A 230,686-nucleotide genomic window follows, 5' to 3' on the forward strand; every position below is an offset into this window, starting at 1 on the left:
GCTTGCCTTTGTTTCTGGTGCCTCCAATAAATACTACAATTGGTTAACGGATGAATTAATGGTCATTGAGGTTGATGGTCCAAGATATAATAATGTGAGTGCCGAGTACCAATATATAGAAACTTGGAGAAGATGGAAACTATCCGATTTACGGCAACGGCAAACAAGTTCGGTGGCTAGTGGGGTAAGAAAAGCTACTTGGAACTCCGGACCTGGATATAGAGTCAGCGGGGAGTACGCAACATGGGGTGACGGCTACAGATACGCTGGATATGAGAGAACACAATTGAGAGAAGATTTTGCCGAAATCAACCTCACGTCGAGAACAGTAACCTATTTTAAGAAGGACGGAAAGGGGACCCCCTACAAAACAGCTAGTTTTGATAATATGGCTCCCTTTCCAAAGAAGACCGGAACTGGAACGGCCTCAAACCTTTCTTATTATCCTGGAGAAGCGCCCGACTATATCTTTAAGCCAAAGGTAATGGATGGAAAAGGAAATTATTATAATTTCGAGATCGATGGCAATAGCAAGACACATCTAATAAAAGTAGATGGTTACACTGGGATGCCGGTGGATCTAGGCATTATAAATCTAGATCCTTACGCTTCTAATAGCTTTGAGAGCATTTCTGAGGATGGTACCATAATAGGCATTCTCAGTAATTGGAATGGTCATGACGATGATAATGGGAATTGGATTCCGAGTGGTAACGAAACATATTATTTGCATATCGCGACGGGTTCAAGGGTTGGAAAGCCTGCTATCCATTTAGAAGGCTTTAAAGATGGTTATCAAAATGGTTACGGGTTTAAAACTTTCAAAGAGCCTGATAAGTATTGGGATGATGATGAAGGGAAGTGGGTAGACACATATAGATTTGTTGAAAAATTAGTGGATATGTCTAATGATGTTCCGGTGAATACAAATTCCATATACCGGCCACCTGCTAATAATAGTACCCCTCCTGCAGTAATCACATCTGATAATCAGTATTTATCGCAGGGTTATGTATATGAGTATATTCCCAGCACTGATCAACCGATAACTTCAAATGAACCGTTTACTTTTGGTCAGTTGTATAAGCCTTCCTCCCAATCTATTAAGAATGGTACATTGGCTTGGAGTATGAAAGCATCGTTAGACCACCCTAATATGGCAATTGGTGTCGGATTTAGAATGCAAAACAATCAAAACATGTATCGTCTCGAATCCAACAAATCTAGCCTCGATCTTATTAAGATTGTGGGTGGTCGCAAAACACTACTATCTTCGACGGTGCATGTTGTTCCATCAACGGAATGGATTCCCTATCGTATCAAGTTGAATGGTACGACTATTAGAGTCTATGAGAATAATGTTAAAGTAATAGACATTACTGATGGGACGTTTACACAAGGAACTGCGGGTCCTTTTAGTACGGCAGACAATGCGTTATTCCGAAATATGACCTATCAGTGGAGTGCTAATGATGATTCATATGCAACTCCAGGAACCGCCATCGTTGATACAGAGGTGAAGTATGAAACAACATTTAACGACCCCGAAAATGACCCACCATTAACGTCTGGAACTGAGTGGAATTACGCTCATGTGGATACCACCATGTTCTTGGATGCCGGTGATGGAAAGTCAGGGTTATCGTCTTTGAATGGTAAAACGGTAACATCTACTGTACTGACTTTCGATAAAGTAGGCAGGTATAAGATCGACTATCGCTTACCTGATGATCCCCATAAGAATCATAGATTATCGAATGGCGATCTTGCTTTTAAAAATTACTCTCAATATTCTGATTGGTATTCGCAATATCTCATAGTACATCGGAGACCTATTGCCAACTTTACTTTGAGTGTTGACGGTAACAAGTTAGTGACTTGGACAGACTACAGCTACGACCCGGATAGGTGTTATAGCTCTTCAAATTGTCAATCATCCTATAGCTCAAATCATGGTATTTTCAAGAAAAAGTTTTACTACATAACACCTAGCGGTAATCGGGTTGATGGCAAGTTAATCCGTCCTGTAGAATCTGGCGAATACACCGTGTATATGGCTGTTGGAGATGAGTATAACGCATGGTCGGATTGGTATGAACAAACCATTCAAATTGATCAACCCGCTCAACCTAACAATCCTCCCACGGTAACATTAACATTCCCTAACGGAAACTACGATAACCCATCACCAGTATCCTTATTGCCTACGGTAACTTGGGATCAAAATGACCCTGATCCAAATACGATTTTTACAGCGTTCGATCTTGTGATTAAAGACGAGTGGGGAAATTGTGTCGAGTGTACTACAAACAGGGTGATGGAAACGCCAAATACGAGCTGGGCATGGACCATGAATCAGTCGCTAGAAATGGGACGGAAATATCAAGTACAGGTTAGGGTTAGTGACGGGGAGAGTTGGTCCGGCTGGAGTAACATCGGTTGGATGAGCACGAACAGCCCACCAGCTGCTTACATGAGCTTTCCTTATGGTACACAAGCAGCTCCGACCATCATTAACACATTGCGACCCATATTGACTTGGTTACAGACCGATCCGGACACAGACGCTTGGTTCGATTATTTCCAGATCCAAATCATCAATGAAGCGAATAACACTATCATCTACCATAGCAGCAAAGTGTGGCAGCATACACAATCAGCCAATGGCAGCTTAGCTGTGCCGGTAGATCTGCCGACTGGCCAAAAAATGCGCGTACAGGTTAAGGTTTGGGACCAATATGGGGCTGAATCTCCTTGGAGTCCTCAAACCTGGATGATGATTAACCGGCCTCCGGTAGCTGATTTTGATTGGACGCCGAAGCCAGCCTTTGAAGGGGATACGGTGACCTTGATCAATCGCTCTTCGGACCCGGAAGGAGATTCTTTAACGTATGAATGGCTAATTGTCGGCCCTGATTACAGTGCGGTGTATACATCGGAAAATGCCGAAATCCCGTCATCATGGACTGATAACCATCCTGGAGATTATCGGGTAACCCTAACTGTTATGGATATACACGGTGCGTCGGATTCCATCACCAAAATAGTCCATGTCGGAGATTTAATGCTGGATGGATTCGTCCGGCATACTTCACAGTGGAATGAAAACCGGCAAAGCTACAATCTACGCAAAACTGGAGATCCTGAACGTCCTCGTCCCTACGAGCTGTTCTGGTCTGGAGAGGCCTTTGTATTAGTCTCAACTACTAATGAGCCTGCTTCAAGCGTGATGGTACACATGTCCTACACGGAGCTTGAGACGCTGCTGACCGCTGCCCCTAATCGTACGGGTTGGGACGGGCAGATGTTGAGAGACGATTTTGAAAATTTACCGGATAAGGCGTATATATTCCGATTTACGGCTGTATGGCCCAATGGTCACACAGAATATGTTGATAGAATCATTTCTATTAAAAATCCTTGGACCGAATTTGCTGCCAGCGTTAGAAAAGAATAAAATACTGACTAAATACCCGGGGCATCCTTTGCTGGTGCGATACCCGGGTGTTTTTTTCGCAAAGCTTTTCCTTTTCTTAAAGTGTATAATGAGTGGAAACAGAGTGATAGAAGGGGATGCACGCGAAGTGCATTCCAATATGCTATCATGACTGTATTCGAGCATCATGAGTGCGCCGTGAAGACCGCATGGACATTCACGGAAAATTGTTCAGGCTTTATTGGAGTCCAATCCCGTTCAGGTGGAGCGCTTCGAGCAGAAGCTAAAAAGAATTGATGGCATGGTTCAGCTGACTCGTATACAGATTTAGGACCGTCCTAATGCGCTGGAAGAGATCGCAATCACAAGAAATGAATAAACGGAAACGAGTGAAATCCAAATGTCATTACGAACGCTAAAATGGCTGACTATCCTTGTGCCGCCGCTCATAATTGGAGGATTTGAGTACATTCGCCATGATTTTTTGCTTGATCAGCTGTCGATGGAGACAGGCAATTTATATATAACGATTTTGACTTTATTCCTGTCATATCTGTTCGCTACGTGGATGTTTCAGAGCATCAAACGCATAAGTGAGCGGCTGTCGGCTGAACAATCCAAAAGAGCTGTTTACGAAGAACGTGAACGTTTGGCTCAAGAATTGCATGATAATATTGCACAAATCTTATTTTTTTTGAATGTGCAGTTAAGCAAGGGGCAGCTGCAGGAAGCTCGATCGGCAGTATCCGAAATTGATCATCATCTTCGTCAGGCCATATTCAATTTGCGGACGATGCCCGAAGAAGGATCGACTTTCGCTTCGCGATTAACCACTTGGATTGAAGAGTGGAGCGGGATTACCGGTATCGCAGTCGAGCAATCCATTGACCTGACACAGCAGAGCATTTCCCCGTCCGCGGAGGTGAAGCTTTTCGCCATAATCCGGGAGGCGTTCACGAATATCCGCAAGCATTCAGAAGCGGATCATGCCGCCATTGAGCTTGGAGCAATAGGCCATGGCGAAGAGTGGAGGCTCTGTATCCGGGATAATGGAGTTGGTATGGACACAGACCATATCGAGGCTTCCTCCAAACGTTACGGATTAACCTTAATGCGCAAGCATGCAGCCGAATTAGGAGCACAATTCACCATCCAATCGACATCCCAAGCGGGAACTATATTAACAGTCTCAGGACCTGTAAAAAGGAGTGCATCGTGATGAATTACCGCGTATTGATAACGGATGACCATCCGCTGGCCCGCAGAGCCGTATGTACTCTGCTGGAAGGTGAGCCGGGCTTCGAGATTGTAGGCGAAGCGGATAATGGAGAAAAGGCAATTATAATGTGCAATGACCTTGCACCCGATCTTGTCTTAATGGATATTCAAATGCCCGGAATGTCGGGGTTGGAAGCGACAAGGAGAATTAAGCAGCATAATCCGCATATCAAAATCGTCATGCTTACGGTATCCGATGATGTAGCCGATTTATTCACGGCGATTCAGAACGGGGCGCAGGGGTATTTGCTCAAAAACATGGACCCTGACGATTGGATCGTCTATTTGCGAGGATTGCTTGATGACCAGAGCGAAATTTCGCGTCATATCGCCGATCGCTTGTTTCATCAATTTCGTTCCGCTCCTGCTCAAGCTGTGGAGGAAACAAAACCCAATGTCCTCTCCCAGCGTGAAGGTGAAATTCTCATGTGCGTGGCTAGCGGGCAGAGCAACCGACAAATTGCGGAACAGTTGATCATCACTGAAAATACAGTAAAAAATCATATTAAAAACATTTTGGCCAAGCTGTCGCTTGACAACCGGGTTCAGCTGACGGCCTATGCGATCCGTCACGGCTTGACACAGTATAGTCAAAAACAATCGCGCAAATAGCCCGATGGGGTCATATTCAGTACGTCCGGTTTGCAGTAAATTTAAAGGGTAGTTTAGAAGCGTTCGGCTTCAGAGTAACCTTTTAAACAAAAGCAATAAAGGACATAATGATGCCCAGGGGGATGATGGATTCATGAAGAAAACGAGTATGATTTTGATGATTTGCCTACTTTTTACCGTGCTTGGCGGCGGAATCGCAAGCGCACACGTAACGGTGCTTCCGAGTGAATCAGTGCAGGGCTCCTACGAGAAGTTTACGGTACGAGTTCCTAATGAAAAAGATATACCTACAGTAAAGGTTGAGGTTAAGTTTCAGCTGGACAGCGTTTCTATAAGCCGTTTTGAACCTAAGCCAGGGTGGAAATACGATTTGGCGAAAGACGCTTCCGGTAAAATTACGGCGGTTACTTGGACCGCAACCGGAGAAGGGTTAGCCGCAACGGAATTCGGCGATTTTAATATGCAGGGGAAAGTGGCTGACAATGCTACCAGCATTAACTGGAAAGCCTACCAAACCTATAAAGACGGTTCAGTTGTAGAGTGGGTTGGAGCAGCCGGCTCTGATAAGCCCGCATCTGTAACAAAGGTAAACGCCAAACCGGCTGGGGCTGCCGCTGACAGTCACGGTAATACGACAGCACCTGCCGGCAACGCAGGGGGAGCAAGCCATGACAACGGTGCTTCTGCGGCACCTGCCGCTTCGCAAACGCCACTGTATTTATCCATAGTAGCACTTGTTCTCGGAGTTTTAGCTTTAATCGTTGCCTTGTCCAAAAGAAAAGCAAGCCGTTAAGATCTAGTCACTCTTGTAATCGGAGCCCATCACAGGGTCTCCGATTTTTTTTGTTAAAAACCTGCACGGATGGGGATGCTTGGTATGATGAACAATATCGATACAAGCATGGAGGTATGGAGTCATGTTGGGCAATATGAGAAAAGGGAGAGCCGTTGTTATCCTGTTGATTTCTCTAATGCTGTTTGGACTATTCAGCGCAACTGGGTGGGGGTTCGGCAAAGAATCTCAAGGGCCAGACGTCTACGTTGTACAAGGGATGTTAAAGTCGCTTGGGTATTATCCAGGCGCTGTCTCGGGTTATTACGACGAAGAAACAGCGGCGGGTGTGAAACTGTTTCAAAAAGCAAATGGACTTCCGGAAACGGGAGCAGTGGACGATCGGACGCTTCAGGCGATCCTGTGGGCCTACAACCAGCTCAATGGCCCACGGAAACCTACTCCAAGCCCGGTACCAACTCCTTTGACCACCCCGAAGCCACCTTCTTCTTACCTTACCCATGATGAGCAGAAGATGGTCGATCTGATTAATAAAGAGCGCAAGCAAGAGGGATTGGCTCCCTTGAAGGTCATTGCCGATGTATCGTATACAGCGAGGCTCAAAAGTCAGGATATGGTGGAGAATAACTATTTCTCGCATAATTCCCCGAGGTATGGCTCACCGTTTGATATGCTTCAGCAGCGTGGGATAACCTATACTTCTGCAGGCGAAAACATCGCTTGTAATGAGACAGTTGAAGGGGCTCATCGGGTATTGATGGAGTCACCGGGTCATCGTGATAACATATTGGACAAAGACTATACTCACATCGGAATTGGAGTCGTAAAAGGCGGTTCCTGCGGCAAAATGTTCACACAGCAGTTTATCGCAAATTAAGCCAAAAAAGCTCTTCCAGGCTTTGCCAGGGGAGCTTTTTCGCGTTTTGGGCATCGACCGAATATGTGAAATGCAGTATTATAGAGATAAATAAGAAAAAGGAGTTTCAATACATATGGCTTCCAAGATACTTAAAGAGTTTAAAGATTTTGCTATGAAAGGTAACATGATCGATTTGGCGATCGGTGTCATTATCGGTGGTGCCTTCGGTAAAGTTGTTACATCGATTGTTAATGATGTTGTTATGCCGCCTATAGGCTTGCTCCTTGGCCGCGTCAATTTCTCGGACTTGTTCTTCAGCTTAAATGGAAATAGCTATGATTCGCTGGCTGATGCCAAAGCAGCCGGAGCACCTACGCTCAACATCGGATTGTTCATTAATACGCTGCTGGATTTCTTGATCGTTTCTTTCGTTATTTTCATTACGGTCAAACAATTGAACCGCCTTCGTAAAAAGCAGGAGGACAAGCCGGATCCGAAGAAAGAAACGAAGGAATGCCCTGAATGCTTGTCGGATATCCCAAAACAGGCCATCCGCTGCAAATTTTGCACCGCTTATGTCGAGCCTGCGGCTTCAATGGAATCGTCGCCGCGCACAATGAACTAATGCGAAAACCGCCCAATAAGGCGGTTTTTTTCAATTTATTAATGAGCCGTACTTCCTCAAATATTTTGAAAAGGTTAATAAGGGCCATACGAAATTTCCACTATGGTAATTGACGTATACGCTTCCGGGAAGACCGGACCCTGTTGGGTACGTAAACCGCCAATCGGAAATATGTAACAATTCAATTAAACGCTGGACCCCTCGTTCAATCTGGACAGTCGGGCGATCATGAGTATCGATCAGAAGATCGAGAGCCCAAGCAGTTTGCGAAGGAGTGCTGCTGTTTAATGCGACATAGTGTCGCCTGATATCGCTGTAACACGATTCCCCCCAGCCTCCATCTTCGTTCTGAATGCTTAGAATCCAGCGTACTGCCCTTTCAATAGCCGGATGATGCTGTGGAATACCGACAGCAAGCAGTCCGGTGACAGCGGCGCTGCTGCCGTGAATGTAGCAAATCCCCCAGCGCCCGAACCAGCTGCCGTTCATTTCTTGCTGGCGAATGATCCATTGTGCAGCTTTCTGTACAGGAAGACGGGCTACCGACTGACCAACCTCTTTGCCAAGAAATAGCAGGGTACGAGCCGTCAAATCTACGGTTGAACGATCTAGTATAATATCTTCGGCGTGTTCGAAAGCAAAGAGATGGGCCATTCGTTCTGGAGACTCCCTTTCAAAAGCAGACCAACCCCCGTCATCATTTTGCATGGCAAGCACCCAACGTAATCCGTTATGCCAGGCTTGTTTATACTCTGGGAGTGTGAGGGTATATGGCGTGATAGCTCTTAGTGCCGCCGTGCTGTCATCAATATCGGGATACAGCGTATTAATATTGGAAAATCCCCAGCCACCAGGCGGGGTGTCTGGGCACCGCAATGCCCAATCGCCAAAACGTGTTTGCTGACGGGACAGCAGGTACTCGGCCGATCTTTGAATAATAGGCTCTCTGGAAGAGACGCCTGATTGCTGTAGAGCAATACTTATCATGGCAGTGTCCCATATGGTCGATGTGGATACCTGCAGATGAGCTTTGTGGTCGCTAACGCATAGTAAAGTACTAAGGCTGCTAATCGCTTTATTCAGGAGAGGAGATTCGTTCTTGTACCCAAGAGATGTCAGGGCGTAGACCATGAGTATGGTTGCTGTAGAGTAGGTTAGCAGAGTTCCGTCTGGCTCAATTCGGTCGAGCATAAACATTTTAGCTTTGTCTACAGCAGCTTCATGAAGAGGAGCATGGAGGAACGGAGCGGCTTCCAGAAGACGATGAATGGCATGAATCCAGGATGGATGGCTTTCGAATGGAAGCTTTTCCCCGACATACAGATCGGATAAATCAGGTGTGCTCTCGGTTCGCAGTGAGTAATTAGCATTGGCCATGATCATGATGGGGACTAAGTGGACTCTCGCGTGCCCGGATAAGTCAAAGATGTTAAAGATGAACCAGGATGGCGCGAGCATGAACTCAACAGGAACTTTGAGCATATCAGGCCATGGCGACTGACCGGTAATAGCCAAAAATGCTTGCGTGAGCATCGTTTTAACTTGGGTTAACCCGCCACGGTTAAGGATGTACTGCTTGGCCTTTTGTATGCGTGAATCTTCTTTGGAGAAGTAGCCCGAGTACAATAGAGCATAATAGGCTTCAACTGTCGCCTCCAGATCACCTTCTGGTTGATCGTAAAACAGCTTCCACGCTCCGTTCTCCTCCTGCAAGCTGATGATTCGATTCGCAAGCTTCCGTATGACCGTTTCATCCCCCGTTCGTTGTAATGAACGAAGCAGCAGAATCATATAGGCGTCGGTCATAGGACCGGTTTCAAAACATAGCCGCCATGAGCCATCCGTATGCTGCAGCTGCTGCAACTTGGCTGTCATTTCGTTTATTTGCGCAATAATAGTTTTAGGATTCATAGTCCACCTCGATTTTCGATCCTACATCCTTATTTGTATGCTTCGAGAAAGTTACTATGCTCCTATCTGCCGCTATCTGGTGTCCGAGGCGGTTTTATTATAAACTAGGTGGGAAGATGCTTGTATTTCTAAGATTCGGGGGCTGTATATGAAACAATTGAGAGACTCCCAGCTAACGCTGCTCTGGACAGCGCGTATCGATTATTCTAAGGGCAGTCAGGTTGAGACTCACACGCATTCCGATTATGACCAGCTCCTGGTTGTTTTATCGGGCCATGGAAAAGTAACCTTTGGCCAGCAAGAGTGCGATATGCAGGAAGGGCACGCATATTTATTTATGAAAGGGATTTCACATAGCTTCCGATTTACAGGACAGAGCGTTACGCTTGATTTCAAATTTAGAATTTCAGACCCTGACATGGCGGAATATTTTTCTTCTATTAGACCTTTTAATGTATGTGAGGGCACCTATTTGGCGGAGCTGAAGCAATGGTATAAAATGTCGCTGCTTCAAGCAAGAAAGCCTGGAAGATTCCATCCCATGAGCATTGAGGCGGGGTTCAAAGGAACGCTTGTTTCGCTGCTTTCTAGTGAGAGCTCAGTGCAAACAGGGGTTTACACGGAATTAGGTTCCAAGGAATCTAGCGATCCTATCGTTCACTATATGAATACACATTTTGCTGATAAAATAACGCTCGGCTTGCTTTCGAAGCATTTTGGGTTTAATCCCAATTATTTGATCAAACGGTTTTTCGATAAAACTGGCATGACACCCATTCAATACTTGCAAGAGATTCGTTTGGAGAAAGCGAAGGAATATCTCGAGTTCACCGATCTGCCCATATCCGAGGTAGCGGAGAAGGTAGGATGGACACAAGCGTATTTTTCTAAAATATTAAAAAAACGAATGGGGCTCCCGCCGTCACAGTATCGGGACTCGCTATTGAATGCGATTGGGAAAGACATTATTTTGGAGCAGAACTTCTCCAATATATGGCGTATCGTTCCTTAAGGCAGAAACTGAATAATGACAATAAACAGATGAAGTTTGTCCCTGTTCGGTTCAAAGGTTCATCCTTTATAATTTTCAATGAATCGAACTAAAGTGGATAAGGGGCTAAACTATGGTTAGAAAAATGTCTGTTCCGCCGATGCAGCTGGTAGATTATGAAGGCGAAGGAACCCAGTTATGTGCGGTTGTTGAGGAAGTTGGCAGCATTACGCTAAAAAGAGCGCTTATTCCGGAGCCTGCCGAAGGAGAAGTTCGAGTCAAAGTAAAGTGGGTCGGTATTTGCGGCAGCGATGTGGAAGTGTTCAGAGGAGCACGTGAGCCGGAATTTATCTCCTATCCAACGAGACTGGGCCATGAAGTGGCTGGAGTTATTGATAAAGTAGGTCCCAATGTAATAGGGCTTAAGGTCGGAGACCCAGTCGCTCTCCGCTACATATGGGGGGCATTTGCCGAGTATGTTTGTTGTACTCCTTTTTCCGTGAAGGTGCTGCCCAAAGAGCTTCCGTTAATTGAAGGCTCATTAATTGAAGTGCTCCCCGGTATCATTCATGCGGCTGAGCTTGGTGAAATTTCTACAAACAAAAATGTGCTTATAACCGGACAAGGTGTCAGCGGTTTGGTGATGACGCAGGTCGTCAGCTTATTCAGCCCGAGGAATCTCGTTGTAACGGATTTATTCGATGAAAAGCTGGCTCTGGCTCGTAAATACGGTGCAACCCACACGTACAAAATGCCTTCACCGGATGCAAACACGATGGATATTGTAGGAAAAGATTTCCCTAATGGCTTCGATGTCGTTATTCCTTGCTTGCTCGAAGGCGACGGTATGGTGGACGCAATCAACGCTGCTGCACAAAATGGACGAATCGTGATGTACGGCTGTATTGGGACTTGTCATAAGCCAGTCGATTTTTTCAAAATCCATAAAAAACGGCTGGATATCTTCTCGACCGAGCCGAAGCGGGACATCGATAACCGTCGATATTTTGACCAGGGATTAGGGCTCGTTCTTGACGGGCTGGTTAACACCGAAGAAATGATTACGCATGTCGTCAAGCTGGATCAGGTGGCTGAGGCGTTCAAGCTTCGTAACGAGCATAAGGGAGATACCATTCATGTAATGATCGATTGCGAGATGAAAGCCGATTAGGCATCAATTGAAGGAGCGGGACACGATGATCAATCAAGCAATTTCCGGAAGCAGACAAGAACGTCTGGCTCTGTTTGATAAAGAATGGGTAATTAAGCAAGCGGAAGCGTCTTTGGCTGCAGATACGATACATATTACGGATTCCATAGCCAAGATGAGTGAGGGCGGTATTCACGATTTTTACTCCAATGGAGACTACTGGTGGCCTAATCCGGATACGCCGGACGGACTTCCCTATATTCAACGTGATGGTGAAAGCAATCCGAATAATTTTGGCAGTCACCGTCTCGGTCTGAGGAAAATGAGAACGCTCGTGGCTAACTTGGCCGCTGCCTACTTGCTGACAGGTCATGAAGCATACGCGGAGAAAGCAGTTCAATTTGTAAAAGAATTTTTCTTGGATGAAGCCACCCAGATGAATCCTCATTTGCTTTATGCGCAGGCGATTCCGGGCATTTGTGCGGGGCGCGGTATCGGTATTATCGACACGCTGCATTTGATCGATATTCCGTTCGCTGTAGAAGCATTGAAGGGATCACCTGCCTTGACAGAGGAGATTTATCTCGGGTTAAAGCAGTGGTTTGCTGACTACTTAACCTGGATGAGTACACATCCGAATGGGATTGAAGAGATGAATGCTCATAACAATCATTCTGTATGCTGGTTTGTTCAGGCCGCTGCCTTCGCTTGGTTTACCGGGAATGAGGAGATGCTGCAGCTTTGCAGACAGCGTTATAAAGAAAAGCTGCTGCCCGATCAAATGGCAGAAGACGGCAGCTTCCCTCGTGAATTAGCCCGGACGAAGCCGTATGGGTACGCGATATTCGTTCTGGATAATATGGTGACGCTGTGCCATATTTTATCGACACCTCAGGATGACTTGTGGAGCTATGAGCTGCCTGACGGTCGCGGCATACGCAAGGGAATGACGTATCTATTCCCCTATATGCAAGACAAGAGCAGCTGGCCGTATGCTCCGGATGTGGAGCATTTCGAAGGCTGGCCGGCTAAAGTATCAGGCTTGTTATTTGCAGGGCTTGCCTTGAAAAAAGAGGAGTATGTAGAGCTTTGGAAGCAGCTTGACCCGGATCCTACCGATATGGAGGTTCGTCGGAATATTGCGGTACGGCAGCCGGTGCTGTGGGTATAAGGAAATAGAACAAAGCAGGAAGCGTCTCTCGTTAAAGAGGGGACTCCTGCTTTGTTCTTTTTATGTTAAGGATAAAAGCTTGACTGCAAAGAGTTCTACCCTCGCAAAGCCCATTTTTTTCAGCTACTGCACCATTATATGTAGCGATTCATAAACTAACTTTGACTGTATCCCTACACCTTGTAATGATACAAAAACCCGGGCAAGGAGGGGTGACACTTGAAGGGCAGCGACCACAAAAGTAAATTTTTGCTAACCAATCGTGAACGCGAAGTTTTCGAACTGTTGGTGCAGGACAAAACTACCAAGGATATAGCACAACAGCTGTTTATCAGCGAGAAAACGGTGCGTAACCATATTTCTAACGTCATGCAAAAACTGAATGTAAAAGGTCGTTCACAAGCAGTTGTCGAGCTGATTAAGCTTGGGGAGTTAACCATCTGATCGCTCAGACAATCCCGCTTTGCACAGTCTAGTCCTATTTAGCTCTCTAATGCGCTTTCCTACAAAGGGGAAGAGGCTGGAGGGCTCTTTGGTTTTGAATACATATGGAGCTAACGAGGATAAAGGAGGACGTTAGTCCTCCGGTGTACGGTCAAGGAAGAGGCGAGTAACGGAAGTATATTCTCCTTTTTCCGTTTCTTCCTCGGATGCTTTTTCTTCCAGACTATCGTGCATGTTCATGCCTGGAGCGATGGTTGGCTCATCATGCTTGTTATCCATAGTTTATCACCTCCGTGGTTATCATTGGCAATGAGTGGCTAAGAAATACACTAACCGATTCATACATGAAGTTTCGAACTTTGGATCTATTGTCCTACTTATCAACGTAAACTATGATAGATATGGGACTATTTGCCATTCTTTGTTGAAGCAAAGACGTTCTCTACATCACAAATATAGGAGTGGAATGGATTGAAAAAGCTGATTATCGTATCATTAACCAGTGCTTCATTGTTGGTTGGACTGGGAACCGGGGTTTATGCAGGATCGAATTTGAAAGAAATTCAAGCGTACTTGAACGGAGATCTTAAAGTTCGTGTCAATGGGAGTGTAGCTCAGCTGAATGACGAGCAAGGGCTTGCAATGGAGCCTATCACTTATAATGGCAGTACATATCTGCCGGTACGCGGTGTAGCTAATGCTTTGAAGGTTGCTGTGGACTATGATGCTGTCAATAATGAGGTTATTTTGGGAGAAAAGGTGAACGGTACTCCCTTGAATGCGGAAAAGTACGATAACGTTCGTTACTCCAAAGAGCCCGGTCAAACGACTTACAAAGGTAAAAACTATCAGGAAGTACTGTACCAGCACAGCGATAATGAGCCGTTAGCACCCTCTCTCTTCATCACACCTGACAAAAAATACCAGAAGCTGAACTTAAAGCTTGCTGCAATCGATAAAGATATTACACAACTTGAAATCAAGGATCTGGACAGCAATGCGCTTTTGAAAAAGGTAGACACCATATCGATCAACGATGGTTTAAAAGATATTGAAGTCGATATCGGCGGCGTGAAAACGATTGTTATCAACTTCCACATCAAAGAGGGCGGAGGCTACATGGTTCCGTTAATTGACTCTTATTATAAATAAGCATGCATAACTTGCATATTGATTTGGCTCTCTTGGCCTATTCCTTATTACTAGGAAAAAGCCGGAGGGCTTTTTATTTTGCAGCTATGCATTCTCTTACATACAAGGTAAAATGACCATAAATAATGGGGAGGAGCGGAACAAAATGCCTGTAATTGAAATGTCCTTATATATTCAAGCTCCTGTTCAGCTATGCTTCGATTTATCCAGAAGTATTGATATCCATATGGAGTCTACATCTGAAACACAGGAGAAAGCAATCGCGGGAAGAACGAGTGGGTTGATTGAGTTGAATGAAACAGTGACGTGGGAAGCCGTTCACTTAGGGGTGCGACAAAGACTTACGGTTCGCATTACGGAGATGGAAGCACCGCAACGCTTTGTGGATGAAATGGTGAGTGGGGCCTTCAAACGATTTACCCATGTTCACGAATTTGTACCTTATGAGAATGGCACCCTGATGAAGGACCGGTTTGATTATACATCTCCATTAGGCGTCCTTGGCCGGCTTGCTGATACGCTATTTCTGGAGAAGTACATGACTCGCTTTTTGCGCCAGCGTAATGATTACATTAAGGAGACGGCTGAGAGGCAAATGGCAGCGAACGAACATGAATAAAAAAGGGGCCGACATGATGTTATTACGTAAGCTGGCAAGTGCCTATATGGTGTCTGCTCTGGTTATTATATTTTTTCTTCTGAGCTCGATACATGTTACTTCACCTGGTTCAACCTTATTTGATTTTTATGCGGCAGTCCTTATTTTCTCCTTATACGTAGTGCCTATTGTTTTTATTTATGGGGCAGGAGTGTCGGCCTTAGTAGAAGTTGTTTTAGGGAAGCTTCGAATGAATGTAACTATGAAACTACTTCTCCAAGTCGTCCTTCATGCTGTTTTTGGCTCCGTCTTGGGTATTATTGTCGATTCAAAGCTCTTTTGTCTATACGGAACGATAGCGGCTGTATTGTTCTTATTATTCGATAACCTGCTTTGTAAGCTAGAGGGCAGAATCCAGGCTAAGGGATGGCTTATATGGATAGCATCCCCCCTCGTGATTTTGGTATGTTTGCAAATATATAACCAATCCATTACGCCTCCACTACCTCCTTTTACGGAGAAGGATGCCGTAGAGTTCGCAACTTCAGGTAAGGGGACGGTTATCGATTATTTTCCGAAGCAGGTGGGTACACGGGTAATGACAATTGACGGCTATCGTGTAGAACGGGAAACACGTGTCGCCAAAACGAACAAGGAGGAATATGAGGTTACGTTCATAGAGAAATGGGAAAAAGATGGAGTTACCGGACAGCATTCCTATAATTATTCCGTCAGCAGAGGATCAATGACAGCTAATGGAGGAGGCGGAGACAGGATACCTTACTCTAGATAAGTACATAGCCGTAATAAAGGGCCATCTGGCGCATTTTCTTATAGGAGAATCGCAGGAAGGCCTTTGTTGTTCTATGTTGATAAATTTAATTTATATATAAAATAAAAATGAATAATTTTACTTATAATTTAATAAGGAATACAATACAACCAATACGACAAGAAAGGTTGTGATTCATTTGAATAATCAAGCCAATTGGTTTCGTGAGCAATTTCCTTATACAGCTCCGCCTCGTGTGTTGTTTGACGGAGTAGAGGTGCCGACAGCTATGCCGAACGATATTTTTATAACGGATACGACGTTTCGTGATGGACAGCAGGCGCGACCTCCTTATACTGTGAAGCAGATCGTAACCCTGTTCGATTATTTGCACCGCTTGTCAGGAGCTAACGGAGTTATTAGACAGTCGGAGTTTTTTCTGTACAGTGAAAAGGATCGTGAAGCAGCTTACAAATGTATGGAGAGAGGGTATCAATTCCCCGAAGTAACAGCTTGGATTCGCGCTATAAAGAAGGATTTTGCACTTGTCAAAGACATGGGTATCAAAGAAACGGGTATCTTAACCTCGATCTCGGACTACCATATCTATATGAAGCTGGGACTGGATCGTGAGAAAGCGATGAACCAATATCTGGATATCGTTGAATCCGCGCTAGCGGCGGGCATTCGACCTCGATGCCATCTGGAGGATGTGACTCGAGCGGATGTGCCTGGCTTCGTCATTCCTTTTGTACAGCGATTAGTGGAATTATCCGAGCAAAGCGGTATACCCATTAAAGTGCGTTTATGCGATACGATGGGCTACGGTGTTTCATACCCTGGAGCCGTGCTCCCTAGAAGTGTTCCACGTTTGATTCATACTTTGCGGGAAGAGACAGGAATTCGCAGTGAGCAATTGGAGTGGCACGGGCATAACGATTTTTACAAGGTGATGACGAATGCGGCGACGGCTTGGCTCTATGGCGTCGGGGGCGTTAATGGTACGCTGCTCGGATTTGGAGAAAGAACGGGCAACACGCCGATTGAAGGGCTATTGTTTGAATATATTGGGTTAACCGGGGACAATTCCATAGATACCACCGTCGTTACAGAGATTGCGGAATATTTTGAACGTGAGCTGGGATACGAGATACCACCTATGACACCTTTTGTCGGGAAGCAGTTCAATGTAACGGCAGCAGGGATTCATGCGGATGGGGTGATTAAGAATGAAGAGATTTACAACATTTTCGATACCGGTACGCTGTTAAAGCGTCCTTTGGGTGTGCAGGTGACAGATAAGGCAGGGGCAGCAGGAGTCGCTTTCTGGGTCAACAAACAGTTAGGACTTGAAGGAGTTCATCGCTTGGACAAAAAGCATGAGTCGATTCAGGTAATGACAGCCTGGGTGGCTGAGCAGTACAAGGATGGGCGTACGACGAGTTTGTCGGATTCAGAGCTGCTGGCGGCGGTACAACGGTTTTTACCGGACCTGTTTTAGCGCTTTTCATATAAGGGCAAACCAAGCTATCCAATTTATTGACATATTGTAAATAACCTATTGATGTTATGTCCTCTTTGGCATATATTGATCGTATGACAGAGAGAATGGAGATGGAGATGACCGCATGAAAGGACGTGACTGGTCAGTGGATAACGTACTTTTAGATCAGATTGTTTTACATGACGGTACACTCGATTCCAGCAAGCTGGCAAGCAGAGAGACCCTATATGTCGGGAGAAACGGGAAAGCGGTAGAACGGTTTGTTGTCGATCGGGATAGCAATCGTAGCTTCATATTCAAGCCGCTAACCAATCTGGAAACGATAGGCCGCGAAACATGGGTATACCAGAATCTCTTGCCTCATATTCCGGCGCGATTCCCTAACCTTCTCGCGCAGGCTAAGCATCAAGACGCAGATCGATATTGGGCCATTTATGAGGATTTGGGCAAGCTTGAGCACCGTTTTGACAGAGACACTCTGATCAAAGCAGCTGCGGAGATTCCATCCTGGCATCAGCTTCCGCTCGATAGTGTTCCGGAGGATTTCACAGGCCACACTCCGAATGCGGATAAAATTGTTCGAGAAGTGCAAGCGAAAAGCGATCTGTTGAAGTCGATTCTGGAACGGCTATCCTTCCCTACGTACTTAATTGAAAGGGCGCAGCGTATTGTTCAGCAGCTGGACGACGGATTATTATCAGAAATGACGGTCTCTCATGGCGATTACCATCCATTGAATTTGTCACTGCGTGATGATCAAATTACGATTCTAGATTGGGAGTACGTGCACCTTAACTCGCTGTATTGGGATTTATATAATCTGTTGGATATCACAAGCCCTAACTACAGGAGACCGGAAGTCACCGCTTCGTTAAGAAACGAAGTGCTTCAAGTGTACTATGCTCGTAGATTGCAGCTTGGCTGGAGCAGCCGCTTCTGTACGTTTCAAAAAAATTATTATCGCTACGCTCTCATCCATTCCTTATGGATTATGACACTTATTGAGAAAGACCTCCAAGCTGGCAGGGTGGATCGTTCAGGCTTATTGGAGCAGCAGCAGGAAACACGTGCGATCGTTATGGATATATTGCTTGAAGAAAACGAAATTAGAGATTAAATGTCGCAATAGCAGCAGGTTTAAACACACCAAGAGACCGAGTCAGTGCCCGGCATCTTGGTTTTTTTGTAAAATAAATAATTAGCTGCCAAATTCATGAAAGCGGTAACATTGAGATGCCTTTTGTTGTATACTTGTAAAAAAGCGATCAAAGGAGTGGTTTTGACTATGGGAGTAGAACCGATGAATCCTTCTGAATTGTATGCCGTTAAACGCTGCTGTCGCTGTGGAACTGACTTAGAGGAGCAAGCCGATTGTTACAAAAGCACCTGTGATGAGTGTGAGGGAAATACATTTTATCCCTTATCACCGCTGCAGCCAAAGGGAAAGCTTATGAAGTTCATGCAAGGAACCAATCTTATCGATGATTATTGGCGCTAAATAACCGTTCCCCCGCGGGGCTCTTTTTCTGAGCCGCTTGCGGGTTTTTTTATGTATTGCACGCTAGATAAATGCCCACCTGCTTAGGATCTGTCCACACACCTCCATATTGCTGCAGTCTTCTTTCTGCTTCGACCTCCAACCAAGAGAGCAATTCATCATACAACCGAGGATCGTTAGGAATGGACATATAGCTGAACATTGATGAAATATAGCGGACGATTGGAGCGCTTTCGCGGAAAACAAGAGCATTCGTGAGCAGCGTTTTTTTGACCTCAGCGAAGACCTCTCCAAGAATGGCCATAGCATTTTCTACACAGAACGTAGTAACTGGCGAAATCATTACAGGATAGCCGAAGGCTTGCAGCATATCGTTGTACAAGCTTTTGATCAGCTGTAATGAATTATTGGAATTAGTAATGGCTAGTATATGTCCTCCGGGAGCGAGAACTCTATCGAATTGGCGCAGAGCCTGAGGGATGTCCGGTACATGATACAGCATATGTCTGGCCGTAACCCATTGAAACTCACTGTCGGTAAAAGGGAGTTCTCTTACATCCCCCAGAATGCCCTCAATGCCTTCGCACTTCGTTTGTTCAACCATACCGGCTGATTGGTCTACCCCTACGAGACGACCTTGATGCCCCTTGTTCAATAAATGCCGCAAAAATCCGCCTGTACCGCAGCCTGCGTCCAACACGGCTTCTTGTCCAACGAGTTCCATCAAAGAAATAGCTTCGTCGTTCAAATTAATTTTTTTATCCGTGTACAAGGAATGGGTCTGAATGCGGATGCTCAACGGTTCTGCATTATCGTACTGCCGCGTTACGTGAATGGATTGTTCCATGTGGGATTAGCCTCCTTTTAAACCTATCGTACAATACAAAAGAAAGGGAGATAATGGAAATTTGCTTTCCTGATATGGATTTTTATGTGAAAAAAACACAAAAAAATAATAAATATGACTCATTAGGCTGTTGAAAATGAAGCTGAGGGCGTTTACATTAAGGATAGGAAGCGATGTGACATTATTCGACAAATACAACTGCCGGTTCTGAATGATTCTAGAGATCATTGGAAGTTAAAAGGACGACAGCCTAGAGAGGAAAATACAAATCATGGCGAAGAAAGCGACTACAACCGTGATTGTTAGTATGTTTGGATTGGCTGCCGCACTAACGAGCTGCAGTGGCATGAACGAAGAGACTTCAATGATAACAACCGACGTGAATAAGCCGCTTTCGATGCTTATGATGTGGTACGGAAACGATGTGCTATCGCCGGTAAAGCAGCAGCTGATACAGGAGAAAGTGAAAGATAAATTTAATGTAGATCTTAAGATACAAAACGTAGATAAAAATGATTACGACAATGAATTCAACACTGCTTTGATGAACGGTAGCAATCCGGATATTGTTTGGATGAACAATGTAATGACTAGACAAGCCGCATACAGCGGAGTGTTGCTGCCCCTTGATGATTTGGTAAAAAGCTCTCCGGTATGGAGTAAGATGCCCAAAGAGTATTTTGCTGACTCTACTTACAACGGTAAAATATATTCTTTGCCACAGCAGATTCAAGCTCCGGAATCGATTTATTACCGTGTGGACTGGGCGGAAAAGCTGAATATCAAACCGCCAACCAATCCTGACGAGCTGTACAAAATGTTGTATGCATTCGCCAAAAAAGATCCGGATGGTGACGGCAAAGCAAATACGACGGGTTTCACGATGGAGGGGAATTTAAGCCGTACGGGTGCGATATGGAGAATGTTTTTGCCTGCGGCCCCACGCAAGCTGGCCTTATACTTGGATAGCAAAGAGGATACGATCAAATCTGCTTATTTCTCTTCTACGGAGATGAAGAAGGCGCTGCAATGGCTGCGAAGAGGCTATGCGGACGGGGTATTGGATAAAGAATGGGTATTGGAAAAGAAAAAGACAGCGGAAGAAAAGTTCATTACAGGAAAAACCGGAGCTTGGATGATGGGAGCGGATATGATTTCGCCGCGCTATGATAAAATGAAAGCCAGCTTTCCTAATGTGAACATAACGTCGATCCCTCCAATAATAGGACCACATGGCTCCAATTATGTTGTGCGTGCTGGTTATTCCAGTAATTATGTTATTTTGTCCAAAACGCAAGATCCTGTGGCAGCCAAAAAAGTGCTGGATTACTTGCTGGGGCCAGAAGGGACAATGGATACACGGGTCGGAATTGAAGGACAGACCTATAGAGTGGAGAATAGTCAACTGCAATGGCTGATTAAAGGCGAGGATAAGTATTATGATCCTGGCTCTATTTTGTGCAGCGTTCATCCTCTGAAGCTGCCAGTTCCGATACCTGTATTGGAGCAAAATTTGAAGGCAGTAGAAGGCTTTAAGATGGAAATGAATACGAATACTTTATACATACCTCAGAGTGTACGTGCAAGTTCGAAGGCAGCCGATTTTGAAAAGCTTGCGTTGGAATATATTAGAAAAATTATTATGGGACAATCCCCAATAGATCAATATGATGAATTTATAGGCGAAGCGAAGAAGATGGGGCTTGAGTCCATTCTTAAGGAAATCAATGAGATTTATAAACGAGAGAAGAAATGGGCCGAAGAAAAATAAATGAAAAACGACCGGCATGGCACCTGTGAAGGTTTTCACGCAAACGGTCGTTTTTGTGTAAGGATAAAGCTGATTTTCTAAAGTATCATCAAAAAGCTGTCGATGAGATCAGGGTTGAACGAAATTCCTTTTTGTTCGATTAAATAAGCCATTGCATTTTCCTTACTCCATGCATCCTTATATGCCCGGCGGCTCGTTAATGCGTCGTAGACGTCCACAACGGAAACAACCTGAGCCTCAAACGGGATTTCGTCTCCCTTAAGCTTGGCCGGATAACCGCTGCCATCCCATTTTTCATGATGATATTGGATGATATGCTCAGCAATACGCAGCTCTTCTTGGAGGATTTCGTCCTCAAGCTCGCGAGATATTTTATTGACGATTTCGAGGCCGATCAGGGGATGGGTCTCCATAATATATCGCTCGTAGTGATTCAGTTTCCCAGGCTTGTATAGGATTCCCTCAGGAATTCCGGACTTACCGATATCGTGCATGATACTCGCATTGACGATTTGCTGAATATATTCAACGGGCAAGCCGAGCTTCAATCGCTCATTATGAAAGGTGAGCAGTTTCTCTGTTCCCTGCTGAACACGGGATAAATGCTCTTCGATATGCGGATCACGGATCTCACAGGAGATCGCCAAGACCTTCAATATTTCACTTTGCAGCTTGATTTTACGGGTTTCAGACAAATAGCTGCCTTCCGGCATTTGGTCTAGATCGCGAACGACTCCTACATAATACGTCCTTTGGTTCAGGATGATGGGGGTGATCGTAATGTTCGTGTGCCACACATCCTTATTCTTCTTACGGTTAATAAACACGCCGGACCATGCCAAATTCATTTGCAGTGATTCGCGCATATTTTTATATGTTTTTTGGGGAGTTAGGCGTGATCTTAAAAAGTTGGCTCTAAGACCAATCATATATTCACGAGTATAACCCGTTACTTCCTCATATTTGGAGTTAACCTCCACAATACGGTGATCCTCGTCCGTAATGATGACCCCATCGGCTAATTTCAGGTAAAAGTCAAGAGCCGCCTGCATGGTGTTCCTCCTTATGTATAGTAAAGCAGTAAGTGCAGGAGGTTTAGTTACCTCAAGCTAGTTTCTTCAATATTTTAACATAATCCATGAGATAAAGAGTTCACAATTTGTTGAATACTTCACTTTTTTGTGACGGAACCGTTATGGAGCAGGAACTTAAGAAATTTTTAAGCTTTCCTTAGGGGTACCTTAAATTGTAATTTGTATAATAGCCTATAAGATGCATAGCAAGCAAATAAGGAGCGGAATTCATGAGCGACATCTTAAAGACGGACGGCGTATGGGAAACCGCGCAATGATGGGGTGCCTGTTGATGAGCACAGAACTGGAAACAAGGGCAAAGGCCGTCAAAGAGTATGAAGTACGATGCTATCAGATCTGCTTTTATATATTGCAAAATGAAGCGAAGGCTCTACAGGCCGCATTGGCATGTGTTGAAGCTCTACTGCTAAATGATTCATTTTTCAAAATGCAGGTGAACGAACAGCAGGAGGCTGTCCGCAAGGCTTCGATCCGTTATTCGCTAAAGCAGGCTTAGTATGAATGCGCAACCAAAAGTAAAATATTTCTAAGATGACATAGGCTATATAATCCAGACTTAAAGACATAATACATGTTTAGAAAGTGATCTAAGCATGGAGGATTATGCAATGAGACTGGATGGAAAAGTAGCTCTTGTTACCGGAGCGGGTACTGGGATTGGCAAGACGACTGCTCTTCGTTTTGCTCGTGAAGGAGCCAAGGTCGTTGTAACGGATATTAATCAGAGCAGTGCTGAAGCAACGGCGCAAGCGATTCGCGATGCTGGAGGCCAAGCAGCCGCTTTTGCCCATGATGTAAGCAACGAGGAGCAGTGGGAGAAAGTTGTAGCTGAAGCGCAGTCCGCATTTCAGAAGATAGACATTTTGTTTAACAACGCCGGTATTTATATTATTAAACCTTTAGCGGACATAACACTGGAAGAATGGAACCGGTTGATGTCGATTAACGTGACTGGCGTATTCTTAGGAATGAAGCATGTCATGCCTGTTATGGCGTCCAATCAGGGAGGTTCGGTTATTAACGCTTCTTCCATAGCTGGGATCAATGGTGCGAGTGGACATACATTGTACGGAGCTAGTAAGGGAGCTGTACGGATCATGTCCAAGGACGCGGCTATCGAATATGCAACGCAAAAAGTTAGAGTCAATTCGATACACCCTGGTTATATTGATACGGGGATGGTCGAATATGCTTCCTCGGTGACTTCGGCGTCCAAATCGGAATTGGCGCAAATTTCTCCCAGCGGCCGTCTTGGCAGTGTTGAGGATGTTGCCCATATGGTGTTATTTCTCGCATCGGACGAGTCTACGCACGTAACCGGAGCTGAATTTGTAATTGACGGCGGGGCAACTGCCAAGTAAAGGACGAAAAGGAGGTTAGACAAGGTATGAGATTTAAAGATAAGGTTGCAATAGTGACTGGCGGCGCCAGCGGAATCGGTGAGACGACAGTTCGCCTGTTCGCTGATGAAGGAGCTAAGGTCGTCATTGCCGACTTCGCGGATCGAGGCCAAGAGCTCTCGAATCAGCTGAATCAGCAGGGACATGAGACGTTGTTTGTGAAAACGGATGTAACGAATGAAGAGCAAGTGAAGAACATGGTCTCCCAAACGGTCAAGCAATACGGCAAGCTAGACATCTTATTTGCCAATGCAGGAATTGCCAAGGATGCTCCTGCTCATGAGTTGAGTCTGGAGGCTTGGCAAAAAACGATCGATATCAATTTAACAGGTGTGTTTCTGTGCGACAAATATTCAATTGGGCAAATGCTGTCGCAAGGTACGGGTGGAGTGATTGTCAATTGTGGATCTATTCATAGTCACGCGGGAAAAGCAGGGGTAACCGCCTATTCGTCTGCCAAGGGCGGAGTGAAGCTTCTGACCCAAACGTTAGGTGTAACCTATGCCAAAGATCGCATCCGCGTCAATGCTATATGTCCGGGTTATATTGATACACCGCTCATTTCAGGGCGAAATGAAGCGATGAATGACCACCTGGTTAGTCTTCATCCGATGGGACGCTTAGGCAAACCGGAAGAAGTAGCGAAAGCAGTGCTTTTCCTGGCAAGCGAGGATGCTTCTTTTATTACCGGGACGAGCTTGCTTGTTGACGGAGGCTATACGGCTCAATAAGCATTGAACTTTTATCGAGCAAAAAAGAGACCGCTTCATCAAGCCATCAAAGGGTTTGATTGGAGCCGGTCTTGTTTATTGTAATGAAACGGTATACCGTCTGAAGGAATTACTTAGTAACGGCGATTTTTGCCTGCTGATTGAACCATTGGATGAAGTTATTCACGACAGTGTCCAAAAACTTCACTGTAGGCTCGTGAGTAAGGTTGCCTTCAGCGTCCATTTTCTCATGAACGACTCCAACATATACTTCGTTACCAGGAAGAAGTGGGGAACCTACTCCAGGCGAGAACAAAATATCACGCAAATGCATTTGAGCCTTAACGGTTCCGAGCACGCCCATCGATGCGCCCATAATCCAGGACGGTTTTCCGTTCAGAACTCTATCTACGCGGGACATCCAATCGATAGCATTGACCATAACGCCAGGTACAGTGCCGTTGTATTCTGGAACTAGCCAAAGTACGGCATCCGCAGCTGCAACTTTGCCTTTAAAATCTTTTACAGCGGCAGAAGGTTCATTTTCGATATCTTGGTCATAGAAAGGCAGATCACGCAGACTCAAAATTTCAAGTTCAAATTTGTCTTGATACCTTTGTTGGATATATTGCGCCAGCTTACGATTATAGGAGTCTTTACGGATACTTCCGACAATAGCAACTACTTTCATTGTGATTTACCTCCAAAAGTTATTTAGGATATGTATCAGCTCATCAACTAACTACAATTTATATTATTATTTATTTATTATATTTAGTCAACAAAAAAGTTTAGAATATAGGCGAAAAGCCCCACTGAAGTCCCTAAGGAGGACAAACGCAAACCGTCAGCGGGAAAGGTTATTGAAGCGCTCCAGTACTTGTTCTACTTTTTTGAGATGCATAGCCATTCGTTCTTTGGCCTTAGTCGCGTCGCGCTCCTGTACGGCAGCTACAATAAGATGATGCTCCTCCGAGAGCCTGCCCGTTTCACTTTGATCCGCAAATAACCAAAGCCGGCGGCTATCCCGCATAACGGTTCCCATAGAAGAAAACAACGAGGCCAAGGTTCCTTTGAGCAGGGGGTTTCCAGACGCATCGGCCAGAGTGGTATGCAAGCGAATATCTGCCTGCTCCAGCGCTTCCTCGTCATCTAGAACTGCCATTTCACTTAATATTTTAAATAACTCTGCGATATGCTGTTCGGAACGGCGATTTGCAGCGAGTGCGGCGCTTTCCGTCTCCAGTATAAATCGAAGCTCAAGCCAAGCCCTCAGCTGATGAATGTCGCTGATTTCGGGCGCTTGCCACAAGGGAGCTGGAGAGCTGGTTTGCAGCACGAAGGTGCCGCCTCCATGACGTACGTCAACCCAGCCGTGCGCTTTGAGCGACATTAACGCTTCTCGAATCGTCGAACGGCCTACACGGAAATTAACGGCCAGCTGTTCTACGGATGGAAGACGGGAACCAACAGGGTAGTCACCCTGAATAATTTGTTCTCTAATGGCATCCGCAACGACTTCATATGCTTTTTGAATGATCACTTCAGGCACATCCTTTGTCAATAAATAAAGATTTGAATTAAACCATGAGGCTAGGGTGGCATGCTAGAAATATAAGTGAAATGAGGACCCACAATCAATTGGACTCCGAGTATTATTATTGACACACTATGAAAGCGGATTCTATAATAAAGTCATCAGATGACCTGATTAAAATTATAAATGATTTATTTACAATAAACAATAATGCGGGAGGTTACACCCAATGCTAGAACAATCCGCTCGAGAGCAATTGCAGGCCATTGTGGGGCCACGTTGGTTTAAGGACGATAACGAATCACTTGTTTCTTACAGCTATGATGCAACTCCGTTATATCAATCGCTTCCGGATGGCGTTATTTTTCCATCGACTACGGCGGAAGTGTCGGCTGCGATGAAAGTATGCGCACAGCACAAAATCCCCGTTATTGCCAGAGGAGCCGGCAGTAATCTTTGCGGGGGCGTCGTACCCATTCAAGGTGGGCTCGTTATGGTTATGACGAGAATGAACCGATTGATTGAGATCGATCAGGACAATTTGACGGCTACGTTCCAAACCGGTCTGAATACGAAGCAGTTCCATACTGCGGTGGAGGCTACAGGATTATTTTATCCTCCCGATCCAAGCAGCATGATCATTTGTACGATGGGGGGCAATATAGCACTTGGTGCTGGCGGTTTGCGAGGATTGAAATACGGGACAACCAAGGACTATGTCATTGGCTTAGAAGCCGTGCTGGCCAACGGGGACATACTTCGTACAGGAGGCAAGCTGGTTAAGGATGTGGCCGGTTATGATTTAACTCGTCTGCTGGTTGGATCTGGAGGAACGCTGGCTATTATTACTGAGGCGACTGTGAAGCTCGTGCCTAAACCGGTATTTCGTCGGTCTATGGTTGCTATCTATAGTGACTTGTCTTCTGCAGCAAGGTCGGTATCGCAAATCGTGGCCAACCGGATTACTCCATGCACCTTGGAATTCATGGACCGTGCAACGATCCGTGTCGTGGAGGATTTCGCCCGCATTGGCCTGCCTGTCGATGCGGAAGCAATACTAGCTATCGAGCAGGACGGGGATGAGAGCTTGGTAGAGCGCGATCTGTTGCTGATCGAGACGATATGCCGGCAGGAAGGGGCTATCGAGGTGAAAGTAGCTTCTACGGCTGAGGAAGGCGCCAAGGTTATGGAGGCTCGGCGAAGCGCATTAGCAGCGCTATCGCGTTTGCGACCTACAACCATACTTGAGGATGCGACTGTCCCCCGTTCGAAAATTGCCGAGATGGTACTGGAGGTGCAGCGCATTGCAGAGAAATATAATGTGCAAATATGTACCTTCGGACATGCGGGCGATGGGAATTTGCATCCTACGGCAATGACCGATGCGCGCGATAAGGAAGAAATTCATCGGGTGGAGAAGGCATTTGAGGAAATATTCGAAGCGGCTATTCGAATGGGCGGCACGATAACCGGAGAGCATGGGGTCGGTATGGTGAAGGCGCCTTATCTGGAATGGAAGGTCGGCGCTTCCGGAATTGACATCATGAAACGGCTGAAGGAAGCCTTTGACCCGGATCAGCTGCTGAACCCAGGGAAGCTGTTCGCTGAGACACGAAAGCGGATTGTCTATAAAGATTCGTCTCATGAAAGTGAGCCGGATAGAGCCAAGCAAGAGGCGGGCATAGAGAAGCCTGAAGATCCATCTATGGAGCTGTCCGGTCAGGAGGAGGTGTGATATGGCGATGACGGAACAACAAGCCTCGCAGCAGCATAAGCTCGCGGAAAGGTTGAAGCTTACTCTAGACACCAACCAGCTGACGAACTGTATGCGCTGCGGTTTTTGCCAGACGGCCTGTCCGACGTTTAACGAAACGGGACTCGAAGCCGCCTCTCCAAGAGGACGCATTGCTTTGATGAAAGCCGTGTCCGACGGTTTCATGGAGCCTGACCGTCAGTTCAAGGAGCAAATGGATTTATGTCTGGGCTGCCGAGCTTGTGAGCCTGCCTGTCCGTCGGATGTGAAATATGGACAGCTCATTGAGCAGGCACGGGAGTCCATTGCGGCGGAAGCGGAATTTCCGTGGCATGTCAAAGCGATACGGACGCTCTTCATGGAGCGGCTATTCCCCAATCATAACCGGATGCGAATGCTTGGAGGGATGCTGAAGCTGTATCAGCGCTCCGGCTTGCAGAAGCTGACGCAGCAGAGCGGGGTTATGCGCCTGTTTCCGGAGCATATGAGGCAGATGGAGTCCATTCTGCCGGAAGGCTCCTCCGATGGGGTTATTCGTGCCTGGGAGAAGCTTGGCCTCCCGGCAGCTTGGGAAACGACTAGCAGCGGCAATAGCCGCATGCTGGTCATTCCCCCTGCCGGTGGTGTCAAACGCGCGCGCGTCGGTCTCTTCCGCGGCTGCATCATGGATGTGCTGTTCACGTCGACGAACGTGAACACGATCAAGCTGCTCCGCGAGGCAGGCTTCGAGGTCGTCATACCGACCTCGCAAACTTGCTGCGGAGCGCTGCACGCCCACGCGGGCGAGACGGCGTCGGCACGCCGCCTCGCCCGCGAGAACATCGACGCCTTCCGCGAAGCGGGCGTCGACTACGTGGCGAGCAACGCCGGCGGCTGCGGCGCGAGCCTGAAGGAATACGACCACCTGCTTGCAGCAGAGGAGTCGTATTCCACGATGGCGGGCGAGTTTGCCCGCCAGGTCAAGGACATCGCCGAGCTGCTCGTCGATGAGGGGCTTCCGCTGCCGCTTCAGTCCGCGGGGCAGGATACTTCTAGGGTGGTCACGTATCAGGATTCGTGCCACCTGCGCAATGTCATGCGGGTGCAGCAGCAGCCCCGCACCCTGTTGCAATCGGTCCCGGGTGTCCGATTGAATGAAATGACGGGAGCGGACCGGTGCTGCGGCTCGGCGGGTATCTACAATTTGACACAGCCGCAAATGTCAGCGGATGTGCTGGATTCCAAGATGGAGCACGTAGAATGTACGAACGCACAGTATATCATCACCGCTAACCCCGGCTGCCTGCTTCAAATGAAGTGGGGCATCGAGCGGGCGGGACTTGGGGATCAGATGAAGGCCGTCCATCTTGTCGACTTTTTAGCGGATTCCATGGATCGTGGCGAGAGTCGAGAGTGATTGATGATGGGAGGTGGGGTATCCCCTGGAGGAGCAATAACAACAGTGGGCAGAAAGGGGTACCCTACCGGAGCATTAAGTATAAATCTGAAGCATCAAGGGTTTCTCATCAATCAGAGCTTACCAATCCGGTAAGCTTTTTTCGCGTTTTCCAATAAGTCAAGAGGCTTGTATCAGAATATCGGGCGTTAATCGCGAATAACTTTTAGTAAATGAGTAAGATTCTACCTAAATACTGAATGTTTCATGATATTTCGGTGTATAATGGAACTATATGAACCTATTATAGTAATATATATCTATAGCAATAAGCCTATTGAAGGAGGAAGAACGAATGGATCCCATTTCATCTCTGTCGGAGCTTCTGGCGGAGCAAAAAGCATCATCTTACATCGAGATTCCTGGCGTAGTTTCCAGAACGTTCGGGCAAACGACATTGTCCACAACGCTGCCAATGAGCAAGCTGTTTTCCATTTATGAAGTGGATTTGGAAGTGCAGCGCGCCATTGTTCCGCAAAATTTATCCAAGCTGATGGACTACATCATGCTGTACTTGGATCATCAGCAGGGCATTTATTTTCCGGGCATTATTCTTTCGGCAAGAGGTGCGGGAGAATATGATGCAGATCAGCAAGTATATCGACTGCAGGCGATTGAGAAGCTGTATGTCGTAGACGGGCAGCATCGTCTGGCTGCATTCCGCCGGATTATGGAAACGCTGCAAAGCAACATGGCTCGCGCCAAAGATCGTAGAGAATACGATCGAATGGAAGAAATAACAGATAAGCTGAGCAAGCTGTACACCTTCCCGATGTCCACGATGATTTATCTGGATATTAATGCGCGTCAGGAACGCCAGCTGTTCTCCGACATCAACAAGCTTCCTCGCAAGATCGGTGGCAACCTCGCCGTATTGCGTGAGCAGCGGAGATTTTACCATGTATTGGCGTCGCATATTGCAGCTCAAGCGCCTGCTATGAAACAAATTTCCGTCGATATGTTCACGGAGCGGGGGAAAGGTCCGGAATTTCTATTCTCGTACCACTTGCTGGTTGAGATACTTTGCGGCCTGTTTGAGGGTCGTCTGAAATCGGCAGCCCGCAATAACGGCTATTACTTTGAGGATAGTGACATCGAGGAGCATTTGAAGCTTGCTTCCTATTACTTTGATGTCATGCTGCGCTATTTGCCAGAGCCTGAGAAGGGTGAGCTGTGCTGGACAGAAAATCTGCAAATTGCCATGGCGCTCTTCTTCCATGACGAAGTAACCAAAACGGGAACTTTCAACAAATATGCGTTGGAATATACCATGAAAATATTGCCGCACATCGATTGGAATGCGATCTACGTAGGGGACGAGAAAGATCGGCTGCCTAGACGTTCGCGTATCATGAAAGCTTACCAATACATTAAAGATTTCTATCAGGAGCATCACGTGTTCTTGATTCGCGATAAGGAGGACGTCGGCTAATGGATGGACTTTGCCTTAAAATGACGATTCACCCGTTTTGCGAAAAATTCGGGCTGGCTACTGTACCTATTCAAGTGCAGGATTTGTTAAATTACACGACAATCGATCCAATGGTTCAACGTAAGCTGAGCGCAGGCCAACGCCGCAAAATTTCCAATTATTTGCAAGAGCGGGAATTGGACCGCGTATTTTTCGGACCTGTTACACTATCCTTGCGTGAAGTAAGCTCACTGGCCAAAACGGACAAAGGTTTATTCCTTCGCCCTGGATCAAAGCTGAGCATTCTGGATGGCCAACACCGGATTCTTGCACTTGGCTATGTAAACGAGCAGCTGCTCAAAGAAGTACGCAGCCATGAGAAGAAGGCCGCCGCACTGAAAATCAAGCAGCGCCGCTTGCCTGATAGCGAAGAAGTAAAACAGGAGCTAGAACAAATGGAAGGGCTCGTGGAGCAAATTGAACGCCGCCGTCTGGAATTGGTGGAAAGCGAGCTTGCCGTACAAATTTATATCGGCTTGAGTGAAGAAGAAGAGAAGCAGCTGTTCGGCGATATCAACTCCAAGGTTCAGCTGGTTAGTAAAGAGCTGGGTCACTCGTTCGACAGTATCGATCCGCTTAATCTCGTCATTCAACAGGTCGTTGACCATAACGTGTTCCTTAAAGGTGCGGGCGTTGAACGCCGGGCGAACCTGACATCGTATAATAAAAATTTCACCTCGTTCAGCTGGCTGTATTCTACAGCAACGATGCTGTTTACAGGTAAAATGCAGCCGTCTTACGAAATGGCTCGCAAAATACGTCAGGACCCGTCCGCGTATATTGAAATCCTTCACCAATACTTCAGCACCTTGCTGCCGTTAATGCCGGAACAGCCAGGCTTGCCGCAACACACCTCGGCGAGTCGTGCGATGCAGGAAAGTATTGCTTTGTATGCACATGGGCATCTGTTTGCTGATGGGAAGTATACGAAAAATTGGACGTCCTGTCTCAGTATATTTGAAGGTTTCGACTGGTCCCATGAGAATGAACAGTTAATTGAACGTTTCGGGACCTTGGATAACGGTAAGCTGAATCTGATCCATGAGAAGTCTCTTCGTAAGCACGGTAAGCTAGTACAGCTGTTCCGTGAGCTGCACGGAGAACCTGTCGATGCTGGGGATGAAGCATCTACTGCGTAGTAGAGTGAATTAAATGAGAAATCCGTGAAGAAACATAAACCGTTTCTTCACGGATTTTTTTGTGCACGATGGAAGGAGTCGGATCTATTTGGCGTCAGCCGCACAGCGGAAGCCCATATTTCCAGCCGAGCTATCTGGTGTATTGGAGCTGCGTGCTGCCACACGATACCGATTGCAATACGACTTATGGCATAAATACGAGCCCCCGCGCATGACACGGGATGTCCCTTTTTCCGGACCAAGCGGGTTGTTTTGAGTCCCGGTAAGATGCCATGTCGGGCTGAACCAATCCGAGCACCATTCCCATACGTTTCCTGCCACATTGTACAAACCATACCCGTTCGGTTCGAAGGAACGTACCGGGGCTGTACCGGCATAGCCGTCGCTCATATTGTTTTTGTCAGGGAATTTACCTTGCCAAATGTTGCACATATGCTCCGTTCCAGGCTTGAGAAGGTCTCCCCATGGATACCGTTTTTGCTCCAGACCGCCTCTTGCCGCATATTCCCATTCGGCTTCGGTCAGCAGTCGTTTGCCTGCCCAACGGCAATAGGCTTGAGCGTCGTTCCAAGAAACATGAATGACTGGGTGGTCCATGCGGTCCTCAACGGATGAATCCGGTCCTTCCGGATGGGCCCAATATGCCCCTTCGACGTTCCACCACCAAGGGGTGCGCTGTACGACATGCTTCACATTAGCTGCCGTTTGTTCGGAGACGAACAAGTGGAACACGAACGACCAGCCGAACGTTTCGGCTTCGGTCTTGTATCCGGTTTCCTCGACAAACCGTGCAAATTCAGCGTTGGTGACGGTGTAGGGGTCAACATAGAATGGTGCAACAGTTACAGAGCGAACAGGACCTTCTCCATCTTGAGGGAATCCTTCTTGGTCATCCGTTCCCATGAGAAATGTACCGCCGGCTAAATAGATCATGCCTTCTCGCGGATTGCTGTTCGATGTGAGACTATCTTCTTTTCCAGCTTTATTCTTCAAGCTATCCAAGGAAATTGTTTGCTTGGTTGTCTCCAATTCGGATCGGCTTGTGGAGCAGCAGGATGGCTTGGATGTTTCGGTCATTGGGTTGTCCTCCTAAAAGTTTTTGTGAAGCAAAAACTAGCATCGAAAGCATACGCTTAGAGTTTTTTACTGTTCCGTCAGTTGATTAATAACCATAATGGCAGCGCCGGTAACGAGCGCTTCTTCACCCAAATGGCCAAGGCTGAAAACCACTTGATAAGCTGGATAATAGTACGTATTACGGATAGCAACACGGGTTGCTATTTGAAAGAAGCTGGGGTCACTGCTAATGAGAGAGCCGCCAAGAATCACTTTCTCTGGATGCAAAATATTGATCAGGTTAGACAAGCCGATCCCGAAATAGGTAGCGGCTTGAGAGAAGATTTCCACTGTTAGCGGATCATGCTCTTTAAGCCCATGCAGCAGATGAAGAAAATGAATTTTCTCCGGATCGTTCTCCTTCAAGCGCAGAGAGCTCTCCCTTCCTTGCTTTAACCTTGACTGAGCCTGCTGCTCCAATGCATGAATGGAGGCAAAGGACTGCAGACTGCCGTAGTTGCCGTGGTCATCGATGCGTGGACCGTCGGTTTGGATGATCATCTGACCGATGGAGCCTTCCATATCGACTGCCCCATAAACGACTTTGCCATTTGACATCATGGCCGAACGTATACCGACCCCTACATGGACATACAGCAGATGCCGGTAGTCACGATTGCGGTCTGACCATGATTCCCCCATAATGGCTGTGTTTGCCCCGTTATCCAGCAGTACGGGAAACCCTAAACGCTGCTGCAAATAACCGCATACTTCCACGTTGCGCCATCCAGGTGCGGAGAAGTATAAGGGCTCCAGAATCATTCCCGATGACCGATCGAGTGGACCGACCGCTCCAATCCCCATACCGAGCACATGATCGGCTGAAATGCTATGGTCAAGCATCATACGAGCCGCTGCGTCAGAGATTTCCGTGAGAAGGCGGGAAGGGGTCATGGTCTCATCCATGACCCAGCTCTGAACGCTTAGCTTGTTCATATGCAAATCGCAAAGAATCAGCTTGGAATTCATCCGTGAGATGTCCAGACCAAATACGTAGGCAGCTTGGGGATTGGTTTCATATAAAATTGGACGACGCCCGCCTGTCGATTCTCCGAATCCGGCTTCAAGCAGCCAGCCATGTACTGTCAATTCCTCTAAAGTGCGGGTTAGTGTGCTGCCCGTCATTTGGCTTTGCTCCAGCAGCTCAATTTTGGAAACGGTGCCCTGCCTGCGGATTCGTTCGTAAATCTCTTTATGCTTGCGGCTGCCGATCCTTTCCTGAATAGGTAACAAGCTCATCGCTAACCTCCAACAAACCGAAATAGACCATGACTTTCTATAAGCATAAATTATACACCAGTTGAAAGGGCTTAACCATAGGAGATGCTCTTTGGGCGGCGGCTTTTCCTTAACTGGGAACAAACCGGATTGTGACATCCTCATCAAGTTTGGTAAAATAGGAATAATGCGGTTCGGATTGATGACATTCCAGGGATTACCGCAATGGCTTTAAGCAAGTGGAAGGAGACAGGAGAACAACATGTCAGATTGGTATCGAAAAAGCTTCGGCGACGATTATTTATTAGTATACAAGCACCGTGACTTGGAGGGAGCATACAACGAGGTTAAACGGATGATCGAATGGCTCCAGCTGTCCAAGGGGGCCAAAGTACTCGATCTTTGCTGTGGGATGGGGCGTCATTCTATGGCGCTGCGGGATTTTGGCTATACGGTGACGGGAGTCGATCTGTCCGGGGTTTTATTGATGGAAGCAAATAAGCTGAATGTAAACAAAGAAGTGCGTTTCCTGCAGGGGGATATGCGGGATGTGCCGTTGACAGAGCCTTTTGATGCGGTCGTGAATTTGTTTACTTCGTTCGGATATTTCGAGCATGATGAAGAAAATGAAAGAGTGCTGCGGGAGATGTACCGACTGCTTGCACCTGAGGGAAAAGGGAAATTTATTATCGATTTTATGAATCCGGATTTCGTTAAACAGCATTTGGTGCCGTTCTCTTCCCGCAAGGAAGGCAGCCTTACCATCGAGGAGACTCGAAAAATTGAAGATGGTTTTGTAAGAAAAACAATCGTTGTGAAAGACCCCGGAGGCGAGGAAAGAACTTATTTGGAGCAGGTTAAGCTCTATGGACTCGAACCATTCCAGGAAATGCTCGAACGTTCCGGTTTGGAAGTAACCCATGTTTACGGAGATTACAACGCGGCGGATTATGACCGTAACGAATCCAAAAGAATGATATTCGTCGGGCATAGAAAAGGGTAGGGACGCTTAGATGAGCTTATACACGACACACAACGATACGTACATCCAAGTGAAGGTGCCGCTTCCTTTTCCTCTGCGTTGGGTAAACAGTTATCTGATTCGCGGAAATGACGGCTATACACTAATAGATCCGGGTTTACATACGGAAGCAGCTGTTCAATGCTGGGAGTCCGTGATGCTGGAGCTGAAGATAGATTATCGAGATATCGAACAAATCGTTCTTACCCACCATCATCCGGATCACTACGGACTTGCAGGCTGGTTTCAGGAGCGCTCGGGAGCTCCGGTGTGCATATCTTCTGTAGGTTATGACCAGGTCCGGTTGCTTTGGGGGGATGGCCAGCCTATGACCGAGACTCTGCTCTCTTTGTTTGCCGGCAATGGAATGCCTCAGGAGATGCTTGAGCCAATGAAGGAGAATCTGGATACCTTCATTGAGATGGTTTCTCCTCAACCAGAGGTGACTTTCATTTCAATGGGCGAGCCCTTTCGTCTTGGAGATATGACGTATGAAACGGTGCATACACCAGGTCATGCTTTAGGGCATGTTTGCTTTTACCATGCAGACACCAAAGCAATGATTTGCGGTGACCACGTGCTCCCGCAAATATCCCCGAACGTCAGTTATTTGCCCGGTATTGATGAGAATCCGCTTGCCAGCTTTATACAAAGCTTGGAGCATATGCTTCGATACGAGGTAGACTGGGCTTATCCCGGTCATCGTGAGCCATTCCAGACCTGGACTAAACGTACGGAGGAGCTGATCAAGCATCATGAGCACCGTCTCGAGCAGATGCGCAGTCAATTGGAAGTCCCGTTGACGGCATACCAAGTCTGCAAAGCGACCTTCGGTGATCGTTTGTCGCTGCATCAGCTGCGATTTGCATTATCCGAGACTTTAGCGCATTTGATTTATTTGAATCAGTCAGAGCGGGTACTGCGGTCCGAGAAGGATGGAAGGATCCTTTTTCAATCTAAATAATAAAGGTTAGCTAAGAATTACAGTGTATAAGAGCATTCTTACCTGGATACAGGTGAGGGTGCTTTTTTTGTGCGGTTGCACATACCAACGAAGCTTGAAGCATGTGTTCTATGCAGTACGAAAAATGTCGATGTTTGTACCCTGATTGAAGTGGAAATAATTGTTTCTATACTTCCGTCTTCTATTTTAAGACGAACAACAAGAGCTGTAAGGAGGCGAGACTGTGTCCATATTAAAGTGGTTCAAGCCCAATAAGCAAGCAAATCATCACACGGCTCAAGGGACTGCTTCCCAGGAACCGGCTGAGGATAAGAAGCAGAAGGCATCCATTAACGGCAATATGGAGGATGCGCTTCGGTATATTAATAGTATTTTGGGTGAGAATGATGATTTTTTAGTTCGACGTTTTCATGTGTTCGGTCATTATAAAGCGGTAATGCTATATTTTTCCAATATGATAAACCAAAATACGGTGAACACGGATATTTTGAAGCCGTTGATGTATGTACCGGTCCATCTGGAGAATAAATCGATCGAATTAAATCAGCTTAAGGACGTTTTGATTAACGATGCCATGTATCATAGCGAAGGAAAGCTGGAAAGCAATCTGTATAAATTAGTGGACGGATTGGTACGGGGGGAAACGGTCGTTGTAGTCGATGGACTGGACGAAGCCTTATTAATCGGGACACGAAATATTGATAAAAGATCCATCGATCAGCCAGCCACAGAAATGGTCATTCGCGGACCTCGGGAAGGCTTCATCGAGCTCTTGGGCACGAACATCGCTCTTATTCGCTACCGGCTACAATCGCCTGATTTTCGAATGCACACGATGGAGATCGGGAAAAGAACGAGATCCAAGGTCGCCGTTTGCTTCATGGATGGGATTACGAATCCAGAGCTGTTGCAGGAAGTGAAGAAAAGGCTGTCCAAGATCGATACCAGCTCTGTTCTTGATTCAGGGGTATTGGAGCAGTATATCGAGGACAATCACCTTTCCCCTTTTCCACAAGTCCAGTATACGGAAAGGCCGGATAAAGTCGTCTCTAATCTTCTGGAAGGCAGAGTAGCAATACTTGTCGACGGTTCCCCTTTGGCTCTGGTAGTGCCGACCGTCTTCAGCCAACTGTATCAAACGGTAGAGGATTACAATGAACGATTTCTTCTGATGAGCTCAATCCGTATGGCAAGGCTGGTCGCTCTAGTACTTTCTTTAATTTTTCCATCCTTATATGTAGCGGTCATTTCTTTTAATCCCGAGCTGATTCCAACCGAATTCGCGGTGGCGGTAGCCGGGGGGCGTTCAGGTGTTCCGTTTCCGGCTATCGTCGAAGTGTTAATCATTGAAATCTCCATGGAGGTGCTGAGGGAAGCAACCATCCGGCTGCCACAGCAGGTAGGTGGAGCTTTATCTATTGTAGGAGTGCTAGTCATTGGACAAGCGGCGGTTTCTGCTGGATTCTCAAGTCCTATTACCGTCGTCATTATCGCTTTGACAACGATCGGTTCTTTTGCTACTCCTGCCTATAATGCTGCTCTGGCTTTGCGACTGCTGCGCTTTCCTCTCATCATTATGGCTGGGCTATTCGGATTGTACGGAATCATGATCGGCTTGATTCTTATTGCGAATCATCTTCTATCATTGAAATCGTTCGGAGTTCCTTACTTGAGCCCGTTAGTGCCGGGCAACTTTAACGGAATGAAGGATTTATTGTTCCGAAGCCCACTTTGGTGGTTTAAGAATAGACCATCGATGCTGCAAACGATAGATGATACAAGGACAGCTCCAGGTGTGATTGATGAACTTAAGCAAACCAACGAGAACGTATTGGACCCAGTGCATGCTAAAAAGAAGGAGCGATGACCTATGTTCTATCGTCAGATCACGATGATACAAGCGACGACGATTCTAGTGAGCACGATCATTGGGGTGGGAATTCTTCCCTTGCCCTTGTTCGCCGTTCGCGAAGCTGGCTCCGGGGCTCCTATGGTCACTTTGCTGGGGGCCATAGTCGCTTTTTTGGGATTATGGCTCATTACACTTCTCGGAATTCGTTTCCCGAACCAATCTATTGTGGAATACAGCAAGGACATTATAGGGAAATGGCCAGCTGCCCTGGGAAGTGCCTTGATCATTGTTTTCTTTGCCATACTAACTTCACTGACTGCTCGTGAATTCGGCGAGGTGGTCATCACGGCCGTTTTGAAACGAACCCCCTTGGAAGTGACGGTTCTTGTCATGCTCCTGCTTGCAGCGATTTCTACACGCCATGACATGAGAACCTTTGCCTATATTCACAACTTCTATTTTCCTATCCTGCTTATTCCAGCCCTTTTGATCGTTGCGCTATCCTTGAAAAATGCGGATGCGATCAATCTTCAGCCTATTTACGGTAATCTTACTGGTAAAGTTGTTTCTAGTATTTTTACTGTTGCAGCTTTATTCCAAGGCTCCTTTATTATGACAATCGTCATACCGTCCATGCGCCGCGCCAAGTTGGCCATGAAATCCAGTATATGGGCTATGATCATATCCGGCGTGCTGTACATCACGATTGTAGTGGCGACGATAGGAGTATTCGGCGCTGAGGAGACCAAGCTGCTTCTTTGGCCGACCTTGGAGCTGGCAAAGACAACTTCATTGCCAGCCAATATTTTGGAACGGCTGGATGCGGCATTTTTGGCCGTATGGGTAACGGCGGTATTTACAACCTTGTTTTCAAGCTACTATCTGACAATTCGTTCTTTAAGCAACTTATTCCGGCTGCGCGATCATAATATGTTTTCTTATTTCCTGCTGCCGTTTGTTTTCATCCTAGCGATGCTGCCTGAAAATATTTTGCAAATGTACGAAATCATCCAAGATATTAGCCGAATCGGCCTCTTGGTTACGATTGTCTATCCTGGATTGCTGCTCATTGTAGCTCTCATCCGCAAGAAGAGAGGGGATCAGGTTGAAGACGGTTCAATGGATAAGAACGGTTAAGCTGTCTCTGGTCCTGCTTTTTCTTGTCCCCTTTCTCACTGCCTGCTGGGATCGTTTGGAGATTGAAGATCGAGCCATCGTATTGGGGATATCTGTTGATGCGGCCGATGAGAGCGCCTCGCAGGAAGAAGCACAGGTTTCTCATATGCGAGGTAAGTTTCCTGCGCCGGAGAAAGGAATGATTCGGGTTGCTGCGCAAATTGCTTTGCCGGGTAAAATTCCGCTTGGACCAGGGGAGTCGGGGGCAGGGGGAAAGGGTGGTGCTGAAGAGACCGTTTGGGTGATTGATGTGGTGGGTCATACTATTGATGATGCGATCATGAACTTGCAGCAGCAGCTTTCTGCCAAGCTATTCTTCGGGCATTTGCGCATTATTGTAGTTTCCGATTCTTTTGCTAGAACAGGATTGCAGAATCTGAACGATTATTTCCGCCGCAACACGGAGGTGCGCCGGACAGCTTGGATGATGGTTTCCAAAGGGAATGCAGAGGAACTGATGAGGGCAGCACCGAAGCTGGAGCGTGTTCCGTCATTGTATTTGTTGTCTACCTTAGATGGAGCGGTAAAACAAGGGAAATTTCCTACTGATTTTGTTGGAATTTTCTGGAGCAATGGATCCAAAAAAGGGCAAGAAGCTTTTTTGCCCTATATTGAATTGATGAAAGCAGAGAATGTGGAGCTGAAAGGCTTGGCTTATTTTAAAAACGACAAATTGGAAGAAGTGACTGAGCCGTTTGAAATTGCAGCTTATATGGGGATCAAGGGCATGAATCCGGCAGGATATCGTGCTTTTATTCGGTTGGACAATAAGCCCTCGAAGACGGTGACCGTTTTTGCGACCAACCGCAAATCCAAGATCAAGGTCAATATTGTAGACGGTATCCCACACGTTCATGTATCTGTTTTCACAGAAATCAATCTCGAAGAGAAGCTGAACGAGGGGCTAATTACGAATAATTCCGCCATATTAAAAAAAATTGAGGAAGAGAACCGGAAATCCTTCCATAAAGTCATGGACGGATTAGTCAAAAAAACGCAAAAAAGCGGTTCCGATATTTTCGGCTTTGGAGAGTATGTACGAGCTAAAGAGCCCAAATTTTGGAATGAGCATGTTAAAACCAGAGAAAAATGGCAGCAGATGTACAAGGATATTGTTGTAGATATCGAAGTTTTAACCAAAATAAGAAGAGTCGGAATGAAGGCCAGATAATAGGGCATACGGCGAAATTTAGAGTGTTCGAGGGGGATTGCAAATGATTGGAGCCTATTCAAGCTATCTAACTTATGCTGTCCCTCTATTGTTAATTACAGGCCTCTTCATCTTGTTTATCGATGTCAAAGGGTATGAAATGGAATCGTGGATCAGTGAGTCTAAGACGGCTAGACTGCTTGGGTGGATCAACGTTATTTTGGGCCTTTTGTTGATTGGAGTCAATTGGTGGTTTCAATAATCGAATCATGCGCTTCATGAATCGGGACGCGTGCCGTGCTGATCGATTCAACTGATCAAGGAGGAACTCCACATGTTGGCAATGAATAAAGTTTGGCTTATTTTTTGGGCTGCAGGTTTACTGCTGTCCGGCTGTACAGCTGATCGGCAAATGGAGAAGGTCACTACAATGACGGCAGAGGATATGCTCTCACCGGTGTTGGCCATTGATATTACAGATCAAGGAGTAATGAAAATAAGCGGGCTTCAAGGAGTTCAGCCTTTTGCTGTGACGGAGGAGAAGCAAGTGGTGCTGCTTGGAGAGGCGTTCGTTGCCCGCAACGGATTGCCGCTCGGCGGAAGAAGGCTCTCTCAAGAGCTGAGCCAATCGAATAAGCAGCCGATCATTGCTTTAGTGAATGGAACGGCGGAAGCTTTGCTAGCACAATCCTCAACATTGGAGCAATGGATGCCTGAATTGCGGCGTGCTGACGCCGAGTTGAATTCCTTTCATCGTTATCGGGAAAACAGACTTCGAGATAGGTTTGTCCCATTTGTACTTTCTTCCGGTTCATCGGGAAAAATGGTCATCCAGACCGCTGTGATGCGTGGCGATAAGCCATCAGTAGTTTTGAATCAAGAGGATATACAACTGCTATCCTGCATCGACGGGCACAAAAGGATAAGTGGCTTGCCAATGGAGGGAGCTAACGGGAGCACAACAATTGTAAATTGTCGTACACAATGGAGTGGGAATGGCGATCTGAAATCTCCCTCTATAAAGGCGGTAGTCACAGTATCCATGGACGGGAACCAAAGTATGGATGCGAAGAGCAAAGCCGCGGCCGAAGGAGTGTTGGAACAGCAGCTTGCAAGAGTAATCCGGCAGCTCCAAGATCAACACATCGATCCTTTAGATATAGGTCAAGTTATTCGCTCGCAATATAGGGGTGTTTGGACGACGGATCGATGGCGTTCCGCATTTTCACGGGCAGAGGTTCACATAGATGTGCGATTGAATGTATAGATTTTGGAATTCAATAAGGCAGGCCTAAGGGAGGTCGGATTACGACTCGGCTTAGGTCTGCCTTAGCTATTATTGCTCTTCTTCGCAATCGTTACGGTATTGCTGTGCTTCTTTCTCGGCTTGTTTGCGGTGAGCGATCCTGCTGCTTGCAGCGGCAGCGATTGCTCCAACAATGTCATCTAGGAACGTATGCTTATGAGGTCCATTTTTATCATTCAGCATTTTTAGAATGCCAGGCTTTAACTTGTCTACATAGCCGAAATTCGTAAATCCAATACTTCCATACACATTGACAATCGATAGGGCAAGCACCTCGTCACAGCCGTATAGTCCCTCATCGTTCTCTATCATTTCCTGGAGAGGCCCGAACAGCTTGCCTTCTTCTGCCAGTACGTCCAACTGAATGCCTGTCAGTATAGCGTTCTGAACTTCACGTTTCTCTATGACTCGCTCTACACTCTCTATACACTGGTCTATGGTCAAACAAGGGAAGTACTCCTTTTGCAGGAAAAACGTCAATTCCGCGATATCCTTCAAACTAACTCCGCGCTTCGTTAACCATTCCTTGGCAGCGGCGGCAACTTTTTGCGAGTCGAGATTATATGGCATGTTTGGAGTCCTCCTTTGGCACTTAAAAGTTAGGGTTAAAACTGAAAGTAGTTTTTGCCTTGTTGTTTCGCTTGATACATGGCTGCATCTGCGCGGTGGAGCAAGGTGCTCTCGTCGAAGCCGTCCTGAGGGAACATAGCTGCGCCCATGCTGCATGTAATAAATATTTCATGCTGCTGAATATAGAACCGTTGGTTGATAGCTTGGTGGATACGATTAGCTATATTGGCGATATCTTGTTTGGTCGCGCACTGCTGAAGCAGAATAACGAATTCATCACCTCCTAACCTGCAAATCGTATCGGGATCGCGGACGCAATGAGCCAGTCGGGAGGCAACTTTACACAAGAGCTCGTCTCCAACGGCATGCCCATATTGATCATTAATGGATTTGAAATCATCGAGATCCATGTAGAGCACAGTTAGCTGACTCTTATACCTCTTGGCATGCAATAAGCTTTGCGTATATCGATCTTGAAACAAGCGGCGGTTCGGCAGACCTGTCAACACGTCGTAGTATGCCAATTGGGTCAATTCTTTCTCCATAACCTTGTATTTATGGATGTCTCTGGCGATAATTCCGACAAGAACGGGCTGTCCATCTTCATAAAGCATGCACGCCTTGCCTTCCACCCAAACATAAGTTCCATCGGGAAGGAGGTAGCGGTACTCCAGGATAAAAGGGATATGCTCCCGAACGAGCCGATAAAAAGCTTGTCCGAATGCAGCCTTATCCATGTCGCTTATGTATTGATCGAATCGGAAGCTTGGAAGTTTAAGGGGATGGACGCCTAGCAGCTTGTGGAATGCCGGAGACATATAAGCTGTGGCTCCATCGAGCTGTATTAACTGGATCCATTCGTTGTTTTGTTCCGCTAAATATTTAAAAACCGTTTCATTCACCATGCAGCCGATATCCATCGACATCACCTCTTAAATGGGGAGATCCTTATCCGAACTAGGGCTTAGTTATACCATGGCTGATAAGTACTATTTTAGCACATAGAGATGCATCATTCACTAATGCTATTGTTCCTTGAATTAGGACAAATTGTTGTCATAAAACTTGTCTACTCCTCGTATAGTGGGATTAAAGAGACAAGGACAAACAACCCTTATTTCCAAGGAGGAATCATCCATGAAACAGTACAAATGGACACAGTGGGCGGCAGTAGGAAGCATTGTAGTGCTGCTCACCTCGGGCTGCTCGGTTTTGGGAACGAAGGAACATTCACAGTCGATCGATCCTCCGCCTACCGGAGCCGATGCCAGCGCTACGACGGCCAAGCCAGTTACAGCGCCGGTCATTCAAAACCCTATGCCTGTAACCGTATATGCTAAGGACGGGAACGGACTGGTAGCGCCTGTTTCTCTGAACGTGGAGAAGTCGGTAGAAGTAGCCAAGAAGGCGTTGGAGGCTATGGTGGATGGCGGACGCTCCGCAACCCAGCTGCCTGCCGGATTTACCCCGCTTATTTCGAAAGGAACACAGGTTAAAGGCATCGATATTGTTAAAGATCAGAAGCTCGCTATCGTCGATTTTTCCAATGCATTTACGAATTACAATGTACAAGACGAGCGTAAAATATTAGAAGCTATCACCTGGACTTTAACGGGCTTCCCATCCGTTGAAAAGGTACAGATTCGCGTAGAAGGGAAAGAACTGAAGGAAATGCCCGAAGGCGGAACGCCGATGGATGAGCCGTTAACTAGGTCAATGGGGATTAACCTTGAAAAACCGGAGGATGTGGAATATGGTCAGTCCACTCCGGTAACGCTCTATTTCCTTGGTCAGAACCAAGACAACTATAAGTATTATGTCCCGGTAACCCGTCTTGTCAAACGAACGGATAATATCGCACAAGCCGTGGTTGAGCAGCTGATAGCAGGACCGGACAGTAAAAAAGGTCTTGCAGGTGTTATGACGCCAGGCGCTGAGCTCAAGCAGGTAAAAAAGGCTGACGATGTAATTACCGTTGATTTTTCCGACAAAGTATTGGGACCTGATAAAAAAGCTCCAGCTGAGGCGCTGAAATCGGTCGTATTATCCTTAACCGAGAATACTGGCTTAGCAACAAAGGTTCAAATCACCGTTAATGGAGACAGCAAGATTAGCACTACCGACAATAATCAAAGCTACAGTAAACCGGTACTTCGTCCATCGACAGTCAATCCGCAAAAAATGTAGCAATCAAAGAAGGGGGCTCGATAGCCCTCTTCTTTTGCACATACTTGAGGTAAATGAGGGTTGTCATTGGAACTCAATGAGCCACTCTGGTACAATGGTGGATGTCAGAAATCCCGGAAGCTAAGAATGTGCCGGATAAACGGTATCGAATCGGATATTTCGGGCAGATTCGCATTACTTTTAGGGGAATTGCAAATAGCATGAAGGAGGCAGTATATCTGTATGAGAAGCGACGGGAGACAAACGAACCAAACACGTCCTGTTACCATTACAACCCATTATAATAAACATGCCGAAGGCTCGGTGTTGATTGAGGTCGGTGACACAAAAGTCATTTGTACGGCAACCGTCGAAGAGAGAGTGCCGCCTTTTATGAAAGGTCAAGGTAAGGGCTGGGTAACTGCGGAATATTCCATGCTGCCCCGCGCGACACAAGTGCGCAATCAGAGAGAAGCTGCCAAAGGTAAACTCGGTGGAAGAACGATGGAGATACAACGTTTGATCGGTCGAGCTCTTCGTTCCGTAGTGAACCTGGAAGCATTGGGCGAAAGATCGATTACGCTGGATTGCGACGTTATTCAAGCCGATGGCGGAACACGTACAACGTCCATCACCGGATCTTTCATTGCTATGGCTTTTGCCATTGATAAAATTGCAAGAGAGAAGCATTTGCAGAAATATCCGATTAACGATTTCCTTGGCTCTGTCAGCGTAGGGGTTGTTAACGGCCAACCGTGCCTCGATTTGAATTATGAGGAAGACTCCAAAGCCAAAGTGGACATGAATGTTGTTATGACGGGTCTAGGCAAGTTCGTTGAGGTTCAAGGAACGGGAGAAGAAGCTCCGTTCACTCGCCAAGAGCTGGATGAGCTCCTTGCACTGGCTGAAGGCGGAATCCAATCCATGATACAGGAGCAAACTGTGGCACTCGGTCCGGAAATATCCGAAAGGATAAGGAGAGCGGCACATGCAGAATCTCGGGTCTGAGATCGTTGTCGCCACCCGCAATGCCGGTAAGGTTAAGGAATTTGAACCGCTATTCCGGCAAAAAGGCATTGCAGTAAAAAGCTTGCTGGACTACGAGGATATTCCTGATATTGTGGAGGATGGAGATACTTTCGCTGCAAATGCATTAATAAAGGCACGTGCAGTCGCTTTACAATTAGGAGTTCCAGCAATTGCGGACGATTCAGGCTTGTGCGTCGACCGGTTGAACGGCGAGCCCGGCGTTTATTCAGCCCGCTATGCGGGTGAACCGGCGAACGACGAAGCTAACAACCGTAAGCTGCTTGAGGAGCTATCCAAGCTGCCTGCTCATGAAAGTCAGTCCGATACGCTGAGCCCAGCTCGTTTCGTATCGGCTATTTGCTTCGTTGATGCCGAAGGACGGATTATCAGCGAAATTGAAGGGTATTGCGAGGGGGAGATCCTATCAGCTCCGCGAGGCGATCATGGATTCGGATATGATCCGCTATTTTACATACCGGCAATGAATAAATCGATGGCTGAGCTTTCCTTGCGGCAAAAAAATGAAATCAGTCATCGCGGCAAAGCAATACAAGCATTATGGGATGATCTGGATAAAGGGTAGCAGAAAAAAAGCGGGTACCGTTCCTGCATCAGATGCAAGAACGAGAACCGCTCCTTTTTGTCATTCTTTTCACCCAATAGGGTGTATGAAAGGATCTATATTACTTTATCGAACGGATACTTTATAATGGCGAAGCCATGTGTCTACTTGCGCTAAATAAGCAAACAATTGGGGACCGGTCATCAGTTGGCCGAACCAAGGGAGATTAAATTGGCTAGCGTCACCTTCAGCCAAAGCACGAATTTTGGGAGCGTCAATGAATTGAAGGAGCGGTGAGCTGGAATCGTCCAATATGTCCAATACCCACTTTTGCACAGCGGCTAAATAGCTAGGATTGTGGGTTTTGGGGTAAGGGCTCTTTTTGCGGGTCAACACATCCTCAGGCAGGACGCCGCGCAGCGCTCTGCGCAGTATTCCTTTTTCGCGATCCCCGGATGTTTTGATTTCCCATGGGACATTCCAGACGTACTCTACCAATCGATGATCGCAGAACGGAACACGGACTTCAAGTCCAACCGCCATGCTCATTCGGTCTTTACGGTCGAGCAAGGTCGGCATAAAGCGGGTAATATTAAGATAAGACATTTCCCGCATCCGGTTTTGCTGTTGGTCTTCGCCTGCGAGCCGCGGCACCTCTGAGAGTGCTTGACGATACCTTTCCTGTACATATTGCTCGGGCTTCACCCAGTTGACCAAGTCAGGTGATAGCAGATTCACACGATCCTTAGTGGCAAGTGACCATGGAAATGTGTTGGCATTAAGTGCTTCCGAACGGTGAAACCAAGGATAACCGCCAAAAATTTCGTCAGCTGCTTCACCAGAAATAGCGACCGTGGCGTCTTTCTTGATTTCGCGGCAAAACAAGTACAAGGAGCCGTCGACATCAGCCATGCCTGGCAGGTCGCGTGCATAGACGACCGTCTTCAAAGCTTCTACTAGCTCCGGTGTATCGAATTCGATAAAATGGTGCTCGCTGCCAAGAAATTCGGTCATCCGCTGAATCCAGGGGGCATCGGAGTTTGGTTGAAAGACATTGGCCTTGAAATGCTTGTCGTTATCTACATAATCGATGGAATAAGTATGAATTATACCTAGATTATGCTCACGGTAATGGTTGGCCGCGAAGGTTGTCAAAGCGCTCGAGTCGAGACCTCCCGAAAGCAGTGTGCATATGGGAACGTCAGAGGCAAGCTGCCGCTCTACGGTATCCTTGAGTAATTCATGTATCCGTTCTGCCGTAGTATCAACATCGTCTTCATGAGGCTTGCTTTCAAGCTTCCAATAGGTACGGATCTGCATTCCGCTGCGGTCTACGGTCATGCAATGTCCAGGCTTCAATTCAAACATGTTGCAGTAGACCCCGTGTCCGGGAGTACGCGCCGGGCCGACAGCGAAAATTTCGGCGAGTCCTTCGCCGCTGATTTGAGCGGGAAAGTCCGGATGTGATAAAATCGCTTTAGGTTCGGACCCAAACAGCAGGCGTCCGTTCGAATAAGAATAGAAAAGAGGCTTCACGCCAAGTCTATCCCGTACTAGATATAACGATTGTTCGAGCGAATTCCATACGCCAAAGGCAAATATGCCGTTCAATCGATCAACGCATGCGCGTCCCCACTCGATGTAGGAGACGAGAAGCACTTCTGTATCGCAAGTAGTGTAGAACGTATGACCTCGTTGCTCCAGCTCCTTTTTGAGCTCAGGGGCGTTGTACAGCTCGCCATTATATACGATGGAATACGTATTTTCACCGTATTTACGGACCATGGGCTGAGCACCGTTAGCCGGGTCCATGACGCTCAGGCGTCGATGTCCGAGTGCGCAGTGCTGCGTGATCCAAGTACCGGAGGCGTCAGGACCTCTATTCGTCATTGTATCCGTCAACTGTTCCAGAATAGACGGATACTGAGTCAAGTCTTTTTGCCAATCAATCCATCCCGTTATTCCGCACATGGCCTTTCATCCTCTCCTGTTGTTTCTGTTCTACAAAATGACAAGCATTTCGACAGCGACAGTATGATGCTAAAGGTTATGCTAGGCAGGAGCATAAAATGTCTGTCCTCCATAGAGGAAAAGATAGACAAAAATGAAAATACCGTTTACACTATGCGTTAGCGGTCCAATACAAGAGTCGATGCAAGATGAATAGAACAAGAGCGATTATCCCACTCTAACCATAAGGCGGTTGGGAAGGGAAGAAGATGTATCAAGCGACGCTTCTGTTTATCTTCTTGGCCAAAATGGCCTTTTGCGGTGCTGACGGATATCGGGCTAAGGATGATTTAACTCAAAGTTGCCGGAAAGCTGTAAAGCCTACCGAACCGATCAAGAAGAAGAGGTGGTCTACGTTATGAAGAAGACGAAGTTATCCAAAGAACAAACCCAATACAAAGAGGCCAAAGAGCACTTTGAGAGAGTGAACGAGGCATTTCAAAATAAGCTGGCTACCGTTCAACTGCTTAGCGTCGTTAACCAGGAGAAGGTAGAGGAACTGATCGAGCAGACAGGTCTACATACAGCACTGAACCAATTGGGCGCTGCAGAGAAGGCGTTGCTTGAATGGTCCCACGAAGCAATCCAAAGTGAAAAAGACTATCTGCAAAACAAGGATGCGGTGGACAAGATGTACGCGTTCATCGATCAGGATCCAAATATCAAAGCTAAACTAATTCAAGCGGCAATGAAAATTTATTAATACATCGTCAGCGCCATAGCAGCGGAAGGGGATTTTCCCTTTCGCTGTTTTTTTATTTGCAAGAAAGGGGACCGGATCTAATAAAGGGAGGATTCAGTTACTATATCAAGCTATGGATGGATTATGAAAAAGTATTCAGGGCATGCTACATGGCAGACATCCTAGTCACCATTTTGAGGTTGAGGTGAGAAGCTTGACCAAGTCCATCAATATTATACAAATCATTATGATCATTATGGCATCGGTAGGACTTTTTGATCATGTCATTCTCATTCCGGTTATTTTGGATATTGCGGGCAGGGATGCATGGATATCTACTGTCTTTACAGCTTTGCCATTCATGGTATGGATCTTGATTATTTACTGGATTATGAAGCGCAGTGGTCAACAGCCTCTGCTTGAATGGGTTCAGGAGACAGCAGGCCGTTCAGTATCGCTTATTCTAAGGATTAGTTTCATTATTTGCTACATGTTTGTTGTATTGATTACTGTGAAAGATACCGTAACATGGGCAGCATCCTCCTATTTGCCGGAAACGCCGATGATCCTTTTATCCTTACTGCTGGTATGTCTTTGCTATTTCTCCGCACGTTCCGGAATCAATTCTATTGCAATCACGGCAGGAATTTTACTGCCCTTCATCGTCATACTGGGCTTTTTCGTGATGAGCGCCAATATCCCGAACAAAGATTATTCCAGGCTGCTGCCAGTCATGGAATACGGGGTGGAGCCTCTCTTGCGAGGGATGATTTACGCTGGCTCCGGCTTCTCGGAATTGTTCGTCATTCTGATGTTTCAACACCATATTTCGCACAAAATGAGATGGTGGCAGTTGGTCCTATTGGGCTTCATTATTACCATATTAACCTTGGGTCCGATAACGGGCTCTATCGCTGAGTTCGGTCCTGTTGAATCGGCCAAGCACCGATATCCGGCATTTGAGCAGTGGAGGTTGGTCGTTATTCATCAATATATCGAAAGGGTCGATTTTTTTTCTATTTACCAATGGTTTGCCGGAGCTTTTGTCCGAGTATCGCTGTCCATGTACATATTGGGAGAGCTTAGTCCGTTTAAGGGAAAGACGAACAAATCCATCTTTCTTATGCTGCTATCCGTTGTAATCCTATTTATCACGAATCTTCCCATCGGAGACATTGTCTTTTATGACTGGTTGAAATATATTTACCTGCCGTATTCCTTGGTTGCCTATCTACTGTTGACTTGCATATTGTGCGTCGTTGCTTTCATGACGAAGAAGAGGAGGTTATCCGCCTAATGGATTGGAGCGAGGAGAAGCTTCGCGAGCTATTTTTTCGTTGCGATGATGTGAACATTCTTTTGTCGAAAGAACAAAACATTCTGCGTGTATTTTGTGAAGGCTTATGCAGCAACGTTATGCTGAAAGAGCTTGTAATGCATGGAGAAGAAGGCGGAAAGCATAAAACAGAGCACAAGCAGAGCAAGGAGCAGCTGGGAGATGGACTGTTGCTTCAGCGGTTTGCCGATAATCCAACAGAGCAAGATATCATGGATCAGGTGTTTAGGGGGAATCTTGTCGTATTTGAGCTTGACAAGGGTGATCTGTATCATGTAGAAACCTCCAACCGCCCTGAACGCAGTCCTGAAGAATCAAGCACGGAGCTTACGGTATACGGACCCAGAGATAGCTTCGTAGAGCAGGTAACGACCAACGTAGCTTTAATACGCAAACGAATTCGATCCAACACGCTGAGCTGTGAGAACTTTACGATAGGTTCTCGGAGCAGGACAGAGGTATCCCTCTTGTATTTAAACGATGTTCTCAATGAATCCATTGCCGAGGATATCCGCAGCAAGCTGAAGGGTTTGAATGTAGATGCGGTTTTTAATATGGAAGAGCTGAAGAACCTGCTGATTAAGCCTGGGCTCGGTTTCTTTCCTCTCGTAAATATTACGACTAGGACGGACATGGTTGTCAACAGTCTCATGAGGGGGCGCTTCGTCATCCTTATGGATGGGAATCCGACGGCAATGGTAGCTCCGGTGAATATCTCCTACATGATGGCAGTTGCCGAAGATGCGCACACTCCGATACTTCTGGTATATATCGAAAGAATGATGCGAAGGATGGGGCTAGTTATGACTGTCTTGCTCCCCGGGTTTTGGGTAGCATTGACGGCCTATCATCAGGACCAAATTCCATTTCCTTTGCTTGCCACGGTAGCGATCTCCACAGCAGGAACACCACTTTCAGGCCCAATGGAAATTTTGCTTATGCTGCTTCTGTTCCAATTTTTTTTGGAGGCGGGAAGTCGTCTTCCCTCCGCATTGGGGCCTTCCGTATCCGTAGTTGGCGGCTTGATCATCGGGGACGCTATTATTAAAGCGGGCTTGACTTCACCGGCTACGCTTGTGGTAGCTGCCGTCTCGGCTACGGCTCAATTCACCATAGTCAATGGCCTTTTCGGTCTTTCCGTCGGGGTCATTCGACTCTATATTTTTTTTCTCTCTTCGTTTTTCGGGTTGTTCGGATTTTTTACTGCCGCCTTTTCCGTCTTAATATATTTGTCGAACCTGAAGTCGTTTGGCGTTCCTTATCTGGCCCCCTATGCACCGTTTAACTGGAAGGACCTGCGCTATGTCCTGTTTCACTTTCCGCGGGGCAAGCGGCAGAAACCGCCACGTCTGCTGCATACTCAAGGTAATCCGCCCAAACGTTCCGGAGGAGAGTAATCATGAGAGTCTCCCGGGTACGTGTCGTTTTTCTGTTTTTGACGATGGGTCTTCTGTTGAGCGGCTGCTGGAATTCCACTGATATTGATAATGTGGACTATGTCAATGCTATAGGTATCGATTACTCGAATGAGGAAAAGCAGTATCAGGTTTATTTACAGCTGCTAAGTTTCGATAAGGTGGCTAAGTCAGAGCAAGGAATGAACATGAGCCCGACTCCAGTATGGATTGCTGTAGGGAAAGGGAAGAGTTATGCAGAAGCTATTGAGAAAATAACGGTAGAGTCACAAAGAAGGCTGTTCTGGGGACACGTTACTTCGCTGATTATTGGAGAATCTTTACTGGAAAAGGGGGAGATCACCACTACGCTGCAATCGTTGTTTCGGTTCTATGAACTGAGATATACCATGTGGGTTTTCGGCACCAGTGACCCTATCACGGAAATTTTCCAAGCCACACCTAATTTTGAGCGGTCCCGACTACGACTTATGATGCACACTCCAAAAGATAACTACAAGCAGCGGTCCTACATAGCGCCAATAAGACTTAATGATTTCTTAGCCAGTTACTACGAACCTGTACAATCTTTGCTCTTGCCTTCAATTACCGTCGGCAAAGAAGTATGGCGAAAAAACAATGAACCTGTCGACTCTTTGCGTTATAATGGCGTCTACTCGTTTTGGCAGCAAAAGAAGACAGGTTTTTTCCCTGTTGAAAAGGTAAAAGGCCTCCGTTGGATGGATCGTAAAACCAATCGTGCACCTGTAACGATCAAGGAAGGCGGCAAAAATGTTGCAGGAGCCCGACTTAGAAAGCCAAGATTCGCCGTTAAAATTAATGAGGAAGGAGGAAAACCGTCTTTTGATATCCATGTCATAGTGAAAGGTGCCATATCAGAGCTGAGCGAGCAGGTTCCAGAATCCGTATTAATCCGGCAGCTGCAATCGATGGTTGAACAGGAAATTCGTGAAACTTACTCTAATGGTGTAAAACAAAAAACGGATTTGCTCGGGCTCGGCAAGCATTTATATGACAGGAGCACCTCGAAATACAGGATGTATGCGGATAAAGGCGATATGTTCCTGCTCACGCCGGAATCGCTTAGGAACGTTAGAGTGGAGGTGGAATTGACGTCAGCGGGAAAATATACCTACCGTACGTATAAGGATAACGATTAATCATCGTTGCTTTTGCTTTCCGCTTCCGAATCGGGTACACTGACCTTCATAAGAAAACCTTTTATAGAGGCTTTTCCAAAAGATGAGCGACTTCAATTTTTGCGTAAGGAAGTCTCCCTTCGTAAGCAGGGTAAGTTTATCGCCGGCATAAGGCGGTAAAGGTTTGCTTTAGAAGTCAGTTAGGTGGTGTGCTATTGTCCGGAAGACCGAATGATAACGTGATTCTATTTCCTAAAACCGTTGATTTTTACCAATTTGAACTAACCCGAATGCTGGAGACGGAACGCTATGGCGAAGCTATTGAGCTGCTTCGTTTTTTGCTGGCCTGTCAAAGCCAGGATGAAAGGGTACAAGAGGAATGGCATGCATTGCTGCAATGGCTGCAGACGATGTTTCCTGAAGCCCATATTGCTCTATCCGATGAGGATGGACAGGACGATTTGACCGAGCAGGATATACTTAGGGAGCATTTGGCAGGCAAAGTACGTGAAGACAGCGGTTATACGGACAAGCTGCTGGGGATGCTGCAAGAGTCCCACTCGATGGAGAATCAGCTTCTTGCCTTAGGTCAGCTTGCTTTTTTGGAGGACTCCCGGATTAACGGGAAATTGGCTGAATGGGTAACGACTGGGGAGCAGCATCCCATGATTCAGTATAAGACACTGCAAACGCTTAAGATGCGTGGCATGTCCGGGATGCTCCAGCTTAGAAAAAATGGGGAGACTATACTTGTCGAAGTGGAGGATACGCCTTCCGATTTCGATCAGTTTCCTTCGAGCATTAACGATATTTTGGAACGTATTCAAGAAAATAGCCAAACGAGTAACCCGGCGCTCGCTTATTTTGCCGAGGAGACCTGGAACGAATTTCTGGCATTCGTATACGGTACATCGACTTATCGGCAGATGCTCCTTATGGATCGGGAAAGTATAGATGCTTGGGCCGCTGCCCTTCATTTTGTGCTGCTCGAGCGGGTTTTTGAGAGCGGCGATAGGGATGAAGTATTCGAGTTGTACGGCATTACGAATGAGCTGTTATTCCAGTGGGAACAGGCTTATCGCATCATGCAGCAGTTCGCAACGGCCACGTTTACAGGAAGACTTCGTGATTGATTATTTTTTTCAATGAACTGCAACTTGAAAACACGAAGGTATATGTTATAATAGAATGGTTATATTGACGACCTGGGACAAGCATGGCACCCTTATTTCGTCAGAACGTGAAAAATTGTGATGGATAATTTTTGGAGGGGAAAGCATAAAATGAAAGCAAGCTGGGAAAAAATAGAGAAGAACGTTGGAGTTCTTGATATTGAAGTGGAAGCGGACCAAGTAGCCGTTGCACTGGACAAAGCATTTAAAAAAGTAGTAACCAAAGTAAACGTGCCAGGCTTCCGTAAAGGTAAAGTACCTCGTTCGATCTTTGAATCTAAATTCGGCGTGGAAAGCTTGTACCAAGAAGCTTTGGATATCGTTGTGCCTGAAGCTTACGTTGAAGCAGTTAATGAAACAGGCATCACTCCTGTTGACCGTCCTGAAGTAGACGTAGAGCAATTCGGTAAAGGCCAAGTTTTGAAATTCAAAGCTAAAGTTGTTGTTAAGCCTGAAGTAGAACTGGGCGAATACAAAGGCCTTGAGCTTGAAGCTCAAGATGTAGCTGTAACAGCTGAAGAAGTAAACGAAGAATTGGTAAAATTGCAACAACGCCATGCGGAACTTGTTCCTGTTGAAGAAGGCGCTGCACAAAACGGCGATGTAGTATCCATCGATTTCGAAGGATTCGTTGATGGCGTTGCTTTCGAAGGTGGCAAAGCAGAGAAGTATTCTCTTGAGCTTGGCACTGGCAGCTTTATCCCAGGTTTCGAAGAGCAAGTAGTTGGCTTGAACAAAGGCGAAGACAAAGATATTACAGTATCCTTCCCTGAAGACTACCACTCCGAAGATTTGAAAGGCAAAGAAGCCGTATTCAAAATTCACTTGCATGACATCAAACGCAAAAACTTGCCTGCTTTGGACGACGAGTTTGCTAAAGACGTTAGCGAATTCGAAACGTTGGAAGAGTTCAAGCAAGATCTTGAAGCTAAGCTGAAAGAACGTAAAGAAGCTGACATCCAACGTAAGAAAGAAGCAGATGTAGTTGAAAAAGCGGCTGCTAATGCAAAAGTTGATATTCCACAAGTGATGATCGAGAATGAAACTGAGCAAATGCTCAAAGAATTCGAAAACCGCTTGTCCAGCCAAGGTATGAACCTTGAATTGTACTACCAATTCACAGGTCAAAACGACGATGTGCTGAAAGAGCAAATGCGCGGCGACGCTGAAAAACGCGTACTGAACAATCTTGTTCTTGAAGCTGTTGCTAAAGCAGAGAACTTGGAAGCAACTGAAGAAGAGCTTAATGCACAATTGGTTCAAATGTCCCAAATGTACCAACGTTCTACTGACGAGCTTCGTGCTATCTTGACAGCAAACGGCAACTTGAACGATTTGAAACATGATATTGTTATTAGCAAAACAGTTGGCTTCTTGGTTGCTAACAGCAAATAATAATACACAAATAAGTATCACATAGGAGATTAAGGCACGTGTCCATATGCGTGCCTTTCTCTATAGCTAAGGTTTCAAGACCTGGCGATTAGTTTAATACATAGCATAGTTAGGAAGTAAAGCGATTAGCTTTGTCCAGTTATCAACATACGACCAACGTTTTACCAAGAATACATAGGCTTGACACCATTTCGCAAAACCATGGTTGACTTGTGTTACTGTTGCGGTTTGGCTTAAGCGGAACCGGATTTAAGGCAGTGAACGCAGGGAATTCGCGAAATGCTTTTAAACGTGCTACAATATATTTTGCAAGTCAATTTTGGAGCAAAGGGGTTGGAACAATGGGTCTGATACCTATGGTTGTTGAGCAAGAAGGACGCGGGGAGCGCTCGTATGATATTTATTCCCGCCTATTGAAAGACCGCATTATCTTTATCGGCAGTGCCATTGACGATGATGTTGCCAACCTCGTTATTGCGCAGTTGCTGTTTTTGTCCGCGCAGGATGCCGAGAAAGACATTTCTCTGTACATCAATTCACCTGGCGGTTCGGTAACTGCCGGAATGGGTATATATGATACAATGCAGTTCATCAAGCCGGACGTTTCTACGATCTGTGTAGGTATGGCTGCAAGTATGGGCTCTTTGTTGTTGACGGCAGGAGCTAAAGGTAAGCGTTTCGCGCTGCCGAACAGCGAGGTTATGATTCACCAGCCGCTTGGTGGTGTGAGAGGTCAGGCATCGGATATTAAAATTCATGCGGACTGGATCATCAAAACTAAGCAAAAGCTGAATCAAATTTATGTAGATCGTACGGGGCAGCCGCTTGAGAAAATTGAGCGGGACACGGACCGTGACAATTTCATGAGCGCTGAAGAAGCCAAGGAATACGGGCTTATTGATGCGGTTATCACTCGTAACGAATTGAATGGATAAGGAGTGATTGCATGTTTAAATTTAATGATGAAAAAGGTCAGCTGAAATGCTCGTTTTGCGGGAAGTCTCAGGAGCAAGTCCGTAAACTAGTAGCTGGACCAGGCGTCTATATATGCGATGAGTGTATCGAGCTGTGTACGGAAATCGTTGAAGAGGAGCTCGGCCACGAGGAAGAGCTGGATCTCAAAGACGTACCGAAGCCAAAAGAAATTCGTGGCATTCTGGATCAATACGTTATTGGCCAGGATCAAGCTAAGAAGTCGCTTTCTGTTGCCGTATACAATCATTACAAGCGGATTAATTCACAGCAAAGCAAATTGGAAGACGTTGAGCTTCAAAAAAGTAACATCGTACTGTTAGGTCCTACGGGTAGCGGTAAAACGTTACTGGCTCAAACGCTGGCCAAAATTTTGAACGTACCGTTCGCTATTGCTGATGCTACGTCTTTGACGGAAGCCGGTTATGTAGGGGAAGACGTTGAAAATATTTTGCTGAAGCTGATCCAAGCAGCAGATTATGATGTGGAGAAGGCGGAACGTGGAATTATTTATATCGATGAAATCGATAAAGTTGCCCGTAAATCCGAGAATCCTTCCATCACACGTGATGTTTCCGGTGAAGGCGTGCAGCAAGCGCTGTTGAAAATTTTGGAGGGTACTGTAGCATCCGTTCCTCCTCAAGGCGGTCGCAAGCATCCTCATCAAGAATTTATCCAAATCGATACGACGAACATTTTGTTCATCTGCGGCGGTGCATTCGATGGTCTAGAGCAGATCATTAAACGTAGAATCGGCAAAAAAGTAATCGGGTTCGGTACAGACGGTCACAGAGCGGATTTGAAACCAGGTGAATATCTCTCCATGGTTCTTCCGGAAGACTTGCTTAAATTCGGTTTGATTCCCGAGTTTGTCGGTCGTTTGCCAGTGATCTCTACATTGGAGCCTCTAGACGAAGCTGCTTTGGTACGTATCTTGACGGAGCCAAAAAATGCTCTTGTTAAGCAGTATCAAAAAATGCTGGAGATGGATAACGTTTCTCTTGAATTCAATGATGAAGCACTTGAAGAAATTGCTCGTGAAGCGATCAAGCGCAATACTGGCGCCCGTGGCTTGAGAGCGATCATCGAGAGCATCATGTTGGATGTCATGTATGAAGCGCCTTCCCGTACTGAGGTTTCAACATGTGTTGTAACCAAAGAGTCGATCCAGGCGAAAATTACTCCGGAAATCACGGGTAAAGACGATAAATCCGTTAATAAAAAAGAAGAAAGTGCTTAATAACTAAACCACAACAACCTCCAATCTGTTAAAAAGTCAGAAAATGGCTTTGTCTCAGAGCGGAGGATGTTTGGTATCATGGGAGAGATCGAATACATGTTTCACAGAACGGAGACCATCCCTGTTCGAGTTGGGGATTTAACAATCGGCGGAAGCAACGAAGTCATTATGCAAAGCATGTGCACTACTAAAACTGCCGATGTAAAAGCTACCGTTGCCGAGATTCATCGTTTGCAAGATGCAGGCTGCCAGCTGGTCCGTGTAACGGTTAACAATAAGGAAGCCGCCGAGGCGATTAAAGATATCAAGCGTCAAATTCAAATTCCGTTAGTGGCAGACATTCATTTCGACCATCGTCTTGCTCTCATGGCTATCGAGAACGGCATCGATAAGGTTCGGATCAATCCGGGCAATATCGGACGCCGTGAGAAGGTGGAGGCGGTCGTTAAAGCGTGTAAGGAGCGGGGCATTCCTATCCGGATCGGTGTTAATGCTGGATCGCTTGAGAATCACCTTCTTGAAAAGTACGGCTACCCGACGCCAGAAGCAATGGTTGAGAGTGCGCTATATCACATCGGTATTTTGGAAGAGCTGGATTTCCGCGATATTATTGTTTCCTTGAAAGCATCCGACGTCCCAATGGCTATTGCTGCTTACACCCAAGCGGCTTCCGCCTTCAGATATCCACTTCATTTGGGGATTACTGAAGCTGGAACCTTATTCTCCGGGACGGTGAAAAGCTCGGCTGGCATAGGGGCTCTGCTTAGTATGGGACTTGGATCTACGCTCCGTATTTCGCTTAGTGCGGACCCGGTAGAAGAGATTAAAGTAGCGCGCGATCTATTGAAAACTTTTGGGCTTATTACCAATGCGGCAACCTTAGTATCCTGCCCCACTTGTGGACGTCTGGATATTGATTTGTTCTCGATTGCTAATGAGGTTGAGGAGTATATTTCAAGAATTAAAGTTCCAATCAAAGTTTCCGTTCTGGGCTGTGCGGTTAACGGCCCTGGCGAGGCAAGAGAGGCTGATATTGGTATAGCTGGAGCAAGAGGGGAAGGCATGCTATTCCGGTATGGAGAAATGATCCGTAAAGTTCCGGAAGCTGAATTGCTCGCGGAGCTTAAGAAGGAAATAGATGTTATTGTCGAGCATTTTGAAAGAACCGGAGAAATTCCAGGCAGAACCAATCATTCGCTTCAAGCAAAATAAGTTAATGAATAAAAGCAATGTTTCTCAACAGGGAAACATTGCTTTTTTATTTTTCCATGAATAGGTTTCCAACTAGTGACAAATAACAAGGAGAGTGCTTAGAACTATTCAGGAGGAAACGCCGTGAAACAAACCGTTAAATGGATTGTCATGTACTTTATCGTAATCTGCTTGTTATTAGGACCGAGAGGCGTGATTCGATCAGAAGGGGAGTCTGCGACTCAAAAGAAAATAGCTATTGTTATCGATGATCTCGGTAATGATATGCAGGGAACGAAGGAAATCATGGAGCTGGCAGCACCTATTACGGTTGCTGTGATGCCATTTCTGCCTACAACGAAGCGGGACGCCGAATGGGCTCATTCGGTTGGATACGATGTATTGGTCCATATGCCCATGGAGCCTGTTAAAGGGAAAAAGAGCTGGCTTGGTCCTGGTGCGATTACGACAGACCTGTCGGATGATGAAATAAGACAGCGCGTCGTTGCAGCGATCGAGGAGGTGCCATTTGCCGTTGGAATCAACAACCATATGGGTTCCAAAGTGACGGCGGATAAAAGAGTTATGCGGATCGTGTTGGAAGTATGCAAGGAAAAGAATTTATTATACCTTGACAGCAAAACAACCCATAAGAGTGTCGTACAAGCTGTAGCCAACGAGGTAGGCTTAAGGACGCTGGAAAACAATATTTTTATGGATGACGTCTATACGAGAGATCATATCGTAAAACAAGCTTTGAAGGTTCTGAAATATGTAGACGACCACGATACTACAGTTGTCATAGGCCATGTGGGTCCCCCAGGCAAGCATACCGCGGCCGTCTTGAAGCAATCGATTCCGTCAATACAGAAAAAAGCGCAGCTCGTAACCATTTCGAAGCTGGCCCCCTAGGGCCGGCTTTTCTTGTTAGCTGTCAATTTGAGGTGACTCTAAGTAGTTGAGGATGCCTTTAGCGATGGCTTCAGCCAACTTTTGCTGCTTCTCTGGCTGTGTCATCTGAGCTCGATCCTGTGCATTAGAGATAAAACCCATCTCTACAATGACAGTAGGAACTTGAATATGCCTCAGTAAGTAAAAAGGCTTCCCATAAACCATTTCTTCGGATGTACCGTACAGCTGATTTAAAGAGCTTTGGAGGCTGTTGGCCAGCTGTTTGCTTGCATCAGACTTTTGATGGAGCACGACAGGACCTCGCTTGCCGCTTTTTGCCGCCCAATTTACGTGTAGGCTTACGACAGCCTTAGGACGAACTTCATTGGCCAGGTGACTACGCTGCGCAAGATCCTTCAAATGACGTGAGCGTGTTCGAAACCAACGGTTTTCTCCGCTCAAAGCGTAATCCTCCATACGATTCATAAGAACGACCTTTCCTTTCTGCCGCAAAAGATCGTAGGTGAGTCTGGACATTTCCAGGTTTATATCTTTTTCGTATATTTCCCCGTATAAAGTACCGCTGTCGATCCCACCGTGACCAACGTCGATCAGAACGTCCACATTAGAGATAATCGGATTCTTAGGAGCAGGATAGTGGTCTGATTTGGCGTTTAAGGGCTGGTTGGAGGTTAAGAAGGTCACGGAAAATAAAAGAAGGATCGCGGCTAAGCGTCGCATAAGTACACTCCTTTACGAAAAAACTTCCCTCTTATGGTTCTCTTTCGTTTCATTCTCATACGGGGCAGAAAACTTTCTCATTACCGTATGAATCCGCCCTTAAGAGGGGAATACTACCAGGTATATGGTGCTTGCTCGTAGGTCTGATAGCGGGGACAAGAAGAAGAGTATTCTTCGAAACTTTATCTCGTAGGAGGGGTATTTTAAATGAACATTAGTGTAATTTTGATGATTATCCAACTATTTTTTGCCGTTGTGATCGGTATGTATTTCTGGAATTTGTTGCGGAATCAGCAGTCTAATCGAACAGCGGTGGATAAAGAATCCAAAAAAGAGCTTGAAAAGCTGAGAAAGCTTCGTTCAATCTCTTTAAATAAGCCTTTGGCGGAAAAAACAAGGCCGAGCGCTATGGCTGACATCGTAGGCCAAAAGGAAGGGCTGCGTGCTCTTAAAGCGGCATTATGCGGCGCTAACCCGCAGCACGTTATCATTTATGGTCCTCCAGGCGTAGGAAAGACAGCAGCGGCTCGTGTCGTCTTGGAGGAGGCCAAGAAAAATGCGGACTCTCCGTTTCGCCAAGAAGCCAAATTTACCGAGGTGGATGCTACGACAGCCCGTTTTGATGAGAGAGGTATCGCAGACCCTTTAATCGGTTCCGTACATGATCCAATTTATCAAGGTGCAGGAGCCATGGGGGTTGCGGGTATTCCACAGCCTAAAGCTGGTGCTGTAACCAAAGCGCATGGCGGAATTTTGTTTATTGATGAAATCGGCGAATTACATCCGCATCAAATGAATAAATTATTAAAGGTTCTTGAGGATCGTAAAGTATTTTTAGAAAGTGCTTATTACAACTCAGAGGATATGAACATCCCAGGCTATATTCATGATATTTTCCAGCACGGTCTGCCTGCTGATTTTCGTCTGGTAGGTGCGACGACGCGCAATCCGCAGGAGCTTCCTCCTGCCATTCGTTCACGCTGCATGGAGATTTACTTCAGACCGTTAACACCTGATGAGATTGGGAAAATCGCATTGAATGCGCTGAAGAAAATCGGATTGCCGGAAAATCCAGCTGCGGTGGAAGTTGTGAAGAAGCATGCGACTAACGGTAGAGAAGCAGTGAACATTATTCAGCTATCCGCAGGAATGGCTCTAACGGACGGACGCAAGGAAGTATCGGCCTCGGATGTAGAATGGGTCATTAACAGCTCGCAGATTCCTCCTAGACCGGAGCGGAAAATCGGTTCGAAGCCTGAAATCGGTTTTGTCAACGGCCTTGCCGTTTACGGGCCTAACCTTGGAACCCTTCTGGAGATTGAAGTTACCGCAATACCAGTTGTTCAAGCAGGGACCGGCAAATTTACGATTACAGGGGTTGTCGATGAGGAGGAAATGGGCGGAGGCTCTCGCACGATTCGCAGGAAGAGCATGGCACGCGGTTCCGTAGAGAATGTGCTTACTGTACTGCGCAGAGTGGGAATCAATCCGTATAACTATGATCTGCATATTAATTTCCCAGGGGGTACGCCCATTGACGGTCCTTCAGCCGGCGTATCTATGGCAACTGCGATAGCCTCAGCCGTTAAGCAAATTCCGGTGGATAACCATATTGCCATGACAGGCGAGGTAGGTATTCACGGTAAAGTGAAGCCTGTTGGAGGCGTCGTAGCCAAAGTAGAAGCGGCCTTCCAGGCGGGAGCGACGAAAGTCATTATTCCGAAAGAGAACTGGCAGGAAATTTTCTCAGGATTAAATGGACTTGAGGTTGTTCCGGTGGAATCGGTTGAAGAGGTCCTGTATCACGCTTTAGGTATTGAAATATCCGTGTTGTCAGAGGCTACCGGTATACAGCCGGATGTGATGCCGCCTGCATCGGTAACGGTTCTGCACGCTGATGGGCTTGAGTGATTTTCTGCCTTCAGCGTTTCTTTTTTTGCCGGTGCGAGATAAGTTGACAAGCCGATTGGTGTTTTTATATCAATTTTGCTAAAATGTTAACTACAGCAAATGGTAACGCTGGCGAAGCAAGGTCGCTCAAGAAGGCAGATTGTTGCGAAGTCAACTTTGCTGAAAGCAAAGTTCACAGGAGGTGCTCCAGGATGGGACCGAACAAATTAAAGGTGCGGCGTTTGCCGTTGCTTCCTTTGCGGGGATTGCTCGTTTATCCTAGCATGGTGCTGCATTTGGACGTAGGCAGGGAGAAATCAGTTAAGGCACTGGAGAAGTCCATGGTGGATGACAGCATGATTCTTCTTTGCTCGCAATCGGAAGTTAACATTGAAGAACCTACAACGGAAGATATATATCGCATCGGAACGATTGCTAAAGTAAGGCAAATGCTGAAACTACCCAATGGTACGATCCGGGTATTGGTCGAGGGGATCGTCCGTGCAGAAATCAATGAATTTTTAACGAATGATGAGTATTATGAGGTTCAAGTTAAGGAGCTGCCTGAACAGGAATCGTCCGATCCTGAAATCGATGCACTGATGCGTACGGTGCTTACTCAATTTGAGCATTATATTAACTTGTCAAAAAAAGTAACTCCAGAGACGTTAGCCGCTGTATCTGATATTGATGAGCCGGGGCGGTTGGCTGACGTTATATGCAGTCATTTATCCTTAAAGATCAAGGACAAACAAGAAATTCTAGAAACCATCGATGTAAAAGATCGCCTGGAAAAGCTGCTCAGCATTCTTAACAATGAGCGTGAAGTTTTGGAGCTTGAGCGCAAAATAAGCCAGCGTGTGAAAAAGCAGATGGAGAAAACCCAGAAGGAATATTACCTTCGCGAGCAAATGAAGGCGATCCAGAAAGAGCTTGGGGATAAGGAAGGCAGAGCAGGAGAGGTAGAAGAACTGCGTAATCAGCTCGCTGAGACCGATGTTCCGGAGAAAGTGAAGGAAAAGATTGAGAAGGAAATTGATCGTCTGGAAAAAATGCCGGCTACCTCGGCTGAAGGCGGAGTCATTCGCAACTATATCGATTGGCTATTAGGCCTTCCTTGGTCGCAATTTACCGAAGATGACCTGGACATCAACCGAGCGGAAGAAATCTTGAACGAAGACCACTACGGCCTTGAGAAGCCTAAGGAACGGGTATTGGAATACTTGGCGGTGCAGCAGCTCGTTAAGAAGCTGAAGGGGCCGATATTATGTCTAGTGGGCCCTCCAGGAGTAGGTAAAACTTCGATAGCTCGTTCGATAGCTCGATCTTTGGGTCGTCAGTTCATCCGCATTTCGCTTGGCGGCGTGAGGGATGAGGCGGAAATTCGGGGACACCGTCGCACGTATGTCGGGGCGATGCCTGGACGTATCATTCAAGGAATGAAAAATGCCGGTTCATCCAACCCAGTCTTCCTACTCGACGAAATAGACAAGATGGCTATGGATTTCCGTGGAGACCCGGCAGCAGCTTTGTTGGAGGTACTTGACCCTGAGCAGAACAACACCTTCAGCGATCATTATATTGAAGTACCGTTCGATCTGTCGAATGTCATGTTCGTGACAACGGCTAATGCGGTACACAACATTCCTAGGCCACTCCTTGACAGGATGGAAGTACTCTATATTCCGGGCTATACCGAGATCGAGAAGCTGCATATCGGACGCAACTATTTGCTGCCTAAACAGCAAAAGGACCACGGTTTGCAGGAAGATCAGCTCATAATTGAAGAACAAGCGCTTATGCGCATTGTTCGTGAATATACCCGTGAAGCGGGAGTTCGTAATTTAGAGCAGCAAATTTCAGCCGTTTGTCGTAAAGCGGCCAAGAAAGTTGTATCTGGGCAAGATGTGAAAGTCAACATTGGCTATAATGATGTCAAAGAGTATTTGGGACCACCGAAGTTCCGCTTTGGAGTTGCCGAGGAATTCGACCAAATCGGAGCCGTTACAGGCCTTGCGTGGACGGAAGTGGGCGGAGATACACTGGTGATCGAGGTTACTGTGATGCCAGGTAACGGCAAGCTGACTCTAACAGGCAAATTAGGCGACGTCATGAAGGAATCGGCGCAGGCTGCATTCAGCTATACCCGTTCCCGTATTGGTCAGCTGGACATTGCCAAAGATTTTCATGAAAAAATGGATATTCATATTCACATTCCTGAAGGAGCCATACCTAAGGATGGACCTTCGGCAGGGATCACGATGGGTACAGCACTGATTTCGGCACTGACGAATATCCCTGTGTCCCGTGAAGTAGCTATGACAGGCGAAATTACACTGCGCGGCCGCGTACTGCCGATAGGCGGTCTTAAGGAAAAGAGCCTGGCGGCTCACCGTGCCGGAATCCGTAAAATTATTATCCCTAAGGATAACGAAAAAGACATCGAAGAAATCCCGGAAAGCGTGCGTAACGAGCTGACCTTTATCCCTGTCTCGCATATGGATGAAGTGCTCGAGCATGCTTTAGTCAAACCCGTAGGGGTATAACATGAGGCTTCAGCCTCAAAGAAGGAAAGAGTGAAGGAACATGAAGGTCAATCAAGCTGAGTTTATTATCAGCGCGGTTGGTCCGAGTCAGTATCCTCCAGACGCCTTGCCTGAGATTGCTCTGGCAGGGCGTTCTAACGTAGGAAAGTCATCACTGATCAATCGGATGATCCAGCGCAAAAATCTGGCTAGAACAAGCTCCAAACCGGGGAAGACGCAGCAGTTAAATTATTATAAAATTAATCAGGACTTATTCTTCGTTGATTTGCCGGGTTACGGCTATGCGCAAGTGTCTAAATCCAAGCGTGAAATATGGGGAAAGTTTATTGAAGAATATTTGCTTCATCGCGAATATTTGAAGCTGGTGCTTCTCATCATTGATTTGAGGCATCCGCCATCCAAGGATGATCAGGCAATGTATGCTTGGCTCAAACACAATGGGGTACCGCTATGCGTTGTAACGACAAAGGCGGATAAAATATCCAAAGGCCAATGGCAAAAACACGTGAAAATTGTTAAAGAAACACTGCAAATGGATAAAAACGACCCATTTGTCTTGTTCTCTTCAGAAATTGGTCTTGGCAAGGACGAGCTCTGGGGTGTCATACAGGATGCGATTCGCCATGAAGAAGAGGAAACTACTCTTGAAGAAGAAGCGGTGAATGCGCCGGAATAAACGCCGTAGCAGATGTATAATCAATCCCTTTCGGGAAGCTTACAGCTTCCCGAAAGGGATTTTTTTTATGAACGGTATAACAATACTTCATCCATATGCAATGAAGGCTATTGATGGTTCTTCCTTGAAGGAGCATACAGGACAGAGGGAACTGCATAACTTAATAAGGGAAACAGAGGGATTTATATGAAAAAGTTGAATCATCCCGTGATTAAAGCAGTTTTTTCAGAATTTCAACGGAATTCAATGAATTGAAAGCAGGAATATTAAATATTTATGTAGTATAATGTATATAGAACAAGAGAATATAGTTTTGGCTTCATGTTTCGAAAACAAAGAATCGAGGGATTTTTATGGCAATGAGGTTAGCGACCCAATACGTCAAAACCTGCCTACAGTTAACGGAAGCCGAGATGGCCATGTTTATTCAGATGTTTGTCGATCATCAAGCCTCCTTGCAGGTCAAAGTGCTTGAAAACGGAAATCAAGAGGTGGTTCTGCTAGATAACGAGGCGGGACAGGAGATTGTCCTATCGTTCGAAAGAAAGTTTAACACGTTTGTTTGCCGCGGCACTTGCTGCATAACAGACAAAAATTTGGTGCAGCTAATGCGAAAAGCTGTTTCAACGTTCAAAGGAAGCGCCGTTGTTCACCGTATTTATGAAACCTATACGATGATTTATGAGTATGAGCAGGGCGCTGTAGTCAAAATAGTGGAGCGCAAAGGCCAAACCGAACGACTTATTTATGAATTCAAGGATACGGTCGGAATGCTGGAGCGATTGTTCCGTAAAGTGGGGGTAGAGCAAGAAATACTGAGCATTAAATCTCAGATCAATGATTTGCTCGACCTGAGAAATGACATTCAAGACGTCGCCGTACGCGAACAAATTGATGGTCGCCTTCAAAAGATGACACATCGTTTATTCGCACTCGAAGCTTAACTATAAATAGTAAAAAAACTTTTCCGGACACACCGGAGAAGTTTTTTTTGTCTGCAGAAATCTAATGTTTACCATACACATGAGACGAGACTATAACATATGTTAGTCAATGTGTGATCTCTCAGCAATAAAAATAGGCATTGGTAAAAAAAAGTATTGCTTTTATTCGTAATAGATGTTATTTTTATTCTCGTTGAAAACAAAATAGGAACCAGGATTCACTCAGGACATTGAATGTTGCGAGAGATTATTCCCTCGAGAAGTGAATGACGTAGGTCCTAGCGGATGAAATTTTTTCAAACATTTTATTCCTAGGAAGGGGGACCGAAAGATGGAATACTCAACTTTCGGAAGACACGTTGCTGTTGATACTTGGGGAGTGGACTTTGAACTTCTCAACAATGCAGAATGGTTACAGGCGCAAATGGTAGAGGCTGCGGAGGCATGTGGAGCGACAGTAATGTCCGTTCAATCCAAGCAGTTTGAACCACAAGGTGCAACAGTGCTAGTATTATTGTCGGAAAGTCATCTCTCCATTCATACTTATCCTGAGAAGGGTTTTGCTGCATTAGATTGTTATACTTGCGGCGAAACTGTTGATCCTCAACTGGCTATCGATTATATGATTTCGGTACTTAAACCGGAAACTGCACATGCGAAAAAGCTTGTTCGCGGAATGGGTGAGTTGAAAGTGGAAACGCCGGAACTAAAATTAGTTCAATTGACAAAATAATAACTCGTTTAAATGGTAGCCACGGAGAAATCCGTGGTTATTTGTTTTCTTATCCTCCCATACAATGAACAAGTAGAGCTTGTATAGCGTTTTCGCCGAAGCTTGGGTAACAATGGCTAGGGAGGATATCGGATGAAACGAAAACGAAAGTGGGTAATGTATGTCATCCTTGCTTTTTTAATCGTTTGGCCTGTATATCAAATAATTGGAATGGTGAGCGAGCATTCGGAAAAGCAAGATGCGGGGAAGCTGCTCTACCAGGTCTCTTTGTTTCAAATGGAGCTGTTAAGCAGTTACTTGCACGATACCGATAAGGTGAAGGACACCGAGTCATTAAATCCGCTTCGTCAAGCCGTTTATACGGCTAACTTTACACATCAGCATCTTGTGCTGGCTTTTGGCGAAAATAGTCTGACACCGCTCGAGAGCCTGTCACAATTAATGCAGTTTGTCATTCGCCTCCAAATAGGAGGCCAGCGCCCTATAAAGAGCGACGAGGTTCAAGCTTTATTGGAGGTTCGTAAGCAGTTTGATGATCTATACGATGCCTATGGGAAGCTGTTATCATCTCGAGGCGATATTATTGCATCTCAGAATCAGAGGCTGCAAAAAGACGACAAAGCGATGACGGATTTACTCCGCAAAAAACTGCTTCAATAAGGTGAAAAAAGCTTTCCTTGTATAAATGGAATCAAATTGGCTGAAAATATAGGAAATAGTTCCGGTTTATAAATCTTGCTTTCACATATTATACAAAAAATTTGTCGGAGAGGCTCGGCAAACTGTGCTATAATGAGTTCTAGATTAAGAAGAGGAAGGCAGGTGACACATATGCATATCGTTGTGGCGGGCTTGAACTATAGAACAGCACCGGTATCGATCCGCGAGAAATTCACATTTTCCGATGCGGATCTGGAACTGGCTCTGAAAGAGCTCAAAGAAACGAAAAGCGTAATGGAATGTGTCATTGTGGGCACCTGTAACCGTACGGAGCTGTATGTAGTTGTCGATCGGGAACACTTGTGCGATCATTACCTGCGCGGATTTATTGAGAAGTGGTTTGGCGTTCCGCGTGAGCAGTTTAATAAACATTTGTATATTTATGAAAATGAAAAAGCAATAGATCATTTGTTCCGCGTAACGAGCGGACTGGATTCGATGGTTATTGGGGAAACGCAAATCTTGGGTCAAATCCGAAATGCGTTTTTGTTGTCACAGCAAACGAAGACGACGGGTACCCTGTTTAATACGCTTTTCAAACAAGCTGTTACCTTGGCTAAACGAGCACATACAGAGACTGGCATTGGTGAAAATCCGGTATCGGTGAGCTACGCTGCTGTTGAGCTGGGCAAACGGATTTTCGGAAGCTACGATCATAAGAAAGTGATGATTATCGGAGCCGGTAAGATGAGCGAGCTTACTGTTAAGCATCTCTATGCAAATGGTGCTGATAAGGTTATTGTAGTCAACCGCACCTTAAGTCGTGCTCAAGAGCTTGCAGGCAAGTTCCAAGGTGTAGCGAGCTCCATGGATAAACTGCTTGATTATCTCGAAGAAGTCGATATTGTTATCAGCTCGACGGGTTCCTCTGAAATGGTATTAAACCGTGCTCAGGTTGCTGCTGTTCTTCAGAAACGTCGTTCACGTCCTTTGTTTATGATTGATATCGCGGTTCCAAGGGATTTGGATTCCGCTATCGGGGATTTGCCGAATGTGTTTTTATACGATATCGATAATCTGCAGTCCATTGTGAATAATCACTTGCAAGAGCGCCGTAAGGCCGCCCTTGTCATTGAAGATATGATTGTGGAGGAGATGTCTGTGTTTGAACAATGGACGCGTACGTTGGGTGTTACCCCGCTGATACAGGCTCTGCAAACGAAAGCTAGCACTATTCATGAGGAGACAATGGATAGCTTGATGAAGAAGCTTCCTGATCTTGATGAACGGGAGCTCAAAGTCATTCGTAAATTAACAAAAAGTATTGTGAATCAAATGCTCAGAGATCCTGTAATCCGAATTAAAGAGATGGCTGCCGAGCGTGATGGAGAAGAAGCTTTGGACTATTTCACCAAAATATTTGCCCTTGAAGAGCAATTGTTGGAGCAGGAACGTGCGGAGAGCGTTACCCGCCAGCAGGAAGCGAGCGAGACTCCTGATCGCTGGAAGGAAGAGATATTGACAAAGGTTTCGTTGAAGCCTGCCGATGCCTTGGCTAAAACGTAGTTTGGAGAGGTGCCATGGTCGCGAAAAGTTGGTTGTACGATGTAATTATTTATATATACGCCCTGAGCCTGCTGTTTTACTTCTCGGACTTTGTTGGTCCGAATCGAAGCGCAAAACGGATGGGGACAGGGTTGCTTTCTTTTGTTTGGGTTCTGCAAACGATTTATTTAGTGTTAAACTTGGTGTGGCATGATCGTTCAACGGCATTTTCCATGTTTGAAACGCTATTTATGCTTTCTTGGCTGCTTGTAACGGTTTCGCTTGTAGTGAACCGTTTTTTTCGTATCGAGCTGTTCGTTTTTATCGTTAATCTTATTGGTTTTACCGTGTTGGCTTTGAATTTTTTCAGCAATCCGAAAGTATCGCCAACATTGGCTTACTGGAATGTGAGCGACGAAGTGTTATTCATTCACATCAGCTTCTCTCTTGGAAGCTATGTTGCTTTTGTGGTATCCGGGGTATTCTCGGGAATGTACTTGTTTTTGCATCGTCAATTGAAAGAGAAGAAATGGTCGAAGCTCATGCAAAGACTGCCCAGCTTAGATAAGACTGACTATTACTCTTTTATTTCCGTAGTCATCGGGACGCCGCTGTTGTTATTAGGGATGTCGCTTGGGGTTGTCTGGATTTCATTACAGCATGATTTATCCTTGTTTTTTGATCCAAAAGTGATTAACTCCTGGTTCGTCCTGCTTGCTTATATCTTTTACTTGTTTCAAAGGATTCTGCTTAAGACGCCGGGGTACAAGCTGGCATTATGGAATTTGGCCGCATTTTTTATTATGGCTTTGAATTTTGTTTTTGCTAACTTTTATTCTTCGTTTCATCAATGGTCTTGATGGCGGTAATCGTTTATCGGCCATATGAGAGGTGCGAATCTATTGCCTAATAAAATATATTATCCGCTAATGCTTAATGCGGAGGACAAGCCCTGTGTTATTATTGGCGGGGGGACTGTTGCCGAGCGCAAGGCGGAAGCGTTAATAGAAGCGGGAGCGCATGTGACGGTAATAAGTCCGGAATGTTCGCCACAGCTTGAACGCTGGGGTCAGGATGGGACGATTACAATAGTCTATGAGTCGTACCGTTTTGGACTGCCTCAGTTGAACAGGGCATTCCTTGTATTTGCCGCTACGGATAAGCTAGAAGTGAATGCCGCTGTGCGTATGGAAGCAGAATCGATGGGTAAGCTGGTCAATGTGGCAGACGATTCGGAACGAAGCGGCTTTATTGTCCCGGCAACCGTGCGTCGAGGAAAGCTTCTAATCTCGGTTTCCACTGCCGGTGCCAGTCCTGCTGTGGCAAGGAAAGTAAAGCAGGAGCTGGAGCTAGTATTCGGTCAAGAGTATGAGGAATATTTAGACCTGCTGCAGGAGCTTCGTCTATTGATTCAACAGGTCGTGTCGGATACGTCCGAGCGACAAGATTGGTTCCGACGTATGCTGGAATGGGATTTGCTGCCTCTCATTCGATTGGGAAGGCTTCTAACGGATGATCGTCGCGAATTATACCAAATCATTGAGGGAGAACCGACATCCGCAGGGATGGAGCGTGCAAAGGCTTGGCTGCAGAATCGCTTAACCTCTTCATGAAGATCCAAGCACCCGTAAACGGATTACCATAACAAATACATATTATGATTGAGAGGGCTGACATCTATGCGGAAAATCGTAGTAGGAACCCGACAAAGCGCTTTAGCTTTAACACAGACGGGACAGGTCGTAGATCAGCTGCGCGAGCTATGCAAGCAGCTAGGAATCGAATGCGAGTTCGAACTAAAAAAAATCGTGACTAAAGGAGATCGCATCCTGGACGTAACATTATCCAAAGTCGGGGGAAAAGGTCTCTTTGTAAAGGAAATCGAGCAGGCGATGTTTGACGGTGAGATCGACCTGGCTGTACATAGTATGAAGGATATGCCGGCGGAATTGCCTGAGGGACTGACCATTGGTGCTGTACCGAGGCGTGAAGATGCGCGGGACTGTTTGATTTCCCGTGATGGCAATGGATTGGACGAGCTCCCTCAAGGAGCAAAGGTAGGCACCAGCAGCTTGCGCCGTTCGTGTCAGCTGCAGAACTTCCGTCCAGACCTCAACATCGAGTCTATTCGTGGCAATATCGATTCCAGATTAAAAAAGCTTGAAACCGAGGGCTTTGACGCTATTTTACTGGCTGCTGCAGGTTTGCACCGGATTGGCTGGCAGGACCGTATCAGCGCGTACATCCCTGCGGAGATCAGTCTGCCGGCAGTTGGACAAGGGGCTTTGTGCATCGAGTGCCGCAGTGATGACGAGTTCGTTATGGGGCTGCTCAAGCAATACAATCATGAACCGACCGGTTTGGCGGTAGCGGCAGAAAGAAGCTTCCTGGCCAAGCTAAACGGAGGATGTCAGGTGCCTATCGGGGCTTATGCAAGCCTTGGAGATGAAGGAGGCAACCCTGTCATTACTTTAACGGGTATGGTAGGTTCGCCGGATGGCAAACAGCTTCTGAAAGAAACGATGACAGGAACAGACCCGGACAAGCTGGGCCGCAAAGTGGCGGAAGCATTGATCAGCCAGGGGGCTGAAGATATTTTGGCGACGGTGAGGAGTTGAGTCGAGTTGAGTAAAGGTGTCGTATATCTCGTAGGAGCAGGTCCAGGAGACCCGAAGCTCATTACGATACGGGGACTAGAGGCGATTCAACGGGCCGATGTCGTCGTATACGACCGGTTGGCAAGTCCTAGACTGCTGAAGCATATGAAACCCGGTGCTGAGAAAATTTTTGTCGGCAAGCTGCCAGACAAGCATATGATGAAGCAAGGGGAAATTAATCAGCTGCTTGTTGATCTGGCGATGCAAGGAAAAACGGTAACCCGTTTAAAAGGCGGAGACCCCAGCGTCTTTGGGCGTGTGGGAGAAGAGGCGGAGCTATTAGCCGATAACGGTATAATGTTCGAGATTGTACCGGGCATTACTTCCGCTATCGCAGTACCAACGTATGCAGGAATACCAGTTACTCATCGTGATTTTACTTCATCGTTTTCGATTGTTACAGGACATGAATATCCGAACAAAACATACAGTAGTTTAAATTGGGATAACTTATCACAAGCTTCGGGTACGCTTATTTTCCTTATGGGTGTAGCTAACCTGGAATTCATCTGCAGTCAGCTGATTCAAGGCGGCAAGTCGCCTTCGACTCCAGTAGCATTGATTCGTTGGGGAACATGGATGGATCAAAAAACGCTGACGGGAACATTGACCGACATTGTCGAAAAGGTTCGTTCCGCCAACTTTCAATCGCCAGCAGTTATCATCGTAGGAGAAGTGGTTAAGCTTCGTGGCAAGCTTGCTTGGTTCGAGAAAAAGCCCTTGTTCGGGAGACGTATTCTGGTTACACGGGCTCGAAGTCAGGCAAGTGACTTGGTACAGCAAATCGAGGAGCTAGGCGGAGAAGCAGTTGAATTTCCCGTTATCCGGACTCAAGCTCCAGCGAAGCCCGAGGCTCTGCAAAACCTTGATGCGGCGCTCAGCCGATTGTCTGTGTTTGATTGGATTTTGTTTACTAGCGTAAACGGAGTGGAGTATTTCTTTCAGCGACTGCAAGCCAATCGTATCGATGTTCGTACGATGAGCAACGCGAGAATTGCTGCAGTAGGGCCGAAGACATCGGAAGCTTTGGCACAGCGAGGGCTCATAGCCGAGGAACTGCCTGCCAAATTTCAGGGTGATGAGCTGCTTGCGTCGTTTGCCGAGGAGCTGAAGCCGGGTCAGCATGTACTGCTCCCGACGGCCGATATTGCCAAGGAATATATTCCTGCTAAGCTGAAGCAGATGGGTCTGCAAGTAACCGAAGTCGATGTATATGAAACGGTTCTAGACACAAGCGGAGGCGCTGAAATTATTGATCTGCTCAAGGAAAATATCATTCACACAATCACCTTTACTAGCTCTTCTACAGTTACGAATTTAATTATTGCTTTGGAGCAATTAGGTATAGACAAGCCGCTTGAGCTTCTTCAACAAAGCAAAATCGCCTGTATCGGGCCGATGACGGCTAAGACAGTTGAGGAAGCAGGACTAAAGGTCGATTACTTGGCTAAGGAAGCTACCGTATCTTCCCTTGTTCAAAGCTTATATTGCGAATAAAGAAGCGATCCAAGAGGATAACAGGTTAAGGAGGAAACAACATGGCATTTCCAATTGTACGCAACAGAAGACTACGTGGTTCTAAAGCATTACGTAATTTGGTAAGAGAGACAAGCCTATCGGTTCATGATCTGATCTATCCTATTTTTGTTATGCATGGCTCTCAAATCAAAGAAGAAATCAGCTCAATGCCAGGCGTGTACCACTTTTCACTTGATGTGCTTGAGGAAGAATTGAAAGAGATCACAGGTCTTGGAATACAAGCGATTATGCTGTTCGGTGTCCCTGACCATAAAGACGCTGTTGGCAGCTCGGCTTATGATGACAATGGTATCGTGCAGCAGGCGACGCGCCGGATTAAAGAGCTGCACCCGGACTTACTGGTAATGGCGGATAACTGTCTTTGCCAGTTTACCGACCATGGCCATTGCGGTGTTGTTCATATTGATGAGAAAACGCAATGCGCTGACATTGATAACGATGCTTCTCTCGAGCTCCTTGTTCGTACGGCGGTTTCACAAGCGAAAGCAGGAGCCGATGTCATTGCACCTTCGAACATGATGGATGGTTTTGTCCATGCCATTCGTCAAGGTCTTGATGAGGCGGGCTTTGAGAATGTGCCTATTATGTCCTACTCGGTTAAATATGCATCTGCCTACTATGGGCCTTTCCGGGAAGCGGCTCATTCCGCACCACAGTTCGGTGACCGTAAAACGTATCAGATGGATCCTGGTAATGCTCGTGAAGCATTGAGAGAAGCCGAGTCTGATGTTTTGGAAGGTGCTGATTTCCTGATGGTTAAGCCTGCAATGGCTTATATGGATATTATTCGCACTTTGCGTGATCAGTTTGATCTGCCTTTGGTTGCTTACAATGTCAGCGGAGAATATTCCCTCATTAAAGCGGCGGCGCTTCAGGGCTGGGTGGACGAGCGTTCCATCGTTCTCGAGACGATGATCGGCTTCAAACGTGCCGGCGCTGATTTAATCATTACGTATTTTGCAAAGGACGTAGCTAGATGGCTTAAGGAAAGTCACTAAGAGGTCAAAGGTATTATTTAGGAGCTTTTCATACTGACTGCGGTTAGTGGAAAAGCTCCTTTTTCTCTGTGCTGACGCGGTTCTTGTCATACTTTTGTCGGAATCTATGAGGGGCAATCGGTTGTTAGAGGCTGCCAAATAGGGCATAATGTTATTAGATTATAGGAGTATGCGGAAAGAGGTAAAGAGAATGAGCTATAACAATAATTTTATTAAAGCCTGCAAAAAAGAACATGTGGATACGCTTCCTGTTTGGTATATGCGTCAAGCGGGGCGTTCGGATCCGGATTACCGTAAAATTAAAGAAAAGTATAGCCTTCTTGAAATTTGCAAGCAGCCTGAGCTTGCAGCAGAAGTTACGATGATGCCGGTGAAAAAGCTCGGAGTCGATGCAGCTATTTTATATTCGGATATTATGAATCCGGTTGCTTCGATCGGGATTGATTTTGACATCGTAAAAGACGTAGGACCTGTCATACATAACCCGATCCGCACGGCGGAGGACGTAGCCAAGCTTCGACCTATTCAAGTAGAACAGGATTTATCTCATATTATTAAAACCATTGAAATTCTTGTAGCGGAACTGCAAGTGCCCCTCATTACATTTGCTGGAGCGCCGTTCACGATTGCCAGCTATTTGGTTGAGGGCAGACCGTCCAAATCCAAAGATTATCTTCATACGAAGGCTCTTATGTATGGGGCGCCTGACGTTTGGTTTAAACTGATGGATAAGCTTGGAGATATGATTATCACCTATTTAAAAGCGCAGATTGCCGCAGGAGCTAAAGCGGTGCAACTATTTGACAGCTGGGTGGGGGCTTTGTCGCCGAGAGATTTTCAAACCTATGTGCTGCCGACGATTACACGGATTTTTGCCGAGCTCAAGCATTTGGATCAACCTAAAATCTATTTCCCCGGGGTCAGCTCAGGCGAGCTGCATTCCAGCCTCGTAGACATCGAAGCCGATGTGATAGGGCTTGATTGGCGTGTCCCTATTACCGAGGCTCGCAAAAGAGTCGGTTCAAAGTTTGCCATTCAAGGTAACCTGGACCCTACCGTGCTTACGGCACCAATGTCGGTAATTCAAGAGCAAGCAAAAGCAATCATTGATCAAGGAATTCAACAGCCAGGGTATATTTTCAACCTGGGCCACGGTGTGTTCCCGGAAGCATCTATCGATAAGCTGAGAGAATTGACGGAGTTTGTTCACTCCTATTCTCGCGAAGCTATCGCTCAATCGAAACAAGGAAGTGGTGTCTAATGACCAAACAGCGAATTGGCGTGCTTGTAATGTCGTACGGAACTCCAGAGAGCTTGGATCAAGTGGAAGCTTATTATACACATATCCGTAGAGGCAATCCCCCGAGCGCTGAGCAGCTTAAGGAATTGACAGACCGGTATGACGCTATTGTAGGCGGATTTTTTCCGCTTAGGGAAAATACTAATAAGCAAGTACAAGCATTGGAGCAAATGCTTAATGAGCGTCATCCTGATAAAACGTTTGTGTGTTACCAAGGCTTAAAGCATGCGGCTCCCTTTATCGAGGATGGCGTAGAGCAAATGATCAAGGACGGTATCCAACAGGCAGTCGGTGTTGTGCTTGCTCCTCATTATTCCATTATGAGTGTAGGCGGATATATCAAGCGTGCCAAGGATAAGGCGGAAGAGATGGGCGGTCTGTCTATTGAGTTCGTTAAGAGCTACCATCTGCATCCGAAGCTTATCGAAGCTTTGTCCAATCGCGTTACAGAAACACTTCAGCGCTTTGATGATACTTCAAAGGAAGAAGTTCGGGTTATTTTCACAGCGCATAGCTTGCCTGAAAAAATATTGGAGATGAAGGATCCTTATCCGGATCAGCTTCTTGCTACTTCCAAAGCGATTGCAGAGCAAACAGGAGTTAACAATTGGCAGTTCGGATGGCAGAGTGCAGGTCAAACGGCTATGCCTTGGCTCGGTCCAGACATCTTGGATGTACTGCATACGGTCACCCATGAAGAGCAAGTGAAGAACGTGCTCATTTGTCCGATTGGTTTCGTATCCGATCATTTGGAGGTTCTGTACGATCTGGATATCGAAGCCCAGAAGGTAGCTAAAGAGCTTGGAATTCATCTGGAGCGTACACCGTCCCTGAACACCGATCCGTTATATATGGAGACGCTCAGCGATGTCGTGTACGAGCAATTGAAAGGGAACTAAGAGGTAAAACGGATGGCTGAACAGCATGTGTTCCCCATCCGTCTTTACTGTAATGACTATAGAACGGTGAAATGGGGTAATGAAATGAGCATGCGTAAACGTACGGATGAGAGATCGGCAAAAGCTTTTGCGGAAGCAAAGGAAGTTATACCCGGAGGGGTAAATAGTCCGGTTCGCGCGTTCAAATCGGTCGGGCTGACTCCATTATTTATGGAACGAGGAGCAGGCTCCCGCGTCTACGATATTGACGGGAATGAATTTATCGATTACATCGGCTCCTGGGGACCGCTGATCGTTGGACACTCCCATCCAGAGGTTGTAGAGGCGATTAAAAAAACAGCCGAAAAAGGTTCCAGCTTTGGTGCTCCTACCGAGTTGGAGACGATCATGGCAAAGCTTGTTATTGATCGCGTTCCTTCTTTGGAGATGGTACGTATGGTGAATTCCGGTACGGAAGCAACGATGAGTGCATTGAGACTTGCCAGAGGATATACGAAGAGAGCCAAGATTCTCAAATTCGAAGGCTGCTATCATGGTCATGCCGATTCCTTGCTGATCAAAGCAGGATCCGGTGTAGCGACATTGGGCTTGCCTGACAGTCCGGGTGTGCCGGAGGGGGTTGCAGTTAATACGATAACGGTTCCTTATAATGATTTGGAATCGGTTCAATTGGCTTTTGAAAAATTCGGTGAAGAGATAGCAGCAGTGATCGTTGAGCCGGTTGGCGGTAATATGGGCGTTGTTCCACCGCTCCCAGGGTTCCTGCAAGGCTTGCGTGACGTAACAAGCCGTTACGGCAGCTTGCTCATCTTCGACGAAGTTATGACAGGCTTCCGCGTAGGACTTCACTGCGCTCAAGGTCTATACGGCATTGATCCCGACCTGACCTGTCTAGGAAAAATTATAGGCGGTGGCTTGCCGGTTGGTGCTTATGGCGGTAAGCGTGCGATTATGGAGCAGATTGCTCCAAGCGGTCCAATCTACCAAGCCGGTACTCTGTCGGGTAACCCGCTTGCAATGGCTGCTGGCTATACGACGTTGAAGCTGCTTGGGCAACCGGGAGTGTATGAAGAGCTGGAACGCAAAGCGGCAAGGCTTGAAGAAGGCTTCCAGAGCAATGCGAAGGAACTCGGTATCGCAAGCACCATCAACCGTGTAGGCTCCATGATCTGTCCTTTCTTTACCGAGCAAAAGGTCATTAACTATGAGACCGCCAAAACCTCAGATCTGAATCGCTTTAATCAATATTTTGCAGCACTGCTTGATCTGGGTGTTAGCATTGCGCCTTCTCAATTCGAAGGAATGTTCGTTTCCACAGCTCATACAGATGAGGATATCGAGGCAACGATTGCGGCTCATTACCAAGCGCTTAAGCAATTATAAGAGGCTTAAAACAAGAAGATTCTATATAAGATAAAGCTTGTCGGTTGTTTAATAAACGATCGCAAGCTTTGTTTTTTTGGGTTGGAAGCTTGGAGTCAAATCAAAAGACGCTCTCTTAAAATAAGAGAGCGTCTTTATTTGAGTGTACAAGTTATTCTGCCTTAATTGGAGGCGGAGTTGCTGTTGCCGTTGATGTGGGTGACGGCGTAGGAGTGCTGCTATTCGAAGAGACTCCCGGAGTGGCTTTTCCTGCAGAGTCGGAGGTTGTTCCTGAGGCTCCGCCATTGGAAGTCGTTCCACCGCTATTCGGTTTTGGTGTTGGTTCTGACACTTGATTTCCACTTCCATTAGCAGGCGTATTCCCGCCAGCTGCCGGAGGAGTAGGAGAAGCGCTAGGAGGTGGTGTGGCTGGTGGTTTCGTCGTATTAGTTCCACCGTTTCCTGAGTTGTTATTATTGCCGTTTGTTTGTCCTGCAGGTGGATTCGTTGATTCCGCTCCACCGTTATTCGAAGTGCCTGGTGTAGATTTTGGCGGCGTTGTTTCCGTACCTTCCGTAGAATGGCCAGGAGTAGGAATTGGAGTTGCTTTACCGCTGTTGCTGTCCTTATTATCTGTATCTTTTCCAGCAGGAGGCTTAGTTGTGCCTGGAGTACTGCTGCCGTTTTTGTTGGTGCCTGCATTGTTCCCCGTATCCCCTTTGTTAGTGTTGGATGAAGGAGTAGGGGAAGGTGATACAGATGGTGTCGGTGTAGGAGCAGGAGTCGGATTGTTCTTCTGCTTGGCTTTAAGCTCCGCTTGTTCTTTCAAAAAGTCCGGATGGTCATAGGAGCCGCCTGGATCGATTTTGTCTATTCCATCCCAGACACGATTGGCTACTACATTCTCAGGATGATCGTAGACCAAAAAGGCGGATGGAAGCCGGCGTTCGCCGTAACGACTGGAAGGCTTTGTAACCAGTTCGCCGTTGTATACCAGTTCGGAAGAAGCGCCGCCATCCAAAAAGCCTGCGTTGATGACGTCATCATCCATGAACATATCTTGAACCTCTTTCAAAGTAGCCCCTACACTATGTGTCTGTCGGCCATCAATAACGATAAAGATGACGGTACCATCGGCTTTTTGACCGACAGCGGTACGCGGTGCACGGCTTCCGTCATTGATAGGAAGCGGTTTGCCGTTGGCAATAACTCGGGGATAGAAGGACGCTGCTTCGGAAACCCCCATCTCTTGCAGTTCAAATATATTGTATTTACCAATGACTAGAGTTCCGTCTTTCGTGAAACCTACGATATGCTGTGCTACGCTGCCGTCTTGGTCGGTATAAATGACCTCGCCACCGGAAATAATGGCGCCGAGCGCGGCGAATCCGTTACCTAGCCCCTCGGGATCGTTAAATCCCCCGGCATTGACACCGGCGACAGCTCCGGTACGTTGTACCATGGAACTGATTTTCTCTCCTTCGCCAGGTTTGGCAGGCGTCATGATGCGGATCGACTTCGGATCGTACACATACATTCGCTTCCCTTTCCAAAACTTACCGGAGATATCCTCGACTTTAACGAGCTCGTCGATAGAACGTATTCTTGTCGTTGTAGTTGAGATCATACCTGGAAGCTGCTTTTCAACTGCGTTTTCTTCAACAAAGGTGTGAAGCTGCTTAACCAGATCGTCCCGCATCTGAGTGCCTACGAACATCCAAGCCCAATCGCGATGTTGCGTGATGATGACGGTTTGAGCCATCCAAATACGAATATCCGTACCCGGCTTGGTCAGAAACAAAAAGCTCGACGTCATAAACGTAATAATGGCTATAAACATCAGTGATTTTTTCAGCCAACTCCAGTCGCGAAGCTGCTGCTTGGTCGATTCCAAGAAATGTATGGCAGTGCTCACTTTGTCCACTCCTGTTTTAATAATAAACGAAGAACACTAAAAGATTTTTAACTCTATTATTCTACCATATCCGGTTCTAATATGATAGACGGCTAAGAAGCAGTAATGTTGCATATAGCTCCATGAACATTTCGCTGTAATTTGTTACAATAGGGCAAAGAAAGGAGCGAGAATCAATGATCCCATGGCAAAAAAAAGGAGAATGGCTTGAGCTTAGACTTCCTCGTCCGTTAGACTCGGAGGCTGACATCAAGCAATATATTAGCCTTTCCGATAAATATTTGAATAGCTTAATCAAAACCGGAGGCTTGTCGATAAAAGGCCCCCGTGTCCGGTTGCGTCTGTTTCCAAATGAACCGATAAAAGATATGCCTAAATGGGCACCCATAGAAGTACTGTATGAGGATGATTTTTGCCTGGTTGTCCAAAAGCCCGCAGGGATGAAAGTGCACGGTGACCCGTCAGTGGCAGTGGAGCAGGCAGCTACTCTATGGGACGCGGTAGCAAGCTATTATGAAGCAACGGGGCAGCGCTGCAAGGTTCGGCATATTCATCGATTAGATGAAGATACGACGGGGCCCGTGTTGTACGCGAAGCACGAGTGGTCACAGTTGGTATTGGATGGGGCCATGCGTGAGAAGCAAATAAACCGTCAATACGCAGCAATCGTTCAAGGCAGGATAAAAGAAAAGTCGGGCATAATTGATGCAGCAATTGGCAGAGACAGGCACCATTCAGCTCGAAGGAGGGTATCCCCGACTGGCGAACGGGCTGTAACGCATTATGAAGTAGAACAGCAATGGCCTCAGGGCGCCCTCGTTAAGCTGCGATTGGAAACGGGACGTACCCATCAGATCCGCGTACACATGAGTTATTTGGGGCATCCGATTTGGGGAGATGAGCTGTACGGAGGCAAGAAGCAGAGTATGAGCAGACAAGCACTGCATGGAGAGCGGCTTATATTTAATCACCCATTGACGAGCGAGCAGCTCGATATTGAATGCCCTTGGCCTCAGGATATGAAAAACCTTTGCGATCAGCTGCAAAAAATATAGTCATGCTCCTCCCCCTCAAACCATATAAATCTATAGATAAGTAAAAATGACTATCTCACGATGCGGTTTGCGAGACTAGTTCTATAAGAGGGAGGACAAAACATTGGCTGAACAGCAAAGCGGATTGAGATTTGATATCTATGAGCGAGTGCATTTGTCGGAAGGCGTGGCAGGGATCAAGGAACTGGAGGGCGTCGAGCTTGTGCCGCATATTCAAGTTCTCCCGCAGGGGGATCAAGCGCTGCTCCGGGGCAACCTGCTCTTGTCCGGTACTTATTTGGACGAACAGGATGCCGTCAACCGGACATTGGAGCATCTAATTCCGGTAGAAATTACGCTTCCTATGAATCGGGTACAGCGTATGGAGGACATTGCGGTTGAAATTGAAAATTTCGATGTGGAGCTGCTCTCTACTAGAAGCTTAAACATTACTGGCGTTTTATCATTAAATGGACTTGAAGTCGTATCGTCATCTTCTGGAGATATTTGGGCTGAAGCGGAGGAGGAAGTTGTCTTCCTGCATGAAGCACAAGGTCAGCAGCGGGATGAAGAGGAAGAGCAAGGAAGAGTTCAAGGGACTGAGCAGCCGCGAAGTGAAGAGGAAATTACGTTTACCGCGCAAATTGAGCCAAAGGGTGGGGAGCAGTGGACGTCTCCTTCTTTGGCATTTGCAGCCGCCAATCCTATTGATGAACGGCCTTCTGAGCAGGAACAGCAAGCAAGACAGGAAAGCTGGTCAGCTGCGGAGAGCGGATCTCTTGCTGCCTTGGAGGACTCAGAGCAGGAAAACTTAGATACGGAGCCTGAACCTGTTGCTCCAGTCAACTTGCCCGAGGTTGTCAATGTCGATGATAAAAGTAAAGAAATGAAAATCGCATTTACGGGGAAAAAAGCCGAAGAGGCCGAAGCTGTAAAACCGATTGGACTGACAACCTTGCTGCAAAGCGCGGCATCGGTTAAATCGGATCCTCGTCAAGAGGAGGCTGAGCCTCCGGAAGCCCCTACTCTAGGAGAGAAATTGGAATGGAAAAGGTTGCTTGTCAGTCCGAAGGGGGATCAGAAGGAATTTAAGCGGCTTAGACTATGCATTGTCCAGAAGGAAGAGACATTGGAGACTATAGCTAAACGTTATGAGCTGAACCCCCGTGAAATCGCGTTATTCAATCGACTTGGTGATAATGATCTTACGGAAGGTCAAATCGTCTACATACCAAAGTAAAGATAAGTGATTGAATCTAATAACCAAAAAACATCTCGAACCTCCCGATACCCGGGTTTGCTTGAGGTGTTTTTTGGTTATATTGATTACTAACGATGACTTATGACACTTATCGTATTGACTCTATGTGCAATGTTGTTTATCATAGGAATGATTATACATGTTAACAACTTGGAAAGGGAATAGTAGGCAGCCAACCCTTCAGAGAGCGGAATTGCTACGCTGTAAGATTCCGCAGGATGTAACTGACCGAAGTCGCCCCGGAGTTGCAGTGTTCAACCGATTCAGACTGATATGCGGCAAGCGGACCTTGTCTTGCGGACAAAGAAGCTAGCTATGGACTGATGAGGATAGGTACTGCCGGTCACAGCCGTTATCTGTTGAGTGCCGCATAGCGAATCCCTTCGCTTCGCGTATCCTTCCACCGTTGATGACGGAGGGCATACGGACGAGGAAAGCCGTTGCGGAATAAAGGTGGTACCACGGAAGCAGATCCTTTCGTCCTTTGCGGCGAAAGGATTTTTTTGTTGTATTAGGAAGCGATACGCAGCAAATTCCCGGCGATAGCTGGCGGCTTACCTAGTTAATTTGGGAGAACGCCGCCAAAGATTCGCTTCACTTTTCCGGGGACTATTTTACGTATTTTTTGAAAAATGGAGGTCCATAGCGATGGAAGAAACCAAAACTACTCAAACCCAGGCCTCGACAACGTCGATGCCAACCACTTACGATCCCAAAGAATCAGAGAAAAAATGGTATGATTATTGGCTGAATGGCCAATTTTTTAAAGCGGGTCAGCGTAAGGACGCTGAAACGTATACGATTGTTATTCCACCTCCGAATGTTACGGGTATGCTGCATATCGGGCATGCTCTGGACTGTACGCTTCAAGATATTATGACTCGTACGAAAAGAATGCAAGGGTATGATGCGCTATGGCTTCCGGGATCGGACCATGCGGGGATTGCTACTCAGACGAAGGTTGAACAAAAGCTGCGTGAGCAAGGAATTACCCGTTACGACCTGGGACGCGAGAAATTTCTGGAAAAAGTATGGGAGTGGAAAGAGCTCTATGCAGATTCCATTCATCAGCAATGGGCGAAAATGGGCTTTTCGTTGGATTATTCCCGCGAAAGGTTTACGCTCGACGAAGGGCTATCCAAGGCAGTACGGGAAGTGTTCGTGAAGCTGTACGAGAAAGGCTTAATTTACCGCGGCAACTACATTATTAACTGGGATCCCGCTGCACGCACGGCATTGTCGGATATTGAGGTAGTGTACAAAGAGGTTCAAGGAAATCTATATCACCTTCGTTACCCGGTTAAAGATAGCAACGACTCGATTGTCGTTGCAACAACACGGCCTGAGACGATGCTTGGAGATACAGCTGTAGCGGTACATCCTGAAGATGAGCGCTATCAGCACTTGATTGGCAAAATGCTAGTACTGCCTATTATTGGCCGCGAAATTCCAATTGTAGCCGATGAGTACGTTGAGAAAGAATTCGGCAGCGGTGCCGTTAAAATTACACCTGCTCATGATCCAAATGACTTCGAAGTAGGTAAACGTCATGATCTGCCGCAAATCCTTGTTATGGATGAGAGCGGCAAAATGAACGAGAACGCAGGCAAATATAACGGCATGGACCGTTTTGACTGCCGTAAGCAAATCGTTGCCGATATGAAAGAGCAAGGTGTACTGGTCAAAATTGAGGATCACGTACATCAGGTTGGACATAGCGAACGCAGCGGTGCAGTTATCGAGCCGTATTTGTCCACTCAATGGTTTGTGAAAATGAAGCCTTTGGCCGAACGCGCGATTGAAGCACAAAAATCTGGCGAAGGAGTTAACTTCGTCCCAGACCGTTTTGAAAAAACGTATTTGCACTGGATTGAAAATATACGCGACTGGTGTATATCCCGCCAGCTGTGGTGGGGCCATCGGATTCCAGCTTGGTATTGCGAGGACTGCCAACAAACCCATGTTTCCCGTGAAGATGTTACTCAATGTTCTTGCGGCAGCACGAACCTAAAGCAGGACAACGATGTACTGGATACTTGGTTCAGCTCTGCATTGTGGCCTTTCTCAACACTTGGATGGCCGGAAAAAACGGAAGATATGGATCGTTACTACCCTACAAGCTTGCTTGTAACCGGCTATGATATTATTCCGTTCTGGGTATCCCGGATGATCTTTACAGGACTTGAATTTACGAATCAAAGGCCATTCAAGGATGTGCTAATTCATGGCTTGGTGAGGGACTCTGAAGGGCAGAAAATGTCCAAATCGCTTGGCAACGGTGTTGATCCACTTGAGGTTATTGAAAAATATGGCGCTGATGCGATGCGTTGGATGCTTTCCACTAGCTCTACACCAGGTCAGGATCTTCGTTTCCGTTGGGAAAAGGTGGAGCAAGCTCGTAACTTCGCCAACAAAATCTGGAATGCTTCACGCTTTGCTTTGATGAACCTTGGAGATTTCAAAGCAGACGAAATCGATCTTACAGGATCGCTTAGCACGGCAGACCGTTGGATTCTGCACCGCTTGAATGAAACTGTACGTCAAGTAACTCGTCTCTTGGATTCGTATGAATTTGGCGAAACCGGACGTATTTTATATAACTTTATCTGGGACGATTTGTGCGACTGGTACATCGAGTTCAGTAAAATATCGTTGTACGGTACCGATGAGCAAGCGAAGAAAACGACAAAGTCCGTGCTTGCTTACGTGCTGGATCAAACACAGCGCCTGATTCACCCGTTTATGCCGTTTATTTCCGAGGAAATATGGCAGCATCTACCGCATCAAGGCGAGACAATTACCCTGGCACAATGGCCGGTATATGAAACTCGTTTCGAAGCGGAGGAAGCTGTTCGTGAGATGGAGCTTTTGATGGATATCATTCGTTCGGTTCGAAATATTCGTGCTGAAGTTAATGTTCCAATGAGCAAAAAAATCGAGCTGTTGGTGAAGCCTGCGTCCGATGAGATCTTTGCTAATCTGAAACGCAATGAAGGATATATTCAACGCTTCTGTAACACATCACTGCTCGAAATTCGTCAAGACATCACAACACCGGATAAAGCGATGACGGGTATCGTAACGGGGGCTGAGCTGTATCTGCCTTTGGCAGGACTAATCGATATTTCCCAAGAGCTTGCGCGGCTGGAGAAGGAGCTTCAAACGCTGCATGGTGAAGTGGAGCGCATTGAGAAAAAGCTTGGCAATGAAGGGTTTGTGGCTAAAGCTCCAGCTAAAGTCATCGATGAAGAAAAAGCGAAGCTGGCTGACTACGCGGATAAACGCGATAAAGTAATTGCACGTTTGGCTGAACTGAGAGGGTGAGTTAGATGAGCGAGACGAACGTTTCAACAGAACATAGCAGTAACGCTTTTCAGAGTGCATCGGAAGCCATCAATTGGATTGTTCATCTGATTCCTTTTGGAATCAAGCCTGGTCTCGCCAGAATGGAAAAGCTGATGGAAATGCTCGACAACCCAGAGCGCCGTTTGAAGTTCATTCATGTTGCGGGAACAAATGGTAAAGGCTCTGTTTGCGCCTATTTAACCGAAATCTTAAAACAAAGTGGATATGATGTTGGGACTTTCACATCCCCTTATATTGAAAAATATACGGACCGGATTCGATTGAACGGTGAAAACATTGCCGATGAAGATTTGCTGCGGGTTGTGAATAAGATCAAACCGTTGACTGAAGAAATCGCTGCCTCGGAGCTAGGGCAGCCAACGATGTTTGAAGTATCGACAGCCGTAGCGATAGAGTATTTTGCTCATGTGTCTTATCCTGATTTTGTAGTATGGGAGACTGGGCTTGGTGGAAGGTTGGATTCGACAAATGTCGTTTCCCCGATCATTTCCATCATTACGAATGTCGGGCATGATCATATGGAAATTTTGGGCGATACGCTTGAGAAGGTGGCCGCAGAGAAAGCGGGTATTATCAAGTCTGGTATGCCTGTGATCAGTGCTGTAAGCCAGCCGGAAGCCGTGGAGGTATTGGAGCAAACGGCGAAGGAAAAGAACAGCACACTCTATTTATTGAATAAACAGTTCCGTTTCGATGTGCTGTCGTCCAAAGAAAATGATCAAGCATTTTCTTTCCACAGCCCGTTTCGCAATATTTCCAATGTAGGGATTACGATGAATGGTCATCATCAATTGCAGAATGCTTCAGTAGCTTTAATGGCTATCGAGGTGATGCGTCAATACTACGCTTTGATCGTGGAGGATGATGTGCTGCAGGAGGCCATGAAGGCAACCAAATGGGCTGGCCGTTTGGAGATGATATCAGAATCTCCGCGAATTCTTATTGACGGCGCGCATAATCCCGAGGGAGGTGCTGTATTAGCACAGGCACTACGGGAAACGTACACATACAATAAATTACACTTTGTAATGGGAATGCTCTCTACCAAGAATCACTCCGATTATTTACGGCATATACTACCACTGGTGGATACACTTATCCTTACCGAGCCGGATTGGCATAAAAAGGAAGATGCTGTTAAATTAGCCGAGCTGGCCAGGACCCTTTTACAGGAGATCGATCGTAAGGATGTGGAAGTGATCGTAGAACCGGATTGGAAAGCGGCGCTGGAGCAGGTAAAAGCAAGAACGGCACAGGACGATCTGGCCGTCGTTTCCGGCACGTTATATTTAATTGGAGATGTTCGTTCCTGGGTCTTACATCAATCCGATTCTGAAAAAGGCTGGTGAGTGCGGCGTGAAACCATCTGAGCATATCCATTTTATCGGCATTGGCGGCTATGGCATGAGTGCTATTGCTAAAGTGATGCTGGAAATGGGATACCAAGTTTCGGGTTCTGATTTGGCGCGGCAGGAGCTTACGGAAAAGCTGGCTGCAAAAGGAGCGCAAGTATTTATCGGTCATGAAGCCGAGCATGTCAAAGGGGCGGATGTCGTCGTCTATTCGACGGCTTTGTCCAAGGACAACGTAGAGATGGCGGCTGCAGAGCATTTGAAAATACCGATTTTGCATCGATCTCAAATGCTGGGGCGTTTAATGAATGCCAAAAAAGGGATCGCTGTAGCAGGAGCTCACGGGAAGACGACCACATCTTCGATGATCGCTCTCGTTCTTGAGTACTGCAAGCAGGACCCGACTTATATCATTGGCGGAGAGATCATGAATGTAGGCAGCAATGCTAAGGCTGGCCAAGGTGACTGGGTAGTAGCTGAGGCCGACGAGAGTGACGGATCTTTCTTGCAGTATCATCCTTACATTGCTTTGGTTAACAATATCGAAGCAGATCATTTGGAGAACTATAACGGTGACTTTGAAAATTTGAAGAAAGCCTATGCTCAATTTTTAAGTCAGGTTAAGGCTGATGGCAAAGCGGTTGTTTGCAAGGATGATGTCTATCTGCGTGATATGATCCCGTTGATCCAAAGTCAGGTTATTTCTTACGGTATTGAGAACGATGCCGATTATATAGCGAAAAATATTGATTTGGGTGATCGAAAGGTACAATTCGAAGTCGTTCATCAGGGTAAATCGCTTGGAACGATCAAGCTTTCGGTTCCTGGGAAGCATAACGTTTATAATGCGCTTGCAACGCTCATAACCTGTATGGAAGCGGGCTTGTCCTTTGAGCAAGTGGCTGAGGCGATAACGGAATTCCGTGGAGCCAAACGACGGTTTCAAGTATTAGGTGAAGTGGATGACATTCTAGTAATCGATGATTATGCCCATCACCCAACCGAGATAGAGGCAACCATCAGCGCAGCCAAAGCAACGGGCAAAAGGATTGTTGCTGTATTTCAGCCGCAGCGTTATACGCGAACCTATTTTCTGTTCGAGCAATTTAGCCGAGCTTTTCCGGATGCGGATGAGGTCATCATCACAGACATTTACTCCCCGGCGGGAGAAAAACAAATCGAAGGGATTTCTTCAGCTAAGCTGGTGGAGCTAATCCGTCAGAACAGCAATGCCAATGTCCAGTATATTCCTACGAAAGAGGAAGTGCAGGAATATTTACTCTCTCATGTCCAAAGCGGAGATCTGGTGCTAACTATGGGAGCGGGAGACATTTGGAAAGCTGGCGACGGCTTGGCCAAAGCATTGGAAGTTAGAAGCAGCGTACTATAAAACAGGATAGATTGGAACCGCGCAATTTTGCTTGCGTGGTTCTTTTTTGTGCAGTTTGATTATATCCTATGGATTGACAGTGTGAATGATAACGATTATCATTTGGAATGAAATGATACCAAAGAAGGGAAGCCTTAGGATGAAGATCAAATACTGCTGCAGAAACTTTAAGCTAGGCTCCAAGAGCGTATACAAGACAATGAAAAAGCAGTTTCCTGATATTAAGCACAAGAAGAAGGAATGCTTGGGCGAATGCAAGCTTTGCTCCAAGCAATGCATGGTTAAGGTCGGGAAAACCAACATTGTGTGTGCGGCTTCAGCTGATAAGCTCTATGAAGAACTGCTCGATTTGATTGGATAAGTCCCTTTTTAAAGCAAACCATAAAATGGAAGGTAGTGTTATTTTGTTAAATGATGAATTAAGCCAAGCGCTCAATGAGCAAATGAATTTTGAATTTTTTTCCTCCCAAGTCTATTTGGCTATGGCAGCTTACTGTTCGGGCGAAAGCTTGGACGGCTTCGCTAATTTCTATATCGTTCAAGCTGAAGAGGAACGATTCCATGCGATGAAAATTTATAAGTTTTTAAATGATCGCGGAAGAAGAGCGACCATCAGTGGCATGGAGAACCCAAACAATGAATACAACTCCATACTAGAGGTTTTCCAGCACGCTTATGAGCACGAGCAAATCGTGACGAAGCGGATCTACCATTTGTCTGATATGGCATTAAACGAGAGGGAACACGCGACAATCCATTTCTTAAAATGGTTTATTGACGAGCAGGTAGAAGAGGAAGCCATGTTTGACAGCATCATTCAGAAGCTCAAACGGATTGATAAGGACAGCAATGCGTTTTTTATGCTAGATGCTGAATTTGCTCAACGGGTATTTACGCCTCCTGCGAATTAACAGCGCTCCCCAGAATTCAAGGCAATGAAGCGGCAGTAGAGGTACACTGTTCAGGTGTCGAGTTACATAAGTGAATAAAGGTCATGCTTGTTCTAATCCATAGTTCTCTCTCATAGTCTAGTAATACGAAAATGGACAAGGGAGAGAAGTAGGAATGAACAAGAACAAAATGACGTTTCGATTTGATCATAGCCCGGGGCGGAACAACGGATCTCAGCGCACAGGGAAGGAAGAATCTAAGGTGATACCGCTTCACGTGGAGGAATATCACGTAAAAGAAACGCTTCCGGCAGAGCATAACCTTATTCAAAGGAAAGATGAAGGAGGTTTATCATCCGGTTCAGAGCCGTCGCAGGTAAAACCGACTTTAATAGACGCTCAGCCATTAAATCTGTATACGACGGATTATGGCGGCTGGCAAAGCTCTTTTGATGCGGAAACGAATAGAGTCGAACAGCTGATTCGTGAGTCCAATCATGGAACAAAGAACAGAACAGGCAGCGGCCTTGAGCCGAACCATAGAGTACATGAGCATCAGGAACCGGTTCAGGAGCCAATGGAGCCTCTTAAGGACCATAGATGGTATGTTCCGGAAGAGCCTGTATATGTTTCAGGTCCGAGAAAACCGAATACATCCTGGATCAAAGTGGCGACTTCAGTAGCGGGTGCTATTGTGACGGGGATTGCTTTTGGATTTTTCGTCTTGTCGATGTTCTCTGACGATACAGCCGGGAAAGCCAATTTGAAGGAAGGCCAGAGCAGCTCCATTAGCGTTACGAGTCCGGGGGCAGCGGACAAGGGTGCAGCAGCGGTCAACAGTACAAGTAAGCCGTCTTCAGCAGATAAAGCAGGTGCTACAAACCCATCGGTCCCTGCATCTGCTTCTGCGGCGACGGGAATTGCTGCTAGCATTCCTGCCAAATCGTACAGCTTCCTGCAAAGCGGTGTATTCAGTACTCCCCAGAGTGCTGATGCGGCTCAAGCCGAGTTGAAGAAAAAGGGTTTTACTGCTGTTCGTGATACGGGAGAAAAATATCCAGTTTATGTAGGCATGTCGATGACCCGCGATGAGGCTATGGGGCTTTCCCAGCAGTTCAAGCAAAAAAATATCGATGTCATCGTGAAAAATGTGGAGCTGCCCGCGGTTAACAAAATGAAATGGAACGGGAAGCATGCCGAATCGCTTCCGAACTACATGAATCAGGGCGCTAAGCTCGTGCAATCGATCGTGCCTCTCGCTTTGACCCATTTATCCGAAACGAAGGCGACTGCACTCGATGCAACTGCACTGCAATCGGTAAAAACGGCGCATCAAGCTTGGACCGGATTGTCGGCAGCGGCAACCGAAGGGTTGGCAGACGATGCTAAAGCAGCACTGCAAAAAATGAACACAGCAATGAACACAGCGATTGTCTCCCTGGATGAGTACAAGAAGAACCCGGGAGCCTCTTATATGTGGCAAACCCAAGCCGCTTTGATGCAGTATGTCGTTGCGGAGAAGGATTTGCGCAAAATGGTAGCGATGGACTAAGGCTCCATAAGCTGAGCCTACACAAAAAACGACGAACCGCAGACAGCCCTAAGGCTGCCGGTTCGTCGTTTTTTGTGTGCTTTGCTTGTAGCGGTCGAGCAGCGAGGCCGCTTCCGCCCGGGTCATACGGCGGTCCGGCATAAACCGGTCCGCCGTAATGCCGTCGATCCAGCCTGCTTGCTTCAGGCTGGCGATAGCATTGGCCGACCATGCATCGGTCGGCACATCCTTGAACGGCGGCTGCGTCGCCGCCGTAGTGCTTGCCAGCGGCAGTGCCAGCCGCTGGAACATCGCGGCCACCTCGGCACGCGTGACGGGCTGGTCGGGACGAAGCGTCCCGTCCTCGTACCCGTCAAGCACACCGGCGGCCACAGCTTTACTCAAGGATGCGTAGGCCCAGTGCCCGGCCTTCACATCCTTGGCTTTTTCGGACAGGGGAGTACATACCCCTGTGCCATACACAACGCCTGTTACCGTAGTATCCGCGCAAACGCCCGTTGATGTGACTGGCAGGACCTGTGACAAGTTGAAGACACGGTCCAACAGAGTAATCCACTCTGCACGTGACATTTCTTTATTTGGCAAAAACTGATTGCCTACGCCTTCAATAATCCCCTGTGAGCTTAATCGCGTAATCGATTCCCGCGCCCAATGATCGCTAATGTCCGAAAAGGTGTCCTTTTGGCTTTGACCTGAAAGAGGCAAATAATCTTCTATGCCAAGAGCGATCGCTTGGGCCATTTTAGTTCTTACTTCATCATTGTTAAGCATGGCTGCATCTTTGGAGTTTGATAAGAAAGATGTCTCTACAAGAATGCTAGGGATGGTTCCCATTCGCACAACATAGACGGAGCTTTCCACCAAACCGAGGTTGTTCACCCCTACCGTCGTTACGAACTTGTTCAATACTTTTTCCGCCAATTCCTTGCTTTCCGGTGTAAGAGCGGCCATTTCCGGGCTTGCAGGATAATCGGTTTGTGGATAATCCTTATCATAGTATAAGACCATGGCTCCGCGAGATTCCGGATTGGAATATGAATTTGCATGAATCGAAACGAACAGATCCGCTTTCTGAGCATTAGTATAATCGACCCGATCTTTTAAAGATACATAGGTGTCGTTTGTCCGCGTCATACTCACTTCATATCCTTGCTGTAGTAGTAAGTCTTTTAATTTTTGTGCAATGTCAAGATTAATGGTCTTCTCATAAAGACCGTTCACTCCGATAGCTCCGGGGTCCGAGCCGCCATGTCCCGCATCTACGACGATTTTTGCCGCAAAAGCTGATGGTGGGAAAGCTATCAGAAGTGCTATTAGTAAGATCATGATAGTATAAGGCCGGCGCTTCAATTCGAATCCCTCCTCGTTATATTTTACAAGCTGTTCATGCGAGTTGTAAGCAGGTAACATTCTCCAAAATTATGCTATAATACGAGGTGTGCATATCATCTGATAGAGGAATGGGTACTCGAAGTGAAAAAAAATACATTTACTTTTATCTTATTGCTTATCATAGGACTAGTGGCTGGCGCCCTAGTGGGACAGCTATTAAGTCCGATATCCGCCTTATCGTTTTTGACGAAATCGGTCGAGCTTAACTGGGAACCGAAAGCGGATCTGCTTGTGCTTAAATACGATCTGCATATCCAGCTCAAACTAAATCTAATCAGTATCGCAGGGCTGGCAGCTGCATTTTGGCTCTACCGGAAACTGTAAAACAAATGAATCCGCCTTGAATTTTTGAAATGAAGGCCTACATACTATTCGAGCTAAGGAGTCTCTATATGTCGATTAATGAGCAAAAAACGCTGATTTTAGCTTCTTCATCACCGAGGCGGCAAGAATTGATCGGATCGCTCCAACTGCCTTTTGAGATTCGGGTAAGTGACGTGAATGAAGATACGGAGCCTGGCCTAAAGCCCCATGAGATTGTGGAACAATTATCCAGTCGCAAAGCGGCGGCTGTCTGCGAAATGTATAAACGAGAGCATCGTACGGAAGGAATTGTTATCGGATCGGATACGATTGTCGTTCTTGACGATGAAGTGTTGGGCAAGCCAAAGGACGAGCAGGATGCGTTTCGGATGCTGAATATGCTGCAAGGCCGAAAACATGAGGTATACAGCGGAGTTGCTTGCATGGATTTAAACACTGGAGAGCATTTGGTTTCCCATCATGTTACATCTGTTTACATGAAGCCGTTGACGAAGACCCAGATCGAGCGTTATATTGGTACGGGCGAACCGATGGATAAGGCGGGCTCCTATGCCATTCAGGGTCTGGGTGCTACGATTATCGAACGTATTGAAGGCGATTATTTCAATGTTGTTGGACTTCCTGTCTCGCTGCTTAGCGATCTGCTGGGGCGTTTGGGCATTGCTGTTATTTGAGTCTGCATCATGATATAATGATGGTTCCAACGACTTTTTGACGAAAGAGGGGAATGAATGGAATCGCCCAATTTAACATTGCGCGATGTCCCAAACGAAGAACGACCTAGAGAACGCATGATGCAGTATGGGGCTCAAGCATTAAGTAACGCGGAGCTGTTAGCTATTTTACTTCGTACCGGAACCGTTCAGGAGTCTGCCGTACACTTGGCACAGAGACTGCTGAGTCAAGCAGGTGGTCTGCGCAGTCTGGTCGATATGAGCTTGCAGCAAATAACCGAAATCAAAGGGATTGGCGCGGCCAAAGGCTTGCAAATCCAAGCTGGTATTGAGCTGGGCCGAAGACTGGCACGTAGCGGGATGAAAGAAACCGTAACGGTTCGATCTCCTGAGGATGTGTCAGGTTTATTGATGGAGGACATGCGTTATTTACAGAAAGAGCATTTTGTTTGTTTGTTTTTAAATACAAAAAATCACATCATTGGTCAGGAAACGTTATCTATGGGAAGTTTGAATGCGGCAATCGTACATCCCCGGGAAGTATTTCGGGCTGCAATTAAGCGAAGCAGCGCTTCGATTATTTGCGTTCATAACCATCCGAGTGGCGATCCGACCCCAAGCTCCGAAGATATTCAGCTGACTCAACGTTTGGTTGAAGCAGGCGAAATTATCGGCATCGACGTACTGGATCACATTGTGATCGGTGACAGAAGATACGTTAGTTTGAAGGAGCAAGGCATGATGTAATATAATAGTGGGAACCGTTGAAGTGAATGTTAATCGTGTAAAAACCTGGATTTTATAGCAGTTTTTTGGCATCGAGCCATTAGGAAGGGAGTACCGAGCATGTTTGGTGGTTTTACAAAGGACCTGGGGATCGACCTCGGGACAGCAAATACATTGGTCTATGTAAAAGGTAAAGGGATTGTAGTAAGAGAGCCATCTGTTGTGGCACTGCGTACCGATACCAAATCAATAGAGGCCGTAGGAAATGACGCAAAAAAAATGATTGGCCGTACTCCCGGAAACATTCGTGCAGTTCGTCCTATGAAGGATGGGGTCATTGCCGATTTCGATACGACTTCGACGATGATTAAATATTTTATCCGTCAAGCCCAGAAGGACCGCTGGCTATTTCAACGCCATCCAAGTGTGATGGTGTGCGTCCCTTCAGGAATTACCGCAGTGGAGAAGCGAGCGGTAGAGGATGCGACCCGTCAAGCGGGTGCTCGTGATGCATTTACAATTGAAGAGCCGTTTGCTGCAGCGATCGGTGCGGATTTGCCAGTATGGGAGCCGACAGGCAGCATGGTTGTCGACATCGGTGGAGGTACTACCGAGGTAGCGGTCATTTCTTTGGGAGGCATCGTTACAAGCCGCTCTATCCGGGTTGCAGGAGACGAAATGGATGAAGCTATCACTCAATACATTAAGCGAACTTATAATCTGATGATCGGGGAACGCACAGCGGAGTCGATTAAGATGGAGATCGGTTCGGCGCTGCCGATGGAGACTCCTGTTACCTTTGAGATACGCGGACGCGATTTGGTAAGCGGGCTTCCTAAGACAATGACAATAACTTCTGAAGAAATTACAGAAGCGCTCGGAGATACGGTGAACAGCATTGTGGATGCCGTTAAAGTAACATTGGAGAAGTGTCCGCCGGAGCTGTCCGCCGACATTATGGACCGTGGTATCGTGCTTACTGGTGGAGGCGGACTTTTACGCAATTTGGACAAGCTTTTGTCTCGCGAAACCGGTATGCCTGTTCTCGTGGCAGAGAATCCTTTGGATTGCGTAGCCATCGGAACAGGAAGAGCACTTGAAAACATTCATCTTTTCAAAATGAGATCAGGTCCTACAAGCAAATCCAGACGCTGATTATTAAGCTGTAAAGGTTAGAAGGTGTATAGCTTTGAAATTGTTGGGGAATAAAAGGCTGTTGATTTTGCTTCTCGGCCTTATTTGTTTCATTGCCTTGATGGGTTTGACGCTGGGCAAACGCGGACAGACAACTTGGCCTGAAAAGTTCGTAGGTGACACGATTTCGTGGACACAAGGATTATTTTATAAGCCCGCTGGCTACATAGCGGGTTTCTTTGAGGATATGAAGCAAATGCGTACGATTTTTGTCGAAAACAAAGTATTGAAGCAAACTTTGACAAAATATGCGCGCGATACGACTCGTCTGAATGATTTGGAGCAGCAAAACAAGCGGCTTCAGGATGCATTAGGCTTTACGGAGCGGCAGAAACAGGCGAACAACTACACGTTTCGAATCGCCGAGGTCGTAGCCGTCAGTCCGGATTCATTGAACAATACAGTGCGGATTAATCTGGGTGAAAAAGACGGAGTCAAGCCGAATATGGCGGTTGTTTCCGTGGATGGCTTGGTAGGTCGTGTCCTGCAAACCTTCTCCTTCTATTCGAATGTTCAGCTTCTTAATGGAGTGGATGACACTGCCAATGATTCCAAAGCGATTGCGGTAACGATCAAAAATCGCGAAAATGAATCATTCGGCATTATCGAAAGCTACGATCCTACCCAGCAAAAGCTGGTTATGACAAAAATTGATCCGAACGACAAATTGGAAGTCGGAGACGAAGTGATCACTTCAGGATTGGGGCAGGTGTTTCCAAGAGGTATTCCGGTTGGCAAAGTCATCTCAAGAAAACCGGGTAACTTCGGGATTTCTCATGAAGCGGTCATACAGCCTTTCGCCTCCTTTACCCACTTGCGTGAAGTGTTCGTCGTATTCGTTCCGGAGCAGGGGTGAGGCTAATGGCACGTAAATGGCTGTGGATCATCCTGACTGTTCTGTTGATTTTGGAAGGGACTTTGCTGCAGTGGATGATACCAAGCGTATGGCAATCCAAAGTGTTCGTAGCACCGCATTTCATGCTCGTTATCGTCCTGTATATCGGTCTTTATGTAAATCGGCACACAGCATTATGGTATGGACTCATTTTTGGCTTTTTGCAGGATTTGCTTTATTACTCTCCTATGCTAGGACCGATATCTTTTGCACTGGGGCTTACCGGCTATTTGGCAGGTTTAACGCACCGCCGACTTTACTCGAATATTGTCGTGAGCATGCTGGTCATTGCTTTTGGAAATTTATTCTACGAGGTTATCGTGTACGGACTGTATCGATTGTTCCAAACTACACACCTGGATTTGCATTGGGCTTTCTTCCATCAGATGCTGCCTAGCACCTTGATCAATTTGCTCTTTGCACTTATCGTCTATGTACCCGTAAGGAAGCTGTTTGAGAGCATGCACATTGCAACGTCCGCCCAGGAGGAATAATTTTCAGCGAAAAAGAAGGAGATATGCTGAAAAAAGCCGAATGTTATAGGCTAGGGGGTTGGAGGATTGTATGGCGGCAGTTAAGCATCACGTTACGATAAAAGGAGTTAAAGACGGGCTTGTATTTTTGCTTAATGATACCTGTGAATTTGATGAAGTCATCAAGGAGCTTAAACATAAGCTTGAAAAGACGCATCAGCAAATATTGACCGGCCCTATCATTCATGTTCATGTCAAACTTGGAACGCGGGATGCATCCGACGAGGAGAAAGAGCAAATTCGTTCCATTATTAGTCAAAAGGGAAACCTGCTGATCCAATCGATAGAATCGCAAGCGGCGGACCCTTCGGCGTCCGTTTTTCATAATATGCCGGATGTCAGACTACTCAAAGGGATCGTCCGTTCCGGTCAGACGTTGTCTGAAGAGGGCAATATTTTATTTCTTGGGGATATTAACCCCGGAGGCTCTATTGTCAGCTCAGGAAGCATCTATGTGATGGGATCATTGAAAGGTATGGCTCATGCGGGTGTGGACGGAGACGAATCGGTCGTTATTGCCGCATCCCATCTAAGACCTACTCAGCTCAGGATTGCCGGTATTATTAGCAGGCCGCCCGATGAGTGGGGGATCAACGAAGCTTTCATGGAATTTGCCTACATAAAGGAAGGCAAAATGGAAATAGATAAAATCCATCATATGCATAAAATAGTGGCTAAGCAGTAATGAGAAGGAGTGGAGCGTATGGGAGAAGCAATTGTCATTACTTCGGGAAAAGGCGGTGTCGGTAAGACAACCACATCCGCTAATATCGGGACGGCACTGGCGCTTCAAGGGAAAAAAGTTTGCATGGTCGACACCGATATCGGCCTGCGCAATCTGGATGTCGTCATGGGACTGGAGAACCGGATCATTTACGATTTGGTAGACGTAGCGGAAGGGCGCTGCCGATTGGCTCAAGCATTGGTGAAAGACAAGCGCTTTGACGAGCTCTACATGCTTCCTGCTGCTCAAACGAAAGACAAGCATTCGGTTTCGCCTGAAGCTGTACGGGATATCGTGCTGGAATTAAAGCGCGATTTTGAATTTGTGATCATTGATTGTCCTGCGGGCATTGAGCAAGGATTCAAAAATGCTGTTGCCGGTGCAGACAAAGCCATCGTAGTAACAACGCCGGAAAATGCGGCAGTGCGCGATGCGGACCGTATTATCGGATTGCTGGAGAACGAACGTATCGAATCACCTAAGCTCGTCATTAACCGTATTCGTGCTAATATGGTGAAGAAGGGCGAGATGCTCGATATAGACGAAATTTGCTCCGTATTGGCCATTGATTTGCTAGGTATTGTTCCGGATGATGAATATGTCATAAAAGCTGCCAATATGGGCGAGCCTACCGTGATGAATCCGAATTCTCGCGCGGCAATAGCATACCGTAACATTGCACGCCGTATATTAGGTGATACGGTACCGTTGATGCCAATGGACGAAAAGTCCGGGGTCATTAGCAAATTGAAGAAGTTTATCGGAATAGGATGATCGGAGTTGCTGCATAAATTAAAGAAGATCGATATTCCCATCGTTGTCATTCTACTAACATTCATGGTTATCAGCACACTGCTCGTGTACAGTGCTACGCTCGATGACCCGAATATTGTTTTCGATCTGAAAAAAATAATCCTCATCTACGTCATCTCTCTGATAGCCTTTGTCGGCTTAACATTTGTCGACTACCGTGCTTTTTTGAAAATATCTCCGTATTTGTATATTGCAGGCTTGGGCCTGCTTGCGGCGGTATATAAGTTCGGTATGGAAATCAATGGAGCGAAAAGCTGGTTTCAGCTTCCGGGAGGACTGCTGTTTCAGCCGGCTGAGCTGATGAAGCTTATGCTGATTATCGGATTAGCCGCATTTCTTGCCCGTAGGCAGGGGGAACCGCTGTTATTTTTTACCGATGTGATCCCTGTGGGTACGATTGTTTTAGTCCCTTTTGTTTTGGTTCTAATTCAGCCCGATTTGGGGAACGCGATTATATTTATCGTCGTATTCATCGGTATGCTGTGGATCGGGAATGTGAAATACTTGCATTTTTTGATAGGTGTGCTCATTGCAATCGCTGCATTGGTGCTGTTCATGTATTTGTTCACTCACTACCATGATCCTATCAAAACGTATTTCACGGAGAAGGGAAAAGGACACTGGGTTGCCCGGATGGACACCTTTATTAACCCTGAGAGTGCGACAAAGGACCAAAAGTTTCAGGTAGACAACTCCATTAAAGCGATTGGTTCCGGCGGATTGACAGGTGAAAAGTATTTGCAAGGGACATCCGTACATCGGCATTTTATCCCTTATGCATACTCGGACTCTATATTTGTCGTGTTGGCAGAGGAATTCGGATTTGTAGGCTCATCGGTACTGCTGCTGCTCTATTTCGTACTTATATACCGAATGATCCTGATATCGATCCAATGCGGGGACAAAGGAGGCTCCTACATTATTGTAGGCGTTGTCTCCATGTTCGTATTTCAAATATTTGAGAATGTGGGGATGCTGATCGGCATCATGCCTCTTACAGGCATCACGCTGCCTTTTATTAGTTATGGAGGTACTTCCTTGTTGATCAATATGATGAGTATCGCACTTGTGATGAGCGTTCGTGTCCATCAGGAGAAAGAACTCACCTATTAATAATAGCTATCTGTTAAGCATCCTGTTCTCAGGGTGCTTTTTTGTTTGGATTGAGTGAGGAAGCCGTCCTATTTGGAAGGGGATGATTTACTCTTCATATTTGGGTGTACAGGCTCATAGGATGATAGTAAACAAGCTCACACTGACTGAGCATCAGATGAACGTTGCTGCTGGATTGAAAATAACAAATGCACGTACTCGGAAAAAAGCAGCTTTCCATATTGAAAAAGCTCTTGGGAGGAATCCGCAGATGAATACAAAGAACAGTATACGTCAAAGAAGAATGGAGCGTATAAGAGAGCTGCAGGCTTCTGCAGAGCGTCGCCCTATGCCAACACAACAAACAGTTCGACATCAGGAGCTGTTGGAGCCTTACCGGCTCCCGGATCGCAGACGTGAAGAAGTATCGGATATGCCTCCTCAAGATGCAGAGCGCTGGAAGGATCCGGAATACGTATGGAAGCAAAAGTGGAATCATGATTTATCCCAGCGGGAGTATGAGTATGAAGAGGATTCGGAGAAAAGCCGATTTATGCCTAGCAAAGGAAGGTGGCGCTTCAAGCTTGTTGTTAGCTGTTTTCTATTTGCGATGATTTGGGGGCTGTTTCAATGGAATCATCCACTCGCTAACCGTGGAAAAGCCTACATCAGCTCGGCGTTGAATGAATCGTTCGAGTTTCAAACTGTGGCTCTTTGGTATGAACGACAATTTGGCGGGACGCCTTCGCTGCTTCCGGCCTTAAATACGCTTAATCAAGAAGAGGCGCAGAAAGTTGATTTCGTCTCCAAGCATTATTTTACACCTGTTAAAGGAAAAATTATTGCGCCGTTTGAAACGAGCCGTCTTGGGGTAACTGTAGAGACAAAGTCGGACATGCCTGTAGCGGCGATGGATACTGGCTTGGTCGTGTATGTAGGCAATAAGGAAGAGACAGGCTATACGATAATCATTCGTCACACTAACGGTTTGCAATCGGTTTATGGTTGGATAGAGCAAGGCAAGGTGGAATTAAACGACTGGATCAAGGGCGGTGAGACGATAGGCACCGTGTCCAAAAACAGCAGCAAACAAGCCGGTTATTTATATTTCGCGGTATCCAAGGACAATAAATTCGTCAATCCGGCGGATGTGGTACAATTTGAATAAGTGGAATCGTTTGTTTGGGGTTAAGCTCCGCTTTCATCCATTGTTCTCTATTGTAATACTTCTTTCGATTTTGGCCGGCTATTTTATTGAAACGGCTACGTTATTCGGGATTGTTCTGATTCATGAGCTGGGTCATGTAATGGCTGCTAAAAATTTCGGTTGGCGTGTAAAAGAAATCCAGCTTTTACCGTTTGGCGGGGTTGCTGTGGTAGAGGAGCTGGCCAGTGTTCCGGCTTGGCAGGAAATCATTGTAACGCTGTCAGGTCCGCTGCAAAATGGTATTATGATGGTAGCGGCAATGGCTCTTCAAGCAACAGGAGTGATTTCGGGAGAATGGAGTGCGTATTTCATCCAAGCGAATCTGTTCGTAGCATTATTTAATTTGCTTCCGATACTTCCTTTGGACGGAGGCAAGATTATGCAGTCTCTTTTGAGCTTATGGCTTCCTTACCAGAGAGTTATCGTTCTGAGTTGTGTGGCCAGTCTTGTTCTCAGTGTAGTGCTAATTGCAGCGGCAGTACTCCATATCATTTATGGAGGCTTTCAATTGAATTTATTTATAATAGGCTTGTTCTTATTTTACTCCAACTGGTATGCTTACAAAGGCATGTCCTATCATTTTATGCGCTTTCTTATTCATCGTGGAAACACGCTTAATCGTCTGATGCGTCAGGGTACGCTGGCACAGCCGATTGTTGTCGATGGAAGACGCAAAGTGACAGAGATTGTTCGCTTGTTTATGCGGGAGAAATACCATCTCGTGTATGTAATGGATGAGCGCGGTGCCATACGTGTCGTTCTTCCCGAACAACCGCTTCTGCAAACATATTTCAATGAATCGAAGCGGGGAAGTGCGATTTCCGAGCTTTTCATGTAAAATGAAGTCCGAGGTGGAAAATCATGAAGCGTATTCTCGTTCAATGTGGACAGGACCAAATCGAAGTAGCGGTAATGGAAAACGACAGATTGGTAGAGTACGATAACGAATTTCGCGGAGCGGAGCACTTGGCTGGCAATATGTACATAGGTCGGGTCGTTAACGTTTTGCAGGGGATGCAGGCGGCGTTTTTGGATATCGGATTAGAAAAAAACGCTTTTTTATATATTGATGACATTTTACCCGCACATTTGGAGAAGCACCCCAAACAAAAACCGCTAATTACGGAGCTCGTTCAAGTAGGACAATCGCTGCTTGTTCAAGTTGTCAAGGAACCGGTTGGTAACAAAGGGGCAAGAGTAACAACCCACTATTCGATTCCTGGTAGATGGGGTGTCTATATGCCGAGAGCCGATTACGTAGGGGTTTCTCGTAAAATTGAAAATGAAGCAGAGCGCGAAAGATTGAAGCATGCGGCGGAACGGCAGCTGATGGCTGGAGAAGGCTTTATTGCGAGAACGGCAGCTGAGGGAGTCGCCGAAGAGCTTATCACGGCAGACCTTGTAGACCTTCGCAAGCGATGGCAGGCTGTGGAGGAGCTTTCTATGCTTCAGGGCACTGTACCAAGAAAGGTGTATACCGATTTTGGACTGCTGCCGCGCTGGATTCGGGATGTGTTCCGGGAGGATGTTCACGAGCTGTGGGTTAACGACATGGATGCATACGATACGATTCTGACACTCGTCCGCGCGGTTTCGCCGGGGCTTTGCGAAAGAGTACGTCGGTTTGAGAACAACCGGGTAACTTTGTTTGCGAATTTCCATGCGGACGAGCAGCTCGAGAACGGCTTTAAGCGTAAGATATGGCTGGACAACGGGGGATATGTCGTTGTTGATCATACGGAAGCTCTAACCGTATTTGATGTCAATACAGGTCGATATACTGGGAGTGTTGATTTAGAGCAGACAGTAAAGGATACGAATCTTTTGGCTGCCAAAGAAATATCAAGGCTATTGAGACTGAGAGACATAGGCGGACTGATTATTATCGATTTTATCGATATGGATTTGGTTGCCCATAGGCAGCTTGTCCTCGATACTCTGGAGCAAGAAGTGAAGAGAGATCGTACCAAAACGGTCATTGAAGGCTGGACACGGCTTGGGTTAGTAGAAATGACGCGCAAGAAGGTCAGGGATGGTAAAGATAAGGTGACCATTCGCCGTTGTGCAGAATGTGAAGGTACCGGATGGTTGTGGACCAAATAAGGATATCCTTAGCGATGCATTGCAAATGAGAATAGGCATTGCAATCATGCATAGGCTGTGGTAATATATTCAGGTATGTTGCAAAACATGCTGTAACCGCGCGAAGCGGGTTTAAGAACACGTTCCATGTGGAACGGGTCACCTAGCTTAGGCGAGTCTGAGACATGAGGGAGGTGCAACGAAATGTACGCAATTATCGAAACAGGTGGTAAACAATACAAAGTTCAAGAGGGCGATGTTCTTTTCATCGAAAAATTGGACGCAGGTCAAGGTGACGCAGTTACTTTTGACAAAGTATTGGCTGTATCTAAAGAAGGCGGTTTGGTGCTTGGAGCTCCATTGGTAGCCGGCGCTGCTGTATCTGCAAAAGTAGAGAAGCATGGTAAAGGTGAGAAAATCATCGTTTACAAATACAAAGCCAAAAAGAACTACCGTCGTAAGCAAGGTCACCGTCAGCCTTATACTAAAGTTGTGATTGAAAAAATCCAAGCTTAATAAGGGACAAGGCTATGATTCGGATAACGATCAAGCGGAGACCAGACGATCGGATCGAGTCGTTCCGAGTAAAAGGTCATGCTTTATATGGTGATCCGGGCAAAGATATCGTTTGTGCCGGTGTATCCGCTGTGACTGTAGGTACTGTTAACTCTGTTGAAACCGTGTTGGGAGTAGAGCTGAAGGCGAACATGAAACATGGTTTGCTGGATGTACAGGTTCCCGGACATTTGGATGATGCTGTGTTAGAAAAAGTACAATTACTCTTGGAATCGATGGTCGTCATGCTGAAATCGATCGAACAATCGTATGGTGCATATATAGCATTGCAAGACACAAAATAAATGAAGAAGGAGGTAGACATTCATGCTACAATTAAATCTTCAGTTGTTCGCTTCCAAAAAAGGTGTAGGTTCCACCAAGAATGGTCGTGACAGTATTGCTAAGCGTCTTGGCGTTAAACGTGCAGACGGTCAGCAAGTAACTGCAGGAAGCATTTTGGTTCGCCAACGCGGAACGAAAATTCACCCGGGCAATAACGTAGGCATCGGTTCCGATGACACGTTGTTTGCAAAGGTAGAAGGCGTTGTGAAATTCGAGCGTTTGGGTCGTGATCGCAAGAAAGTTAGCGTCTACCCTGTGGACGCTGCTCCTGTGGCTGCGGCTGTGGAAGTATAATACGTCATCGACGATAACCCCGGCGATCCAGTGTCGCTGGGGTTTTTTGCGTAGTTAGGAAGCGGTGTGTGAACTTTTTCTAACAACATGCTATACTGGTAGAGTTAGGATCAAGTGCGGATCGGAGAGGGTACGCAATGATGTCGAAGAAGCCTGATAACGAGCAGATCGTTGTAGATTCTATTCAATCCCCGGAGGCTGCTCCTGTAGAGGATAGGGATACTGAACATAATCTTCGGTTCATCGGATTGTTAAATCATTATCGTCATGATTGGATGAATGAGATCCAGGTGCTGTTCGGTTATGTAAAATTAAAAAAGTATGAAAAATTAGAGAGCCTTATGGAGAAAATAAGACATAAGGTCCAAATGGAAAGCTATATAGCTAAGCTGGGGATACCGGATCTTATCGTGTATTTGCTTGCGTTTCAAATCGAGGTAAAAGAAATTACGCTAGAAATTGTAATGGAGCAAGAAGTTCACTTGAATGAGTTGGCTGTAGACCCACATCGGATTCATGCGATTGTCCGTGGAGTTATGGATACCTTTAAAGACAATGCTCGTCAAGGTTTTGATGGAGAGCATGACTTGGAGCTTCATTTCCTTCAAGAGAAAGAACGACTCGTTGTCAAATTTGTTTATCAGGGGATAGTAAAGGAAGCACGGCTTATGCAGTCTCTGCAAAAGATACGTCAGGCATCGAAGGCGTACGAGAGCTGGGATGTTGTTCAAGTGAAAGAAAATCAGGCAGTTGTAGCTATTGGGCTGTCATTGAATACATAATGAGGTGGATTCATGTTTGTAGATAAAGCGAAGATTTATGTTAAGGGCGGTGACGGTGGAGACGGCCTGGTCGCGTTCCGAAGAGAGAAGTATGTGCCTGAGGGCGGACCGGGTGGTGGTGACGGCGGAGATGGCGGAGACGTTATATTTCGTGTTGATGAGGGCTTGCGCACATTGATGGATTTCCGTTATCAAAAGCATTTCAAAGCAGACCGTGGAGAAAAGGGTCGTAACAAAAGTCAGCACGGAGCTAACGCGGATGATATGATCGTCAAGGTCCCGCCTGGAACTGTTGTAATTGATGACGATTCACAGGAGATTGTTGCAGATTTGACCCGTCATGGACAGCAGGTTGTTATTGCCAAAGGAGGCCGCGGAGGTCGGGGCAATATTCGCTTTGCTACGCCCAATAATCCGGCGCCGGAAATTGCCGAGAATGGTGAAGAAGGCCAAGAGCGTTGGGTAGTGCTTGAGCTGAAGGTCATGGCAGACGTTGGTTTAGTAGGTTTTCCAAGCGTAGGCAAATCGACCTTGCTGTCGGTTGTATCCGCGGCACAGCCTAAGATCGGTGCGTATCATTTTACAACACTGACTCCTAATCTCGGAGTGGTGGATGTAGGCGACGGACGCAGCTTCGTTATGGCGGATTTGCCAGGATTGATTGAAGGGGCGCATCAAGGCGTTGGTCTCGGACATGAGTTTCTGCGTCACATTGAACGGACTAGAGTTATTGTGCACATTATTGATATGGCTGCAACAGAAGGTCGGGATCCTTTTGAAGATTGGCAAAAGATCAATGAAGAATTAAACCTGTACAATTCCAAACTTGAAGAGCGTCCGCAAATTGTGGTTGCCAATAAAATGGACATGCCAGATGCTGAGGAGCTGTTGGGCGAATTCACGCGTCAACTGGCCGAAGTCAATCCGTCTACTCAAATTATCCCTATATCAGCAATTACGAAAAACGGGGTACAGGAGCTGCTGTATAAAATAGCGGATCTGTTGGAAACTATCCCTGAAATGCCGCTTGTTGAGGACCTCGTTGATTTGGCCGAGCGTAAAGTATATCGTCTCGAAGCTAAAGAAGATAATGATTTCACGATCACTCGGGAAAATGATACTTTCGTTGTGGAAAGTCCGAGTATTGAGAAGCTGATCAAACGGACGAATTTCAGCACGGAAGAAGCGGTTATGCGCTTTGCTCGGATTCTGCGTAAAAAAGGGATCGACGAAGCATTGCGTAGTCGCGGGGCGAAGGATGGACAGACGGTTCGTATCGGAGATTTCGAATTTGAATTTGTCGAGAAGGAATAGGTGGCGGCAAAGTCGAGCGATAAAACACCAAGGCTCATGTTTGTCTGATGAGGCTGGTGTTTTTTTTGTTTGTGCTGAAAACGCTGTAAAAACGAACGATCTGAAAGGAAAATCAATTTAATATTCGTTAAATGGTGAGTTGAATAGAGTAAATAGAAAGTATAAGAAAAAAAACAAGGAAAAACGTGAACTTTTTTCAAAAAAAGCGTTGAACTATACGGGTTTGAATTGTATAGTATATATGTGATAATTACTAACATGAATAATACATTTGAGTATTTTAAAAAGAGATAATAAGGAGGTAATGAGGAGTGGATGTAAAAAACTTTCGAAAATCAGGACATTTCCCGAGCTTGTTGTCAGCATTTATCTATTTTGATGTCAGTTTTATGATATGGGTATTGTGCGGTGCATTGTCACTGTATATCACCAAAGATTTTGGCTTGACAGATGCTCAAAAAGCAACGATGGTTGCTATTCCTACTTTGGGCGGATCCATATTTAGAATTCCTATGGGGATCTTGGCGGATCGGATAGGTTCCAAGAAAGCAGGGATCATCGGTATGGTATTAACATTGATTCCGCTTCTATGGGGCTGGCTGGGAGGAACAAGCTTAAGTCAGGTTCAAGCACTGGGCTTCTTGCTTGGGATTGCCGGTGCAAGCTTCGCAGTCTCCTTATCGTTGGCAAGTCGATGGTATCCTCCGCAGTACCAAGGTCTGGCCATGGGGATTGCGGGTGCAGGGAACAGCGGAACTGCACTGGCTACCTTCTTCGGTCCGCAATTAGCAACATCCATCGGATGGCATAATGTTTTCGGTCTTGCAATGATCCCACTCCTGCTGGTTTTGGTGGCTTACACCTTGATGGCCAAAGATAGTCCTAATCAACCTGAGCCCAAAAAATGGATTGATTATTTAACGGCATTCAAAAATATCGATACTTGGTGGTTCAGTCTGTTTTATGCGATTACATTCGGAGGGTTCGTTGGTTTTTCCAACTACTTCAGTATCTTTTTCTATGATGTTTATGGTGACAAGGCAGTTGCAGGCGGTTTGAGTAAAATCCAGATCGGATATCTGGTTACGATTACGGTTATTGCTGGGAGCTTCTTTAGGCCTGTAGGCGGCTACATTGCAGATAAAATCGGTGGCATGAGATTTATGATGGTTTTATTCTCTGTCATTACGATATGCGCATTTGCCGTTTCATCCATGCCGGCTTCGTTCATGGTCATGCTGGCAATAACAAGCTTAATGATGGCATGTTTAGGAATGGGCAACGGATCCATTTTTCAGCTGGTGCCTCAGCGTTTTTCCAAAGAAATCGGGGTTGTGACGGGGATTGTGGGAGCATTCGGGGGACTTGGAGGATTTCTGCTTCCCAATAATATATTGGGACCGCTAAAACAAGCTACAGGATCCCATGTGACAGGCTTTGTTGTCGTGGCGTCGATAGTGCTGGTAGTCACGTTAGTATTTTATGCCGTTACGCGAAGCTGGAGAAAGGCTTGGGCGACATCGGGCTCTGGAGTTAATTACTAGAAGTAGGTGAGAAGCAGAGATGAACGATTTTCTTAAGCATTTTCAGATGCAGCATGCTGCTGTTCCGCCGAAGGAAAAAATTACCAAAACGGAATGTCCCTACTGCAGCGTACAGTGCACAATGAATCTGCATGAGGAAAAGTCGATCAGAGTGAGCCGCTACTCCGTATCGCCGAACAAAGAAGACCCGGTCACCGACGGAAGATTGTGTGTGAAAGGATTGAATGCCCATACTCATGCTATTGATGAACGCAGATTAAAGAGCCCGATGGTTCGTGAGAATGGCAAGCTCTCTTCTGTTTCTTGGGAAGCCGCGCTGGAGCTGACAAGGATACAGCTGCAGGATTTGCAGAATAAGTATGGTAAGGATTCCATAGGCGTGTACGGAGGCGGATCATTAACGAATGAGGAGAGTTATCTGCTAGGAAAATTTGCACGGGTAGCTTTGCAAACTAAATTCATCGATTATAACGGAAGGTTCTGCATGTCTGCGGCGGCAGGAGCCTCCAACCTGACTTTAGGTGTGGATCGCGGCTTGACGAATCCTTTGTCGGAAGTACCGTTGGCTAAATGCATTATTCTAGCAGGCACCAATATTGCGGAATGTCAGCCGACCATTATGCAGTATTTCCGTAAAGCGAGGCAGGACGGGTGTAAAATCATTGTCATCGATCCCCGTGAAACGGCTACCTGTGCGATTGCAGATATTCATCTCAAGGTGAAACCGGGCTATGATGCGGCTCTGGTAAACGGAATGCTCAAGGTTATTGTAGATGAGGGTTATGTAGATCAGGGATTTGTAGAACAAAGAACCAACGGGTATACCGAGCTAAAGGAGCATTTGAAGCAGGTATCTTTATCTGAAGCTGCCGCTTTAAGCGGAGTTTCTCCTCAGCTCATAATAGAAGCGGCCAGAATGTACGGTCAGGCAGAGACCGGAATGGTGTTCACGGCGCGGGGAGTAGAGCAGCACGCTAGCGGAGTGGCCAATGTTCGCAATTTTCTTAATCTGGTGCTGCTCACCGGTAAAATAGGGCGTCCCGGATGCGGCTATGGAGCTATTACGGGGCAAGCGAACGGCCAAGGCGGCCGTGAGCATGGACAGAAGGCGGACCAGCTTCCTGGGTATAGGTTGATCGAAAATCCGGAGCATAGGGCCTACATTGCCCAAGTGTGGGGAGTCCCGGAAGAAGAGCTTCCGCGTAAAGGAGTGTCCGCCTATGAAATGATGGAAGCCATAGACCGTGGGGAAATTATAGGGCTGATCATTCTATCCTCTAATCCTGTTGTTTCCAACCCGAACAGTCATTTGGTAGAGAAAGCGTTGAAAAAGCTGAAGTTCCTTGTCGTCATTGATTTGTTTCAATCGGAAACATCGAAGTTTGCTCACATGCTGCTGCCAGGTTCCGCTTATTTAGAGGATGAAGGGACAATGACTCAGCTTGAAGGACGCGTAATGGTGAGAAGAGCATTGAAGCCGTTGCCGGGTAAAGCTCGATTGGACTGGCGGATTCTATGCGACATAGCTTCTGTGCTAGGAAAAGGACAATATTTCCAATATGAATCTGCGGAGGATATCTTTAACGAGCTGCGGCTTGCTTCCAAAGGAGGTTTGGCGGATTACTACGGAATGACATATTCCAAGATAGAGGAACAGAAAGGCATGTTTTGGCCGTGCCCAGAAGAAGGGCATACTGGTACGCCTCGCATGTTCGAGGATCGATTTGCTCATGAAGACGGAAGGGCGCGTCTCGTACCGATACAGCATCAAAATCCGAAAGAGGTTCCGACCCGGAAATACCCGCTTATTCTCACAACAGGGCGTGTTCTTCAGCACTATTTGTCGGGGGTTCAGACGAGAAACACCCCTGAGCTGAATTCCAAGTATCCTGAGCCTTTGATGGAAATACATCCGGATGCTGCTGCTGAGAGCGGGCTAGTGAATGGCGGGTATGCGAGAGTTACATCCAAGCGTGGGTCGATCCGGCTAAAAGTGAAATTTTCACAGAAAATTAGACGAGACACGGTATTCGTTCCGTTTCATTGGGGAGAAGATCAATGTATCAATCGGCTGACCAATCCTGCTCTGGACCCAATGTGCAGGATGCCTGAGTTTAAGGTTTGTGCGGTTCGTGTGGAGCCCTTGTCCTAACTGGAAGCTTGCGTCGTGAAGGGGAAACCGCTATTGCTTTAAAGGATGACTGACGCCACCATTCTCAAAGGCTTCCATAGATGAGTTTCATCGATAAGAAATGAGGTGACATCATGAAGGAATGGATAAAAACGGTCGGAACCGGTAAAACCGGTTCCCGCCATCTCACTTATGATGAGGCGGTTGCGGCCGCGCATTCCATTGCCCGCGGGGAATCCACGGATGCTCAAACTGCGGCTTTTCTAATGGCGATGAGAATGAAGGGAGAAGCGGATGAAGAAATGATGGGATTTATCGATGTATTCCGCAAATACTCCCTTCCATTCCGCTCCTTCTCGGATTCATTGAATTGTGCTGGACCTTACGATGGAAGGCTCTACTTTCCCATTACAATTCCGGTTAGTCTTTTGTTAGCTTCCGTTGGCTACTCACAGGTGCTGCATGGAAGTGATTCGCTTCCGCCGAAGCAGGGATTATCCTTGAAGGAGCTGCTGGAAGGGCTAGGTATTCAAGTGGAGCTTGAGGCTAAGGAATGGGAGTCTATTTTTATGGCCTTAAATATCGGATTTATTTGGACGGACCTCATTTGTCCGCCTTTTGGCCGCATCAGGCATGTTCGGGAGCAGATGGGTCTAAGGACATTTTTGAATACGGTAGAAAAGGTCATTAATCCGATTCATTCGCAAAATATTATCATAGGTGTAAATCATAAAACGGCGATGACTCATTTAATTCATCTACTGCCCAAATCCGGGTTTGAGACCGCTTATATTGTTCAAGGAATCGAAGGTTCTGAAGATCTTCCGCTTTATAAAACAAGCTCTATACGCAAGGTGACACCATGGGGAGATGAGTCGAATAGCGTGGATCCTGCAACATTCGGCTTTCGTGGAGAGCCATTGGAGAAGTGCGGGAAGGATGATCAGCTTAGGCTGCTTACAAGGGTCATCCAAGGTGATGATGCCGAGGATATTCGCAATGAGAGAGAACATGTTATTTTTAATGCGGGACTGCGCCTGTATTGGTTTGACAAGGTCGGCAGCTATGAAGAGGGCTTTCAACTGGCCCGATCGCTGTTGTTACGTAAGGAGGCATTCAAAATATTGGAGAAATGGCGAGATTTGAGCAATAAAAGCTCTTTCCGCTCGAGAAAGGCCAAGTGATGAGTTTTCTATACTTTGAGTTAGTAACTAAAAAGAGGCTGTCCATCTAACAGGTGAAATCCAACTGTGATGGACAGTCTCTTTCATTAAATGCATGTTGGCGAAATAAATTGTGTATAAGCGATGCTATGTCATCATGGGATCGACGAGAGCGGTCCAGCGGACGGTAGGGGAAGAGTCATCACTGGACCCCGCCGTACCGACCCAAATGTTCTGTGAAGGACCATGGTCAAAGTAATGGGCGAGCAGTGTATGAAAAATAAACGGGATTTCACGATCGAGCACTTGCTCGCGTGGGATCCAATGAAGTATCCCCTCATTCGTTTGAACGACATTTCGGCGTGTGGTCTCAGCAGTATAAATAAATTGCTGACGCACTTCCTTTTGGTTTAAACGGATCAATATATATTGCAGCCGCATATTGAGGAGCTCCGCTTCATTAAATCCGGTTTCCTCGTAGATCTCCCGTACGCAGGTAGTTAACGGATCATTAATTTCTTCGGGTTCCATGTGACCGCCGACCGCAGCCCACATGCCTGGATTCAAGGTGCGTGTAGGTGAACGCTTCATCATTAACAGGTCATTGCCGTTAAACAGCATAGCTGTAGCCATCATTCGTGTTCGAATCAAAGAAAGCACCCCTTTTCTTTAAAATCATGCAACGAGAAGAATAACAGACAAGCTCATTTCACACCTTAACATGAATTGGTATGGCTTCATAGCGTACAGATGTGGAAACTTTATGAATGTCGGATGTTTCACGAAATAGCCTATTGCCGGATTCAGTCATTTTCGTTATAATGTCCACTAAGGAGAAACAATCGTCTTTTTAGAGAGGACTGTGGTTGTGCAGGATAAACATGACACGGAGACCAAATCTAGCGGTAACGAACGTTACTATTTAGTCAGGGAAGATATTTTACCCGAAGCGCTCGTGAAAACGGTACATGCCAAGGAGCTGCTTGCCCGAGGCGAAGTGAAGACGATTCATGAAGCGGTGGAACAGGTTGAGCTGAGCCGCAGCGCATTTTATAAGTATAAGGATGGCATTTTTCCTCTTAGCAAGTTGGAGCGGGAGCGTATTGTTACCATCTCGATGGATTTGGAGCATCGCTCAGGCATTTTATCCAAAGTTCTTGCTATGATTGCTGGACTTGAAGGAAATGTCCTAACCATTCATCAAACGATTCCTCTACAGGGGGTAGCCAATGTCGTCATTTCCGTTGAAACATCGGTGATGGGGGAGACGGTCGCAGTTCTCTTGGAACGGCTCCGAGAGCAAGAAGGAGTCAGCAGAGCTACCCTGGTGGGCCAAGGATAGTCAATAAGTAAAATAAAGTATAATTCGGCCTGCCGTTCTGTGAATCTTCCAGATAAGCGCTGAATTAGCGGCTGCAAGATACAACAAGGTATTGAGGAGGAATTACGATATGAAACCGATAAAGGTTGGGTTATTAGGGCTTGGAACAGTAGGGACAGGTGTCGTGCGCATTGTAGAGGGACATCAGCAGGATTTGTTAAGCCAAACCGGGGCATCGATCGAAATTGCTAAAATTCTTGTTCAAGATAAAAGCAAAGCCCGTAATATTGCGGTAAGTCCAGATGCGTTGACGGAAAATCCATGGGACGTTATCGATAATCCGGAAATTGATATTGTAGTGGAAGTTATGGGTGGTATTGATCTAGCGAAGAAATATATGCTGCAGGCTCTGGACAATGGCAAGCATATCGTTACTGCTAACAAGGACTTGATGGCGCTGCACGGTCCGGAAATTTTGGCTAAAGCATCCGAGAAGGGCTGCGATGTATTCTACGAGGCCAGCGTGGCCGGCGGTATTCCGATTATTCGTACATTGATTGAGGGCTTCTCATCGGATCGGATTACGAAAATTATGGGGATCGTGAACGGAACGACGAATTATATCTTAACGAAGATGAGCCAGGAAGGCGCTGCATATAACGATGTTTTGAAAGAAGCACAGCAGCTTGGCTACGCAGAAGCGGATCCTACTTCGGATGTTGAAGGGTTCGATGCGGCACGTAAAATGACGATCCTTGGAACATTGGGCTTCCACGCTAATGTGGCTTTGAGTGATGTACAAGTACGCGGAATCAGTCAGGTGTCAAAAGAAGACATTACCTATGGCAAACGTCTCGGATATGAAGTGAAACTGCTCGGAATCGCTGAGCGTCAGGACGATTATATCAGTATCAGTGTTCAGCCAACAATGGTGAAGCAATCACATCCACTGGCGTCCGTAAATGGAGTGTTCAATGCTGTGTATGTGTACGGTGAAGCTGTCGGTGAAACGATGTTTTACGGTCCGGGTGCCGGCGAAATGCCTACGGCAACATCCGTTGTAGCGGATTTGGTAGCTGTAGTGCGCAATTTGAAGTTGGGTATTAACGGCCAACGAGGATTTGCTCCGTATAAAGAGAAAAAGCTGAAGACGGATGAGCAAATCGCATCGAAAAACTTCATCCTGCTTCACGTAGAGGATAAAGCGGGTGTTCTGGCACAAATTACTCAGGTATTCGCTGAGCATGAAGTGAGCCTGGAATCGGTTCTTCAGCATCCGAATGCACAGAACCCGAACGCGGAAATCATCATCATTACTCACGATGCAAATCAAGCGGCTATGAAAAAAGTGCTGCATCAGTTTGAATCGATGAAAGTCGTTCATTCTATTAAGAGCGTCTATCGTGTAGAAGGATAATCAACAAGCCACTGTTCATATAGCAATGATCAAAAAGTTCGAAGGGTAAGGGACCAATTTCATGGACACAAGTCATAACAAAGTACGCGTCAAGGTGCCTGCAAGTACAGCTAACCTTGGACCTGGCTTCGATACGCTGGGAATGGCACTTGACCTCTATGCATGGATAGAAATGGGCATTGCAGAGGAAACAAAGATTCATTTGATCGGAGATCAAATGAGTGGAATTCCTACCGATAAATCCAATCTTATATATGAAGTGGCGCAAATGGTTTTTGCCAAGGCGGGCGTCGAGCATCCTGAGCTAGAAATCTCTATGTACAGCGATATTCCGCTGACGCGTGGGCTTGGGAGCAGCGCATCGGCGATAGTGGGCGGATTGGCGGCTGCCAATGCACTTATTGGCAGTCCTCTGTCAGAAGATACGCTCTTTCAAATGGCGACTGCGCTTGAGCATCACCCTGATAATGTAGGGGCTGCGCTGTTCGGTGGTCTGGTCGTCGCTTTCTGGGACGGAGAGCGCGCGGAATATATCCGCATCGAGTCTGACGAGAGGCTGGAAGTGCTGGTAGCGATTCCTCACTTCCAGCTATCGACTGAGAAAGCGCGGCATGTCCTGCCGCGTGAGCAGAGCTTGACGAATGCCGTGTTCAACGTCGGGCATTCGTCCTTGCTAGTAGCCGCCTTCTGTACCGGGCGGCTCGATATGATTGCACGCGCCATGAAGGACGCGCTGCATCAGCCTTACCGGGCAGCCCTTGTTCCAGGGCTGGCCAAGATTTTGGCCGAGGCGACCGACCACGGCGCCCTCGGTGTGGCATTGAGCGGCGCGGGGCCGACTATGCTGGCGCTAGTGGATCGGGACAGCACTCGCAAAGCGGAGCTCGAGCAATTCTTGCTCGGAACGCTAAAAGACGAGCAGATCGAGGCAACGCTGATGTGGTTGAAACCAGACCGGGGCGGCGTTCAATTGTTGACACACTTTGATGAAAATTGTACATTATTCGAAAACATCAAAGGAGATGTCCGTGTATGAAGCGTGTCGCACTCTTAGGTCCGGGTACGTTCACCGAAGAATCCGCTCATCATTATTTGGGTAAAGATGAATTCAATTATATTAATTGCAAGTTGATAGACGATGTTTTCAGATCTACCGTCAACGGACAATCGGATTATAGTGTCATTCCGATCGAAAATACTTTTGAAGGCTCTGTAAGCCTGCATCTGGACTGGCTTGTCCATGAAGTAGATCTGCCGATTCAAGCGGAATATGTGTACCCGATATCGATTAACCTGCTGTGCACTGAAGAGTTCGGCGAATCACTTGCAGCGGGCTGCAGTCAGTTGAAGAAAGTCGTTTCCCATGGGGTTACATTATCTCAGTGTCGCCAATTTCTGAAGACCTATCTGCCTCATGTGGAGCTTGAGCAAGTGGGAAGCAATGGAGAAGCCGCAAGGCTTGTCAAGGAGCTGGGCCGATCCGATGTGGCTGCCTTGGCGCCATCTGGAGCTGGCTCCCTGTATGGCTTGCATACTTGGGCGCAGGGGGTTCAGGATCATCAGAATAATTTTACAAGATTCGTTCTTGTAGGGCCTGAGCCTGTACGTTTTCCGGATCAAGCGATTGCTATGACCAAAACAACGATTACGGTTACGCTGCCGGACGATTATCCGGGAGGCCTGCATCAGCTGCTATCCGCTTTTGCTTGGCGTAGAATCAACTTATCCAAAATCGAGTCGAGGCCGACGAAGAAGAAGCTTGGCACTTATTACTTTTATATTGATATCGAAGCGTCTATGGAGTCGGTGCTTCTACCAGCAGCTCTTCAAGAAATTGAAGCGATTGGTTGTCAGGTACGTGTGTTGGGCTGCTATCCTACATACACTTACCAACACGCTCTCCAAGAGAGTTGAACAAACGATCAGGGAGAATAAACTATATCTTTTTACCATACAATGAACAGGAAAACCCCACCGTTTCCATCAAGAAACGAAAGGATTTTTCCTGTTTTTTTCGTCTCCTCTTGTTTTTTTTCCATTGTTCATGGTCAAATGCCTATCAACCTGCATAAACTGTATTGTCATTTTGTTTTGGCACGCGTAATGTTTAGGCTTTTACCCCTTGAAAAGGCTGTAGAGCATCTAAGGCAGTTAACGTGCTATGCGAAAGCGAGAAACGAGCCATTCATGATTATTTTAATCTGCATAATGGGAGGTTTCTCAAAGAAAATGCTAAGGAGGTTTATGCAGTGAAAATCCATATGGTAAAGAAAGGCGAATCCCTCTACCTCATCGCTCAAAAGTATCATGTTGATCTGGATAAGTTAATTGAAATGAACCCGCAAATTACCGACCCCAATGTCATTGATGTTGGGATGAAGGTAAAAATCCCGAACGGTCCCACACCTGTAGAGCCTGGAACGGATTATCTTTACAAGCACACAGTAGTTCAAGGGGATACGTTGTGGAAGCTTTCCAAGGCTTGGAACATCCCGTTGAACCAAATGATTGAAGCCAATCCGCAGCTCAAAAATCCAAATGTTCTAATGACAGGGGATATCGTGTACATTCCTAAGGTGAAGAATCAAAATCAGCAAATGGATCACCATACACATCATCACCATAAGAAAAATACGGCGCCAATCCAGCCTGTGCCGGCTCCAGTCGCACCACTTCAGGTGGCACCTGCACCAACAATGCCGCAGCCAAACGTAGAAATGCCAATTATGCCAATTATGCCGATCATGCCAGTCATGCCGAATGTGAATCAGCAAGTCGCACCGGAACTGCCGATTATGCCGGTCATGCCTAATGCCAATCAACAGCCATTCGTACCCGAAATGCAAGTCTCGCCTAGTGTAGTCCAACCGAACGTGAATCAACCTAGCTTTCAACCTAATGTCGTTCAGCCGAATGTAAATCAGCAGCCATTCGTCCCTGAAATGCCGATTATGCCGAGCGCTACTCAACAACCCAATACCTCCTTCATGCCTAATGTTCCCCATCCGTACTCGGTAATGCCCTCTTATGAGGAACCAAATGAAAATAACGCCATCTCTCCTTATTCCGATAATTCGTCTGTGATGGGTGCTGAAGCATCGCCCAATATGCCGTTCCAACAGCCATCTTCGAACTTGTTCGAGCAGTTTCAAGTACCTGCAACTGAAGTCATGTCCCACGATCAGATGAATGCGAATATGTGGCCGCAGCAAGGGCAACCGAATATGTGGCCGCAGCAAGGGCAACCGGATATGTGGCCTCAGCAAGGGCAACCGGATATGTGGTCACAGCAAGGGCAACCGGACATGTGGTCACAGCAAGGGCAACCGGACATGTGGTCACAGCAAGGGCAGCCGGATATGTGGTCACAGCAAGGGCAACCGAATATGTGGCCTCAGCAGGAACAACCGTTTCCTGCAATGCAGCAAATGCCTGCAGCCGATCAAATGCCTTTTCAATCGTTTGGAGCTCCTATGCCTAATTATCAAATGTTCGGATTTATGCCTCAAGCGGGCGGGGGCTGCGGTTGCGGGGGAGAGCAAGTATCTCCGGCCCACGTATCCCCGGGTTTTGATAAAGGCAAACCGTATCCAAACGTTCCGCAAATGGAAAGTCCTTCTATGATTCAACCCTATGCGCAGCCTTTTCCAAATACATCGTTTCCTGGAATGACCTATCCAACTTCGGTCAGTCCTGTAAGTGAAGCCCCATGTTATCCTGGCGGATTTTACCCTCAAGTGGCTGGAGCATTCACTGGACCAATGCACCCAATGTATGGTCATCACATGTCCCCGTTTTCTCACTATGGCGGAGGATATGATGACTGCGGTTGCTATGATACTTCACGTGGGAGAGAGCAAGAGGAACTCAGGGAAACAGACGAAACAGTGAGTATTTCAACAAATAATCAAAAATCCGATGTGAAAACCACTAACAAAAAAAAGCGCAGTTCTACCCAAGCGGCTATTAGCCGACTTCAACAAAGACCACGCCGAAGCAGCGCGAGTTCTTTAAAATCAAGATCAAACAAAAGTCCATGGATTAATGTCTAAAGGGTAAGAAAAAGCCGGGAGCGGTCGCTTCCGGTTCTTTTCTGTCCCATTCTCTCCTACCATCCGTATAATCGCCCCGAACACTGGGAAAAATGGTAAAACATACTTGATGTTAGAAGGGGATTCGGATGATTCTTCTGAGCTTGCTAAACAAAATTAAAAAAAAGCTGCGTTGGAAGCGTAGATGGTTGACTTTGGCGGCAGTTGTACTGATAGCCGGAATGTCCTCGCTTACTTTAATTCTGCTAAAAGGGAGTTCAAGCACCGATGGTTTGGAGTGGTCATCGGGCGACCAGCCGGTTTTTGGAACACAGATTCGTCCAACGCAACAACCGGAGGATGATGTACAGGCCATGGTGAAGCATATAGTAGGTCAGCGTGGAGCTTACGCTAAAAAAGCATACGTTTGCGGAGAAGAGCTGCAAATGCTTGGAAGAATGACTGCAGCGCAAATACTGCAATACCATAAAGAGCATCCGGCTCTGACTGTTTCGATAGGAGAAGGTGGGGACGTCTATTTTACAGAACAGATCGATGATTTGTCGCCCCAATGTAAAAATAATGCCTACTTCGGTCTGGATGCGAAAGGAAACCTTTCTTTATTCGAAGGTGTACCGGGGAGCAATCAGGTTCTGCGCACCTTCTTCCAATTAAATATCGAATTTTTGGAAAGCAGTCTGCCAAGAGAGACAGTGAAGCAATTGTATCGTGGAATCCCGGTTAATAATCTGGATGAATACAATAGCGTGTTGTCAACGTTTGCGGATTTTGCAGTAGAGGAGCCAGAGAGAGCTCTGCATTGACAAGCAAAGAGGAAAGGCGATTTCGTTGAAACACCAACGAGATCGTCTTTCTTTTTGTGTCCTTTAGGGCGTATTCATGCTCGGTAATATCTGCTATAATGGCATGTGAACACATATGTTCGGTTTTGAGAATGGAGAGTGCAGCCTTTGCGCATTATGGGGATTGATCCGGGGATTGCGATAGTAGGCTTCGGGTTTATTGATAAACAAGGTTCCCGGCTAGTGCCGGTGCAATACGGGTGTGTAACGACGGAAGCCCATACGGATGGAGCTTTAAGGCTGAAGATGGTATACGATGCTACCGTTCAGCTGATAGAAAAATATAAGCCGGATGCGGTGGCGATAGAGAAGCTGTTTTTTAACCGGAACGTAACCACGGCATTTACTGTAGGTCAGGCTAGAGGCGTCATGATGCTAGCCGCAGTACAGCAGGGAATTCCTATAGGAGAATATACGCCCTTGCAGGTGAAGCAGGCAGTTGTAGGATACGGCAAAGCGGAGAAGAAGCAGGTACAGGAAATGGTTCGCATGTTTTTGAACTTGTCTGCGGTACCGAAGCCCGACGATGTGGCCGATGCGCTGGCAGTGGCGATTTGTCATGCCCATTCCTCGACCCTCCAACAAAAAATAAATGAGGTAAATAAACGATGATCGATTTTTTAAAGGGGAACATTGTACATAGAGAATCCGATTTTGTAGTAATGGACGTACGAGGTGTAGGGTATCGTGTATTTTGTGCCAATCCTTTCTCGGTTCAGCTAAACACGGGTGAGGAAATAACGATGTACATTCATTACCATGTTCGTGAAGATGCTCATCTGCTGTTCGGCTTCATGTCACGTGAGGAACAATCGTTGTTCCGATTGCTGCTTGATGTCAACGGGATCGGGCCAAAGGTAGCTATCGGCGTGATGGCTGGTGGTCGTCCGGAGATTATTGCGGCGGCCATTCAGCAGGAAAATATCAGCTTCCTGACAAAGCTGCCAGGTATCGGACGCAAGACGGCACAGCGGATGATATTGGACTTGAAGGACAAGCTGGGGGCTATGCACTCAGACGGAGACTCGTTATCGGTATTTACTGGCGGAGCAGAGGCGTTTGCCGCACCACAGGGTAGCGGCGCTTGGAGTGAAGCCAAAGCGGCACTGCTCGCATTGGGCTACACGGAAGCTGAGGCCGACCGTGCCGGTCAAGCGATTAAGTCGAAGCTGCAGGGCGGAGAAACGGTTGATGCGGTTATGAAGCTGGCGCTTCAATCTCTGTATCAGCAATCGATGAGATAATGCTTACGAAGTTAGTTTCGCCTTGCGAAACTCTAGTGAATGCTTACGAAGTTAGTTTCGCTTTGCGAAACTCTAAGGAGGACCACCATTAATGGAAGACAGGATCATTTCCGCCAACCTGATGATGGAAGACACAGGAATGGAATTAAGCCTGCGTCCAAGATATTTGGCTGAATATATCGGGCAGGCTCAAGCGAAAGAAAATTTAAAAATTTATATAGAAGCAGCCAAAATGCGTAAGGAAGCGCTGGATCACGTCCTTTTATACGGCCCTCCAGGGCTAGGTAAAACAACACTGTCCAATATTATCGCAAATGAACTGGGAGTCAATGTACGTACCACTTCTGGACCTGCGATTGAACGTCCTGGTGATTTGGCTGCCATACTGACTAATCTGCAGGAAGGCGACGTTCTGTTCATCGATGAGATTCATCGACTTCATCGGACGGTCGAAGAAGTATTATATCCCGCGATGGAGGATTTTGCGTTGGATATTATTATTGGTAAAGGTCCCAGCGCCCGTTCTGTTAGGCTTGATCTACCGGCCTTTACGCTGGTTGGAGCTACAACCCGTGTTGGATTGTTATCCGCTCCGCTGCGCGACCGCTTTGGCGTCGTCAGCCGCCTGGAGTATTATACTGTAGATGAGCTTGCCTACATTGTCAGCCGGACCGCGGACATTTTGCAGGTGCAAATTGTCGGGGAGGCATCGGAGGAAATAGGCAAACGTTCACGTGGGACTCCACGAATTGCAAACCGTCTGTTGAAACGGGTGCGCGATTATGCTCAAGTAAAGGGTGATGGCATCATCACGCTGGATATTGCTCAACGCGCACTGCTCGGGATTCAGATCGACCATTTAGGACTCGATGAAATCGATCATAAAATGCTGCGGGCCATTATACTGAGCTTCCAAGGCGGGCCTGTCGGCCTGGATACGATTGCAGCCACGATCGGGGAAGAGAGCCAGACGATTGAAGATGTTTACGAGCCGTATTTGCTTCAAATCGGATTTTTGCAACGCACACCGCGTGGGCGGATGGCTACTCATATGGCATACAGTCATTTGGGACTGCCTGTGCCGGACAACCACTAGCAGTTATGCAGGTGGAAGGAAAGAGTGCACTCATCAACGTCAGAGAGGGGAACGCTGAACATGAGGAAGCTTAGGCCTTCACTTGGTTCTATGAAAAGAATTCTTTTAACTATGTGTATCATTACCGCAGGTGCCGGCATCTCTTCAGGAATGAATGGACTTGTGCCGAGTGTATATGCGGATTCGGATAAGTTGGATATGGTAAGGGTTGCTCTATTTATTGATACCGGAAAATATAGCGTCAACACTTCTTTGGTTACACTTTCCTCGGTCAAAGGGATGGATATAGCGATCCGAGGAGCTGCAGGTACATCCAAACCAGCTTTCTCGATAGCTGCCAATAGTTCGGCAGCAGCCTCCTTGGATGGCTTTCGTGCTCTGCTCTGGGAAGGCGCTGATGCCAGCCTAGCAAAAACAATCATGGACAAGCTGACAGCGGCTAATCAGGATGCTGTGCTGGTAACGAGAACGAAGCGAGGGGCTGTGGTCTATCAAATCGAGCTGGGACCGTACGCGACAAAGGATGCGGCACAAGCTGCATCAACAAAAACTTCGGGATTGTCAGCAGTCAGCGGTTTAATCAAGGGCTATACGTCTACTGTTGCCGGCCCTATGCACTGGAACGCGGGAAGCTATGCTACCGAAGCGGAGGCAGTAAGTCAAGCCACCGTTATTAATGCAGCAGGGTTTGATGCAGATGTTGCCTTCATGGATAATGCGGCAGGGGCACCTGCTTATGCTGTTTTGGTTGGAGCGGAAACCACAGCTGCAGAGCTTAATGCAGCTAAGCAGCAGATTAACGGTGCATTGCCTGCACTAGCATTGCAGCCTCTTGATCCGGCTGTAACTTACATATTGAAGCGATCTCAAATGGATTCAGCTTCCGAAAGTCCTGCACTTGTCTCTAACTTCATGTTAGGGGGCGGAACGGGGGCTAATTCTACCGCCAAGCTTATGGTCTCCCCCAAATCCTCCGACACCGTAACAGTGCGTGAACGCTCCGAACGCGCGTATAGAGGAATCCTCGAGGTATCCAGATTCAACTCCAAGCTTGCCGTTATCAACGAGCTGCCTATGGACCAGTACCTGGCTTCTGTTATCAGCTCGGAGTTAAACAAGGATTGGCCGGTAGAAGCGCTGAAGGCGCAAGCTGTTGCGGCTCGAACCTATGTGTTGAAGCAGGGAGTTAAATATCAGATAGCCCATGTATCTGACTCTACCGTGGATCAGGCGTACCAAGGGGCGGGAGCGGAGTTCGCATCCGCTTTGACAGCCATCCAGGCAACTCAAGGCGAAGTGCTTAAAGATAAAAGCGGCTTGATTTCTCCATTGTTTTACTCGAATGCCGGCGGAATGACTGCAGAATCAACTGAAGTGTGGGGGAATAAGGTCGCCTATTTGCAGAGCGTTCCAAGTCCGGATGATGGAGCGGAGAAAGGGAAGGCTGTTTGGTATCGTATAGTATTACCCAATGGAAAAACAGGCTATATTCACTCGTCCTACGCTCGTGATACAGGGGAAAAGAATGCTGCAGGCCTGCCATATTACGTATCTACAGGAACAGGAGTCAGTGTTCGTCCTGCTCCGTTCGTTGACAATGCGTCGAATCCTGCCAGCTTTAAGGTGGATATCGGAGACCGTTTCGTTGTGTTTGATCAGGCGATTGAATCCAATGCATTTTCTTGGATAAGAGGTCCCTATGATGCCGATAAGCTGAAGGAAAAGGTAAATACAGTGTTAGGCCAGCCTATAAGCGGTACGCTGGATAAGCTTGAAATATCCAAAAGAGGAGAGTCAGGAAGAGTCATCGAGATGAAAGCAAATGGTCAGGTGCTGAAGCCTGCCTATCCTGATGCGCTTCGAACTTTACTTAATAGTTTGCCAAGCACCCGGTTTGATATTGAAGAAACAGGAAGGTATACTATACTGGGAGCGAACAATGCGGTTCGCAGCCAATCCGCCGCTTCTCCGAGCATTTATGTGGCAACAGGTGGAGCAGCGACGCAAGCAGCGACAGCTTCGCAGATTTTCGTGCTGAATGGAGATAACAAAGCAAAGCTTGCAGACAAGCAGTCCCAATATATTTTTAGAGGTACAGGGTATGGTCACGGATTAGGCATGTCCCAATGGGGTGCCAGAGGCTATGCTGAGCTTGGCTATGATTACAAAAAAATATTGCAGACCTACTACGTAGGAGTCTCGATAACCAAGGAATGACGAAAATGCAGGTAGAATGGTTTGATTATGATTTGCCGGAGTCGCTTATTGCACAGACTCCATTGAAAGATCGAACATCGTCAAGATTGTTGACGTTGGATAAAACAACCGGAGCCATACAGCATCAAACATTTGAAGCTTTAATCGATTATTTGGAAGCCGGGGATGTACTCGTGTTGAATGACACGCGGGTTTTACCAGCCCGGCTTTTTGGTGTCAAGGCGGATACCGGAGCCAAAGCGGAAGTATTGCTGCTGAAGCAGTTGGAAGGGGATCGCTGGGAAGCTCTGGTTAAACCAGGTAAGCGTTTGAAGAAAGGCGCTGTTATTCTGTTTGGCGAGGACGTCTCACATGCTTCAGAAGGCAGCAAACCGGCTCTCCTTACTGCTACCATTGAAGAAGAAAGCGATATGGGCGGCCGTGTTCTTCGATTTAGCTATGAAGGTATTTTCCCTGAGCTATTAGACCGGCTTGGCCAAATGCCATTGCCTCCTTATATTAAGGAGCAGCTGCCTGAACGCGAGCGATACCAGACGGTATATGCGAAGCATGAGGGCTCTGCGGCTGCACCGACGGCAGGGCTTCACTTTACCCGTGAATACTTGAATAGACTGGAACAAAAAGGTATACAATTAGCGTATATTACGCTGCATGTAGGACTGGGAACGTTCAGGCCGGTATCGGTCGACGATGTGGAGTCACATCGGATGCATGAGGAGTATTATGAGGTGAACCGCGAAGCGGCAGATAAAATCAATACGGCTAAAGCTTCAGGAAGGCGGGTTATTGCGATTGGTACGACCTCATCCAGAACTCTAGAAACGGCAGCAAAAGTAAGCTCGGTGCCTGGAAGGCTTCAAGCCTGCAGCGGCTGGACGGATATTTTCATCTATCCGGGATTTAAGTTCCAGATCGTTGACGCGCTTGTGACGAACTTCCATTTGCCCAAATCGACTCTTCTCATGCTAATCAGCGCTTTGGCCGATCGGGAGAAGATCATGGAAGCATACCGCCAAGCCGTTGAACGGGAATATCGGTTTTTCAGCTTTGGCGATGCAATGTTTATATATTAATCAGCAGGAATAAAGAAAGAAGTGATTGTCATTGGCAGCAGTATGGTATGAACATATTAAAACATGCAAGCAATCCGGTGCTCGATTAGGCCGGGTACATACTCCTCATGGAGTAATCGAAACGCCGGCATTTATGCCGGTCGGTACGCAAGCAACCGTGAAAACCATGAGTCCGGAAGAATTGAAGCAAATGGATGCTCACATTATTTTAAGTAACACGTATCATTTGTTTTTACGTCCTGGACATGAAATTGTAAAGAAAGCTGGCGGTCTTCATAAGTTTATGAACTGGGATCGTCCAATTTTGACGGATAGCGGTGGCTTTCAAGTATTCAGCTTAAGCGAAATGAGAAAAATTACCGAAGAGGGCGTCGCATTCAGATCGCATTTGAACGGGGACAAGCTGTTCATTTCTCCGGAGAAATCAATCGAAATTCAGAATGCTCTGGGTTCTGATATTATGATGGCTTTTGATGAGTGCCCTCCATATCCTGCTGAGCACAGCTATGCTAAGCAATCTCTGGAACGTACGACCCGATGGGCGGAACGCTGTCTGCAGGCTCATGCTCGTCCTGACGATCAAGCGCTGTTCGCTATTGTCCAAGGAGGCATGTACGAGGATCTGCGTAAACAAAGTGCGGCTGAGTTGACTTCCATGGATTTCCCGGGGTATGCTATTGGTGGATTAAGTGTCGGTGAGCCTAAGCACCTGATGTATGAAGTATTGGATTACACAGTGCCTATTTTGCCGGCTAACAAACCCCGTTATTTAATGGGAGTGGGGTCACCGGATGCTCTGGTCGAGGGATCGATCCGAGGCGTCGACATGTTTGATTGCGTCCTTCCGACGCGTATCGCAAGGAATGGTACCGTAATGACCAGCGAAGGTCGTCTAGTCGTTCGCAATGCCAAATTCGCCGAAGATTTCGGGCCGCTCGACCCGGAATGCTCCTGCTATACGTGCAGGAACTATTCGCGTGCGTATATCCGGCATTTGCTCAAGGCAGATGAAACATTCGGTATTCGGCTTACAACGTACCATAACCTGCATTTTCTACTCGAATTGATGCGTCAAGTAAGACAAGCGATTCAAGACGATAGGCTGCTTGATTTCCGGGATCATTTTTTCGAAAAATACGGAATGAGTGAAAACGGAAAAGGATTTTAAACGTATAGTATAGGGAAAGGGGGGAAAGCAAATGTTGTTAGCAGCAGCTGATACAGCAGCGCAAGGCGGGCTTCAAGGGTATTTGTATACATACGGTCCATTGGTATTAATGTTTGTAGTCTTGTATTTCTTATTGATTCGTCCCCAGCAAAAACGTCAAAAGACGCGTAACATGATGCTGGGCAATTTGAAAAAAGGCGATAAGGTTGTTACCATCGGCGGGCTTCATGGAACGATTCTGGAGCTTGGAGATGATACAGTCGTTATCCGTGTCAACGATGTAACGAAGCTTACATTCGAACGTTCTGCAGTGAATGCGGTATCGAGCAGTCCTGGCGAAGACAAGAAGTAAGCGCATCAAATGAATAAATGCGAGCCTCCTGTGAAGGAAGGACTCGCATTTTTTTTAAAATACACATTGTTGAAAGGCTTCGTTAGAGGGTTCGATTGGCTTCTATTTCAAGTTGACACCGAGCATACCGCCTAACGCTCCTGATCCGAAAGTTAAACCGAGCAGATACATCGTCTGCTCCGATAACCCGGTGTCGTAAGCCAAGAACCCGATGATAGCTACAATGAGGCAATAAAAGATGCCGAGCAGGCCACCATGGTACCAGCCTCTGGTTCCGCCGCGTTTGCCGGATACGATGCCCCCTATGAACATGGAAACGCCGTGTATGGACATCGTGTAGCCAAATAAGGACGCTTCCTGTAAATTTGTTGCTAGCATAAGCAAAGATATCATAAGTGTACCCAAAAGCATGAAAATCATGGAGTAGATCAACCCGGATAATAAAGGTGATTGCTTCATCGCCGACTCCCCCCAATCAAACCATTTATCATCATTGTATGGGCACGTACATAAAAATAGTACAGGTTGTTCTAGACGCGTAAAGGTGAAGTTATGTAAAATTTGGGAACCATTACGCCTTTATATGTCACTAAATAGAGCAGCGAGTACGAACGAATATATGAAAGGTGGGGATATCTTTTGGAAACGATTCAATCGACTTCATTGTGGCAAATGGTTGCAGCTGCACTTATTTTCTTTATCGCTTACGGGCTCGTTCAAACCGGGATCGTTCATCGTGCGTATGCCGCTTGGGGTGGCGGAATACTTGCACTTATTTTGGGGCTTGTCGATTTAACAACAGCTTACAGGACTCATATCGCTTGGGAAACGATTGTTTTATTGCTCGGCTTGATGCTAATGTCGGGAGTCACAGGCAAGACGGGATTGTTTCAATACCTGGCTATCAAATCGGTGCAAAAGGCGGAAGGTCATCTTACCCAGATTTTTCTTCTATTAGCGGCTATTGCGGCGCTGGGATCTGCCATTCTTGATCCTGTAACAACTATTATTTTAATAATACCAGTTACAATTCGCATCTCTAAGGTCATAGGGGTGAGTCCGGTTCCTTTTATTGTAACCGAGATGCTATGCGGTAATATTGGGGGAAGTGCAACCCTGATAGGTTCACTGCCTAATATGTTGATAGGCTCGTCCAAGCAGACGGGTGTTACTTTTAATGGTTTTTTGCTGCATGTAGCTCCATTGTCTATTCTTCTTTTTATCGTTACACTCCTAGTTCTTCATAGAGTGTTTGCAAAAGAGTGGAAGCAGGCTGGAGCCCTATCAGAAGAGTGGAAGTCTCTGGATGCTTCAGAGTATTTAAAGGATCGGTCCCTTTTGATAAAAGCACTGATTGTATGGGGCTTGACTCTGCTTGGATTCCTTTTCCATCTTCAACTTCACATATCAGTTGCTTTCATTGCATTGGCAGGTGCTGTTATCCTTCTTCTGCTCACAATTAGAAAGAAAAAAGAGCTGGAGGATGCCCTTCATTCTGTAGAATGGGGCACGCTAGCCTTTCTCATCGGCTTGTTCCTGATTGTTGGCGGATTAGTGAATACAGGAACAATTGAGGCCATTGCGGTAAAAGGGATGGAGCTTACTTCGGGTAGCGGAATGTTCATCTCGATTTTGGCCCTTTGGGTAGCGGGATTAGTATCGGCAGGAGTTGATCAAGCTCCGTTAGTAGCTGCGATGATTCCTTTAATCAAGAGTATTGGCGCCCATATGGACTTAGCTTATGGATGGCAGCTTAATCCCATTTGGTGGTCGCTAGCTATCGGGGCCAGCATTGGTGGAGGAGCAACGTTGATCGGGTCGCACGCTAATCTGATCGCAGCGGGGCTGGCGATGAAGGAAGGCCATGAAATTAAATTCATGAAATACTTGAAGATTGCGCTGCCTTTGACACTGTTATTGCTGTTTATTTCTACGGGGTATGTCATTTGGATTTATTTTTAGTTCATAATTGGAAGCACATTTGCCAACAATTCTTAGCTGTCAAAATGGTATGACACGATTAGCTAAAGGTCAAAATACCCATGGAAACATCCTGTCTTTGCTACGCCAAGAATGTAGGAGGATAGAGGGAAACCATGGATATGTTGGCTCTTTTTTTTCGTACCGTACTTGTGTACTTTATCGTGTTTCTGACTTTAAGGATTATGGGGAAAAGGGAGATCGGGAAGCTGTCGCTTTTCGATTTAGTCATTTCCATTATGATTGCGGAAATTGCTGTTTTTGTCTTAGAGGATATGGGGAAACCGCTGGTCGAAGGTATTGTCCCGATGGTTACTCTGGTCGTGATTCAAATGTTCATTGCTTATGTCTCGTTGAAAAATGAAAAGCTGCGCCGAATTTTTGAGGGGAGACCGGCTTTGGTGATTCAAAATGGAAAGCTGAATCGCGAGGTGATGAAGCGGCATCGTTACAACCTGGATGATTTGCTGCTGCAGCTTCGACAAAACAAAATCGTGGATGTGGCGGATGTGGAATTTGCGATATTAGAGCCTTCTGGCAAGCTGACCGTTGTAGAAAAAGATGCTGCGAACAGTCAGCCTGCCGCCAAACAACAGGTTAAAATTAGATATGAGGGACTACCGTTGCCGCTCATCATGGACGGGAAGGTACAGGATGATAGTCTGGAAAAGCTCGGGAAGACACGGTTTTGGTTAAAAAGCGAGCTACAATCCAAAGGGATACAGGATTTTAAAGACATATTCTTTTGTACGATTGATCACCGCGGGAAATGGTTTATTGACAAGAAAAGGTAAGCTATTTGACAAACTTACGTCCCAACCACAAGATTCTCAATAGATCATTCCTGTTAATGAGCTTCAGGAATACCGAACAAATGAGGTAAACCAGAATGCCGAGAATAGAGGAAACGATGAAACGGATAAGCTCATTGTCCAGCCAGTTCGTGTACATAATGACATGACTGGCCCAGCCCGATAAAGCCATCGCAGCACCGACCTTGGCAAAGTCGGCCATCTCCATTCGAAAATTCAACAGCTTGACCACACTACGCCAATGAAGAAGGGTGACGAGCATGATATTCAGGTTAATCGCCATGAGTGCTCCTAAGATGCCGAATTCAGGCTTGCTTGCCAGCAAATAGATCAATGTCAGCTTGATGATTGAGCCCACTAACGTGTTGATTAGAGCGCTGCCGGGTTTTTCCAAGGCTTGCAGAGTTGCTTGAAGTGGGGCTTGAAAATAAATGAACAAGGCAACGGGGGCCATCATTTTTAGCATAGAGGCTACCTGGCTTTGTCCATACAAGTAGAGACAAAGAGGTTCAGCCAACACAAACATGATCATGGCAAATGGTGCTCCCGTCACAAGCGCTAGCTTTAAGGACTGATGAAGACGGGAATGGATTGTTTTCATATCATTTTGTGCCGCGGCTTCGGAAAGGGAAGGAACAAGGGAAACGGATAAGGAATACGTCAGGGCACTTGGAAGCATAAGTATTGGCATGACCATCCCTTGGAGCGCACCATACTGTGCAGTCGCTAGTTTGGTGGCAATACCTGCTATAGCCAGGCTGCGGACAATGATAATGGACTCAAAAAAATAAGAAAAAGAACCGACCAGCTTACTACCCGTTATCGGAACGGCCAGCTTTAACAGCATCTTCAAGTTAGCCCAGCGACCGGTCATGGTATTTGATCCGATTCTCACTTGAGGAATGGATCGGGCTGACCTTCGGTTAATCCGATATTGGTAGTACAGTACAAGAAGTGCTGCAATCTCTCCAACAAGAACGCCTGCCATAGCGCCTGCTGCAGCAAATTCGATCCCATAGGGAAGCATGGCGTAAGCAAAGGCTAGAACAGTGAATATCCTTACTAACGTCTCTACGACCTGGGAGAGCGCCGTAGGAATCATATTTTGCCTGCCTTGGAAATAGCCGCGATAAACCGATCCGATGCCAACAATCAATATAATCGGTGTCATGGTCAGGAAAGTGTAATAAACTCTAGAATCGGTTAATAAATGGGTAGAAATCCATTTAGCGGCAAGGAAGCTTACAATGGAGAATATAATGCTTATGGTGAAGGTAAATAGCATGGATATGCGAAATATTTTCCGTATCCGGCTTTCATTTCCTTCGGCTTCCGCTTCTGCAACCAGTTTGGCGATTGCGATGGGAATGCCACCGGTAATTAATGTTAAAATAACGATAAGGAACGGGTAGCCCATCTGGTATAATCCAATGCCTTCGGCGCCGATAACTCGTGGTAGTGTAATTCTAGGGATGAAGCCAAGGATGCGGTTAATGATACCTGCGGCAAGCAAAATGAGCGTGCCTTTTATAAACGATTGTTTGGTCACGTGAACGCCTTCTTCCTCCCTTAAGTTTTCATTGAGAAGCAAAACTTCGCATTATGCACCATTAGGTCTACTTAATGAATATGCTGAACCTGTCCTACTGCATGACATTTTTTGTGCAACTTCTTGGACAAGAAGGAAGGAAATGACCCGGGAGCAGCGAATAAGTGTAACAGCGACGCTGTAGTGCAGGAGGTTGATGGTCGTGGATCAAGAGGAACGGAATACACAGCAACAGTTGGAAGCATCAGCCAACGATTCGGAGGGAGCAATAGGAACCGAACTGCAGGACGAAATGCCTGAGCCGGGAGAGCCGCCAGTAGGGCCGGAACCCGAGGATGAGGAAGACACTCTGGATTGTAAGGCTGAGCTAGAGCCTGAACCGGAATGGGAAGCTTTATCGGACGTGGAATTGAATGAAGTAATTGAGAGCATCTGCAACAGTAAAGCAGAAGAGTTCAGAATGATTGGGTATGAGCATGTTACCGGGATGGAAATATGGGAGTGTGTCAGCGACAAGTATAAAAAGACAGGCACACCTCCGCTGCATAAAGTGGTCAACGATATTTTATCGCTAAAAGTGACGCAGTTTATGAACTGGATGACAATGAGCATTTATAAAACCAACCCTTTCAAATAGCGGAAGGGTTGTTTGTTTTTTAACCTGATCCCAAATGCCAGTAATCGTCAAATTGACTCGTTTTTCGCAGGTGGGTATAATAGGAATATTGAGTATGGAAGGAGATCGTTATAGAGATGAAACGGATCGTCGCTTTTTTGCTAGTAGTAGTCCTTTCGTTTGGCTTGTTTGCCTGGCTGACTCCGGGACTAGTGAAGAACATTAAGCTCGGCTTGGACTTAAAGGGTGGTTTTGAAATACTGTATGTAGCAGAACCAATAGAGGCTGGCAAGCCGGTCACTATGGAGTCATTGAAGCAAACGGCAAACAGTTTGGCGAAGAGGGCTGATAGCTTAGGTATAGCTGAGCCTGAAGTGACGACGGAGGGTAAAGACCGTATCCGCGTGCGTCTTGCCGATGTGAAGAATGAGGAAGAGGTACGCCAAATTATTAAAAAGCCCGCTGATCTGACATTCCGCGGACCTGATGGCACGAAAGAAATGCTTGGTAGTGATTTTGTGGAAGGTGCTGCTAAAGTAGGCTTCGACCAGTCGAATCGACCTATGATCAGCATTAAAGTTAAGGAACCGGATAAATTCAAGGCGGTTACTGAAAAATTGCTTAACCAACCGCTAGCGATTTACTTAGATGAAAACCAACTGTCCGCACCTATTGTAAGTGCCATTATTACAGATGGTAATGCGACAATCTCCGGTAATTACACATTTGAACAAGCGACCGAGTTAGCTAACACAATCAACTTGGGTGCACTTCCATTAAAGCTGACCGAGAAATATACTCAGGTTGTAGGAGCATCTCTAGGTCAATTGTCTTTGCACCAAACGGTGGAGGCTGGCTTAATCGGTGCGATCTTGATACTTGTTTTCATGCTCGTATTTTATCGCTTGCCGGGTATTATTGCGGCCATTACATTAATCACGTATACGTTCCTGCTGTTAGGGGCCTTCTACTTGATGAAAGCGACCTTAACCCTTCCGGGTATTGCGGCATTTGTGCTGGGTATCGGGATGGCGGTCGATGCGAATATCATTACGTATGAACGGATTAAAGAAGAGATTCGCAGCGGCAAAAGCTTGCTCTCCTCTCTGAAATCCGGATCCAAGCATTCGTTCCGTACGATCATGGACGCTAATATTACGAACTTGATCTCAGCGATCGTGCTGTACTATGTTGGTAATGGTGCCATACGGGGCTTTGCCTTAACTACGATTATGAGTATTATCATCAGTATTCTGACTAACGTATTCTTGTCTCGCTGGTACATTCACCTAGTCATCAAGAGCAAGCTCTTCAATAAACCTGCTTATTACGGTGTAAAGGAGTCGGAAATTCGTGGACTATAAAAATCACTTTGACTTCATGAAAAACCGCAATAAGTTTTTTATGACTTCTATTGCGATACTGTTGATTGGTTTAATCGTGTTAGTTACTATGAATTTGAACTACGGCGTTGACTTTAAAGCAGGGACTTCACTTGACATTAACATGGGCCAATCCGTCACTAAGGAGAAGGTCGATCAAGCCTTTGAAAGCTCCGGCTTTAAGCCAGCTATAACGACCCTTAGCGGTAGCAACAATGACCATGTTTCTGCCCGTTTTGATACGATTCTTACAGAAGATGAGATTAAAAAAGTAAATTCCACGATGGTTGCTACTTTTGGGGACAAGGTCTCCCAAGAGGTAAATACCGTATCGCCGGATATTGCCAGAGAATTAGGCTATAAAGCGATGATTGCGGTTGGTATTGCGAGCTTAGCCATTTGTATCTATGTTAGCATTCGTTTCGAATGGCGGTTTGCAGTAGCCGCCATTATCGCAATCCTTCACGATGCTTTTATCGTTATTGCAGCATTTGCAATTTTCCGTCTAGAGGTTAACCTGCCGTTCTTGGCTGCCATCTTGACGACCATTGGTTACTCCATTAATGATAAAATCGTTATTTTTGACCGGGTGAGAGAAAATCTTCGCTTTTCCAGAATTAAAACAAGCGAAGATTTGTCTAACATGCTGAATGCAAGTATTTGGCAGACGATGTCACGGAATATTAACACGGTTATCACGGTATTGGTTGCGGCTCTTTGTTTGTTTATCTTCGGTAGTGAATCAATCAAACTGTTTGCTTTGGCAAAAATCGTTGGATTGGCCTCCGGTGCATACTCTTCGATTTGTATAGCTACACCGTTGTGGTATTTGTTGAAGAACAAGTCACTTGGTTCTAGTTCTAAAACGCGGGCTACCGCAGTAAAAGAATAATAGCTGGCCGCGCGAAATGAATGTTTCCGCGGCCTTTCTATACAATTCACTTGAGGAGTGGCTCCATGTCTAATGAGCGGTTACAAAAAGCGCATTATGGCGAATGGCCCAGCTTTGTCAGTCATATAGCATTGGTTGTAATTAAGGGCGTGTTCGGGTATATCTCGGGAAGTATGGCGCTAATCGCAGATGCAGTGCATACAGCAGCTGAGGCCGCAGGTTCCATTGCTTTATCCAAGGAAACGGGTTCAGGGGATATTTCCGCCGACAAGGAACACGTGAATAAACAAGGTAAAACTGAAGTAGGCACCGCTATTATCGCTTCAGTCATGCTGCTATTGGTAGGGCTGGAACTTGCCTTATCATCAGTTAAAACCTTATATTATGGTGTTGATTCTTCACCAGAGCCAATCGCTTTAATTGCTATTGCTGCCTCCTTAGTCCTTAAGGAAGCTTTCCTTCAATACAAGCACCGATTTGGCAAGCTGCGTTCATTTCAAATGCCGGTGTCTCATGTTTGGGGACTACGGTCCGATGTATTCTCATCATTGGTAGCCTTTGCTGGAGCAGGTGGAGCGATGCTTGGTCATTACCTGGGAAATAAATACTTATATTATTTGGATCCTATTGCAGGTTTGTTGATCGCTGTCATGGTTTTCAGGATGGGATATCGTGTCGTGATACAAATCACGAATAATACGGCTGAACGAGTGCTTCATGAAGAATATGCAGAAGAACTGGTGGGAGCTGTCCAGTCTGTGCAAGGTGTTATTGCTGTTGACGACTTACGAGCCAAAGAGCACGGACATTATGTTATTGTAGATGTTAAAATATGCGTGAATCCGAGGATCTCTGTATTTGAAGGACATGATATCGCCAAAAAGGTGAAGTATACGTTGATGAAACGTTTTATACATATTTCCGAGGTCTACATTCATGTGAATCCGTATGATCCAGGATACCCGTATAAAAATATCGATGCAGATCAAGATCAATTTCCTAGTGTTGTTCATTAATAATAATTTTTCGCTGAGCTTTCCTCCTTTGGTGAGCTCAGCAACGCTTACGAAGAAAGCTTTCTTACAGAAAGCTCTAAGGAGGGACAGCATGCTTCAAGCACGAGCAAGATGGAACATAAGCGAGACGGACGAACGGCAGGCCGATGTTCTTGCAAAAGAACTGGATATATCGCCGTTAGTGGCCCGTCTGCTTGTAGGCCGTGGAATGACCGACAAAGAACATGCTGCTGCTTTTTTATATGGAGGAACGGATCACATCCATGATCCGTTCCTTTTAGATGGTATGGAGAGTGCGGTCATTCGAATCCGACAGGCTCTGGAGCGCGGTGAAAAAATACGGGTGTATGGCGACTATGATGCGGACGGAGTAAGCAGCACAACGTTAATGGTTCATTTGCTTCGGCAGCTTAATGCTTCATTTGATTATTACATTCCACACAGGGTGCTGGAAGGCTATGGTTTGAATAAGTCAGCGATAGATTTGGCTCATGAGCAGGGTATACAGCTGATGATAACGGTGGATACAGGTATTAGTGCTGTGGCAGAGATTGCTTATGCATCGGAGCTGGGGATGGATGTTATTGTGACAGATCATCACGAGCCTCCGGAGATTTTACCTGAAGCTTATACCATTATTAACCCAAAGAAACCGGGATGTCCATATCCATTCAAACAGCTTGCCGGAGTCGGGGTGGCTCTAAAACTGGCTCAGGCACTATTAGAGCGATGGCCAGAAGAGCTGCTGGAATTTGCAGCGATAGGGACCGTCGCAGATTTAATGCAGCTATTGGGAGAGAATCGTGTCATAGTGAGGCAGGGCATTAAACGCATGCAGAGTTCCTCAAACTGGGGAATAAGGGCCCTTCTTGATGTAGCTGGAATTCAGCTGAAGGATGCTAACTCCACACATATCGGTTTTGCCCTTGCACCGAGAATTAATGCAAGCGGGAGGCTTAACAATGCGGATGATGCTGTGAAGCTGCTTATCACAGAAGATCAGCAGGAAGCGGAGACTTTGGCTTATGAGCTGGACTCGCTAAACAAAGAGCGTCAGCGAATCGTAGATGAAATGACCAAGCAGGCGATGAGTATGGTGGAAGAACAGAAGTCTGCGGGTTTAAAAAAAGTAATCGTTTTGGCGCATGAGCAGTGGAACGTAGGTGTCATTGGCATTGTTGCATCCAAATTGATGGATAAGTTCTACCGCCCGACAATTATCCTTGGGATTGACAAAGAGACGGGGATGGCCAAAGGCTCCGCTCGGTCTATCGCCGGATATGACTTATACCAGGCTCTAACACATTGTCATGATTTAATGGAGCATTTTGGAGGTCACCAGGCAGCCGCTGGAATGACGCTTTCCAGAGATCATTTGCCAGAGCTCGAGCGTCGCCTCAATGTGCTTGCCGATGAGTGGTTATCGGCTGAGGATTTCATCCCGATCATCCATGCGGATATGAATGGATCGCTGGATGAGGTAGGAGTCGAGACTATACGGCAGTTAGAGCAGCTCGGTCCCTTTGGTATGGGAAATCCAATGCCTAAATTCGTTTTCTCAAACGTAGGCTGTCAGGAAATGCGGACGATTGGAAAAGAACAGCAGCATATTAAAATGACACTGATGAAGAGCAAAGAGGAAGCTGCCGTGGCGCTCGATGCTGTAGGCTTTAATAAAGCCTCAGTGCTTCCTTGGATTTCCACCACAGCTTCGCTAGATGTGCTAGGAGAGCTATCCATAAATGAATGGAATGGTGTGCGCAAGCCTCAGCTAATGATTCAGGATATACGTATTCCGAACATACAGCTGTTCGATTGGCGCGGCGTGGCGAGACTGGATAGCAAGCTTAATGATTTGTCGGATCGACTGCGTCAGTTGAATGATACACAAGAAGAGGGCAAGCTTCCTTCGTTATTGACGTTTCATCCTGACGACAAACAGCTTAGAATGAAATATTCCAAGCATTATCCTATTTGGGGCTTGAATGCTTCAGGATCAGGTTCATGCGTACCATGCAATGAACTCGCCCGCCAACAGAAGTTCACTAGTGTAACGGATCTTGTCCTCTATGATTTGCCTGATTCGGTTCCTACTCTTGAACAGGCGATATCTTCCGCTTCCCATGTGCAGCGATGGTATGCGGTATTCTCTGGGTCGCTTCAACAGCAAGGCACATTACCTAACAGAGATATGTTCAAAACCGTTTATGGAGCCGTCCAAAAGCAGGGAGATTCAGTGCTCAAGGCTAGTTATTTTGTAGAGGCATTATCTAAACGTTCGGGGCATTCGAAGGACGTTATCACGTTCATGCTGGATGTTTTTATCGAATTAGGCTTTATAAAGCGTACCTCAGAGGGGTATGCACCGATGCCAAGTCCCGCTAAAAAGGATTTGAGCACGTCCAAACTGTATCAAATGAGGCAGCAAAGTTTGGAAGTAGAGCAGACTTTGCTCTATTCAACGGCTCAACAGTTGGTTGAGTGGCTGCTCCATTTGCAATACCAAAAGAAACCATCATTGGAGGAAATCATATGAATTTCAAAGAATACATTCGCGTGATAGAGGATTTTCCACAGCCAGGCATCAGCTTTAAAGACATTACAACATTGTTGAACAATGGCCCTGTGTACAAAGAGGTTATTAAGGAGCTTGCAAGACAACTGAAAGATAAAGAGATCGATCTCATTGCGGGACCTGAAGCAAGAGGCTTCGTAATCGGGGCTCCTTTGGCTGTAGAATTAGGAGTTGGCTTTGTACCCATCCGTAAAAGCGGCAAGCTGCCAGGGAAAACGATTGAGGCTGATTATGCGCTAGAATACGGCAAGGATAAGCTCGCCATGCATGATGACGCCATCAAGCCTGGACAAAAGGTGCTGATTGCTGATGATTTGCTGGCAACAGGAGGTACTATCGCTACCTCAATCAACCTGATAAAACAACTCGGTGGAGACATTGTCGGATCCGCATTTTTAATTGAGCTTGAAGAGTTGAATGGCCGCGAGAAGCTTGGGTCGATTGATGTTATTTCTCTAGTGAAATATTGATTATTTCTATTCACTCCTGATACATTTGATGTATCAGGAGTTTTTTATAAGCAGATTAGCAAGTTACTACATCGCATATTTCCAGAGTATCCAGCCGAGTAATGAGCATAAGCTTGAAACGCTCCCGAAGATCCAGACTAATTTCGTTTCGCTCCAGCCATATTTTAAGGTGTAATGGTAGTGAATAGGAGCCATCTTGAACAAGCGAAGCTTGGTTTTCTTGTAATAGAAAACCTGAAGTATGACGGAGAACTGCTCGGCGAAATATACGAAAAAGAGTAGGGGAATGAGCAATTCCACCTTTTCAACCACAGATAAAAAGGCTAGCGATCCACCGATAGCGAGAGAACCCGTATCCCCCATGAAAGCTTTAGCAGGATAGATATTATAAATCAATAGACCGAGCAAACCTGCAACCATCGATAAGCAGAAAAGCTGAACCTCCCATGAATCGGAAATGGCAAAAAAGAATAAATAAGTGGGAATAGATGTGAAAATAAGCAGACCGTCCAGGCCGTCAGTGAAATTCACCGCATTGGCTGTACCAATGATAAACAGCATGACAGCACCTATGTACAACATCGGATGAAAATCCAAAACATAACCGCCGAACAGCTGAATGCTGGAGTCGATCGGTACAAGTTGACTATAGTAAAAGAGGAGCACTCCTGTCGCAAGGAACTGGAGAGTCAGCTTCGTTGTTCCACGAATCCCGTCCGGATTCTGTAGTACGGCTTTGTTCATATCGTCAATGCATCCAACTACGCTGAACAATAAATAGACGGTGCTTAGGAAATAGACAATTGGACCTGGATGCATGACAAGTAGAACGATAGTACCTGTAATGAGAATAACTCCTGCCATTAATGGCGTTCCGCGTTTAGCCTGATGACTGGATGGCAGCTGAGAACGTATAGGTTGGGTTAACCGAAGCGTCCTTAGACCAAATATAAGAATAGGACTAAGAGAAGCTACAAGGAGAAAGGTCATGCCAAAGAGGATCAAGCTGCTAGAGAGCACTGGGAATTCACTTCCTTTGCGAATGTTAGTAAATGCCTTCCAGATTCACTATGGGGCAAGTCTTACCTTATTGTTATGGGAAAAGGGATTTTTTAAAAGCGAAAAATATAACGATATTATTTCTTGTTTTTTACTAATCATTAATTAATTTACAGTGGAGGTTTCGTATGCTTATTAGTGAATGGATCCAACAATCTCGAAAAATTATTAGCGTAGGGCCTAATTTCAAAGCTTTTCGCGCGCAAAGAGGGATATTTCATCAAGAGCCGCCAACCTTATCACTCAAATCTCCTGAGAGCCTAACGACAGCACTAGATATTTATTTATCCCCGCAAATGCCAGAGTTTTTTTGTGAAGTCGAGATGGCCATAGTGATAGGTCAAGATGTGAAGCATGTAGCAGAGAAAGATGTACCCTCCGTTGTAGCTGGTTATGCCATTTCAAACGATATAACGGCGAGTACGCATTTCGAATCGGGGAGATTTAAAATGTACGATCAGACGACACCGATAGGTGAGCTTGTTCAGTTAACGGATCCGGGCGATGTTCAACTGGAGATGTGGGTTAACGGGGAATGCATTCAAAGGGACAATACGAAGGAAATGATGTTTTCTGCTCATTGGCTGGTTGCACATGTTTCGGATATTATGACGCTTAGAGCCGGAGACATTCTATTAGCCGGAACCCCCGCTAATCCCAAAATATGCCGAACCGGAGATATTATAGAAATGAGAAGCCCACAGCTTGGCAGTATAAGACATACCCTTCATTTAGGAACCTGATAGAGACCATTTTGAAAAAAAAGAAGGTCTCTGTTATTAAAATTGTGCTAGAATAAGACTTGATGCTGTAGCCGGTGTATGATGAAACGTAGTGTCTTAAAACTGGTATAAAACAAGTCGACGACAAAAGAGGGCTGTATATGTTATTCAAACTGAATAAGGCGCTGGAAAAAATTATGCCGCTGCTAACACCGACAGCTGTGCTTGTAGGACTGCTGTGTTCGGCTTGGCTGCACTCGTTAAGCTTCCTTGTCTCATGGATATTCGCTGTGATGACTTTTGCAGGCAGTATCGGCTCTAACTTTCGAGATTTAGCAAAAGTGATGAAGCATCCGCTGCCGATTATAGCGACTTTCTTGATTCTTCACATCGCAATGCCGCTGTTGGGCTGGGCCGCAGGGTCTTTGGTATTCCCGGGCGATGATCTGACGCAAACCGGATTCGTATTATTATTTGTTATCCCGACGGGAGTGGTCAGCTTAGTATGGGTGACTATATACGGCGGTAATATTGCATTAACTTTGGCGTTGATATTGCTAGATACGCTTCTATCTCCATTTATCGTTCCGCTGAGTTTATCATTGATTGTCGGTGCAAAAGTCCAATTGGACGTTCTGGCCATGATGAACGGGCTTCTATGGATGGTTGTCATCCCTTCCATTATTGGAATGATTCTCAACCATCTGACCAAAGGACAAATCAAAACAACGTGGGGTCCGCGGCTAGCCCCTTTTACGAAAATTGGGCTGTTTATTGTCGTTGCTATTAACAGTTCCGTCGTAGCTCCTCACTTGAAGGAAATGAATGCTAAGCTAGTTCAAATCATAATAGTCGCTTTCGTGTGCGCTACTGTAGGTTATTTGGCAGGATGGGTTGTATCGAGAGGTATGAAATGGGATAGGGACGTCACAGTAGCCTTGACCTTCAATTCAGGAATGCGTAATCTTAGCGCTGGCGCCGTGCTCGCTATCAACTTCTTTCCACCTCCAGTTGTTCTCCCCGTAATCGCCGGAATGCTGTTTCAGCAGTTATTGGCCGCGTTGTATGGGCATAATCTGGATAAGAAGTATCGTTTGAAAAATCAGCCGTCTCAGGCGGCATAAGACAAATCAGCCGTCTCAGGCTGCTTTGTTTATTTTATAAAGTACCTTCAACATGCTGTTTGAAATATGTGCCCCAATCCGGCTGTCTGCCATCAATATCACGGAAGCCGTATTCCTTGGCTAGCTCCCAGGAGGATAAGGACAAGCCGGATTTATCCGATACCTTCGGATCGGAGGCTAAGGAGGCTATAGCTTGCCCGATATAGTAAGGTGTTTCGGATTCAATAAAATGAGGATCCTTCTTCACTGCATCACGCCACGTCGCTTCGGTCACACCGAAATGATCCAGCATAGCCTCGGAACGAAGAAATCCTGGTGTTACAGCAAGAGCAGAGACTCCATATTCACGTAAATCGGCCGCCATGGCTTCAGCCAAGTGGATCGTCGAGATTTTGGCAAGTGAGTAATACAAATTGCCGCGATAATGATACCCGACACCGTCTGTAATCTCGACAATAAGCCCTTTTCTGCGAGCAACGAGAAGCGGCGCAGCATAATAGCTTGTCAGCATATGGGAGTGGACGGCTCTCTTTTGCATTAGGAGTCCATTATGCAGAGAATGCTCCCAGAACCGCTCTCCCCAGACAGAAAGCTCATCTCCGCCCCATACATCATTGACGAGAAGATCCAACTGTCCATTCTGTTCTTCCTTAATACGTTCGAACAAAGCCCTAACCTCGGCTTCTACAGTGTGGTCTGTGCGGACCGGAATACCGATACCGCCATACGTGCTGACCATTTCGGCTGTTTCTTCAATGGTTTCGCTTCTGCCTGACGTAGCTGCATGTCCGCGAGTGCTCCTGCCCGTTACATAGACAGTTGCACCGAATTTCCCCAAGCTTACGGCAATGCCTCGACCTGCTCCTCGAGTTGCACCGGCTACAATGGCAACAGTGCCTTGCAGCAGTTTATTTTGCGATTCCATCCCCATACCTCCTCAGCATTTCATACTAAAAAGTATACCCTTGTACTATGACAGTTACTGTCTTAGTAAATAAATAACACGGATTTGATTTTTTTTCCTAAACATGTTCTATAATAGAGAAAATAGAACATAGCCGAATAGAACGGCTGCATACAAGAGGAGATAATCAAGTGAGTGGAAATTCCAAGCATACGGCAACAGTATCACTCGGAGTCATGGCTGCAGGCTTCGTAGGCACATTATTTTTGGATGGAACGGAGCCCTGGGTGCGTTTTGCACAAAGCGGATTTGAAGCAGGGCTCGTCGGCGGGTTAGCGGATTGGTTTGCGGTGACCGCACTTTTTCGCCATCCATTGGGCATTCCTATCCCGCATACAGCGCTTCTGCCTAAAAATCGCGACAAAGTGTCCAAAGCTTTCGTCTCAACCATACAGGATGACCTATTAAGCAAACAAAGTATTATGGACAAGCTGGCGCAAGTCCCTTTGGTCATTCGACTTCTTCGTGGAGCTGAGGAACAATTAGCTTCTCCGGGGGCTAAGGCGGGGATAGCTGCTATCAGCGAATATTTAATTAAACAGCTTCCATTAGAACGTATCGCAGCATATGGAGAACAAGAAATCCAAAAGCTGCTTGATGCCATAGATATGCGTGGTTTGTTAAATCATTTGCTGGAGCAGGTGTATGACAGACGATACGATGAAAAAGTATTTGATTTCGTCCTGGATTTGTCCGAGCAGTTGGTTATGAAAGAGGAGATCCGTGATCGAATGGGAGTCATGGCGGTACAGGCACTGTCACACCTCAAAACGAACGGCTTTATGCAATTCGCTTTGAACGCTTTTGTCGGCTACTTTAATGAAGAGAAGCTGGGTGGATTGATTCAGCAGTTTATTCTTACAGGGATTGAAGGTTTACGCATGAAGGACAATGCCAATCGGAAGGCTGTCATTCAATCCTTGCATCAATGGCTGGATAATCCAGTACACCGGGATAACATTGCCGCCGAAATGGCCAATTGGAAGGAGCAGCTCCTAACGCAGTGGAACTTGGAAGAGAAGCTGATGGAGCTTCTGCAGCGGATTCAGAACAAAGCGTTGGAGTGGGTTCAAGAGGAATCGTTTGCGGAAGCTTATGTTATTCCATTCGCGTCTCGTATAATCAACCGCATCGAGTCCGATGAGGAGCTTCTGGATCGATTGGAGCTGGGGTTGCGTGAGCAAATCGCCCGTTGGATTGAAGCCAACCATCACAAGATAGGAACATTAATTAAAGAAAATATAGACCGGTTCGACGATGAGACACTGATATCTCTTATGGAGGATAAGGTCGGAAAAGACCTTCAGTGGATTCGGGTGAATGGAGCCATTTGCGGTTTTCTGATCGGGCTTGGACTTGCAGCTGTGAAGGCGATTATAGGATAAGCGAACTATAGCAAGTATAGGTTCTCTATGAAATGGAAATGATAGAAAGGTAATCATCCATTTTAAGGGAGGCATGCAGATGCACACGGTTTGGAAAGGGGCAATCAGCTTCGGTCTGGTCCATGTTCCTATCAAAATGTATTCCGCGACAGAGGACAAAGATATCGCTTTAAAGTATGTACACAGGGAATGCGGTTCTCCGCTTAACCAACTGCGCAACTGTCCTGCATGCCAGCGAGAAGTAGAGTGGGAGCAAGTGAGCCGCGGCTATGAGTACGAAAAGCATAAATTTGTTTTGTTCGAGAAGGAAGAACTGGAACGGCTCATGCCGGAAACGAATAAGGAAATACGTATCATGCACTTTGTTGATCCATCCGAAATCGATCCGGTATACTATCATAAAACTTATTATCTAGGACCCGGGGACATCGGAGCTAACGCCTATAGTTTATTAGTAAAAGCTATGCGGCAGAGTGGTAAAATCGCCATAGGGCAAATTGCTATCCGTTCCAAAAAAAGCTTGGCTGTCATTCGGATTGTAGACGATTGCCTTGCGTTGGAAACGATTTTTTACCCGGATGAAATCAGACCTGTGCAGTTGGTCCCCAATGTGCCTGTTGATCCTTCAATTAACGAAAAGGAGCTTCAAATGGCGCAAATGCTGATAGGGCAGCTTACAAGCCCATTTGATCCGACGCTCTATCAAGATGATTATCGGGTGAACTTGATCGATGCCATTCAACGGAAAATTGCAGGTGAAGATATTAGGATTGCTCCGGCGACGGCACCGCAAACCGGGATCATGGATTTGATGAGTGCTTTGCAGGCGAGCTTGGAAGCGTTAAAGCCTGTCGAGAGCGCTATGGAGCCTACAGCGAAAAAGCCTAAGTCCAGATCGAAGCGTCAAGTGAAATCTGAAACCATTGCATCTACGGAGGAATCGGCTTCATAAAAAAACGAAGCAGGACCTATGATTTTTATAGAAAAACGGATCAGTTGATTCTGATTCGTTTTTTTTATGTGGATATATCTGTGTTTTGGGATGAAAATAGGGGGATAATTCTTTGCTCCAATCATTATGAGTACGGGGTGTCCTATCGGTTCTGTTTGTAGTAAAATAATGTTCAAGCACCAAATTTTGCATAGAATGTAAGCGCTCCAATTCTATGTTTAACGTTTGCAATATCATTCTCAGCCAAATGTATTTAGCATTCGATATAAAGCTAGCATCTTAGAAGCAGATGGAAGAGAAGGGATGAATGGGATGAAGCAAATCCTTATCGTCGATGACGAGCCTATGATCCGGGCTGGATTAATGAAGCTGATCAAGGAGTATAACCAGACCATTCAAGTTCATGCGGTTCCAAATGGAATCGAAGCGTTGGCTGAAATTCGCAAGCATAGCCCGGATATGGTGTTCACAGATATTCGTATGCCCAAGATGGATGGTTTGGAATTGTGCAGGCAAATTTCGCAAATGAATTTGCATGTTCGCATGGTTGTCATTTCAGGATACGGTGATTTCACGTACGCTCAGAAATGTTTGACCTATGGTGTTAAGGAATATTTACTGAAGCCGGTGACTGAGGTGGAGCTGTATCCTGTGCTAGACAGGTTTCTTTATGAGGAACAAACACCGTCCATCTCTATCACAGCCTATGAGGAATGGCTGGAGCAGGCAGAGGCGGCTATATGGGCATCTGATTTTGAGATTATCGATCGATTACTGGCACGCTGGAGGGGAGATGATCTGTCCGGCAGGCTGACGACAGAGCAGCTGCAGCAGACGGTTACGGAAGCGTTGAAGGTTTTGATTAAGAAATTGAACGGGCGAGAGTTGTATCGGTTCACCCTCCATACTCCTTTTAAATCGCAGCTCAGTCATGAGGAAGTACTGGATCGATTCGAATCTGATCTCATTCAATTATGCGATCAATTGGTTCAATGGCGCGGCGGTAATCAGAAGAACGTGTTTGAAGAGGCCAAAGCCTATATCGATGAACACATAACGGAAGATATCAGTTTGGAGGCTGTCGCAGAAAAGGTTGGTCTTGCGCCGACGTATTTCAGCTATTTTTTCAAAAAAATGACTAGTGAAACGTTCGTTCAATACCGGATGAAAAAACGGATCGAAATGGCAAAGCGGTTGCTTGAGATGCCGCATTACAAGATTGTGGATGTAGGGATGGAAATCGGTTATCAAAACTATCCGCATTTCTCCAAAATTTTCAAGAAAATGACCGGTATCTCCCCTTCGGAATATCGTCAAATGCTAGGGATCAAATAAATGAAATCCAGCTTGGCATTAAAAATGTTTTTTTATTTTATCATCGTCATTGTTCTTTCATCCTCTATCATCGGCGTGACGCTTTATTTTCAATCCTCCAAAGAGCTTGATCGTCAAACCGAGAAGCTGCTTACTCAGATTGTTGATAATGCGATGCATCACACGGACTTATACTTAAAAAACTATGAGCGAGTCACTTTGTCAGCTTTGTCCTCATCCACGGTTAAGGAGTTTCTGGACGTGAATGACAAGAGTTTTTACACGATGTTCACCTTACCCAATCAGATCAAAGAAAAGGTCATGCAGCCGAGCTTCATTAATAATCCGGAAATCAGCTTAATGTACTTCGTCGGCTACAACGGCACAAGTGTAGTAGATGTAAATGCTGCAAATCTATCCGTTAACGGATCGGTGATAGCTGAAAGCCTGGATGAATTAAAGGAGATGACGAAGGATGACGGCAGCTTGACGATCATGGATTGGAGCTTTACGAACGGGAACCTGGCGTTAGCCCGTAAAATATCCGGCAGACAGACATCGAAGGTGTTCAAGGGAATTCTCGGTATCGAGCTGAAAATTGAAGAGCTGAACACGCTGTGGAAAGGAATAAACCTGGGGGATAACGGTTATTTTTATATCGTCAATGACCGTGGACGCATCGTCTATCATCCCATTGCTTCCAAGATCGGCAAGCAGCTCGAAGGTAAATTGTTTAAGCAGCTGAAGGAGAACTCCAATCGATTTTTCGTGTCGGAGGATGAGATCGAGAGAATGAACTTCAACAGACGCTCCGCTTATTCCGGCTGGACACTGGTTGCTTCTATGCCTGTAAGCGAGCTGCGGCAGCCGGTTCTGAATATTCGGCAGACTACGATTATTACTTGCGCCGTAGCGCTGTGTCTTGCTTTTTTACTTGCCTACAGGTTTGGGAAAACCCTTATTCGTCCTATTCAACGACTCGAATTGGGCATGCGGCAGACGGAGAAGGGGAACTGGACTCAAGTACCGATGACTGGTGATAAGGACGAAATAGATCGGTTAATCCGAAGCTATAATGTGATGGTAGCGAGACTGTCGGATTTGGTTGATCAGGTCTATGCGGCGGAGCTGAAAAATCAGGAGCATCAGCTTAAAAGGCAGGCAGCCGAGTTCCAAGCGCTTCAGCTGCAGATCAATCCGCACTTTTTATACAATACGTTAGAAACGGTCATTTGTTATGCGGTGGTACAGGATTCGGATGAAATCAAAGATATTGTCCGCTCACTTTCCTATATGTTGAGATATTCGATTCGTACCGATCTGGAAGAAATTACAGTTGCGAACGAGCTAAAGCACATTCTTCATTTTATGACCATTATGAATCATAGGTTTGAGAGGCATTTCGAGATTCAGGTCGATATTCCTCCGGAGTATTTACTGAAAACGATGGTTCGTTTGTCACTGCAGCCGTTGGTCGAAAATGCGTTTAAGCATGCCTTTCCTGATGGGATAGAGGAGCAACATTATATTCGCATCGGGATGAAGGTTGAAGACAACGATCTGCTGGTGATGATTACAGATAACGGAATTGGGGTCTCAGTAGATCGGCAAAAGGAGCTGAACGAGCTTTTATTATCCGGAGCGATAGTTCAGAGAGCTGCGAATGCAGGAGGTCCGGATGGTGGAATCGGATTGTTGAACGTGCATAACCGGATACGAATGGTTTTCGGAGATCAATACGGCGTTTCCATTGAAGGTAAGGTAGGACAAGGAACAACCATAACGTTACGCATGCCGGACAAGCGTCCTCTTGATTTTGCGACAAGAACGCCCTCGCATCCAGGCTCTCTGAAGGAAGTGCGCTCACTGCAGAATGCTCTAGAAATACGCGGATAGCTATGGATGACGAATGGCATTTCAGCTGAAAAAGGTTAGGTAAAAGCGATGCGTAGAGAAAAGACAGCAATGCTTGCTCTCCTTTCTTGCATGATCTTGTTAATAAACGGATGCGAGCCAGAGGAGGAGCAGCAAGATAAAGAGAATGCGGCAGTTACCGTGAATCCACCCGGTGTGTTCCCCATAACTAAAGAACCGACTAAAATCAGGATCATGGTGATGGATAATAACCGGGTCGAAAATTTTGCAACGAATGAATTTACCAAATGGATCGAGGAAAAAACGAATCTGCGCATTGAATGGGAGGTCGTGCCTGCCAAAAATGCCGAGCAAAAATTAACTTTATCGTTGGCAAGCGGAGACTATCCGGACATATTTCTCGGACTGAATGTAAAGCCGGTGCTGCAATCATTATATGGCAAGGACGGAGCGTTTCTTCCTCTCAATGATTTGATTGAAAAGTATGGAATAGAGACGAAGAGAGTGCTTGAAGAAGCGCCGTACGTCAAAGACACGATAACGGCCCCGGATGGGAGCATTTACGGCTTGCCCTTAATCAACGAATGTTACCATTGTACAATGGGCACGAAGATGTGGATCAATTCGGTATGGCTAAATCATCTGGGCTTGCAGGTACCGACGACCGTTGAGGAGTTTTTCGAGGTTCTGAAAGCGTTTAAGGAGAAAGACCCGAACATGAATGGGGAAGCCGATGAGCTCCCTCTCGTAGGAGCCACAGACGCTCCTTCAGGCAATATTGAGTCGTTCTTGATGGAATCTTTCGTTGAAAGCGATGGCAATCATATGTTCGTGCAGGATGGAATCATTCAGGCTGCCTATACTCAGCCGGGCTGGAAGGACGGCTTGAAATATTTACATAAGCTGTACGATGAAGGCCTGCTTTCAGCTCAATCCTTTACACAGGATTGCAATCAGCTGAAGCAGCTCGGAGATAGCCCGAACGATGCGCTGATAGGAGCGACTCCTGCCCAGAATCCGGCGGTATTCAGTTCTATGGAGAAGAGGCGATGGAAGCAGTATGTGACCGTACCTCCGTTAAAAGGACCGGGTGGTTGGCGAACCGCAGTAACCAATCCTTATGGATCGGTTACTCAAGGCGCATTTATTATTACCAATAAAGCTCGAAGCCCTGAAGCTGCGTTTCGATTGGCTGATCTGCTCTATAGCGGAGAAGCGACATTTAGAGGGACAGTTGGCCGCCCGGGGAAAGAATGGACCTGGGCCGAGGAAGCCGACAACGGCATTGACGGTCACCATGCCAGATGGAAGCAGCTTGTCAACTTTGGCAAGCTGCAAAATGTCCACTGGTCTCAAACCGGGCCTTCCTTCCGATCCAGCGAATGGAGGCTTAGTCAAACAGCAGATGCTGAGAATCCGTTGGAAGTCGTGCTGTATCAGGAAACCAAGAAGAACTATGAGCCCTTCAAGATGGAGGCATCCAAAGTGGTTCCTCCGTTATACTTTACCAATGACCAAGCCGAAGAGCTTACGGATTTGATCACCCCAATTGATAAGTATCGCAAGGAATTTCTTGCAAGAGCTGTCATGGGAGATATGGACATTGACGACGAATGGAGCGACTACGTCCAAACACTAAATAAGGAAATGAACTTGAAGCGTTATTTGGAGATTTATCAAGAGGCGTACGATAACCTTCTCAATAAGCCATAACAATTATGGCTTTGGGGAGAAAGAAACCATACCTTAAAAGGAGTGTATAGCTATGTCAACTCAGGATTGGAAACAAGCCGCCCCCGGGATTTGGTCCTTGAAAGCGGGAGAACCAGCTTCATTATCTGCCATGTCGGTGATGGGGAGACAACCTAGAACCGACGCTTTACAGTCCATGGAAACAGCTTCCTTTCCATTGGATTCAGAAAAAATCCGCGTAGAGGTTACAGGTAAGCAAACTGTCATTACGCTGCCCCTAGAGCGGGAAGAAAGCCTGTATGGTCTTGGGCTTCAGCTGTTAAAGCTGAACCATCGGGGCAGAACCCGTTATCTGCGTGTAAACAGCGATCCTAAACAGGATACGGGGGAAACACATGCTCCAGTTCCATTTTACGTATCGAGCCGGGGATATGGTGTCATGGTCAATACTTCACGGATTGTATCGATATATTGTGGCTCGGCTGTTCGTCTTGACAGCGACCTGAGTGGGGAAGCGAAGGACCGAAATGCAGACCGGTCATGGAAAGCTACACCAGTATCGGATACGGTAGAAATTGTGATAGATGAGCCTGGAGTAGAGTTGTATTTGTTCGGCGGACCGACGACGCTAGATGTAGTAAGGCGCTATAATTTATTACACGGTGGCGGGGTGCTGCCACCCAAATGGGGGCTGGGCTTCTGGCATCGTGTACCCAAAGCTTATACGGCCGAGCAGGTCATGGATGAGGCAATGTCCTTCCGAGAGAAGGATTTTCCTTGCGATGTTATAGGATTGGAGCCCGGCTGGCACAGCAAGAGCTATCCAGTTACCTATGAATGGAACGAGGAGAGGTTCCCAGATCCTGCAGGCTTCGTAAAAGGAATGTCAGAGCAAGGCTTTCAAATCAATTTGTGGGAGCATCCTTATGTCTCGCCGGATGCGGCGATCTATGAGCCGTTAGCGCCACTATCCGGTTCTCACACGGTGTGGCATGGCCTTGTTCCGGACTACACTCTGGAGGAAGCTAGAGAAATCTATATGAAGCAGCACGAGACGGAGCATGTCGATATCGGCGTATCCGGCTATAAGCTGGACGAATGCGACGGAAGCGAGCTGACTCGCAACTCGTGGATTTATCCGGCTCACGCGAAGTTTCCATCCGGAGCGGATGGCGAGCAGATGCGGCAGCTGTATGGTCTTATGATTCAGAAGATGACCGATGACGTGTACCGCAGCAAAAACCGCCGTACGTACGGACTGGCGCGTGCTTCCTCGGCTGCGGCTTCCTCGCTGCCTTACGTTCTTTATTCTGATTTATACGATCATCGTCAATTCGTGAGAGGGATGTGCAGTTCCAGCTTCAGCGGCCTTCTCTGGACGCCGGAAGTTCGTAAAGCGCGGAACGCCGAAGATTGGGTACGGCGCATGCAGGTCGTATGCTTCTCACCGCTTGCGATGGTTAACGCTTGGGCGGATGGCACAAAGCCGTGGTCGTTCCCTGAAGTGGAGGCGATCGTAAAAAAATATATAACGCTGCGCATGCGGCTTATTCCGTACTTATATTCGGCCTTTGCCCGCTATTGCTTCGAAGGGATACCGCCGATTCGTGCTATGCAGCTGGAAACGGCCTCCACTGTGGGGGCTGCAGGTCGAGAGCATGCACTTGATTCAACTGACTTCGCTTACGGAGGTGTGAGCGATACCGATGTGGACGATCAGTTCATGGTAGGCGATTCCTTGCTAATTGCGCCTTTATTTGAGGGTGAAAGTGAAAGGGATGTTTATTTGCCGGCAGGGGTCTGGTATGACTTTGAAACCGGGGAGCGCTTTGAGGGAGGCCGTACGATCAGGGTAAGAGCAGGCTTGGAGCGCATTCCTGTGTTTGTGAAGAACGGTGCGATTATCCCTATGATGCCGGTTCTACAGCATGCTCCTAAACAAGGAGAAGCCGTCGCACTGGAACTGCATCATTACGGTGATGCTCCAGGACGGTTTGTACTATTTGATGATGACGGAGTGAGCTTCGCTTATGAAGCGGGAGAATACCGCAATAGAATATTGGAGGTTCAAACCGAAACCGATGGGGCGTTAATCGGTTCTGTGTCTGAAGCAGAGGCGGATTGGAAGTCGGCTTACAGCTCATTTGAGTGGGTATTTCACTACGGCAGTAAATAGACGCTAAGCGTTTATTTATGTATAGAAGGAACTCATAATATATTGTATGAATGGGGTGGAGAGTAAGATGTCGATATGGATTGAGCAAGGAGATATCGTATTATTTCAAGGGGATAGCATTACAGATGCCAAACGAGTGAGGGAAGACGGGAACGATCTGGGTAAAGGTTATGCACTTATGGCTGCTGCCCAGTTCTCCGCGTTTTATCCGGAAAAGCAGGTGAAATTTCTTAACCGCGGGATTAGCGGCAACCGGGTTAAAGATCTGCAAGCGCGATGGGATGTGGATTGTCTTGATTTGAAGCCAAACGTGGTATCTATTTATATCGGGATTAATGATACTTGGAGAAGGTACGATCGCAATGATCCTACAACGAAAGAACAGTATGAATCTGGATATCGGGATTTACTGGAACAAACAAGTAAACTGGATGCCAAGCTGGTCCTTATCGAGCCTTTTGTACTCCCCGTACCAGAAGATCGCAAGCAGTGGAGAGAGGATCTCGATCCGAAAATTAATGTCGTCCGGGAGCTGGCACGCGAGTACGGAGCGAAGCTGGTGTCGTTAGACGGATTATTCGCCCAAGCTTCAACGCGGGCTGAATCCGCTTACTGGGCACCGGACGGAGTACATCCGTCTCCTGCAGGTCATGCGCTGATCGCAAAAGCATGGCTTCAAGCCGTAGGAGCCATTCAAGCATAATCGCAATAAACAGCCCCGTTAGGATCTGGACTCGCTGCTGCCGCAGTGTTCCATCCTATCGGGGCTTTTTGATTTATTCTAGTCCTGCTGCGCGGTACACTTTATGGAATGCTTCCTGTGAACGCTTCAAAAGCTTCTCACTAGGCTCCTCGAGAGGCTTCGGAGTCAAAATCTCTTGGGCGATGACTCCACGGTAACCGATTTGATTCAAGGCTTGAAGAAATCCTGCGAGGTCGATGACCCCTTCGCCTGGAAATAGTCTATCGTTATCTAATACTTCGGCGACCGGCACATTCGGGGCGTCGTTAATATGTACAAGAACAATTTGCGATGCATCCAGCTTCAGTATGTCATCAACCTCGAGTTCATTTGTATACCAATGATAACTGTCGAATAGCAAGCCTACATTCCGTTCTCCAATGGTTTCGATCCAATCCACTGTTTCTTGCAATCCCCAGATGAAAGGATTTTTCCAGTTCGTACGAAGATGATGCGGACCAACGAATTCCAAACCGAGGCTTATACCGTATGGAGCTAAGATTTGGGCGCAGGTTCGCAAACGCCGAGTAGCCAATGCCATGAAATGTGCTGAAGCATGGTCCGTGGAGGGCAGCACATAAGTGCAGCAAGCGGTGCAGCCTAAGGAAGCAGCAGCTTCTGCGTGCCGTGCGAGATTAGGAAGTCCGGCAAGGAATTCTTCCTCCGTTGTTCGCCATTGAACCGATAACCCGATCGTCGCGATTTGTACGGCGTACTCTTTAAGTATGGATTGAGCACCGGTCAGGCCTCTATTTGCTATCCATTGCTCTAATTCTTTTCCATCAGCGGCGATAGCTTCGTATCCATGCTTTGCCGCTGCTTGAATAAACTCTTCGATGGAGCCGACGCTTCCAATTCCTGCGCGTGTCAATCCTTTTAACATTGTTCAGCCTCCTCCGGTTTTAAATGCAAGGTGTTCCTTCATGAAGCCTCAAACACAGGTTATACAGTCCAATCCAAAATAACTTCGTGACCGGTTCGGGACGATTCATAAATGGCGTCGAGGATCAGATTGTTAGTGAATCCTGTCATTACGGAAGTATCGGGCTGTGTGCCTTCCCGAATGCAATCGATAAAATGTCGGCTTAAACGGATTCTTCCGCCTTCATCATTATCAGGTGCGGAAAGGCTCACTTCAACAGGACGGTCAAACGATTCGGTAAGCAGCTTTCCTTGGTTGCCGCGAATAGAAGCACCGCCCTCGGAGCCCATAAGATGAATGAAATGCTGGCTATCCGTGTCCATATGAACGGCCCAGCTGACTTCCAGGGATAAAGTGCTGCCGTCTTCCATTTTAATTAGAGCGGTTGCCAAATCCTCAACGTCGAACCGGCCGTTCCAATTAGGGGTTCCCCATGTACCGATGCCGCGTTTTTTCGGTCCGAATTCCGCATAGGTGGAGCCGTAGACGGAAACTGGCTTCGGATTACCCATAAGGAAGAAGGCCAAATCCAGCATATGTACACCGATATCGATTAGCGGACCGCCTCCAGACTCCTCACTTTGAGTGAACCAGGTTCCCCAGCCAGGAATTCCTTTGCGGCGAAACCAACCTACCTTAGCATTATATATATGTCCAAAAGAACCTTTGTCCACCTGCTGCTTCAGCTGAAGTGGGAGCCATTCCCAGCGCATTTGATGAGGAATCATGAGCACTTTACCGCTTTCGCGTTGAGCGTTGACGATTTCACGGGCTGAAGGGACGTCGATGGCCATCGGTTTTTCCAATAGCACATGCTTACCGGCTTTAAGAGCTTGGACCGCTAATGGAGCGTGCCATTTATTAGGGACACCGATCACAACAGCATCGATTTCCGGATCAGATATGAGCTGCTCTGCGGTTTCATAGCAATGTGGAATGTTGTGTTCGGCAGCACGCTGCTGTGCCAGCGGTAAATAGGTATCTGTAACGGCTGTTACGACTGCGTCTTGCGGCAGCTTTTGAAAGGTTTGGATATGAACTCTGCCGATGTTGCCGGCTCCAATGACGCCGATGCGGATTTTTTCTGATTTCATGATTGGACCCTCCTTAGAGTTTTTCGAAGAAAAACTGACTTCGAAAGCATAGACTTAGAGTTTTTCGAAGAAACCGAATATTGTCAGGAAGCGATTTCTTTTTTATAGTAAGATGGAACCGAATAAAATGCGTCCCATTTTTTACGGTAGTTATCCCAATATTTCAGCAGGGGTGAAATTGGTATGGCCGTCATTCCACGATATGTAACCCACTATCCGAATATGGATTCATCGCTCCCTTTTCATGTGAAGATTCATAGGCTGGAAAACGGATTTGAATCGCATCGACACGACTTTATGGAGTTTTCGTATGTTATTGAAGGGTATGGGTCAGAAATCATTAATGGTATGGAGCATCGGATGATGCCGGGTACATTTACTCTTGTCCTGCCCTATCAATATCACGAAATCATCTCAGAGCCGGGCACTCCGCTGATTTTATATAATTGTAATTTCGGTATCCATTTATATGCGCAGGGGGAGCAAGTTCCGGGAATTGATTGGCTCCAAGCGGAGGAATCACTGCCGCCTTTTGCTCAAATAGCGGATTCCGAGCATGCTTATTTTGTTGATGTTTTGGAGGAAATGCATAGGGAATATGCGGGGGATGGCCTGTGGAAACATGCGCTGCTCAAGGCCAAGCTGACGGAAGTATTGGTGCGTTTTGACCGATTCCGAAGAAAAGTCAACCCACCCACACCGATGAGTAGGACCCTATGCTTGAAAGATAGGGCGCAGCCTAAAGGAAACATTTGGCAGGTCATCCGCTATATCCATACGCATTATCAGGATGCGCTGACGCTAACGGGGGTTGCGGATAAATTCGGGTTCAGTGTGCCGTATTTGAGCGAGCTGTTCAAAAAAGCGGTCGGGCAAAATTTCCTTGCCTTCGTGCATGAGGTTCGGATTCGTCAAGCATGCGCACTGCTCATTTCTACGGAAATGAACGTTTCGGATATTGCCTTGGAAACAGGATATGGTTCCTATAATACGTTTTCGAGGATATTCAGGGAAATGAAAGGGATGACTCCAGCAGCATATCGCAAGCTAAAGGGGATACAGCAGCAACCATCATTTTAACTAACTAGGAGTAAACGCCAAACAGTGGCAGTTTGCTGTCCATGATAAGGAGCTTTGATATGAGAACAACTGAGACCAAGACACCGAATCTGTTTATTTGGGATGCCGATGCTTTACGGCTGGCTAAGACGCGCTTGCAGGGTGGAGACGAGGAGCTGCTTCCTGCACTAAACCAGCTTCGGCTTGATGCGGATACGGCCATGAAGAGTGAGCCGGTTACTGTCGTTAGTAAGCCTAAGCTTCCTCCAAGCGGAGATAAGCATGATTATATGAGCATGGGGCCTTATTGGTGGCCAAATCCTGACACAGTGGACGGCCTTCCTTACATTCGTCGTGACGGGGTCATTAATCCGGATTCGAGGTTGTTCGATCTACCTAAATTGGAAGCCTTATGCGATCAAATCGAGACGCTCTCTCTTGCCTATTATTATCTAGGATCGGATTGTTACGCGGAACGGGCAGCGGTACTGCTTCGGACATGGTTTCTGGATGAAGGAACTAGAGTGAACCCGAATTTGAATTTCGGACAAGGAATACCCGGTATTTGCAGTGGACGTGGTATCGGTATTATCGAGACCTGGAATTATTGTAAGCTGGTGGAGGCAGTAGGTTTATTGGAGTGTTCTCCAGTGTGGAGCCTAACAGACCAAGAGGGGCTACAGCAGTGGTTCCGCGATTTCCTGCAATGGCTGCTCAGCAGTCCCTACGGAAAAGAGGAAGCCAAGGAGCATAATAATCACGGTACATACTATGACTTGCAGGTGGTCCAATTTGCTTTATTTACAGAACAGAAGGAGCTTGCTGCGCAATGGCTTAGGGAGCATGTGCATGGACGCATTCAATCACAGATTGAACCGAACGGGCTGCAGCCTCATGAGGCGGGAAGAACGCTAGGTCTAAGCTACTCGGTAATGAATTTGCTCGGGTTCTGCTTCCTCTCAAGAATGGGTCGGCTTCTCGAATGTGATATACAAGGCTATGTGTCGGAGGACGGAAGAAGTATAGAGCAAGGGATGGATTACTTGCTTCCGTATCTCCAATCGGAGCAAAGCTGGCCATATGAACAGATCAAGCCGATGAAAGCAGGCTGGGGATTAGAGATTCTAAGCGTGGCAGCCATGATGTATCAAAAGGCTTCGTATCTAAGCGCCGTTCGTGAGTTGAAGCTTGGAGATCTGTCGAGCCGAATCAACTTGGTTTATCCCCTCCATACTTTTCAGTTACAATAAGGGAAAGCCCCGAGAGACTTAAAATCCGTCGCTCAGGGCCTTTTTATTGACTATAGGTAGGGAATAGGGTTGAGATTGACCCAGCACAGTTTCCTTCTCATCCACGACTTTGACCTGCAGCTCGAGAGCTGCTGATTTCTCTATAAGGTCTTTCGGAATGGCAGCAGTTAACATCTCCTCGGATACCCAAATCGTAGGCAATGGGCTGCCGTTGGCATACAGCACAGTAGCGATTCCGAAGCGACCTCCCTTGACGGTAACAGTGGTTGTTCTTTTAAGATCGGGGACAAGGCCATCGCCTATGGTTATTTTGTCGGGAGAAACAGATGTAATGATAGGATCGCCATAACCCATCGTATATGTCGAGGTATTCGGTACATCGGATGGTTCCTGTCCTTCTGTTCCAAACAATATTTGCTCTTGTCTGGCCTTGTACTCGGTCAAATCTTCTTCCTTGACGTTCATGTTCTTATAATATTCTTTAGGAGGTATGATAGGAATTTGTTTGGACAATTGGGATAGGAAGTCGGTATAGCCGCTCCCTTTTTGTTTGGCTAATTGCAGTATATACGGTCCAAGAAACGATGGGCTGATGTGCAGTGTTTCTTTGGAGTCCGACATATAGTTGTTCCATACGACTACAGGGACATTGTACATTTTCTCCAGAAAATCCGGATCATTCTCACCTTGAATATATTGGCTTTCACGATAAACGAAGTAATCGTCTTCAAGAAAAGGGAGATGATCACCGAAAAAGACGACAATAGTCGGTTCCTTTACTTTACTGTAATGATCTACAAGCTCATGCAGCATGGCATCAGCACCACTGGCCCCCTGTGCATACGTTTCCAAAATACTGAGCGCCTCGCCGGACATGTTGCCCTTCGTATCTTTAATCTCGATCGTATTGCGCTTAAATTTATTGGACCAATAATGATAATGATTTTCCATCGTGTTGGCGAAAATAAAATCGGGTCCTGCACTGCGTTCGTTTTCTTCAATAATGCGTCTGGCAACTGCATGATCGCCGATATAAGGCCCGACATATTCGTTCGGATCAAAATATTCAAAGCTGATGAAGCGGGAAAAACCGAAGTGCCTGTACACGTTACGGCTATCAAAATACCAATTGTAAAAAGGGCTGATGGCGGTTGACGTGTAGCCTTGTCTGGCCAAGATACTGGCTAATGAGTCGACATCCCGTTTAATAAACTGTTCGTAAGCAATCGAGCCTTCAGGCAAAAAACGCATCGAGTTGCCTGTCAGCACCTCAAGCTCAACATTGGCTGTACCTCCACCGAACTGAGGGGACAGCATCCAACCGCTCGTATACTTTTCTTTCAGCGCGTGATAGGTCGGGATAGGATCTCTGCTGAAGGTTAAGCCTTCAATTAGTGTAGGGTCCCAGAATGCTTCGCTTAGAACAACGATGACATTGGGACTTCGCTCGAGTTCCTCCTTGCTCCAATCTTCCGTAGAAATATCCAGTTGAAGCGGCTTTCTAGGTTCGGGAGCCTCTTCCGTAGAGGAAGTACGAAGTAGTGCGAATATCCCTGCTGCAATGACGAATGCGGCCAAGCGCACCCAGGCAGGGAAGTGGCGAAATGACTTGAAGGACATGGTCACGGCTCCTATTTCAACATAACTGCTTCTATTATAACATGGACTCTTATAAGGGAAAACGAATTTAGAAAGCGGTATCATAATTCCAATTCATGGTCAGATTTCTTGATTTTATTTGAAAATTCCGTTGACGTTCCAAGGACTATCCACTAAAGTTACATCCATACGCTTTATACGGGAATGTATGTAAGGGGGATTCTAGTGAAACAAAAAATTCCGATAAAAGATTACGCCGTCTTATTATCAAGCTACCTGCGCCAGCAGCGGAAGAGCATTGTATGGCTGTCGGTGCTGCTAATTGGCGGGATCATCATGCAGCTTGTGAATCCGCAAATTATCCGCTATTTTATCGATACGGCCAAGACGCAGGAAAGCACGGCACCACTGCTGTACGCAGCAGGCTTATTTATAGGGGTATCGCTTATGCAGCAAGTCATTACAGTGATAGCAACCTATATCGGTGAAAATGTCGGCTGGATTGCCACCAACAAGCTGCGCGGTGACGTCGCTGAGCATTGCATGAAGCTAGACATGTCGTTCCATAAGTCTCATACGTCTGGAGCGATCATTGAAAGAGTGGACGGCGACATTAACAATCTGGCCAACTTTTTCTCGAACTTTGTTGTGACACTGCTCAGCAACCTTCTGCTTGTTGTCGGTATGCTGGTGCTGTTATTCCGCGAGGGCTGGATTATCGGGACAGGAATGACGCTATTCGTCGTATCGGCTATTTACGCAATTCAATACATAAGAAAGTTTGCGGTTCCACACTGGGGAAGCTTGCGTCAAATGAGCTCACGCTTTTATGGCTTCTTGGGTGAGCATCTGGAAGGCACCGAAGATACGAGGGCGAATGGAGCTACCGGTTATGTCATGTATCGTTTTCATTTGCTCATTCGCGAGTGGCTGCCAATTCGAATTAAAGCTTTCTTGGGCTGGGCCAGCATGTGGATTACGACCTTGGTCGTCTTTACGATCGGGAATGCTATAGCTTTTGCGCTTAGCGCTTATTTCTGGAAGCAAGGGTCCATTACGCTTGGAACGGTCTATATGATCTTCTATTATACAGAGCTGATGGGCAAACCAATTGAGAAGATCCGCACGCAAATGGAGGATTTGCAAAAAGCTGACGCCAGCATCATTCGCATTCGAGAGCTTTTAGCTACAGTTCCTGCTATTCGCGATGGAATCGGACTGCCGCTCTCGTCCGGACCTTTGTCGGTCACCTTCGACCGTGTCGTGTTTGGCTATGAAGACGATACGACGACACTGCACCAAATTGATTTTCAGCTGGAGCAAGGGAAAGTACTCGGCGTACTGGGAAGAACCGGGAGCGGCAAAACAACACTGGCGCGACTTCTTCTGCGCTTTTACGATGTGCGTGAAGGAAGCATTTCATTAAATAATGTGGATTTACGGGATGCAACGCTTCGCGATTTGCGGGGAAGAGTCGGAATGGTTACGCAAAACATTGAAATATTTCAAGGGACCGTGCGCGACAACCTGACGTTCTTTCGAGAAGATATTGAGGATCCTCGCGTTGTTGAAGTTTTGGAGGAGCTTGGATTGAAGGAATGGTTCAGTTCTCTTCCTTTAGGCTTGGATAGCCAGCTGGAATCAGGGGGAGGCGGACTATCTGCCGGAGAGGCGCAGCTGCTGTCGTTTGCACGGGTATTTTTGATGAACCCGGGGCTAATTATTCTGGATGAAGCCTCTTCCAGATTAGATCCTGCTACGGAACAAAAAATTGAGCAGGCGATCAGCCGCTTGCTGGTGAACAGGACGTGCATCATCATCGCCCACCGATTAGCGACGATTCAGCGCGCGGATCAAATTCTTATTTTGGATCAAGGAAGGGTAATGGAATTCGGGGAAAGAACTCGCCTCGCAGCCGACCATCGTTCCCGATACAATAAAATGCTGCAAGTAGGAATGGAGGAGATGCTGGCATGAGTACGTTTGCTTTTCTGTGGCGGATTATGCGGTATCGTCCGTTATTATATACGATTAATGCGATTGCCTGGTCTTTAATTTACTTGGCCCCCATTGTCCCAGGGTGGATCACGAAGCAGTTTTTCGATACGCTTTCTGGCGGTTCCGTACATGGCTTCAGTATAGGAATGCTGATCGTTTTGCTGCTTGCATCGGCATTGGCCAAAGGGGTGCTGATCTTATTCGGTTTTGTTACGGATGTCCAGTTCAGGTTTCGTATCGGTGCGCTACTGCGGCGAAATATGCTGATGCGTATTCTGAAAGAACCGGGAGCAAAGGCTATTCCCTGCTCACCGGGAGAAGCGATCAGCAGCTTTCGGGATGATGTAGATCAAGTCGAGGAGACCGTGAGCTGGTCGGTCGACGCTTTCGGAATGACCTGCTTCGCAGTCGTTTCCTTTTATATTTTGTATGGAATCAATCCGACTATGACCTTGTGGGTGTTCTTGCCCCTCGTTATTGTAGTGACTATTGCCCAACTATCGACTACACTGCTGCAAAAATATAGAGCAGCCAGCCGAGAGGCAACGAGCCAGGTTACTGGAGCAATCAGCGAGATGTTCAGTACCGTTCAATCGATACAAGTTGCGGGCGCGGAAGAGCGTGTTATCAAGCGATTCCGCCAGCTGAACGATAACCGGCGACAAGCTATGCTGAAGGATAAGCTGCTGAATCAAGTGCTGGATTCCGTATTTTCCAATACGGTCAATATCGGAACAGGCTTTATATTACTGTTGGCGGCTCAGTCTATGCGCGACGGCAGCTTTACAGTAGGAGATTTTGCATTGTTCGTCTATTACTTGACGTTCGTTACACAGTTCATTCAAAACTTCGGGAAGTTTTTGACTTACTTCAAACAAAGCACGGTTGCCAAAGAGCGGCTGGAGCAGCTGCTGCAAAGCTCCGATATTAGTGCCGCAGTGGAATATCATTCGCTTTATTTACGCTCGGAGCTGAAGGATCCTGGATTGGAGGAGCAAGTACCGACCAGTGAAGATCAGCTCAATGAGTTGGAGGTTCGGGGGCTGACCTATCAGTATCCTGAGACGGGGCGTGGGATCGAAGATATCTCGTTCCGAATTCGTCGTGGTTCGTTTACTGTTATAACAGGAAGAATCGGCTCAGGTAAAACAACCTTAGTCCGAGCGCTGCTAGGACTGCTGCCGAAGGATTCAGGCACCGTTCTATGGAATCAAGAGCGTATCGAGCATCCGGGTGAGTTTTTTGTGCCGCCACATAGCGCCTACACACCTCAGGTCCCCCGTTTATATAGCGATACGCTTAGAAATAATATTTTGCTTGGGATGAATCGGGATTCCGAACAGCTTCAAGAAGCCGTTCGTTCCGCAATCCTCGACCCCGATATTGCTCATCTTCAAAAGGGTATGGACACGGTGATCGGACCCAGAGGCGTCAAGCTGTCCGGAGGCCAGGCGCAGCGAACAGCGGCAGCAAGGATGTTCGTACGTGATGCAGAGCTGCTCGTATTTGATGATTTGTCCAGCGCCCTGGACGTCGAGACTGAGCGTAAACTTTGGGATCGCATCTACGAGCAGCGTCAGGGCCAGGCTACTTGCCTTGTCATTTCGCATCGAAAGACAGCGTTGGCTCATGCGGATCACATCATCGTTTTGAAGAATGGTCGTATTGAGGCGGAGGGCTCACTGGAATTCCTTCTTCAGACAAGCGAAGAGCTCCGTCATTTGTGGAATCGGGAAGAAAGCAAGGAAAACGTCGGCTGACGTTTTGTAATTCCAGGAACAGCAATAGAGATAAGATACGGGAGTCGAGCTCCACACTTGAAATGAAGATCGCCTATTTTCTGCAGACCGGATCGGTCGAGAAGAAGGTGGTCTTTTTTGTGATTTTTACCGGAGATATAGAAGGAAAAAAACTAAAAACCACCACGTTTCATAAGCTGTTAAACGCTATTTTCATTGATTTTGTATATGATAACGTAGGTAACCATGTCTGGTTAGTTTTGGTTCATTAAAAAGCACTTTGAACTCGTTAAAAATCGTATTTAAAGATGGTTTTAGGTGTGATATTATATGAAAAAATATGTGGGAGGAGATCAATTTGCAATATGTTTCTTGTTGGTTTGGGGGGATGGTGCAATGACGCCGACTCTTATCGTGTTGATGGTCGCAGCTGTTTTTGTGGGAGCTTTAATGAGAGCTATGTTTGGCTTCGGTGAAGCGATTGTAAGCATGCCTCTGCTTGCACTACTTCCGATTCCACTACAAACTTCAATATCCCTTATTGGGTTAGCTGGGTTAACCGTTGCTATATTTACAGTATTCAGCGGATGGCGACATATTGAACGTTCTATCCTTATACGGCTGGCAGCTGCCACTGTAATTGGAATTCCAGTAGGGATTGTCATGCTTCATTTTACTCCGGCAGCCATTATCACAGCTGGTCTTGGTGTTTTCCTGGTTGTTTACGGGTGTTACTGTTTAATTAAGAAGAATTTTTCATGGGCCATCGAACGACCGCTGCTTAACGGCCAAGGATGGGTGCTGCCTTTCGGTTTTGCTTCTGGAGTGCTTGGAAGTGCTTATAACTTTAATGGCGTGCCTGTCGTTGTCTACGGGACCTTGCGGCAGTGGAATCCGGATCGCTTCCGCGGCACTCTGCAGGCACATTTTCTTATTTCAGGTGTGCTTGTTGTTGCAGGACATGCACTTGGAGGCTTATGGACGGTAGATGCGTTAATTTTTTATACCTATTGTCTACCTGCTATTCTGGGGGCTACCGCACTCGGCATTTTTATTAATAAGAAAATACCAGCTGCAAAATTTGAAAAATACTTATTTATCCTTATTATCCTTCTCGGAATTGTAATGATTTTGCCGCGAGGCTAACAGACCTGAAGTGACCAAGTTCTATTAAGCCTTCGTATGTTTCTCCATAACGGAAAATTGAAGTTACGACATTATACCATGTATTCACAACCTGAGGACATGGATTTGCGTTTATGGATGCCACCATAATAGAGTGAAGCTGTTAATGCCAACCGATCGCATGATTTGCAGCTTGGTATTATAGAGCTAATCATACAGAAGTGAAAAGGGATGAGAAGAGATGGGCATGCCATTAAAAACGATTATTATCGGAACAGGCGGATGGGGGAAAACTTGGTGCACTCAGACGCTTCCTAAGGCTATTCGAGAAGGTCTGGTGGAGGTCGTGGCTGCAGTAGATGTAAACACAGATAATTTGAGTGCAGCTGGCCAATTGCTTGGTTTGAGCGAAGGTCAGTGCTTTACGGATGCGAAATTTGCCTTCGAACAAACGCGTCCACAAATATGTATTATTGCATCTCCTCCTAATACGCATGAGGAAATGGCGGTTCTGGCTATGGAATACGGCTGCGATGTGCTGAGCGAAAAGCCAATAGCCGATACACTAGCATCCAGCTTGCGAATTGTTGAAACGGCGCGCAGGCTGAATCGAAAAATGGGTGTCACGATGACTCATCGGTTTAGAAGACCGATCTGGACATTCCGTGAGCTGGTCCGTTCGGGTGCCTATGGAGAGCTGGACTATCTTGTTATGAATTTTAACTGGCACCGCCGTGACGGCCTGAAAGAAAGACAAGCGAAAATGGTGGATACGATGCTTATTGAAGGAGCGATTCATCAGTTGGATTTGCTAGAAAACTTGGCCGGTGTGCATTGTGAAAGTGTGTATATGGATTCGTGGACTCCTAAATGGGGGAATTATACAGGAAGTGCTCAGGCTTTGTTGACCATGCGTTTTGAGAATTCTGTCCGTGCTTCCTATGAAACAGCCTGGTGCAACGCTTCTCCTCAGCATAGTTGGGAAAAAGAGTACATCCGTGCTGAATTCGAGAGGGCTACCTTAGTATTGAATCGCGGAGGTATTGAGGTCTTTATGGAAGAAGAGAATCGGCTAAAAAGCGATCCGATTGGTAAACCGGTGGAATTCAAGGAAAGCACCAAATGGGGCAATGATTATTTGCTTGATGCGTTCGTTCATTGGGTTCAAGGCGGACAAAAAATGGAGACCGATATCGAATCGAATCTCCACTCTATGATTCTGTTGTTTGCTTCTATTGAGAGCAGCAAGCTTGGAATGCCTGTAAATGTCAAAACATTCGCCCAAGAGAATGGGATTTAAGTCAGCTGAGCTATCTTAAGATACGTCGCTCAGAAGCTGCTTCATTTTCAACTCCGTCTCCGATTCCGGCAGCGGTGTGTAGACACAGCAGCGAAGGTCGGCATGGGCATATACTTGAAAGGAAGTTATCTCGAATCTCATATTACCGGCATGAGGATGATTGAGCTCTCGTACCGTGATAGGCGTTGTGGAAATGTCGCCTCGCTGCCAAAGCTGCGTAAACTGCGGGTTAATTCGGCTGCAGAACGCAGCGAACTCGGCATACCACGGATCTCCCGCGTACTGGCCGTAGTAATTGCGGAATATAGCCAAAAAATCTTTGGCAAAGTCTTCCCAGTTAACCACTAACTCCCGCATTTCTTGTTTCATGAAAGATAGCCAGACGATGTTCCGCTCTTCGCTGCTGATATGTCCTATACTGCTCATTACTGCGCTGGCAGCTTTGTTCCAGCCGATAATATTGCAGCGTCTATCGGCGATGAAGGCAGGGCACGGACACAAATAGTCAAGAATGCGCTGTAAAGTGGGACTCATCATAGGCTGGTCTCCGGTAAAATCGGGATATGGAAACGGGTAATCCGCTGATCTATGTAAGGGTTGTTCTTCTACTCGATAATCGTCAATTAATGTCACAATCGTCACTCCGTAATAAAGACGTACAAGTGATTATAAAATATACGCAACTAAAAAACAATATGTTGAATTCGACGAATTTTTTTGTAAATTTTAACTTCATATTTCAGCTTTCGCTAGGATGCATAAAATAACGACATTTTTTCGCAATACACCGTAACTTTCAGGGTTCAATTTTTGATAATCTAAAAGAGAAGCTCATGTTGGAGGAAGGTTAGGATAGGGGGATTCCATATATGTGGAGCAAAGCTTTATTTGAACAAGTTCGCGAAAAATGTAAGCGTTACCCAGAGGCTCAGAGTATCTATGAGCGGTTTCGAAAGCAGCCTGAGCAGATTCTAGCCCAGCGTTTTGATATACCGCTTCTCGGCGGTGGATGGAGCCACGATTATAACTGTCCTACGGACGGAGATCGTCTTATCCTGATTGATAGACATCACCACCGCTGCCCTACTTGCAACAGTGTGTGGAGCGGCTCGCCTTGGGACGAGGTGGCAACGGCCAATGAGCATTGGAACTATAGCAAGACTTGCCGGAATGCTGCTGTATTATTCGGTATTGACGGAGAAATGCGCTGGGCGGAGTGGGCCAAGCAAGTTCTACTGTTTTATGCAGATCACTATGATCAATATCCACTACACGACCGTTTCGGGGGCGGGAGCCACACATCCGGCAAGGTCATGTGTCAGACACTATCAGAAGCGAGCTGGCTTTGCCTGCTGGCTCAAGGGTTTCATATATTAAAGCTCCATGATGTGCTCACTCAGAAGGAAATTCGTCATATCACTCATAAGCTGTTTCTACCTGCTTTAGGGGTCGTTGCGAACAATCCGGCTGGCATATCGAATTGGCAGACTTACCATAACGCGGCGAAAGCTCTAGTTGCAGCCGCCTTGGATGAACGGGAGATGCTGCAGCAGGTTATTGACGATCCGGCGAACGGATTTTATTTTCAAATGGAAAACAGTTTGGGCGAGGACGGCTTTTGGTACGAAGGGGCATGGGGGTATCATTTCTATACATTAGAAGCACAGACATTGATTGTCCTTGCTGCGGAAAGCTTTGACTTGCGACTGTATGAGGAACCCCGGTTCCAGTCCATGTATCGTGCGCCTCTGGAATGCATGTTCCCAGACGGAACGCTGCCTCCCATCCATGATTCAGGTGAGGTGAGGGTGGAAAAATATTCGCACCTTTTTGAGTTTGCAGCAAAATTTATCGGTATTGGTGACGAGGTCATTCATAGTGGGGGAACCAGAGAGTCGCTCTACAGCCTTCTGTTCGGTTTCGAGGATGAAATATCTCCCCGTGTGTCCGACGCATCAACCTCATCGGTTACGCAAGATGGGTTCGTCCATCTAAAAAAAGCGGGAATGCTGTTCCTTAAACAGAAGGCAGATTCCATAGAGCAGAGTCGTCTTGCGATGATCGATTATGGCGAGCATGGAGGGTGGCACGGTCATCAGGATAAGCTGAATCTGCTGTATTATGCTGGTGGACATCCATGGCTAACGGATGCAGGGATGCTGCCTTATGGCAATCCGATCCACTTTGAATATTTTAAGCAAACAGTAGCACATAACACTGTAGTTGTAGGTGGACGATCTCAGGAAGAAGCTGAAGGCCGAATCCAATTTATGCGAATATGCGAGGATGGAGCCTTGGAAGCCGTAATGGATGTTAGCGTCGCCTATCCAGATGTTCTGTTAAAACGCAAAATTATGATGAAGCAGGACGTTCTTCTAGACGTATTTCATGTCCGTTGTGAAAATGCACAGAATGTTGATTGGATTATTCATACGCAAGGCGTACCCGCGGCCGATGGGCAAGAAGTCAAAGGAGCTCCGCATTGGAATGATGCTCCTGAAGATGTTCTTGGGACAGAGGATGGCTACCGTTACTTAAGTAATCCCAAAGCAGGAAAGTTCAATGGGCATCAGTGGACGATGCAATGGCAGTGGAATATGGAATCAGCCGATAAGGATAGATTGTCGCTAATAGCTCTGGAGGCAACCGAGGAAGAGGAGTTGTATCTGGCCGAGTCTATTGCTATGCCGTCTATCGGCAAAAGAAGCACCTTGATTCGCAGAAGGAAGAACGTAAAGGAGACTGTATTTCTGGCGGTTTTTGTCGCTTCCAGAAATGCTGTTGAGGGAGTAGAATGCAAGGCAGATTATGATGCGGCTGCAGGGGAAGTTACTGTTCGTATTGGTGATAGCGCTCCCGTTATATTATCAGCACGCTTTGATAAATAGAAGTTAATATGGAAGTAATAAGCCGGTGTATTGTCTTGGTATAAGGACGATTCATCGGCTGTTTCGTCATTTCATGCATAGTGAGATGGATTGACTTATTGCAAACAAAATTATAAAATATCTATATATAAATAAACTTTGTTAGGAAGTGTTTGTGTAATGGAATACTCGGAGTTGTTTTGGAAGGTTCCGCTTAAGGAACTGAAGCAAGGCTATAGTTACCAAGATAGCACAGAACAATATATATGTCTTGTTTGCGGTAAAGCATTTGAGAAAGGAATCATTTATAAAGCTGGAGAGACCTTATACGAAGCGGAAAAGTATGCCGCGCTCCATCTGGCTCAAGAGCATGGCTCTATGTTCGATTATTTAATCGGACTGAACAAGAAGCTGACAGGACTGTCGGATCTGCAAAAAAATTTGCTTAGAATGTTTTATGAAGGCTACAGCGACAACGAAATTGTAAAGCAATTAGATGGCGGCAGCGCTTCGACAATTCGTAATCATCGCTTTGCGCTGCGTGAGAAGGAGAAGCAGGCGAAGCTGTTTCTTGCGATCATGGAGCTGTTGGAGCAGAAAAATGGTAAGCCGAGGACCCACGAAAAGTCTTCGCCGAAGAAGCAACTTGTACCGGTTCACCGTACGGCTACGATTCGCGATGAACGTTATGCGGTAACCGAGGAAGAGTACCAAAGCATCGTATTGTCGTATTTCAAAGAGGGACTGGACGGCCCTTTGAGTCTCTTTCCGAAGAAGGAGAAGCGTAAAATTGTCGTGCTGAGCCACCTTATCAATCGATTCGAACCAGGACGTCGGTATACCGAGAAGGAAGTCAACGCAGTGCTTGAAGAGGCGTTTGTTGACTATGTGACGCTGCGTCGCTATTTGATTGAATATGGTTTTATGGACCGTGAAGAGGACGGCAGTGCTTACTGGGTTAAAGAAGGTGTACCGGTCGTAACCGTCGAACGACGCAGTGAGCTGTTACAGGCATATAAGAATATGAAGCGCATCGCTGGTGTTTATGCTGTGAAAAACCAGGAAAATGGTAAAATATTAGTTGGAAGCAGCGTGAACTTAGATGCGATATGGAATCGAATCCAGTTTGAGCTAGATATGAAAGGCCATCGTAACAAGCAGTTGCAAAGGGACTGGAAGGAATTTGGAAATGAAGCATTTGCCTTTGAGGTGCTTGAGGAGGTCAAAGAACCCAAGGCAGGACAGGAAGAACTAATGAAACAATTAGCTGCGATGGAGGCTTCTTGGATAGAGAAGCTGAAGCCCTTTGAAGAAAAAGGCTATAACGAGGGATCACGCTAGTGTTTCGGAACATGTAGGTATGAGAATAGATTGGGAGCCCGTCGAATCGAATCGGCAGCGGGTTCCCTTTCTCTTTATAGGCTCTTATTTTGGGGAGGGCGGTTTGCCTGCATTAACAATGAGGGATATGGACTCAAAAAGACAAAAAAGATAAATCCTACGCATATTAAAGCATTTAACAATAAAGAAACTTTATTTTGCTTGTGATACCATCTAAGCGTTGTCATTATAATTGATTGTCGTTTTCTGAAATAAGGATGAAGAGTCATTAGTTCGTGCTGCCATAGATTAAGTGATGAAAAGGAGAGGAATCAAATGAGGTTTGTAGTTGCTGCGCAAGGAAGCGGGGATTTCAGGACAGTTCAAGCCGCTGTCGATGCGGCACCGGATGGAAGTGACCAGGAAATCACGATTTATATTAAAAACGGAATCTACGAAGAAAAACTGGTCGTTCCTAAGGCGAAACGGAAGTTGCGCTTAATTGGAGAATCCCGTGATGGAGTTATTTTGACCTATTCAGATAATGCCAAGACTTTAGGTGAGGATGGAGAACCGATAGGGACCTTCCGCAGCTCGAGTACGTTTTTTCACGGTGACGATTTCATAGCTGAACATTTAACGATTCGCAATGCGTCAGGCCAGGGAACAGGGCAGGCGGTAGCGGTATTCGTGACCGGTGATCGGATGGTGTTCCGCCATGTAACGATGTTGGGCTTTCAAGATACGCTGTATACCGGGGAGAGCAGACAATATTACGAGGAGTGCCGGATCGAGGGGGATGTCGATTTTATATTTGGCCCTGCTTGTGCTGTATTCAATAGATGTGAAATTCATAGCAAACGTAAAGGAGGCTATTTGACTGCGGCCTCTACGCCGGAGCACCAACCATATGGATATGTGTTTTTGGATTGTCAAGTAACGGCGGATCCGGGTATGACGGACATCTACCTTGGCAGGCCTTGGAGACCTTTTGCCAATGTTGTCTGGATTCGGACTGGAATGGACGCGTCGATCAAGCCGGAGGGCTGGCATAATTGGAACGATCCTGGCCGTGAAGCAACTAGCCGTTATTACGAATATGGCAGCAGCGGACCGGGAGCTAACCCGGAAACGAGGGTGGCTTGGTCCAAGCAGTTGACGCAGGAAGAAGCAGATATGTATACTGTAAGAACTGTTCTGTGTGGATCGGACGGTTGGAATCCTGAAGTTACTCGGATTGGATAACGGACAAAACGAGCGCTCACAAAGAGCTATCAAGATAGTGACGGGTAAATAACTAGTTAAAAAATTCATGCTTGCTGCGGTTTATCTGCATCTGCGTGGATTTTTTTTAACTTATGCTATTCGGTATCCGGCCTGAAGGGGATTGAATGAAGCTAGTGCATTTGGCAAACTTGTTGTACAATATATGGCGCTGGGACTTTTTAGCGAATTTACAGCAAGCGTATATCGTTTATCGTGCTTTTTATTACTATCTAGAGTTGAATGAGGGATTAGGATGTTGGTTGCCCAAAGATGGCAAAAAATCGTACAGCTCGTCAACGAGCGAGGCAGTATCCGGGTGACGGAGCTCAGTGCAATATGCGAAGTAACGGAAGAAACGATCCGCCGGGATTTGGATAAGCTGGAAAGCGAAGGCAAGCTGCTGCGCAGTCATGGCGGAGCGATCAGCATTCCTTCCTCACAGTCAGAGACGCCTTATATTGAGCGGGAAACGACAAATGCGGACGAAAAGCGCAGAATAGCTCAAGAGGCGGTAAGTCATGTGAACGAGCATGATCGGATTATTCTTGACGCCAGCTCGACGGCTTGGTATATGGCACAGCGGCTGCCGGATATTTCTTTAACCGTATTGACGAATTCGATTAAGGTTGCAGTGGAGTTAAGTACAAAAGAGAAAATTAAGGTCATCTCTACAGGAGGCTTGCTCTCTTCCCATTCGTTATCTTACGTTGGCCCGCTGGCCGAACGATCGCTCAGCACCTATCATGTGGATAAGGCATTCATTTCTTGCAAAGGCTTGCACATTCAACGGGGATTAAGCGAGTTTAATGAGCTTCAGGCATTGATTAAGCAAAAAATGATAGGCATTGCTGACACCACTTATGTGCTGGCTGATTACAGTAAGTTCGGACAGCAGTCGCTGGCGCATGTTGCCTCGTGGGAGGACATCCATCATGTAATTACGGATGAGAAAACGGACCCGGTGATTATCGCACAGCTGACGGAATTGTCTGTGAATGTACTTCAGATCCAGAGTACTCTTTAAGAGTGGAACGTTAATGAATCGATACGAATAAGTGTATTAGTGAAAAGCTTGAGAAATCAGGCTTTTTTTGCATTTATAGCAGCAGTAATCTTACTTAGGAGAGTTCGGTCATAGTTATTCTTTCCCCAGTGAAATAAGAAAGCTCATGGTAAAATATTAGAAATGGAAGTTGAAATAGGATGAGGAGGCGAGGCGTATGTTTCAGATTGAAGAAGCGACGATTAGCGCAATGCAGCTAGCGATGGAGCAGGGAGATTGCTCTTCTTTCGAGCTAGTACAGCAGTACATGGAAAGGATTGCAATGTACGATCAGCAGGGACCTAAGATAAACTCCATATTGGAGCTGAACCCGGATGCACTCCAGTTAGCAGAAGCGTCTGATGCGGAACGGCGCGCAGGTATTGTACGCGGTCCATTGCACGGTATTCCGGTACTTCTTAAAGATAATATCCAGACAGCGGATAAAATGCATACGAGTGCCGGTTCTATAGCGTTAGCAGATCATTACGCCAGTCAAGATGCTTTTCTCGTAGCCCGGCTTAGAGAAGCAGGTGCAATTATCTTAGGAAAAGCTAATATGACAGAGTGGGCGAACTTTATGACCGAAGGAATGATTGCTGGCTACAGCTCACGGGGCGGACAGGTGTTGAATCCCTATGGGCATAGCTTTTTTGCAGGTGGTTCCAGCACGGGCTCTGCGGTGGCTGTGGCTGCCAATCTAACAGCGGTTGCGGTCGGTACGGAAACATCAGGATCGATCATTAGTCCGGCCATTAACAATTCAATCGTGGGCATTAAGCCTACCTTAGGGCGTATCAGCCGAAGCGGTGTCATTCCGCTATCCCACAGTCAAGATACGGCAGGCCCGCTTGCCCGAACGGTCGAGGATGCAGCCATACTTCTTGGAGTGCTATGTGGAATTGACACTGAAGATGCCGTAACCGGTTATGCCGCAGGAGCAGAAGTGTCCGATTTTTCAGCGTTTCTTGATAAGAACGGACTGAAGGGAGCGCGAATCGGAGTTCCGCGGCAGGTGTTTCATGATGATTTGACTGAGGAAGAAAGGGCGCTTTTCGCCGAGGTTCTTCAGCAATTAGCGGATGCCGGGGCTCAATTGGAAGACCCTGCAGATATAGGATCGGCTGAGGAGCTCTCCCGGTTTCGATCGAGCGTGCTGCTTCACGACTTCAAAGCAGATATCAACCATTTTTTGAGTAAGCTTCCTTCACATCTTCCTATTCATTCCCTCCAAGAACTTATTGCTTTTAATGAGGCTCATCCTGAGCAAGCGTTGAAATACGGCCAAAAGATATTGATTGCCTCGGAGAAAACCTCCGGTCAATTGACAGAGCCTAAATACATAACAGACCGCTTAAAAGATATTCGATTATCGCGAACAGAAGGTATAGACAGCACGATGAGAGAGCACCGTCTTGACGCATTGTTATTTCCTGAGACATTAGGCGACTCCATTGCGGCTAAAGCAGGATATCCCTCTATAGCAGTGCCGGCGGGATATCTTCAGGATGGAAGGCCGTATGGAATCATGTTCGTCGGAGCTGCTTTCTCAGAGCCGGTACTGATTAAGCTGGCTTATGCGTTTGAACAGCTCCAGATACGCAGAGAAGCGCCTAGACTTGAAGGGGAACAATAGATTCAGAAGGTTACCAAAAGAAGAAGGGAATGGCCGGCGGACGTTTTATTAAGCTCAAAGCAGTCATTTAGAGCTGCCGCTGCATCCCGTGATTATTAATGCTGAGCAGGTGCATGGAGCATTTGCTTTTTTCTAATGATGAAAAAGCTTATGAATAGATTTTCTGTAAGCGATATAATTCATAATAAAATGTGGTAGAATGTGGTAAATAATTATGTGCTGGAGGATGCAATGCGAGCGACTCACGATATACTCCATGTATGGAAGCAATTTGATTCCCATCCGATGGAGACGTTAACGAAAGCTTGGTACTCTGTGATCTCAGGAGAAGGCAAGCAAAGAAGCATTGAAGTAATGGAAGAACACCGAGATCGGTATGGGTTATCCGGAAATTGCTTTGATCTAGCTCTCTGGCTAATTCATAACTGTAAATCTAACGGGATTAACGCATATGGGATAGGGCATGATCTGCATACACCTAAGGCTCATGTAGCTGTTATTGCAATTAATCATAAGGGGCGACGTTATTTTTGCGACTTGGGCGATCAATGGATTGAGCCTATATTAATTGACTCTACTAGTCAGGATTATTGCGAAGACGAGCTCGAAGGTTTTGTGACGGGAGGCAAGGTGAGGGCAGAAACGATCAATGAGGGGATCCGATTTGCCTATATAAGGTCTAACGGCAAAGTAAGTTATCAATCCTTCGACTTAACGCCGATACCAGCAGATGAACTGATGGCAGCAGCAAATTACTCTCAGTCACTGTTGAGACATCCATTAGTGGAAATGCGCCTAAAGAAAACGAATGAAATCGTCCACTGGGAGTTTGACAGCTGGAACAGCTTTGAGAGCGGCAGTGAAGGTCTGATCCTGGAGTCGAAGCTGGAGAATGACGAGCAATGGGCTTAGAGGATTCATGCGAGAACCGGTATGAACACAGAGGTTGTTCTTAAAGCTTTAACCGTGTATTCGAAAGGCCTAGTACAATAGTAGCTAATAGGGAGGGTATATGTCAACAGCTAAGCAAGAAGTCATATTGTCGGAGTACGACCCAAACTGGGTTATCCAGTTCCAACAGGAGAAAGCGGATATCGTCTCCATATTGCAGGACATTGTGATAGGGATCGAACATATTGGAAGCACATCAATACCTGGAATGGCGGCCAAACCTATTATTGACATTATGGTTGGAATTGCTGATCTTGAGCAGCTTACAGCAGCCTATATCGACCGATTGAATGATATAGGATATGAACATGTAGAACATGCTGGCTTTCCGGAACGGAAGTTTTTCAGAAAAGGAGAACGCAAGGCAGGGACGCATCATATACACATTTACCTGTATAATGGCGAACATTGGAAGGCAAATGTGGGATTTAGAAACTATTTGCGTAACCACCCTGAAGCAGCATTACAATATGCCGAACTGAAAAAGCAGCTAAAAGAACAGCATGCTTACAATAGAGAAGCATACACAAACGCGAAAGCGCCGTTTATTCAAAGTATCATTGCTCAAGCGATTTCGTGTTAATATAAGATGGATAACAAATGATTAGCATGCTGGAGGAAATCAAATGAAAAAAGAGCTTTTAATTTTGTGGTTGGAAGAAAAAATTCAACAGATTAAGGATACGCCCGTAAGCGTAGTAGATACGAAGGAAAAGCAGCATTATTTGCTGGGCAGCCTGAAGACATTGGAATTGATCAAAGAGCAGCTGGAGCAAGGTAAGTTCGATGCATTAGACGAATAAGTGTCTATGGATCTTGGAGCAATCGGGAGAATACTAGGAAGCAGAAGTCCGTCGCGGAGGTTCGATTCATTTGATGGAGATTGTGCATAACAGGTGGGGAAAAGCTGATGCTGCTTTTATAAATAGGATTGAACACAACATGGCTGGGACGAAAAAAAATTTTCGTGCCGGCTTTTTTATTAGCATAGTGAGGCGTAACACAAAGACTTTCTCTGACGAAAGGCGCAGGTGGTTTATTTGGATCAAACTTCACTTCATAGCATCTTAACCAACTATGATATTTTGGCTCAATCTATTGATTTTATAAGACACAATGAAAACTGTACTTACAAAGTCGTGGGTTCAATAGGGAAGCAGTATTTGCTTCGCATCCATCAACCTGTAACAGAAAACTTTAGAGGAGTGCAGCATACCCGGGAAGGACTGGCTTCGGAGATGAAGCTTCTGAAGAGGTTAGCGGAGCAAACTGAACTTATTGTCCAGGCGCCAGTCCCTAACCGATTGGGGGATTACGTTACGGAATGGGTTTCGGATGAGGAAACAATATGCTGTACGTTATTACGATGGATCGACGGAATCTCTCTATCGGATCAAGATATGGAGCAGAGTGAGAACGCGTACCGATTAGGTAGCTATACGGCCAAGCTGCATGCGCATTTCCAAAGCAGTGATCATACGCAATATGGGTTCAGACCAGTGTATGGTTTGGAACGAAATGAGAAAATGATCGGACAAATACTTACCGGTCAGCAGTTAGGTTTGTTTGGAAACAATGAGCGGATTATCGTGGAAGAGGTCTTTAAACACATCAACCTTAATTTGAAGTCTCTTGGCATCCATGCGGGTAGTTGGGGGATGGTTCACGCTGATATCAACAGGAGTAATATTATTGTATCGGAAGGAGGGTGGTCGTTCATAGATTTTTGCTTATCCGGTTACGGTTATTATTTAATGGATGTTGGCGCGGGGGCTCTTATGATGAAGGGGGAGAAGAAGGAGCTTTTTCTTAAAGGCTATTCCGACGGGTTTCCTCTTGAGGACGACCCTCTCAGGCTCCTTGAAGGCTTTATGCTGCTTGCCATTTTTGGCTATTATGCCTTCCATATGCAAAACAAGGAAAAGCACGTATGGATCCGTGAAAGATTGCCTCGTTTATGCGAAACGTACTGCAAACCGTTTTTGGAAGACAAACCGATTTTTTATCAGCTTTAACATCGATATATCATTTTACAAAAAAAGCTTTATTCAGATAGTATAGATTTATGGGGATTACTTCCATATATGTAGGATACAATAAGCCTCAGTCACAACATTCTCAGAAGAGAGGGAACATCATGAGAGCTATCTATCCCGGGTCCTTTGACCCGTTTACGTTAGGGCATTTGAACATTTTGGAGAGAGCGACACGACTTTTTGAGCAGATTGATGTTGTTATAGCCAGCAACAAATCGAAATCGCATATGTTTTCTCCAGAAGAAAGATATCAGATTGCCCGATTGTCTACCATACATCTAAACCAAGCCGTTCGCGTAGTCCATTATTCCGGCATCATTGTCGACTACATTAAAGAACATCATATCGATGTCATTATTCGGGGCATTAGAGGATCAACGGATTTAGATTATGAAATTAAGCTGGAGCAGTACAACCAAAAGGCCTGTTTGGCCGAAACGGTTTATTTAACACCAACCACCCAGCATTTGAACACGAGCAGCACCTTAGTCAAAATGTTTTTGCAGACTCAGAGAATTGAGCTGGCGTCAGGCTACATGACAGATAACGCATTGAAATATATTCAAACTGTACTGGAGAGCCGCTAGGCTGAAAAGAGTTTGGCGTAACTGGACCGAAAGGTGATGCCAATTGAATACCGCGAATAAGATAACGTTCATTCGGATCGGTTTATTTTGGTCCAGAGTCATAAGCTTTCTTCCTGGATCGCCGTCATCATTATTGCACGGGAAATGATTATAACCGGGATTCGAATTGTGGCTGCTGGTAAAAGAATCGCTCTCGCTGCTGATCGTTACGGAAAAATCAAGCTTGTTGTACAGGTAGCCGCAGTGACAGCTGTCATATTGAACAATCAGCCGTTCCAATGGTGGATAGGAATCCCGGTCGATCAGATCCTTATGTACGGTGCCGCTGCGATAACGATTTACTCCGGCTTCAACTACATAAGGAGTAATATGAAAAGGTTGGAGCTGCACCTATAGCTGCAACCTGGAAAGGAAGCCGTAGAATGCGCATTATCGTAACGGGTGGAGCTGTCATCAAGGATAAGCATGGCAGAATCTTAATGCAACGAAGATCGGACTATGGAAATTGGGGACTTCCTGGTGGAGGGATGGAGGCGGGCGAATCGGTAGAAGAGACGATGAAGCGGGAGGTTCTCGAAGAAACAGGGCTTGTTGTAGTGGAGTGCGCAATTTATGCGGTCTATAGCGGTCCGAGAATGCAGTATCGTTATCCAGATGGTAATGAAGTGGTCTTCGTCATGTTTATATTTGATGCTAGAGTAGATTTAGAGAACCGGATTGCTGCCGATGGGGCAACACTATTGTTTCATGATAAATATAATGAGTCTTTACTGCTTGAATTTAAGCATTTGGAAGAAATCGATATATCGGACATTAGCAGCGTACAGCGTCCGCTATTTGAAGATTTGAAGAATGAAGTAAGGGGTTTGATGAGAACTTAAGTTCTCAGTAGTGTGGTGAAAAATAGCGAGAAGTTGATTGAACATGATCACGATTAGAAGAAGGGGGAGTTAGAATGGAATTAGGTCAAAAGCTCGGTCAGGGACGACAAGCCGAGGTTTTTGGTTATCAAAAAGATCAGGTTGTGAAGCTGTTTTATCCAAACACTCCTCACTATGTTATTGAACATGAATTCAAAATTGCAGCTTCGATACAACAGCCTGGTTTACCAGTGGCAAAGGTGTTCGAAATTATTACGGTTAACGACAGAACAGGTATCGTGTATGAGAAGCTTGAAGGTCCGACGTTGCTACAAATGCTATTAAGCGACGTTTCTAAAGCTGTATGGATAGGAGAAATAAGCGCTCATTTGCATGCCGATGTGCATCGAAGCCGCAACGACAGTCTCCCTTCGCAGAAGGAAGATTTTGAGAAGAAAATAAGAACTGTAAAAATAGAGTCTGTCTTGAAAGAAAAGGCGCTTCGATTGCTAGATACTCTGCCTGATTCTAGTGAGGTATGTCACGGGGATTACCATCCGGATAATATCCTACTTTCGCCAAGCGGTCCGTACGTTATTGACTGGATTAATGCCAAAAGAGGAAACCGTACGGCTGATTTTGTATTAAGCGCCCTCATGCTCAAAATTGGAGAGGTTCCGGACTTCATCCCCCACTATGAGAACCTTAATATTTCCAGGTCTATTCTATTTAAAGCTTATACTCAAACTTACTTGAAAGAGCTGCCCACCGACAAATCAGATATCTTGCCATGGATTCCGCTTGCAGCGATTTTCAGACTCGAACAGGGCATCGAATCGGAGCATTCACGCTTGATCAAGATCATTCGGAGGTCATTAAGCAGCATATGAAGCAAAAGATCGCAAACCGGCCGAATTGGACTCGCATATTGAAAAAAAGATACGATCAGCAGTATATCAATGACGAGGTGTTCGAGGGCTATATGAGCTGCTTATATCTCGATCAAGTAAGGGAGCCTCTCTCTGTACAATATGCTGATGACAATGTCTGTATCGTTGATCATGGTTATTCGTGGATTATGCTGTTCCCTCGGGACAGTCATCATAGTGTAACTATTATGCTGGATAGTAAGGATCAGGTGCTGCAATGGTACTTTGATATGACCTGGCTAACAGAGCTGAACGACGAAGGAGTACCTGTCATTCATGATCTATATTTGGATCTAGTCCAGCTGCCGAACGGTAACCATTATGTTTTGGATGAAGAGGAGCTGCTGGAGGCGCTTCATGAGGGGGTCATTAATGAAGAGACCTATGAGATTGCCGTTCAAGAAATAGAAGTCCTTAAACAGAGTCTTGAAAAAGGTGATAACAAGTATATTCTTAATACTGAAAAGTATATAAAGCTGTTAAGAAAACATAGATCGAATGAGGACACATGCACATAAATATAATATTTTTATAAAAGGAAAAGTCGCACATCTTCCCATAAAGGAGGAAGCCGCGACTTTTTTGTGCTGTAAAAGGATCGCTTTAGCTCTCATATAAGCGCTGTCCGGTGAGTGATAAATCATAGCCTTGAATGGAGCGAAGCTCATTCTGAAACGACTCCGATTGTAATATTTGAATAACGGCTTCAATCCATTCCTGATTATCCGGTGTCCTAAGCATCACGAGATCGTACCGTTCTTGGATTAACGGAATAAAATCGACATTACCGACTATAGCCGCAGCCTTCTCAATTCCGACCCCAATATCGGCCTCTCCGGAAGCAACTTTCCCTGCAACCGCCATATGGTTCGATTCTTCTCTCAAATATCCATCCAGTTGATCAGAGCGAATATGGTGAAGACGAAGCTGCTCATCGAGCAGAACACGGGCGCCGGAGCCTTTCTCACGATTGACCAGACGAAGGCCAGGCCTGCCCATATCACTCCAACCGCTGATGTTCAGAGGATTGCCTTGTTGAACATACAAACCGGCCTTCCTAGATAACATATTGACTACCGTGTATGAAAATCCGACTAACAGCTTGCGAATATAGGGGAGATTATATTCCCCAGTATCTCCATCCAATAGATGGGTGCTGACAATGTCGGATTCGCCGCGGTACATCGCCATCAGGCTATCCAGACTGCCGACATAAGACCGAAGCGGTCGTATTCCCGATATTTGTTTCTCCATATGCTTGGCCAATATATCCAGGCTTACATCCTGCCCCGTGATGACGACGGAACGGGCGTCGCTAATGAATCGCAATGGTGCAGGAGGGCGCTCCTGTGCAATGATGGACTCATTAACTTGAGCTTTCTTGGCTCTTTGCTTATAAAGATTCAAGTCGGCAGCGTCAACACGCATTTGTTTGCCTACTCGATAAGAGGGCAAATCGCCTTTTTTAATCAAATCATAGACGGTGAGTTTCGATATTTTTAACAGCTTAGCGATCTCTTCCGTCGTATACGACATATCGCTGGACATGGTTATCCTCCCTGTAAATTTTCATTTTTCAATTTACATTTTCAATAACTTGTCGTTATAATGATATTTAATTATAACTAATTATATCTAATTATAACAAAAGGAGATTATGGAATGATTACATATGCAAATAGAAGCATCGTCATCTCGCTGCTTGTCGGGCTCGCTGTTGTGTTCTCCGCTTGCGGAACTCAGCAAGGATCTACCGCTAATTCAAGCTCCTCGAACCCGACTCCTGCGGTTCAAAGCCCTGCGCCGGTGGCAAAGGTTGAATTAACAATTTCGGCTGCTGCCAGCTTAACCGACGCGCTGAAAGAAATTCAGACTACTTATGAAGCTAAGCACAGCAATGTGAAGTTAAACTTTAACTTTGGAGCTTCCGGCTCTCTGCAGCAGCAGATTGAACAGGGGGCTCCGGCAGACTTATTCCTATCGGCTGCGACCAAAAATATGCAGGCGCTTGTAGACAAGCAGCTCATCGATAAGGGCCAGCAAAAGAATCTGCTGACCAACGAATTGGTCGTTGTCATTCCAGCGGATGCCAAGCAGGCGATTAGCAAAGAAGCGGATTTAATGAATCCAGCCGTGAAGAGTATTGCTGTAGGCATTCCGGAAAGTGTACCTGCCGGAAATTATGCCAAAGAAGCACTGACGAACGCAAAGCTGTGGGAGAGCATTCAGCCAAAAACCGTTCAAGGCAAAGATGTCAGACAAGTTCTTCAGTACGTGGAAACAGGTAACTCCGATGCCGGCTTCGTCTATAAGACGGATGCGCTGACCTCTAAGAAAGTGCAGGTTGCTTTCTCAGTTAATCCATCATGGTACACCTCGGTTGAATATCCGATTGGGATTGTGAAGGCCACTAAGCACAGCAAAGAAGCTGAAGAAGTGTATGCTTATCTGCAATCGAAGGAAGCGCTGGATGTGTTCGTGAAATATGGCTTCTCCATTCCTAAGAGTTCATAATGACTGGAGCTCAGTTTTGGTCACCTGTCCAATTATCGCTTCAAGTAGCTCTATTGTCCAGCGTGATAGTAACCGTACTGGGGGTTGGATTAGCTTGGTGGATGTCACGAAGGTCGTTTAGAGGAAAAACACTAATAGAGACGGCCTTCATGCTGCCGCTTGTACTGCCACCGACTGTAGTGGGATTTCTGCTGCTGGTACTGCTTGGACGAAAAAGCGGGCTAGGTCGCTTGATCGAATGGGTCTTTTCGGCGCCAATTATTTTTTCCTGGTGGGCAGCTGTCATTGCTTCCATCGTCGTTGCCTTCCCTTTGGTTTACCAAACGATGAAAGTTGGGTTTGCCTCCATCGATAAAAGCTTGGAAGATGCAGGACGATCTATGGGAGCGAATGAATGGCAGCTGTTCCGGCATGTGACGCTTCCGTTAGCTTCTCATTCTCTCATCACTGCCTATATCCTTGGCTTTGCGCGTGCATTAGGGGAGTTTGGAGCTACTTTGATGATTGCAGGCAATATCCCAGGTAAAACCCAAACCATTCCAACAGCGATCTATGTAGCGGTAGATTCCGGTAATATGACGTTAGCATGGGCTTGGACAGGTACGATGATCTTGATTTCTTTCGTTATGCTCCTATTAACCGGAAGGAAAAGGAGCTAGAGCTAGTTATTGTTTGGTGTCCGCAGAGCGGGCACTTTTTTTATTTCAACGAGATTCACAGAGAATGGAAGGGAAAGAATTTACTGCAACAATATGTCATTTTGTGGTAGCATAAAGAGGTTGATGAAATTTCGTGCATGAACACCTGTACACACAAGGAGGAGAGTCCTTTGCTAACATTTATTTCTGATCTTCCTACAGACAGGCCCATTGCCGGAGTGCACTGCGTGCCGATTTTGGGTAATGGAAATATGATGATGGTGTGGGATAAGGACGAACAGACATTAACGACCATTGGCGGTAGGGTTGAGGATAACGAGACATTAGAAGAAGCTTTATATAGAGAAGTGATGGAAGAAGCAGGCATAAGGATCAGCGGCGAGGCTAAGCCCTTTGCATGCTGGTATTGGGAAGAGACAGATACTTATACCGTGTATTTCTTAACCAGGGTGCAGAGCTACGATACAATGCCGGAAGGTTTTGAAAAAACAGGCTATGTCATTATGAACTTCCAGACGGCAATTCAGTTGATAACTAAGCTGGAAGGTACTGGAGCAAGAACGGACATAATAGCAAGAGCGGAGGCATTGATGGAACCCTACCTTTCTTGCAAATAGAATGGAGTGAAAGCTGTGATCATTCGCGAAACGGAACAAGAATTCGTTATGACGACTCAGCATGACCATGCTGGTTTATCCGCTCATATTGCAGCACAGTTTTGTGATGATATCTTTCTTGGGGATGTCTATATTCCCGATGTCCTTCAGGCAATTACAGAGCATGATCGAGCCTGGATCCGCTTGGATCACACGCCGATCTGGAACGACCAAGATCATGTACCGTTTTCGTTTAGCGATTATCCGATGCTGCCCAAGCTTGTTCTTTATAAACTGGGGATCGATGAAGTGGAGCAAATGAGTGAGTATGCGGCATTCCTTTGCAGTAAGCATTATGCTTCGTTTCAACAATTACAGCATTCCTCACACCCGGATTGTATTGCATTCTGCAGCGGTGAGGCCAGACGCCAAGCACGAATTCAAGAAAAGCTTAAGTTTCCGAAGGAAATGATCGAGCGTCATTTTCAGCTGCTGCAGCTGTGCGACGATATTTCCTTGTACGTAGGCCTGAATAATCCGGGATCGACTAAGGATAAGGAGCATCCGTGGTTCCGGGACGGGTTTACACTGTCTGAACCACTCCTGCCTGACGGCAGCAGGAGACTTATCGCAGAGTGGCTTAATGAGAAGGAAATCAGGATGACGCCTTTCCCGTTTAAACACGATTTTAAGACGACTGTGCCTATCAAGTGTGTTTCCAAAGAAGCAATTCGATCACTTGGCATGAACAGGGCGTATGAACAAGCGATTTTACAGGAGCAGGAAGTTATTTTTTGCAACTGACAACAAATTGATCATTACATTGAAATAACACGGAGGAGTGCAGTGTGACGAATCACAAGCCGATATCATCGAGAAAAGGCCTAGAGCTGGTTGAGAAGATCAGAAAGCAATGCTCCACATTTCCAGAAGTAACAGAAAACATAGATTCGTTCGGACATACTTCATTTCGTGTAAAAGATAAGCCGTTTGTCATGTTGGGGGAAAAGGACCAGGTCTTCTTGTCCATCAAGACGGATAAGGATACACAGCAATTTCTCCTTCAGCAGGAGGATACTAATTATTTGAAAACTCGATATATCGGACATCATGGATGGGTTACAGTGCGCAGTCATGAGCGAGCTGACTGGAAAGAGCTTGAAGAATTGATCATCGAAGCTTATTTCCGTAACGCCCCCAGGAAATATCAGAGTTTGCTCAAAGCAAGCAGAGAATAAATAGATACCATCCTTAACACTTGTAAGGAGGAAAGTTCTCACCTTGTGTCGTATTGGTAAAGAACAAGGCAAACGAAAGAATTAGGAGAACGTATGTTGATCTATTTTAAAGACTATTTATTGAACTTATTTTTTATTTTTTCTCCGCTCGTACTGTATCCTTATATTTATAAAACGAAAAAAAAGCCTTTGCTTTACCGTTTTTTAATCTACACTCTTTTTGCCTGCGCTTTAATTGTCACCATGTCGTTTCCTACTCATTTAGACGGGCTTCTCTTTGATTTTCGCTCCATTCCTTTAACGCTTGGTTCGTTATATGGCGGTATCCCTGTTTCGATCATTTTGTATATAACCCTCATGCTTTATCGTTTAATTACAGGTAACCCTAACAATCTCATTTATATCGTTTCCTTGGCTCCGAGCTTCGTAATTCTTCTCTATTACATCAAGAGATATCCTACATTTAAGCTGCGTCAAAAAGTACTGAGCGCGGTTCTATTATGCACACTCATCAAATTGATAACCTTTGCAACCTATCTTGCTTTGACGAATCACCTGGAATTGCTGTGGATTGAGCCGATAACCAAAATAGAGACGTATTTGCTTCAAGCGCTTATTGCCGGCTTGTGTGTGTACTTAATTGAATTTTTGAATACCTATTTTTATATGCAGGAAGAAGTCGTTAATAGTGAAAAAATCAAAATCGTCAGCGATATGGCAGCTTCAGTAGCGCATGAGATACGCAATCCGTTAACAACGGTGAGAGGCTTTATTCAACTACTAGGTTCAGCTGAATTGGATCAAGAGAAGAAACAATTTTATCAGAAGCTGTGCTTGGAGGAATTGGATCGCGCTCAGGTCATTATTACTGATTACCTTGCTTTGGCCAAACCGGATCCTGAAGTGATAGAGAGAATCAATGTCAATGACGAGGTCCGTTATTTATCGAACGTTCTGTTGACTTATGCCAATTATTATAATATCCAGATTGATGGGATTGTGTCCGAAGACGAGTCGCTTTATATAGTGGGTGATAAGTACAAATTCAGGCAAGCATTCATTAATATTGGCAAAAATGCGATTGAGGCAATGTTCAATGGGGGGTTATTGGCCTTTAGCGTAAAAAGTCAGGAGAGTCACGTCACCATCACTGTGAAAGATTCCGGTGTCGGTATGACCGAAGAACAGGTTCGTCGGCTCGGCACGCCCTACTATTCTACGAAGGAAAAAGGGACGGGCCTTGGGACTATGGTTTCCTTTGGGATCATTAAGAAGATGAATGGAAAAATTGAGCTGAAAAGTGAGCTGGGCAAGGGGACAGAATACAAGATTGTATTCCCGAGGGTCTAAGCGGGGGAAATAAGCGCTACATAAAAAAACCGCATCATACGGACAGTTTGACGAGAAACCCTGAGAGTAAGGTGGGCTTGTAACCAGGGTTTCTCTTCTGTCTGAACCGTACTACGCGATTTCTATCAGCTCGGTTAAAAATATACTTGTTTTAATAACCGTTCCATTTTTTTCAAGTTTAACATAAATCCATTCGGTCTGCTTATCTACGACAGTCCCTTTACCTTCTCTGGTCAAAACCTTGGTTTTGTTCAACAATACTTGAAATGGATAATGTGCAGATTGACTTCTTAGAACTTTCTTCGGCATCATTATAACTTCCTTTATATGAGAATGTATACATCTATTGTGTGTATACATTATTCTAGCATTTCCTCTCAAAAGATTCTGTTTAAAAAATCACACAAAGCGAAAAAAACAAATTCTTGACGAACTATGACAAGCTTTCTACAAAATCCGCTATTTTCCACCCGTTTACAATTAATTGGACTTGCATCACAATGAAATGGAGTACAATATATTGCGGGAGGGATTCCCTTGTCCAAAAAAATTCTTATCATCACCGGCGATGCCGTAGAAGCGCTTGAAGTATATTATCCGTATTACCGTGTGCTTGAGGCTGGTTATGAAGCAGTCATCGCCTCGCCGACGAAGAAAACGCTGCGTACCGTTGTGCATGATTTTGAAGGCTGGGATACCTATACGGAGAAGCCAGGCTACCAGCTTGATTCGCATGTCTCCTTCTCGGAAGTGGACCCTTCGGAGTTTGACGGACTTATCATTCCTGGCGGAAGAGCTCCAGAATACATTCGTCTTGATGAGAACGTGCCCCGCATTTTGGCCCATTTCTTTGAAACTAATAAGCCGGTTGGAGCTATCTGCCATGCAGCGTTAGTGCTTGGCGCATTGAAGGACAAATCGGTTTTTGAAGGACGGACCATGACTGCCTATACTGCCTGCCGGTTTGATGTAGAGCAGCTCGGAGCTCAGTTTACCTCGGATACGCTTCATGTGGATGGTAATATCGTTTCGGGTCATGCTTGGCCGGATTTGCCTGGATTCATGAGAGAGTTTTTAAAACAACTGTCTTAAACATAAGCTTATAAAATAAAAACGTCGGTTGACTGAGGACTCGCCTCTGACTCCGGCGTTTTTTGTCGTCTGTTTCTTAGAGAAAGCTAAGTATGCCGATTGTGGCACTACCCAACATCCAATCCAGCATGGAGATTTGAGCTGCCCAACGATAATTAGCAGTTTGTTCAACTTCCATTTGGCGTTCTTTCATTTGCATTTCGAGCTCGAATAAGTTCATCATTGTCATCCACTCCTTTTGTTTACTGATTATAACTGGATAAAGATGAATAAAAAGTGTAGAATGTGACATGGATTCTTCATCTTTTATTGTTGGAGGGGATTTTTATACTAGAACATTACTATCTGACCCTTCGAAAGCAGCTTCCGAATGCACTTGAAAAAGAAGAAATAGAGGTTACACTCCCTCAACTGACAGAATGGCTTCATTTCTCAAGTCGGAATGTGAATCTGGTATTAAGAAAAATGGAAGAGCAGTCGTGGATTCAATGGCTTCCAGGTCGAGGAAGAGGACATCGTTCCAGAATTGTATTCAGGATTTCTCGAGAGACGCTCGTTCTGCAGATGGCCCAGGGTCATGTAGGAAAAGGGGATTTGCAAAGAGCATTTGCCTGTATCGAAGAATATGATTACTTGCCCAATTTGAGGGATCAGTTTGTCTACTGGCTGGATAGCCAATTCGGATACCGACCGGAAGGAAATGATGGAGAAAGAACGGATACTCTTCGGGTTCCATATCACAATCCAATTCAATGCCTTGATCCTCCGTTCATCACCTTTGTTGTAGAATCCCATATGGCTAAACATATTTTTGATAATATTGTCCGCTACAATCGGCAAACCAAAACCATTGAACCCCATCTTGCTCATCATTGGTGCCACGATAAGACGGGAACAAGTTGGCTCTTTTATCTTCGCAAAGGCGTGCTGTTCCATCACGGAAGAGAAATGACGGCGCAAGATGTCAAGTTCTCGTTAGATCGAATTCGGGATGAAGACGTAGACAGTCCTTATCGATGGATGTTTGAAAATGTGGAGAAGATTGAGGTATACGACCGATATGCCGTCAGGATCAAACTATCACAGCCGAATTCCTTATTTTTGCATTGTTTAAGCTTTGATAGAGCTTCTATCGTACCTGAAGATATGGTACTGTCGCTAGGTGACGCATTTAAGCATAAACCTGTTGGAACTGGGCCGTTTCAAGTCGTGTCGCATGACAATAATATGCTGGTGTGCGAAGCATTTAATCGATATTTTGATAAAAGGGCCCATTTGGATCGTATTGAAATATGGTACACTCCCGATTTACAAAGCAAGGTAAGCTATGTAGAACGGACCATGTATCGGATACGAACCCGAGGAGGGGAAGAATCGCGGGAGCAGCGGAATAACCTAAAGATACTATCTGACGGCTGCAGCAAGATGCTGACCTTTAATCTCAAGCTGGATGGTCCTCAACAGCAGCTTAGCTTCCGTCAAGCCATTATACATGGAATTGATCGGAGGAGGAGCGAGCTTCTGAATTCCGACGATGCTTATTTGGCGGATTGGTTTGTCCCTCGAGTCGATACTTCCAGGCAGGATATGTTATACAATCCTGAGTTGGCGGAGCAGCTGCTTAAGGAAAGCGGTTATCAAGGAGAACCTGTTCTTTTGGCTGTATCCAAAGCTAATATGGAGGAAGCGGAGGCGCTCAGAAAGCTCATGGGTGAAATGGGCATTAACTTACAGCTGGAAGTTTTCAGTGACGACCCTAAGCAGCGGATCGTAACGGTGGAGCGAAGCCACCTGTGTTTGTACGTGATCATATTAGATGATGATTTGGTATTGTCCATATTGGAATTGTTTTTGGCGGATAATAGCTTCGTTCGCAGACATCTTAGCGATGAACTAATTGCTGAGCTAATTCAGATCATCGAGAAGATATTCAGAATTGATTTAGAGTACGGTTCAGACGGTCAAATGGAGTGGATAAACGAGCTTGAACGCTTAGTAAAGAAAAACGCCGCAGTGTTCTTCATGTATCGTTGGCAGCAAAGGACCTTTTATCATCCGTCTTTAAGAGGCGTATCTTTGAATTCGCTTGGATGGGTCCCTTTTCGCGATGTATGGTTCGAGCCGGTTGTACTGAACGAGCAGGCAAATTAGTGTAGGTTTAAAGGGCTGATCCATTATATCTATGAAACGAGCAGATTGTGAAATACGTCTGGGATCTTAATAGACTCTTCTTTACGGAGTCCGTTAAGATCCCTTTTTTATATGGATAATAGGTTGATTTATATAGAGTGACCAATTGTCAAATAATTGCCCTATATAATGTGTGTTAATTAGTATTATAACATACTATTGATAATGAATAGTGTGTATGATATCGTATGGATATTGGAATTATACCACTTCATTCCACAGCCAGCTTTTCATATTATGACGGGGGGAACCAGCATGTTAAGAGTAATGCCTTTTGAGCAGGGGAACGCAAGCATGAAGCATTTGTTAGGAGGTAAAGGAGCTAATCTAGCCGAGATGACGCGTGTCGGATTACCCGTGCCACCCGGATTTACGATAACGACCGATGTGTGCCGTGCTTATTATGCGGCTGATCGCAAGCTTCCTGAAGGATTATTCGAGGAAGTGCTATCGGCAATGAAGCAATTGGAACAAGCTAAAGGCGAACGTTTCGGCGATTCCGAGCAGCCGCTGCTTGTTTCCGTTCGTTCCGGCTCCGTCACATCTATGCCGGGCATGATGGATACAATCTTGAATCTGGGATTAAACGATGAAACGGTGGAAGGGCTTGCACGCTCTACCGGCGATGCCAGGTTCGCCTATGACTGTTACCGCCGTTTGATTCAAATGTTCGGCAACGTAGTGTTTGATATGGAAGGATATCACTTTGAATTTCTTCTGCAGCGTATGAAGCAGCAGCAGGGTTTCGATCAAGATCATCAAGTGACGGCGGAAGCTTGGAAAACGCTTATTGCAGAATATAAGGCTGTAATCGCAAAACATGCAGGCCGTTCTTTCCCCCAACAAGTGATTGAACAGCTGCAGCTGGCGGTTGAAGCGGTATTTCGTTCGTGGAACAACCATCGTGCACAAATTTATCGCAATATTCATCAAATTCCGGATGAACAGGGGACGGCGGTTAACGTACAATCCATGGTATTCGGCAATATGGGCACAGATTGTGGTACCGGAGTCGTATTTACTCGCAATCCTTCTACTGGTGAACATATATTGTATGGAGAGTTTTTGATGAATGCGCAGGGAGAAGACGTTGTGGCTGGTGTAAGAACACCGATGCCTATCGCCAAGCTAGAAGAGGAGCTGCCTGAAGTGTATGCACAGCTTGAATCGGCGGCGATAAAGCTTGAGAAGCATTACCGCGATATGCAAGATATTGAATTTACTGTGGAGAAAGGAAAGCTCTACTTGCTGCAAACTCGTAACGGCAAACGGACTGCTCAGGCCGCGGTACAACTGGCGGTTGGGTTTGTGAAAGAAGGCACGATCACAAAAGAGGAGGGGATTCAACGGATTGAACCCTTTCATTTGGATCAGCTGCTGCATCGTGCCATCGATACGTCTTCAGAGCTTGACGTTTTGGCGTCCGGCCTTCCTGCTTCACCCGGAGCGGCTACAGGGCAAGCCGTCTTCGACGCCGATACGGCCGAAGCTTGGTCCCGTGCCGGTAAGAAGGTCATTCTTGTGCGCTCGGAGACAACGCCCGAGGATATTCACGGCGTGCTTGTCGCCGAGGGTGTACTTACAAGCCGTGGCGGGATGACTAGCCACGCGGCGGTTGTTGCCCGCGGGATGGGCAAGCCTTGCGTATGCGGCTGCGAGCCCATCCGGCTGCGTGAACGAGCCTTCGATGTCGTAGTCACCGATTCGGTGACGGCGACGATAGCCGAAGGGGAGTGGATCTCGATTGACGGCGCCACGGGGCGCGTCATTCGCGGGGTTGTGCAGCTGCGCGAGCCGGAGCTGACCGCGGAGCTCGTAGAGCTGCTGGCATGGGCGGATGATATCCGCCGTCTGCAGGTGTACACGAACGCGGATACGCCGGAGGATGCCGGCAAGGCTCGCAGCTTCGGTGCGGAGGGCATCGGCTTATGCCGCACCGAGCACATGTTTATGTCGCCGGAGCGTGTACCTGTCGTCCGCGGCATGATTTTGGCCGACCAGCCGGAGGAACGGGCTGCTGCGCTTGCTGAATTGCTGCCCATGCAGCAAAGTGATTTTGAAGGGATTTTCCGTGCAATGGCTGGATTGCCGGTCACTATTCGCCTATTAGACCCTCCGCTGCATGAATTTTTGCCTAACATGGAAGAACTCGCTATCCAGTATTCACTCCTATCGCAGCAGAAGATTGGCAATACGGAGGAGCTCCAACGAGTGGAGCGCATGCTCAGGAAAGTACGCAGCCTGCATGAGATGAACCCGATGCTGGGTACACGCGGCTGCCGCCTTGGGCTCATTCATCCTGAAATTTATGAAATGCAGGTAGAAGCCATATTCCGTGCTGCGCTTCAATGCCTAGATGAGAAGGTGGATGTTCGACCTGATATTATGATTCCGCTTGTAGGACACGAGAGCGAACTGAAAATCATGCGTGAACTGGTCGACCGCAAAGCGGCAGAGGTATTGGGAGCACGATTGAGCACGGTTCACTATAGAGTGGGTACAATGATTGAAGTACCAAGGGCCGCTATTACAGCGGGCTCTATCGCGAAGCATGCGGATTTCTTCTCATTTGGCACGAACGACTTGACTCAGATGACGCTCGGCTATAGCCGGGACGATGCAGAAGGAAAATTTCTTACTCACTATGTAGAGAGTAAGGTTCTGCCGAGCAATCCGTTCCAGGTGCTTGATCAGGAAGGTGTCGGAACGTTGATCCGCTGGGCTGCCGCGCAGGGTAAGTCCACAAAACCGCAATTGAAAACCGGTATTTGCGGTGAGCATGGCGGCGACAAGGAATCCATTTTCTTTTGTCACGCAGAGGGACTTGATTATATCAGCTGCTCCCCTTATAGGGTACCGCTTGCCCGTATCGCGGCAGCACAGGCCGCCATTGCCTTGGGCAATCCTTCGGAGCAAGCTTCTATAAAGCCTGCACAGTCTGCTTAATTACTTTCTTTAAGCAACTTTATTATAAAAAAAATTGAATTGGGCAATAATGGTTAATCCATTTATAAATGAGGAACACGGGACGAGGTGCAGCTATTGTGGAAAAAACATTTTTAATGGTCAAACCGGATGGAGTACAGCGGGGGTTGATCGGAAAATTGGTTCAACGCTTTGAGGACAAAGGCTTTCAGCTCGTTGGAGCTAAGCTAATGCATATAAGCAGGGAGCAGGCACAGACGCACTATGCGGAGCATGCGAGCAAGCCGTTTTTTGGTGAACTGGTGGACTTCATTACTTCAGGCCCTGTATTCGCAATGGTATGGCAAGGGGAGCAGGTGGTAGCGTTGTCCCGGGCCATGATGGGCAAGACCAGGCCGATGGAGGCCGCAGCAGGAACGATTCGTGGAGATTATGCGGTTCGTACCGAAAGCAATATCATCCATGGATCCGATTCACCGGAAAGCGCCGAGCGGGAAATCGCTCTCTTCTTTAAGCCGGAGGAGCAATTGAGTTACGAGCATACAATGCAACGCTGGATTTAGGCTGTGAATCCTATCCAAGAATAACTAGATGTAAAGTCACTCCTTGACGGGAAAGTCGGGAGTGATTTTTTTCTGTCCGGATCTGCTTCGTTTCACTGTATCTTGAGGAATGCTCGAAAGTCGTTTGATGTTTTATCGAAAATTGGTTACATTGAGAAGGAGGTATCGCCATACAAATTAGGTAAGTACATATGCTTCTGCGTTAAACCCTAAAATGTGTATAAGAGCCGATAAGGAGAGATAGGAACAATGAGAGATCCAAGATTAAAAGTGTTGGCAAGCAATTTAATTCGATATTCCGTGAACCTTCAGCCGGGTGAAAATATTTTAATCGAAATGATAGGGATCAAAGATCAGGAGCTAACTAAATGCTTAATTGAGGAAGCTCATGCTGCTGGAGGTCATCCGTTTATTGAACTGCGTGACCCGGCTGTAACCCGCAGTTTAATGCTTCACGGTACGAAGGAGCAATATCATACGCTTAAAGAGCTGGAACTAAGCCGGATGAAACAGATGCAAGCTTATATCGGGGTTCGCAGTGGTGACAACATTACGGAGACATCCGATGTGCCAGAGGCGCAGATGAAGCTCTATGTGACGGAATACCAGCGTCCTGTAACGGATCAACGCGTAAATCATACCAAGTGGTGTGTGATGAGATACCCAAATCCGTCCATGGCTCAATTAGCTAACACCAGTACGGAAGCGTTCGAGGATTTTTATTTCCAAGTGTGCAACCTGGATTACAGTAAAATGGGGAAAGCGATGGAATCGCTGGTCAACCTAATGAACCGGACCGACAAAGTAAGGCTTGTAGCCCAGGGGACGGATTTGACTTTCTCCATCAAGGACATTCCTGCTATTCCATGCGCAGGTAAAAACAATATTCCGGACGGCGAAGTATTCACTGCGCCTGTGAAAAATTCTGTTAACGGCACCTTGTCCTACAATACCCCTACGATCTACCAAGGCACTTCCTTCGAGAATGTAATGCTTCGCTTTGAGAACGGAAAAATCGTAGAAGCAACAAGCAACAATACGAAGAAGCTGAACGAAATTTTGGATACGGATGAAGGCTCAAGATACATAGGTGAATTTGCCATTGGTGTGAATCCGTACATTAAGCACCCGATGAAGGATATTTTGTTCGATGAAAAAATTGACGGCAGCATTCATTTCACGCCGGGAAATGCGTATGAGGATGCCGATAACGGTAATCGTTCCTCTGTGCATTGGGACATGGTGTTGATCCAGCGTCCGGAATTCGGCGGGGGCGAAATTTACTTCGATGACGTACTCATTCGTAAAGATGGCAAGTTCGTTATTACGGAGCTAGAGCAGCTGAATCCGGAAAACCTGATTTAAGCTATTTAAAAAAAGAGGACGCAGCAACGACGCTGCGTCCTTTTTATTTGCCTGCCCACTTGCGGTATTGGAGCGGCGACATGCCGCATGCCGACTTGAAGATGCGCCCGAAGTGGGTGCTGCTGTCGAAGCCGACCTGCTCGGTAATGCCGGTCACAGACATTCGGGTTGATTTCAGGAGCTGTTGGGCCTCTTGCACCCGCAAGCTGTTGACGTATTCAATAACACCGAACCCTGTCACCTCTTTATAGATGCGACACAAATAATAGGGGCTTATATGAAAATGCCCGGATAGTTCTTTCAAAGACATCGGTTCTCGAAAATGTTCATTAATATATTTCACAATATCAGATACTTTGCGGTGAAGGGTTGTGGGGTGGTCCGAGGTTTTGCCTCTACTGTCGGAATTCTGGATATGCCTGTATATCATGAGCAGCAGCTCTCCAAGCAATATCCGGATATAGCCTTCAGTACCGTACTGGGTGTGCCTTTGCTCCCTGAGCATTTTCTCGACAATAGATTCAATCATGATGAGCTCTCTTGCATCGGGGTGGAGGATGGGTCCTTCGTTGAACACATCAAACAAGTCTTCCATAATCGATCGATACATCGGTTCCATAAAATGATCTTTGAAATTAATTAAAATCCGCTCGTGATGAGGAGAATTCGCTTCCATTGTTTTGTGCAGCACATTGGGCTGGATGAGGACCAAATCCCCTTTTTTTACATGATAAGAGCGGTCTTTAATGAAATAATACCGTTCCCCTGCGCGCATATAATAGATTTCGTACGAATCATGGGAATGGTTTTGTTTCATATTGAATGTATCCTTGCGAATGGATTGATGCAGATGAAAGCCGTCCTTTTCGGCTAGGAAAGAAAAAGGCTTTGGTTCTGGCTTCGACACGTTTGGTGGAACAGAGCTTTTCATATTATTGGGGCCTCCCTGCAAGTTATGAATAAGGAGATTAGTGCAATATAGGTAGAAAAAACTGAAATGTAAGCAATTTTAGTGCTGTTTTCGAATATTTATTGCGCTATACTCACAATAACACAGACAAGGGAGGAAATATAGATGTCAAGTCGTAAACGTTATGCAGTCGTAGGTACGGGAGGTAGAGCTGGTTTCTTCTACACCTCCATTGCTCGCGATTATAAAGATACGTCCGAGCTTGTTGCTTTTTGCGATATTAACCAAACCCGAATGAATGTTGCTAACAAAAAATTGGAACCGTTCGGTGTACGTCCGATTCCTACTTATAAATCACAAGATTTTGAACGCATGATTGAAGAAACTAAACCGGATATCATCATTGTAACAACGGTTGACCGGACTCACCATACTTATATTATCCGCGCAATGGAGTTAGGCTGCGATGTTATTACTGAGAAGCCGATGACAGTGGACGAAGTGAAATGCCAGGAGATCTTGGATGCAGTAGAAAGAACCGGCCGCAATCTGCGCGTTACATTCAATTACCGCTACTCTCCACATAATACCAAAATCCGTGAGCTGATTATGGACGGTGCGATTGGTGATGTGCACTCGGTTCATTTTGAATGGCTGCTCAATACGAAGCACGGAGCTGACTATTTCCGTCGTTGGCACCGCGACAAACGCAATAGCGGCGGCTTGCTCGTGCATAAATCGACGCATCACTTTGACCTGGTTAACTTCTGGCTTGGAACACAGCCTAAGACCGTATTTGCACTGGGTGACTTGATGTTCTACGGACGTGAAAATGCCGAAAAACGCGGTGTTACCGAGTTTTATTCCCGTGCCCAAGGCAGCGAATATGCCAAGAACGATCCATTCGCATTGCACCTGGAGCAAAACGAGAATTTGAAAGCCATGTACCTGGATGCCGAGAAGGAAGACGGATACTACCGTGACCAGAGCGTATTCGGAGACGGCATTAACATCGAAGATACGATGGGGGTTATGGTTAAATATCGCAACAATGCGATACTTACGTACAACCTCTATGCGTATGCACCTTGGGAAGGTTTCCGTGTATGCTTCAATGGCAGCAAAGGCCGTATTGAAATGAACGTTGTTGAAGCTTCTTACGTTAATTCCGGAGGCGAACAAGCATTGGAAGGCGCGGTTAAAGGGAAGAAAATTACGGTATTCCCGATGTTCGATGCTCCTTACGAGGTTAAGGTTGAAGAAACGAAGGGCGGCCATGGAGGCGGAGACCCTGTGCTGTTAAACGACTTGTTCGGAGAGAAAGCACCGGATCGCTTCAATCGTGCAGCTTCTCACGTAGATGGCGCAATGTCTATCCTGACAGGTATCGCAGGCAATCATTCCATCAAAACCGGACTTCCGGTTCAAGTGGCTAACTTGGTTAAGTTCTAATCTACTCATTTAATCATAAAGCGCGGGGAAATCGCTTAAAAGAGCGTCCCTGCGCTTTTTTTACGAGAATGAATCGTTTATACTTTGGATATCTATTAACAACAATAAAGTCAGTTAGGAGAATGCAAGAATGGGTCAAGGCTTTCTAGCTATTTTTATGATCATTGCGGGTATCGTACATTATGCTAGTGTAGGTGATGCAGGAGTTGTAACGGCCATACCTGAAGAAGTAAATGTCATTGAGGAAAAGGCTGTGCCGAATGAAACGGTAGTAGATGAACAGAAGAAACACAAGTCGTATGCGCAAGCACCGGAGATGTCCATTGATGTGAACAAAACTTATGAGGCCACCCTACATACGAACAAAGGCGATTTTACGATCGAGTTATTTCCGAAAACGGCTCCGCTGACGGTCAACAATTTCGTTTTTCTCGCTAGAGACGGCTTTTATGAAGATGTTGAGTTTCATCGCATTATTGAATCATTCATGATTCAAACGGGAGACCCTACAGGTACGGGAATGGGTGGACCCGGATACAAGTTTGCCGACGAGTTGAAATCGCCGTACAAGTACGAGCCGGGAATTGTTGCTATGGCGAATGCGGGTCCTAACACCAATGGCAGCCAGTTCTTTATTTGTACAGGCAAGGATAGTGAGAATCTAAATCAGTACCCGAATTATACGATTTTCGGAAAAATAACAGACGGGATGGATACCGTTCTTAAGATCGCTGGAACTCCTGTAGCAGAATCTAAGTATGGTGAAAAAAGTCATCCGATAGAATCCGTTAAGATTCAGAAGATAGACATTATAGAACATAATGCCGAGTAGAATGACATGAGAAGTTGGTGAATGGGTTGGAACAATATGCGACGCTGATCGGGGTCATTTTGGAGAAGCTCGATCAAACGTATAAGGATTTACAGTTTAATTATAATGGCATGGATAGCGTTCTGAAGCAGCATACGGAGGAAGAGCGATCCAATACACCGGAGCTCCTTACCATTGCCGAGCTTCGCGATGTATACGGAGAGCTGATTCGCCGTTTGGAGGAGCGCTTGCCAGGTATTAAATAATAAGGAAAACGACCTGAACAGGTGTTGAGTCTGTCAGGAAATTTAGTTATTCAAAAGGTAGTTACACGCAGGAGGTGGGGTATCCCCTGTGGAGCGATAACAACAGCGACTGGAAGGGGATACCCCACCGGATTCCCACACAAACTTCTGAAATTGCATAGGTTTTATCGTCATCCGAACGGCCTTATCAGGTCGTTTTTCTTTGCTACACTTGGGAAAAGAGGAAGATCAACATGAATCGGATACTGGAAACGATCCTCGTTACATTTGCCGGGGGACTGCTGTTTACTCTGCTTCACGTTCCGCTTAGTTGGATGCTGGGTCCGTTAACGGCAGTCCTCCTGTGGTCGGCATTTACACGCCGCAGGCTGACCTGGCCTGCTGGACTTCGCAATGCGGGGTTGGCAGTCCTGGGCTACGGCATGGGACTCACGTTCACGGCCGAAAGCGCCAGACAGATTTCATCACAGCTGCCTACAATGCTGATGGCCACGGTATTGACGATAGCGTTTAGCTTGGCCGCTGCATACGTCACTTCCCGATATACGGGGATCAGTATGGCGAGCAGTGTAATCGGGAGCATCCCCGGCGGCTTGTCGCAGATGGTAGTATTAAGTGAAGAGATTGAGGGGGCGGAGACAACGGTTGTCGCCTTTATGCAGACGATACGGCTGTTGACGGTGATTTTCACCGTACCCTTCCTTGCCGTTCACGGAATTGCCAATGGAGTGGGAGCAGTTGACGTCTCCGGGTTAAGCAAGCAGGGAAGCGGGAGCAGCGGTTTTATCGATGCTTTAATGGCGTGGGTTCATGATGCAGCCGCCAGACCGTTTTTTTTCGCATTGGTCGTGGTTCTTATGGCTGCATCCGCTTGGATTGCCGTTAAACTGCGGTTTCCTACGCCTTATTTCCTAGGACCGATTATAGCAGCAGGTATTCTTACAGTAACGGGCTATGAGCTCCCGCATTTGCCATCCTTACTTACGATTCTTGCTCAATGGAGTCTTGGCATATATATGGGGCTTGGTATTAAATTGAGCAGCCTCTCGAATTGGAAGAAACTATTGCCTTACTCCATAGCGGGCAGCATCGCGGTAGTTGCCTTTTCACTAGGCTTATCCTATGTGTTTAGTGTAGTACACCCGATATCACTGACAACCGCATTTTTGAGCACTTCTCCGGGCGGCATGACGGAAATGGGCGTAACGGCTTCATTGATCGGAGCGGATATATCGATGGTTGTCGCTTATCAAATGTTTCGAATCTTGTTTATTTTGTTTATCGTGCCTTATATGCTGCGCTGGGGCTTTCGCCGCTTCAAAGGCTCGAGATCCGCTGAAGGCAGAAGCTAACGCTGGTGCTTTCGATATTCGTGAGGCGTCAGCTTCGTTAATTTTTTGAACATTCGACCAAAGTGAGCAATATTCTCGAATCCAACGCTGTCGGCGATATCGATAATTTTGCGGTTCGACTCCCTCAGCAGCTTCTGTGCCTCGCGAATTCGGGTCATATTCACGTACTCGATAAAGGTGAAGCCGGTAATTTCTTTGAACGCACGGCTCATATAATAAGGACTCATATAGAAAAGCTCCGAAATGCCGGATAATGTCATAGGCTCCTGATAGTGCCCGTTGATGTGCTGGACGATTTCGGATATTTTTTTGTGCAGCGGGCTTGCATGCTCAAAGGGCACGGATTCGTGGCGTTCCGCGTACCGGCTCGAGAACAGCAGTAGCTCCACCAGCATTAATTTGATGTACGTTTCGAAGCCGGTTTGCTTCTCTTTAAGCTCCTTGGTCAGCTTGTTCATAATAGTCTGAACGAAGATTTGGTCCTGCAGGTTGAGACTTAATACATGTGCAGACTGCTGAAAGACACCGAACAATGAAGGATGGTAGAAGGGATGGTCCGTTCCGATGAAGTTGTCGCTAAAATTAATGACGATTCTTTCATGTCCGGGCTGCCCTACATCCGAGGTTTTGTGGACGTCATGCTTGTTAATGAATACGAGATCGCCCGGGGAAATCAGATAGGAGCGGTCTTTAATAAAATAAGTCCGTTGTCCGGATAATAGGTAATAGATTTCGTACGTTCCGTGAAAATGGTTCGTCCGTTCGAAAGGCTCCGTCCGCTTGATATGCTGTATATAAAAATCGCCTTCTTCCGCACCATAGGTGAAGGACACCGTTTCGCTCATATGGATCACATCACTTCCCTACTAGGTTTATCCCGCTAAACGGGAACTTTTCATTCATTGTAGCAGAGAATGATACTTTTTCATAGCAAGATGCGCATAGGTTTATGGAAATTAGACAAAATAGGCGAAGAAAGTGGTATGATTTTGCGCTATGATCGAGATATCTTATTAATCAAGGAGGCTTTTTCATGAGCAAGTTTCAAGCGATCGCCCAAGCAGTAAAAGAGGGTAACGTGAACCAAATCGACGCTAATGGTATCAAAGTGTATCCGCATTCATTGTCGGAGTCCGGTAACGTGAAGCTGGTTATGGTGAAGGACGGTCAAACCAAATTGATTTTGGCTGTTGGTGAAGGTCCGTTGTTCGACGAACTGCAAGGAACTGTAGAAGGCGGTATTAAAGCCTGCCCATTAACACATGAGAACCGTTTGGTTTTAAATAAATATTTTGACTACACCGTGCCTCGCGCATTCGGTACACAAGTAGCAACGATCGGTCTTGGCGACCGTCTCGGTATTGCTTCTCCAGGCCACATCAAAACGGTTGTCGGCAGAAATGTTCGTCCGATTTTGGCACAACAAAGTATCCGTGAGCTTAACCTTACAGGTCGCGACTATAAGCAAGTTGTTGACGCTGCTTGCTATGCTGCATTCCAAGAAGGCTACAAAGACGGCTTCGGCGCTGACGGCGACCACTTGAAGGTAGAAGCAGACATTGAGCTTGCTCTTGGTCTTGGCTTCACCATGTTGACTCTGGACTGCTCCGAGTATATCGATAACTCCATCGAAGGCACTTCTGCTGCAGAGCAAGCTGTCAAATACAACGCGTTGTCCGAAGATATTCGCAACCATTACGAGTCCCGTTACTTGAACCAAACGTTTGAAGTTGCCGGAACTTCCATTACGTTTGACAAAGAAACTTTGATTAAAAATGTGTTGATCTATGGACCGGCTATCGATTTCATGGAGCACATCTTCAACAAATATATTAAAACGGCTGACCGCGAAATCGACTTCGAAATTTCGATCGACGAAACGGCTACCCCTACAGCCCCTGAGTCTCACTTCCTGGTTGCCAAAGAATTATACGGTCGCGGTTTGACAATCTACAGCATGGCACCTCGCTTTATCGGCGAGTTCCAAAAAGGAATCGACTACATCGGCGACATCGCTCAATTCGAAAAAGAATTGATCATCCATGCAGGCATTGCCGACGATTTTGGATACAAGCTTAGCATCCACTCCGGTAGTGACAAGTTCAGCGTGTTCCCTATTATCGGGAAATACACGAAAGGCCGTTTCCATGTGAAAACAGCTGGAACCAACTGGCTTGAAGCTGTTAGAACAGTAGCTAAAGTGAATCCAAGCCTGTACCGCAAAATGCACCAATATGCTTTGGATCATTTTGAAGAAGCAACAGCTTACTACCATGTAACAACGGACTTAAGCAAAATCGTTCCTTTGGATCAAGTAGCTGACGCTGATCTTGCTGATACGTATATGAACGAGAACAATGCTCGTCAAGTGATTCATATCACTTACGGTATTCTGCTTCAAGCGAAAGATGCTCAAGGCAGATCCTTGTTCAAGGACGAGTTCTTCAGCACTTTGAGCGATCAAGAAGAAGCATTCGAGCAATCGCTGATTTCTCATATTGGCAAACATTTGGATTTGTTGGGTAAGTAATATAAAATCCGAGCCGGAAGGTGCTTAGAGCACGTTTCGGCTTGGTTATGATTAAAGATCATGGGTGAGAAGGGATGATTATTGTATGAAACAATTTCTCGATGAGAACTTTATGTTATCCAATGAAACGGCAGTTCGCTTGTATCATGACTATGCCAAGGACATGCCGATTATCGACTACCATTGTCATTTAAGCCCACAAGAAATTTATGAGAACAAAACGTTCAAAAACATCACCGAAGCTTGGTTGTACGGGGATCACTACAAATGGAGAGCTATGAGATCCAACGGTGTGGAAGAGCAATTCGTTACCGGCGGAGAAGGCGCTTCCGATTACGATCGTTTCCTTGCTTGGGCTAAAACGGTTCCGCAAACAATTGGCAACCCGCTCTACCACTGGTCCCACCTTGAACTGCAGCGCTATTTTGGTATTCATGATTTGATTAACGAGAAAAATGCTCCTGCGATCTGGGAAAAAGTAAACGCTCAACTGAACGGTGAGGGCTTCGGAGCGAGAGATTTCATCAAAAAATCGAACGTAAAAGTCGTTTGCACAACCGATGATCCTACCGATTCGTTGGAATACCACATTAAAATCAAAGATATTAAAGATTTCGATGTCTTGGTGCTTCCTTCATTCCGTCCGGATAAAGGTCTTGAAATCAACCGCGCGACCTTCCTGCCATGGGTTGAGAAGCTGGGTCAAGTATCCGGTCAAGCTATCGATAATTATGATCAATTGCTAACAGCATTGGAAGCAAGAATTCGTTTCTTCCATTCGGTCGGCGGACGCGTATCTGACCATGCGTTGGATTACGTTGCTTACGCTGAAACCACGAAAGAGCAAGCCGCAGCGATTTTTGCCAAAGCTTTGAAAGGCGAAGCGGTAAGCCTGGAGGAAGAAAAACAATACAAAACTTATACTCTAGTATTTATGGGCAAGCTGTATGCTGAGTTGGGTTGGGCTATGCAGTTCCACATTAATGCAGCTCGTAACAACAACAGCCGCATGTTCGGCAAGCTGGGTCCGGATACCGGCTACGATTCCATCAACGACAGCTCGTTGGCTTATCCGCTTGCTAAGCTGCTTGATGCTTTGGACAGCGAAGATGCGTTGCCTAAAACGATTGTGTACTCTTTGAATCCAAAAGACCATTACGTGCTTGGCACGATTATCGGAAGCTTCCAAGGTGGCGGCATTCCAGGTAAAATTCAGCTGGGTTCCGCATGGTGGTTCCTAGATACGAGAGACGGCATGCTGGAGCAAATGAAAGCATTGTCGAACTTGGGCTTGTTCAGCCGCTTTGTCGGTATGCTTACAGATTCCAGAAGCTTCCTGTCTTACACAAGACATGAGTACTTCAGACGGATCGTATGTAATCTGATCGGAGAATGGGTAGAGAACGGCGAAGCTCCAAATGATCTGGAACTGCTTGGCGACATTGTTCAGAACATTTCTTACAATAACGCTAAGGATTATTTCAATTTCTCCTAAGCAGCAATTTAAAGTTAAATAGTCCGGTGTATCTATATGATACACCGGACTATTTTTTTTGCGTCCGGATGGAGGGATACGAATGAGCGATAGGGAATACAGTTATAGTTTGGCTTAATGACTTGGTCATTTAACTGACGGAGGAGCATTCTATGCAATTCAGTAATTCCGCGCCGCGGCACAAGGAATCCCATTCAGAACCTTTACCGTATAAAAAGCTGCTAACTTTTTTTATTCCATTAGGTGCTTCAGCCAGCTTGGTGATGATCTCTCACATTATTATTAACGGAACTTTGGCGAGAGCGGCTCATCCGGAGCTGCTAATAGCCAGTTACAGCATAGCTATGAGCTTGATGGATGTCATAGAGCGGCCGGCGGTACTGCTGCGCCAAACCTGCTCTGCCTTGGTTCGGGATCGAGTATCCTTCCGGGCGATGTCTCATATTGCGATGTATTTGCTGTTATGCAGCTTTCTGATAGGATCAGTTATCAGCTACACCCCACTGGGCGACTGGGTCTTTATGAAATTTTTCAGAGCGGACCGTGCGCAGCTGCCGGACATTGCAAACGTGTTCAAGCTGCTGAACTTTGTCATCCTTTTTTCAGGGATACGGTGCTTATATCATGGGATTATTATTTATAATCTACGGACCAAATGGTTGACGATAGGGATGGCTATTCGTTTGGTAGGAATGTTTCTAGCTGCAGCGTATTTTGTAGCATCGGATAAAGTGACAACAGCAGCAGTAGGGGCGCTTATTTTTCTAATAGGAATGGCTATTGAATGTGTCATTAGTGTTATAGAAGGGCGCTCCTTATTGAAGCGAACGATTCCGGAAAAGCTGGAGGGGCATCCGATTACGAGCAAAGGCCAAATTTTTAGATTTTATAGGCCTTTAATGTATTCTTCTTTCTTGGCGGTTATCATTGATCCTTCCATCAATGCGTTTCTTGGCCAAACCGGAAATATGGAGCTGGCGATCGCGTCTTTTGCCATTGCTTTGAACTTGGCTCATTTGATGCAAAGCTTCTTTTCATATATGCACCAAATCGTATTGAACTTTTATCAAATAAATGCCCAAAGAGTGTTTCGCTTCGCTCTATTGATGAGTCTGCTTCCCGCGGCACTAGTATCGGTATTAGCGTATACGCCAGCAGGTCCGTGGTTTTTGGAATATGTGATGGGACTTGAAGCTGGCAGCCCGCTGATGAAGGAGAGCTTAAGAGCGCTGCGTTTCTTTATGATTATGAACCTTGTATTTCCATGGTTGGACTATTGCCACGGAATCGTTATGCTCAGGGGGCAGACACGAATCATGGTTTGGTCTCAAGCTCTGAATGTAGTAGTGACTCTGCTTACACTATTCACTCTTGTTAAGCTCGTACCCGGTTGGAGTGGGTCTATTGGAGCACTGGCACAGTCGCTTGGGCTAACGGGAGAAATCCTCATCGTGCTGTGCATTTTGCGCTTCACAGGCAATGCCAGGCTCGGGCCGCCTTTCGGCCGTTCGTTGTAGATCAAGGTGTAAAGCTATATAATAAGCATGACTAGATTCAAGACATGGGAGGGATTCTCGATGAAAGTGGAAATTTGGTCGGATATTATGTGTCCGTTCTGTTATATTGGCAAAAGACGTTTTGAAGCCGGGCTGGAGCAGTTCGCCCATAAAGAAGAAGTGGAAATCGTATACCGTAGCTTTGAGCTATCTCCAGACTCGCCTAAGGATTCAGCGAACAACGTTCATGAGATGTTGGCTTCCAAATATGGGATGAGTGTTGAGCAAGCGAAGGCGATGAATGCGGATGTTGGGAAACAAGCTGAGGCGGTAGGTCTCGATTTTCAATTCGATACGATGGTGTTGACGAATACCTTCGATGCACATCGATTAATTCAGTTCGCCTCTCAGCAAGGTAAAGGGAAAGAAGTCGCAGAAATGCTGTTCAAGGCTTACTTCACTGATTCCAGTCACGTAGGTGATCATGAGACATTAATCGAGATTGCGGAGCAAGCCGGGCTTTCCCGTGAAGAAACGGCAGCGATGCTGGCAGGTAACCAGTACTCAGAGGAAGTTCGCGCGGATGAAGAAGAGGCTCGACAGCTTGGTGTTAATGGAGTGCCATTCTACGTCATTAACCGTAAGTATGGCGTTTCGGGTGCTCAGCCGAGCGAAGCATTTCTCCAAGTTTTACAAAAGGTGTGGGACGAAGAAAAGCCGCTTCAAATCATACAAGGCGATGCAGGGCAGGCCTGCAGTGATGGGGTATGCAGTACAGGTAATCTGAACCCTGACAGCAAGTAAAGTAGCCCGTAAAATGGCAAAACCGTCCTTCATCAGGACGGTTTTTGTCGTAGGAGCGATATTCGGTTTAAGCAAGCTGTTTTCTTACTTTTCTGCCATACTTGGCTTGGGAAAATTTCGTGAACAGCTCTTTGACCATTTCGACTTCCTCAGGCTTCAACTTCATAACTTCAATATACTTTCGTGTCTTGCTATCTCTGACGAACTGATTCCACGTCAGTATTTGTTCCTTTTCCAACGCGCTGTCCAAAGAAAGAGTAATCCATTTTTTTATTCCACCGGTACATAGCTTAAACTGATTCGGTACAAAATAATCCGTAGATGTAACAGCCTCTGGCTTCAATCGCAGCAATTGAGCTGCATTCAAAGCGTCATCCAATGCGGAATGATGCTGTCCGATAGGCTCAAGATGATGATTCGCCAATGCTTGCTGCAATCCGCCTTCGAAATGCTGGGTCACATCCAGAAGATTAACAAGCCAAGCATCACTCAGCTGATTCACTTTGCAGTCGAGGAACAAGTGAAAAAAGTCGCCTCCACCCCACGCCAGCATGGTATACTCCTCACCGCAAAATTCTTTAAAGGCTTGTACAACTTCAGCAAAGCGTTTGCTCTGCTGCAGCGTTTCTTTAGATATACCGCAAAATTGCAGGGCAAATCTATTAATATAAAAATTAGGATTAATATAGCTTTGGAACGTATCGATGACCTCCATCTGCTCATTCAGCTTGACGGCTCCGATCTCGATAATTTCCATGGGATAAATATCGTAATGCTTTCTTCCATTGAATTCGAGGTCGATCACGATATAATTCATACTTTCACCCCCTGGTACAAGCATACCACGTTTGGGGACTATTTTTGTAATGTTTTTCGTTACCAGCCTCCTCTAAACGCGGTCTTAACTATGCGAAAGGACACCGATTGACGTTTTTCTCACAAACCTTTCGTACTTTAACGCATTTCTTGTTCATAAAGAGACGAGTTTTTGATATAATAAAGTGAATTTTCGTACGCGAAGGGGATTAGTATGGACTATATTAGCACGCGAGGAAAAGTTGAGAAATGTGGATTCATCGATGCATTTTTGATGGGACTTGCCAATGATGGCGGTCTGGTAATTCCAAGTGAAATTCCGGTTATAACGGAGCAGAAGCTGAAGGAATGGGAGAGCCTGTCCTATCAGGATCTGATGCTTGAAATATTCTCTTATTTTACGAACGACGAGATTCCTTATGAGGATTTGAAGAAGCTGGTTTATGACAGCTATGCTACCTTCAGGGATGAGAACGTTACGCCAATTAAAAATATCAACGACTCACTGTATGTGCTGGAGCTGTTCCATGGGCCGACCTTCGCATTTAAAGATGTCGCGCTTCAGTTCATGGGCAACCTGTACTCCTATGTAGCAACCAAGAGAAATGAAATTATCAATATTCTTGGAGCTACGTCGGGTGATACTGGTGCCGCAGCCATTCAGGGTGTAAGAGGTAAGGAAGGCATTCGGATCTGCATCCTTCACCCTCATCAAAAGGTGAGTAAGGTTCAAGAGCTTCAAATGACTACCGTACAAGATGATAACGTGTTGAATTTGTCTGTAAAAGGCAACTTTGACGATTGCCAGCAGTTCATCAAGGAATTGTTCGCTGACGTGGAGTTTAAGCACAAATATCATTTGCGCGCTATCAATTCCATTAACTTTGTTCGTATTTTGTCGCAAACCGTATATTACTTCTATGCTTATTTCCAAATCGCCAAAACAAAACCGGTGAGCAAAGTTAACTTTAGCGTTCCTACAGGAAACTTCGGTAACATTTTCTCCGGCTATTTGGCTAAACAAATGGGTCTGCCGATCGGCAAGCTGATCCTGGCTACGAACGAGAACAATATTTTGGAGCGTTTCGTTAAGGAAGGCGTTTATATGCCTGGAGACTTCCATAGCACATACAGCCCGTCGATGGATATTCAAATCGCCAGCAATTTCGAACGCTATTTATACTACTTAACCAATAAAAATTCGGAGAAGGTTGCTTCCATCATGAACCAATTCCGTTCCGATGGTAAAATTGAGATCGGATCTGAGGATCTTCAAAAAGTACAATCGGATTTTGAAGCCAAAGGGGTTCAAGGTAAAGATTGCTTACAAACGATCGATAAGTATTACAAAGAATACAGCTACTTGTTCGATCCGCACACGGCTTGCGGCGTTTCCGCTTATGAGTCCTGCAGCGGTGATGATGAAGTCTGCGTCGTATTCGCAACGGCTCATCCGGCTAAGTTCAATGAGTCGATCGCACTGGTCGACATCGAGCAATCCTATCCTGCTGAGATTCAGCAGCTGTTCGATAAGACCCAGTATCAGACGGTTATTGATAATGAGAAACAGCAGCTGGTTAAGCAGCTGGAAGCTTTCTTCGCATAAATAGTAAAAAAATAAAGACAGCGGATTTCGCTGTCTTTATTTTTTTACTGTCCAACTATCTAATCTCGCAACTTCAAAATTACATGATTGTAATTCTCTTCACTATTATTGCAATTAGGGATTCTCCACTCAAGGAGGGAAGCTGTTATCTTCATAAGAGATGTCATCTTTTTGTATTACGCGGCTAATATCAACGCTTAGACGTTGTTTCTACATAAGCGTTGCGGCCAGCACCGACTCCAAAAATAAGGTACAGTGCGGTGGCGACGATAAGGACCAGCAATGGAGCGGTCCACGCACCGGTCAGGTCATGCAGCCAACCAATCAAGATCGGTCCGATTGCAGCTAGAAGGTAACCCAAGGATTGGGCCATTCCTGACAATACGGCCGCTTGTGCAGGGTTGGACGAGCGAAGAGCAAAGAACGCAAGGGCAAGGCTTATGCTTCCTCCTTGTCCAATACCGATCAGGACAATCCAGAGCGGCGCAATGGATGGGGAGCTGGTGAACAACAGGCCCGCATAACCTAACAGTGCTGAGGTAGCGCTGAAGGCAACCAATCCACGCTGGCTTGAACGTCGGCCGGCCAGCAGCGGCATAATGAAGGATGCAGGCAGGCTGACAGCCTGCATAAGGGATAGCATCCATCCTGCGCTTGTAATACTCATGCCTCTGTCATGCAGGATGGCGGGCAGCCAAGCAATCGTGACATAGAACGCAAGGGACTGCAAACCCATGAACAACGTGACCTGCCAAGCGAGAGGGGAGCGCCACATACTTCCTGAAGCGGGCTGAGAGCTGGGACCAGTATTTTGTTTTTTGACAGAACGCAGCTGCGGCAGCCATACAATGATACCAACGGCTGAGAGAACTGCCCAGCAGCCGAGTGATCCGCGCCAGCCAAGACCTAGTCCGTTAGCCAAAGGGACGCTAATTCCTGAAGCAAGGGCGGCCCAAGTGCTCATCGACATTGAATATAACCCGGTCATCAGACCGACTTTTCCCGCGAAGTCGCGTTTGATAAGGCTTGGAAGCAATACATTGCCTATGGCAATGGCTGCGCCTAGTATCGCCGTACCGGCAAACAAAGTCGCAACAGAAGGAATAGACCGTAAGATAATACCAAAGGTTAAGGCGAGCAAGCTTGCAAATAGCGTCGTTTCCGTGCCCATACGCCGAGCCATAGCCGGTGCTAATGGGGATAGCAGGGCAAAGGCGACTAGCGGAAGTGCAGTCAATAAGCTGGCCAGCACATTGGACAAACCTGTATCTGCCCGGATAGCTGAAGTCAAAGGACCAACTACAGTAATCGAAGCACGCAGATTGGAGGCGACCAGTAAGACTCCTAACATTAACAGCAGACTGCCGCTTCGTGATGCTCCAACTGAGTGTGACTGTAAGGTTGTATTAGTGCTCATGTGTTAAAGTCTCCTTCTCCAAGCAAAAAATAAGTGGATGAAACATTGCTTGTAATAGTAAACTATAATATACTTAGATTATAAAAAAGTAAACTATAATTTATTGGAGTGTGAAATATTTTGGATTTTTCAAAAGATATCGAGCCGCAAGATATGATGGAGATGGTCCGCAGAATCGGCCAACAGTTCAGATATATGCGCAAGGAGCAAAAGCTGAGTCTTGATGACCTCGCGGATCGAACAGGCGTTAGCAAGCTGACGCTGGGGAAAATAGAGCGGGGAGAAACGAATCCAAGCTTAGCCGTAATTTGGAGAATTGCGGATGGCTTATCTATTCCGATGTCTTCCTTGTTTGAGACGGAGAAGGTTATCCAATTATCACGCACAGGTGAAGGAATTTATTTTACGGACGGACCTTGGCGGGTGGAGCCGATTTTTGCCCGTTCCTCTAATGGAAACGTGGACAGCTACCGTGCTTTTTTGCAGCCGCATAGCACGTATTCATCGGAGTACCATCCTACCAGCGTCATGGAGACGGCGACCGTCATGTCAGGCTCCGTCCGTATCATGGTGTGCGATAAACCGTACGAGCTTCAATTGCATGATTCGATCCGCTTTCGCGGCGATTATGGCCATTCCTATGTGAACCATTCCGATTCAGAGACTATCCTTCATATTTCGCTTGAGCGTTATGTATGAGACAATCCGCACATTCTATCCAGCCTCATACCAACTGAGAACCTCTCCCCAATCCCATTGCTCATAGTAATTGGAGCCCATATCCAATGACTGGATCCATGTATTAGCCTCAGATCCGTCCGTTTGCCCGAGCATGACATAAGCCTTCGTTCTATCGGAGCGAATCCAGCCAAGCTTGTTAGAGGCTTTGAGATAAGAAGGGGCATAGTCGCCAAAGCTTTTCGGAGGCGTTGTTATTGGATGCTGAATCGGGTTCTGGAGTGTCACGCGAACCAATATTGGTAAAGGGCGCTCCGCTGCATCACTAGACCATTTGCTCTCCGTGGTGCGTGAGACGGTAATTGTGTCGTCATTAAGCCAAGTAAAGTTACCGTCAGCGTAGCCTTCAGGAGTTAAGGAAGGTGAACGAAGTGCAGGCAGCTCCTTGACCTTCAAATGCTTATTTTCCAGGGCCATTCTTCCTCCGCCTTGAATGTAGGCTAAACGGGTTTTTACGGGAGCCCATTGGAACCAGCTGGAATTCGCGAGCATTTCATCCAGTGGGATGAATTTTTTGCCGTTGGAAGAAAGCAGGCACAGCATATCGCTGTCTGCCGACCAGGAGGCTGTTGGATGAACGACGAAAGCGATCCATTTACGGTCAGATGACCATTTAAATATGGTTGTACCGATCGATAACACCATAATATCCCCTTTGGTAAGCTCCGACGGAATCGTAAAAAAATGCTTAATTTTCTTGTCATCGAGTTTTGCATCTACAGGAATTTTATACAGCATGGGGTTGGTCCAGCCATCCGGCAGACGAGCCGCAGTAGAAGAAGCCAAAAAGCCGGTTCCATCCGGAAACCAGGAGTAATTGTTTACACCCAAGGCTACATTCTCAAAACGCTTTTCGGTCATATGCTCGGCGTCCGTAATATTCAAGACGGATTCGTCTTGAAACGCCAAAAGGTTGGCGGTAGGCGACCACTGCAGATTCGTACCGCTGCCGCCATACACTTGCTCATGACGCTCGGTATCCGAGTTGTAGAGCCAAACCTCGTGGCTTTGTTGTCCCGTCGCTTTCATATAAGCGATCCAATGTCCGTCATGTGACCATCTCGGATGGGATGCCCCGCCGTCCTTGGTCAATTGCTTCTCTACCTCGCCTTCTTTTACCCATAAATTGCCGCCTCGTATAAAAGCCGCCTTCACTGGAGTGTCGGGAGATGCTTCAGCAATCGTATAAAAACTGGAAAAGCTCATCATTATGATACAGATGAACGTTAAAACCCTCATGAAGTACCCCTTTCTTTTCCGATGATTTGGATTCCTTGCTTAATTTGCTCTTTCAGCAGTCGGTTCATTCAGACATCATTAACGAGCGAAAGGTAAAAAAAACGTAGTTAAACCTTTAATTATTATCATATAAACGGGTATCCGCCCAGGAGTATAATGAACCTGAACCCGATACAACGAGACGGAAGGCACTTTCTACGGCTGAAGCTGCCGCCCGAATTTATCGACAGGAGAGTAAACAATGAAAATTATTAAGGTAGAAAGCTTCATTCTTCATGTACCGTTGAATCCTCCGATCACCGACGCGATTAATGCTCCTACGCATTGGGGACTGCCGGGAGTCAGGATTTATACGGACGAAGGGTTTATCGGTTACGGCTATACAGGAACCTGCGCTTATGGTGATGAGCTGATTACCGAAACGATTGACAGGTATTATGCGCCACTGCTGCTAGGCAAAGATCCGTATATGGTTAAGGAAATATGGGATGAACTGCGTTATGGCAAAATGCATTGGATTGGTCGGGCGGGTGTTGTGCACATGGCTTTGGCCGCGGTGGATATCGCACTGTGGGACATTATGTCCAAAGCGGCTAACAGGCCGTTGTGGCAGTATCTCGGGGGGCACAAGTCCAAGCAAATCAAAGCTTATAACACTAACGGAGGTTGGTTGAATTGGTCCAAGGAGCGCCTTCTTAAAGATATAACATCCTTTATAGAAGAAGGCTTTACCGGTGTCAAAATGAAGATTGGCAAACCGGACCCTCGTGAGGACTATGAACGTGTCAAAGCGGTGAGGAAGGCTATCGGCGATGATATTATTCTAATGGTCGATGTAAATCAGATGTGGAACATTACAACCGCAATGACTTGGGGCAAGAAGCTGGAGGAGTTTGATTTATTCTGGCTTGAAGAGCCGTTGAATCCGGACGATGTTATGAATCATAAGAAGCTGGCCGATGAACTCAATGTGCCTATTGCTCTAGGAGAGCATGTGTACCATAAATATGCTTTTCGTGACTACATTCATAATGGAGCGGTGGAATACGTTCAAGTGGATACGACGAGGGTCGGGGGCATTACCGAATGGCTGCAGGTTGCCGGGCTGGCGGCTGCATACGATCTGCCGATCGTTCCCCACGTAGGGGATATGGGGCAAATTCATCAGCACTTGGTTGCCGCTACGTCAAATGCTATTATGCTGGAATATATCCCTTGGATTCGGGATATTTTCATTGAACCGGCAACCGTCAAAGACGGATATTATGTGCTTCCGGAAATGCCAGGAGCTTCAACAGAAGTTATACCCGAGTATTTTGATAAATATAGAGTGAAATAATCGAGGGTTTTTCTTGGGTATAGTAAAAAAATGAGCTATAATTCTAAAATTATTACCATATCAACGAACATTGTCATTAGATACAATAAAACGGAAGAAACAGACAAGCATGGAAGGGGACAATGCACGATGTTCAAACTTTCTAAGAAAAGTTATTCTGCTTTGCTGCTAACACTACTCGTAGGCGTAACATCAGCCTGTGGGCAAAGCTCGGATGCCAACTCCACTAAGACGGATGGAGCTCAAGCGGGCAAGCCTTTTGCAGGTAAAAAAGTAACCGTTTTCGCAATGAACCATCCGTGGAGCGATACGATCAAGGCATCCGTACAGCAATTTGAATCAACAACAGGAATGAAAGTCGATTTCCAAGTGCTCGGTGAAGAACAGCTGCAGCAGAAGCTTGCTGTCCAATTAACAACGAACTCAGAAAACCCTGATGTGTTCATGTATCGTCCTTATATGGACAAAATTTTGTTCCATAAAAACGGGTGGATTGCACCCCTTAACGATTATGTCAATAAAGATGCAAGCTACGACTTCGGCGATTTTGCCAAATCATCTATAGAAGCGACAACGATTGAAGGTAAAATCGAATCGGTCCCGGTATTCACGGATCAATTCGTGCTTTATTATCGCAAGGACGTATTGGAAAAGAACGGGATTGCCGTCCCGAAAACGCTGGATGAGCTTACGGCAGCCGCAAAGAAGCTGCATGATCCCGGCAAGGACTTCTATGGATTTGTTGGTCGCGGACAAAGAAATGCGCTTGTCACCGCCGTTTCCTCCTTTGTATTTTCCCAGGGAGGAGATTTCATGAAGGGTGATAAAGCGGCTGTCAACACGCCGGAAGCGATCAAAGGCTTTCAAACCTATGCAAGTTTGATTAAAGACTATGGGCCTCAGGGCGTCTTGAACATGTCATGGCCTCAAGCCTCGGCAATCTTTGCTCAAGGTAAAGCAGCATTCTATGCTGAAACCGCTTCCGTTTATAAAAATACGACGGACCCGGAAAAATCGCTTGTTAGCGATAAAGTCGGTTTTGCCAAATTCCCGTCGGGTGATGCAGGCTCCAAACCGTACAATATTACGGCTTGGTCTCTTGGAATTAACGCCAAATCAGCTAACAAAGACGCGGCATGGGAGTTTATCAAATGGGCGACCAACAAGGACAATGTTCTGAAGACTCAGAGAGCAGGAGCTCCAGGAGCGCGTTCCTCGCTATGGACCCAGAAAGAGGGCGTCGAAACCTATCCGGCAGATCTGGCTGCAGCTATACAAGAAACAATGAAAATCGGTGTAGGGCACAACGTACCTGAAGTCATCTCCGTAGGCGAGGCGCGCGACGCAGTAGGCAGTATAGTGGTTAAAGCTGTACTGGGAGAAAATATTAAGGCTGCCGCCGATCAAGCCAACGCAGAATTCCAGACGATTATCGATAAAGACAAGACCAAATAAAATCAACAACACTGCCGATGGTCAGCTCAGGCCGATATGGCTTGGGTTGACCGAACACATCAAGGAAAGGGTCGGTTGTTATGCAATACGGATGGTTAGACCGTAACATCAAATGGATCTTTATATTGCCGGCCGCGTTGTTTATATTGCTCATCATCGCGTTCCCGCTTGCCTATACGGTGCGGATCAGCTTTTACGAGTGGAGCATGTCGGCAATAGCGCCCCCGAAATGGGTCGGTTTAGATAACTACGCCGCACTGCTGAAGGACGAACGGTTCTGGGGATCCGTCTGGCGGACGTTTTATTTCACCATCCCTGCCATTGTATTAGAAACCGTGCTTGGGGTGCTAATAGCCGTCCTGTTCTCCCGAAAGTTTGTCGGAGCAAAGTGGGTCAAAACCTTTTTAATGCTGCCGATGGTTGCGACACCTGTAGCGATTGGTCTTATCTGGCTGCTCATCTATGAGCCATCCATAGGGCTTGCCAATCAAATATTGAAGGGAATCGGGCTGAAGCCTTTGGCATGGCTGGGCTCCGTTGACCAAGTGCTTCCTTCTCTTATTATTATAGACGTATGGGAATGGACGCCAATGATTGCCCTCATAGTCATAGCGGGTCTGACTACGCTCCCTTCCGATCCATATGAATCGGCTGATGTCGACGGAGCGACCAGCTTTCAGAAATTCATTCATATTACGCTTCCTCTGCTTCGTCCTACGATTATGGTAGCTGTCGTCCTAAGAATGATCGATTTGCTCAAAACATTCGATACGATCTATTCAACGACTCAAGGCGGCCCCAACTTTGCATCTGAAACTTTGAACGTGATGGTTTATACGCAAGCGTTCCAATACTTTAAGCTCGGGACGGCTTCATCTCTGCTCGTTCTTTTCTTCTCAATCATCATGATTATTATTATGGTGCTGATTGGAATTAGGAAGAAAGTGGGTGAGGCAGCTTGAAAACGAAGTATTGGCCGACAGCTTATCAGCTCGTACTTACCTTTATCGTTTTTATCGTCTTTACATTCCCGTTCATCTGGATGCTGATGGCTTCCTTTAAAACACAGGTACAGGTTCTATCGACCGATCATATTTTTATATTCAAACCAACCTTCAAAAACTATATTGACGTGTTCCGAGAGAACGATTACCTCAGATATTTGTTCAATAGCTTTTTAGTGGCTGTGGGCTCCACTATATTTTCTTTGATTCTCGGCTTGCCTGCGGCATACTCGATTGCCAAATACAGAATGCACAAGCTAGGTACCGTCATTCTGATTGCGAAAATGATACCAGGCATCACCTACCTGGTCCCTTGGTATATATTGTTCACAAAGCTTCATCTCATCGATACTTACACGGTTTTAATCTTGAGTCATATGGTTATCGGACTGCCCTTCATCATGTGGGTCATGATTCCTTTTTTTGAAGCGTTCCCTGTGGAAGTCGAGGAATCCTCTTGGATTGACGGCAGCTCAAAGATTCGTGCTTTTCTATCCATTGTGCTGCCCGTGTCCGTACCCGGCATCGTGACTTCGGCTCTGCTATCCTTCATTTTCTCGTGGAATAACTTTATGTTTTCTCTTATTCTTGCAGGGGAGAAGACGAAGACGCTTCCCATCGCGGTATTCAATTTCATTTCCGCTTCGAACATTAATTGGGGAGCCTTGATGGCAGCGGCGTGCATCATCACTTTGCCGGTTACGATCATGGCCTTATTCTCTCAAAAATATATCGTAAGCGGATTATCGGCCGGAGCCGTTAAAGGCTAAAGGTCATTTGTTGCCCGCTATACCCACAGTTCCTGTTTTGAGGTACACTCTCAATATATAAAACGCAGCTAGATGGGGGCATGAACAGGATGAGATGGAAAATGAACATATTTAAAAAAATGGTACTTTTCATCATACTGCTGTTGATTCCCATTGTCGTGCTGTACAGCTTCTCGAACCGGGTTTCCATTGGTGTTGTGGAGGAAGAAATTCAGAATTCTAACTTGAATCGAGTCTCTTTCTTTACGTCCCAAATGGATAATGTGGTTAACCAGCTATCGATTATTCCCTATATTATTAACAAGGATTACAGTATCCAGGAGCTATTGAACAGCAAGCAGGAATATGAGCAGCTAAGGCTACAGGAAGCTATTGTGAGCAAGCTAACCATATTAAGCGCTACAAGCAATTGGTCCAATAGGTTGACGATTTACTTGCCCAAGCTGAAGCAAGCTATATCCAACGATTACAGCGGCGTGTATGATCCGGCATTTTTGCGCCATAATATCAAACCCAATTGGGAGTACTACCCGGAGGGCGATTCGTATTTTGCCAAATTTATGTTAAGCCCTTTAATCTCCTATAAAAATCCGGAAGACGCGGAGGCTATCACGGAAGTACGGTTTTCACGGCAAAATATTATGAATATGCTGGCCGATTACAAGCAGGATGGAAACGGGGATCCGTTTCTATACTCCCCTGGGTACGAGCCGATTGTGAATGGCGCATCCAATAGAGCGCTGATACAGGAACTGATCGCTTATTTAAATAAACAAACGCTTGATCCATTAGGCCATACCATCGTAGAGCTCGGCAAAGAGAAATATTTGGTCAATTATGTACAGTCGAAAAGTCTTGGCTGGTATGTCGTAGACTATGTGCCGCTTCAACAAATTTTGTCGCCCATCGTAAAGAGCCGCAATTTCTTTTATGGCTCCATTGCGTTGTTATTGATTATGAGCGTAGTCGTCTCGCTGCTTATATATAAGCAGGTACAAATCCCTATCAAGCTCCTGCTCAGAGGGGTGCAGGGCATTCAATCCGGCAAGTACGGGCTTCGTTTGAATCACAATCCGAACAATGAATTTGAATATTTATTCTCGCGGTTTAATGAAATGGCAGCCGAAATTCAAATCTTAGTTGAAAAGGTTTACATGGAAAATATCCGGTTTAGGGAAGTGAAGTTGAAACAGCTGCAATCCCAAATCAATCCGCATTTTTTGTACAACTGTTTGTTTTTTATCAAAAATATGATAGCGGTTGGAGATAAAGAGGCAGCAACGGAAATGGTGCTCAATTTGGGTGAATATTTCCGACACATTACGAAGCTGGAGAACACGATGACTACGCTTCAAGAAGAATTGAAGATGGTCCAAAACTATTTAAATATTCAAAACCTGCGCATGGAACGGTTTCACTATGAAATCGACATTCCGGAATCTATGATGCAGCTTGAAATTCCCAGACTGCTTATTCAGCCCATTGTAGAAAATGCCATATTGCATGGGATCGGCAAAAGCGAGCGTTACGGCATTCTGACGATAGAAGGGGAACGGCAATGGGGAGAAAACAAAATTATTATCGACGATAATGGAATCGGAATGTCGCCTGAGCAGTTGGCAGAGCTGCAGCATAAAATTTCAATGCCGATGGATCAGGAAATGAGCTGCGGTTTGTGGAATGTGCATCAACGGTTATTGTATCAATTTAAGGATAACTCCGGTCTTATCTTGTCTCAGTCACCAACCGGCGGGGTCAGGGTTGTTCTGAAGTGGGAAGAACGGGAATCGGATCGTACCTGAGTGGTTAAGCCATATCTTTTCTGACGAAAACTCATCAAGGGGTGGTTCGATGCTGCAATTGCTGTTGGTAGACGATGAAATGAACGTGGTGGAGTCATTGGCATCTACTTTGCCTTGGCATGATATTGGGATCGGCAAGGTTCACAAAGCATTCTCGGCGACAGAAGCGCTGGACATCCTGAAAACGAATGCCATTGACATTGTGATCACCGATATCAGTATGCCGGGAATGGACGGCTTGGAGCTTATCCAACAAATTCAATGGAACTGGAAGAATACAAAGTGCATTCTGCTGACCGGCTATGCTGAATTTGATTACGCCCAAAAAGCGATTCAAAACCAGATCAGCGACTATTTGCTAAAGCCGATCAGCGATCAGGATATTATGTTCAGAGTCAAGAAGGTCGTGGAAATCATCCACATGGAGCTCGAAACGAACCAGACGTATCAGCAGGCGTTAAAAGCGCTGAACGATCATTTGCCTAAGTTAAAGGGAGAGTTCCTCAATGAGCTGCTGCAAGGGAAAAGGATATCCTCCGAGCAATCGTTGGAGAAGCTGAGGCAGCTGGATATTCCGGTTAGGCTTAATGATGATTTTTGTTTGCTGTTGATCCGCTATAAGGAACAGTTTGCCGATTACGATCCTTTTGAGATGTCGTTGATGAAGTTTGCAATTGGTAATCTGGCTGAAGAAACGTTGGATGAATATTTCCAGCTGTGGATAGCCCAGGATGTCCACGAGTATTTAGTCGTTCTTGCTTCTCCCAATGATAAGCTGAAGCACAGCAAGGCAGATATGGCCTTGAAATATCATATGGAACGTCTGGCCAATCAGCTTCAATTAAATGTTCAACTGTATTTAAAACGAAAAATATCGGTATTGATCAGCCAATGGGGAGTATTCCCTACGGATCTGACCAAGCTGTATCATAATTCTCTGGCTATCTTCAGAAAAAGGTTTGGGAACGAGAAGGACCTTCCGGTGTACACCATCGGTGAGGCTGAAATCGCAAACATGAATGCATTATACCGGCTGTATGAGCCGCCGATGCTCGTTCATTTGATGGAGGCAGGCAATTGGAATGCGGTGGAGCAGAAGCTGGAATCGATTTTGGAAGAGTTGGAGCAGTTCTGGCCCGAATCGACAGAGCATATTACGGAGGCATTTTTCTCCGTCTTTGCCTCCTTCTCCTTCATCGCCCATAAAAGCGGCAAAAGCTTGGCAGAGCTCATAGGAAGTGAGTATACGAGAGGCAGGGAGCTGGCTCCGTGTAAAACGGTGCAGGCGCTGAGAGCCTGGATACAAGCCGTTATGGAGAAAATTGAGCTCTACACAAAAAGTGAAACGAAAAATGCCCGTGAATCAGCTGTTCGTCAAATTCAAAAATATGTTCAAGCCCATCTGACTGAGGATGTCTCGCTCCAGAGAATTTCGGACTATTTGCAGATGCATCCAACTTATCTTTCAAGAATTTATAAGCTGGAGACCGGCGATAACTTAAGTGATTACATTTACCTCTTGAAGATGGAAAGAGCAGCACATCTATTGAAGACATCGACGAGTAAAATTTACGAGATATCGATTGAAGTCGGTTATCAGAATCCGAATTATTTCATCAAAATATTCAAAAAGCATTTCGGTGTTACGCCGCAGGATTATCGGACGAACAACAAATAACGTAACCGACTACCGAACTACAGATGGAGGCTGACGGAATGAGCATCGTGCTAAAAGGAATTACATGGAATCACAGCAGGGGCTATGTCCCTATGGTAGCAACTGCGCAGCGGTTTGCCGAGATGAATCCGGGAGTGGAGATCCAGTGGGAGAAGCGCTCGCTGCAGCAGTTTGCGGATGCACCGATTCAGCAGCTTGCCAAGCAGTATGATCTGCTGGTAATCGACCATCCGTGGGCAGGCTTTGCAGCGGACAAAAACATTTTGGTGCCGTTAGAGCAGCAGCTGCCTGCTGAATACTTACTGGATCAAGCTAGACATTCGGTGGGACGGTCGCACGAAAGCTACAATTTTGACGGATATCAAACCGCACTGGCAATCGATGCTGCGACACCGGTAGCTTCCTATCGCGCCGATATTTTGGCAAGAGAAGGATTACGGGTTCCTGAAACGTGGGAGGAGCTTATCGAGCTTGCCAAGCTCGGCTTTGTTGTATTTCCTGGTATTCCAATTGATTCACTAATGAATTTTTATATGATGTGCAGTAGTCAGGGAGAAGATCCTTTCTTGCAGGAGGATCAAGTCGTTAGCAAGGAAATGGGTCTGCAAGCGCTGGAACAACTGAAGGAGCTTGTGGGTTATTGCCATCCGGAAATGTTCGGCTGGAACCCGATCCAGGTGTACGAGGCGATGACGGTTCGTGACGATATCGCTTACTGTCCATTTGCTTACGGATATTCAAACTATTCCCGCTATGGGTATTCGGAGTATGGGTTAACTTTCTCAGATATGGTGAGGATCGGATCGAATGAAAAATTGAGGACGACCCTAGGGGGAACCGGCCTTGCGATATCTGTTGAGTGTAAGCATTTGGATATGGCGCTGCAGTATGTTGCTTATACGGCAGATCCTCAATCTCAGAAAACCGTTTATGTGGAAAACGGAGGGCAACCGGGGCATCGAAGCGCTTGGACGGATTCAGAAGTCAATCGCAGGTGCGGCCATTATTTTAACAATACGCTCCCTGCGTTGGATCGTTCCTTTCTGCGTCCACGATACAGCGGTTATTTGAATTTCCAGGACCATGCGGGTGACTTTGTGCGGAATTATATGATGCATGGCGGGAATGCGGTGGAAGTACTGGAGAGAATGAACGGACTTTATAGGGAATCGAGAAAAGGGGATGCGCTATGAGACCGTTGGAAGGGCTCGTCGTTCTGGAGTTTTGCCAGTTTTTATCCGGACCTTCAGCAGGCTTGAGATTGGCCGACATGGGGGCGAGAGTCATCAAGATCGAACGTCCGGGTATGGGGGATATGTGTAGGCAATTAACCATCAGCAATTTGAAGCTTAATGGTGAGAGTGCCTTGTTTCAAACTATTAATCGAAACAAGGAAAGTTACTCAGCCGATCTCAAGAATGTCCATGATCTGTTAAGCATTAAGGAGCTGATTGTTAAGGCGGATGTCATAATCGAAAACTTCCGCCCCGGAACGATGGAGAAGCTCGGTCTGGGTTATGAGATGGTGCGTCAGATCAATCCGAGGATCATCTATGCGAGCATAACGGGATACGGAAAGGAGGGCCCATGGCGGGATAAGCCAGGTCAAGATCTGCTTGTCCAATCACTGTCCGGTTTGAATTGGTTGAACGGCGATAGCGATCAGCCGCCGGTTCCGTTCGGATTAGCCGTAGCCGATATGCTAACGGGAGCTCACTTGGTGCAGGGTATCCTGGCTTGCCTTGTCCGCAGAAGTGTCAGTGGGCAAGGAGGACTGGTTGAAGTCAGCTTGCTGGAGTCGATGCTCGATTTTCAATTTGAGGTACTGACAACGTTTTTGAATGATGGGGGCCAGCCGCCTGTTCGGAGCGCAATTAACAATGCGCACGCCTATCTTGGTGCACCTTATGGCATTTATGAGACCGCCGATGGTTATATTGCTCTGGCCATGGGTTCCGTAGTCAAGCTGGGCGAGCTGCTGGGCTGTACGGCGATGCAGTCGTTCACAGATCCTAAGGAGTGGTTCACGCGCAGGGATGAGATTAAGACGATATTGGCAGAGCATTTGAAAAGCCGAACCACAAGGGAATGGCTCGATGCCTTGGAGCCAGCAGATTATTGGTGTTCGGATGTGCTGACGTGGGAGCGGCTAATGGAGCACGAAGGATTTCAAGTTCTGGATATGCTTCAAGAAGTGGGAGGACCCGGTAGGACAGGAATGAAGACGACATGCTGCCCGATTCGCATCAATGGTGCAAGGCTGAAGTCGGTCAAAGGTGCCCCCTTAGTAGGTGAGGACAACCAGGACATCAATCAGGATTTCGGTTTAAGCAGGCTTTAAGCGAGAGGGGAAGCGAATGTGATGCAGCAAGGCGCAAAACCGCTGGAAGGCATTCTTGTGCTCGATTTCAGCCAATTTTTATCCGGTCCCTCCGCAGCTCTTCGGTTGGCTGATATGGGTGCACGAGTTATCAAAATCGAGAAGCCGGACACAGGTGATATATGCAGAACGCTGTATATTTCCAACCTGGAGCTGGACGGGGACAGTACGTTGTTTCATTCGATCAATAGGAATAAGGAAAGCTACGCTGCCGACCTTAAGAATAAAGCTCAGTTGGAGCAAATTCAACGGTTGATAAGGCAAGCGGACGTGATGATTCAAAATTTTCGCCCTGGAGTCATGGAGCGATTAGGTCTTCATTACGAGCAGGTCAAAGAATGGAACCCACGGCTGGTCTACGGACAAATCAGCGGATATGGAAACGATGGGCCTTGGAAAGACAAACCAGGTCAAGATCTGCTGGTCCAATCCGTATCCGGTTTAGCTTGGCTGAACGGAGCAGAATCTCAGCCTCCACTTCCGCTTGGATTGGCTGTCGTTGACATGGCGGCAGGTGCCCATCTGGTGCAGGGCATCCTTGCGGGGTTATACCGTAGAGGTATAACAGGGAATGGCTGCCATATCGAAGTTAGTCTGCTGGATTCGATTTTGGATTTTCAATTCACAGAATTGACCGCGTTTCTGAATGGAGGCGGGGTTCCAATACGCTCTAGAGTGAACCATGCTCATGTATATAGACCTGCACCCTATGGTGTGTATAAGACGGCTGATGGCTACTTGGCATTAGCATCAGGCTCGGTGCCTGAGCTTGGACTTCTATTCGGATGCGATGATCTGGCCAAGTTTGTAGGCGAGGATTCCTGGTATGAGGATAAAGAGGCTATCAACGCAATCATTGCCGAGCATCTAGCTGAAGCTCCGACGGTCAAGTGGCTTGAACTGCTGGAGTCCGGAGGCTTTGAATGCGCTGAAGTATTGACGTGGGAGAGCCTTCATCAAGAAGCAGCCTTTCAGGATCTGGACATGATCCAGACGGTGTACCTTGGTAGCGGAGCTGCGCTTAACACCACGCGATGCCCTATTCGTTTTGACAATACGATATATAAAGCACCCAAAGGCTCGCCCAAAATAGGTGAAGACAACGAGTCCATAAATCAATGGCTGGAGGCGACATTCATATGAACGAAACCCAAACGAATAGCAGTAGACCGCATCAGGAGCTGCCGGTGTTTAATACGGAATCCTGGATGTATGAAGAATTTGAAGTAGGCTGCAAAATACGTTCGATTCGACGCACGATCTCCGAGGGAGAGAGCATGCAATTCAATGCGCTGGTCATGGATATGCATCCTTATGTAGCAGACGAAATGTTCGCTAAGGAAGAAGGCCTATTCGGACGACGCCTCGTCGCTGGTGCTTTGGTATTTAGCATGGGACTTGGGCTGATGGCACATAACAATATCCATACTTTCAGCTATGGGTACGATAAACTAAGATTCATTAAGCCGGTGTTTATCGGTGACACTATTTATACAGTAAGAACGCATTTAGAGAAAAGACCTAAATACAAGGAGCTGGGGCTTGTGAAGGTCAGCTATGAGGTATATAAAAATGAAGGTGAGCTCGTTATGTATTGCGAGCATCTTCAAACGGTAAAATACCGGAATCCGGAAGCTTGGCAGCATTTGGTCGAGAAAAAGGAGGTATAGCCATGGGTTTCCGTTCGATTTATTTTGAAGAGTATGAGATTGGATCCAGCCGTGAGACGATGGGACGTACGATCACGGAGACCGATGTCGTTATGCATGCAGGACAAACGGGTGATTTTTACCCTCATCATATGGATGCCGAGTGGTGCAAAACACAAGAATTCAAACAGCGAATTGCTCACGGTACGCTAATATTCAGCGTAGGCGTAGGGATGACCGCAGGAGAAATCAATCCTGAGGCATTCTCTTATGGCTATGACCGCCTTCGCTTCATCAAGCCGGTATTTATCGGTGATACGATCTATGTCAAGACAACTATTAAAGAAAAACGGGATTATCCGAAGCGTCCCGAATACGGAATTGTAGTGGAGCTTGTGGAAGTGACTAACCAGCATGAAGCGCTCGTCTTGGTGTGCGAGCATTTGCTGCTCACGGCAAGAAATACAGCGACAGCCGGTTAATCACAGGGTTAACGCAGATTTTTCAGTAATTCCTCACTGCTTTTCTCAAGTACTAGCGGATAGGCGGCGACTTTGTCGGGTGCCAGGTGCTTCAGTTCGTCGTAAACGGCGCTTGATGCGTACAGCTTATCCGCTTGTTTAATAAGCTCCCTCAATTTTACCTCGTCGTTCATACCAAGAGGTACACTGACAATATGTTCAATTCCCGCATCAGCTGCCTTTTGAGCCATCCATTGGCCCCCTTTCAGCCCCAAGCAGACAAAGCCTACTTGACTTCCCTTCGAACGCTTAGCCACATCCATCAGCACGCCAAAATCAACCGTGGCACCGAGTGTTATTACCTGTTTTCTCGCTCCGACAAGACCACGAACTTCTTCCGCATGATTTAAGGTAGTCAATACGGTATCAGCCTGATGAATCAACTCCTCCAAGATAGAGCTTGCCTTAGTCAAGTCTTCCAGATAGAAGCAGTTGACAGTCGCGCCAGTCAGACGAATGATTTCGTTACGGTAAAACGGATAATCATGCTCGCGGCATTCGATGAACAAGAGCGTTGGCTTATCATCTTGCACGTGACCAAGCAGCTGGACATAGGCCATGCCTGCTACGGCAAAATCGTCCAGGTCCATTTTGCGTTCAGCCGCCTCCTGAATCATTCGGGTCCATAGCTCATACATAGACTTTCGGCTTTCGATCAGCTCTGCCGTTTGAGCGCTATCGATAATTTGAGTCCCTTTTCCTTTTTGAACGGATACAATTCCTTCATCTCTCAATTGCGTATAGACGGAATTTATCGTATTGCGGTTAACGTGCAATGTCTCTGCTAATTCGCCTGCGGAAGGAAGCATGTCACCGGGTTTCATTTTGCCGGTACCGATGAACCATTTGAGCTGTTCTTTAATTTGAATGTTTATGGAATAGGAAAGCTCCGGGTCAACTCGCAAAACGAAAGGACGATCCATATAAAATCCTCATTTCATAGTTAAATAGGTATTTATATTATAACGAGGGAAAAACCAATTGACAATAAAGAAAAAAAGCATTATATTCACAAATAACTAAATAACTAGATAAATAGTTATTTATATTTATCTGAATGGATGTGATGTGATGAATATCATTAGTAAGATGTCGGCAACAGACAGAACCCCGTTGAAAGCAGCACCCCGAACGGCAATTCTCGGGTTTATTGGCGGATTTGTATGTATAGGTATCCTTTCTTTACTTACTGGCTGGACCTCTGCTTCGTGGCTTATGGCACCCTTCGGTGCCAGCTGTGTTCTTGCCTTTGGCTTGTGGGATGCTCCTTTATCGCAGCCAAGGAATATTATTGGAGGGCATGTTGTTTCAACCTTGACCGGACTTATAGTATTTTATATATTCGGACAGGGCCCTGCGGCACTTGCGCTAGGTGTCGGCTTGGCGATAAGTGCGATGATATTAACGAAGACGACGCATCCTCCAGCGGGGGCTGATCCGATAGTCGTTATTCTGGCAGGCAGCGGCTGGTCCTTTCTTGTTACTCCGGTTTTGGTAGGTTCGGTTCTGATCGTCGTATGTGCACTTATCATCAACAATCTGGATGAACATAGAAAGTATCCGACATTTTGGATATAAGGGCTGCTTCTACAGCCAATCTGTGCAGGCTTTTACAATTCCTTGCATCGTATGATATGATGGGAACATATGTTTTTATATGAGCATTAGAGCCTTACCGAAAGGCAGGTGCATTATGTCCCATAGGATGAAAGTATCAGTAAGAGCGCTGGTGGAATATGTGTACCGCTCAGGCAGTATCGATACGGGCTTTTGGACAACTGCTTCCTTGCAGGAGGGGACCAAGGCACATCAACAAATCCAAAAAAACTACACCGAGCTTGATCAAAAAGAGGTTCATCTGGCTGGTATTCTTCGTTATGGCGATATTGAGCTTCTGGTGGAGGGGCGTTGCGACGGAATATTGTCAGACGGTGAAGGATTTATAATTGAAGAAATCAAATCTACGGCAGGGAGTCTCGACCGCATTGAGGCAGATACGTATCCTGTCCATTGGGCCCAGGCATATTGTTACGCTTATTTCTTTGCCAAACAGGAGGGACTGGAGAGCTTAAGCGTCCGCCTTACCTATGTACAGGTGGATACGGAGCAGCAGAAGCAATTTTTAAGATCTGTCTCAGTTAACGAGCTTGAGTCAATCATAAAAGCTTTGGCGGCCGCTTACGAGCCTTTTGCCGTTATGCAGCTCAATTACGAGGAAAAGCGAAATCACAGCATTCGGAAGCTCGCATTCCCTTTCGAATCGTATCGTCAAGGGCAAAGATTGTTCGCCGGCGCCGTCTACAAATCGATTGCTGAACGGCAAAAGCTGTTCGCCAAAGCGCCGACCGGTACCGGAAAGACGATTTCGACCTTATTCCCTGCGGTCAAAGCGATCGGCGAAGGTCAGCTTCAACGAATGTTTTACTTGACCGCCAAGACGATTACACGGACGGCTGCGGAGCAAGCCATCAGCTTCATGCAGGCCAAGGGCCTTCATATGCGATGTGCTACGCTGACTGCTAAGGATAAGGTTTGTTTTAAGGAAGAGACCCTTTGCCAAAAAGAATACTGCGAATTTGCCAACGGGTATTACGATCGCATCAATGAGGCTGTCTTGGATATTTTGAACAACGAAACGCTGCTAACGCGGGAGACGTTCGAGAGATATGCCCGTAAACATACAGTATGCCCCTTCGAATATTCGCTGGATGTATCGTATGTCGCCGATGCGGTCATTTGCGATTATAACTATGTCTTTGATCCGCGGACTTCCTTAAAGAGACTGTACGAGGAACAAAAGAAACAGACGGTGCTTCTTATCGACGAAGCACATAATTTGGTTGATCGCGGAAGAGAGATGTTCTCGGCTGAGCTCAGCAAAGCTTCGTTCTTGCAGCTAAAGAGGGATTACAAAGAGATCTGCCGCTCGGTAGCCGGCGCATCCAAAGATATTAATGATTATTTTATTCATTGGCGAAAAGCTCACGCAGAAAGTAAAACCTTCGTACAGCCATGGTTCCCTGAGGGATTGCTCCCACTGGTCGAAGCTTTCGCAGCAGCGGCGGAGGAGGAGCTTGCCTCGGCTTCCGTTGGCATGTCTCCTGCAGGAGAAGCGCAGCAACGGCTGCTGGAAACCTACTTCGCGGTTCAAAGCTTTATTCGCATAGCGGGATATTATAACGAGGCTTATGTCACTTATGCAGAAATGGACCGAAGCGATGTCCGGTTGAAGCTATTTTGCCTTGATCCTTCCACTATGCTGAGCCAAATGAGCAAAGGCTACCGATCTCAGGTGTTTTTCTCCGCTACGCTTTCTCCGCTCTCCTATTACCGAGATATGTTGGGCGGATCGCCTGAGGACTACGTACTCACGATTCCATCGCCTTTTCATAAGGAGCAGCTGGATGTATTGTTATTGCCGGTTTCCACCCGTTATCGCGACAGGGAAGCGACCAAAGGACGGATAGCAGACGGGATCCACCAAGTATTGCAGGAGAAGAAAGGCAACTTTCTGATTTTTTTCCCTTCCTACGATTATTTGAACGGAGTATATGAATGTTTTATCGAGCAGCCTATCGAAGCCGACATCATCGTTCAGCAGACTGCAATGACAGAGGAGGAGCGCGAGGCGTTTCTCGCGTCGTTCCAGCCAGAACGGGACAAGCGCTGTATCGCATTCGCAGTGATGGGAGGTATATTCTCTGAGGGGATCGACCTTGTAGGTGAACGGCTGACAGGGACGGTAATAGTCGGAGTCGGTCTGCCTCAAGTGGGGCTGGAGCGGGATATTATTAAAAGTTATTTTGACGCTGGAGGCCGCAGCGGCTTCGATTACGCTTATGTGTATCCTGGAATCAATAAAGTTCTGCAGGCCGGAGGTCGATTGATACGGACGGAATCGGATCGAGGGACGCTGCTGCTCATCGACGACCGTTTCTCCCAGACGAAATACCAGCAGCTGCTGCCTGAAGAGTGGAAGCCGCTTAAGGCCATTGACATTCCTAGAATGGTTCGAGGGAGCGACGTGATAACATCTTACAGTGATAATGGATCTTAAGTGAATAACGGAATCACGCCTTGTTCATATCTTAAATGGACAAGGCTTTTTGACGCAGGTATATTACTAGTTCGAACAGATTGGAATGCATAAGATCATGATATTGATGTTCACCATATGAATCGGAAACGATAAAAAGCTTGCATGGACCCCTATTGCGATTTGCTCCAAATGTCCATTGACATGGCTGATCGCGAAGGTTATATTTGAATTAGTACTAGGTACTAATACTTGATAATAAAAGGGTGAGGGCTATGGAAATCCAAAAAGCCAGAATAACCGCTATCGGCACGTACGTGCCTGAAAGACGATTAACGAATCACGATTTGGAACGCATGGTGGAAACTAGCGACGAGTGGATCGTTCAGCGCACAGGAATTCGAGAGCGAAGAATCAGCGAACCCAAACAATATACGAGCGATTTGTGTGTGGCTGCTGTAACGGATTTAATGCACAGATACGGAAAGTCCATAGCCGATGTGGATTTTATTATCGTAGCTACAAGTACCCCCGATTTTCCTTTTCCCAGCACAGCTTCCATTATACAGGACCGGCTTGGCATAGCGTCTGCAACAGGAGCTATCGATATAAGCGCGGCATGTGCAGGATTTGTATACGGTCTACATATGGCGAACGGATTGATTGCAGCCGGATTGCACCGTAAAATTCTCGTCATTGGTGCCGAGACGCTGACAAAAATTACGGATTATACGGACCGGACGACATGTGTTTTGTTCGGGGATGGTGCGGGGGCCGTTCTCGTAGAGAAGGAAGAAGGAGATCTGCCTTCGAGCTTCCTTTCCACTCATTTGTCTACAGAAGGAAGCGGAGGAACGCACATCTACCAAACAAGGATTGCTAACCAATGGAATGGCGTGGAATTAATCGATAAGCAGCTGCTAGTGCAAAACGGCAGGGAAGTATTCAAATGGGTCGTCAGAACGGTACCTGAGGGGATGCAGCAAGTGCTGCAAAAAGCTCAGATGGAGATGAATCAGGTGGATTGGTTTATCCCGCACAGTGCCAATCTGCGAATCATAGAGCCTTTATGCGAACGGAGCGGCTTTCCACTGGAGAAAGCTTTGTACAGCTTGGAGTACTTTGGTAATACTTCGGCAGCCACCATTCCTCTTGCCTTGGATTTAGGCTTGCGAGAGGGTAAAGTGCATAACGGGGATCGTGCGCTTCTTTACGGATTTGGAGCAGGTCTCGTGCAAGCGGGATTGCTTATCCATATTCTAATGGACTCTCCGTTGAATGCCCCAACGCCTTTGTAAAAAAACATAATATTTCAAAGTTCCTACACATCCATTTGGTTGCCTGCCGATTTCTTGGTATGATGGTAGGTAGACGGATAACTATCCTAGATGGAGGAGTGAGAAATAGTGGATTCCAATACTAAACAAGAGAGCCAATTGGAGTTGGCTACGTTCGCAGGAGGATGCTTCTGGTGCATGGTAACGCCATTTGACCAGCTACCAGGCATAAAGAAGGTCGTATCAGGCTATACGGGAGGTCACAAGCCGAACCCTACCTATCAAGAGGTATGCTCCGAGACGACAGGTCACGCGGAAGCGGTACAAATTACGTTTGACCCGGCTGTATTTCCATATGAAAAGCTATTGAACACATTCTGGCAGCAAATTGATCCTACCGATGCAGGGGGGCAGTTCCACGATCGCGGACCTTCCTATCGCACAGCCATTTTCTATCATACGGAAGAGCAGCGTCAGAAGGCGGAAGCTTCGAAGGATGCATTAGAAAAGAGCGGCCGCTTTAATAAGCCGATAGCCACTGAGATTGTGCCTGCAAGTGAGTTTTATGAGGCGGAAGAGTACCACCAGGATTACTACACCAAAAATCCGCTGCGTTATAAAATGTACAGAAAAGGCTCCGGTCGTGACGCCTACATTGAGCAGCACTGGAATACAGCTCAAGATAAAGAACGGTTAAGAGACAAATTGACCCAAATGCAGTTTGAGGTGACACAAAATAACGGGACGGAGCCGCCTTTCCAAAATGAATTTTGGGACCATCACGAAGAAGGGCTATATGTAGATATCGTGTCGGGCGAACCTTTATTCAGTTCTAATGATAAATTCGATTCCGGCTGCGGCTGGCCTAGCTTCACCAAGCCTATGGTTTCGGGAAATGTTAAGGAAAAGCAGGATTACAGCCATTTTATGATACGTACGGAGGTACGAAGCCGGGAGGCGGATTCGCATCTGGGTCATGTGTTTACAGACGGGCCTAAGGAAGCAGGAGGACTTCGTTACTGCATCAATTCCGCCGCGCTCCGTTTTATTCCTAAGAATCAGCTGGAGCAGGAAGGCTATGGCTCGTATTTGACCTTGTTCGATAAAGCTTAAGTAGGAAGACGCACTGAGGTTGCGTCTTGAGTCGGTAGTGAAACCTATGAAAACTCAGATGTGTATGTGGTACTCCGGTGGGGTATCCCCTTCCGGCCACTGTTGTTATCGGGAAATATTAAATTAATCGTTTTTACAGTGGGGATTTCCCGATAACAAAGGTGGACGCTTTCGCTCCTACAGGGGATACCCCACCTCCAGCCTTCATCCAGATTCTGAATCATTGGGTTTCTCGACCATCTAAAGACGCACTGATGTGCGTCTTTTTTAATTATGCATCGATCCCAAGTTCGCCAGCCTTCCATTCCATTCCTGCGATTGTAAAGTAATTGAGAACTTGCAGAAGCTGGAGAACTAATTAAAGCTGCATGAATTCAGGCTGGCGAAGTATCTCGACAGCCATAAATATATTCCGTGAGTCGAAATAGTTTGTCTGAATTGTGAACTCGGTTTTTAAAATATGGAAAATGTTTGAAAAAGTACTGCAAATCTCCATGGATACATTATATGATGGATCAGAATTGAAAGCCGTACATTTTTCGGAGGAATCATGTCTAAATCCATACTACTTTTGTTAACTGGTGATATCAGGGCTATTGACCCGATGCTGCAGGAACAAGTATATAAAGAATTTTACCGGCTCGTATACCCGTTAATTATATATATTGTTAAAGATCATCCGACCACCGAAGATATTATCCAAGATACATTTCTTACTATTATTCGGAAAAGCCCTCATGATATCGAGGAAGTCCGATTAAATGCCTGGATTCGTACCGTAGCCCGAAACGCTACCATCAGTTATTTAAGAAAAAATAAAAAAAGACGTGACGAACTTCTTTCTGATGACGTCTATATTGAAAATGCCGTATCATTTATGCATGAACCGGCTTTTTCCACAGAATCCGAGGTAGAGGCAAAGCTTTTGGAAGAAGCTATTATTCATTATATTCATCAGTTGAAACCGATTTATCGTCAGGTGATCCAAATGCGTTGGACCGAATGTTTGTCCTACAAGGAAATGGCGGATCGGTTAGGCGTTACGGAGGAGAAGATCCGTCAAACGCTGCACCGCTCCAGAGAAGCTATCAAGAAAAAACTGCAGCGTGATTGGAAGGTGAAATAGCCTTGAACAGATCTAAATTTGAGGCTGATTTTGAACGTTTATTTGAGGATGCAGTCTCTAAAAGCGAAGATAACGTTCCTATACCTGATGCCGACCCTTCCTGGCAGCGCATGCTGGTTAAGCTTGAAAGGGAGCGGAGAAGAGTCAAATGGCTGCGTGCAGCCAGGTGGTGTGGTCTTACTGCAGCTTCCCTAATGCTGGGAACCTTTCTATTTCATACACTACAGCCGACCGAGGCGTTCCGTCCGATGTTTGATATGGTATATAAGGTCAAGGGAGGATCGGTAAGCTTGAATGTCCGAAGCACAGATCGCGGCTCTACGGAAGGAGCCAAGACGGCACCGCCTCCACCGGATGATGAGCTTGCCCCTCAACCATTGAAGGATAACAGGGACTTGCCTGAGGAGAATACCTTTAGACGGGTTCAGGTTACGATCGACGAAGCTGCTGAAAAGACGCAATTTGTGCTGCCTGTACCTCAATATATCCCTGAAGGATATCGTTTGTCGGATGTTACAATTCATTATTCAATGGGGGAGTCCAAAGCAAGTGCGGCTAAGCTGCAATACAGAAAAGAAACCGATTCCACGCCTCTGTCCATATTGGTCCGCAAGCGTTCCTTCAGTGCGAAAGCGGAACTAACTGACGGTCAACGCGAAGTTACTGCGACCACATCTGGCATCAGAGAGCTTGAGATGAACAAAGATGATATTAATATTGTTGTGAAGGCAGAGCTGGACGAGAAGGTCTTGAACCTGATTGCAGATAGCATGAAATTGAAGTGATATGTTGAAGGAGGTCTTATGAATAAAGGATGGCTGCTTTTATTTAAAGAAGATATCGTTAACCTTACTTCTTCCGTGCAGTTTGCATTGTTTGAACAATATGTCAGAATCGTCTCAGAACAAGAGCTGCTTAAAGGCCTGGATGTTTCAAGCGCACGTTATGTCGTCAAGACGGCCTTCCTTCAAGCCGCTTCTAAGCGATTTATAGAGGTGGATGAAGACCAAATAGCGGAGAAGCTAGTGAAAATAACGGAAGCGCTAGTAGCACGACAGAAGCCTTCACAAACTCCCGGTTTAGAAGTCCTTGGAGCATCGACTTCAAGGTTGATGGAGGCTTGGGACGATGCTTCTTCAGTACTCCAAAGAAAACTGCGCCGCCATAGAAGGTCCAGGCTAATGCTTTCGGTTTGTACATTCACACTGATTTTGCTTGTGGGTGGGTTTGTATTTAGTACAGAGACTCCTGCGCAAAAGCCGGTGCACGAGCCTCTCTCTCTTAGTAGCAGTACTTCCGACGCATCGCAGCCGGTTGACGGAGTTAATGAAATAAGGGACATGAAGGTTACAGCTTCACAAGCGAAGGTATATGCTGATTTTAAGATGAGGATTCCTAATGTTTTGCCAGATGGTTACCATTTTGAAGAAGCACGTGTTTTTTTGAATGAAGGAGCGACGAAATCAAGACATATCATTTTGGTGTATACCAATGAGTCGGAGTACCTGCTCAGAGTCTCTTATTATAAGCTGGCTCCAAACAGTGTAATGTCTACCGGTTTTTATATGCCGGAAAGCACGGAGGATGTATTCTTACGAGGAAGCAAGGGGCTTCTTGCCCAATCGAAGGACCATTACGCCCGTTTGGATTGGTTGGAGGGCGATGTCTTTATCAGCATCTCCGGAAGGGAGATAGAAGGACAGCAGTTAGTCAAAATGGCGGAGAGCCTAAAATAGTTTGGTGTAGGATAAAAACCGTCCGGTGTCCCGGACGGTTTTCTATTCGTGTTGGTTAAGCTAAGATGCGGTCAATGGCAGCCAATTCCTCGCTGCTGAATGCTAAATTAGATAATGCAGCAACGTTTTCTTCGATTTGGCTTGGACGGCTGGCTCCGATCAAAGCTGTTGTCACTCGTTCCTCGCGAAGTACCCATGCAAGAGACATTTGCGCAAGACTTTGACCGCGCTGTGACGCAATTTCGTTGAGTTGACGTACTTTAGCGATTTTTTCTTCCGTTACGTCAGACTCCTTCAGGAAGGTTGAAGGTTTAGCAGCTCTGGAGCCTTCCGGAATGCCGCCCAAGTATTTGTTAGTCAAAAGCCCTTGGGCAAGGGGGCAAAAAGCAATGCTGCCCACACCACGTTCTTTAAGAACATCCTGTAGTCCATTCTCGATCCAACGATTCAGCATCGAATATACAGGCTGATGAATTAGCAGCGGTGTGCCTAGCTGGGTTAAAATACGGATAGCTTCTTCGGTCTTCTCCGGAGTGTACTGGGAGATGCCTACATAGAGAGCTTTGCCTTGACGAACGGCCTGATCCAGAGCGCCCATCGTTTCTTCCAAAGGCGTGTTAGGGTCAAACCGGTGAGAATAAAAGATATCTACATAATCGAGCCCCATCCGTTTTAAGCTTTGGTCCAAGCTGGAAAGCAGATTTTTTCTTGATCCCCATTCGCCGTAAGGTCCTGCCCACATACGATGACCTGCTTTGGTTGAAATAATAAGCTCGTCACGATAAGAAGCGAGATCCTCCTTCAACAGCCTGCCGAACATTTCTTCCGCAGAGCCTGGAGGCGGGCCGTAGTTATTCGCTAAGTCAAAGTGCGTGATGCCGAGATCAAACGCGGTTTTAATCATAGAGCGACCGTTCTCAAACGTGTCCACACCGCCGAAATTATGCCAAAGTCCAAGGGAGATGGCTGGGAGAAGAAGGCCTGACTTCCCGCAGCGGTTGTATTTCATTTCTTGATAACGATTTGGGTTAGCTTGATACATGGGGGAGTACCCTCCTTAGAGTTTTTGCGCCAGCAAAAACTGGCTACGAAAGCATGCACTGAGTTTTTGCGCCAGATGAGTCTTTAACAAGGTTGTAGGCTGACATTCATGGTCTTT

Annotated in this window: 210 protein-coding genes and 1 other annotated feature (1 of these 211 running past the window's edge); of the genes, 177 read left to right on the forward strand and 33 right to left on the reverse strand. The window is 46.3% G+C overall.

Translation table 11 applies throughout. From position 1 onward, the window contains the following. The 6 genes from BP97_RS38590 to mscL form a co-directional block, all read left to right on the forward strand. On the forward strand, positions 1 to 3,457 hold the 3' portion of the coding sequence (locus BP97_RS38590; protein ID WP_028547606.1) for a PKD domain-containing protein. 509 nt of this gene lie to the left of the window's left edge; the window shows 3,457 of its 3,966 coding nt (coding positions 510-3,966); its start codon lies beyond the left edge, outside the window; the stop codon is at positions 3,455 to 3,457. Positions 3,458 to 3,836: 379 nt separating this feature from the next. Further along, positions 3,837 to 4,655: a sensor histidine kinase gene (locus tag BP97_RS0101980; RefSeq protein WP_028547607.1), complete on the forward strand. Its 819-nt coding sequence runs from the start codon at positions 3,837 to 3,839 to the stop codon at positions 4,653 to 4,655. Then, positions 4,655 to 5,326: a response regulator gene (locus BP97_RS0101985; RefSeq protein WP_028547608.1), complete on the forward strand. Its 672-nt coding sequence runs from the start codon at positions 4,655 to 4,657 to the stop codon at positions 5,324 to 5,326. The genes BP97_RS0101980 and BP97_RS0101985 overlap by 1 nt, the downstream gene beginning before the upstream one ends. Positions 5,327 to 5,459: 133 nt before the next feature. After that, positions 5,460 to 6,119 (forward strand): YcnI family copper-binding membrane protein, encoded by a 660-nt coding sequence (locus BP97_RS0101990; protein WP_028547609.1) that lies wholly within the window; start codon positions 5,460 to 5,462, stop codon positions 6,117 to 6,119. A gap of 124 nt (positions 6,120 to 6,243) precedes the next feature. Next, entirely contained in the window at positions 6,244 to 6,996 is a 753-nt protein-coding gene (locus BP97_RS0101995; RefSeq protein WP_028547610.1) for a peptidoglycan-binding protein, read from the forward strand. Between the two features lie 127 nt (positions 6,997 to 7,123). Then, entirely contained in the window at positions 7,124 to 7,603 is a 480-nt protein-coding gene (mscL, locus tag BP97_RS0102000; protein WP_028547611.1) for a large conductance mechanosensitive channel protein MscL, read from the forward strand. A gap of 30 nt (positions 7,604 to 7,633) precedes the next feature. Here the strand turns inward: mscL and BP97_RS0102005 are convergent, their stop codons facing one another. Continuing rightward, positions 7,634 to 9,514 carry a terpene cyclase/mutase family protein gene (locus BP97_RS0102005; RefSeq protein WP_028547612.1) on the reverse strand — a complete coding sequence of 627 codons (1,881 nt, stop codon included), beginning with the start codon at positions 9,512 to 9,514 and terminating at the stop codon, positions 7,634 to 7,636. 148 nt (positions 9,515 to 9,662) lie between these two features. Between BP97_RS0102005 and BP97_RS38595 the strand changes: the two genes are divergently transcribed. From BP97_RS38595 to BP97_RS0102025, 4 genes are all read left to right on the forward strand, one after another. Continuing rightward, complete coding sequence (locus BP97_RS38595; RefSeq protein WP_028547613.1) at positions 9,663 to 10,526, forward strand: AraC family transcriptional regulator; 864 nt, start codon at positions 9,663 to 9,665, stop codon at positions 10,524 to 10,526. 112 nt (positions 10,527 to 10,638) lie between these two features. Continuing rightward, on the forward strand, positions 10,639 to 11,676 hold the full coding sequence (locus BP97_RS0102015) for a sorbitol dehydrogenase (RefSeq protein ID WP_028547614.1): 1,038 nt from the start codon (positions 10,639 to 10,641) through the stop codon (positions 11,674 to 11,676). A 25-nt stretch (positions 11,677 to 11,701) separates the two neighbouring features. Continuing rightward, positions 11,702 to 12,826 carry an alginate lyase family protein gene (locus BP97_RS0102020; protein WP_051620278.1) on the forward strand — a complete coding sequence of 375 codons (1,125 nt, stop codon included), beginning with the start codon at positions 11,702 to 11,704 and terminating at the stop codon, positions 12,824 to 12,826. Positions 12,827 to 13,045: 219 nt separating this feature from the next. Then, positions 13,046 to 13,270, forward strand: coding sequence for a helix-turn-helix domain-containing protein (locus BP97_RS0102025; protein ID WP_028547616.1), 225 nt, complete (start codon positions 13,046 to 13,048; stop codon positions 13,268 to 13,270). Between the two features lie 132 nt (positions 13,271 to 13,402). Here BP97_RS0102025 and BP97_RS40565 read toward each other — a convergent pair whose 3' ends face one another. After that, a complete protein-coding gene (locus tag BP97_RS40565) occupies positions 13,403 to 13,549 on the reverse strand; it encodes a hypothetical protein (protein ID WP_197035397.1) in 147 nt (48 codons plus the stop codon). A gap of 192 nt (positions 13,550 to 13,741) precedes the next feature. Here BP97_RS40565 and BP97_RS0102035 point away from each other — a divergent pair, with 192 nt between their 5' ends. From BP97_RS0102035 to yhfH, 6 genes are all read left to right on the forward strand, one after another. Beyond that, entirely contained in the window at positions 13,742 to 14,422 is a 681-nt protein-coding gene (locus tag BP97_RS0102035) for a stalk domain-containing protein (protein ID WP_028547617.1), read from the forward strand. 145 nt (positions 14,423 to 14,567) lie between these two features. Beyond that, positions 14,568 to 15,041, forward strand: a complete 474-nt coding sequence (locus BP97_RS0102040) for an SRPBCC family protein (RefSeq protein WP_028547618.1) — start codon at positions 14,568 to 14,570, stop codon at positions 15,039 to 15,041. Positions 15,042 to 15,054: 13 nt separating this feature from the next. Then, positions 15,055 to 15,813, forward strand: a complete 759-nt coding sequence (locus BP97_RS0102045) for a hypothetical protein (protein ID WP_156043115.1) — start codon at positions 15,055 to 15,057, stop codon at positions 15,811 to 15,813. Between the two features lie 178 nt (positions 15,814 to 15,991). Next, a complete protein-coding gene (locus tag BP97_RS34925) occupies positions 15,992 to 17,293 on the forward strand; it encodes a beta/alpha barrel domain-containing protein (protein WP_197035398.1) in 1,302 nt (433 codons plus the stop codon). A 127-nt stretch (positions 17,294 to 17,420) separates the two neighbouring features. Continuing rightward, a complete protein-coding gene (locus tag BP97_RS34930) occupies positions 17,421 to 18,413 on the forward strand; it encodes a phosphotransferase (RefSeq protein ID WP_051620280.1) in 993 nt (330 codons plus the stop codon). 168 nt (positions 18,414 to 18,581) lie between these two features. Continuing rightward, the gene (gene yhfH, locus BP97_RS41555) at positions 18,582 to 18,794 is read left to right on the forward strand and encodes a protein YhfH (RefSeq protein WP_036745315.1); all 213 of its coding nucleotides are present in this window, start codon (positions 18,582 to 18,584) and stop codon (positions 18,792 to 18,794) included. Positions 18,795 to 18,843: 49 nt separating this feature from the next. On the opposite strand, the gene BP97_RS34940 is transcribed toward yhfH, so the two are convergent. After that, positions 18,844 to 19,641, reverse strand: coding sequence for a class I SAM-dependent methyltransferase (locus BP97_RS34940; protein ID WP_051620281.1), 798 nt, complete (start codon positions 19,639 to 19,641; stop codon positions 18,844 to 18,846). A 271-nt stretch (positions 19,642 to 19,912) separates the two neighbouring features. Between BP97_RS34940 and BP97_RS0102070 the strand changes: the two genes are divergently transcribed. Beyond that, complete coding sequence (locus tag BP97_RS0102070) at positions 19,913 to 21,412, forward strand: extracellular solute-binding protein (RefSeq protein WP_028547620.1); 1,500 nt, start codon at positions 19,913 to 19,915, stop codon at positions 21,410 to 21,412. 77 nt (positions 21,413 to 21,489) lie between these two features. Here BP97_RS0102070 and BP97_RS0102075 read toward each other — a convergent pair whose 3' ends face one another. Next, complete coding sequence (locus BP97_RS0102075) at positions 21,490 to 22,464, reverse strand: HD domain-containing phosphohydrolase (RefSeq protein ID WP_028547621.1); 975 nt, start codon at positions 22,462 to 22,464, stop codon at positions 21,490 to 21,492. A gap of 313 nt (positions 22,465 to 22,777) precedes the next feature. Here BP97_RS0102075 and BP97_RS0102080 point away from each other — a divergent pair, with 313 nt between their 5' ends. The 3 genes from BP97_RS0102080 to BP97_RS0102090 all read left to right on the forward strand — a co-directional run bounded on the left by BP97_RS0102080 (position 22,778) and on the right by BP97_RS0102090 (position 24,637). Then, entirely contained in the window at positions 22,778 to 23,002 is a 225-nt protein-coding gene (locus BP97_RS0102080) for a hypothetical protein (RefSeq protein WP_156043116.1), read from the forward strand. Between the two features lie 112 nt (positions 23,003 to 23,114). After that, entirely contained in the window at positions 23,115 to 23,867 is a 753-nt protein-coding gene (locus BP97_RS0102085) for an SDR family NAD(P)-dependent oxidoreductase (protein ID WP_028547623.1), read from the forward strand. Positions 23,868 to 23,893: 26 nt separating this feature from the next. Then, positions 23,894 to 24,637 (forward strand): SDR family NAD(P)-dependent oxidoreductase, encoded by a 744-nt coding sequence (locus BP97_RS0102090; protein WP_028547624.1) that lies wholly within the window; start codon positions 23,894 to 23,896, stop codon positions 24,635 to 24,637. Positions 24,638 to 24,746: 109 nt separating this feature from the next. Here the strand turns inward: BP97_RS0102090 and BP97_RS0102095 are convergent, their stop codons facing one another. Both BP97_RS0102095 and BP97_RS0102100 read right to left on the reverse strand, forming a co-directional pair. After that, complete coding sequence (locus BP97_RS0102095; protein WP_028547625.1) at positions 24,747 to 25,307, reverse strand: NADPH-dependent FMN reductase; 561 nt, start codon at positions 25,305 to 25,307, stop codon at positions 24,747 to 24,749. Positions 25,308 to 25,463: 156 nt separating this feature from the next. Then, the gene (locus BP97_RS0102100) at positions 25,464 to 26,159 is read right to left on the reverse strand and encodes a FadR/GntR family transcriptional regulator (RefSeq protein ID WP_231506186.1); all 696 of its coding nucleotides are present in this window, start codon (positions 26,157 to 26,159) and stop codon (positions 25,464 to 25,466) included. 223 nt (positions 26,160 to 26,382) lie between these two features. Between BP97_RS0102100 and BP97_RS0102105 the strand changes: the two genes are divergently transcribed. The 4 genes from BP97_RS0102105 (at position 26,383) to BP97_RS0102120 (ending at position 31,951) form a co-directional block, all read left to right on the forward strand. After that, positions 26,383 to 27,888, forward strand: coding sequence for an FAD-binding oxidoreductase (locus BP97_RS0102105; protein WP_028547627.1), 1,506 nt, complete (start codon positions 26,383 to 26,385; stop codon positions 27,886 to 27,888). Between the two features lies 1 nt (position 27,889). Continuing rightward, positions 27,890 to 29,302, forward strand: a complete 1,413-nt coding sequence (locus BP97_RS0102110; RefSeq protein WP_081823874.1) for a (Fe-S)-binding protein — start codon at positions 27,890 to 27,892, stop codon at positions 29,300 to 29,302. Positions 29,303 to 29,636: 334 nt separating this feature from the next. Continuing rightward, positions 29,637 to 30,773: a DNA sulfur modification protein DndB gene (locus BP97_RS0102115; RefSeq protein ID WP_028547629.1), complete on the forward strand. Its 1,137-nt coding sequence runs from the start codon at positions 29,637 to 29,639 to the stop codon at positions 30,771 to 30,773. Beyond that, a complete protein-coding gene (locus BP97_RS0102120; protein ID WP_028547630.1) occupies positions 30,773 to 31,951 on the forward strand; it encodes a DNA sulfur modification protein DndB in 1,179 nt (392 codons plus the stop codon). The genes BP97_RS0102115 and BP97_RS0102120 overlap by 1 nt, the downstream gene beginning before the upstream one ends. A gap of 84 nt (positions 31,952 to 32,035) precedes the next feature. Here BP97_RS0102120 and BP97_RS0102125 read toward each other — a convergent pair whose 3' ends face one another. Beyond that, positions 32,036 to 33,028, reverse strand: coding sequence for a formylglycine-generating enzyme family protein (locus BP97_RS0102125; protein ID WP_028547631.1), 993 nt, complete (start codon positions 33,026 to 33,028; stop codon positions 32,036 to 32,038). Positions 33,029 to 33,094: 66 nt separating this feature from the next. Next, positions 33,095 to 34,306, reverse strand: coding sequence for an ROK family protein (locus tag BP97_RS0102130; protein WP_028547632.1), 1,212 nt, complete (start codon positions 34,304 to 34,306; stop codon positions 33,095 to 33,097). A gap of 241 nt (positions 34,307 to 34,547) precedes the next feature. Here BP97_RS0102130 and BP97_RS0102140 point away from each other — a divergent pair, with 241 nt between their 5' ends. From BP97_RS0102140 to BP97_RS0102170, 7 genes are all read left to right on the forward strand, one after another. Then, complete coding sequence (locus BP97_RS0102140) at positions 34,548 to 35,288, forward strand: class I SAM-dependent methyltransferase (RefSeq protein ID WP_028547633.1); 741 nt, start codon at positions 34,548 to 34,550, stop codon at positions 35,286 to 35,288. Between the two features lie 10 nt (positions 35,289 to 35,298). Further along, positions 35,299 to 36,270 carry an MBL fold metallo-hydrolase gene (locus BP97_RS0102145; RefSeq protein WP_028547634.1) on the forward strand — a complete coding sequence of 324 codons (972 nt, stop codon included), beginning with the start codon at positions 35,299 to 35,301 and terminating at the stop codon, positions 36,268 to 36,270. 223 nt (positions 36,271 to 36,493) lie between these two features. Continuing rightward, entirely contained in the window at positions 36,494 to 38,137 is a 1,644-nt protein-coding gene (locus BP97_RS0102150) for a spore germination protein (protein WP_028547635.1), read from the forward strand. A 3-nt stretch (positions 38,138 to 38,140) separates the two neighbouring features. Beyond that, complete coding sequence (locus BP97_RS0102155) at positions 38,141 to 39,259, forward strand: GerAB/ArcD/ProY family transporter (RefSeq protein WP_028547636.1); 1,119 nt, start codon at positions 38,141 to 38,143, stop codon at positions 39,257 to 39,259. Beyond that, positions 39,228 to 40,469 (forward strand): Ger(x)C family spore germination protein, encoded by a 1,242-nt coding sequence (locus BP97_RS0102160; RefSeq protein WP_231506187.1) that lies wholly within the window; start codon positions 39,228 to 39,230, stop codon positions 40,467 to 40,469. Before BP97_RS0102155 ends, BP97_RS0102160 begins: the two co-directional genes overlap by 32 nt. Positions 40,470 to 40,512: 43 nt before the next feature. Then, on the forward strand, positions 40,513 to 40,710 hold the full coding sequence (locus BP97_RS0102165) for a CLC_0170 family protein (RefSeq protein WP_028547638.1): 198 nt from the start codon (positions 40,513 to 40,515) through the stop codon (positions 40,708 to 40,710). A gap of 72 nt (positions 40,711 to 40,782) precedes the next feature. Continuing rightward, complete coding sequence (locus tag BP97_RS0102170; RefSeq protein WP_028547639.1) at positions 40,783 to 41,715, forward strand: Ger(x)C family spore germination C-terminal domain-containing protein; 933 nt, start codon at positions 40,783 to 40,785, stop codon at positions 41,713 to 41,715. Between the two features lie 69 nt (positions 41,716 to 41,784). Here the strand turns inward: BP97_RS0102170 and BP97_RS34945 are convergent, their stop codons facing one another. Next, positions 41,785 to 42,324: a phosphatidylglycerophosphatase A family protein gene (locus BP97_RS34945; RefSeq protein ID WP_036745319.1), complete on the reverse strand. Its 540-nt coding sequence runs from the start codon at positions 42,322 to 42,324 to the stop codon at positions 41,785 to 41,787. 35 nt (positions 42,325 to 42,359) lie between these two features. Continuing rightward, positions 42,360 to 43,244, reverse strand: coding sequence for a sensor domain-containing diguanylate cyclase (locus BP97_RS34950; RefSeq protein WP_051620283.1), 885 nt, complete (start codon positions 43,242 to 43,244; stop codon positions 42,360 to 42,362). Positions 43,245 to 43,461: 217 nt separating this feature from the next. Between BP97_RS34950 and BP97_RS0102185 the strand changes: the two genes are divergently transcribed. The 3 genes from BP97_RS0102185 (at position 43,462) to BP97_RS0102195 (ending at position 46,102) form a co-directional block, all read left to right on the forward strand. Further along, positions 43,462 to 44,511, forward strand: coding sequence for a GerMN domain-containing protein (locus tag BP97_RS0102185; protein WP_028547640.1), 1,050 nt, complete (start codon positions 43,462 to 43,464; stop codon positions 44,509 to 44,511). Between the two features lie 222 nt (positions 44,512 to 44,733). Beyond that, a complete protein-coding gene (rph, locus tag BP97_RS0102190) occupies positions 44,734 to 45,498 on the forward strand; it encodes a ribonuclease PH (RefSeq protein WP_028547641.1) in 765 nt (254 codons plus the stop codon). Next, positions 45,479 to 46,102, forward strand: a complete 624-nt coding sequence (locus BP97_RS0102195) for an XTP/dITP diphosphatase (RefSeq protein ID WP_028547642.1) — start codon at positions 45,479 to 45,481, stop codon at positions 46,100 to 46,102. Before rph ends, BP97_RS0102195 begins: the two co-directional genes overlap by 20 nt. A 105-nt stretch (positions 46,103 to 46,207) precedes the next feature. Here the strand turns inward: BP97_RS0102195 and asnB are convergent, their stop codons facing one another. Beyond that, entirely contained in the window at positions 46,208 to 48,052 is a 1,845-nt protein-coding gene (gene asnB / locus BP97_RS0102200) for an asparagine synthase (glutamine-hydrolyzing) (protein WP_028547643.1), read from the reverse strand. Positions 48,053 to 48,300: 248 nt separating this feature from the next. Here asnB and BP97_RS40900 point away from each other — a divergent pair, with 248 nt between their 5' ends. The 11 genes from BP97_RS40900 to BP97_RS34965 all read left to right on the forward strand — a co-directional run bounded on the left by BP97_RS40900 (position 48,301) and on the right by BP97_RS34965 (position 59,545). After that, positions 48,301 to 48,453, forward strand: a complete 153-nt coding sequence (locus tag BP97_RS40900) for a hypothetical protein (protein ID WP_156043117.1) — start codon at positions 48,301 to 48,303, stop codon at positions 48,451 to 48,453. Further along, entirely contained in the window at positions 48,450 to 48,794 is a 345-nt protein-coding gene (locus BP97_RS0102210; RefSeq protein ID WP_028547644.1) for a hypothetical protein, read from the forward strand. The genes BP97_RS40900 and BP97_RS0102210 overlap by 4 nt, the downstream gene beginning before the upstream one ends. A gap of 193 nt (positions 48,795 to 48,987) precedes the next feature. After that, positions 48,988 to 50,070 (forward strand): GerAB/ArcD/ProY family transporter, encoded by a 1,083-nt coding sequence (locus BP97_RS0102215; protein WP_156043118.1) that lies wholly within the window; start codon positions 48,988 to 48,990, stop codon positions 50,068 to 50,070. Continuing rightward, positions 50,070 to 51,506: a spore germination protein gene (locus BP97_RS34955; RefSeq protein WP_051620284.1), complete on the forward strand. Its 1,437-nt coding sequence runs from the start codon at positions 50,070 to 50,072 to the stop codon at positions 51,504 to 51,506. Before BP97_RS0102215 ends, BP97_RS34955 begins: the two co-directional genes overlap by 1 nt. Positions 51,507 to 51,508: 2 nt before the next feature. Further along, entirely contained in the window at positions 51,509 to 52,684 is a 1,176-nt protein-coding gene (locus BP97_RS34960; RefSeq protein WP_051620285.1) for a Ger(x)C family spore germination protein, read from the forward strand. A 194-nt stretch (positions 52,685 to 52,878) separates the two neighbouring features. Beyond that, entirely contained in the window at positions 52,879 to 53,796 is a 918-nt protein-coding gene (locus BP97_RS0102230) for a hypothetical protein (protein WP_028547646.1), read from the forward strand. Positions 53,797 to 53,946: 150 nt separating this feature from the next. Continuing rightward, the gene (tig, locus tag BP97_RS0102235; RefSeq protein ID WP_028547647.1) at positions 53,947 to 55,230 is read left to right on the forward strand and encodes a trigger factor; all 1,284 of its coding nucleotides are present in this window, start codon (positions 53,947 to 53,949) and stop codon (positions 55,228 to 55,230) included. Between the two features lie 341 nt (positions 55,231 to 55,571). After that, on the forward strand, positions 55,572 to 56,165 hold the full coding sequence (clpP, locus tag BP97_RS0102240; protein WP_028547648.1) for an ATP-dependent Clp endopeptidase proteolytic subunit ClpP: 594 nt from the start codon (positions 55,572 to 55,574) through the stop codon (positions 56,163 to 56,165). An 11-nt stretch (positions 56,166 to 56,176) separates the two neighbouring features. Next, positions 56,177 to 57,442, forward strand: a complete 1,266-nt coding sequence (gene clpX / locus BP97_RS0102245; protein ID WP_028547649.1) for an ATP-dependent protease ATP-binding subunit ClpX — start codon at positions 56,177 to 56,179, stop codon at positions 57,440 to 57,442. 96 nt (positions 57,443 to 57,538) lie between these two features. Then, positions 57,539 to 58,654 (forward strand): flavodoxin-dependent (E)-4-hydroxy-3-methylbut-2-enyl-diphosphate synthase, encoded by a 1,116-nt coding sequence (ispG, locus tag BP97_RS0102250; RefSeq protein ID WP_028547650.1) that lies wholly within the window; start codon positions 57,539 to 57,541, stop codon positions 58,652 to 58,654. Positions 58,655 to 58,804: 150 nt separating this feature from the next. Next, positions 58,805 to 59,545 (forward strand): divergent polysaccharide deacetylase family protein, encoded by a 741-nt coding sequence (locus tag BP97_RS34965; protein WP_081823904.1) that lies wholly within the window; start codon positions 58,805 to 58,807, stop codon positions 59,543 to 59,545. 15 nt (positions 59,546 to 59,560) lie between these two features. On the opposite strand, the gene BP97_RS0102260 is transcribed toward BP97_RS34965, so the two are convergent. Then, positions 59,561 to 60,265 carry an N-acetylmuramoyl-L-alanine amidase family protein gene (locus tag BP97_RS0102260; protein WP_028547651.1) on the reverse strand — a complete coding sequence of 235 codons (705 nt, stop codon included), beginning with the start codon at positions 60,263 to 60,265 and terminating at the stop codon, positions 59,561 to 59,563. A gap of 207 nt (positions 60,266 to 60,472) precedes the next feature. Here BP97_RS0102260 and lonB point away from each other — a divergent pair, with 207 nt between their 5' ends. From lonB to hemL, 15 genes are all read left to right on the forward strand, one after another. Then, on the forward strand, positions 60,473 to 62,176 hold the full coding sequence (gene lonB / locus BP97_RS0102265; RefSeq protein ID WP_028547652.1) for an ATP-dependent protease LonB: 1,704 nt from the start codon (positions 60,473 to 60,475) through the stop codon (positions 62,174 to 62,176). A gap of 191 nt (positions 62,177 to 62,367) precedes the next feature. Then, the gene (gene lon / locus BP97_RS0102270; RefSeq protein WP_028547653.1) at positions 62,368 to 64,701 is read left to right on the forward strand and encodes an endopeptidase La; all 2,334 of its coding nucleotides are present in this window, start codon (positions 62,368 to 62,370) and stop codon (positions 64,699 to 64,701) included. A 40-nt stretch (positions 64,702 to 64,741) separates the two neighbouring features. Then, entirely contained in the window at positions 64,742 to 65,377 is a 636-nt protein-coding gene (gene yihA, locus BP97_RS0102275; RefSeq protein ID WP_028547654.1) for a ribosome biogenesis GTP-binding protein YihA/YsxC, read from the forward strand. 353 nt (positions 65,378 to 65,730) lie between these two features. Further along, complete coding sequence (locus tag BP97_RS0102285; protein ID WP_028547656.1) at positions 65,731 to 66,321, forward strand: hypothetical protein; 591 nt, start codon at positions 65,731 to 65,733, stop codon at positions 66,319 to 66,321. A 331-nt stretch (positions 66,322 to 66,652) separates the two neighbouring features. After that, positions 66,653 to 67,054, forward strand: a complete 402-nt coding sequence (gene speD / locus BP97_RS0102290) for an adenosylmethionine decarboxylase (RefSeq protein ID WP_028547657.1) — start codon at positions 66,653 to 66,655, stop codon at positions 67,052 to 67,054. Between the two features lie 132 nt (positions 67,055 to 67,186). Then, entirely contained in the window at positions 67,187 to 67,714 is a 528-nt protein-coding gene (locus BP97_RS0102295) for a hypothetical protein (RefSeq protein WP_028547658.1), read from the forward strand. A 171-nt stretch (positions 67,715 to 67,885) separates the two neighbouring features. Next, entirely contained in the window at positions 67,886 to 69,280 is a 1,395-nt protein-coding gene (gene hemA / locus BP97_RS0102300; protein WP_028547659.1) for a glutamyl-tRNA reductase, read from the forward strand. Between the two features lie 14 nt (positions 69,281 to 69,294). Beyond that, positions 69,295 to 70,119, forward strand: coding sequence for a cytochrome C assembly family protein (locus BP97_RS0102305; protein WP_028547660.1), 825 nt, complete (start codon positions 69,295 to 69,297; stop codon positions 70,117 to 70,119). A 42-nt stretch (positions 70,120 to 70,161) separates the two neighbouring features. Then, the gene (locus BP97_RS34970; RefSeq protein WP_051620287.1) at positions 70,162 to 70,872 is read left to right on the forward strand and encodes a precorrin-2 dehydrogenase/sirohydrochlorin ferrochelatase family protein; all 711 of its coding nucleotides are present in this window, start codon (positions 70,162 to 70,164) and stop codon (positions 70,870 to 70,872) included. A 66-nt stretch (positions 70,873 to 70,938) separates the two neighbouring features. Beyond that, a complete protein-coding gene (hemC, locus tag BP97_RS0102315; protein ID WP_028547661.1) occupies positions 70,939 to 71,877 on the forward strand; it encodes a hydroxymethylbilane synthase in 939 nt (312 codons plus the stop codon). A 6-nt stretch (positions 71,878 to 71,883) separates the two neighbouring features. Continuing rightward, complete coding sequence (gene cobA / locus BP97_RS0102320; RefSeq protein WP_028547662.1) at positions 71,884 to 73,413, forward strand: uroporphyrinogen-III C-methyltransferase; 1,530 nt, start codon at positions 71,884 to 71,886, stop codon at positions 73,411 to 73,413. Positions 73,414 to 73,454: 41 nt separating this feature from the next. Continuing rightward, positions 73,455 to 74,453, forward strand: a complete 999-nt coding sequence (gene hemB / locus BP97_RS0102325; RefSeq protein WP_028547663.1) for a porphobilinogen synthase — start codon at positions 73,455 to 73,457, stop codon at positions 74,451 to 74,453. A gap of 190 nt (positions 74,454 to 74,643) precedes the next feature. Further along, the gene (hemE, locus tag BP97_RS0102330; protein WP_028547664.1) at positions 74,644 to 75,714 is read left to right on the forward strand and encodes a uroporphyrinogen decarboxylase; all 1,071 of its coding nucleotides are present in this window, start codon (positions 74,644 to 74,646) and stop codon (positions 75,712 to 75,714) included. After that, entirely contained in the window at positions 75,714 to 76,652 is a 939-nt protein-coding gene (gene hemH / locus BP97_RS0102335) for a ferrochelatase (RefSeq protein WP_028547665.1), read from the forward strand. The genes hemE and hemH overlap by 1 nt, the downstream gene beginning before the upstream one ends. Positions 76,653 to 76,736: 84 nt before the next feature. Then, entirely contained in the window at positions 76,737 to 78,035 is a 1,299-nt protein-coding gene (hemL, locus tag BP97_RS0102340; RefSeq protein WP_028547666.1) for a glutamate-1-semialdehyde 2,1-aminomutase, read from the forward strand. 151 nt (positions 78,036 to 78,186) lie between these two features. On the opposite strand, the gene BP97_RS38600 is transcribed toward hemL, so the two are convergent. Next, complete coding sequence (locus BP97_RS38600) at positions 78,187 to 79,929, reverse strand: phosphodiester glycosidase family protein (RefSeq protein WP_231506188.1); 1,743 nt, start codon at positions 79,927 to 79,929, stop codon at positions 78,187 to 78,189. A 176-nt stretch (positions 79,930 to 80,105) separates the two neighbouring features. Between BP97_RS38600 and BP97_RS0102350 the strand changes: the two genes are divergently transcribed. The 8 genes from BP97_RS0102350 to BP97_RS38605 all read left to right on the forward strand — a co-directional run bounded on the left by BP97_RS0102350 (position 80,106) and on the right by BP97_RS38605 (position 90,774). Continuing rightward, positions 80,106 to 80,984 carry an RluA family pseudouridine synthase gene (locus BP97_RS0102350; RefSeq protein ID WP_028547667.1) on the forward strand — a complete coding sequence of 293 codons (879 nt, stop codon included), beginning with the start codon at positions 80,106 to 80,108 and terminating at the stop codon, positions 80,982 to 80,984. 103 nt (positions 80,985 to 81,087) lie between these two features. Beyond that, on the forward strand, positions 81,088 to 82,203 hold the full coding sequence (locus BP97_RS0102355) for a LysM peptidoglycan-binding domain-containing protein (RefSeq protein WP_028547668.1): 1,116 nt from the start codon (positions 81,088 to 81,090) through the stop codon (positions 82,201 to 82,203). Between the two features lie 669 nt (positions 82,204 to 82,872). Beyond that, a complete protein-coding gene (locus BP97_RS0102360; protein ID WP_028547669.1) occupies positions 82,873 to 85,548 on the forward strand; it encodes a valine--tRNA ligase in 2,676 nt (891 codons plus the stop codon). A gap of 5 nt (positions 85,549 to 85,553) precedes the next feature. After that, positions 85,554 to 86,939 (forward strand): bifunctional folylpolyglutamate synthase/dihydrofolate synthase, encoded by a 1,386-nt coding sequence (locus tag BP97_RS0102365; protein ID WP_028547670.1) that lies wholly within the window; start codon positions 85,554 to 85,556, stop codon positions 86,937 to 86,939. Positions 86,940 to 86,946: 7 nt separating this feature from the next. Next, positions 86,947 to 88,332 (forward strand): UDP-N-acetylmuramate--L-alanine ligase, encoded by a 1,386-nt coding sequence (gene murC, locus BP97_RS0102370; protein WP_036745320.1) that lies wholly within the window; start codon positions 86,947 to 86,949, stop codon positions 88,330 to 88,332. 139 nt (positions 88,333 to 88,471) lie between these two features. Next, entirely contained in the window at positions 88,472 to 88,693 is a 222-nt protein-coding gene (locus BP97_RS0102375; RefSeq protein ID WP_028547672.1) for a DUF1450 domain-containing protein, read from the forward strand. Positions 88,694 to 88,736: 43 nt separating this feature from the next. Beyond that, positions 88,737 to 89,243 carry a ferritin gene (locus BP97_RS0102380; RefSeq protein WP_028547673.1) on the forward strand — a complete coding sequence of 169 codons (507 nt, stop codon included), beginning with the start codon at positions 88,737 to 88,739 and terminating at the stop codon, positions 89,241 to 89,243. A 154-nt stretch (positions 89,244 to 89,397) separates the two neighbouring features. Further along, a complete protein-coding gene (locus tag BP97_RS38605; protein WP_051620288.1) occupies positions 89,398 to 90,774 on the forward strand; it encodes an SPOR domain-containing protein in 1,377 nt (458 codons plus the stop codon). Positions 90,775 to 90,822: 48 nt separating this feature from the next. On the opposite strand, the gene BP97_RS0102390 is transcribed toward BP97_RS38605, so the two are convergent. Next, positions 90,823 to 92,124 (reverse strand): N-acetylmuramoyl-L-alanine amidase, encoded by a 1,302-nt coding sequence (locus BP97_RS0102390; RefSeq protein WP_028547674.1) that lies wholly within the window; start codon positions 92,122 to 92,124, stop codon positions 90,823 to 90,825. Positions 92,125 to 92,247: 123 nt separating this feature from the next. Here BP97_RS0102390 and BP97_RS0102395 point away from each other — a divergent pair, with 123 nt between their 5' ends. From BP97_RS0102395 to BP97_RS0102490, 20 genes are all read left to right on the forward strand, one after another. Then, positions 92,248 to 92,490 carry a DUF4321 domain-containing protein gene (locus BP97_RS0102395; RefSeq protein ID WP_028547675.1) on the forward strand — a complete coding sequence of 81 codons (243 nt, stop codon included), beginning with the start codon at positions 92,248 to 92,250 and terminating at the stop codon, positions 92,488 to 92,490. A gap of 68 nt (positions 92,491 to 92,558) precedes the next feature. Next, positions 92,559 to 93,164: a Maf family protein gene (locus tag BP97_RS0102400; RefSeq protein WP_028547676.1), complete on the forward strand. Its 606-nt coding sequence runs from the start codon at positions 92,559 to 92,561 to the stop codon at positions 93,162 to 93,164. 57 nt (positions 93,165 to 93,221) lie between these two features. After that, positions 93,222 to 93,911, forward strand: coding sequence for a RadC family protein (radC, locus tag BP97_RS0102405; RefSeq protein WP_028547677.1), 690 nt, complete (start codon positions 93,222 to 93,224; stop codon positions 93,909 to 93,911). Positions 93,912 to 94,010: 99 nt separating this feature from the next. Next, positions 94,011 to 95,045 (forward strand): rod shape-determining protein, encoded by a 1,035-nt coding sequence (locus BP97_RS0102410; RefSeq protein ID WP_028547678.1) that lies wholly within the window; start codon positions 94,011 to 94,013, stop codon positions 95,043 to 95,045. A 34-nt stretch (positions 95,046 to 95,079) separates the two neighbouring features. Further along, positions 95,080 to 95,940 (forward strand): rod shape-determining protein MreC, encoded by an 861-nt coding sequence (mreC, locus tag BP97_RS0102415; RefSeq protein ID WP_028547679.1) that lies wholly within the window; start codon positions 95,080 to 95,082, stop codon positions 95,938 to 95,940. Positions 95,941 to 95,945: 5 nt separating this feature from the next. Next, positions 95,946 to 96,473, forward strand: coding sequence for a rod shape-determining protein MreD (gene mreD, locus BP97_RS0102420; RefSeq protein ID WP_028547680.1), 528 nt, complete (start codon positions 95,946 to 95,948; stop codon positions 96,471 to 96,473). 70 nt (positions 96,474 to 96,543) lie between these two features. Then, entirely contained in the window at positions 96,544 to 97,197 is a 654-nt protein-coding gene (locus tag BP97_RS0102425; RefSeq protein ID WP_028547681.1) for a septum site-determining protein MinC, read from the forward strand. 18 nt (positions 97,198 to 97,215) lie between these two features. Next, on the forward strand, positions 97,216 to 98,010 hold the full coding sequence (gene minD, locus BP97_RS0102430; RefSeq protein ID WP_028547682.1) for a septum site-determining protein MinD: 795 nt from the start codon (positions 97,216 to 97,218) through the stop codon (positions 98,008 to 98,010). Between the two features lie 6 nt (positions 98,011 to 98,016). Continuing rightward, on the forward strand, positions 98,017 to 99,162 hold the full coding sequence (locus BP97_RS0102435) for an FtsW/RodA/SpoVE family cell cycle protein (protein WP_028547683.1): 1,146 nt from the start codon (positions 98,017 to 98,019) through the stop codon (positions 99,160 to 99,162). A gap of 250 nt (positions 99,163 to 99,412) precedes the next feature. Next, on the forward strand, positions 99,413 to 100,309 hold the full coding sequence (locus tag BP97_RS0102440) for a M23 family metallopeptidase (protein WP_028547684.1): 897 nt from the start codon (positions 99,413 to 99,415) through the stop codon (positions 100,307 to 100,309). Further along, positions 100,302 to 101,186 (forward strand): M50 family metallopeptidase, encoded by an 885-nt coding sequence (locus BP97_RS0102445; protein ID WP_028547685.1) that lies wholly within the window; start codon positions 100,302 to 100,304, stop codon positions 101,184 to 101,186. The genes BP97_RS0102440 and BP97_RS0102445 overlap by 8 nt, the downstream gene beginning before the upstream one ends. 23 nt (positions 101,187 to 101,209) lie before the next feature. Next, entirely contained in the window at positions 101,210 to 102,451 is a 1,242-nt protein-coding gene (locus BP97_RS0102450; RefSeq protein WP_028547686.1) for an Rne/Rng family ribonuclease, read from the forward strand. Positions 102,452 to 102,535: 84 nt separating this feature from the next. Then, positions 102,536 to 102,620 (forward strand) — a sequence feature (ribosomal protein L21 leader region). 14 nt (positions 102,621 to 102,634) lie between these two features. Then, positions 102,635 to 102,946 (forward strand): 50S ribosomal protein L21, encoded by a 312-nt coding sequence (gene rplU / locus BP97_RS0102455; protein ID WP_028547687.1) that lies wholly within the window; start codon positions 102,635 to 102,637, stop codon positions 102,944 to 102,946. Between the two features lie 14 nt (positions 102,947 to 102,960). Beyond that, on the forward strand, positions 102,961 to 103,290 hold the full coding sequence (locus BP97_RS0102460; RefSeq protein ID WP_028547688.1) for a ribosomal-processing cysteine protease Prp: 330 nt from the start codon (positions 102,961 to 102,963) through the stop codon (positions 103,288 to 103,290). Between the two features lie 22 nt (positions 103,291 to 103,312). Continuing rightward, positions 103,313 to 103,624 (forward strand): 50S ribosomal protein L27, encoded by a 312-nt coding sequence (rpmA, locus tag BP97_RS0102465; protein ID WP_028547689.1) that lies wholly within the window; start codon positions 103,313 to 103,315, stop codon positions 103,622 to 103,624. A gap of 137 nt (positions 103,625 to 103,761) precedes the next feature. Next, the gene (locus BP97_RS34985) at positions 103,762 to 104,406 is read left to right on the forward strand and encodes a Spo0B domain-containing protein (protein WP_051620290.1); all 645 of its coding nucleotides are present in this window, start codon (positions 103,762 to 103,764) and stop codon (positions 104,404 to 104,406) included. A gap of 12 nt (positions 104,407 to 104,418) precedes the next feature. After that, positions 104,419 to 105,720, forward strand: a complete 1,302-nt coding sequence (gene obgE, locus BP97_RS0102475) for a GTPase ObgE (RefSeq protein WP_028547690.1) — start codon at positions 104,419 to 104,421, stop codon at positions 105,718 to 105,720. Positions 105,721 to 106,031: 311 nt separating this feature from the next. After that, positions 106,032 to 107,264 carry an MFS transporter gene (locus BP97_RS0102480; RefSeq protein ID WP_028547691.1) on the forward strand — a complete coding sequence of 411 codons (1,233 nt, stop codon included), beginning with the start codon at positions 106,032 to 106,034 and terminating at the stop codon, positions 107,262 to 107,264. 19 nt (positions 107,265 to 107,283) lie between these two features. Then, on the forward strand, positions 107,284 to 109,416 hold the full coding sequence (nasC, locus tag BP97_RS0102485) for an assimilatory nitrate reductase catalytic subunit NasC (RefSeq protein ID WP_028547692.1): 2,133 nt from the start codon (positions 107,284 to 107,286) through the stop codon (positions 109,414 to 109,416). A gap of 113 nt (positions 109,417 to 109,529) precedes the next feature. Further along, positions 109,530 to 110,579, forward strand: a complete 1,050-nt coding sequence (locus BP97_RS0102490; protein WP_028547693.1) for an anthranilate phosphoribosyltransferase — start codon at positions 109,530 to 109,532, stop codon at positions 110,577 to 110,579. 126 nt (positions 110,580 to 110,705) lie between these two features. Here BP97_RS0102490 and BP97_RS0102495 read toward each other — a convergent pair whose 3' ends face one another. Continuing rightward, positions 110,706 to 111,209 (reverse strand): NUDIX domain-containing protein, encoded by a 504-nt coding sequence (locus BP97_RS0102495; RefSeq protein WP_028547694.1) that lies wholly within the window; start codon positions 111,207 to 111,209, stop codon positions 110,706 to 110,708. Between the two features lie 217 nt (positions 111,210 to 111,426). Here BP97_RS0102495 and BP97_RS0102500 point away from each other — a divergent pair, with 217 nt between their 5' ends. The 13 genes from BP97_RS0102500 to yajC all read left to right on the forward strand — a co-directional run bounded on the left by BP97_RS0102500 (position 111,427) and on the right by yajC (position 125,340). Continuing rightward, a complete protein-coding gene (locus tag BP97_RS0102500) occupies positions 111,427 to 111,900 on the forward strand; it encodes an ACT domain-containing protein (protein ID WP_051620291.1) in 474 nt (157 codons plus the stop codon). Between the two features lie 109 nt (positions 111,901 to 112,009). Further along, a complete protein-coding gene (locus BP97_RS0102505) occupies positions 112,010 to 113,296 on the forward strand; it encodes a homoserine dehydrogenase (RefSeq protein WP_028547696.1) in 1,287 nt (428 codons plus the stop codon). A gap of 61 nt (positions 113,297 to 113,357) precedes the next feature. After that, complete coding sequence (thrB, locus tag BP97_RS0102510; protein WP_028547697.1) at positions 113,358 to 114,332, forward strand: homoserine kinase; 975 nt, start codon at positions 113,358 to 113,360, stop codon at positions 114,330 to 114,332. After that, positions 114,329 to 115,210, forward strand: coding sequence for a prephenate dehydratase (pheA, locus tag BP97_RS0102515; RefSeq protein ID WP_028547698.1), 882 nt, complete (start codon positions 114,329 to 114,331; stop codon positions 115,208 to 115,210). Before thrB ends, pheA begins: the two co-directional genes overlap by 4 nt. 335 nt (positions 115,211 to 115,545) lie before the next feature. Then, positions 115,546 to 117,348, forward strand: coding sequence for a LysM peptidoglycan-binding domain-containing protein (locus tag BP97_RS38610; RefSeq protein ID WP_051620292.1), 1,803 nt, complete (start codon positions 115,546 to 115,548; stop codon positions 117,346 to 117,348). A 128-nt stretch (positions 117,349 to 117,476) separates the two neighbouring features. After that, a complete protein-coding gene (locus tag BP97_RS0102530; RefSeq protein WP_028547700.1) occupies positions 117,477 to 118,151 on the forward strand; it encodes a BofC C-terminal domain-containing protein in 675 nt (224 codons plus the stop codon). Positions 118,152 to 118,298: 147 nt separating this feature from the next. Beyond that, positions 118,299 to 118,802 carry a crossover junction endodeoxyribonuclease RuvC gene (gene ruvC / locus BP97_RS0102535; RefSeq protein WP_028547701.1) on the forward strand — a complete coding sequence of 168 codons (504 nt, stop codon included), beginning with the start codon at positions 118,299 to 118,301 and terminating at the stop codon, positions 118,800 to 118,802. Continuing rightward, a complete protein-coding gene (ruvA, locus tag BP97_RS0102540; protein WP_028547702.1) occupies positions 118,799 to 119,434 on the forward strand; it encodes a Holliday junction branch migration protein RuvA in 636 nt (211 codons plus the stop codon). The genes ruvC and ruvA overlap by 4 nt, the downstream gene beginning before the upstream one ends. A 91-nt stretch (positions 119,435 to 119,525) precedes the next feature. Next, positions 119,526 to 120,530 carry a Holliday junction branch migration DNA helicase RuvB gene (gene ruvB, locus BP97_RS0102545; RefSeq protein WP_028547703.1) on the forward strand — a complete coding sequence of 335 codons (1,005 nt, stop codon included), beginning with the start codon at positions 119,526 to 119,528 and terminating at the stop codon, positions 120,528 to 120,530. 60 nt (positions 120,531 to 120,590) lie between these two features. Then, a complete protein-coding gene (locus BP97_RS0102550; RefSeq protein WP_231506189.1) occupies positions 120,591 to 122,747 on the forward strand; it encodes a SpoIID/LytB domain-containing protein in 2,157 nt (718 codons plus the stop codon). 5 nt (positions 122,748 to 122,752) lie between these two features. Next, positions 122,753 to 123,820: a tRNA preQ1(34) S-adenosylmethionine ribosyltransferase-isomerase QueA gene (queA, locus tag BP97_RS0102555; protein ID WP_028547705.1), complete on the forward strand. Its 1,068-nt coding sequence runs from the start codon at positions 122,753 to 122,755 to the stop codon at positions 123,818 to 123,820. Positions 123,821 to 123,851: 31 nt separating this feature from the next. After that, complete coding sequence (tgt, locus tag BP97_RS0102560) at positions 123,852 to 124,988, forward strand: tRNA guanosine(34) transglycosylase Tgt (RefSeq protein WP_028547706.1); 1,137 nt, start codon at positions 123,852 to 123,854, stop codon at positions 124,986 to 124,988. 31 nt (positions 124,989 to 125,019) lie between these two features. Further along, entirely contained in the window at positions 125,020 to 125,340 is a 321-nt protein-coding gene (gene yajC / locus BP97_RS0102565; protein ID WP_028547707.1) for a preprotein translocase subunit YajC, read from the forward strand. Between the two features lie 102 nt (positions 125,341 to 125,442). Here yajC and BP97_RS0102570 read toward each other — a convergent pair whose 3' ends face one another. Next, positions 125,443 to 125,799 carry a TIGR04086 family membrane protein gene (locus BP97_RS0102570; RefSeq protein ID WP_028547708.1) on the reverse strand — a complete coding sequence of 119 codons (357 nt, stop codon included), beginning with the start codon at positions 125,797 to 125,799 and terminating at the stop codon, positions 125,443 to 125,445. 180 nt (positions 125,800 to 125,979) lie between these two features. On the opposite strand from BP97_RS0102570, the gene BP97_RS0102575 reads away from it, so the two are divergent. Next, entirely contained in the window at positions 125,980 to 127,302 is a 1,323-nt protein-coding gene (locus BP97_RS0102575; RefSeq protein ID WP_028547709.1) for an ArsB/NhaD family transporter, read from the forward strand. A gap of 134 nt (positions 127,303 to 127,436) precedes the next feature. Then, entirely contained in the window at positions 127,437 to 128,114 is a 678-nt protein-coding gene (locus BP97_RS0102580; RefSeq protein ID WP_028547710.1) for a DUF421 domain-containing protein, read from the forward strand. Between the two features lies 1 nt (position 128,115). Here BP97_RS0102580 and spoVB read toward each other — a convergent pair whose 3' ends face one another. Beyond that, positions 128,116 to 129,681, reverse strand: a complete 1,566-nt coding sequence (gene spoVB / locus BP97_RS0102585; RefSeq protein WP_028547711.1) for a stage V sporulation protein B — start codon at positions 129,679 to 129,681, stop codon at positions 128,116 to 128,118. Between the two features lie 202 nt (positions 129,682 to 129,883). Between spoVB and BP97_RS0102590 the strand changes: the two genes are divergently transcribed. The 6 genes from BP97_RS0102590 to BP97_RS0102610 all read left to right on the forward strand — a co-directional run bounded on the left by BP97_RS0102590 (position 129,884) and on the right by BP97_RS0102610 (position 136,632). Further along, on the forward strand, positions 129,884 to 130,318 hold the full coding sequence (locus tag BP97_RS0102590) for a post-transcriptional regulator (RefSeq protein ID WP_331281298.1): 435 nt from the start codon (positions 129,884 to 129,886) through the stop codon (positions 130,316 to 130,318). 116 nt (positions 130,319 to 130,434) lie between these two features. Further along, positions 130,435 to 131,661: a protein translocase subunit SecD gene (secD, locus tag BP97_RS39490; protein ID WP_197035399.1), complete on the forward strand. Its 1,227-nt coding sequence runs from the start codon at positions 130,435 to 130,437 to the stop codon at positions 131,659 to 131,661. Next, positions 131,651 to 132,571 carry a protein translocase subunit SecF gene (secF, locus tag BP97_RS39495; RefSeq protein ID WP_081823881.1) on the forward strand — a complete coding sequence of 307 codons (921 nt, stop codon included), beginning with the start codon at positions 131,651 to 131,653 and terminating at the stop codon, positions 132,569 to 132,571. The genes secD and secF overlap by 11 nt, the downstream gene beginning before the upstream one ends. Before the next feature lie 65 nt (positions 132,572 to 132,636). Further along, positions 132,637 to 133,587 (forward strand): cation diffusion facilitator family transporter, encoded by a 951-nt coding sequence (locus BP97_RS0102600; RefSeq protein WP_028547713.1) that lies wholly within the window; start codon positions 132,637 to 132,639, stop codon positions 133,585 to 133,587. A gap of 91 nt (positions 133,588 to 133,678) precedes the next feature. Continuing rightward, positions 133,679 to 136,123: a single-stranded-DNA-specific exonuclease RecJ gene (gene recJ, locus BP97_RS0102605; RefSeq protein ID WP_028547714.1), complete on the forward strand. Its 2,445-nt coding sequence runs from the start codon at positions 133,679 to 133,681 to the stop codon at positions 136,121 to 136,123. Then, positions 136,120 to 136,632, forward strand: coding sequence for an adenine phosphoribosyltransferase (locus BP97_RS0102610; RefSeq protein ID WP_028547715.1), 513 nt, complete (start codon positions 136,120 to 136,122; stop codon positions 136,630 to 136,632). Before recJ ends, BP97_RS0102610 begins: the two co-directional genes overlap by 4 nt. A gap of 66 nt (positions 136,633 to 136,698) precedes the next feature. Here the strand turns inward: BP97_RS0102610 and mraY are convergent, their stop codons facing one another. Then, positions 136,699 to 137,652 carry a phospho-N-acetylmuramoyl-pentapeptide-transferase gene (mraY, locus tag BP97_RS0102615; protein ID WP_028547716.1) on the reverse strand — a complete coding sequence of 318 codons (954 nt, stop codon included), beginning with the start codon at positions 137,650 to 137,652 and terminating at the stop codon, positions 136,699 to 136,701. A 167-nt stretch (positions 137,653 to 137,819) separates the two neighbouring features. Between mraY and BP97_RS0102620 the strand changes: the two genes are divergently transcribed. Both BP97_RS0102620 and BP97_RS0102625 read left to right on the forward strand, forming a co-directional pair. After that, positions 137,820 to 138,434: a fumarylacetoacetate hydrolase family protein gene (locus tag BP97_RS0102620; RefSeq protein WP_028547717.1), complete on the forward strand. Its 615-nt coding sequence runs from the start codon at positions 137,820 to 137,822 to the stop codon at positions 138,432 to 138,434. A gap of 140 nt (positions 138,435 to 138,574) precedes the next feature. Beyond that, positions 138,575 to 139,537 (forward strand): bile acid:sodium symporter family protein, encoded by a 963-nt coding sequence (locus tag BP97_RS0102625; RefSeq protein ID WP_028547718.1) that lies wholly within the window; start codon positions 138,575 to 138,577, stop codon positions 139,535 to 139,537. Between the two features lie 34 nt (positions 139,538 to 139,571). On the opposite strand, the gene BP97_RS0102630 is transcribed toward BP97_RS0102625, so the two are convergent. Then, positions 139,572 to 140,462, reverse strand: a complete 891-nt coding sequence (locus BP97_RS0102630) for an SDR family oxidoreductase (protein WP_036745326.1) — start codon at positions 140,460 to 140,462, stop codon at positions 139,572 to 139,574. A 170-nt stretch (positions 140,463 to 140,632) separates the two neighbouring features. On the opposite strand from BP97_RS0102630, the gene BP97_RS0102635 reads away from it, so the two are divergent. The 7 genes from BP97_RS0102635 (at position 140,633) to BP97_RS0102665 (ending at position 150,598) form a co-directional block, all read left to right on the forward strand. Next, positions 140,633 to 141,886, forward strand: a complete 1,254-nt coding sequence (locus BP97_RS0102635; protein WP_028547720.1) for a DUF445 domain-containing protein — start codon at positions 140,633 to 140,635, stop codon at positions 141,884 to 141,886. A gap of 79 nt (positions 141,887 to 141,965) precedes the next feature. After that, entirely contained in the window at positions 141,966 to 142,838 is an 873-nt protein-coding gene (gene ku / locus BP97_RS0102640; protein ID WP_028547721.1) for a non-homologous end joining protein Ku, read from the forward strand. 312 nt (positions 142,839 to 143,150) lie between these two features. After that, positions 143,151 to 144,173, forward strand: a complete 1,023-nt coding sequence (locus tag BP97_RS0102645) for a response regulator (RefSeq protein ID WP_028547722.1) — start codon at positions 143,151 to 143,153, stop codon at positions 144,171 to 144,173. Beyond that, positions 144,174 to 146,048 (forward strand): cache domain-containing sensor histidine kinase, encoded by a 1,875-nt coding sequence (locus BP97_RS35005; protein ID WP_051620295.1) that lies wholly within the window; start codon positions 144,174 to 144,176, stop codon positions 146,046 to 146,048. A gap of 48 nt (positions 146,049 to 146,096) precedes the next feature. Beyond that, on the forward strand, positions 146,097 to 147,740 hold the full coding sequence (locus BP97_RS0102655; protein WP_028547723.1) for an extracellular solute-binding protein: 1,644 nt from the start codon (positions 146,097 to 146,099) through the stop codon (positions 147,738 to 147,740). Between the two features lie 52 nt (positions 147,741 to 147,792). Continuing rightward, positions 147,793 to 149,895 carry a glycoside hydrolase family 31 protein gene (locus BP97_RS35010; protein ID WP_051620296.1) on the forward strand — a complete coding sequence of 701 codons (2,103 nt, stop codon included), beginning with the start codon at positions 147,793 to 147,795 and terminating at the stop codon, positions 149,893 to 149,895. Between the two features lie 67 nt (positions 149,896 to 149,962). Then, positions 149,963 to 150,598 (forward strand): SGNH/GDSL hydrolase family protein, encoded by a 636-nt coding sequence (locus BP97_RS0102665; protein WP_036745327.1) that lies wholly within the window; start codon positions 149,963 to 149,965, stop codon positions 150,596 to 150,598. Between the two features lie 73 nt (positions 150,599 to 150,671). Here BP97_RS0102665 and BP97_RS0102670 read toward each other — a convergent pair whose 3' ends face one another. After that, positions 150,672 to 151,520: a sugar phosphate isomerase/epimerase family protein gene (locus tag BP97_RS0102670; RefSeq protein WP_028547725.1), complete on the reverse strand. Its 849-nt coding sequence runs from the start codon at positions 151,518 to 151,520 to the stop codon at positions 150,672 to 150,674. Between the two features lie 59 nt (positions 151,521 to 151,579). Further along, positions 151,580 to 152,656, reverse strand: coding sequence for a Gfo/Idh/MocA family protein (locus BP97_RS0102675; protein ID WP_156043120.1), 1,077 nt, complete (start codon positions 152,654 to 152,656; stop codon positions 151,580 to 151,582). 180 nt (positions 152,657 to 152,836) lie between these two features. On the opposite strand from BP97_RS0102675, the gene BP97_RS0102680 reads away from it, so the two are divergent. Both BP97_RS0102680 and BP97_RS35015 read left to right on the forward strand, forming a co-directional pair. Continuing rightward, positions 152,837 to 153,733, forward strand: a complete 897-nt coding sequence (locus BP97_RS0102680; protein ID WP_028547727.1) for an AraC family transcriptional regulator — start codon at positions 152,837 to 152,839, stop codon at positions 153,731 to 153,733. Positions 153,734 to 153,792: 59 nt separating this feature from the next. Then, on the forward strand, positions 153,793 to 154,962 hold the full coding sequence (locus BP97_RS35015; RefSeq protein WP_051620297.1) for an alginate lyase family protein: 1,170 nt from the start codon (positions 153,793 to 153,795) through the stop codon (positions 154,960 to 154,962). 18 nt (positions 154,963 to 154,980) lie between these two features. On the opposite strand, the gene BP97_RS0102690 is transcribed toward BP97_RS35015, so the two are convergent. Next, on the reverse strand, positions 154,981 to 156,582 hold the full coding sequence (locus BP97_RS0102690) for a sulfatase-like hydrolase/transferase (RefSeq protein WP_036745328.1): 1,602 nt from the start codon (positions 156,580 to 156,582) through the stop codon (positions 154,981 to 154,983). A 204-nt stretch (positions 156,583 to 156,786) separates the two neighbouring features. Here BP97_RS0102690 and BP97_RS0102695 point away from each other — a divergent pair, with 204 nt between their 5' ends. The 4 genes from BP97_RS0102695 (at position 156,787) to BP97_RS0102715 (ending at position 162,723) form a co-directional block, all read left to right on the forward strand. Beyond that, positions 156,787 to 158,538: an ABC transporter ATP-binding protein gene (locus BP97_RS0102695; RefSeq protein ID WP_231506190.1), complete on the forward strand. Its 1,752-nt coding sequence runs from the start codon at positions 156,787 to 156,789 to the stop codon at positions 158,536 to 158,538. Then, a complete protein-coding gene (locus BP97_RS0102700) occupies positions 158,535 to 160,319 on the forward strand; it encodes an ABC transporter ATP-binding protein (protein WP_028547730.1) in 1,785 nt (594 codons plus the stop codon). The genes BP97_RS0102695 and BP97_RS0102700 overlap by 4 nt, the downstream gene beginning before the upstream one ends. A gap of 309 nt (positions 160,320 to 160,628) precedes the next feature. Further along, positions 160,629 to 161,444 (forward strand): sulfite exporter TauE/SafE family protein, encoded by an 816-nt coding sequence (locus BP97_RS0102710; protein ID WP_231506191.1) that lies wholly within the window; start codon positions 160,629 to 160,631, stop codon positions 161,442 to 161,444. Between the two features lie 220 nt (positions 161,445 to 161,664). Then, a complete protein-coding gene (locus tag BP97_RS0102715) occupies positions 161,665 to 162,723 on the forward strand; it encodes a Gfo/Idh/MocA family protein (protein ID WP_051620298.1) in 1,059 nt (352 codons plus the stop codon). A 15-nt stretch (positions 162,724 to 162,738) separates the two neighbouring features. Here BP97_RS0102715 and BP97_RS35020 read toward each other — a convergent pair whose 3' ends face one another. After that, positions 162,739 to 163,356 (reverse strand): MmyB family transcriptional regulator, encoded by a 618-nt coding sequence (locus BP97_RS35020; RefSeq protein WP_156043122.1) that lies wholly within the window; start codon positions 163,354 to 163,356, stop codon positions 162,739 to 162,741. Between the two features lie 236 nt (positions 163,357 to 163,592). Here BP97_RS35020 and BP97_RS0102725 point away from each other — a divergent pair, with 236 nt between their 5' ends. The 14 genes from BP97_RS0102725 (at position 163,593) to BP97_RS35035 (ending at position 176,735) form a co-directional block, all read left to right on the forward strand. Further along, positions 163,593 to 165,611 carry a heparinase II/III domain-containing protein gene (locus BP97_RS0102725; RefSeq protein ID WP_028547734.1) on the forward strand — a complete coding sequence of 673 codons (2,019 nt, stop codon included), beginning with the start codon at positions 163,593 to 163,595 and terminating at the stop codon, positions 165,609 to 165,611. A gap of 159 nt (positions 165,612 to 165,770) precedes the next feature. Then, positions 165,771 to 166,931 carry a DUF2087 domain-containing protein gene (locus tag BP97_RS0102730; protein WP_036745331.1) on the forward strand — a complete coding sequence of 387 codons (1,161 nt, stop codon included), beginning with the start codon at positions 165,771 to 165,773 and terminating at the stop codon, positions 166,929 to 166,931. Positions 166,932 to 167,246: 315 nt separating this feature from the next. Continuing rightward, a complete protein-coding gene (locus tag BP97_RS0102735; protein ID WP_028547736.1) occupies positions 167,247 to 168,155 on the forward strand; it encodes a pectinesterase family protein in 909 nt (302 codons plus the stop codon). A gap of 274 nt (positions 168,156 to 168,429) precedes the next feature. Continuing rightward, positions 168,430 to 169,200 carry a DeoR/GlpR family DNA-binding transcription regulator gene (locus BP97_RS0102740; RefSeq protein ID WP_028547737.1) on the forward strand — a complete coding sequence of 257 codons (771 nt, stop codon included), beginning with the start codon at positions 168,430 to 168,432 and terminating at the stop codon, positions 169,198 to 169,200. Positions 169,201 to 169,396: 196 nt separating this feature from the next. Next, complete coding sequence (locus BP97_RS0102745; RefSeq protein ID WP_028547738.1) at positions 169,397 to 170,854, forward strand: amidase; 1,458 nt, start codon at positions 169,397 to 169,399, stop codon at positions 170,852 to 170,854. Between the two features lie 231 nt (positions 170,855 to 171,085). Next, complete coding sequence (locus tag BP97_RS35025) at positions 171,086 to 171,766, forward strand: hypothetical protein (protein ID WP_051620300.1); 681 nt, start codon at positions 171,086 to 171,088, stop codon at positions 171,764 to 171,766. A 100-nt stretch (positions 171,767 to 171,866) separates the two neighbouring features. After that, positions 171,867 to 172,388, forward strand: coding sequence for a GrpB family protein (locus tag BP97_RS0102755; RefSeq protein ID WP_028547739.1), 522 nt, complete (start codon positions 171,867 to 171,869; stop codon positions 172,386 to 172,388). A gap of 43 nt (positions 172,389 to 172,431) precedes the next feature. After that, positions 172,432 to 172,608 (forward strand): hypothetical protein, encoded by a 177-nt coding sequence (locus BP97_RS40080; RefSeq protein WP_156043123.1) that lies wholly within the window; start codon positions 172,432 to 172,434, stop codon positions 172,606 to 172,608. Between the two features lie 237 nt (positions 172,609 to 172,845). Beyond that, positions 172,846 to 173,820 (forward strand): phosphotransferase enzyme family protein, encoded by a 975-nt coding sequence (locus BP97_RS0102770; protein WP_036745332.1) that lies wholly within the window; start codon positions 172,846 to 172,848, stop codon positions 173,818 to 173,820. A gap of 122 nt (positions 173,821 to 173,942) precedes the next feature. Beyond that, on the forward strand, positions 173,943 to 174,428 hold the full coding sequence (gene coaD / locus BP97_RS0102775; RefSeq protein WP_028547742.1) for a pantetheine-phosphate adenylyltransferase: 486 nt from the start codon (positions 173,943 to 173,945) through the stop codon (positions 174,426 to 174,428). An 87-nt stretch (positions 174,429 to 174,515) separates the two neighbouring features. Then, on the forward strand, positions 174,516 to 174,824 hold the full coding sequence (locus BP97_RS35030; RefSeq protein WP_051620301.1) for a CDP-alcohol phosphatidyltransferase family protein: 309 nt from the start codon (positions 174,516 to 174,518) through the stop codon (positions 174,822 to 174,824). A 26-nt stretch (positions 174,825 to 174,850) separates the two neighbouring features. After that, entirely contained in the window at positions 174,851 to 175,309 is a 459-nt protein-coding gene (locus tag BP97_RS0102785; RefSeq protein WP_028547743.1) for an NUDIX domain-containing protein, read from the forward strand. A gap of 74 nt (positions 175,310 to 175,383) precedes the next feature. After that, positions 175,384 to 176,178 carry an aminoglycoside phosphotransferase family protein gene (locus BP97_RS0102790; protein WP_028547744.1) on the forward strand — a complete coding sequence of 265 codons (795 nt, stop codon included), beginning with the start codon at positions 175,384 to 175,386 and terminating at the stop codon, positions 176,176 to 176,178. Then, the gene (locus BP97_RS35035) at positions 176,175 to 176,735 is read left to right on the forward strand and encodes a DUF402 domain-containing protein (RefSeq protein WP_051620302.1); all 561 of its coding nucleotides are present in this window, start codon (positions 176,175 to 176,177) and stop codon (positions 176,733 to 176,735) included. The genes BP97_RS0102790 and BP97_RS35035 overlap by 4 nt, the downstream gene beginning before the upstream one ends. A gap of 85 nt (positions 176,736 to 176,820) precedes the next feature. Here BP97_RS35035 and BP97_RS0102800 read toward each other — a convergent pair whose 3' ends face one another. Beyond that, the gene (locus BP97_RS0102800; protein WP_028547745.1) at positions 176,821 to 177,765 is read right to left on the reverse strand and encodes a helix-turn-helix transcriptional regulator; all 945 of its coding nucleotides are present in this window, start codon (positions 177,763 to 177,765) and stop codon (positions 176,821 to 176,823) included. A 114-nt stretch (positions 177,766 to 177,879) separates the two neighbouring features. On the opposite strand from BP97_RS0102800, the gene modA reads away from it, so the two are divergent. The 6 genes from modA (at position 177,880) to BP97_RS0102830 (ending at position 182,574) form a co-directional block, all read left to right on the forward strand. Continuing rightward, entirely contained in the window at positions 177,880 to 178,731 is an 852-nt protein-coding gene (gene modA, locus BP97_RS0102805; protein WP_028547746.1) for a molybdate ABC transporter substrate-binding protein, read from the forward strand. After that, on the forward strand, positions 178,731 to 179,390 hold the full coding sequence (gene modB / locus BP97_RS0102810; RefSeq protein ID WP_028547747.1) for a molybdate ABC transporter permease subunit: 660 nt from the start codon (positions 178,731 to 178,733) through the stop codon (positions 179,388 to 179,390). Before modA ends, modB begins: the two co-directional genes overlap by 1 nt. Positions 179,391 to 179,560: 170 nt before the next feature. Further along, positions 179,561 to 180,007, forward strand: coding sequence for an NUDIX hydrolase (locus BP97_RS0102815; RefSeq protein ID WP_028547748.1), 447 nt, complete (start codon positions 179,561 to 179,563; stop codon positions 180,005 to 180,007). A gap of 15 nt (positions 180,008 to 180,022) precedes the next feature. Then, positions 180,023 to 180,790, forward strand: a complete 768-nt coding sequence (locus BP97_RS0102820; RefSeq protein ID WP_028547749.1) for a DUF3891 family protein — start codon at positions 180,023 to 180,025, stop codon at positions 180,788 to 180,790. Positions 180,791 to 180,834: 44 nt separating this feature from the next. After that, positions 180,835 to 181,224, forward strand: a complete 390-nt coding sequence (locus BP97_RS0102825; RefSeq protein ID WP_036745334.1) for an MmcQ/YjbR family DNA-binding protein — start codon at positions 180,835 to 180,837, stop codon at positions 181,222 to 181,224. Positions 181,225 to 181,320: 96 nt separating this feature from the next. Further along, entirely contained in the window at positions 181,321 to 182,574 is a 1,254-nt protein-coding gene (locus BP97_RS0102830) for an ATP-binding protein (protein ID WP_231506192.1), read from the forward strand. A 111-nt stretch (positions 182,575 to 182,685) separates the two neighbouring features. On the opposite strand, the gene BP97_RS0102835 is transcribed toward BP97_RS0102830, so the two are convergent. Next, positions 182,686 to 182,883 carry a hypothetical protein gene (locus tag BP97_RS0102835; RefSeq protein WP_028547752.1) on the reverse strand — a complete coding sequence of 66 codons (198 nt, stop codon included), beginning with the start codon at positions 182,881 to 182,883 and terminating at the stop codon, positions 182,686 to 182,688. Between the two features lie 228 nt (positions 182,884 to 183,111). Between BP97_RS0102835 and BP97_RS0102840 the strand changes: the two genes are divergently transcribed. Then, complete coding sequence (locus BP97_RS0102840) at positions 183,112 to 183,666, forward strand: DJ-1/PfpI family protein (RefSeq protein WP_028547753.1); 555 nt, start codon at positions 183,112 to 183,114, stop codon at positions 183,664 to 183,666. Between the two features lie 76 nt (positions 183,667 to 183,742). Here BP97_RS0102840 and BP97_RS40085 read toward each other — a convergent pair whose 3' ends face one another. Then, positions 183,743 to 183,889 (reverse strand): hypothetical protein, encoded by a 147-nt coding sequence (locus tag BP97_RS40085; protein WP_156043125.1) that lies wholly within the window; start codon positions 183,887 to 183,889, stop codon positions 183,743 to 183,745. Between the two features lie 62 nt (positions 183,890 to 183,951). Here BP97_RS40085 and BP97_RS0102850 point away from each other — a divergent pair, with 62 nt between their 5' ends. The 4 genes from BP97_RS0102850 to BP97_RS0102865 all read left to right on the forward strand — a co-directional run bounded on the left by BP97_RS0102850 (position 183,952) and on the right by BP97_RS0102865 (position 190,709). Next, a complete protein-coding gene (locus BP97_RS0102850; RefSeq protein WP_231506193.1) occupies positions 183,952 to 185,817 on the forward strand; it encodes an ABC transporter substrate-binding protein in 1,866 nt (621 codons plus the stop codon). Positions 185,818 to 186,111: 294 nt separating this feature from the next. After that, on the forward strand, positions 186,112 to 188,802 hold the full coding sequence (gene ppdK, locus BP97_RS0102855) for a pyruvate, phosphate dikinase (RefSeq protein ID WP_028547755.1): 2,691 nt from the start codon (positions 186,112 to 186,114) through the stop codon (positions 188,800 to 188,802). 98 nt (positions 188,803 to 188,900) lie between these two features. Further along, entirely contained in the window at positions 188,901 to 189,344 is a 444-nt protein-coding gene (gene ndk / locus BP97_RS0102860) for a nucleoside-diphosphate kinase (protein WP_028547756.1), read from the forward strand. Positions 189,345 to 189,593: 249 nt separating this feature from the next. Then, positions 189,594 to 190,709, forward strand: coding sequence for an aminopeptidase (locus BP97_RS0102865; protein ID WP_028547757.1), 1,116 nt, complete (start codon positions 189,594 to 189,596; stop codon positions 190,707 to 190,709). A gap of 43 nt (positions 190,710 to 190,752) precedes the next feature. On the opposite strand, the gene BP97_RS0102870 is transcribed toward BP97_RS0102865, so the two are convergent. After that, positions 190,753 to 191,640, reverse strand: coding sequence for a helix-turn-helix domain-containing protein (locus tag BP97_RS0102870; RefSeq protein WP_051620303.1), 888 nt, complete (start codon positions 191,638 to 191,640; stop codon positions 190,753 to 190,755). A gap of 144 nt (positions 191,641 to 191,784) precedes the next feature. Between BP97_RS0102870 and BP97_RS0102875 the strand changes: the two genes are divergently transcribed. From BP97_RS0102875 to BP97_RS0102890, 4 genes are all read left to right on the forward strand, one after another. Beyond that, the gene (locus tag BP97_RS0102875) at positions 191,785 to 193,071 is read left to right on the forward strand and encodes a Gfo/Idh/MocA family oxidoreductase (protein ID WP_028547759.1); all 1,287 of its coding nucleotides are present in this window, start codon (positions 191,785 to 191,787) and stop codon (positions 193,069 to 193,071) included. Positions 193,072 to 193,201: 130 nt separating this feature from the next. Further along, the gene (locus tag BP97_RS35040) at positions 193,202 to 193,903 is read left to right on the forward strand and encodes a peptidylprolyl isomerase (protein WP_081823888.1); all 702 of its coding nucleotides are present in this window, start codon (positions 193,202 to 193,204) and stop codon (positions 193,901 to 193,903) included. 17 nt (positions 193,904 to 193,920) lie between these two features. After that, positions 193,921 to 194,148, forward strand: a complete 228-nt coding sequence (locus BP97_RS0102885; protein WP_231506194.1) for a hypothetical protein — start codon at positions 193,921 to 193,923, stop codon at positions 194,146 to 194,148. A gap of 233 nt (positions 194,149 to 194,381) precedes the next feature. Beyond that, positions 194,382 to 195,500, forward strand: a complete 1,119-nt coding sequence (locus BP97_RS0102890; protein WP_028547761.1) for an AbrB family transcriptional regulator — start codon at positions 194,382 to 194,384, stop codon at positions 195,498 to 195,500. Here the strand turns inward: BP97_RS0102890 and BP97_RS0102895 are convergent. Further along, entirely contained in the window at positions 195,497 to 196,345 is an 849-nt protein-coding gene (locus tag BP97_RS0102895; RefSeq protein WP_028547762.1) for an AraC family transcriptional regulator, read from the reverse strand. The two genes, BP97_RS0102890 and BP97_RS0102895, sit on opposite strands and share 4 nt — an antisense overlap. Positions 196,346 to 196,533: 188 nt before the next feature. On the opposite strand from BP97_RS0102895, the gene BP97_RS0102900 reads away from it, so the two are divergent. From BP97_RS0102900 to BP97_RS0102915, 4 genes are all read left to right on the forward strand, one after another. Further along, positions 196,534 to 198,030 carry a tagaturonate epimerase family protein gene (locus BP97_RS0102900; protein WP_028547763.1) on the forward strand — a complete coding sequence of 499 codons (1,497 nt, stop codon included), beginning with the start codon at positions 196,534 to 196,536 and terminating at the stop codon, positions 198,028 to 198,030. A gap of 85 nt (positions 198,031 to 198,115) precedes the next feature. After that, entirely contained in the window at positions 198,116 to 199,525 is a 1,410-nt protein-coding gene (gene uxaC, locus BP97_RS0102905; RefSeq protein ID WP_028547764.1) for a glucuronate isomerase, read from the forward strand. A 152-nt stretch (positions 199,526 to 199,677) separates the two neighbouring features. Then, positions 199,678 to 201,042, forward strand: coding sequence for a hypothetical protein (locus tag BP97_RS35045; RefSeq protein ID WP_051620304.1), 1,365 nt, complete (start codon positions 199,678 to 199,680; stop codon positions 201,040 to 201,042). Positions 201,043 to 201,102: 60 nt separating this feature from the next. After that, entirely contained in the window at positions 201,103 to 201,825 is a 723-nt protein-coding gene (locus tag BP97_RS0102915; protein ID WP_028547765.1) for a DsbA family oxidoreductase, read from the forward strand. A gap of 67 nt (positions 201,826 to 201,892) precedes the next feature. Here the strand turns inward: BP97_RS0102915 and BP97_RS0102920 are convergent, their stop codons facing one another. Beyond that, positions 201,893 to 202,642, reverse strand: a complete 750-nt coding sequence (locus BP97_RS0102920) for a 3'-5' exonuclease (RefSeq protein WP_028547766.1) — start codon at positions 202,640 to 202,642, stop codon at positions 201,893 to 201,895. A 213-nt stretch (positions 202,643 to 202,855) separates the two neighbouring features. Here BP97_RS0102920 and thrC point away from each other — a divergent pair, with 213 nt between their 5' ends. Beyond that, positions 202,856 to 204,247, forward strand: coding sequence for a threonine synthase (gene thrC / locus BP97_RS0102925; RefSeq protein WP_028547767.1), 1,392 nt, complete (start codon positions 202,856 to 202,858; stop codon positions 204,245 to 204,247). A 190-nt stretch (positions 204,248 to 204,437) separates the two neighbouring features. Here the strand turns inward: thrC and BP97_RS0102930 are convergent, their stop codons facing one another. Continuing rightward, the gene (locus BP97_RS0102930) at positions 204,438 to 205,664 is read right to left on the reverse strand and encodes a CynX/NimT family MFS transporter (protein ID WP_028547768.1); all 1,227 of its coding nucleotides are present in this window, start codon (positions 205,662 to 205,664) and stop codon (positions 204,438 to 204,440) included. Positions 205,665 to 205,784: 120 nt separating this feature from the next. Between BP97_RS0102930 and BP97_RS0102935 the strand changes: the two genes are divergently transcribed. After that, positions 205,785 to 206,363 carry a helix-turn-helix domain-containing protein gene (locus tag BP97_RS0102935; RefSeq protein WP_051620305.1) on the forward strand — a complete coding sequence of 193 codons (579 nt, stop codon included), beginning with the start codon at positions 205,785 to 205,787 and terminating at the stop codon, positions 206,361 to 206,363. Positions 206,364 to 206,378: 15 nt separating this feature from the next. Here BP97_RS0102935 and BP97_RS0102940 read toward each other — a convergent pair whose 3' ends face one another. Continuing rightward, the gene (locus BP97_RS0102940; protein WP_036745336.1) at positions 206,379 to 207,641 is read right to left on the reverse strand and encodes a TolB family protein; all 1,263 of its coding nucleotides are present in this window, start codon (positions 207,639 to 207,641) and stop codon (positions 206,379 to 206,381) included. A gap of 241 nt (positions 207,642 to 207,882) precedes the next feature. On the opposite strand from BP97_RS0102940, the gene BP97_RS0102945 reads away from it, so the two are divergent. From BP97_RS0102945 to BP97_RS0102995, 11 genes are all read left to right on the forward strand, one after another. Then, positions 207,883 to 208,980 carry a mandelate racemase/muconate lactonizing enzyme family protein gene (locus tag BP97_RS0102945; protein ID WP_028547771.1) on the forward strand — a complete coding sequence of 366 codons (1,098 nt, stop codon included), beginning with the start codon at positions 207,883 to 207,885 and terminating at the stop codon, positions 208,978 to 208,980. Between the two features lie 129 nt (positions 208,981 to 209,109). Further along, complete coding sequence (locus BP97_RS0102950) at positions 209,110 to 210,435, forward strand: ABC transporter substrate-binding protein (protein ID WP_028547772.1); 1,326 nt, start codon at positions 209,110 to 209,112, stop codon at positions 210,433 to 210,435. Positions 210,436 to 210,515: 80 nt separating this feature from the next. Continuing rightward, positions 210,516 to 211,397 carry a carbohydrate ABC transporter permease gene (locus tag BP97_RS0102955; protein WP_028547773.1) on the forward strand — a complete coding sequence of 294 codons (882 nt, stop codon included), beginning with the start codon at positions 210,516 to 210,518 and terminating at the stop codon, positions 211,395 to 211,397. Next, on the forward strand, positions 211,394 to 212,209 hold the full coding sequence (locus BP97_RS0102960; RefSeq protein WP_028547774.1) for a carbohydrate ABC transporter permease: 816 nt from the start codon (positions 211,394 to 211,396) through the stop codon (positions 212,207 to 212,209). Before BP97_RS0102955 ends, BP97_RS0102960 begins: the two co-directional genes overlap by 4 nt. Positions 212,210 to 212,310: 101 nt before the next feature. Then, positions 212,311 to 214,011, forward strand: a complete 1,701-nt coding sequence (locus BP97_RS0102965) for a sensor histidine kinase (protein WP_197035400.1) — start codon at positions 212,311 to 212,313, stop codon at positions 214,009 to 214,011. Positions 214,012 to 214,060: 49 nt separating this feature from the next. Then, a complete protein-coding gene (locus tag BP97_RS0102970; protein WP_028547776.1) occupies positions 214,061 to 215,689 on the forward strand; it encodes a response regulator transcription factor in 1,629 nt (542 codons plus the stop codon). 38 nt (positions 215,690 to 215,727) lie between these two features. Next, the gene (locus tag BP97_RS0102975) at positions 215,728 to 216,882 is read left to right on the forward strand and encodes an ABC transporter substrate-binding protein (protein ID WP_036745338.1); all 1,155 of its coding nucleotides are present in this window, start codon (positions 215,728 to 215,730) and stop codon (positions 216,880 to 216,882) included. Then, a complete protein-coding gene (locus BP97_RS0102980; protein WP_028547778.1) occupies positions 216,879 to 218,030 on the forward strand; it encodes a CaiB/BaiF CoA transferase family protein in 1,152 nt (383 codons plus the stop codon). Before BP97_RS0102975 ends, BP97_RS0102980 begins: the two co-directional genes overlap by 4 nt. Before the next feature lie 21 nt (positions 218,031 to 218,051). Then, positions 218,052 to 219,212, forward strand: coding sequence for a CaiB/BaiF CoA transferase family protein (locus BP97_RS0102985; protein ID WP_028547779.1), 1,161 nt, complete (start codon positions 218,052 to 218,054; stop codon positions 219,210 to 219,212). Then, positions 219,209 to 219,739 carry a MaoC family dehydratase gene (locus BP97_RS0102990; RefSeq protein WP_028547780.1) on the forward strand — a complete coding sequence of 177 codons (531 nt, stop codon included), beginning with the start codon at positions 219,209 to 219,211 and terminating at the stop codon, positions 219,737 to 219,739. The genes BP97_RS0102985 and BP97_RS0102990 overlap by 4 nt, the downstream gene beginning before the upstream one ends. Before the next feature lie 2 nt (positions 219,740 to 219,741). Continuing rightward, positions 219,742 to 220,200: a MaoC/PaaZ C-terminal domain-containing protein gene (locus tag BP97_RS0102995; RefSeq protein WP_028547781.1), complete on the forward strand. Its 459-nt coding sequence runs from the start codon at positions 219,742 to 219,744 to the stop codon at positions 220,198 to 220,200. A gap of 8 nt (positions 220,201 to 220,208) precedes the next feature. On the opposite strand, the gene BP97_RS0103000 is transcribed toward BP97_RS0102995, so the two are convergent. Continuing rightward, positions 220,209 to 221,162, reverse strand: coding sequence for a GntR family transcriptional regulator (locus BP97_RS0103000; RefSeq protein WP_028547782.1), 954 nt, complete (start codon positions 221,160 to 221,162; stop codon positions 220,209 to 220,211). A gap of 148 nt (positions 221,163 to 221,310) precedes the next feature. Here BP97_RS0103000 and BP97_RS0103005 point away from each other — a divergent pair, with 148 nt between their 5' ends. The 7 genes from BP97_RS0103005 to BP97_RS0103035 all read left to right on the forward strand — a co-directional run bounded on the left by BP97_RS0103005 (position 221,311) and on the right by BP97_RS0103035 (position 229,527). Then, positions 221,311 to 221,817: an HPP family protein gene (locus BP97_RS0103005; RefSeq protein ID WP_051620307.1), complete on the forward strand. Its 507-nt coding sequence runs from the start codon at positions 221,311 to 221,313 to the stop codon at positions 221,815 to 221,817. Positions 221,818 to 221,932: 115 nt separating this feature from the next. Next, on the forward strand, positions 221,933 to 224,296 hold the full coding sequence (locus tag BP97_RS35050) for an ATP-dependent DNA helicase (RefSeq protein WP_051620308.1): 2,364 nt from the start codon (positions 221,933 to 221,935) through the stop codon (positions 224,294 to 224,296). Positions 224,297 to 224,550: 254 nt separating this feature from the next. Continuing rightward, the gene (locus BP97_RS35055; protein ID WP_036745339.1) at positions 224,551 to 225,573 is read left to right on the forward strand and encodes a ketoacyl-ACP synthase III; all 1,023 of its coding nucleotides are present in this window, start codon (positions 224,551 to 224,553) and stop codon (positions 225,571 to 225,573) included. Positions 225,574 to 225,681: 108 nt separating this feature from the next. Further along, positions 225,682 to 226,665 (forward strand): peptide-methionine (S)-S-oxide reductase MsrA, encoded by a 984-nt coding sequence (gene msrA, locus BP97_RS0103020; RefSeq protein ID WP_028547784.1) that lies wholly within the window; start codon positions 225,682 to 225,684, stop codon positions 226,663 to 226,665. A 550-nt stretch (positions 226,666 to 227,215) separates the two neighbouring features. Beyond that, the gene (locus tag BP97_RS0103025; RefSeq protein WP_028547785.1) at positions 227,216 to 227,791 is read left to right on the forward strand and encodes an RNA polymerase sigma factor; all 576 of its coding nucleotides are present in this window, start codon (positions 227,216 to 227,218) and stop codon (positions 227,789 to 227,791) included. A gap of 2 nt (positions 227,792 to 227,793) precedes the next feature. Next, positions 227,794 to 228,576 (forward strand): hypothetical protein, encoded by a 783-nt coding sequence (locus tag BP97_RS0103030; protein ID WP_028547786.1) that lies wholly within the window; start codon positions 227,794 to 227,796, stop codon positions 228,574 to 228,576. Positions 228,577 to 228,594: 18 nt separating this feature from the next. Further along, entirely contained in the window at positions 228,595 to 229,527 is a 933-nt protein-coding gene (locus BP97_RS0103035; protein WP_028547787.1) for a DUF4367 domain-containing protein, read from the forward strand. Positions 229,528 to 229,582: 55 nt separating this feature from the next. On the opposite strand, the gene mgrA is transcribed toward BP97_RS0103035, so the two are convergent. Further along, entirely contained in the window at positions 229,583 to 230,569 is a 987-nt protein-coding gene (mgrA, locus tag BP97_RS0103040) for an L-glyceraldehyde 3-phosphate reductase (RefSeq protein ID WP_028547788.1), read from the reverse strand. Positions 230,570 to 230,686 lie beyond the last annotated feature (117 nt).

The organism is Paenibacillus sp. UNC451MF, assembly GCF_000686845.1.
Lineage (GTDB): Bacteria > Bacillota > Bacilli > Paenibacillales > NBRC-103111 > Paenibacillus_S.

Bases quoted from the DNA above. Each gene is read 5' to 3' on its own strand.
- BP97_RS0101980 (WP_028547607.1), top strand. From the start codon at position 3,837: ATGTCATTACGAACGCTAAAATGGCTGACTATCCTTGTGCCGCCGCTC.
- BP97_RS0101985 (WP_028547608.1), top strand. From the start codon at position 4,655: ATGAATTACCGCGTATTGATAACGGATGACCATCCGCTGGCCCGCAGA.
- BP97_RS0101990 (WP_028547609.1), top strand. From the start codon at position 5,460: ATGAAGAAAACGAGTATGATTTTGATGATTTGCCTACTTTTTACCGTG.
- BP97_RS0101995 (WP_028547610.1), top strand. From the start codon at position 6,244: ATGTTGGGCAATATGAGAAAAGGGAGAGCCGTTGTTATCCTGTTGATT.
- BP97_RS0102005 (WP_028547612.1), bottom strand. From the start codon at position 9,514: ATGAATCCTAAAACTATTATTGCGCAAATAAACGAAATGACAGCCAAG.
- BP97_RS38595 (WP_028547613.1), top strand. From the start codon at position 9,663: ATGAAACAATTGAGAGACTCCCAGCTAACGCTGCTCTGGACAGCGCGT.
- BP97_RS0102015 (WP_028547614.1), top strand. From the start codon at position 10,639: ATGGTTAGAAAAATGTCTGTTCCGCCGATGCAGCTGGTAGATTATGAA.
- BP97_RS0102020 (WP_051620278.1), top strand. From the start codon at position 11,702: ATGATCAATCAAGCAATTTCCGGAAGCAGACAAGAACGTCTGGCTCTG.
- BP97_RS40565 (WP_197035397.1), bottom strand. From the start codon at position 13,549: ATGGATAACAAGCATGATGAGCCAACCATCGCTCCAGGCATGAACATG.
- BP97_RS0102040 (WP_028547618.1), top strand. From the start codon at position 14,568: ATGCCTGTAATTGAAATGTCCTTATATATTCAAGCTCCTGTTCAGCTA.
- BP97_RS0102045 (WP_156043115.1), top strand. From the start codon at position 15,055: ATGATGTTATTACGTAAGCTGGCAAGTGCCTATATGGTGTCTGCTCTG.
- BP97_RS34930 (WP_051620280.1), top strand. From the start codon at position 17,421: ATGAAAGGACGTGACTGGTCAGTGGATAACGTACTTTTAGATCAGATT.
- yhfH (WP_036745315.1), top strand. From the start codon at position 18,582: ATGGGAGTAGAACCGATGAATCCTTCTGAATTGTATGCCGTTAAACGC.
- BP97_RS34940 (WP_051620281.1), bottom strand. From the start codon at position 19,641: ATGGAACAATCCATTCACGTAACGCGGCAGTACGATAATGCAGAACCG.
- BP97_RS0102070 (WP_028547620.1), top strand. From the start codon at position 19,913: ATGGCGAAGAAAGCGACTACAACCGTGATTGTTAGTATGTTTGGATTG.
- BP97_RS0102075 (WP_028547621.1), bottom strand. From the start codon at position 22,464: ATGCAGGCGGCTCTTGACTTTTACCTGAAATTAGCCGATGGGGTCATC.
- BP97_RS0102080 (WP_156043116.1), top strand. From the start codon at position 22,778: ATGAGCACAGAACTGGAAACAAGGGCAAAGGCCGTCAAAGAGTATGAA.
- BP97_RS0102085 (WP_028547623.1), top strand. From the start codon at position 23,115: ATGAGACTGGATGGAAAAGTAGCTCTTGTTACCGGAGCGGGTACTGGG.
- BP97_RS0102090 (WP_028547624.1), top strand. From the start codon at position 23,894: ATGAGATTTAAAGATAAGGTTGCAATAGTGACTGGCGGCGCCAGCGGA.
- BP97_RS0102095 (WP_028547625.1), bottom strand. From the start codon at position 25,307: ATGAAAGTAGTTGCTATTGTCGGAAGTATCCGTAAAGACTCCTATAAT.
- BP97_RS0102105 (WP_028547627.1), top strand. From the start codon at position 26,383: ATGCTAGAACAATCCGCTCGAGAGCAATTGCAGGCCATTGTGGGGCCA.
- BP97_RS0102110 (WP_081823874.1), top strand. From the start codon at position 27,890: ATGGCGATGACGGAACAACAAGCCTCGCAGCAGCATAAGCTCGCGGAA.
- BP97_RS0102115 (WP_028547629.1), top strand. From the start codon at position 29,637: ATGGATCCCATTTCATCTCTGTCGGAGCTTCTGGCGGAGCAAAAAGCA.
- BP97_RS0102120 (WP_028547630.1), top strand. From the start codon at position 30,773: ATGGATGGACTTTGCCTTAAAATGACGATTCACCCGTTTTGCGAAAAA.
- BP97_RS0102125 (WP_028547631.1), bottom strand. From the start codon at position 33,028: ATGACCGAAACATCCAAGCCATCCTGCTGCTCCACAAGCCGATCCGAA.
- BP97_RS0102130 (WP_028547632.1), bottom strand. From the start codon at position 34,306: ATGAGCTTGTTACCTATTCAGGAAAGGATCGGCAGCCGCAAGCATAAA.
- BP97_RS0102140 (WP_028547633.1), top strand. From the start codon at position 34,548: ATGTCAGATTGGTATCGAAAAAGCTTCGGCGACGATTATTTATTAGTA.
- BP97_RS0102145 (WP_028547634.1), top strand. From the start codon at position 35,299: ATGAGCTTATACACGACACACAACGATACGTACATCCAAGTGAAGGTG.
- BP97_RS0102155 (WP_028547636.1), top strand. From the start codon at position 38,141: ATGTTCTATCGTCAGATCACGATGATACAAGCGACGACGATTCTAGTG.
- BP97_RS0102165 (WP_028547638.1), top strand. From the start codon at position 40,513: ATGATTGGAGCCTATTCAAGCTATCTAACTTATGCTGTCCCTCTATTG.
- BP97_RS0102170 (WP_028547639.1), top strand. From the start codon at position 40,783: ATGTTGGCAATGAATAAAGTTTGGCTTATTTTTTGGGCTGCAGGTTTA.
- BP97_RS34945 (WP_036745319.1), bottom strand. From the start codon at position 42,324: ATGCCATATAATCTCGACTCGCAAAAAGTTGCCGCCGCTGCCAAGGAA.
- BP97_RS34950 (WP_051620283.1), bottom strand. From the start codon at position 43,244: ATGGATATCGGCTGCATGGTGAATGAAACGGTTTTTAAATATTTAGCG.
- BP97_RS0102185 (WP_028547640.1), top strand. From the start codon at position 43,462: ATGAAACAGTACAAATGGACACAGTGGGCGGCAGTAGGAAGCATTGTA.
- rph (WP_028547641.1), top strand. From the start codon at position 44,734: ATGAGAAGCGACGGGAGACAAACGAACCAAACACGTCCTGTTACCATT.
- BP97_RS0102195 (WP_028547642.1), top strand. From the start codon at position 45,479: ATGCAGAATCTCGGGTCTGAGATCGTTGTCGCCACCCGCAATGCCGGT.
- asnB (WP_028547643.1), bottom strand. From the start codon at position 48,052: ATGTGCGGAATAACGGGATGGATTGATTGGCAAAAAGACTTGACTCAG.
- BP97_RS40900 (WP_156043117.1), top strand. From the start codon at position 48,301: ATGTATCAAGCGACGCTTCTGTTTATCTTCTTGGCCAAAATGGCCTTT.
- BP97_RS0102210 (WP_028547644.1), top strand. From the start codon at position 48,450: ATGAAGAAGACGAAGTTATCCAAAGAACAAACCCAATACAAAGAGGCC.
- BP97_RS34955 (WP_051620284.1), top strand. From the start codon at position 50,070: ATGGATTGGAGCGAGGAGAAGCTTCGCGAGCTATTTTTTCGTTGCGAT.
- BP97_RS34960 (WP_051620285.1), top strand. From the start codon at position 51,509: ATGAGAGTCTCCCGGGTACGTGTCGTTTTTCTGTTTTTGACGATGGGT.
- tig (WP_028547647.1), top strand. From the start codon at position 53,947: ATGAAAGCAAGCTGGGAAAAAATAGAGAAGAACGTTGGAGTTCTTGAT.
- clpP (WP_028547648.1), top strand. From the start codon at position 55,572: ATGGGTCTGATACCTATGGTTGTTGAGCAAGAAGGACGCGGGGAGCGC.
- clpX (WP_028547649.1), top strand. From the start codon at position 56,177: ATGTTTAAATTTAATGATGAAAAAGGTCAGCTGAAATGCTCGTTTTGC.
- ispG (WP_028547650.1), top strand. From the start codon at position 57,539: ATGTTTCACAGAACGGAGACCATCCCTGTTCGAGTTGGGGATTTAACA.
- BP97_RS34965 (WP_081823904.1), top strand. From the start codon at position 58,805: ATGTACTTTATCGTAATCTGCTTGTTATTAGGACCGAGAGGCGTGATT.
- BP97_RS0102260 (WP_028547651.1), bottom strand. From the start codon at position 60,265: ATGCGACGCTTAGCCGCGATCCTTCTTTTATTTTCCGTGACCTTCTTA.
- lonB (WP_028547652.1), top strand. From the start codon at position 60,473: ATGAACATTAGTGTAATTTTGATGATTATCCAACTATTTTTTGCCGTT.
- lon (WP_028547653.1), top strand. From the start codon at position 62,368: ATGGGACCGAACAAATTAAAGGTGCGGCGTTTGCCGTTGCTTCCTTTG.
- yihA (WP_028547654.1), top strand. From the start codon at position 64,742: ATGAAGGTCAATCAAGCTGAGTTTATTATCAGCGCGGTTGGTCCGAGT.
- BP97_RS0102285 (WP_028547656.1), top strand. From the start codon at position 65,731: ATGGCAATGAGGTTAGCGACCCAATACGTCAAAACCTGCCTACAGTTA.
- speD (WP_028547657.1), top strand. From the start codon at position 66,653: ATGGAATACTCAACTTTCGGAAGACACGTTGCTGTTGATACTTGGGGA.
- BP97_RS0102295 (WP_028547658.1), top strand. From the start codon at position 67,187: ATGAAACGAAAACGAAAGTGGGTAATGTATGTCATCCTTGCTTTTTTA.
- hemA (WP_028547659.1), top strand. From the start codon at position 67,886: ATGCATATCGTTGTGGCGGGCTTGAACTATAGAACAGCACCGGTATCG.
- BP97_RS0102305 (WP_028547660.1), top strand. From the start codon at position 69,295: ATGGTCGCGAAAAGTTGGTTGTACGATGTAATTATTTATATATACGCC.
- hemC (WP_028547661.1), top strand. From the start codon at position 70,939: ATGCGGAAAATCGTAGTAGGAACCCGACAAAGCGCTTTAGCTTTAACA.
- hemB (WP_028547663.1), top strand. From the start codon at position 73,455: ATGGCATTTCCAATTGTACGCAACAGAAGACTACGTGGTTCTAAAGCA.
- hemE (WP_028547664.1), top strand. From the start codon at position 74,644: ATGAGCTATAACAATAATTTTATTAAAGCCTGCAAAAAAGAACATGTG.
- hemH (WP_028547665.1), top strand. From the start codon at position 75,714: ATGACCAAACAGCGAATTGGCGTGCTTGTAATGTCGTACGGAACTCCA.
- hemL (WP_028547666.1), top strand. From the start codon at position 76,737: ATGAGCATGCGTAAACGTACGGATGAGAGATCGGCAAAAGCTTTTGCG.
- BP97_RS0102350 (WP_028547667.1), top strand. From the start codon at position 80,106: ATGATCCCATGGCAAAAAAAAGGAGAATGGCTTGAGCTTAGACTTCCT.
- BP97_RS0102360 (WP_028547669.1), top strand. From the start codon at position 82,873: ATGGAAGAAACCAAAACTACTCAAACCCAGGCCTCGACAACGTCGATG.
- BP97_RS0102365 (WP_028547670.1), top strand. From the start codon at position 85,554: ATGAGCGAGACGAACGTTTCAACAGAACATAGCAGTAACGCTTTTCAG.
- BP97_RS0102375 (WP_028547672.1), top strand. From the start codon at position 88,472: ATGAAGATCAAATACTGCTGCAGAAACTTTAAGCTAGGCTCCAAGAGC.
- BP97_RS38605 (WP_051620288.1), top strand. From the start codon at position 89,398: ATGAACAAGAACAAAATGACGTTTCGATTTGATCATAGCCCGGGGCGG.
- BP97_RS0102400 (WP_028547676.1), top strand. From the start codon at position 92,559: ATGTCGATTAATGAGCAAAAAACGCTGATTTTAGCTTCTTCATCACCG.
- radC (WP_028547677.1), top strand. From the start codon at position 93,222: ATGGAATCGCCCAATTTAACATTGCGCGATGTCCCAAACGAAGAACGA.
- BP97_RS0102410 (WP_028547678.1), top strand. From the start codon at position 94,011: ATGTTTGGTGGTTTTACAAAGGACCTGGGGATCGACCTCGGGACAGCA.
- mreD (WP_028547680.1), top strand. From the start codon at position 95,946: ATGGCACGTAAATGGCTGTGGATCATCCTGACTGTTCTGTTGATTTTG.
- BP97_RS0102425 (WP_028547681.1), top strand. From the start codon at position 96,544: ATGGCGGCAGTTAAGCATCACGTTACGATAAAAGGAGTTAAAGACGGG.
- minD (WP_028547682.1), top strand. From the start codon at position 97,216: ATGGGAGAAGCAATTGTCATTACTTCGGGAAAAGGCGGTGTCGGTAAG.
- BP97_RS0102440 (WP_028547684.1), top strand. From the start codon at position 99,413: ATGAATACAAAGAACAGTATACGTCAAAGAAGAATGGAGCGTATAAGA.
- BP97_RS0102450 (WP_028547686.1), top strand. From the start codon at position 101,210: ATGAAGCGTATTCTCGTTCAATGTGGACAGGACCAAATCGAAGTAGCG.
- rplU (WP_028547687.1), top strand. From the start codon at position 102,635: ATGTACGCAATTATCGAAACAGGTGGTAAACAATACAAAGTTCAAGAG.
- BP97_RS0102460 (WP_028547688.1), top strand. From the start codon at position 102,961: ATGATTCGGATAACGATCAAGCGGAGACCAGACGATCGGATCGAGTCG.
- rpmA (WP_028547689.1), top strand. From the start codon at position 103,313: ATGCTACAATTAAATCTTCAGTTGTTCGCTTCCAAAAAAGGTGTAGGT.
- BP97_RS34985 (WP_051620290.1), top strand. From the start codon at position 103,762: ATGATGTCGAAGAAGCCTGATAACGAGCAGATCGTTGTAGATTCTATT.
- obgE (WP_028547690.1), top strand. From the start codon at position 104,419: ATGTTTGTAGATAAAGCGAAGATTTATGTTAAGGGCGGTGACGGTGGA.
- nasC (WP_028547692.1), top strand. From the start codon at position 107,284: ATGAACGATTTTCTTAAGCATTTTCAGATGCAGCATGCTGCTGTTCCG.
- BP97_RS0102490 (WP_028547693.1), top strand. From the start codon at position 109,530: ATGAAGGAATGGATAAAAACGGTCGGAACCGGTAAAACCGGTTCCCGC.
- BP97_RS0102505 (WP_028547696.1), top strand. From the start codon at position 112,010: ATGAAACCGATAAAGGTTGGGTTATTAGGGCTTGGAACAGTAGGGACA.
- thrB (WP_028547697.1), top strand. From the start codon at position 113,358: ATGGACACAAGTCATAACAAAGTACGCGTCAAGGTGCCTGCAAGTACA.
- pheA (WP_028547698.1), top strand. From the start codon at position 114,329: ATGAAGCGTGTCGCACTCTTAGGTCCGGGTACGTTCACCGAAGAATCC.
- BP97_RS0102530 (WP_028547700.1), top strand. From the start codon at position 117,477: ATGATTCTTCTGAGCTTGCTAAACAAAATTAAAAAAAAGCTGCGTTGG.
- ruvA (WP_028547702.1), top strand. From the start codon at position 118,799: ATGATCGATTTTTTAAAGGGGAACATTGTACATAGAGAATCCGATTTT.
- ruvB (WP_028547703.1), top strand. From the start codon at position 119,526: ATGGAAGACAGGATCATTTCCGCCAACCTGATGATGGAAGACACAGGA.
- BP97_RS0102550 (WP_231506189.1), top strand. From the start codon at position 120,591: ATGAGGAAGCTTAGGCCTTCACTTGGTTCTATGAAAAGAATTCTTTTA.
- queA (WP_028547705.1), top strand. From the start codon at position 122,753: ATGCAGGTAGAATGGTTTGATTATGATTTGCCGGAGTCGCTTATTGCA.
- yajC (WP_028547707.1), top strand. From the start codon at position 125,020: ATGTTGTTAGCAGCAGCTGATACAGCAGCGCAAGGCGGGCTTCAAGGG.
- BP97_RS0102570 (WP_028547708.1), bottom strand. From the start codon at position 125,799: ATGAAGCAATCACCTTTATTATCCGGGTTGATCTACTCCATGATTTTC.
- BP97_RS0102580 (WP_028547710.1), top strand. From the start codon at position 127,437: ATGGATATGTTGGCTCTTTTTTTTCGTACCGTACTTGTGTACTTTATC.
- secD (WP_197035399.1), top strand. From the start codon at position 130,435: ATGAAACGGATCGTCGCTTTTTTGCTAGTAGTAGTCCTTTCGTTTGGC.
- BP97_RS0102600 (WP_028547713.1), top strand. From the start codon at position 132,637: ATGTCTAATGAGCGGTTACAAAAAGCGCATTATGGCGAATGGCCCAGC.
- recJ (WP_028547714.1), top strand. From the start codon at position 133,679: ATGCTTCAAGCACGAGCAAGATGGAACATAAGCGAGACGGACGAACGG.
- BP97_RS0102610 (WP_028547715.1), top strand. From the start codon at position 136,120: ATGAATTTCAAAGAATACATTCGCGTGATAGAGGATTTTCCACAGCCA.
- BP97_RS0102620 (WP_028547717.1), top strand. From the start codon at position 137,820: ATGCTTATTAGTGAATGGATCCAACAATCTCGAAAAATTATTAGCGTA.
- BP97_RS0102625 (WP_028547718.1), top strand. From the start codon at position 138,575: ATGTTATTCAAACTGAATAAGGCGCTGGAAAAAATTATGCCGCTGCTA.
- BP97_RS0102630 (WP_036745326.1), bottom strand. From the start codon at position 140,462: ATGGAATCGCAAAATAAACTGCTGCAAGGCACTGTTGCCATTGTAGCC.
- ku (WP_028547721.1), top strand. From the start codon at position 141,966: ATGCACACGGTTTGGAAAGGGGCAATCAGCTTCGGTCTGGTCCATGTT.
- BP97_RS0102645 (WP_028547722.1), top strand. From the start codon at position 143,151: ATGAAGCAAATCCTTATCGTCGATGACGAGCCTATGATCCGGGCTGGA.
- BP97_RS35005 (WP_051620295.1), top strand. From the start codon at position 144,174: ATGAAATCCAGCTTGGCATTAAAAATGTTTTTTTATTTTATCATCGTC.
- BP97_RS0102655 (WP_028547723.1), top strand. From the start codon at position 146,097: ATGCGTAGAGAAAAGACAGCAATGCTTGCTCTCCTTTCTTGCATGATC.
- BP97_RS35010 (WP_051620296.1), top strand. From the start codon at position 147,793: ATGTCAACTCAGGATTGGAAACAAGCCGCCCCCGGGATTTGGTCCTTG.
- BP97_RS0102665 (WP_036745327.1), top strand. From the start codon at position 149,963: ATGTCGATATGGATTGAGCAAGGAGATATCGTATTATTTCAAGGGGAT.
- BP97_RS0102670 (WP_028547725.1), bottom strand. From the start codon at position 151,520: ATGTTAAAAGGATTGACACGCGCAGGAATTGGAAGCGTCGGCTCCATC.
- BP97_RS0102680 (WP_028547727.1), top strand. From the start codon at position 152,837: ATGGCCGTCATTCCACGATATGTAACCCACTATCCGAATATGGATTCA.
- BP97_RS35015 (WP_051620297.1), top strand. From the start codon at position 153,793: ATGAGAACAACTGAGACCAAGACACCGAATCTGTTTATTTGGGATGCC.
- BP97_RS0102690 (WP_036745328.1), bottom strand. From the start codon at position 156,582: ATGTCCTTCAAGTCATTTCGCCACTTCCCTGCCTGGGTGCGCTTGGCC.
- BP97_RS0102700 (WP_028547730.1), top strand. From the start codon at position 158,535: ATGAGTACGTTTGCTTTTCTGTGGCGGATTATGCGGTATCGTCCGTTA.
- BP97_RS0102710 (WP_231506191.1), top strand. From the start codon at position 160,629: ATGAAAAAATATGTGGGAGGAGATCAATTTGCAATATGTTTCTTGTTG.
- BP97_RS0102715 (WP_051620298.1), top strand. From the start codon at position 161,665: ATGGGCATGCCATTAAAAACGATTATTATCGGAACAGGCGGATGGGGG.
- BP97_RS0102725 (WP_028547734.1), top strand. From the start codon at position 163,593: ATGTGGAGCAAAGCTTTATTTGAACAAGTTCGCGAAAAATGTAAGCGT.
- BP97_RS0102730 (WP_036745331.1), top strand. From the start codon at position 165,771: ATGGAATACTCGGAGTTGTTTTGGAAGGTTCCGCTTAAGGAACTGAAG.
- BP97_RS0102735 (WP_028547736.1), top strand. From the start codon at position 167,247: ATGAGGTTTGTAGTTGCTGCGCAAGGAAGCGGGGATTTCAGGACAGTT.
- BP97_RS0102740 (WP_028547737.1), top strand. From the start codon at position 168,430: ATGTTGGTTGCCCAAAGATGGCAAAAAATCGTACAGCTCGTCAACGAG.
- BP97_RS0102745 (WP_028547738.1), top strand. From the start codon at position 169,397: ATGTTTCAGATTGAAGAAGCGACGATTAGCGCAATGCAGCTAGCGATG.
- BP97_RS35025 (WP_051620300.1), top strand. From the start codon at position 171,086: ATGCGAGCGACTCACGATATACTCCATGTATGGAAGCAATTTGATTCC.
- BP97_RS0102755 (WP_028547739.1), top strand. From the start codon at position 171,867: ATGTCAACAGCTAAGCAAGAAGTCATATTGTCGGAGTACGACCCAAAC.
- BP97_RS40080 (WP_156043123.1), top strand. From the start codon at position 172,432: ATGAAAAAAGAGCTTTTAATTTTGTGGTTGGAAGAAAAAATTCAACAG.
- coaD (WP_028547742.1), top strand. From the start codon at position 173,943: ATGAGAGCTATCTATCCCGGGTCCTTTGACCCGTTTACGTTAGGGCAT.
- BP97_RS0102785 (WP_028547743.1), top strand. From the start codon at position 174,851: ATGCGCATTATCGTAACGGGTGGAGCTGTCATCAAGGATAAGCATGGC.
- BP97_RS0102790 (WP_028547744.1), top strand. From the start codon at position 175,384: ATGGAATTAGGTCAAAAGCTCGGTCAGGGACGACAAGCCGAGGTTTTT.
- BP97_RS35035 (WP_051620302.1), top strand. From the start codon at position 176,175: ATGAAGCAAAAGATCGCAAACCGGCCGAATTGGACTCGCATATTGAAA.
- BP97_RS0102800 (WP_028547745.1), bottom strand. From the start codon at position 177,765: ATGTCCAGCGATATGTCGTATACGACGGAAGAGATCGCTAAGCTGTTA.
- modA (WP_028547746.1), top strand. From the start codon at position 177,880: ATGATTACATATGCAAATAGAAGCATCGTCATCTCGCTGCTTGTCGGG.
- modB (WP_028547747.1), top strand. From the start codon at position 178,731: ATGACTGGAGCTCAGTTTTGGTCACCTGTCCAATTATCGCTTCAAGTA.
- BP97_RS0102835 (WP_028547752.1), bottom strand. From the start codon at position 182,883: ATGCCGAAGAAAGTTCTAAGAAGTCAATCTGCACATTATCCATTTCAA.
- BP97_RS40085 (WP_156043125.1), bottom strand. From the start codon at position 183,889: ATGATGAACTTATTCGAGCTCGAAATGCAAATGAAAGAACGCCAAATG.
- ppdK (WP_028547755.1), top strand. From the start codon at position 186,112: ATGTTAAGAGTAATGCCTTTTGAGCAGGGGAACGCAAGCATGAAGCAT.
- BP97_RS0102865 (WP_028547757.1), top strand. From the start codon at position 189,594: ATGAGAGATCCAAGATTAAAAGTGTTGGCAAGCAATTTAATTCGATAT.
- BP97_RS0102870 (WP_051620303.1), bottom strand. From the start codon at position 191,640: ATGAAAAGCTCTGTTCCACCAAACGTGTCGAAGCCAGAACCAAAGCCT.
- BP97_RS0102875 (WP_028547759.1), top strand. From the start codon at position 191,785: ATGTCAAGTCGTAAACGTTATGCAGTCGTAGGTACGGGAGGTAGAGCT.
- BP97_RS35040 (WP_081823888.1), top strand. From the start codon at position 193,202: ATGGGTCAAGGCTTTCTAGCTATTTTTATGATCATTGCGGGTATCGTA.
- BP97_RS0102890 (WP_028547761.1), top strand. From the start codon at position 194,382: ATGAATCGGATACTGGAAACGATCCTCGTTACATTTGCCGGGGGACTG.
- BP97_RS0102895 (WP_028547762.1), bottom strand. From the start codon at position 196,345: ATGAGCGAAACGGTGTCCTTCACCTATGGTGCGGAAGAAGGCGATTTT.
- BP97_RS0102900 (WP_028547763.1), top strand. From the start codon at position 196,534: ATGAGCAAGTTTCAAGCGATCGCCCAAGCAGTAAAAGAGGGTAACGTG.
- uxaC (WP_028547764.1), top strand. From the start codon at position 198,116: ATGAAACAATTTCTCGATGAGAACTTTATGTTATCCAATGAAACGGCA.
- BP97_RS35045 (WP_051620304.1), top strand. From the start codon at position 199,678: ATGCAATTCAGTAATTCCGCGCCGCGGCACAAGGAATCCCATTCAGAA.
- BP97_RS0102915 (WP_028547765.1), top strand. From the start codon at position 201,103: ATGAAAGTGGAAATTTGGTCGGATATTATGTGTCCGTTCTGTTATATT.
- BP97_RS0102920 (WP_028547766.1), bottom strand. From the start codon at position 202,642: ATGAATTATATCGTGATCGACCTCGAATTCAATGGAAGAAAGCATTAC.
- thrC (WP_028547767.1), top strand. From the start codon at position 202,856: ATGGACTATATTAGCACGCGAGGAAAAGTTGAGAAATGTGGATTCATC.
- BP97_RS0102930 (WP_028547768.1), bottom strand. From the start codon at position 205,664: ATGAGCACTAATACAACCTTACAGTCACACTCAGTTGGAGCATCACGA.
- BP97_RS0102940 (WP_036745336.1), bottom strand. From the start codon at position 207,641: ATGAGGGTTTTAACGTTCATCTGTATCATAATGATGAGCTTTTCCAGT.
- BP97_RS0102945 (WP_028547771.1), top strand. From the start codon at position 207,883: ATGAAAATTATTAAGGTAGAAAGCTTCATTCTTCATGTACCGTTGAAT.
- BP97_RS0102950 (WP_028547772.1), top strand. From the start codon at position 209,110: ATGTTCAAACTTTCTAAGAAAAGTTATTCTGCTTTGCTGCTAACACTA.
- BP97_RS0102955 (WP_028547773.1), top strand. From the start codon at position 210,516: ATGCAATACGGATGGTTAGACCGTAACATCAAATGGATCTTTATATTG.
- BP97_RS0102965 (WP_197035400.1), top strand. From the start codon at position 212,311: ATGAACATATTTAAAAAAATGGTACTTTTCATCATACTGCTGTTGATT.
- BP97_RS0102970 (WP_028547776.1), top strand. From the start codon at position 214,061: ATGCTGCAATTGCTGTTGGTAGACGATGAAATGAACGTGGTGGAGTCA.
- BP97_RS0102975 (WP_036745338.1), top strand. From the start codon at position 215,728: ATGAGCATCGTGCTAAAAGGAATTACATGGAATCACAGCAGGGGCTAT.
- BP97_RS0102980 (WP_028547778.1), top strand. From the start codon at position 216,879: ATGAGACCGTTGGAAGGGCTCGTCGTTCTGGAGTTTTGCCAGTTTTTA.
- BP97_RS0102985 (WP_028547779.1), top strand. From the start codon at position 218,052: ATGCAGCAAGGCGCAAAACCGCTGGAAGGCATTCTTGTGCTCGATTTC.
- BP97_RS0102990 (WP_028547780.1), top strand. From the start codon at position 219,209: ATGAACGAAACCCAAACGAATAGCAGTAGACCGCATCAGGAGCTGCCG.
- BP97_RS0102995 (WP_028547781.1), top strand. From the start codon at position 219,742: ATGGGTTTCCGTTCGATTTATTTTGAAGAGTATGAGATTGGATCCAGC.
- BP97_RS0103000 (WP_028547782.1), bottom strand. From the start codon at position 221,162: ATGGATCGTCCTTTCGTTTTGCGAGTTGACCCGGAGCTTTCCTATTCC.
- BP97_RS0103005 (WP_051620307.1), top strand. From the start codon at position 221,311: ATGAATATCATTAGTAAGATGTCGGCAACAGACAGAACCCCGTTGAAA.
- BP97_RS35050 (WP_051620308.1), top strand. From the start codon at position 221,933: ATGTCCCATAGGATGAAAGTATCAGTAAGAGCGCTGGTGGAATATGTG.
- BP97_RS35055 (WP_036745339.1), top strand. From the start codon at position 224,551: ATGGAAATCCAAAAAGCCAGAATAACCGCTATCGGCACGTACGTGCCT.
- BP97_RS0103025 (WP_028547785.1), top strand. From the start codon at position 227,216: ATGTCTAAATCCATACTACTTTTGTTAACTGGTGATATCAGGGCTATT.
- BP97_RS0103035 (WP_028547787.1), top strand. From the start codon at position 228,595: ATGAATAAAGGATGGCTGCTTTTATTTAAAGAAGATATCGTTAACCTT.
- mgrA (WP_028547788.1), bottom strand. From the start codon at position 230,569: ATGTATCAAGCTAACCCAAATCGTTATCAAGAAATGAAATACAACCGC.